We start from the raw sequence: 230,686 nt of genomic DNA, 5'->3' as shown, positions 1-230,686 counted from the left end.
TGGCTTATTTATTTTTAAGTTTTACCCCTTTTCCGGGCTTTAAGCAGATTGCCGTATTTTCAATGGTGGGCTTAACTGCTGCAGGGATCACCAGTCTATTATTGCTACCGCGTTTACCTGCCTTAAATGCTGAACCCGCAATACGCAGATTAAGCTTTATTGGCACATGGCGTAATTATTTTTTAGCGCACGCAACAAAGCGTTATCTGTTGATTTTTGTGATCTTTGTGGTTTCAGGATCAAGTTTGTTGCTGATCAAAAGTAATGATGATGTGCGTAATTTGCAAAGCATGGATCAACATTTAAAGCAGGAAGATCAATATATCCGTTCTCGTTTTGGGCAAGCGCAGGGCAGTGATTATTTTGCAATTTATGCAAATTCAGCAAAGAACCTTGCAAGGCAAGAACAACACTTAATCCTTGCGCTTTCTCAGTTAAAACAACAGGGCAAAATTGAAGGATTTCAAGCAATAGGGCAAACGATTCCTTCGCTCGAACAGCAACAGCAGAACGTTGAGGCGCTACAGAAAATTCCAAAATCAGTACTGGTGGAATATGCAGGCGCGATGCAACTTGATCCGAAAGATGTCCTGAGTTGGCAAGCAAGGTTGTCTCAACAAACCTTGTTAAATTTAGATAAGTTTGCTGTCCATCCTTTGGCATTTTTACAGGTTAATCCGCAGCAAAGATTGATTTTGATTCAAGGCATAAAAGATGTAACAGCTGTAGAGGCTTTGCAAGATCAGCAGAATAAGCTGGTTCGTCCTGTCCATAATTTATCGAGCTTATTTCAAGACCATCGTATCCAAGCTGAATATCTTTTTGTCTATGCATTAATTGCCTTAGCGATCGGTTTAATGCTGATCTATGGGATTAAATCGGTGTTCGCTTTGATGGTGCCTGTGACTTTGGCGTTGATGAGCACTTTTGCATTACAGGCATGGATGGGCGTTGAGATTAATCTATTTAGTGTAATGGGGGTTTTTCTCATCTTAGGGATTGGTGTGGATTACGCCATTTTCTACCGTCAAGGGCACGATCATCCGCATGTGGTCGGGATGGCATTATTTCTCTGTATGATGTCGACGTTGTTGGGATTCGGTTTATTGGCGTTAAGCCATACCTATGCAATACATTGTTTTGGGTTAACGGTCCTTTTTGGGGTAATTTTTTCGTTTATCTATGCCACGCTGTTTACGCCGGCAGATTCAAAATTAAATCAAAATCAATTAATCAGTCAAAGAACTGAACATTAAGGTGAATACATGAAGGGTTTAGATTTACAACAAACAGATGTGGTGATCATCGGGGCAGGACCATCGGGAAGTTCCGCAGCAGCACTGCTTCGACACAAAGGTTATCAAGTGGTGATCATTGAAAAGCAGCATTTTCCTCGCTTTTCGATCGGTGAATCACTTTTGCCACAATGTATGGTGTTTTTAGAAGAGGCCGGTTTATTAGAAACAGTACGTGAACATGTTGAAGAATATGCATTTCAATTTAAAAATGGGGCAGCATTTTTACGTGGTCATCAACGCAGCTACTACGATTTTACTCAAAAATTTAGTGAAGGTCCTGGAACGACATGGCAGATTAGACGTGCCAATTTCGACCATCTTTTAGCACAGCAAGCTGAACAATATGGGGCTGAAATTCGTTTTGGACATGAGGTTGTTGCAGTTGATGTAGAGCTTGATCATCCTGTATTAACCGTTAAAGATGAGCAGGAAAATATCTATCAAATTCAGGCTAAATTTTTACTGGATGCCAGTGGCTTTGGTCGTATTTTACCGAAACTTCTAGATCTGGAAAGCCCTTCAAATTTCCCAGTACGCCGTGCGGTGTTTAGTCATATTGAAGATGGGATCTTGGATGATCCTGAATTCGACCGAAATAAAATCCTGATTACGGTACATGAAAAAGATCATCGTGGATGGTATTGGTTAATTCCGTTTGCGGATGGTCGCTGTTCATTTGGGATTGTTGCTGAACAGGATTTCTTTGATCATTATGGTTATATCTCTGATGAGCCTGAAGCCTTATTGGCTTTATTTAAAGATATTCTTGCAGATGAACCGAGTTTGTCGCATGTTCTGCGTAATATGAAGTTTGATACGCCAATCCGTACTTTGGTGGGCTATTCAGCAAATGTTAAAACCTTAGCACAGCGCAATTTTGCTTTGCTGGGCAATGCGGGTGAATTTTTAGATCCTGTATTTTCATCTGGGGTGACCATTGCACTCAAGTCTTCAAGTTTGGCGGTACCTTTAGTCGATCAAGTCTTACAAGGTGGGCAAGTAGACTGGATGCAAGAATATGAAAAACCTTTGCGTAAAGGAATCAAAGTATTTCGCGCTTATGTAGAAGCATGGTACGACGGTGAGTTTCAAGATGTGGTATTTTCAAAAAATCAAAATGAAAAAATCCGTCGTATGATTGCATCATTATTGGCGGGTTATGCTTGGGATGAAACTAATCCAATCTATCGCAATGCACGACAACGCTTAAATACCTTGGCTGAGTATTGTCGTCAGGATCTGGAACAGAGCAAAATACTTGAGAGCGAATAATGCAAATTTGGTTAAAAGCAATGAGCATCAGTCTGTTGTTAGCGCTGGGTGCCTGTCAAAATATGTATCCACAGCCACAAGGTCTGGTTCCTGTGGTTTGGTCTGCTGATCCAGCCTTGGCGCATTATCAGCGTCAAGATCAAGTTGAAGTCGTCTGGAAAAATCAAAGTTTTAGCTTTTTACTCTACCAAGAACAACAGGCAAAAAACTTGCAAATGTTTGCATTAAGCTTAACTGGACAGCAATTGTTTAGACTGGATTTCGATGGTCAAAAAGTGCAGGTGCATGAAAGGATAAAACCGATGCGTTTGTTACCCTTTGATTTTGTGGTTCGAGATATTCTGTTTGCAACTTATCCTGATTTTGCAAAAAATCATTTAGAAAATGTTAAAGTGAAACAGGACGTTGATCAGACTGAAATTGAGATCGATCAAAAAAATGTTTTAACGGTAAAAACGCGTGCTGATCATATTGAGCTGGATAATCTGCAAGTTCCTTATCAAATGATCTTTAGCCCTGTGGAAAATACTTTGAAAGACAATTCATTAGAGCAAAATGAAGTGGAAGATCAGCAAAAAAATGACAAAAAAGATTGATTTAAACCATCCCGCTGTAGGCATTCATTGTTCAGCCAGTTTATCTGCTTTAGGTGATCATCCTGAACAGGTCAAGGCACAATTGACCTCATTGGAAAACAGTTTAACCCTGAATAAATCTTTGATTTTTGATCAGCCTGTATGGGTGGGTGTTTATGCACATCCGTTATGTAGCGATATTCCAGTTGCGCTGCAAAACTATGACTCGCGTAACTTACGTTTTGCTTTAACTGCGCTTGCACAATGTGAATCTCAGTTACGTGACTATGTAGCTAAGTTTGATAAAAAGCGCCTTGCAATCATTGTTGGGACCTCAACGTCAGGTATTTCGGACAATGAACCCTTATTAAAAGCCTACTTTCAAGGCCAAACTGAGACCGTGATTCAACAGCAAAAACAGGAAATGGGTAATCTCGCCAAAGCTTTGCAAATCTATTTGGGCTGGGATGGTCTTGCGTATACGATTTCTACGGCCTGTTCTTCAAGTGCCAAAGCTTTTGCCAGTGGGCAACGGTTGCTTAATGCAGGGCTTGCCGATGCTGTATTGGTGGGTGGCGTAGATACCCTCGCTAAACTGACCTTAAATGGTTTTAATAGCTTGGAAAATTTGAGTGCAGGTATCTGTAGCCCATGTGGATATCAGCGTGATGGGATCAATATTGGTGAGGCCGCAAGCTTGTTTTTACTCAGTAAAGAACGAGCACCGGTCATGTTGATTTCTGCGGGGGAATCTATGGACGCATGGCATATTTCTGCACCGCATCCAGAAGGCAAAGGTGCTGCAACTGCAATGCAAAAAGCACTGGATCAGGCACAGTTAAAAGCTTCAGATATTCAATACCTTAATTTGCATGGCACTGCAACCACGCACAATGATGATATGGAAATTAAAGCAGTCCGACAGGTCTTTCAGGACTATGCTGTTCCATTAAGTAGCACTAAGCATAAAACCGGACATTGCTTGGGTGCTGCGGGTGCATTGGAAGCCTATATTTGTACGCAAGTGCTTAAAGATCAAAACTGGTTACCCCTTCATCAAAATGGCATGATTGACCCTGAATTGGATGATCAGCATTACGTTGAACAGAATGATTTAACTCAAACTGCTCAATCTGATCCTGTGCGTTTTGTGATGAGTAATTCATTTGCCTTTGGCGGTAGTAATGTCAGCCTTATTTTTGGAACTGAAATCAGATGAGTTTAGATGCTATTCAATTTATTCCGCATGAAAAACCGATGGTTTTTGTTGATCAACTGCTTGAGTTAGGTGAGAATTTTGCACTTGCCAACCTAACCATTACACCTGAATTGATGTTTAGTGATGAACATGGTTTGCCGACTTGGAGTACTATTGAACTCATGGCACAAACGATTAGTGCCTTTGCTGGAGCAAAAGGACAAAAAATGGGGCAAACGCCACAAATTGGTTATTTGCTCGGAACACGCAAATTAAATTTACCTTTGGCTTATTTTGAATTTGGTAAAACATTGACCATTCGAGCTGAACAACAATATTTACATGAAGGCTTGGCACAATTCTCTTGTGAAATAAGCTATGAAGAACATAAAATTAGCGCAGTTTTAAGTGTTTATGAACCACCTGTGAAAGCTAAGCAATAAGTAGGAATTAAGTGTGTCGAGAAGAATATTAGTGACGGGATCTAGTCGAGGGATTGGCAAAGCAATTGCTTTAGCTTTAGCAAAATCTGGTTTTGATGTGGTTGTGCATGCACGTTCTAGACGTGCTGATGCTGAGCAAGTGGTCGCTGAAATCCAAGCTTTGGGGCAAAACAGTTATGTGCTACTTTTTGATGTCACACAACGTGAAAACACCCGACAGATACTGGAACAAGATATCGAGCTTTATGGTGCATTTTATGGTGTGGTGCTAAATGCTGGTTTAACTCATGATGGCGCATTTCCAGCTTTAACCGACAATGACTGGGATGAAGTAATTTCGACCTCATTGGATGGTTTTTATAATGTATTAAAACCTTTAGTGATGCCGATGATTCGCCTAAAACAAGGCGGGCGTATTGTCACGCTTTCTTCTGTTTCTGGTATTATGGGGAATCGTGGTCAAGTCAATTATAGTGCGGCAAAAGCGGGATTGATTGGTGCGACCAAAGCTTTGGCTTTAGAATTGGCAAAAAGAAAAATAACCGTGAATTGCGTTGCTCCGGGGTTAATTGAAACGGAAATGGTCACAGAAGAAGTAAAAGAACATGCTTTAAAAATGATTCCATTACAACGTATGGGACAGGTCGATGAAGTGGCGCATACGGTGAACTTTCTCTGTTCTGATCACGCAAGCTATATTACTCGGCAAGTGATTTCGGTGAATGGGGGACTGATTTAATGAAACGTGTTGTTGTGACGGGAATGTCGGGAATCACCTCACTGGGTGAAACGGCAGATGAAATTTTTGCCCAATTCCAAGCGTCAAAAAATGGCATTCGTGTGATGCCTGATTGGGATATTTATACCGATCTGCGTTGCAAAATTGCAGGCCCAGTAGCGCATTTTGAGGTTCCTAAACATTTTAATCGTAAAGTGACGCGAGGGATGGGACGAGTTGCATTGATGTCGGTGATTTGTGCTGAAAAAGCATTAGCAGATGCAGGCTTGATCGATCATCCTATTTTGAAAAGTGGTGATGCTGGGGTTGCTTTTGGCTCCTCTGCGGGGAGTGTCGATGCAGTCAAAGAGTTTGGGAAAATGCTCATAGACAACGACATGAGTCAGTTAAATGCGACCACGTATATCCGAATGATGTCACATACCAGCGCTGTGAATATGACGGTTTATTTTGGTTTAAAAGGTTTAACCTTACCCACATCAAGTGCCTGTACTTCAGGTTCAATGGCCATCGGACAGGCATTTGAAGCGATTAAATTAGGTAAACAAACGCTGATGCTTGCGGGTGGTGCTGAGGAACTCAGCGCGACAGGTTCAGCAGTATTTGATGTGTTGTTAGCCACCAGTGGGATGAACGATACACCTGAAAAAACACCACGTCCATTTGATAAAAATCGTGATGGTTTGGTGATTGGTGAAGGTGCTGGCTGTTTAGTGCTAGAAGAATATGAACATGCACTGGCACGTGGTGCAACGATCTATGCAGAAGTCATCGGTTATGCCAGCAATACTGATGGGGAGCATGTCACTCGTCCAAATTCAGAAATGATGGAAAGATGTATGCACATGGCACTTAAAGATGCCGCAATTTCTGCGCAAGAGATTGATTATATCAACGCACATGGGACTTCGACAGATCAAGGCGATGTTGCAGAAACTCAAGCCACTGCGCGTATATTTGGTAAAAAACCGATCAGCTCATTAAAAAGTTATTTTGGACATACTCTTGGTGCATGTGGTGCAATCGAAGCTTGGCTGAGTATAGAAATGCTGCAACGCCAACAGTTTATCCATACTTTAAATTTGGATGAAATTGACCCATTATGTGGTGATTTGGATTATATCGTGCGAGAGCCACGAGAGATGAATGCAAAAACCATCATGACTAATAATTTTGCATTCGGAGGGATCAACACCTCCATTATTTTAAAACATACTTAAAAGAGGAAAAAAACGATGTCATTTAAACACTTGGTTGTTGTTTCAACTTTATGCTTTGCTGGAATCGTCTCTGCACAAGCTGCGGACACTGTTCATAATCTCAATTTTAAAGAAGCTGTAGATCGAGCTGTGGCTGATGGATTTTTAGATGGATCCGTAAAATTTTATCTTGCTGGGACTAAATCTGGCGGTCAAGTTTTAGAAAAAGCGGTTGTCAGCAATAAAAAAACCAATGGTTTTGGAAAGTCTGCGGAAAAGGCTTGTGATCATGTATTACGTTCAGCATTAATCCAGTTGCAAAGCGCAGCAAAAGACAAAGGTGCTAACGCAGTGACCAATATTGTGAGCTATTTCAAAGCAAATGAATCAAAAAACACTACCACATATCAGTGTTATAAAGGTACAGCACTTGCGAGTGTGGCTTTAAAAGGCGATATCGTTAAATTCTAAGCTGTAAACATGTGCCAATGTCTAGTAATCTTTTAGAATAAGATATGGATATTGGCTCATACTTTTGAATCTATTAAAAAAAATAATATTTAACGATTAAAAATTTCATTAGCCTATTCAATTAAATGTCCTGTGCATTGTGTCGAAATATTTTTGATTTGTGCAGTATCGAGTTCTAAGTTATCCCATTTACACATTTGTTGAATAATCCATTCAAAATCATCTGGTTTAGGTCGGTCTTGTGTACCAAAAGAGCGAATAATATTTTGTATTTTATGAAACGCATAGGTATGCACCAAATGTGAACAGTTAAAGCGGATAATCTCGCTGTCTTCTAACATGTGCCATATCGGTTGTAGTGATTGCAAGGTGCTTAAATCATGCTGTGCTTGCTGAATTGCTGTCTGCAATGCATTTAATGTATTCGGATGCTTGTTAGCCCATTCATGGGTGGTCGCCAAAACTTTATCCGCGACTTCAGGAATAATCTGTTTACTCTCGGCAATCACATAACTATAACCTTCAATCTGCGCTTGGATATTCCAAGGTTCACCGACGCAGAATCCATCAATGAGTTGTGATGAAATCGCATCCACCATATAAGAAGGGGGCAGTGTGGATGGTTGATATTTTTTGGCTAGCTCTTGATCTGCCAAAGCCAACCATTCTCTTAAACAATAATGGTGGATGGACTGTTTAAACACATGGGCCAGTTGTATTTTATCGCCTTGTTTTAAGGCTTGAACCACTTTTGCTGCTGACTCTTGCGCGCTATCTTGCATGTGAATTTTTAATTCATAACACAATTTTTGGCTCAAACTGATAAATGCACGATTGGTACTCAACACCAATGAGGTTTGTAAGGGAATACCCAGTTGATCATTGCCTGTCGCAGCAGCAGGAAGCATGGCAGAAAGACAATGTGCGGCATCTAAAATACCAAAAGCTAAACGGTCACGTAAACTGGCCCATGAAGGTTCTTTCACCAACGTAACATTGAGGCCTTGCTCGGTAAAATAGCCTTGATGTTGTGCCCAAAGTATTGCAGTGCAATCCAGCAAAGGAATATAGCCTAATTGAATGTCCGTGGTTTCAAGTGTGTTCATTGTTTATTCCTTGAAATTAGCTTGTAGCAAGGCTTGAGCATCGATTAACTTTCTTGCCATTTCCCCCATGGTGATACGGTGACTCATGGCATTTTTTCGTAACAAACTGAAGGCTTGTTCTTCTTCAATTTGATGCATCTGCATCAGCATCACTTTGGCTTTTTCAATATCTTTTCGGTCTGCTAGTTTGCATTTGGTTTCATTGAGATCTTTTAACAGTTTTTTATGTTTTTTAAATTGCTCAATCGAAATTTCTAAAATACTTTCCAGTTTTTCAGGATCAATACCATCGACAATATAGGCAGTTACACCTGCTTCAATGGCACTTTTGATGGTGTCTTTTTGCGAGTTTTTAGTGAAAAGCACAGTGGGCAAATCAAACTGACTTACGCAGCTTTCAATAATATCTCGATGTGGATGGTCCATATCCAGCAAAATCACATCGGCATGTAAGTGTTGAAGATCTGTACTGTTTAAATGGTCAATCATCAGGCATGCGACCACCTCGAAACCATGTTCGATCAAAGATGATTTGATAAAAGATGCCCGCTCTATATCATCATCGATCAGGGCAATTCTTAATTTTGGCATGTCGCTACTCAGATTTGTCCTGACATGAACTTTCAGAATATAAGCAATTTAGATGCCAATATCTCGGATTAAATTTGCTGTTTAAAATCATAGTCGCAGGATGTTAAAGAAAAGTGATGCACTTTATTGACGCAATTTGCCTCCTAAACATGCAGTTTTATGATTTACATTTTATCCGCACAGACAGAAAACATGATGGTTGATTGCGCTATTTATGCACGACCATTAAATCATAAGTACTGAGTATTCAAGCAAAATAAAAAAATATATAGCCAAAATATAAAACTGGCATGAACTATGCATTGGTTTAATCCAAGTCAAAGAAGACTTTCAAAATTTGTAAGACGGCCAACGACGTCCGTTCTGATCGTTACTGATATGCCTCGTGCATAACAGCAACTTATATGCGTTCAGTTCAGGAGATCGAAGCTATGTCTTCAAATTTAGATGCGAAAAAAGCGACAAAAATTCATCTTTTCAATTTTAGCAGCGCAGCAATGCGAGCCTTCCATATGAGTTGGCTCGCCTTTTTTGTCTGTTTCTTTGCATGGTTTGCCTGTGCGCCGTTAATGCCTGTTATTGCAGGTGAATTCCATCTGACTAAAGATCAAATTGCCAATATCAATATTGCCGCGGTTGCCATCACCATTTTAGTACGTCTGATCGTCGGTCCCTTATGCGATAAATACGGTCCTCGTAAAACCTATACCGCATTACTGATTATCGGCAGTATCCCTGTATTTGGTGTGGCATCTGCCAATAGTTATGAATCCTTTCTATTTTTCCGTCTATTGATTGGTGCAATTGGTGCCAGCTTTGTCATCACGCAATATCACACCAGTATTATGTTTGCGCCAAATGTGGTGGGAACTGCAAATGCAACTACCGCAGGTTGGGGCAATGCAGGTGGTGGAGCAACTCAAGCCTTGATGCCATTGATGCTTGCTGCACTGGTGATGTTTGGTGTTGAACAAGCCATGGGGTGGAGAATTGCGCTGATTGTACCTGGTGTGCTGATGTTAATCGTCGGTGCAATGTATTGGAAGTTTACTCAAGATTGCCCACAAGGTGATTTTAAAGAACTTCGTGCACAAGGTCTGCATGTAGGCAGTGATAAAAAAGGTGGTATGGCGATTTTGATACATGCTGCAAAAAACTACCGTGTCTGGATTCTATTTGGTGCTTATGCTGCTTGTTTTGGTATCGAAATTTTTATTCACAACATTGTCGCAATGTACTACGTGGATCATTTCAAATTTGGTTTAAAAGAAGCGGGTATGGCCGCAGGGATTTTTGGTTTACTGGCACTGTTTGCCCGTGCACTTGGCGGTATTGTTTCAGACAAGGTGGCGACTAAAAAAGGTCTCGATGGTCGTACTAAAGTATTGTTTGCCATGATCCTGTTAGAAGGCGTATTTCTGATTGTCTTTTCTCAAATGAATACCGCAATTCTGGCGATTTTGGTCATGACAGTATTTGCTTTATTTACCCATATGGCTTGCGGTGCGACCTATGCACTGGTTCCATTTATTGATCGCGATGCTTTGGGTGGTGTGGCTGGCATTATCGGTGCAGGCGGTAATGTCGGTGCTGTTGCTGCTGGTTTCTTATTAAAAGGCATGTTGGATATTCAAACGACGCTGATGGTTTTAGGTGGTTTGGTGGTGATTGCTGCAAGTTGTGTATTGATGATCCGTTTCTCGGTTGAACATAAAGAGAAAGAGCAAAAGTTATTTGAAGCTGCGGTACTTGAGCGAAATAGCATGGAACAAAATGCTGTAAGTCTTAAACAAAACAGTGCGACTTAATTGAATAACAAGAGCAAAAACAATCGAGGAGAATCGATATGAAATTAGTGATGATTGGTCATGGAATGGTTGGGCACAAATTTATTGAATCTGTGCTGGAACATGCAGGTGATGAAGTTGAAATCACGATTTTGGCAGAAGAACCCCGTTTAGCTTATGACCGTGTACATTTGACTGAATATTTTACAGGGAAGTCTGCAAAAGATTTAACCCTCTGTCGTGCTGACTTTGCCGATGCTTATGGTATCGACCTGCGCTTAAACACCAAAGCTACTGATATAGATACCTGCAATAAATGCATCACCACCAATCATGGCGATGTGATTAGCTATGACAAATTGGTGCTTGCGACGGGTTCCTATGCTTTTGTTCCACCAATTTCAGGTCACGACCGTAACAACTGTTTTGTTTACCGTACCATTGATGACTTGGATGCGATTCGGGCAGCGAGTTTATCGGCAAAATCGGGTGTGGTCATTGGCGGTGGTTTGTTGGGTTTGGAAGCTGCCAAAGCGCTTCGTGATTTAGACTTGGAAACCCATGTTGTTGAATTTGCACCCCGTTTAATGGCAGTACAAATTGATGATTTGGGCGGAAAAGTTTTACGCGCCAAGATTGAAAATTTAGGCGTGAAAGTCCATACCCAAAAGGCCACTTCATCTATAGAAGAGGGTGTGAATAGCACCCATGTGATGAAGTTTGCAGATGGTTCAGAACTTGAAACAGATATTATTCTATTTTCAGCAGGGATTCGCCCACGTGATGAATTGGCGCGCCAAAGTGGTTTAGCTTTAGGTGAGCGTGGCGGTATCGTGATCAACGATTACTGCCAAACCTCAGATGCAGACATTTATGCAATTGGTGAATGTGCATTATGGAACAATAAAATTTATGGTTTAGTGGCGCCCGGTTATGACATGGCACGGATTGCGGCAAAACATGTGATGCAACAAAGTTGCCCTACATTTGCTGGCGCGGACATGAGCACCAAGCTAAAACTGATGGGTGTCGATGTGGCATCGGTAGGCGATGCTCATGCCATGACTGCAAATGCATTGAGCTATTTCTATGCCGATGAAGATGCAATGGTCTATAAAAAGATCGTGGTCAATGCAGAGAAAACCCAGTTATTAGGTGCGGTACTGGTCGGTTGCGCCAAAGAATATAACGACTTATTGCAAATGATACTCAATGGATTGGCTGTACCTGAAAATCCAGAAAGTTTAATCATGCCAGGCTATGCACAATCTTCAGCAAAAGCGGGAGGTAGTGGTGTAGATTTATTGCCAGACAGTGCCACGATTTGTTCATGTAATAACGTGTCTAAAGCAGATATTTGTAGTGCAATTGCAGAGGGTTCGACCTCATTAGGTGCGTTAAAAAAATGTACCAAAGCCGCAACCGCATGTGGTGGATGTGCACCCTTAGTGACCCAAGTTTTAAAATCTGAATTACAACGCCAAGGGGTAACGGTCAATAATCATCTTTGTGAACACTTTGCTTACTCACGCCAAGAGTTGTATCACTTGGTACGGGTCAATGAAATTAAAAGCTTTGATGATTTAATTCAACAACATGGGCATGGTTTAGGTTGTGATATTTGCAAACCGACAGCGGCCAATATCTTGGCATCTTGCTGGAATGACTTTGTTCTCACCTCAAATCATGCTGGGTTGCAAGACAGTAATGACTACTATCTAGGCAATATTCAAAAAGATGGTTCTTATTCTGTTGTACCACGTATGGCAGGCGGTGAAGTGACGCCAGATGGTTTGATTGCAGTCGGTCAGATTGCCAAAGAATATGGTTTATATACCAAGCTAACCGGTGGGCAACGGGTAGACTTATTTGGAGCACAAGTCCATCAATTGCCAGAAATTTGGGAAAAGCTGATCAATGCTGGTTTTGAGTCTGGTCATGCCTATGGCAAGTCATTACGTACTGTTAAATCTTGTGTGGGGAGCACATGGTGTCGTTATGGTGTCGATGACTCGGTCGGTTTAGCCATCTTCCTTGAAAATCGCTACAAAGGTTTGCGTTCCCCACATAAATTAAAAATGGCAGTTTCGGGCTGTACCCGTGAGTGTGCCGAAGCACAAAGCAAAGATGTTGGGGTGATTGCCACTGAAAAAGGCTGGAACTTATATGTTTGTGGCAATGGGGGAATGAAACCTCGCCATGCAGAACTTTTAGCTTCTGACCTAGATACGCAAACTTTAATTCAATATATCGACCGCTTTTTTATGTTCTATATCCAAACAGCGGATCGTTTACAACGAACTTCAGTATGGCGTGACAATATGGAAGGTGGTTTGGATTATCTTAAAGATGTTGTTGTGCATGATTCCTTAGGGGTTGCTGCTGAACTTGAACGTCGAATGAGCCATGTGGTAGGCACTTATCAAGACGAATGGCGCACTGCGGTGGAAGATCCTGAAGTACGTAAACGTTTTGTGACCTTTATTAATGCCAAAGCTGAGCAACAGCAAGATCCACATATTCAGTTTGCCAAAGTCCGTGGGCAAATTCGCCCAAAAACTGAATCAGAACGTGATCAGAGCCGTATTCCTGTAGTTGAAGCATAAGCATATGAACACTTGCTTTTATTGGCCTTATTCCACAGCTTAAAAACAAGTCTCGTGGAAGATCTGATCAACGTTGTTAAAAGGATAAATACAATGACCATTTTAAAAGATATGAATGAACTCGATTGGCTGGATATTTGTGCATTGCAAGACATTACGCCCAATACAGGTGTAGGTGCATTACTCGGGCAACAACAAGTGGCTATTTTTCGGGTAGGCAGTGAAAAGCGTGTATATGCGCTGAGCAACCAAGACCCATTTAGCAAAGCCTTTGTCATGTCACGTGGAATTATTGGTGATTTACAAGGTGAACGTGTAGTTGCATCACCGATTTATAAGCAACATTTTAGTTTAGCTACAGGCCGTTGTTTAGAAGACAAAGATCAAAAATTATTGGTTTTTCCAAGCAAAATTGAAAATGGTCGGGTTTGGGTCAGTCCAACCCCACAAAAAACTTATATCACCAATAATGGTACGGCTCAGGAAAAAATCAATTTAGTTCTGGTGGGGAACGGATTGGCAGGGATGCGTTGCTTGGAAGATTTGCTTGATATGGCACCTGATCGTTACGACGTGACGGTGATTGGTGAGGAGCCTTGGGGTAACTATAACCGGATTATGCTGTCGCCTGTCTTATCAGGGGATAAAACCATTGACGACATTATGCTACATCCCCATTCATGGTATGCCGATAAAAATATTCGCTTTATTGCGGGTGATGCTGCGGTACGTATTGACCGTCCCCGTAAGCAAGTCTATACCGAAAAAGGTGTGGTGGTGAGCTATGACCGTTTGATTTTAGCAACGGGTTCAAAACCATTTATTCCACCAGTCAAAGGCTCAGATTTGGATGGCGTGTTGAGCTTTCGTGATATTTATGATGTCAATAATATGCTCGACTACTGCAAATCTAAAAACAATGCCGTGGTGATTGGTGGTGGTCTATTGGGGCTAGAAGCCGCATATGGTTTAAAGCAACGTGGTATGAATGTGACGGTTTTGCATTTGATGGATCGCATTATGGATCGCCAACTTGATGCTAAAGCCAGTCAAATGTTGAAAACAGCAATTGAGCAAAAGGGCATTCCGATCATCACAGAAGCCAATACAGAAGAATTACTCGGTGAAAATGGTCATGTCACCCAGGTTCGGTTAAAAGATGGCACGCTTTTAGATGCAGATTTGGTGGTTTTTGCCGTGGGTATTCGCCCAAATATGGCTTTGGCACAAAGTGCGGGTTTACGCTGTAATCGCGGTGTGTTGGTCAATGACACCATGCAAACCTATGATCCAAGTATTTATGCAGTGGGTGAATGTATTGAGCATCGTAACCAAACTTTTGGTTTGGTAGAACCTTTATGGGGTCAAGCCTTTATTTGTGCATCACATTTGGCCGAACACGGCAGTTTGACCTTTAAAGCACCGACTGTTCCAACCCAGTTAAAAGTCAGTGGTTGTGATGTTTTTTCAGCAGGCCGCATTGATTTAGAAAACAGTCAACCTCTAGAAGATTTCGAAGACATTATTCTGAATGATGAAAAACGTCAAATCTACAAACGCATTATTATTCAAAAGGATAAAGTCGTTGGTGCGGTACTGTTTGGTGATACAGAGGATGGCACTTGGTACGCTGAATTGATTGCTGATAAAACCCCAATTTCTTCGATTCGCAATAAATTGTTATTTGGTCGGGATTTTGCATTAAAAAAAGCAGGCTGATTTATATCGCTTAACCCCCTTCATCTTAACAGGAGGGGGCGATTAAAAATGAAAGCCATATTCAAGTGAATGTATAGCATTGAGGAGCACAGCAGCAATGAATAGTATCCCTGTAATGGAACTGCCTAGCTCCACAGAACATAAGATCATAAGCACACAAACCACTTGTCCTTACTGTGGTGTAGGCTGTGGTGTCACAGCAACAGTGCAAGACACCACGCTAGGACAAAAAGTGTCTGTGGTTGGCGATGTCAATCATCCCTCGAATTACGGGAAACTGTGTATTAAAGGCAGTAATTTAGCCGATACGCTGGGGTTGGGCACACGTGTTTTACATCCGATGCTTGGGCGTCATCCCCATCAGCAAGTCACAGATTGGGATAGCGCAACAGATTTAATTGCCAATAAATTCCAACACTATATCGAGCAATATGGTCGTGACAGTGTCGCATTTTATGTTTCGGGTCAGTTGTTGACGGAAGACTATTATGTGGTAAATAAATTCGTTAAAGGCTATTTGGGCACAGCCAATATCGATACCAATTCAAGATTGTGTATGTCTTCGGCGGTTGCCGCACATAAGCGTGCTTTTGGTGAGGATTTGGTACCTGCAAGTTATGATGATTTTGAACATACTGATATGGTGATTTTGGTCGGTTCAAATACAGCATGGTGTCATCCCGTGATGTATCAACGCATCATGAAAGCCAAAGAATTAAGACAACAAAAGCAAAGTGATTTATTTGTGGTGGTGATAGATCCACGCTTTACTGCCACATGTGAAGCAGCTGATTTGCATTTGCCTATTTTGATTGGTCAAGATGTTTGCTTGTTTAATGGGTTATTACAATATTTACATCAACAGGGTTATGCGGATAGCGCATTTGTTGAGGCTCATACCCAAGGGCTAGATACGGCACTAAAAAGTTCGCAAGCTGAAACAGATATCCAAGATGTTGCAGTGAAAACAGGAATTTCGCTAGAAAAACTCCAGCTCTTTTTTGAAAAGTTTGCCCAAACTGAAAAAGTCATGACCCTATTTTCAATGGGGGTAAACCAGTCTTCTCGTGGTGTGGACAAAGCCAATAGCATCATTAATTGTCATTTGTTGACGGGTAAAATTGGAAAGTTGGGCGCAGCACCGTTCTCTATGACAGGACAACCTAATGCAATGGGTGGGCGTGAAGTGGGTGGTCTTGCCAATATGCTGGCAGCACACATGGACTTAGACAATCAACAACATCAACAGCTTGTGCAAAGTTTTTGGAACAGTCCAAGCATTGCCAAACACGTTGGATTAAAAGCCGTTGATCTTTTTGAAGCAGTGGAAAGTGGCAAGATTAAAGCCATTTGGATTATGGCGACCAATCCGGTGGTCAGCCTCCCCAATGCCGATCAGGTCAAACGTGCTTTAAACAGTTGTGAGTTTGTTGTGGTCTCTGATATTTGCAAAGATACCGACACCACTCAGTTTGCCGATGTGCTCTTACCCGCATTGGGGTGGGGGGAAAAGGATGGCACGGTCACCAATTCAGAACGCCGTATTTCACGACAACGTGCTTTTTTAGACCCACCTGAGCAGGCCAAAGCGGATTGGTGGGCTGTGGCACAAGTGGCTAAAAAGCTTGGATTTACTGGCTTTGATTTTGCAAATAGCCACGAGATTTTTAAAGAACATGCATTGTTATCTGCCTATAAAAATGCAGAGATTAATGCGCGATCAAATGCACAAAGCTTTCGTTACTTCAATTTACAAGGTTTAACTGATCTTTCATTGGATGAATATGATCAATTGGCGCCCATTCAATGGCCTGTGATCATGCGCAATCAGGCTGAGCATGCATTCGCACAATTGTTTTCACAGGGGCAGTTTAGCCATGCAGATGGCAAAGCTAAATTTATTGCCACGATGGCGATAGATCCAGTCCATCAAAGCACTACTGAATATCCTTTAATTCTCAATACAGGACGGATTCGAGATCAGTGGCACACCATGACCCGCACAGGTTTATCTGCCAATTTAAGCACCCATAAAGCAGAACCCTTTTGTGAAATTCACCCCAATGATGCATTGAAATATGGCTTGAAAGAAGGCGAATTGGTCGAAATCAAATCGGCTTGGGGCAATTGTGTCTTGCGTGCTGTACTCAGTGACAATATCCGCCGTGGACAAATTTTCGCCCCGATTCATTGGAATGATCAATTTGCTTCGGATGCCCGTATTGGCAAAGTGGTCAATCCTGTGGTGGATGCAATTTCAGGCGAGCCGGAATTCAAACATACCCCTGTGCTGATTCAGCCATTTTATACCCAGTGGCAAGGGGTATTTTATGTCCGTGAAGGGTATGAGCACATTGTTAAAAATAGCATCGAAAATACGGTGTGGTGGACAAAAATTCAGACCGCCAAAGCAGTACGCTATGAATTGGCGGATCGTCGTCGTTTTACCCAAACTACCCAACATCTCAAACAACTTTTACCCTTTGAGGATGAAAGTTTTGAGTGGTTGAACTTGGAAGATCAAACTGCACACATCAGCCATAGTGTGGTGTTAAAAGAAGGTCGCCTTATTGCAAGTTTATATATCGCACCCAAAGCCTTATTGCCTGATCGTGATTGGGTTGCCAGTTTATTTAAACGTGATCGTTTAAGTGCGATGCATCGTAAAGCCTTACTTGCTGGACAAGCCATGTCGATGGGCAATAGTGAAGGACCATTGGTATGTAGTTGCTTTAAGGTGGGCAAAAATCGAATTATTCAAACCATTAAAGAAAACAATATTAATCATGAAAAACAAGTGACTGCATGTCTAAAAGCAGGCGGTAATTGTGGTTCATGTCTACCTGAAATTCGCGGATTGATTAAAGCCTGTCAAGCGGAGCTTACACAATGAAAAGAATTATAAAACCCAAGAAAGCCAAGCAATATCCACAAACTGATCTTGTCATTCTTGCGGGTGGTCAGGCAAGGCGTATGAATGGAATCAATAAACTATTACAGAAGTTCGATGATCAAATTCAATTGATCAAGATCCACCAACAACTAAAAAATCGAGTCGCGCAGGTCTGGGTCAATAGCCACCGTGATTATTCAATTTATCAAAAACTTATTCCTAGTTTGTATTGCTATCAGGATGATGAAAAAGGCTTTTATGGTCCGCTGATGGGAATAAAAAGTGCCTGGTCTTATGTGACATCTGACTATGTACTTTTTGTGCCCTGTGATGTGACATTTATTCCGCCTGAGGTTATTGAAAGCTTACATATGGCTTTAGCTGGTCATCCTTTGGCACAAGTGGCTTATGTCAATATCAATGGCAAAGCCTTATATCCATTTTGCTTGTTAAAGCGCAGTGCTTTAAATCAAATCTGCACTCATCTTGAACAAGGACAACGCAGTTTAAAGGCATGTTTTTCTGATTTGCACGCTCAGGAAGCGTTATTTGAAAATCATGCACTGTTTTTTCACAGCATCAATTCTTTGGACGAATTACAGCAATATCAACAGCTCAAGTTTTTACATTGAATGGCTTGGTTTGGACTCGTTTTTTGCAAATCTCTATTTTTGAGAGAATTCGAGCAGGTTTTAGCTGAAGCGCATTGGTGAATGATCAAAGTTGGAACACTTTTTGCAATTTCAAGATCAATAAAATAGCGCAGATTTTAAGTTTTAAACAATCTTGAATTTAAATCGTGCTTGGGATGTGTAAATGAATGCAATGACACAATACGAAGTGGGTAAGGCTTTTGTCGATCAATATGGTCGTAGCAAGCGTAAACTCCGAATTTCAGTGACAGATCGCTGTAATTTTAAGTGTGTCTATTGTATGCCCGAACATCCTGAATGGATGAAAAAACACGATTTACTCAGTTTTGAAGAACTTTATGTGTTTTGTGAGTTTATGGTGCGACATGGCATTGAACAGATTCGGATCACTGGTGGTGAGCCGTTAATGCGTCAAGGTGTGGTGCACTTTATTGATGAGCTACAAAAATTAAGAAAGCTGGGGCTCAAACGTATTTCAATGACCAGCAATGCACACTATCTTAAACAATACGCAAGCCAGTTAAAACAAGCGGGTTTAGATGACTTGAATATCAGTCTGGATAGTCTAGATCCAGCACAATTTAAGGCACTGACTCAAAAAGAACTACATCCCGTCTTAGCGGGCATTGTCGCAGCACAACAAGCAGGCTTTAAGATCAAGATCAATGCTGTATTGATCAAAGGCATCAATGATGATCAGATTTTGCCCTTAGCACACTGGTCAATTCAACACTATTTTACCGTGCGATTTATTGAATTTATGCCTTTGGATGGCGCTGGGCTTTGGTCGCAAGCCGATATTGTCAGTGAGCAAGAAATTTTAGCTCAATTAAAGCAGGACTTTGTTGTCACTTTACAGCAAGGACAGTCTTCCGAGCCTGCACGGCAGTATTTTATTGATGGTTATCCGATTGGCATCATTTCGACCATTACCAATTCATTTTGTGGCACATGTGACCGTGTGCGTTTAACCGCACAAGGTGATTTTTATAATTGTCTATTTGCGCCAAAGGGGATCAGCCTAAAAGCACAAATTAAGGCATTGAATCAAGATTCACCTGTTTTAGAGCCTCTCCGATTAGCGCAAACCAGTTCACCAAATGCAGCTGTATATTCGCCAATAACATTAGATTCGCCACAGCATAGACAATTACAAGATACTTTGTCTGATTATATTTGGCAGAAGAAACAAGGCTTTGAGGAGATTCATCAACAGCCAAAATTAAAACATTCATCATCTCGAAAAATCAGTATGTATATGATTGGAGGTTAATATGTTAGATCAATTTAAAATTTTAAATACACAAGACTTGGCAAATATCGCCAATCAATTCAAAGATATCCAGCAGCAGATGATCGTAAAAATTGAATGCTTTGGTGCAATTGAACGTTTACTGCCGACTGATTTAACCCTGCAATGTGAGTCTGAAATGAGGATTTCGGATATTTTGAATTATGTGGTACGCGCTTATCCCCATGCAGGAAACATGCTTGAGCGTTGTGCATGTGCAATAGGCGAAGACATTATCCCACGTCAGACCTTATTAACATCGGATAGTACTGTGGTTTTACTGTCACCTGTTGCGGGAGGTTGATATGCATACATTTGAACAAACGCTTAAACAATTCAACAGAATTCAGGATACCCCTTTAACCCAAGACAGTTTTGACCCGATTCAAGACTTTCCTGAATGCGGTGGCATTGGCATCTTTATTGGAACAGTACGTAATCATCATGAAGGCAAAGCGGTCAAAGCGCTGAAATATACCGCCTATGCGCCTGTTTCAGAAAAAATGATTCGTCAAATTGAGCAAGAGATTCAACAAAAATTTGCGGTGGCTTATGTACGAGTCATTCATCGTATTGGTGCTTTAAACATCGGTGAAAAAGCCATTATTGCGATTGCTTATGCAGCGCATCGCCGTGAAGCATTTGCTGCCTGTGAAGAAGCAGTAGAACGGGTAAAACATGAGGTTCCCGTATGGAAAGAAGAATTTTATCTGGATGGCACTAGTCAATATGTTGCGGGTTGCTGTATTCGAAAAGATGATGTGGAACAAGATCATTCAGTACAAAAGGATTCATTTCACCACCATGACTGTGAACATGAACATGGCGCTTCTGATGATCATTTATCTCAGCACAATCAACCTCAGCATTCTTTTGCACATCATTCCAAATCTACACATTTAGGGCACACGCATTCAGAATACAGTAGTCAACAAAAGGATCATGAAGCTGAACAGCAAGTGTTGTTAAGCAAACAGTGTGAACAGACAATTTATCAATGGCATATGTAAAAACATATCGAGCAAACTTAACAAAGAGTGTTCTTCACAAAGTATGTTTTGTCATGTAAAAAATACCGCCATATCAGGAACAGGCAATGAAAAATGTAGGGATGAAAGCAGATAGCTATCGGACAGCAGTAGCAACAGGAATTTTATATGCGCCTGCACACTGCATAGAACTGTTACGCACAGGAAATACCGAAAAGGGTGATGCACTAAAAACGGCACGTATTGCTGGAATTTTGGCAGCAAAACGCACAGATGAACTGATTCCTTTATGTCACCCTTTACCGATATATCGTGCAGATGTTGAATATGAGTTACATGAACAACATGTTGAAATTATTGCAACGGTTGAAACCATTGGCCCTACGGGCGTAGAAATGGAAGCGCTTACCGCAGTCAGTTTGGCAGGTTTAACTCTATACGATATGCTTAAACCACATTGCGAACCTGAAGACTTATGCCTTGACCAATGTAAATTACAACTGAAAAAAGGTGGTAAATCGCATTTTACCCGAACGCTCAAACAGACTTTATCTGCATTAGTGATTGTTTTATCAGATACCATTGCTTCAGGAAAAAAACCTGATACAGCAGGACAAAATGTTTTAGAAATTCTTGAACAAGCCAATTTTAGTCAGCTGAACTATCAAGTGATTGCTGATTCTCCAGAACAGCTATTGGCGTTAATTGAACAACAAAAAAATCATTATCCGCTGATTTTGACGGTTGGTGGAACAGGACTAGGCCCAAAAGACTTAACGGTGGAGACCATTCAACCTTTACTCCAACGCGAAATCCCCGGCTTAATGGAAGCTTCGCGTAGTTTTGGTCAGAGACGTACCCCTTATGCGGCACTTAGTCGAGGCATTGCAGGCTATATAGACACGAGTTTGGTGATTACTTTGCCAGGTAGTCGCCAAGGCGCTAAAGAGTCATTGATTGCGATTTTACCAGCCTTGGTTCATTTGTTTGATGTGCAAAAAAACATTCCACATGTTGGAGGCTACCAATAAATCAGGTTGTTGTGGCTCATCACTGAGGAGGCGTAAGTCCTTGATTTGCTAAATTTGTTATCTCAATAGCCATTAAATCACTTGGCGTAAATCCCGCGCTGTTTCTTGCAGTAAGGGTAAAATATGCGTAATTAAATAATCTTTGGTTGTACGTATGGTAGGAGAGACAATATTGAGTGCGGCAACAACAACCGCATTCGAGTCATAAATTGGAACGGCTACAGCATGCACCCCCAATTCATGTTCTTCACAGGAATAACACCAGTCCTGTTCTTTAATCTCATGCAGTAATTCTATAAAGGCTTCACTGTCAGTATAGGTATATTTAGTAAGACGCTTTAATGGATACTGGGTAAGCCACTGTTTTTGTTCTTCGACATTTAAATGCGCCAACAAAATTTTCCCCGCAGAGGTTGCATGTGCTGGCAGGCGATTACCTAAATGTAAGCCATATGGATTAACACGGTCTGTTTGTTGGTGTGCAGCACTACGTGCAATGGTAATTGCCTCATAACCATCTAGCACCATGACGGAATAAATCAGTGAGGTTTGGTTGGTCAATAAATTTAATAAGGGCTGGCAAATTTTAGGTAAAGGGGAGCCATCTAAATAAGCACCAGAGAATTTAAGGATTTTCGGGGTTAAATAATAGTAATGTCCATCAAAGTCTAAATAGCCTAAGTATTCTAATGTAAGTAATTGACGGCGCGCTGCTGCACGGGTCATTCCTGTTTTCTCAGCCGCTGTACTAATGTTTAAGCGGTGTCGTTCAGGCCCAAAACATTCCAAAATTGCCAAGCCTTTTGCAATCCCTGCAATAAAATCTTCATGGCGAATGATCTTTTTATTTTCAGCATGATGGATTAATCGGGTGGTTTTGTTGTGTTCATCATCCATAACGCAGATCCTTATTTTAAAGCCAATTGCATTAAAATTATACTCAATCAAAATCAGACTGTTTTAGTGGGATAATGTTCGATCATCGAACATAAAAAATGATGATCGAACAAATTCTGTCTTTAAGCCTAGAAGTAAATATAAAATTTATCAAGAATAAAGATAAGAAATCCGAACAAAACACTCAACTTATGTTTCATCGGTTTCTAGGATGAAACAAATGAGTGATTCATAGTACAGGAAGTAGTCAGATGATTGATAAAAACGCCACCTCATTGACCGAGGTTCTATCACAAATCAAAGATGGTGCAACCATTATGATTGGTGGCTTTGGAACAGCAGGACAACCCGCAGAGCTGATCGATGGGCTGATTGAACTTGGCGTTAAAGATCTGGCCGTCATATCGATGGCAAAACTACGTGCTCGAATATCCAATTAAAGCAGACTTCGCACTGATTAAAGCACATCAAGGCGACCGTTGGGGCAACTTGGTTTATAACAAATCAGCACGTAACTTTGGTCCAATCATGGCGATGGCTGCAGATGTCACCATTGCGCAGGTTTCAGAGGTGGTTGAATTAGGTCAACTCGATCCTGAACACATTATTACCCCAGGAATTTTTGTTCAGCATGTGGTTGCAGTTGATGCAGCCAATGGTAATGGAGAATAACAATGAGCTACCAAAAACTAAGCCGTGACCAAATTGCTGAACGTGTTGCCCAAGATATTCCTGATGGGGCTTATGTCAATTTAGGTATTGGTTTACCGACCAAGATTTCAAAATATCTGCCAACAGATAAAGATGTATTTCTACATTCTGAAAATGGTTTATTGGCTTTTGGTCCTCCACCMGCCAAAGGTGAAGAAGATCCTGAGTTGATTAATGCAGGCAAAGAATATGTCACCATGCTAACGGGTGGTTCGTTTTTCCATCACGGTGATTCYTTTGCCATGATGCGTGGTGGACATYTGGATATTGCTGTATTGGGCGCATTCCAAGTGGCGGCCAATGGCGACCTTGCCAATTGGCATACCGGTACGCCTGATGCGATTCCTGCGGTGGGTGGTGCAATGGATTTGGCTGTAGGGGCCAAGAAAGTCTTTATCACCACAGATCATGTGACCAAGCAAGGTGAGCCTAAGATTGTTGAAGAACTGAGCTATCCAGTAACAGGCAAACATTGTGTTGATCGTATTTATACCGACTTATGCGTGATTGATGTGACTACAGATGGCTTAAAAGTGCTTGAAAAAGTTGCAGGTCTGAGCTTTGAAGAATTACAGGCTTTGACGGGTGCTCAATTGATTGATGCGACACAGGGATAATAAATCCCTCCCTTGCGGAATGATTAAATCTCCCCTTGCGGAACTTTAATCGTTCCTCACCCTTTGTTAAGGGGGACTTCACCTAAATAAATAATGGAGTGAGTTCCCCTCTTTGTAAAAGAGGTGAGCTGCGGTTGTAGCAGCGCAAGGGAGATTATTTAAGGATATAAACAACATGAAAAACGCTTACATCATAGATGCCATCCGTACCCCATTTGGTCGTTATGCCGGTGGTCTTGCGCCAGTACGCGCAGATGACCTCGGTGCAATTCCAATTCAAGCATTGATACAACGTAATCCAACGGTAGATTGGCAGCAAGTCGATGATGTGATTTATGGCTGTGCCAATCAGNGATGACCTCGGTGCAATTCCAATTCAAGCATTGATACAACGTAATCCAACGGTAGATTGGCAGCAAGTCGATGATGTGATTTATGGCTGTGCCAATCAGGCCGGTGAAGACAATCGTAATGTTGGGCGTATGTCAGCATTATTGGCAGGTGTGCCATACCAAGTGCCAGCAACCACTGTGAACCGTTTATGTGGTTCATCACTGGATGCGATTGCCATGGCAGCTCGTGCCATTAAAGCCAATGAAGCAGATTTAATCATTGCCGGTGGTGTAGAAAGCATGAGCCGTGCGCCCTATGTGATGGGTAAGTCGGACAGTGCTTTTGGACGTAGTCAAAAGATTGAAGACACCACCGCCATTAAAGCCAATGAAGCAGATTTAATCATTGCCGGTGGTGTAGAAAGCATGAGCCGTGCGCCCTATGTGATGGGTAAGTCGGACAGTGCTTTTGGACGCAGTCAAAAGATTGAAGACACCACCATGGGCTGGCGCTTTATCAATCCAAAACTTAAAGAATTGTATGGTGTGGACAGCATGCCACAAACCGCTGAAAACGTGGCAGAACAATTCAATATTAACCGTGCGGATCAAGATCANATGGGCTGGCGCTTTATCAATCCAAAACTTAAAGAATTGTATGGTGTGGACAGCATGCCACAAACCGCTGAAAACGTGGCAGAACAATTCAATATTAACCGTGCGGATCAAGATCAGTTTGCGCTAAACAGCCAACAACGCACTGCGACAGCACAAGCTCAAGGCTTTTTCAAAAATGAGATTGTGCCTGTCACTATTCCACAGCGTAAAGGCGATGCTTTGCTTGTGGATACCGATGAACATCCACGTGCATCAACCACTTTAGCTGCACTGACAAAACTCAAAGGTGTGGTCAAAGCTGATGGTACGGTCACGGCGGGTAATGCATCTGGAATTAATGATGGTGCAGCGGCGTTATTGATCGCCTCAGATGAAGCTGTAGAAAAATACCAATTAAAACCACGTGGCAAAATTATTGCAGCAACCNTCTGGAATTAATGATGGTGCAGCGGCGTTATTGATCGCCTCAGATGAAGCTGTAGAAAAATACCAATTAAAACCACGTGGCAAAATTATTGCAGCAACCACGGTGGGTGTAGAACCACGAATTATGGGCTTTGCACCAGCGCCTGCAATCAAGAAACTGCTTAAACAAGCTGATCTTAGTTTAGCGCAAATGGATGTGATTGAACTGAATGAAGCCTTTGCTGCCCAAGCTTTGGCCGTAACCCGTGATTTAGGTTTGGCAGATGATGATGCACGCGTCAATCCCAATGGTGGTGCAATTGCTTTAGGTCATCCTTTGGGTGCATCAGGTGCCAGACTGGTGACCACTGCCTTAAATCAACTTGAACAGATCAAAGGTGAATATGCCTTATGTTCAATGTGTATTGGGGTAGGGCAAGGTATTGCATTAATTATTCAACGTGTTGAGTGAGGTATCTGATGAGCCAGTTATACGCCAGCTTATTTTATCAGCCTGATGTCACAGCAATTTTTAGCGATCATGCCTTATTGGGTTATATGATCCAAGCAGAAGTGGCTTTGGCAAAAGCACAGGCACAAGTGGGTGTGATTCCACCATCCGCTGCCAGCATCATTGAACAAGTTGGACAACAGGCCCTAGCAAAAATTGATTTTGAAGCATTGGCAACCGCGACGGCACTTGCGGGAAATATTGCGATTCCTTTGGTAAAGCAATTTACTGCGATTGTAAAACAACACGATGAAGACACAGCGCGTTATGTGCATTGGGGCGCAACCAGCCAAGATATTATTGATACAGCGACGATTCTGCAATGCCGTGATGCATTAGGGTTGATCGAAAAACAATTACAACAGGCTTATCAAGTTTCATTAGACCAAGCACAACAGTATCGTGCCCAAGTCATGATTGGTCGCACTTGGTTGCAGCAAGCTTTACCGATCACCTTAGGGCATAAGTTTGCACGTTGGGCTGCAGCATTTAAACGTGATCTTGATCGTCTAAACGAGATGAAAAGCCGCGTGCTTACTGCTCAACTCGGTGGAGCTGTAGGTTCATTGGCATCATTACAAGATCAAGGTTCAGCTGTGGTTAAAGCCTATGCTGCGGCGTTGAATTTAACCTCACCTGAGTGTACATGGCATGGTGAGCGTGACCGTATCGTTGAAATTGCTAGTGTACTTGCCCTGATCGTCGGTAATGTCGGCAAGATGGCAAAAGACTGGTCTTTGCTGATGCAAACTGAAATTGCTGAAGTCTTTGAACCCACTGCAAAAGGTCGTGGTGGCTCATCCACTATGCCACACAAACGTAATCCAGTTGCAGCAGCTTGCGTACTTGCAGCAGCCAACCGTGTTCCTGCATTAATGGCAAGTGTCTACCAAAATATGCTGCAAGAACATGAACGTGCTTTAGGCACATGGCATGCAGAATGGTTAGTGATTCCTGAAATTTTCCAGTTATGCGCAGGTGCTTTAGAACGCACGACAGATGTGCTTGAACATATGCAAGTCGATGCACAAGCCATGCAACGTAACCTTGAGTGTACTCAGGGCTTGATCATGGCAGAAGCGGCAATGATGGCACTGGCACCCAAAATTGGGCGTTTAAATGCGCATCATTTGGTTGAGCAAGCTTGTCAGCAAGCCATCGCGCAACAGCAACATTTAAAAACGGTATTGTCAGCAATGACTGAGGTGAATGTCCATCTAAGTGCACAGGCATTAGATGAGATTTTCAAACCAGCCGCTTACTTGGGCAATATTCAGGCACAAATTGATGCCGTACTACAAGCAGCACAAGGAGTGTCTAAATGATGAAAATCAGTATGAAAATTAATAATCGTCAAGGACAGCAACTTGCGGTTCAAATCCAAGGCGTAAAAGATGCAGCAGTGATTATATTTTCTAACTCACTCGGAACGGATCATGGTATGTGGCAAGCGCAAGTAGATGCTTTGGCGCAACACTATCAGATCATCACTTATGATACCCGTGGGCATGGTGCGAGTGATGTGATTGCCAACAGTACACTGCAAAACTTTGCAGACGATGTGATTGATATCTTAGATACATGGCATATTGAAAAAGCACATTTTTGTGGAATTTCAATGGGTGGTATTACTGCACTCACATTGGCAATTGAATACCCTGAGCGTTTTTATAGCATCACCGTTGCAAACTCAGCCGCAAAAATTGGTACAGCTGAAGCATGGACTACCCGTGCCGATAACGTTGAGCAACACGGACTGGCTGAAATTGTCAAAACCACACATACACGTTGGTTTAGTGAGCATTTTGATTATGCACATGATGTGCTTGCTCAAAAAACCATTCAAAGTTTAGCTGTGACGCCTGCACAAGGCTATGCCAATGCGTGTCGAGCATTGGCGGATGCCGATGTTCGAGATCAGCTCAATCAAATTCAAATCCCGACTTTAATTATCGCAGGTCAATATGACCCTGTAACGACGGTTCAGGATGCAGAATTTATGCATCAATCCATTCCAACCAGTCAACTTGAAATCTTGGCAGCTTCTCATTTGTCCAATATTGAACAACCACAAGTGTTCAATCAGGCATTGTCCAAGTTTATTCAGAACATATAACCGTCAAGGGTTAGAAAGGAATTCGCCTACAAGGAGGCAACTATGGCACAGGAATTTGCTGCCCCAAAAAATAGTATGGATGCTCAGGCACTCATTAATGATGCACCGATCAGCAAGTATCAATGGATGATTGCAATTATTTGTTTTCTCATTGTATTTGTTGATGGAATTGATACGGCTGCGATGGGCTTTATTGCACCTGCTTTGGCACAAGATTGGGGGATTGATCGCTCTCAACTTGGACCTGTGATGAGTGCAGCACTGGGTGGAATGATCATTGGTGCATTGGTTTCAGGACCTACTGCGGATCGTTTTGGACGCAAGATTGTATTAACCATTTCAATGTTGATTTTTGGTGGCTTTACCTTGGCATCCGCATATGCGCCAAACTTAGACAGTTTGGTTGTACTGCGCTTTTTAACGGGTATTGGTCTAGGCGCAGCAATGCCAAACGCCACCACATTGTTTTCAGAATACTGCCCGAACCGTGTTCGTTCACTGCTCGTGACCTGTATGTTTTGTGGTTATAACTTGGGTATGGCAACAGGTGGTTTTGTCAGTAGTTGGCTGATTCCTGCCTTTGGTTGGCACAGCTTATTTTTGCTCGGTGGTATTTCACCGTTGATCCTGATGGTATTGGTGATTGTGCTGTTACCTGAGTCATATCGCTTCTTGATTGTTAAAGGTCGAGATGCTGCAAAAGTTCGCAAAATCCTGAGCCATATTGCGCCTGAAAAAGTACAGCTTGCTGACAGCTTTTATATCCCAGAAGAACAGTCTGCTGTGGCACAAAAGAAAAATGTATTTGGCATGTTGTTTTCCCAAAAATTTGCCAAAGGCACAGTGTTGTTATGGTCAACCTACTTTATGGGCTTGGTGGTGATTTATCTACTGACCAGTTGGTTACCAACCTTGATGCGTGAAACCGGCGCAACCATGGAACGCGCGGCATTTATTGGCGGTCTATTCCAGTTTGGTGGTGTGTTGAGTGCGTTATTTATTGGTTGGGCAATGGATCGTTTTAACCCAAACCGCATTATCTCAGCATTCTATTTTATCGCAGGCTTGTTTGCTGTTGCCGTAGGTCAAAGCCTCAGCAACCCAACATTATTGGCCATTTTGGTGTTATGTGCAGGTGTGGCAATCAATGGTGCGCAATCTGCAATGCCAGCGTTAAGTGCCCGTTTTTACCCAACTCAATGTCGTGCAACAGGTGTGGCATGGATGACAGGGATCGGCCGTTTTGGCGCAGTGTTTGGAGCTTGGATTGGTGCTGTTTTGCTGGGTAATGATTGGTCATTTACCGCAATTTTAAGCTTATTGATGATTCCTGCAACCGCTGCGGCTGTGGCAATTTTTGTTAAATCCTTAGTGGCGCATACCGATGCAAGCTAACTTTCTCAAGATCAGACATAAGATCACAAAGAGGGACAATTTCAATGAATGATGAACAACGTTACCAACAAGGACTACAGATCCGCACCGAAGTATTGGGTGAAAAACATGTCGGTCGTTCTTTAGAAAACTTGAATGACTTTAACCAAGATTTTCAAAACTTTATTAGCCGTTTTGCTTGGGGTGAGGTGTGGTCACGTGAAGGTTTACCACGGCACACCCGCAGTTTAGTCACCATTGCTATCTTATTGGCATTGGGACGAGAAGATGAACTCAGAATGCATCTACGTGCTTGCTTTAACAATGGTGTTACCAAGGACGAACTCAAAGAACTGATTTTACACAGCTCATTGTATGCGGGACTGCCAGCCGCAAATGCTGCAATGCACATGGCTGAAGATGTTTTTAAAGAACTCGGAATAGAAGTGCAACCTGTCGCTGCACAACAACAGGATTAAGGAGATAGGCATGTTAAGTCATACATTGGGTGCATATCCGCAACGGAATACAGAAGATCACCCGCCAGCATATACACCAGGCTATAAAACCAGTGTATTACGCTCGCCCAAAAATGCATTGATCTCGATTAATGAAACATTAACTGAAGTCACTTCACCGCATTTTTCACCTGAAATTTTTGGTGCAAAAGACAATGATTTGATTTTGAACTATGCCAAAGAAGGGCTCCCAGTCGGTGAGCGAATTATTGTGCACGGTTATGTGCGTGACCAGTTTGGTCGCCCTGTGAAAAACGCCTTATTGGAAGTTTGGCAAGCCAACGCATCGGGTCGTTATCGCCATCCAAATGACAAATTTATTGGCGCAATGGATCCTAACTTTGGTGGCTGTGGTCGTACCTTAACCGATGAAAATGGTTTTTATATTTTCCGTACCATTAAACCGGGACCATATCCGTGGCGTAACCGAATCAATGAATGGCGTCCAGCGCATATCCATTTTTCATTGATTGCAGATGGTTGGGCACAACGTTTGATTTCGCAGTTCTATTTTGAGGGCGATACCCTGATAGATACTTGCCCGATTTTAAAAACCATTCCATCTGAAGATCAGCGTCGTGCCTTGATCGCATTAGAAGATAAAAACAATTTCATAGAATCAGATAGTCGTTGTTACCGCTTTGATATTCATCTGCGTGGTCGTCGTGCGACTTATTTTGAAGATGATTTGACTTAAGGAACTCACACAATGAATGCATGGAATTTTCAGGAAATTAAGGAAACCCCATCACAAACAGGTGGTCCTTATGTACATATCGGTTTATTGCCACAACAAGCCAATATTGAAGTATTTGAACATAGCTTCGATAACCAATTGGTGAAACAACACACTCAAGGCCAACGTATCCGCATCGAAGGTCAAGTGTTTGATGGACTGGGTTTACCATTAAGAGATGTATTGCTGGAAATCTGGCAAGCCGATGCTAATGGGGTTTATCCAAGTCAGGCCGATACCCAAGGCAAAACAGCCGATGCTCATTTTCAGGGTTGGGGGCGTACAGGCGCAAATTTTGAAACTGGTTTTTGGAGTTTTGACACCATTAAACCGGGGGCTGTAGCAGGACGTAAAGGCTCAACCCAAGCACCACATATTGCAGTCGCACTATTTGCTCGTGGAATCAACATTGGTTTGCATACCCGTATTTATTTTGACGATGAAGTTGAAGCAAACGCCAATGATCCGGTACTCAACAGTATTGAGTGGGCAGTCCGCCGCCAAACCCTGATTGCAAAACGCAGTGAAGTAGACGGTGAAATCGTGTATCGCTTTGATATTCGAATTCAAGGTGAAGACGAAACTGTATTTTTTGATATCTAGGAATCGCCTAAATCTCTTTTTAAAGGGGGCTTGTCACGAACTTATTGAAGCCTTGAGATTTGTGACATGCCTCCTTTTTTAAAAGGTGAACATGATACGAAGTGATTCAAGTCTTGAGATTCGCGATACCCCTCCCTTTTAAAAAGGGTGAGGAACGATTGAAGTTCCGCAAGGGAGGGATTAGGAGGGATTTAGATAGACGAAAAGCACTTAAATGAAATCGCAATCAAGCGAAAACGCGATATACAAACGGATAATTTATTCAGGAAGATGAAAATGAAACTACAAAAACTTGCAGCATTGATGCTTGCACTTAGCCCCATATTGCCCCTTCAAATGACACAGGCGCAACCTATTTCACCAAGCCCAGTTGAACTTGCAGAACTGGCAAAACTCCCAGTAAAAACCATCGTCCCGATTACAGCAAAAACCAAAGAACAAGCCTTAGCACAGGCAAAAATCATTGCCAGCAATCCAGATGCTGATTTGGCAGAGTTCCGCATAGATCTACTCAACTTTGCCAGTGACACTAAGCAAGTGATTGCTTTAGGACATGAGCTTAAACAGATTTTAGGGGCTAAACCGATGATCGCCACCATTCGTACCCATAACGAAGGCGGGCAACTGACCATCAGCGATGCAGATTATGACAAAATCTATCAAGCTTATTTACGCCAACCCTTTATGGATATGTTGGATGTTGAAATGTTCCGAGATCAGCAAGTGGTGAAAAACACCGTTAAATTGGCACATGAGAAAAAAGTATTGATTGTGATGTCCAATCACGATTTTAAAAAGACCCCTGATGAAGCAGAAATCGTTCAACGCTTGCTTAAACAAGATCAGCTTGGCGCAGATATTCTTAAAATCGCAGTGATGCCACAAAGCAAACAAGATGTGTTTACTTTGATGAATGCGACCTTAAAAGTCAGCCAACAATCTAAAAAACCATTACTCACCATGTCGATGGGTAAACTCGGGACTATTTCTCGAATTGCCACAGCCAATATGGGCGGCAGCTTTAGTTTTGGCATGATTGGTGAAGCTTCTGCGCCCGGCCAAATTGATGTGACTCAATTGAAACAGTTATTAAAAACCGTTCAACCTACACCATAAATTAAAAGGAATTTTTAGACATGAAAATGATTTCATTACGTTTAACAACGTTGGCACTTGGCTTAGCGGTTTCTGGTTTGGCAATGGCGGAAAGCTATGTGGTGGATCGTTATCAAGATGATCATGAAAAAGGTTCATTGCGTTGGGCGATTGAGCAAGCCAATAGCAAGCCGAGTGAAGCCAGTGAGATTCTGATTCAAGCGGTTGGGCAAGCGCCTTATGCCATTAAGGTCAACAGCCCACTGCCAGAAATTAAAGCGCCCGTAAAAATCATCGGTACGCAGTGGGCAAAAACAGGTGAGTTTATCGCGATTGATGGCTCAAACTATATTAAAGGTACAGGGGTTGAAGCTTGCCCGGGTGCGGTTGAAGGGCAGTTCGGAACCAATGTTCGTACCACAACTTTACCGGGTATTGTGTTACGTGACATCAACGGGGTCAGTATTCAAGGGCTAGAGATTCGTCGTTTTTGTATTGGGATCTTGATGAACCGTGCCAGCAATAACCTGATCCAAAATAACCGTATTATGCACAACTATGGCGGTGCAGGGGTGATGTTGACAGGGGATGATGGCAAAGGGAATCCGACTGCGACCACCACCAATAACAACAAAGTGCTAAATAACTATTTCCAAGACAATGGTGATGGACTTGAGTTAACCCGTGGTGCTGCATTTAACTTGGTTGCCAATAACCACTTTATTTCAACTGCTGCAAACCCAGAGCCATCACAAGGCATTGAAATTCTATGGGGCAATGACAATGCCGTGATTGGCAACAAGTTTGAAAACTATTCAGATGGTTTACAGATCAACTGGGGCAAACGCAATTATATTGCCTATAACGAACTCACTAATAACTCCAACGGCTTTAACCTCACCGGTGATGGCAATATTTTTGACAGCAATAAAGTCCATGGCAATCGAGTCGGTGTTGCGATTCGTTCAGAAAAAGATGCTAATGCGCGTATCACATTAACCAAAAATCAAATTTGGAATAATGGCAAAGACATCAAACGCTGTGAAGCGGGTGGAAGCTGTGTGCCCAATCAACGTTTAGGTGCAATCATTTTTGATATTCCGGGATTAGAACATGCGCACTTTGTCGGTTCACGTGGTCATGGTGTAAAAATTGTTCCAGCAAACTTACAAAAGACCTGCCAGCAACCCAATGAACAAGGCTGTAATCCACAACCAAATCAAAATATTCAAGCACCTAAATTGACCTTAGCAAAAGGTCAAATTACGGTAGAAGTAAAAGGACAACCGAATCAACGTTATCAAGTTGAATTTTTTGGAAACTCACAAGCAAGCGCAAATGAAGCCGAGTTTTATTTAGGCTCAAGCACTGTTGCAACCAATGCCCAAGGCACAGCAAGCATGACTTGGAAACCGACAATGAAAGTTGCATCTGTTACGGCAAATATCACAGATCGTCTAGGTGCAACATCTGAACTTAGCTCAGCGGTAAAACTTAAATAAAAGTAAGGATGCTTAATATGAGTTCAAATGGATTATCGATCAAACTGGGTTGTTTGGCAGTTGCAGTGTGTATGGCTCAGAGTAGTTTTGCTGAGCAAGCTTGGTCACAAGATCGTCAATGGTTATTGGGCGATTGGAATGGGCAACGCCAACAACTGGAAAAAGACGGCTATAAATTTACTGCATCTATCATGAGCCAAGCTGCAACCAATTTAGACGGTGGCTATCACGACAACAACAGCTTTGAAAATGCAGCGCAACTGGCATTGGGTGCAAACTTTGATTTAAATAAAATCGCGGGCTGGAAAGACACTACAGCTAATATCTTAATCACCAAGCGTGATGGTAATGCTTTAACTTTAGAAAGCATTAAAGACCCACGTTCCAGTGCTTTGGGCAATTCACAAGAAATTTATGGACGAGGCAAAATCTGGCGCCTGACCCAAGCATGGGTCAAAAAGGGCTTTGCTGACAATACAGTTCAATTCAAGATTGGGCGTATGGGCATGTCGGATGACTTTAATGGTTCACAATGTGAATTCCAAAACTTATTACTTTGTGGCGGACAACTGGGTAAATCCATTGGTTCAATTTGGTACAACTTACCCGTAGGTTTATGGGGAACCAATGTGAAGTACCAATTTGCACCTGAGTGGACACTGGGTGTCGGTGTTTATGAAGTCAATCCTGACAACATTAAAACTGGTAAAAACGATGGTTTTAACTTGGATATGCGAAATGTTAAAGGTGCCACTATTCCAGTAGAGCTGGCATGGCGTCCAAAACTAGCAGCATTTGATGGTTTAGCAGGCGAGTATAAAGTCGGCGCGCTGTACTCGACAGCAGAAGCCAATGATATTGCGATTGCAGGCAAGGTGCATGATAGCAAACATAGTTTTTGGCTCAATGCACAACAACAACTGAGCCAAAAAGGCCAAGATCCTAAACGTGGTTTGTTCATAAGCTTTAATGCTGTGGTCAATGATAAAGCCACCACGGCAGTACAAAGTACCCAACAACTTGCTTTCTGGTACAAAGGGCCTTTTGGCAGTCGCCCAAATGATTCAATCGGATTTGGTATTGCAAATTACATGGTCAATGATCGTTATAAAGATCGCCAAATTGCAACCAACAACAGCCGTGGCTATGACCAGTACGATAGGTTTGCAACAGATTATGTGCCTGTGCAACGTGATGAGCTCAATGTTGAATTGAACTATACCTATCAATGGTCACCTGCGGTCATGCTACGACCCAACCTACAATATATCCATCAGCCTGCGGGTGTAAAAGAAGTGGATGATGCATGGGTTGCTGGTTTGAGTATGCGTGTGAATTTCTAATCTAGGAGTATGACCTATGACTGAGTCTACAAGGACACATACCGTATTAAAAATATGGTGTTTTATATTAGCTTTGGCTTTACTTGTGACAGGGCTATTCTTTACCGTTGGTGGTGCTAAGCTGGTAACACTTGGAGGATCATGCTATTTCGTGATTTCTGGTGTATTCACACTGGCATCAGCGATATTTATATTTAAGAAAAAAACGCTCGGTGTCTGGTTATTTAGTTTGGTTTTTGTGGGCACCATCATCTGGTCATTGCTAGATGCAGGTTGGGAATTTTGGCCTTTATTTTCAAGACTGATGTTTCCAGCAGGTTTATTTGCTGCATTGATGTTTACTTTGCCCGCGATTCGTCGTTACCAGTTTCAACCGAGTGCGAGCTTGCCAGCTTTTGGCTTAGGTGCACTCACGGTTTTAGGCATGCTGATTGGACTTTATCAAATGTTCCAACCACATCCAACGGTTGCCGCAACTGGTCAGGCATTGCCATTGGTTCCTGTTCAAGCGGACATGAAACAAAGCAATTGGCAGAATTATGGTCAGGATGCAGGCGGCAGTCGCTTTGCTGCACTTGATCAAATTACCCGTGATAATGTCCATCAACTCAAAGAAGCATGGCGTTTTCGTACAGGTGATTTCACCACGGGTTCAGGCAATGGTGCAGAAGATCAAATGACCCCTTTACAGGTGGGCAACAAGATTTTCTTATGTACACCACATAACAATATTTTTGCTTTAGAGGCTGACTCAGGTAAACAGCTTTGGAAAGCCGAAGTAAACTCTAAATCGGATGCATGGGAACGTTGTCGTGGTGTGGCTTACTTCGATTCAACCCAAGCATTGACCCAACCGACTTTGGCAGGTGCAACACCTGTTCAAGCTGTTGCTAATAATACCGCTTGTCTACGCCGTGTTTATACCAACACACCAGATGGCCGTTTAATTGCGGTCAATGCTGACACGGGCGAGCGTTGTAAAGATTTCGGTGTTGATGGAACGGTTGACTTACTCAAAGGCTTGGGTGAGGGAACCACCGCACCACGTTTTGAAGTGACTTCTGCACCGACTATTGCGGGCACAGTGATTGTGGTGGGTAGTCGTATTGCAGATAACCTTGCCGCAGATATGCCGGGTGGGGTGATTCGTGCTTATGATGTGATCACAGGTCAATTGCGCTGGGCATTTGATCCACGTAATCCTGATCCAAACTATGTGTTAAAAGAAGGCGAAACTTATAAACGCAGTTCAGCAAACTCTTGGGCTGCAATGTCATATGACCCAAAAATGAACACGGTATTTTTACCAATGGGTAGCTCATCTGTGGATGTTTGGGGAGGCAACCGTCAACCTTTGGATCATAAATACAATTCATCCATATTGGCTTTAGATGCAACAACAGGTAAAGAAAAATGGGTCTATCAAACTGTCCATAATGACTTATGGGATTTTGATTTACCGATGCAACCAAGCTTGGTCGATTTCCCAATGCAAGATGGTAAGAATCAACCTGCTGTGGTGATTGGAACCAAATCGGGACAATTCTTTGTATTGGATCGCTTAACAGGCAAACCATTAACCAAAGTGATTGAACAACCAGTGAAAGCTGCGGATATCCCTGGTGAACAATATAGCCCAACTCAACCACGTTCCGTTGAAATGCCACAAATTGGTAATCAAACTTTGACTGAATCGGATATGTGGGGCGCAACACCGTTTGACCAGCTTATGTGTCGTATCGGCTTTAAATCTATGCGTTATGAAGGCTTATATACTGCACCGGGTAAAGATAAATCTTTAAGTTTTCCAGGCTCTTTGGGTGGTATGAACTGGGGCAGTATAGCCTTTGATCCAAGCCATCAATATATGTTTGTCAACGACATGCGTTTAGGTTTATGGATTCAATTGATTGAACAAACACCTGAAGATTTGGCAATTCAGGCAAATGGTGGTGAAAAGGTCAATACAGGTATGGGCGCTGTACCGATGAAAGGTACACCCTATAAAGTCAATAAAGATCGCTTCTGGTCGAAGTTGAATATTCCATGTCAAAAACCGCCTTATGGCACCATGACTGCGATTGATATGAAAACACGTCAGATCGCTTGGCAAGTACCGATGGGAACAGTCGAAGACACTGGACCTATGGGGGTAAAAATGGGATTAAAAGCACCGATTGGTATGCCTACCATTGGTGGACCAATGGCAACACAAGGTGGTTTAGTGTTCTTTGCAGCAACGCAAGATTACTACTTACGTGCCTTGGATTCATCTTCAGGTAAAGAGTTGTGGAAATCACGCTTACCTGTCGGTAGCCAAGGAACACCGATCAGCTATGTTTCACCTAAAACAGGTAAGCAATATGTGATGGTCACTGCGGGTGGTGCTCGACAATCTCCTGATCATGGTGACTATGTGATTGCCTATAGTCTGAAATAAGCTAGAACTGTTTAAAAAATGGAACTGCAATCGTTACGCGATTGCAGTTTTTTTATGGGTTTAAAATCGAATGAAACCGAATTAGCGGAGTGATATAAATCAACTAAGCAGAAATTAAACCGCTCTTCATCATTGAATTCTACACGGTGTAGCTATCGCAAGGCGACAAGGATGTCGCCGCTGGGCGGGGGTATAGGACGTACCCCTCGCATAGCAAAAGATTTTTGTTACTTTTGATCTTTCAAAAGTAAGGCTCGCCTACACAAATGAATTAAAACTTTGCAATTTAAGCTGGGCAGTGCTAACCCAAAATTCAATATAAAAGCCCCTCATCCTAGCCTTCCCCCAGCGGGAGAAGGAACTTTCAATACCAATATGATTCACTTAACATGATCATTTTTTGATTTATGAAAGAGATCTTTAAAAATTACAATTTTGTCATGTTTTTGCGATTTCATTTTTTTAAATTTTTGAATTTTAAATAAATGAACCATAAGGAAAGCATTGTTGTGAAAAAAACTCAATCAACACATATTGTGACATTGGCATATTTTTGTCAGGATATTTTTTATTTTAAATGACTGGCAAATTCAAAGTCAGCAGCAAGTTTAAAATAAACATCAATGAGGTTCACATATATTGAGATGTGTTCATTTATATGATTGTTGCCTTGCCCCGTAATCTAAGCAACATGATCGTTACATTGTGTTGCTGGTTAAACGTCTATGTGGGTTACTCTATGAAAATGCTAACTTTATCCGCACTCATTGCCCAAGCTTCAAGTTTAATATGCACGAGTGTGTATGCTGTAGATGGGACAATCAAAATCAGTGGCAGCATCGTTGATGAAACGTGTACCTTAGAACTGGGTACGCTTGGAAAAAATGATGCTAGAGATTTAAGTGTTAGGTTAAAGACATTACTACCAAGTCAAATCTATACATCAACGGGCATTACCTTTTTCTTAACCGATACTGCGGGTAGTCCAGTCTGTGATGTAGCCACAACAAAAGCTTTTAAAGGGGTACATCTTAGCCCAAATGTTGCAGTTGACTTGGATGCAATGGATAAGACTTTATTGGTGAACAAAGCCTTAGACGCTTCAGCTACATCTCCTGTGTTTCTTAAAGTGTTAACAGATCAAAACAACAAAGTTGATTTTTCTGAACCTTGGGCAACACAGGCAAAAAGTACAGTCAAATCAAATTTTGATGCAGCAACACTGTATTACACCATGCAGTATTTTTCCAAGAAAGGCGCTGTAGATACGCAAAAGCTGACCACATTGGTTAATTATACCTTGCACTATAATTAGTCGAATATAAATCAAACTTTTCATTTTAAGTTTAGGCAGCGCTAACTCTAGAGTAATATTCACTCACTTTAATCAAACCACTTTTGACTTTTTAAATCATTGAAACCTACATGGTGTAGCTACCGCATGGCGACAAGGATGTCGCCGTTTGGCGGGGGTATAGGATGTACCCCTCGCCAGACGAAAGATTTTTGTTACTTTTGATCTTCCAAAAGTAAGGTATCGTCTACGCAAGTTAAATATAATTTTTTCACAGTAAGGTGTGGCAGTGCAAGATGAGGCATTACCGAATAATAAACTGAATATAAATTAAGCCGCTTCCGTTTTTTTAACCAATGAATCCTATAGGGTGTGGCTATCGTATGGCGACAAGGATGTCGCCGTTTGGCGGGGGTATAGGATGTACCCCTCGCCAGACGAAAGATTTTTGTTACTTTTGATCTTTCAAAAGTAAGGTATCGCCTACGCAACTTAGATATAAATTTTTCACAGTAAGGTGTGGCAGTGCAAGTCTCTTTTCATCTGAGCAAAAACAAAGCATTGCTTTGTTTGTAGCACAAGAATGTGGTAGAGCAAGGGGTATGCATCACCTAAGCAAATGAATTAAAACTATTCACTGTAATACAGGGCAGTACCCCCTCCTTTGACAAAGGTGAGAAGTATTAACTTCTCAAGGGGAAGGATTTTAAATCCTATTTAGCTTTTTGCTGTGCAAGTGGTGAAACAGAGAGAGAATCATTTTGATGGTAGCTTTCTTGAAGTTCAATATCTTGTTTTTGCAATCCCTCAAGAATCGGACAATTCGGTCGATGATCACCAGCACAACAATTGATTAAATTTTGCAAAGTATTGGTCATCTTTTGTAATTCCGTAATACGGATTTCCAATTTTTCGATATGCGAGAGTGCGAGTTGCTTTACATCTGCACTGTGTCGATTTTTATTGTTCCACAAATCTAAAAGATCCGCGATCTCTGCAACTGAAAATCCAAGCGATCTTGAACTTCGAATAAACTTTAGCCGTTCAGCATCTTGGTCAGAATAGGAGCGATACCCAGCATTACTTCGACCCACGGCTGGAATCAGACCAATCTGTTCATAATAACGAATCATTTTGGCAGATATTCCAACAGTTTGAGATAGTTTTCCAATATTCATTGTGATTCTCTCTACAAGCTTCTACTCGAAAGTAGAAACGGGTTGAAAACGACGTAAACGTAAGGCATTGGCCAACACGAATACACTGGATAAAGCCATTGCACCTGCTGCAAATATTGGCGAAAGCAGGATTCCATAAGCAGGATAGAGTAGCCCAGCGGCAACTGGAATCAGCATGGTATTGTAAGCAAATGCCCAGAATAAATTCTGATGAATATTGCCGATAGTGGCTTTAGATAATGCAATGGCGTTGGCAACACCTTGCAAGTTACCTGACATTAATACAACATCTGCCGACTCAATCGCAACATCCGTACCTGTACCAATCGCAAGACCAACATCGGCTTCAGCCAAAGCGGGTGCATCATTGATCCCATCACCGACAAATGCAATATTGCCATATTTTGCTTTAAGGCTTTGTACCGCTGTTACTTTTCCTTCAGGTAGAACTTCCGCAATCACTTCGTCAATCCCTAACTGGCGAGCAATCGCTTGTGCAGTTCGGGCATTATCACCAGTCACCATCGCAACTTTAAGACCGAGTTGATGTAAGGCTTTAATTGCACTTGGCGTGGTTGATTTAATCGGATCCGCAACTGCAATTATCCCTGCCAACTTGCCATTGATTGCTACATAAAGTGGTGATTTACCTTCGTCACCTAAACGTTGTGCTGTACTTGTAAAAGGTGAAATATCAATATTAAGTTGTAGCATATAGCGATCTGCACCAATATGAATGTCTCCATTTTCATCTATATTTGCATAGACCCCCATACCTGTCACAGAATCAAATTGATTCACTTTGGGTAAGGTCAGATTTTCTTTGATTGCAGCATCTACGATGGCTTTGGCAATCGGATGCTCAGAACGAGATTCAACGGCTGCCACCATGCTTAAGACATGATCACGTTGAAAAAATTCAGTGACTTCAAAATCTGTAAGTACAGGATGGCCTTCGGTTAATGTCCCTGTTTTATCTACAGCAACAACTTTGGCATCTTTAAGTAATTGTAATGCTTCGCCTTTACGGAACAATACGCCGAGTTCAGCACCACGACCTGTCCCGACCATAATCGAGGTTGGCGTTGCCAATCCCATTGCACAAGGACAGGCAATAATCAGTACAGCAACGGCATTGACCAAAGCGAAAGTTAAAGCAGGGGAAGGACCGAAAATAAGCCAGATTAAGAATGTCAGTACAGCGGCAGCCATTACAGCTGGTACAAACCATAAGGTGATTTTATCAACTACAGCTTGAATCGGCATTTTTGAACCTTGTGCCTGCTCAACCAAACGAATGATTTGTGCAAGCATAGTTTCGCCGCCTACAGCGACAGCTTTAAAGCTTAATGTTCCATTTTGATTGATAGTGCCACCGACCACTTCACTGTCTATTTTTTTCTCGACAGGGATCGGTTCACCGGTAATCATTGACTCATCTACAAAGCTTTTGCCTTCAACGACTTTTCCATCAACAGGAACACGTTCACCCGGTTTGACAATAATAAAGTCACCCACCACAACTTGGTCGATTGGAATATCTACAATTTGATTATCACGAGAAACATGTGCCACTTTAGCTTGTAAACTAACTAAACGTTGAATGGCTTCAGAAGTACGTCCTTTGGCTTTTGCTTCAAGAAAACGACCGAGTAAAATTAAGGCAACGATAACCGCAGCGGCTTCATAATAAACATTAACCGTTCCAGCCGGTAAGATACGGGGTATAAATGTCGCGACAATGGAAAATAGATATGCTGCCAAGGTACCTACAGCAACCAGCGAGTTCATATCTGGGGCTAAACGCAATAAAGCCGGTAATCCGTGTATATAGAATCTTCGTCCGGGAATCACCAAAACCAGTGTGGTTAGAATAAACTGTAAATACCAGCTATTTTGTATCCCGATGGTCTGAGCAATCAGATGGTGCATGCCCGGAATAAGGTGCGAACCCATTTCTAAAATAAAAACAGGTAATGCAAAAATAGTGGCAAGTATAAGGTCTCGTTTTAGTTCAGCGCGTTCTTGATCTTTTTTCTCTAAGTGTTCTGTTTGATCTGGGATAGCGGTTTGAATTTCTTTGGCATCATAACCCGCCTTATCAATCGCTGCGATTAAAGCTGCAACATTGGCAGTGCCCGTGATTGTTGCACGTTCAGTTGCAAGATTTACATTAGCCTCTTTGACACCGGGAACGGCTTTTAGCGCTTTTTCAACACGACTGACACATGAGGCACAGGTCATTCCATCAATAGACAACTCAGTGGCTGCATCAGCAACTTCATATCCAGCATGTTCAACAGCTTTGATCAATGCCTCTCGGTCAATGGGAGTGTAAGATGTAATTTCTGCACGTTCAGTGGCTAAATTCACAGATGCTTGGGTTACGCCATCGACTTTTTTAAGTGCTGTTTCTATTCGACTGACACAACTTGCACAGCTCATACCTTTGATTTGTAAACTGCTTTTCAAATCAGAAACACGATCATGAGATCTATTTTCCATAAGTCATACCTATAAGTCTTATTCCATGATCTAAATCCTAAACTTTGACATAATGGTAAGGTCAAGTAAAACAATTCCAGTTTTTATAAGCCATTGTTGCAAATAAAAATTTAGTTTGTGAACATAGACCAATAAAATATTTTTTGACTTATGGTTTGCGGATCTCCTTTATTTTAATCCTAGTTCATTATTGCTGATATATAAGGCTTCTTTTATCAATCATTTTTAAAAGCATCAATCAACATAAAAGCGCCCTCATCCTAGCCTTCTCCCAGAGGGAGAAGGGACTTTCAATACCCAGATAATTTATTCAACATGATCATTTTTTATCTGGGAAAGAACAATACATTGTTTTGTTTATAGCGCAAGATAATGTTCTGAATTCAATGACTTATAAGGTTTCATCTCATTTGAAAAATCATCTAAAGCTATACTCTAGATGTTTATTCATATCCATATTTTTAATCAATCCCAACCACTGTTGTGATGTAGCTGGTAGTGAGTAGAATCAATAAACCCAGATACATTTCAAATAAAATCGCATAACCCAGATATTGAGCAAATAAGGGTTCTTCAAGTCGTGGGGTAAGAAACCATTTATTGAAAGCGGCAAGTAATAAAATACTCCCCACTAATGCGAGTTTGAGAGTAAAGCCATGACCGTATGAGGTATAGATTAAAGTATTTAAATCTTTAAATAATAACAGTGCAATGGTGATACCACAGAGAATTAAGATTCCGACAACAAAGGCTGCAATTCGCCCAAATGCTTCCATGAGTTTTCTTAACGATCGCCCACTGATTTTATGGCTCATTTTCCATAATGGATAGAGTGAGCCCATCCATAACGACATGAAAAAAACATGAATGCCGAGTAGAATCTGGGCAAAAATTGGTAAGTTGGTGACATGCCCTATTTGAGAAAAGCTATAAAGAATCGGGACAAGTGATATGCTAAATAATATTTTTTCTAAAGTGGCAATATGGGTGGTTTGTTTAACCAATTTGATCGTTAAAATAAGCAAAATCAAGGCAAAACTGATGATTCTGACAATGTGTATTTGCCCAGTGTCTGTATTTAAAAGGATATTGATATAGGTTTGATCAAAAATGCCGGAAAGACCAGTGTTGGCAAAGCTACCAACCAAAATAAAAAAGCCTAAAGTACTTGCAAGCAGACCTAACGCTGCACCTAAGCTTATATATTTAAGCAGTATAGGTTTGATGCTGGTATAACGCCAGAGTAAAAAATAACAAAAAGCACCACCAATCATAAAAGCAGTACTTAAATATAAGCTAACTTTTATTAGCCAAGTTGACCAGATCCAGAATTCGGACATTATCGCTTTTCCTTTATTGGAGTCTGTTGACAATTCGCCTTTGTTTAAGACCGCATAGGCCATTGATGAAATGTCAACACACCCTAACAACAGTTCAGTCACTTCATGAAATGTTGTTCATCAATATTCAATTTCTTTAGTTTTTATTTAATTGTGAAACTATATTCATTGTTCATGTTATGCCCATCCTTGCCCATTGTTGTCCAAACAACGAAATATTTGCCTTTTTTAAGCATGGGAACTGGAACAGTAAATGTTTTTTTTAGATCATGATTCACTTTATAGTTAAGTGGAATATTAGTTCGTTGTGCATCCAGTAACTTAATATTCATTAACATCACTTCTCCACTAAAATTAAGCACTAAACTTTTAGGTGCAGTTGTAATGGATGCATTCATTGCAGGTGTACTGCTGCTTAAATCAACATGAGCCATAGCATTGGTCGCAGTAATGAGCATCACTGCAGTGAAGAGAGCATTACGTAGTTTGGTCATGTTATTTGGAGAGGATTTCATTGAATATTCCTTTTACTGTTGTGTGTAGACCTTAATTATTGAAGAGGATGATATACATTAGAATGACTTTAAAATTACACTTTTGTTATTTAGGTAATCTAAACAATTGATGATGTTAAAAGATTTTTAGAATAAATTGAATATGTATTAGTCGGAAAAAAATTAAGATTTTTAATATTGGATCTTGTTCAACTTTTTGCAGCTGTGTTTTTACCAGCTGCTTGAAAGATGTGATTTTTATTTATGGTACTTTTGCTAGGCATATCATGTTGGTAGATATTCATTTTTAAAAATAATGGTGAAGATCACTAAACCATCTCGTGATTCTGCTTGGATAGTTGCACCATGTAGCGTCAATATAGACTTGGTGATCGCAAGACCTAAACCTGTACCATCTTCAACTCGTTGTCTAGAGGCATCTGTTCGATAGAAACGGTCAAATAATCTAGACAGTTGTTCAGGGGATAATGTAGGACCTTCATTTTCAATTGAAAAACTGGTGTGATTTTCTGTTTGTTGACATTTAATCTGAATGACAGAGTTCGGCTTACCATATTTAATTGCGTTGGAGATTAAATTACTCAGCGCACGGCGCAACATCGCAATATTTGCATTGACCTTTCCGCTACCAAAGAGGTGAAACATCATATTTTTTTCTGCTGCTAAAGCATCATAAAACTCAAATAAAGTGTTGAATTCTTCATATAGATAAATGGTTTGTAGGTTTTTAAGGTTAAGGCCATTTTCTGCTTTTGCCAAAAACAACATATCTGAAACGATTCTTGCCAGATGTTCAAATTCTTCTAAATTTGAAAATAAGACTTCTTTATAGGCATCGATATCTCGACTGCGGGATAAACATACTTGTGTTTGCGTCATTAGATTGTTGATCGGGGTACGAATTTCATGCGCAAGATCCGATGAAAAGTCGGAAAGTTTTTCTAAAGCCGATTCTAAACGATCCAGCATTTCATTAAATGCGATGGTTAATGATTTTAGTTCTGTTGGGGTATTCTCGACTTCTAAACGTTCAGACAAATTCTGAGCAGAAATGCTTTCTGCAACTTTGGCTATTTTTTTGATCGGGCGCAATCCACGCCAAACAGCAAACCATCCTAAAAACATTAAACACAGTGCGGCAATTAAACAAATATAAAATAGCTGATGTTTAAATTCATTTAAAAAAAGCATGTGTTCTGAAGTATCAATTGCAACAATAATTTGGGTAGATTGTGCATCTTCATCGTCTTCAAAAATATTTTGATAGACCAGTCCACGATAATTTTTATCTTGGACTTCCCATCTAATCCATTGATCCAGATCTGGATTCGCAATGACTTGTGGTGCGATCGCCATTTGTGCGGAATTAAATACAATTTGATTCACAGGCCGTTCAACTTGCACAATCAGATTATCATGTCCAATGAGAGAATCTTTTAATGCTACATTGAGTTCTTTCGAGTTGGTTGGATGTTGTTTTAATAGATTTTGTATAAGCTGAATTTTTCCTTCGAGTAATACCCGATCTTCACTTTCAAAGTGTTGTGTGACTCCGAGGTGTATCACGAAGCCCATGATAATTAAAATCGTTACAGTGGAGAGGGAAAAAATAATGGCGATTCGAAAACTGATCGCATTGAACAGCTTACGCCTCATCTTCTACCTCAAGCACATACCCCATACCTCGAATATTCTGAATCAGTTTAGGGGTGAAGTTACTGTCAATTTTATTTCTTAAACGTTTAATCGCAACTTCGACAACATTAGTGTCACTGTCAAAGTTCATATCCCAGACTTGAGAGGCAATCAGTGCTCTAGGCAAAATTTCTCCACGTCTACGCATAAATAATTCCATCAACGCAAACTCTTTCGCAGTCAGGTCGATACGTTGTCCTTCACGCGTTACACGTCGTTTTCTGATATCAAGTTCTAGATTGGCAATACTAATTAAGTTACTGTCTTCTCTTTGTTGTCCTCGACGCAGTAAACTTTTTATTCTCGCGAGAAGTTCAGCAAAAGCGAAAGGCTTTACCAGATAATCATCCGCACCCAACTCTAAGCCTTTTACGCGGTCTTCAATTTGATCTCGCGCTGTCAAGAATAAAATGGGCATGGTTTTTCCATTTTTACGGACAGCTTCTATAATATGCCAGCCATCTACACCAGGTAGCATCACATCTAATATGATGACATCGTAATCTTCAGAAAGCGCATATTGTTTACCTGTGAGTCCATCTGTAACCCAGTCAGTAATATAACCCGCTTCAGATAAACCTTGTTTAAGGTAGTCCCCAGTTTTTTGCTCATCTTCAACTAATAATATTCTCATGTTTGATTCCTAGAATACTCTTTAAAAATATAATAGCGTGATAAAAACTAAAGAAAGGTATAGATTACATAAATGTCACTTTCAAGTCATCTTAATGTTCAATAGGGCGCTTTATTGTACGAGTAAGAATCTCAAGCTTGGAGAGGTACAAATGCGAGTGATTTTACATCGAAGTTTAATAAAAGTGTTTTGTATGGGTACGCTAATGATTGCAACTCAATCTTGGGCAGATGCTTCTAAAATACCGAATAAAACGGATCCTCAAGCAGCAGTAAAAATGCAAATGCAATGTTCTCTAAAGCCTTGTAATGCACAGAATGAAGCCAAAAAGCCCAATAATGATCATGCAGAACGACAGCATGTACATTCATCAGATATGGCGCAAAACGCGCAATCGAGCGGGGTCGATATGGCGCATGTGATGATGAAGATGGATCATTCAAAAATGATGATGCCTGCTACACCTAGTAAGTAAACTATATAAATATTTACGTTGAAATTCAAAGATTAGGGGATAGATGACATAGTTTATTCGTCTATTTTGATCAGGAAAGTAAAATTCGCAGGATGCGTCTAATTATAAATTTTATTTAAGAACGATATTTTTTAGTATTTAAAAGTTTTGGGAGATTAATATGTCTAAAATTCAAACTTTACAAGATCCATTGTTAAATTCTCTCCGAAAAAAACATATTCCAGTTTTTATTTTTCTGACCAATGGGATTAAATTACAGGGGCATATTGAATCTTTTGATTCATACGTTGTGTTATTGAGAAACAGTGTAGGGCAAATGCAAATTATCTATAAACATTCAATTTCTACTGTTCTGCCTACACGCCATCCACGTTCAAATATTAAAGCCTCCCTTGCAAAATTTGATCAACAAAACAGTTATAGCAACTCATATGACAATGAAAGCCAATATGGTTTTAATAGCCAAAATGATTTTGGTTATCAAGTAGGCATCAATGATGAAATACAATTTGAAGATCTTGCTGAAGATGAAAATACTTGAGCATTAGATCGTCAAAGGCTTGATGAAATATATAAACAATTGAGTGGTTTTATCTAAGTTGATAATTTGTCTATATAGACAGTATGAGGATTTTAGTCTTAGTTTTTCAGTCTTTTAATATTTACTCTTAAAGATTTTTCATCAATCAAAAAATGATCATGTGGAGTGAATCATATCGGTATTGAAAGTTCCTTCTCCCGCTGGGAGAAGGCTAGGATGAGGGCGCTTTTATGTTGATTTATGCTTTTAAAAATGATTGATAAAAGAAGTCTGTTAAATAACCATCACAGCTAAATATAAGCATCTAAGCAAAAAAAGACCCACAAGGTAAGTGGGTCAATACGATAAAAAATAACATGAGCAGACTTAAACTTATCTGCTATTAATTCACATGATTATAAAAACACAAACAATAAAATAATACCCAATACCACACGGTACCAAGCAAACACTCTCAATGTATGTTTTTCAACAAATTTGACCAAAGCTTTTACCACCAAAAGCGCAGCAATAAATGCAGCAACAAACCCCACTGAAATATTAATCAGGTTATCTGAGGTTAAAACATCTGCATTTCGAATTAAATCATAGGTTGCAGCACCTAACATGGTTGGCATTGCAAGGAAAAAAGAAAATTCGGTTGCCGCTTTACGTGATAAACCAGACAACATCCCACCAATAATGGTGGCGCCTGAACGTGATGTTCCCGGAATCATGGCAAGACATTGGGCAAATCCAACCAGAATTGCTTGTTTTAAGGTAATGTCTGTGGCTTCAATGGTTTTAGGTTCAAACTTTCTGGCTTCTACAGCAAAAATAATAAAGCCCCCGATAATTAAAGCAAAAGCCACAACCAAAGGACTAAACAGCACTTGTTTAATAAAATCTACTGCTAAGACACCAATCACTACAGCAGGAATAAAAGCAACTAAGACATTAATCGCAAAACGTCTGGCTGCAACATCGCCAGAAAAAAAGCCGCGAATTAGTTCGATGATTTTTTGTCGATACAGCCAACATACGGCCAAAATTGCGCCCAATTGGATCACCACTTCAAATACGCGTCCAGAATCTGAGTGAAAATCAATAAGATGACCAAATAAGATCAGATGTCCTGTACTTGAGATAGGTAAAAATTCAGTTAAGCCTTCGATTAACCCCAAAAACAATGCTTTAAGTAGTTCAAAATTTTCCATAAATAAAATAAACAAGCGTTCTAAAATTTGAACCTTTGTAATGTATTTAACGCTGTTTATAAATCAAAAAAGACAAAATTTTACGAAATTTTTACGCAGCTGATCTGACTGTAAATAGAGAGTTTACGGGGTATTTGCGGATACTGAGTTGTGGAATATCCCAGCGTTTAGGATGAAAAAGATGAGTGCTAAATATATAGCGCATCAACAAGTACAGCATCCAAAATTATGCGTACTTCAAAAACATATAAATCATTGCAATATCGACATTTTTAATTTGAGCCAATCAAGTTGGGGGGAAATGTCATGCTAGAATTTATTTTAGTCTTGGCGATTGTGGTACTTCTGGCTTTTCCTTTAGGGAAATATCTTGCCTGTATCATGCAAAACAAAGCGATGAAAGTTGATCGCGTTTTTAACTGGATTGAAAAACCAATTTATCGTGTTTTGGGTACACATCCTGATCAAGGGATGAATGCGAAGACCTATTCACTTAGCTTTGTGGCGAGCTGTATCGTCATTGGATTGGTGACTTGGGTGTTGTTTATGTGTCAAGCAAGCTTGCCACTCAATCCAAACAATGCGCCGAATATGTCATGGGATTTAGCCCTGCATACCATGATTTCATTTCTGACCAATACCAACCAACAGCACTATTCAGGTCAGGCGCAACTGTCATATTTATCACAGATGGTTGGAATTGTTGGATTGCAAATCATTACGCCAATGATGGGTTTGGCAATAGTGGTGGCAACCGTACGTGCCTTGTTTTATCCGCAATCGAATGCTTTGTCAGAAGCAGATCAAAACCTAAGCTTTCAAAATAAAGTTGAAAAAATCAATGTGGGTAATTATTGGGCCGACGTGATCCGTCCAACCTTTCGTTTTTTAATTCCGTTATGCATGATTTGGTCATTATTACTCAATAGCCAAGGTGTACCATCAACCTTTCAAGGTGGCCCAGAAGTTCAAGTCATTGACCAAACCACTGAATTGAAAACTCAAAAAATTCCACTTGGGCCTGTTGCACCCATGGTTGCGATTAAGCAATTGGGTAGTAATGGTGGTGGTTGGTATGGACCTAACAGTAGTGCGCCATTGGAAAATCCAACCCCATTTTCAAATTTCTTAGAAATGATCGCGATTCTACTTATCCCTGTCGCAGTGATTTTTATGTTGGGTTTTTTAACCAAACGCGCAAAATTTGCTGGCTTTGTTTTTGGCTCAATGTTGCTGATGTCGGTTGTTTCAGCTACAGCGGCGATTTGGTCTGAAAGCCTATCATCTTCCGCGATGCAAATTTATGCCATGGAAGGAAAGGAAGTGCGTTTTGGTGAAGCATCTTCCGCATTGTGGGCCGCCATAACCACACAGGTCAACAATGGTTCCGTCAATATGATGCATGACTCTGCATCACCATTAACAGGTTTAGTGGCGCTGGCGAATATGCTGATTAATGCGATTTGGGGCGGGATCGGCTGTGGCTTACAGCAATTTATGATCTATCTGTTTTTGGCTGTATTTATTGCAGGTTTGATGACAGGTCGTACACCTGAATTATTTGGCCGCAAAATTGAAGCAGGGGAAATCAAATTACTTGCTGTGGTGATTTTGATTCAGCCGATTACGATTCTCGGTTTAAGCTCAGTTGCTTTGTTTTTCCCTGAACTTACAGGCAATAGCAATCCGCAATATCATGCCATTTCACAAGTGTTGTATGAGTATGTTTCGGCCTTTGCCAATAATGGTTCTGGTTTTGAAGGTTTAGCGGACAATACCGTGTGGTGGAACGTGAGCTGTGTCATCGCTTTACTACTTGGACGTTTTCCAACATTGATCATTCCTTTAATGATTGCTGCTCGTTTAGCTGCAAAGCGTCAAGCCCCTGAAAGTAGTGGTAGTTTAAAAGTGGAAACGCCAACCTTTGCTTTCACTCTGATTGCTATTGTGGTGATGTTGACCTTATTACAATTTATGCCAGTCCTTGTTTTAGGACCGATCGCTGATCAGCTGTTATTGGTACAAGGCTAGGGTGAATAAAATGAATCATTCAAAACAATCTACGCAAAATAAATCATCAACTTTATTTCAAGGTGAAGCTTGGAAAAATGCCTTGATTAAATTGTTGCCACAACATGCAATTAAAAATCCAGTGATGGCGATTGTATGGCTAGGCACCCTCATCACACTGGTCAGTACTTTAACGGGTCAAGCTGATACTGTATTTGGTTTAGTGGTGACGTTGATTTTATTTATCACCGTATTATTTGCCAATTATGCTGAAGCGATTGCCGAAGCCAAAGGTCGAGGTCAAGCCTCCTCCTTAAGACAAGCGCGTCAAAACTTAACCGCACGTCGACTCAGTTCTAAGGATGATCGAGAGGGCGTACAAGTCGCTGCAACCTTATTAAAAATGAATGATCTGATTGAAGTCCGTGCTGGGGAACTGGTGCCTGCGGATGGTGAAATTGTTCATGGTTTTGCGACTATTAATGAAGCTGCGGTAACAGGTGAGTCAGCACCCGTTTTACGTGAAGCAGGTACCGATAAATCGGGTGTGATTGGGGGAACTAAAGTTTTAACCGATCGTATCGTGGTGCAAGTGACGGCTGAAGCGGGTAATAGCTTTCTTGACCGAATGATTGCTTTGGTTGAGGGTTCCAATCGTCAGAAAACACCAAACGAGATCGCTCTGGGTATTTTACTGACTGTGATGACTGTGACCTTTATCGCAGTGGTGGTGAGTTTACCTTTTATTGGGCATTTCTTAAAAATTGAAATTAACCCGATTCTCTTGGTGGCTTTGTTGGTGTGTTTAATTCCAACCACCATTGGTGGCTTGTTGCCTGCAATCGGTATTGCGGGGATGAATCGGGCGTTAAAAGCCAATGTGATTGCCAAATCGGGTAAAGCTGTCGAAGTGGCGGGTGATGTAGATGTATTGTTACTCGATAAAACAGGAACCATCACCTATGGTGACCGTCAGGCAACAGCATTTTTCCCACTGACTGGAGTGACTGAATCAGAACTTCGTCAAGCTGCGATATTGACCTCACTTGCAGACCCAACACCAGAGGGTAAATCCATTGTGGTTTTGGCAAAAGAGCAAGGGGAGCATATTGTTGAACCTGAACAGGTCGAGTTTATTGCCTTTAATGCCGCAACTCGGATCTCTGGTATAAATTTATCAAATGGACAGCAAATCCGTAAAGGGGCAGTAGATGCGATTATTAAATTTGCTTCACAGAATATTGAACATCATAGTGAGCTTAAAACGCGGGTAGAACAGGTTGCATCAAAAGGTGCAACGCCGTTAGTGGTGGCAAAAGATCAAAATATTCTGGGGGTGATTGAACTTTCAGATGTGATTAAACAAGGCATCAAGGAAAAATTTGCTCGCTTACGTGAAATGGGTATAAAAACTGTCATGGTCACAGGGGATAACCCGCTGACTGCTGCTGCCATTGCAGCGGAAGCAGGTGTCGATGACTACATCGCTGAAGCGAAACCTGAAGATAAGTTAAATTGTATTCGTCATGAACAGAATAAAGGTCATTTGGTCGCTATGGTTGGCGATGGTACCAATGATGCACCTGCTTTGGCACAAGCAGATATTGGTTTGGCGATGAACTCAGGGACCCAAGCGGCAAAAGAAGCGGGCAATATGGTGGACTTGGATTCGGATCCAACCAAATTATTGTCGGTTGTTGAGATTGGTAAACAGCAGTTGATTACGCGTGGTGCATTGACCACCTTTTCATTGGCCAATGACGTTTCCAAATACTTTGCAATTTTACCGGCTTTATTTGTCGCAGCCATTCCTCAAATGCAAGTTTTAAATGTGATGCGCTTGGGAAGTTCAGAAAGTGCAATTCTCTCAGCACTGATTTTCAATGCCATCATTATTCCATTATTGATTCCAATTGCTTTACGTGGAGTGAAGTTTAAGCCTTCAACATCAACGCAATTATTACGTCGAAATATGCTGATCTACGGTGTAGGTGGTGTGGTGTTGCCGTTTATTGCGATCAAGCTGATTGATCTGATGATCAGCCCCCTATTGGCGCTTTAGAAACTTTGAGGATGATAAAAATGAATACTGAAAATAATCGATTGCTTGAGTCATCATTCGCTGGATTAACACGAGCATCGTTTGGATTAACCATTGTCGCGTTGGGTTTATGTGGTTTTGTCTACAGTGCTACGGCAACAGGGTTGGGACAAGTTCTTTTTGATGAACAAGCCAATGGCAGTTTGATTGTTGAAAATGACCGAGTTGTCGGTTCTAAACTGGTTGCACAGCCTTTTGTACAAGCACAATATTTTCATCCACGACCTTCTGCTGCCAATTATGATCCAATGGCCATGGCAGGAAGTAATATGGCACGAACCAATCCTGATTTACACAAAGCAGTAGAGGAACGTTTAAACAAAATTGTGATACAGGATCACGTTGAAAAAAGCGCGATTCCTGCAGATTTGGTTACGGCTTCAGGCAGCGGAATTGATCCTGAAATCAGTGTGCAATCTGCAATGATTCAAGTAAAACGCATTGCCAAAGCAAGACATTTGCCAGAACAGGATGTGCTAAGGTTGCTGCAAGACAATAGCATACAACCGACATTTGGAATTTTAGGGCAAGCCAGAGTCAATGTACTTGAATTAAATTTGGCTTTGGATCAAATTGGAAATCAATAAATGGGTTGCAATCATCAACGCGAAATGAATCAGTGTTGATGTAATTGATTCTCTATGATTGTTGAAAAGCGGGCATTATTGGGATTTTATTTTCGTATAAATTTACAATATTCTCTCTTTTGCTTTAGATCGTAGATATTTCAAGTTGAATCAAACGACTGTGTTTCTTTGCTGGCCTGTGTTTTTTGCTGTATTGAATGGTCGTAAAGAAACACCACAGTGATGTAATTTTTAAACAAGCAGACGACGATGAGCGATTATAGAAATAATAAAGCAGATGTTTTACTGCAACACACTCAGCGTTATCAATCTGGGCGCCTCACTATATTTTTAGGTGCTGCACCCGGTGTGGGGAAGACTTTTGCAATGTTAGTGCGCGCGCACGAACTGGCTTTGCAAGGGATCAACATTGTGATCGGCTATGTTGAAACCCATGGTCGCATTGAAACTGAAAACCTCATCTCAGGTTTGGTGATCATTCCAAGAAAGGCAATTGAGTATCAAGGACATTCTCTTGAAGAAATGGATCTTGATGCTGTGCTGGCAAGCAAACCCAGTATTGTTTTAGTAGATGAATTTGCGCATAGCAATATGCCAAATAGTCGTCATGAAAAACGTTGGCAAGATATTAATGAATTACTGGATGCGGGTATTGATGTATTTACCACAATGAATATTCAGCATCTCGAAAGTTTAAATGATGTGGTCTATCAAATTACGGGTATTCGGGTGACTGAAACCGTACCTGATCGGGTCTTTGAACGGATCCGTGATATTCGATTAATTGATTTACCAGTTAATGAATTACTTGAGCGTTTAAATCAGGGCAAAGTCTATGTACCTGAGCAAGCTGAACAAGCTTTGCAAAGATTCTTCAACAGTTCAAATCTGACCGCATTGCGTGAATTGGCAATGCAGACGGTTGCTAGTCATGTCGATACCGATGTTCGAGAAAATTTTGCTATACAAGGGCTTGCCCCCATTCCTTTAAAAAATCATATTTTAATTATGATTGAGGGCAATGGACAGGCAGAGGCTCTAGTTCGCGCAGGTTGTCGTATTGCTGAAAATCGTCAGGCAAACTGGACGGTGGTGGTCTTTTCTAAAGATTCAAAAATAACCGAAAAACAAGACAATTTATCCAGTCGAGAAATTGAACGGGCTTTAAACCTCACCCGTCAATTGGGTGGAATGACTGAAATCCTTTATGGTCAGCAACATGCAAAAACGCTGTTTGATTATGTGATGGATCGAGGGATTTCAACTTTGGTATTGGCACAATCACATCGTAAGACCTTTGCATTGGGTGTCGTAAATTTTGTTGATCAATTACTTAAATACCAGCCAAGTTTTGAATTGAGTATCGTCCCAATTCTTGCAGAACATCGTCAGCAATCATTTTTTCAAGATACGCATTCATTTCTAAGTTTAAGAGAAATGTTTTATGTGTTATCCACCACTATGATCAGTATTGTGATTGCCAGTTTAGGTGAAAAGTATTTAGGGATTGAAGAGCTTTCGGTGATTTTTATCACCGCTGTGGTTTTTGTGGCATCTAAAACACGAATGCTGGCCGCTGTGCTTTCAGCGCTGTTGTTCTTTTTTGCTTATAACTTTTTCTTTATTTCACCCAAATTTACCTTACAAATTTCTGCACATCAGGGTGTGATTACCGTGGTTGCTTTCCTTGGCGCTGCACTGATTTCAAGCCGTTTGGCATCGAGACTGAGAGAACAGGTAACGGCTTTAAAGACTGCAAATAGTTATAACAGCATTATGCAGGATTTAGGTCAAAAACTGTCTACCGCGATCGATTTAAAACAAGTGCAGGAGATTGCAGAAAATAGTTTAAGTAAAAATTTAAATGCCGAAATCTGGTTTTATTTCCCAGAATCATCAACCTCATCGCTTGAGGTTATTAACAATAAAGAAAAAATTTCAGCAGATTGGACATTTAAGAACCATCAACCATCGGGACGGTTTACCCAAACCTTGACTGAAAATGATTGGTGGTTTTTACCATTATTGGCGTCTAAACAGTGTTTTGGTGTGGTCGGGGTTAAGTTTCTTAAAAATGTATCGGTTTTAAATACTGAACAGAAGCAACTGACTGAAACCATGGTTGAATATATTGCTCAAGCAATTTCTCGAACCCAACTCACTAAAGCATTGGAAATCGCCAATGTCAGTTCAGAAACCGAGAGATTGCGTTCGGCCTTGTTATCCTCCGTCTCTCATGATTTACGTTCACCTTTAGCCTCTATGATTGGTGCAGCTGATACTTTGAGTAATTATCGGCATTCGATGGATGAACAAGATCAAGACAGCTTATTGGAAGCCATTCATTTGGAAGGCGAACGACTGGATCGTTATATTCAGAATTTATTGGATATGACACGGCTAGGGCATGAAGGTTTAAGTCTTAAACGAGATTGGATTGGTGTCGATGAATTGATTGGTTCAGCGGTACGCCGTTTAAAACGCTATATGCCGCATAGTCTTGTTGAGGTTGATTTACCAGAGCAAACCTTGAGCCTATTTGTGCATGCGGCTTTGATCGAACAAGCGATTTTTAATGTATTGGAAAATGCAGCCAAGTTTTCACCAGAGCATAAAGCAGTCAGCATTAAAGTTCTACAACTCAATGAAAACGAAATTGAAATTTCGATTAGCGATCAAGGTTTGGGTATCCCAGAAGATGAACGAGAGCGAATTTTTGATATGTTCTATACTATGGAACGTGGCGATCGTGGGCAGTATGGTACGGGATTGGGCTTAACCATTGTTAAAGCCATTATTGGTGCGCATATGGGTAAAATTTCGGCATCTTCAGCCAAGAATAATCAAGGCACCTGCATCCGTATGCAATTGCCGATTCAGCAGATTGGATAAGTGCACATATTGATTTTAGGAAATAGCATGCCAGAACACAATGTATCGACAAGTTCCATGACCAATGTATTGATTATTGATGATGAAACTCAAATTCGTAAGTTTCTCGATATTGCACTTAGAGCACAAGGCTATAAAACCCTACTGGCCGAAAATGGTCAAAAGGGCTTAGAGCTTTTGGCTTTACAAGGCGCTGATTTAATTATTTTAGATTTAGGACTGCCTGATTTAGATGGTCTAGAAGTCTTATCTGAGTTGCGAGCGTGGTCGCATGTCCCTGTGATTGTTTTGTCGGTTCGTTCTAATGAAGAGGAGAAAGTCAAATTACTGGATGCTGGCGCCAATGATTATGTGACGAAACCTTTTAGTGTTCAGGAGCTTATGGCGCGTATCCGCGTATTACTCAGACAATTTCAAAACGTTGCTGTGGAATCCGCTTTTTTTGATGATGGTTTTTTAAAAATTGATTTTGCCCAAAGACAGGTATTTCTTAACCAACAACTGATTTCACTGACACGTAAGGAATATCAATTGCTGACTTTATTGGCCCAACATAAGGGGCAGTTGATTACTCAACCACAAATTCTCAGTGATTTATGGGGACCAACTCATCAGGAAGATACCCATTATTTAAGAATTTTGGTGGCCAAATTGCGTGGAAAACTGAATGATAATGCGGTACAACCCAAATATATTGTGACTGAACCAGGTGTGGGCTTACGCTTTGTAGGCTAAGCATGACTGATCTTCTTTGAGATCATTGGTTTTTTGATGGTTTTACAGTAGATGGTTAAAATTAAAATAAACGATTCTTTGTAAAGTGCAGAGTAGGGGTTTTTAAATGTTGATAATAGTAATGTATTATTATTTAAAATCAATTAATTAAATAATTTGTTGGATTTGAAAGAGTGCTGGTATTCTAAGTTTTACTGAGAACTTTGGCTTTATATTTATACAAACTCACGATTTGAATTGAGTGTGGCGAAACTTTATTAAATAAAGCGTAATCAAATATATTTTATCCGCTTTCATCTGCTGATCTGTGTTAACTTAGCTTTGATCGAATCCGTAAGCGAAACGGAAGTGTTTAGGTTGTTACAGGAATTGCGTATTCCCTCTAAATAGATTTAAAACCTAAGCAGTTAACGCTGAGCATGAGATCGCAGCATGCCGATCTAAAAAGCCCGCACTATTGTGGGCTTTTTTACGTCATTGAGAAAGCTGAATATTTTAGTAGTTAACGTCTGAATTTATATAACCAACAACGAAAAAAACTTACCAAACATCGGTAAGTTTTTATAGATTAAGCTTTAAGATCTGTTCATTTTTAGCCTACAGGGTAAGCTATTTATGAAATTTCAAAAGACCTTTGTGTTATTTAGGCTTATTTGTATCAGGTTGCTTAACCTCTTTATTGTCCTGATTTGGATTAGGTGGTGTAGCACCAGGAGTTGGTTGTGGCGCGTCTTTAGGCGGAGTTTGCTCAACGTTTTTAGTATCTGAATTTGCTTGAGCTGAATTTTGTGAAAAACTTTTAAATGACATTATAATCTTCTCAAATTGTTAAGTGAGTCTGGATAATAGCCTTTTAATCCACTTACACTAAGGTAGTTGTGAGAGCCATATGTGGAGATATGTTGGCTAAACTGAGTTTATATCGACAAAATATATTTATAAAAATATCAAATATTTGTATTGTGTTGTTTTAAATGGTGATATAAATAATCCCTAAATATAGGCCTGTACATAAACATCACAAATTGATTTTATAAATAGGAACTTTTAATTTAAAATAATCAAATGTTATTTAAGTTGCATAATCTGTTAAATTAGCGTACTATGAAAAATACTAAAGCAGATGTGCTTAATATATAAGCAAGACTTGAAGGTTGGCTTCAACTCTGACTTCTGCAATATCAAGCTGATGTAAATATCAAAAGTTTAAATTAAGGTTAGATGCCTTCTTATCGTTAGTTCCAAAAATATATCTGTTGGTCTTAATAGTTAAATACTTCTCTGTTTGCAAAAGCTCAAAACAATTGAGTGAAAAAATGAATATTTTAAATGGCTGGACAATAGCCTCTGCAGTAAATGGCGATGAAATTCGCGTAAAGATCGTTCCTTTAAAAAGACAACAAAGCAACCGTACTGGTATGAGTTGGGTCGAAGTAGGGAAAAAGATTGAATTAGAATCTGGTGACGATCGTCAATTTAATATTGATGGTTCATCTTTCTATCTTAATCAAAATCAACTTTATCGTATTGCGGTATAAATCATAATGAATGTTTTAGAAAAGCTCATCGTAAGATGGGCTTTTTATATGGGTGAACGAATATAAAAGATATCAAAAATTAAAGAAGGATTTTTGATCAGTGTTGATTGATGAATATTAGATGGTTTTAGAATGATTAAGCTGGAATTAAAATCTCATAATAAAAACTTACCATGTGACTGTTTGGTTAAATACCGAAATACTTTAAATCAGCCATAACACTGAAATTTAGATGATTTATCTGAATCTTTGAAATCAAATGTAATAAAGCTTCACATAAACTTGCATAACTCACATATCGAAATACTTTATTAGAAATTTAATGTTATTCCTAATAGACGTTATTCAATTCAGTATGAGGTATATCATGTTAAAGACCGTAGCATTATTAGGGACTGGAATTGCAATTGCTTGCTACTATCAGTCACATAAAAATAATCCTCAAAAAACCAAGGGTAAAAATTTAGCCAAAACCAAAGATGATGATCATAAAGAGTCTTCAGCAGAAGCAGTGCATTAATTTTAATGAAAAACCACCGATTCGGTGGTTTTTTTAATATGGATACGGCAATCGTAAAACTTAAGGTAGAAACGGACACTGAAAAGATGCTGTCTAAGCCGGCAAGGAAATGATAAAGAATTTTTAAATCCGCTCCCTTCACAAATGGATACTTCTTACCTTTGCTAAAGGAAGGAGTTTTCCATTACAAAACTTAATATCGCTTAACTGGTTGTCATTAGAGTGATAAAAGTGCTTTCTTTTCATATCCGACTAAAGGCATTCGATCTTAATTTTGATGTTGATAAAACCAATCTGTCGCATGTGCAACTGTTCTATCTACAATATCGGGTTGCTCGTAATACTGGAAATGATTGGTTCCATTTTCCCAGATAAGCTTTTTATCTGATGTTGGAATTGAATCAAAATGACGTCGAGCCGCTGCTGGATTCATACAGGTATCAGAATGAATGATAAGCGCGGGTTTATTTAGTTTTGCAACGCCAGCTACAGTTGAATAAGAAAAATGATCAAGATCACTCATAATTGCATAACGATTCTCCCAGTTTTTTAGCGTCCATGCTCCATACCAGCTCCATATAATTGGGCCAGGTAAACCTGCATTCGAGCCTTTGACACGATCACCGAGGTCTGGGGAAACTAATGGTTGATAGATAACTTCACCTGTTGTTTCATAAAGAACTTTGGCATCCTGTGCTTTCTTTAAACGGATTGCTAATAAGGCTTCTAATTCTTCGATCGTTGGTGCAGATTCAACATCAAATGGATTTTCCGTAACACCTGCCGCAAGCATAAATAAATCAGTTTCTCTATCTCGATAATATCCAGTAACAGAAACAACGGCTTTGACACGCTCTTCATAAGAGGCGATATCCAGCATTTCAGGTCCACCTTGGCAAACCCCTAATAGAAATATTTTATCGGTATCGACATCGTTACGGGTAAAGATGTAATCAATTGCAGCAATGACATCTTCATTTTTCATTTTTGGATTTTCAAGGCGACGTGGCATGCCTTGGCTCTCACCAACAGTTCTTGGATCAAATGCGAGGGTGATAAAGCCTTCATCTGCTAAACGTGTCGCATACTGAGTGGGTGCCTGTTCTTTTTGAAAAGAATATGGCCCAAGAATAATAACAGCGGGGAGTTTTCCATCGGTATTTGGCTTATATAAATCGCCAACCACTGCATCACCATGTGAATCAAATGTTATTTTTTCTACAGCATAGTTACCATGTTTGGGCATTGTAATTTTCCTTATCGTCATTAATTTTGAGTACCCATTCAGCCTATATAAATATATTATTGAGAACAATCTCATAAAACTTTATAGAATAGTGAAAATGGCTCATCAATTGAAAAGCGGTGAACTCTTTGCTTTAACAATTTTTTTATCTGTGGCCTCTCATCGAAACTTCCGTGCAGCTTCGGTTGAGTTAAACGTCACACCCTCAGCAATTAGTCATGCCATAAAAGGTTTGGAAAGCCGCTTAAATGTTCGGCTTTTCAATCGAACCACACGCAGTGTTTCTTTGACTGATGCCGGAATCCAATTGGTTCATTCACTTCGACCATCCATGGAAAATATTTCAAATGCGCTAAATCATTTAGATGATTTTAGAGATCAGCCGAGTGGTGTACTTAGAATTAATGCCAGTGAAGGGGCGGTTAGGTTGGTTTTAAAACCCATTCTTAAAAAGTTCTTACAACACTATCCATTGGTTCATTTAGATATTGTTTGCGATGGTAAATTAACCAATATCGTTGAAGAAAATTTTGATGCAGGCATACGCCTTGCAGACGATATACCTAAAGAAATGGTTGCAATCCGTTTGACTGAAACCGCACGCTTTGTTGCTGTCGCATCCCCAGACTATTTATTAAAAAATTCTACGCCACTTGTTCCGCATGATCTTTATGAACATGATTGCATTCGTTTCCGTTTTGATAGTGGCTTAATTTTTCGCTGGGAATTTGATATGAATGGCATTATTGAAAAGATAGATGTCAAAGGGCCATTAACACTTACAGATCAAACATTAATGGTTGATGCTGCAATAGATGGTATTGGTATCGCATTTGTACCTGATCATTTGGTAAAAAATGCTGTGGAAAATCAGCAATTAAGTATCGTTTTGGAAAAGTTTAGCCCAGTCTATCGTGGTCTTAGCCTTTATTATCCAGGCTATCGTCATGTATCCACTACACTTAAGGCGTTGATCAATATGATCCGTGATTCATCCAGCTATTGATATTCATTATGTCGATTTCGAAAAGTCGCAAAAAACTTGGCTAAAAAGAGTTCATTTTGGAATTCAACTTATTTGCCTATATCAAGCTATCTGAAGAGAAAATCTAATCACTTAAAAGCGAAATTTTCATTCATAACAGACATAAGGAAAAAGATAAAAACTACAAAAAGTACTAAGTTTTATAGAAATCCATATATTTTTTATGGTTTTTGTAAATATACCTCAAAAGAGAGGCTGTTTTACCTCAAAGTGCTTTGCTTAATTTCTAAAAATAGGACATAACTATGAGAGTAAATAGAGTAAAAATTTTTAATTACAAGGGGAATAAAAAATGCTTTTAAAATTTGCCACTCGATTCGCAAGTATTTTGTTTGGAATACTGGTTTTAATCGCGATCGTGATTCATTTTGTTTTTTCGAATCAGCTATCCATTGATCTATGGATTGTGCTTTTCCCTGTTATTTTAGCAGTTCCAATTTTAACAGCAGTTCTGATGACGGGTGATGATGAGTTGGGTGTTCAATCTAGTGAGTGGAACAACTCATAATTTTTAGATCTAAGCTCATCGAAAGATGAGCTTTTTAGTATTTGAAAGAATTAATTTTAAACCTATGCAGTTATCTCACTTTTTCTTTTAATGGATAAAGGAGGGATATAGACAGTGAGTACCAACAAGTTTGTGACCGTTTATAGGTATAGTGAATCTAGCAATCGTTATATATTAACTTAAACTTGTATTTGCAGTGTTTTACTTCAACGGCTGGATTGTTGATGAGGAGAACCAAGTTGCGATATTTATTGTTTATATTCAGTTTTTTACTGTGTGCTGAATTGAAAGCGCAGAGCCCATTAGACGAACCTTTTTTGCAAGTTGGTGCAGTTGATGATCAATTCAATATTATTAATCTCGAACTGTACAATGGCTTAGTCAAAGTGATTAATCACAATTTTTCGAACATTAAGCCCAATCAATCAGATGATTTAACAAACATTTCTAGAATTAGGTTAACTAGCAATGGATTGTTGCTTGTATCTGATTTAAAGGGGATTGAGTCTACAGAAGATCTAACCGAGAAATTTGATGAAAACAAATATAAAAATCTGACCAAAAACAACATCTGTAGTAAAAGCGATTTATTTGAGTCTGAAGTATTTAAAAAAACAACACAAGGCAATATTGTTTATCAATTAAATAATGCTCAAGGTGAGTTTTTGAAAAGTTTTACAATGAGTTATAAGGAATGTCTATAGATATTAGGTGTTTAAGTAAATGATTTAGGGTGGCTACCCTAAGCAGACTTAGCAATCAAAGAGAAACAATGGTCTGAACAGTAATTAAAAGCGGAACAAAACTATAATGCCAAAATTAAATAAATTGAGTCTGATAGTCATCTTGCTAATGCCAGTGCTGACAGTCTGCCAAAGCAACTCAAAGTTGTAAATGGTCGTTTGTCTGGTGCTACCTGTAAAGCCAAAACTGAGTACATTGAAATTAAATCAAGCGTACTCAGCTATTGCGTCAGAGAATATACAAAAACGGAAGATCGAGCTGATGCAGAGCGAATCGATAAAGAAAAATTAAATGAAGCATAGCCCTCTGAGTGAGGTTAATTCGCATATTGCCCATTACGCTAAATCAGGTTTAGATATTTCATATAAAATATGTTTTTCAAGATCTGGAGCCGAAGAAAATTCGGGATGATTAAACACGTTAATTTTTGTCATACCTATTTTTTTCATTACTGATTCTGATGGTTTATTGATGCTGGCTGTAAATGAAACGACCTTATCTAGGTGCAATACATTAAAAGCATATTCTAAAACAGCTCTAGCTCCTTCAGTTGCATAACCTTTGTTCCAATATTCTTTTGCTAAACGCCAAGCAATTTCCACGCAAGGTGAAAAATCAAATTGTAGAGGTTGATTATGCAGACCTATAAACCCAATAAATTTATGATTCTCTTTTAATTCTACAGCCCAAATTCCCCATTTATTCTTATTAATAATTTCTGTAACTGTTTGAATTATTTTAAGACTCGCATCTTCAGTAAGATTGTTGGGAAAATATTTCATTACTTCAGGATCTTTACCCATTTTAATAAAAGGCAGGTAATCACTTTCTTGCCATTGTCTAAGTATGAGACGCTCTGTTTCTAGCATCACCCGAATTCCTCGTTACAGTTATGTTCTTGTTTATACATCTAGTTTCTAGGCGATGTCATTTTACGTTAAAAAAGATATAAGCTAGGAATGAGTTTACCTGACTTTCCAAATATAGGTATACAACGGCAATATCTAACAAAAAAAATTGATTTAGACCTAGGCTTTTCTTTCATATTGTGTCAAGGCTGAAACTATCTGAAAATTTATTTGGGCTTGGAAGATAAATTATCAAAATTTAGTAGAAATGTATATAAAGTGTAAGTTTTAATATTTTACCGTTTGGTAAAAATATATATTCCCTCTGTCAAAAGACATTGTATTAAGCAAATATTATTACAGTCAATTGACCTTACATTAAGTAAGAATAATTAAAGTAAAGAGGGTTAAAAAAATGACAATTGTAAAAACAATTTCACCAAACAAAGAAGAGTCTATTCAGATTAAACAGCTATTAGACCATATTATTAACGATTGTAAATTAACTGATCAATATCAGTTCTTAGAACAAGCGCCTATATTTTCACATGAATTACCGCGATCACTGCGCGAAGAGCTTTATAAGTTTAAGCGCCATGAAAGTTATGCTGCATTGCATATATCTAATAATCCTGTCTTAAGTCAGGAGCAACCTACGCCAACTAAACTTATTGAATTGGAGCAAGGTTATCAACTTAATGATGCCAAAATTCTATTAGGTCTATATGGCTCATTATTAGGTGAAGGTATTGGATTTACTTCACAGCGTGGAGGGAGTGTATACAATAACATTATCCCTTTTAAAGAACTTCAAAATGTTGCGAATTCAAGTAGTGGATCAAATCAAGATTTTGGATTCCATGTTGAAGATGCATTCCACCCCTCGCGTGCTGAATTTCTAGGTTTAGTATGTATGCGCAACGAAGAGCAAGCTCCAACTACGGTATCTTGTATTGATGGTATTCAGCTAACAGACCAAGAAAAAGATATTCTTTTCCAAGATCGCTTCTTTATTTCACACAATCCTATTCATGAGGCTGTAGATGTTATTGAAGAAGATGCACAAGCGATCCTTTTCGGTTCACGAGATAATCCATACATACGTATCAATGCTGCATCATTAAAACTTGATAAAAATAATCAAGAGGAAATTAATGCGGTGAATAAAGTTTTAGATCATTTAGTGGCAAATAAAAATGCGGTGGTTCTAGGTGCAACTGATTGTATTTTTGTAGATAACTTTCGTTGTGCACATGCACGTGATAAGTATGAACCGTTTTTTGGTGATAATGCACGCTGGTTGGCACGAGTAGTTTTTGCTTCTGATCTTAAAAAATCTCGTGGCTTACGGGCAACAAATAGTAGCAGATCAATTGTTGCATGAGGCTACTGCCATGAAAAGCAACGTTTTTTATAATGATGATAACATCTTTTTTTACAATTCAGCTGGAATGTCGATCTCTCATCATGAGAGCTCAACCCCTAAGATTCTTGTATTTGATTCTGGTGTTGGTGGGTTATCAATCTCAAAGCATTTAGAGGCAAAGTTTCACAATGCGGATATTATCTATATTGCTGATAGCGAGTTCTTTCCTTATGGAAATAAGGACGTTTTAGTACTAAAGGATCGTGTGACAAAGCTGATTAAGCAGGCGATTAAGGTATTTAAGCCAATTGGATTTATAGTGGCCTGTAACACTGCTTCAACACTAGTTTCTGATGATTTTATTAACAACTTACATATTCCATGCATGCGAATACTGCCTCCTATAAAGGAGGCATTTAGCCTATCAAAATGCAAAAATGTATTATTAATTGCTACCCCAAATACCATTGAAAGCCAATATGTGAAAAATGAATCCAATGAGTTAAATGGCAGTGATTATATTTTTCATAAAGTTGGTGTGGCAGAGTTGGTTAAATTTGCGGAAAAAAAATCGAGAAATGAAGTTGTGACAGTTGATGATATTCACAAGTTACTCTTAAAAGATTTATCACAAGCAGAGATTGAGAAAATAGATGTTGTTATTTTAGGTTGTACTCATTTTCCAAGCCTTCAATTGGAATTGAAAAATATATTATCTAACGTTACTCATTGGGTGGATCCCGCTTTCAAAATCGTAAATCAACTTCATGAAAACCTATATGGCAAATTATCTAATCCGAATAAAGGTAAATTTGTGTTTTGCACCTCTATTATGGATGATGAACATTTTCATAGGCCATATTTTAATAACGGGTTTCAATAGGATGACAAGTGGATAATACTTCTCTTGATAAATATAAATGGGCAATATTAATTGTTGCCACGATAACACAAGCTTGCGCATGTTTTTTTGTGCAAGGTCTTGGTGCAATTGCTCCTATTCTGCAAGAAGATTTAAATCTATCTTCTTTGCAGATAGGTTTATTGGTTTCTTCAGCACAATTAGCCCCATTAGCAGGATTGTTAATCGCGGGAGAGCTTTTGGATCGTTACAATGAGCGTTATGTCGTTAGTATCGGAGTCTTCTTGGTGGGCTTCACTCTACTATTAACTACCTTCTTTAATAGTTACTTTTCTTTGTTGATTTTACTTTTTTTACTTGGTTTTGGATATAGCTCAGCACAACCGGGTGGCGCAAAAGCTGTTTCAACTTGGTTTCCAAAAAATCAACTGGGTTTGGCAATGGGAATTAGGCAGGCTGGTTTACCCTTGGGTGGAGCTTTAGCTAGTTTAACGTTGCCATTCTTTGCTATTCGATATGGCTGGCATGGCGCATTTATTTTCGCAGGCTGTGTAACAATTTTTGGAGCTGCACTTTTCTTCTTCTTCTATAAAGAAAAAACAGAGCGGAAGATTGTTAAAAAAGAGATCAACTTACTGAGTACAATTAAGTCGCGATTAGTGATGTTTAAAGAGCCATGGATGTTTAATATTATGCTATCTGGGGCTTTTTTGACTTCTGTGCAATATAGCATTGTAGTTTATATGATTTCCTACTTTTATATGGATATGAAATTTACTACGGAGTTCAGCTCTTTGTTGCTATTTATCTGTTTGACGTTCGGTGTAGTGGGCCGTATTGTTCTAGCGTCATGGAGCGATAGATCAAAAACTAATAGATATATTCAAGTGTTATGTTGCATTGGGTTTTCGGTACTAGGTTTGCTAGTATTTCTAATTTTCAATTTTGAAAATAAATACATTTTAATGGCGCTAATGGCATGGCTTGGTTTTTTTGCTGTTGGCTGGTATGGACCATGGGTGTCATACATTGCGGATACAGCGCCTAAAGATAAATTAGGCTTTGCCTTAGGTCTAGCTATGACAGCAAATCAACTTGCCGTAGTGTTGGTTGTTCCACTAATTGGCTTCAGTAATGACATATTTGGTGGGTATATTATTAGTTGGGGCATATTAATAGCCGTGGGAACCCTAACTTTCTTAAACACCCTAAGAAGAAATCGCATTGTCCTAGAAACCTCATAAATATCTAGGTTTTTTTTAAGGCAAAAAGTTTCCTATCATGGAGGCTTTTTGTTATGCATAGCAATTCAGAAAATTAAAATTGAGCAATGGTTGATGAGTAAAAAGCTTTAATAGCATGGTCAAAAAATCAACCATGATGGTTATTAAAAGGTAATAACAAAGTATGTATTATGACCATGCTGTAAGGGCGCATCTCTTTCTAAATTCAAAGATGTAACAAATGTGAAAGTTCCTTTCAACTATAACAATTTCCATTTTGGTTGGTTTTCTAATTTTTATCTCTTCATCTACTAATTATGAGTATTAAAGAAGCAGTACAATAGTAGACCAAAAATAGAGTGCTAAATATGGCTTAATATTGTTGATTTTTATAAGATTATTATTTTTTTAAATTTATAAATGTAGTTATTGTTTTTTCTTATTGTTGAATGTTGCTACATTTCACATAAGTTTTAGAATTCTAATTTATTACTCATGTTGCTATGCATTCCCGTGTTGTTTATGTATATTTATCAATTGCTTGCCAGTATTTACTTGCGCTGATTCAATTTCAAATCATTCAGTTGAATAAACAAGAGCTTTATATTGCCGATCTGACTGCTTCATTGAATTTTACAATATTTATAAGGCAACCAATCAAATATATCCAAGCATCTATGAAATGTTTTTAAGAGAAATGGAGACCTACATGAACAGCGGGCTGGTTGGTTGAATAGTACGTGTATATAGGCTTTAGAGGCTATATTGTAGAAAAAGTAAATTGATTGGACATGCTTATAGATTTGCACAAGATTACAATCTGAATGAGGTGAGAAGGAGATTAGCGTGGTGATTCTGTAAATGAAGTGGAATCACTGAGTAAAGTATTGCTCATAGTGATATTCTCGCAAGTTACTTTACAGTAATTGCGCAATGGTAAAAGCAGCTGATGCAGAAAAACTGATTGAAGCGAGGCCCTCTTACTGAAGGCCATTAGTACAACGATTATAAAGTCTCTCATATTTAATTAAACAAATAGATTTAAATAAAATTATGTTCTAGTTGTGGCAGATGGTGCAAGATGGTGCAAGATGGTTTGTTCAATATACTCTGAAAAAATACACTCTCCTAAATTCAATGGTGTGTTATCGTCATTTCTTATTTTTGCGCCACAAAGTAATCCAGCTAGATAATAACTATTATCTTTTTGATTCTTAAGGCAAATAGGGCTTCCACTTGCACCCTTAAAAATTTGAGAATCAATGAGAAATTTAGTCTCATTATTTTTATTAAGATAAATAGGACTAGCCGTTACTCCTCTTCTTGCAATAGGATAAAAATGTTTCAAATGATTGTTTGACTGAAACGGGTATCCAACGGTTAATATTTCTTCAATAGCTGAAAAATTATTAAGATCATTTCTATGTAAAAAATCCTTATTACACAAAGACGTATAAAAACAAAATTCACCGTTACTTTTACTGGCTTTTTCAATAGGTGTGAAATTCATAATAGCAATATCAATTGATTCATCAGGATGAAATAACCAGCCATTTTCCCAGTTATTTGTAGGAATATGGATGTTGAAAACATATCCATCAAGTATTTCCTTATTAGGAAAGGGATATTTTGAAGCTAATAAAGTCATATCACCAGAAGAAGAATTCGAAACAACATGTTTGTTAGTAATAATAAATGTAAACCTGGATTTATTTGATGATGTATATTCAAAAAAGAATCCAGTTCCTTGTGTTATATTCCCACATATTGAAACTACAGAATAATAAAGTCGATTTTCAAAAGTATTTAAATTCATAATGTCTATTTTGTGTGCGAGTTAATTAGTATAATAAAATTTTCATAGTTTAATTTTTTTGATTTTTCAATTATTTTAGAAACATCATCTTTACTAAACTTTTGTCTTCTTGCAGAACAAACAAAAGAACATAATATTACAAACCTAGGTTCTCCTATGCGAGGCTTAAAGTGCCTGATATATTTTGGCGGGTTGAATAAGTTCATGTCAATCTCCAAATTGGAAATAATATAATTAAAAGTAAAAAATTTCTTGTCATTTTTTTTATAAATTAGCATTTTATTCATTAAGTTGATGGTATAAAATGATAATAAAAAAATCGCAAAATGATAATTATTTAATAAAATAAAAACGATAATTATGTCTGTTGTTGTTGTGTTTTTGATGAGAATGCATTTTTTAATATTTTGATATATAGATTTTGGTAATTAATACAATGTGTTGTTGTTTATATTTCTATTGATTCAATAATGAGTTTTAATTTATTTGTGGTAATTGATTAATAATGTTTTTAATTATTGCGGTTGGAATATTTTTTTAAATAATTGAATATTTGGTTGTTGTGAGTTTAATAGTGTGAAGATAATTCTTTGTAAGTCGGGATTTGGTGTAAAAAATATTTTTTAATTTTTGGATTGTAAATTAAAAATAAATTTAATAATTTAAAAATATAGTCATTTTTAAAATATAACATAAGTAAGATGCGGTTAGGAGAGTATTGCTATTTTATGAAATCAGTTACAAGTGGTTTGATTAATCTGTTAGTTTTTTTTTCTTTTAAGAATGGATTGAAAATTGATGCTATAAATTCAAGATATAATATCGATGAACGAATTCCTCTTTCGGAATGCCTATTTCTCTTAGAGAAAATAGAAGCAGAGATGCCCTGTGATGCTCTTGGTTTGGAAATAGCAAAATTAGTTCAACCATCTAACCTCGGTATATTAGGATATATTGTGCTAACTTGTGACAGCTTGTTAGAAGCTTTGCCATTATTTTTAAAATATCAAAGATTATGTTATGACTTTATGAATGTGGATGCAAGAGTTTCGAATAACGAAATAATTATAAGTTGGGGATTTGATTCTAATTGTAAATTTGGACAGACATTAGATGAAACAATGATTGTTATTCTTTTAAATTTCACTAATGAATTGATTAGCCCTTGTAATTTAAGAATGAATAGAGTTGAATTTATTTCTGAGAAGCCTAAAAATATAAAACCATATACTAATTTTTTTGATTGTCCTGTTGAGTTTAATAAGAAGAAAAATAGTATTTATTTTCCTATAAGTAATTTGGAATTTAAAATTGATAAAGCAGACCCATATTTAAATAAAATACTGAATAATCAGGCTGAAATGTTATTGCGTGAATTACCTGAGTTCGATTCTTTTGATGAATTAGTTCGAAAGGAAATGATAAAATCAATTCTTCAAGGTAATATTAATATTGATAATATTTCAAGAAAAATTGGTATGTCATCGAGAAAATTTCAATCTAAATTAAAAGAAAATGGTTATACTTTTAGAGAAAGGCTTAATAAAGTTCGAAGGGATCTTGCTTTTGAATATTTGGAAGACAATAGTTTAAGTATTCTAGATATATCTATATTACTCTCATATCGTGAGCAAACTTCATTTATCCGAGCTTTTAAAGATTGGACTGGTTCTAGCCCACTCCAGTATCGGAAAAAGCTTCTTAAATAATTTACTCTTAATGAGTTTTAATTGATTTTAAAATTTATTGATGCCAGTCAACAAAAGCATTTCTAGTGAATTTTTGGTTTTATGTACAATCTATTTTTAATTAATTTTTTGATAAAACTGATCAAACCTTGTTTCCAATCATATTCATAGCTTTTCTAAAATCATCAAAGCTTACTTGAATATAGCCATTTCTCGCATTGTCCTTAGAATTTTTTCTGCATTAGGATCACTACCTTTTGAAATCATAAGCAAGTATTATTGGGCTTTTTCTCTTGCTTGAGCAACAGTTTAGATAGGATGTGTACCAATCGTGACACGACAAGTACGACCATCAGGCAGCTTTTGCTCAGCAATATATGATTTAGAATTTTTGGTAATATGTAAAGTAAAAGCCTATACTTTTTTCATCTTTATAGAATGTTGTTTTTAATGGTGAAAATGGAAGAGAGTCTACAAAGGTTTTAGTAATCTTGTGTCTAGTATAGTCATAATAACGCGCTAACAGGGCAGTATTAAGCAATCATATACAATAATCACGACATCTCTAGGAGCTACATGAAGGCTACAATGATAAGAAAAATGATTTATTTCGATAGGTAAGACAGATTAAAACCACATAAATTATTGTTATTCTTTAAAATAAAACACTCCAGAGATGCCGCTGCATGGTCGTTACCCTGAACCCGATGAGTTCAAGGTGGACGCGACGTACACTTAATGGGTTTCCCACTCAAGGTGGGCATACACTCAAAATATACAGAACACATCCATAAGTTTAAGTATCGGCAGGGGAATAGACGTACTGGCGAACACCCTAGAGTTATATTAAGTATACATAATTTGGGGATTGTGGCAAATCACCAATGCTCATAATTTATAAATACAGCATAAAAAAACCAATCAATTGCACGAAAAAAAAGCGGTTTATCCCGCTTTTTCAACATCTTCTAACATGGTCGCTAATAAACGTTCGCATTGTGCATATTCTTGTAACGATTTATTCATGCCTAAAACTTCTTGCATCAATTCTAAAGCCACCATGATCACCAATTTATTATGTTCAACATTGGGGGCTTTACGGCGAAATTCTTGAAACTTTTCATTTAAAAGTCGACCAGCACGTTCGAGTTCTGGTTGCTTATCTGTTGTGGTGCCTAAACGGAAACTTTGTTCGATTAAGCGTAATTCTACAGTCACATGTTCAGACATACTCATACTTCCTCATTAGATTCTGATGGATGAGCAAGCTGTTGGATTTCTTGCGCATGATGATCTTGTTCAGTCCCTAAAATCGAAAGACGTTGAATAATGGCTTCCACTTTTGTTTTGGCATGTTCATTTTTTTGAATTAAACGTTCACGCTCATCTTGAAGACCTTTGATGTCTTGTAAGTGATGGCGCTGCTCATTTGCCATTTTTTCTTTAACCACACGTAATTCATTACGTTCAGCCAAAATTTCCTGAAAACGATTTTTTAAATCGGTACAGCTTTTTTCCAAACGCCCATAACGCTCAGCTAAAGATGTGGCATCTGTATTGAGCTGTTGAAACTGATTTTGTAACTGAGAGAGTTGCTCAGTGAGCGTATCAATTTCATCTTGTTTTTGGGTGATAATGCTATTTTTATGGCTGATTTGGGCATGAGATTGCTCTTCGCTGTTATCCTTTTCTTTTAACAGCGATGCATTTTCTTTCTCAACAGTTTCAATTCGTGTTTTTAAAACACCAATATGCGTCTGTAGACGCTGTAATTGTTCTAACATAACGGGTCGCACAGATTTGCAATCAAAGGTAATATATACAGAAGTATAGAGATTGGATAAACGAATGCAAGACGATATTTCAGGTTGGTCAGATTGGAATCAAAATTTTGAGGGGATTGAGGAAATTTCAAGCCCGAGTGAGTTACATGGCTTACTGACAGGTATAGTTTGTGTTACTGAAGTTCCGACTCGAGATGAATGGTTACAAATTTTATCTACGCTTGATGTGCCAAAATTAGACGATGAAGCGCTTGCGCTATTGTCTGATGAAGCTGAGGACGTATCACATGCACTTTCAGACGATGATTTAGACTATCTTCCAATGCTTCCAGATGATGAGCATACATTGGCTGAGCGTGTGCAATCACTGGCAGATTGGTGTGCAGGGGTTGTACTTGGCTTTGGATTGGCTTCTGGTCATATTCGCGCAGATGAACAAGAGCTCATTGAAAGTTTACAAGATGTTGCATCTGTTGAGTTTGATGAATCAGATGACGATGATGAGGGTGAAGCAAGCTATCTTGAATTGTATGAATTTGTACGCTTGATCCCTGTGTCATTATCAATGGGACGAAAAAAAGTTCCAGTGTCAGAAAGTCCTTTATTGCAAAATTTTCATAGCAAAATGAAACAAGCAATTGATGCTTCTGAAAGTAACAATGTTGTAGAGATGTTTACTCCACATCGCCCAAGCTAAAACTAAGAAAAAAAGCTAAGAAACTTAAACTTTAGAACATTCATGTTTGATGAGTAGTCGGTTTTACAGCTCCCTTTTCAGTGCTTTGCTATTCACTTTGAAACATTGAGGTTGAATTAAAGTAGCGGCGCAAAGGGTTAAATTGTTTTAGTCTGGATTGATTCTTTTGTTCTATTGTCGCGATTTAGCGCAGAACAAGAGAAATAATAAAATTATTTTAAAATATGCAAATATTGAGTCATCAGTATTTGCATTCATCTAAGTGTAATTGTAAGTTAAAGCTTCTTCCAAATTAATCATCTGAAATACAAGCTGAATAGAGAATGAAATTAACTCAAGCAGATTTTCAGGAACGTCGTGACCGCCTCGCTGAGCAAATGGGTCCCAATAGCATTGCAATTATCTCAACCAGTCCAGAAGTCATGCGTAACCGAGATGCTGATTATAAGTTTCGTGCGGACAGTAGCTTTTTCTATTTAACTGGTTTTGCAGAGCCACAAGCAGTTGCAGTCATAGAAACAGATGAAACTGGTGAGGAATATATCTATAGTTTGTTCTGTCGTGAACGTAATCGTGAGATGGAAATCTGGAATGGTTACCGTGCTGGAATTGACGGTGCAGTCGATGATTATGAAGCAGATGAAGCTTATGCGATTGATCTGCTTGACGAAGAAATTATTGCTAAAATTTTAAATAAAGAAAAATTATTTTATCGTATCGGTCAACGTGCAGATTTTGATGCCAAGGTCAGTACTTGGATCACCAAAGCCAATGAATCTGGACGTGGTTTTGGCGTTCCAGCGCAGTTGATTCAACTTGATCAAATTTTAGATGAAATGCGTTTGCATAAGTCGGTTCAAGAAATTGAATTAATGCAAATCGCCTCAAATATCAGTGCAGATGCGCATACGTGTGCCATGCAAAAAGTTCATCCTGAGATGATGGAATATGCTTTAGAAGCTGAGTTGAATTATATCTTTGGTCAGAGTGGCTGTGTTCCTGCTTATAACAGTATTGTGGGTGGTGGGAAAAATGGCTGTATTTTACATTATGTTGAGAACAACCAACCCTTAAAAGATGGTGATTTGGTGTTGATCGATGCGGCGGCTGAGTATGAATGCTATGCCTCAGACATCACCCGTACTTTTCCTGTAAATGGTAAGTTTAGCCCTGAACAAAAAGCGCTATATCAAATTATTTTAGATGCACAAATTGCTGCGATTGATGCAATTGAAATCGGTCATTCTTATAAAGAACCGCATAATGTTGCAGTACGGATTATGGTAGAAGGTTTGGTCAACCTTGGCATTATGCAAGGTGATGTTGATCAAATTATTGAATCTGAACGCTATCGTCAGTTTTATATGCATGGTACAGGGCATTGGCTCGGTATGGATGTGCATGATGTTGGCGCATATAAAGATGAAAATGGTCAATGGCGTAGCTATGAGCAGGGTATGGTTGTTACTGTAGAACCAGGTTTATATATTGCACCTGATGATGAAACAGTGGATGCAAAATGGCGTGGTATTGGTATCCGGATTGAAGATGATGTGGTTGCAACTGAACAGGGTCCTGTAGTCTTGACCAAAAATGTTGTGAAATCGATTGAAGATATTGAAGCGTTGATGGCAAAGTCAGTATAAGTTTTTAATTTGAAAGGTGAGTATGTATGGATACTTACACCGTTTTAGCTAAGCCAGTAGAAACAAATCGTTTGATTCTACGCAAGTTTGTTGAAGGTGATGAAATTTCACTTTTTCATGAGTATTGCGGAGACAGGGAGTCTTCGAAATACTTACAAAGGCGACCACATGTCAATATCGAGCAAACCAAGTGTATGTTTGAAAATTGGAGTGGTACAAAATGGGAAAATAATGATAAAGATTTTGCTTGGATTATTGGCGAGCGCAAAACTAATTTAGCCATGGGGCTTGTGATGTTTATTCACAAAGGAGATCACGGTGAAATTCATTTTGGGCTTGGAAGTAAATTTCAAGGGCAAGGCTTTATGAGAGAGGCAATCACTGCTGTCATTGTCTATTTAAAAAATAACAGTAGGCTTAAAAGAATTGAGACTTTTTGTGATGCAGAAAATGTGAAATCACGAAACGTTCTGATTGAAACAGGATTTACTGAAACGACCTTGTTAAAGCATTGGGCTATATTTCCAGCTTTGGGAGATAATAAGAGAGATTGTCTAGGTTTTATGATTGAAATAAATAAAAATATTTAAATAGAAATAAGAGTAAATCATAGTAATAAGTATGAGAATCAGTTTTATTTCAACTTTTTAAATTAAATTTTTATTTAAAATAAATGGGTTATAGAAAGAAATGTCTATGAGGGAAAACCTGTAAAAGTTGAATATTCGCTGACAGAAGAAGGCCAGTATCTCGATCGATTTATACTCATGTGTCGAGAGTATGGTGAATGGATAAGAGAAAGAGAAACGATGCGAGATAGTTTTAATCACTGTTTATGAAATGTTACATCTTTTTTAAATTGATTATGGGCATATTGTAAAAAGTTAAGCTTTATAAATGCTAAAAAACTCATTTTTAATCCTAAGCTACTCTCTGTACAGTCTGGCTTTTAAAAATATTCCTCATGCAAATCGCAATTTTTTTATTTATGCGTTTCAGTGGGGAGTCCTCGATTTAAATACTAACCATAGGATGTAGTCACACGATTTTGTTTAGATCAATATAAGCCAATTTCTTTAGATTTGTAATCACGTCTATCTTTGCTTAAAAAGTTGTCAACGACATTTGTAAAAATATACTGTCATAAAAAAAAGAGAAAAAGAAATCTTTTGGTGAGAAGCTAGTTTATTGAATTCAACTAGATAAATAAAATAACAACATTAAAATTTAGAGTATCAAGGATGTGTTTTTTTAAGCATAATCGCAAATGATAATTATTCTCATTGAATTTTGTATTTTAATGTGTATGCTTTGTAATGGTTACGTAATTTATAGAAAACTTTATGAAAACACATACTATCTCCATAATTTCTCCTATTTCTTTTAGAACGACACTTTATCTTTCGATAATGGGAATCATCTTTTCTCCTGCCGCATCTGCTAAAGATGTAGAACAAAATACACCAGCATTACCAACAATTGCAGTAACGGCATCAGATAAATCTAAAGAAAAACCAGTTGCTTATAAGTCGGGTAATATGGATATCCCGCGTACCGAGGATGATGTACAAGCCTATACTTTAATTGAGAGAGAGGAACTTGAACGTTCTGGTGTAACTACAGTGACAGAAGCACTCGCTAAGTTGCTTCCAATGGCAACTTCATCATTAAATAACTCAGACTATTTTGCGACCACATCTAGCCAAATTAATTTACGTGGTTTAGGTGCCAATCAAACATTGGTCTTAATTAATGGTCGTCGTAGCGCCGGTACAGGAAATCGGGGTACAGCAGAAGCAACGCAACAACCGAATATAAATAACATACCACTGGCTGCAATTGAACGGATTGAGGTTTTACCGACTTCAGCAGCAGCGATTTATGGTAGTGGCGCAATTGGCGGGGTAATTAATGTGGTGTTACGTAAGGATTATGTCGGTACAGATCTGGATTTACGTTATGCCAATACCACAGATTATAAACGGCCAGTGCAGTCATTCAACTTTGTATCGGGCTTTGCTTTAGAAGAAGATCGTACCAATGTGATGCTTATGGTATCTAAAAAAAGTCAGGATGGGTTGCTGGATCGAGAGCGAGGCCACAGAGACAAACAACGTCAAAATATTTTAAAAAATAATCCTAACGCGTTGATCGGTCCGACAGTGAATCCACCTGCAGGGAATTTAACCAATATTCGCTCAAAAGATGGATCAGAGCTTATTCCAGGCAGTGGTTCTTCTACTGCTCATATTCCAAAGGGCTGGAATGGTGATATTAGCAAATTAGGTAAAGGCTATGCATTAGGATTAGGCACGGGTGTGAGTGGTTGGTCTGGAGATTACCCGATTTTATATGATACAGATACAGAATCTGTTGCTATTTCAATAAATCGTGACTTTAGCGATCGTTTAAATCTCTTCCTTGAGGCTGGTTATGATCGCGAAAAAGGTTGGGGATACAATTCTTCACCGCACGGTTTTGGTGTGGTCACCGTAAGTAAAAATAGCCCGTATAATCCATTTGGTAAAGATGTTTTGGTGAATTACACTTTAAATAGGGACAGTTTTGGTGCTTGGTCTAAAGACACTTTTGAAACCACGCAGAAAAAAGCAGCGACTGGCTTTACCTTTGAATTAACCCCAAAGTGGCTATTATCCGCAGATTATTCTTGGAGTAAATCAGATATTCGTCAGCGTTATATTCGTAAGGGAAATGTGAATCCAAAATCAACGCAATGGAATAAAGACACTGCAAATAACTTAATTAATTTTCTTGAAGATTACACCACAAAGCCTACAGACATTATTCAAAAATATTGGCATTACACCAAAAATAACACGCAGCAAACTTTAAACGATATGTCTATACGTGCCACTGGACCCGTTGCAACATGGTATGCAGGGGATATTCAATTGGCAACAGGAATTGAACATCGCCGCTATGAAAGTGAAGGCTTTGCTGATCACCAATATGTCGATAATCCATGGGTTAAACCGACCGAACGTAAAATACAGGGGTCAAGTGCGTATACTGAGTTTACCGTCCCTTTACTTTCGCCAGAATATAACTTTCGTTTTGCCAAATTACTTGAGATGCAGTTAGCAGCGCGCTATGAAGACTTTAAAGTATCAGCAAAAGTGCCGAAGTATGATCCTAAAGCTGACCCTGCAACAGGTTATAGGTCGAAGTTACTCGGTTATACCGACACAGGTACAGCTAAATTTGATGCGATTTCGCCAACGATTGGTTTTAAATTTGCACCAAATGATCAAATAATGTTGCGTGCTTCGTATAGTGAAGGCTTTGTGACGCCGACCATGAACCAGTTGGCATTACCAACGATTTCTGAAAATACCAGTACTTCACTCAAAGACCCTATTACAGGAAAAATATTGGGAAATGGCACAGATATTATTTCTGGTGGTAGTCCAAATATTACGCCCGAGAAATCAAAAAGTTATAATTTTGGCGTGGTATTAACCCCAGAGATGATTGAAAACCTACGTTTGTCGGTTGATTATTATCAGATTGAAAAAACCAATAATATTACGTCTGTAAGTGCGCAGTATATTCTAGATAACCAAGATACATACGGCAACCGAGTAAAACGTGATGCCAATGGTGATGTGACTTCAATTGATACGACTTCATTTAACGCTTTGGGGCTAAAAACCAAAGGTATTGATACCAATCTCAGTTATGCTTTTGATAGTGCTGTTGGAAATACCTCGTTTAATTTAGGGTATACCTATGTGAGTGAATTTAAACGGCAAGATTCAGTCGACACATCTTTTGTCGATTTCTTAGCGATGGGAAGTAACAAAGATGATTATCCGCTTAAACATCGTGCCAATGCATCTATATACTTAAAGCCCAATGATATATGGGGATTTGGTTGGGCAGCGCAATACTATGGTTCGTATACAATCAAAGATGCGTTAGCAATTTTAAATCAAACAGGTAAAGACACTCAAACCTTAAAAATTAATGATCAAATTTATCATGATGTCTTTGCCAAAGCTAAATTGCCGCTTGCTAAATCCAATAAGCTTAATTCGGCAGAAGTGGGCTTTGGTATTCAGAATTTATTCAATGACTACACTGTGGATATGTCAAGCTCAAAAGGTTATCTCAGTAAATATAGCGATGTACGTGGTCGTCAATATTATCTAAATCTTAAGATGTCATTCTAATTCCACATTTAATCATGTGACTGTTATTGTTTCTGATTTTTTACTTTCTTGATCCTTACCAGACTGATTTGTGAGTTGGGTAGGGATTTTGTGCTATGGATAATCTATAAAAATTGAATGCTTGAATGTCGCGGGTTATTCAGTAAGCCCCATCAGTCTATTGAATTAAATGACACGCTTTTAAATAATTAAAATCGGATTTTTATCCATGTTCTATTCTTCATGCTTGTTATTTGTACAATCTTTTTAAGTTGCTATATCGGCCGAGCTAAATAACATGCTTAATTCTCGGAATGAAATTTTTAATTTTCATACTTATGTTAAAAATAGCGTATTGATTCAGTACAAATACAGCCAACAATTTCCTATTTCAATATAAAAATAACTTTGCTTGATGTAATATGAAATCAATCAAGATTATAAGTATTCAGTACGCTGAATCACATATAGAAAGGATAAAAGCATGCAACAAGAAGTCATCATCGTCGGCGGTGGAATGGTTGGGCTGAGCTTGGCTCTAATGTTGGCAAAAGCCAATATTGCGGTAAAGCTTTTAGAGGCTGTGAAATATCCAAATTATGATGATGCCAATCTTGCACCCTATCATTCCAGTTTTGATGCACGAAATACCGCGTTATCACGTCGTACCGTACAAATTTATCAAAAACTCGGTCTTTGGGATGCTTTGCAAGAACATGCAACTCCTATCCTCGAAGTGCATATCACTGAACAAGGCAGTTTTGGTAAAGCACGCTTAGTCGCAGATCAAGAAAAAGTCGAAAGTTTTGGGCAAGTGATTGAAAATGCATGGCTAGGCCGTGTACTACTGACTCAAGTTCGCCAGCAAGCTTTAATTGAATTGATTGATGGTGTACAAGTCACCTCACTAAAACAAGAGGGTGACTATGTATATGTTGAAGCCAATCGTGGTGAAGAATATACCCATTCACTTAAAGCCAAACTGTTGATTGCTGCAGACGGTCGTGATTCTTTCTGTCGCCAAGCTTTAGGTGTTGGGGTGGATGTACATGATTATGATCAGGTGGCAATTGTCACAACTGTACAAACCTCTAAACCACATCATCAAGTGGGCTTTGAACGCTTTAGCCATTTAGGTCCATTGGCATTGCTTCCACTGCCTGGGGAATGTCGTCGTTCAGTGGTTTGGCCAGTGAAAAAAGGCACAGAAGATGAATGGTTAGGTGATGAAAATGACCAACATTTCCTTGATGCTTTACAGCAAACTTATGGTGATCGTGCGGGTAAATTCCAGAAGACAGGTAAACGTTTTAGCTTCCCATTGGCACAAGTGCTTGCTGAAAAACAAGCGGTGGGTCGGGTAATTTTGATGGGTAATGCTGCACATACGATTCATCCTGTCGCTGGACAAGGTTTTAACTTGTGTATGCGTGATGCAGATGTGCTGATGCGTTATATCACAACGCAAATTGCGCAATCTGATGATATTGGTCAACCTAAGATGTTAAAGGCCTATGAACAATCTCGCTTAACTGATCAGCAACGTGTGATTAAATTCTGTGATTCTGTAGTGCGTGGATTTAGTAATCAAAACCCAGTGTTAAAATTATTGCGTAATACTGGCTTGGTAGCTTTTGATGTGATTCCGGGGATTAAGCCTTTGGTTGCCAATTATGCAATGGGATTAAAAGCATGACACAGCAAGATACGTTAGATGTGGTGATTGTTGGTGGTGGTCTGGTGGGTGGCTTAACCGCATTGCTTTTAGCACAGGGCGGTGTACAAGCCACAGTTTTAGATGCAGCCCCTATTTTAGATGCTGAAAAAACGCTAGCTGTTGCTAATCCGCGGGTTTTAGCGCTGAGCCAAGCCACGATTCACATGTTAAAAACGGTGAATGTATGGGAAAAAATCGCTCGCCAAATGCCCTATACAGGCATGCAAGTCTGGAATAAAAATGGTTATGGCGAAATTAATTTTGGGCAAGCCTCAGAAAGCTTTCCTACAGCTGAGCAAAGCTTAGGTTCAATGGTTGAACCAAGTTTATTAAATCTTGCCATCCAACAGGAAATGTTGGAGCAACTGCAAGATTATCGTACTCAAGTTAAAGTTGTGCGAGTAGAGCAGGGTGTAGGCTGTTGGATTATTAAACTTGCAGATGGGACTGAGCTAAAGACCAAATTAGTGATTGGCGCAGATGGCGCAAACTCATTTGTTCGTGATCAAGCATTTATCGATCTTGATGTTTTAGATTATCAACAAGCCGGTTTGACCTGTGCGATTCGTACCACACAACCGCACCAATATGTGGCTCGTCAGATTTTCCATCCGACTGGCCCATTGGCATTTTTACCGATGGCAAGTTTAAAGCCTGAGCAAACTGAACACTGGATTTCAATCGTTTGGACCTTACCTGATGATTATGCAGAAGAATATGCGCGCTTAGATGATGCTGATTTTTGTGAATTACTGACACGTGAAAGTCATCATATGTTGGGCAAGATCATTGAAGCGACACCGCGGGCTCAATTTCCACTTAAGGCACGTGCAGCACAACGTTATGTAAAAGATGGGCTGGCTTTGATTGGTGATGCAGCGCATGTGATTCATCCTTTAGCAGGACAAGGCGTAAATATTGGGTGTTTAGATGCTGCTATTCTGTGTGATGTATTACTTAAAGATAAACAGCGTGGCGTATGGGCGCATGAACAAACCTTAAAGCGTTATGAACACCAACGCAAAGGGCAAAACGATGCCATGATGCATAGTATGTCGATGATTGGTTTTTTAGAAACTGCGGAAATATTTCCATTGGTTTGGGCGCGTAACTTTGGCTTAAAACAAGTTGAAAATATGCCATTTTTAAAAGATCAATTTATGGCACAAGCCAATGGGTTGGCAAATTTAAAAAGCACGCAATATGCCATTTAATTGGATTTCTGATATTTTTTAACCAATCATTTAAACAACATTACGAATTTGATGAAAAAAAACACGATTTTGTGTATCTAGATACTAGTCGAATGGCGAAGAGCTTGATACATTTCTCTGTAAAACATCACCATTTTTCGGATGGTACATTGACGTCATTGATGGGGAGTTAAAGATGACAGATACAAATGATTATGATGATAATTCAGAAGATCATGCAGTAGACGATGATGAAGCTAAAGCGGCTGAAAAAGGTGCTGCGGCAAGTGATTCGACAGTTTCAGATACAGATTTAGCTGAAGCTGAAACACTCACTGTGACAGCGAAAAAAAGACAGCGTGAGGCGTTGGAAGATGAAGTCGCTGCATTTTTAGCGCGTGGTGGGAGAATTACCGAAGTTCCACCTGATGAATCTGCTAAAGATTGATTTTAAAAGCACCGAAAGGTGCTTTTTTAAATTGAGTTGGGATGCTGTCTATTTTCTCTTTTAGATGATTAAATCTAAATTTTGAATTGATCATTATTTGTGATTTTTCTCTTGAATTTTTAATCAAATAATCATTTTATTTTTATTGATTTTTGTCAATCACTTTAAAAGCAAGGCGGAGTAAATCATCAGTAATGTTGTGCTTTTGATTGTTTTTTCTGCATCAGCTTTTATAAGTGCCAGATTGATCAGTGCGTGATTAAAACTTATTGTGTTTTAAAAATTAAGACAGGTACAAAAGCGACCAGAGCAACCAGTCGCTTGTAGAAAAGCAGATTGAGAAATGCTTATACAGGCATTTCTCAACTCAAGAAATAAAATTATTGTTGATTAGTCAGCTCTAAAGCACGTTGATAGGCGATTTTCTTTTTGATGCCAGTTAGATCCGCAGCCAGTTGTGATGCTGCTTTGACTGATAAATCTTGTAATAAGCGATTTAAAAGTTGATCTAATTTCTCTTGTTCAACATCTTGATCTTTGGCATCTGGTGCACCACCAATAACTAAAACAATTTCACCTTTTTGCTGATTGCGATCATTTTCAATCAATGTCACCAACTCGCCCAAAGTCATCTTTTTAATCGTTTCAAATGTTTTGGTAATTTCACGTGCAAAACCAACAGGGCGATCTGCGCCAAAAACATCAGCCATATCTTTGACACTATCTAAAATACGATGAGGTGCTTCATAGATAATCATGGTTTGTGATTCATGTTTTAATTTTTCTAATTGAATCAATCGTTGCGATTGTTTTGACGATAAAAAGCCTTCAAAGCTAAAACGATCACTGGGTAAACCCACCGCACTTAGCGCAGCAATAGCAGCACATGCACCCGGTACAGGAATGACACGGATACCATTTTCCTGAGCGGCACGTACCAATTTAAAACCAGGGTCACTAATCAATGGTGTACCAGCATCACTGACCAGAGCAATATTCTGACCGCTTTTTAATTTTTCGATAAGTATATCAATTTTGTTACTTTCATTGTGATCATGACACGCTGTGAGCGGAGTTGAGATATTATAGTGCTTTAATAATTGAGCAGATTGACGTGTATCTTCTGCCGCAATAACAGAAACAGACTTTAAAACTTCAATAGAACGAAAAGTCATATCATCTAAGTGCCCAATTGGGGTCGCTACGACGAATAATTGAGCACTCATAAAGGTCTCCATGAAGAATAAGTTAGTGTTGAACAGTATTAAAAGAGTGGTTGTGTTGGGAATGGTTGGATTTACAATCCAAGTTCACGCAGAAATTCTGGTTATATTACCTGAAACAGGCCCTATGTCGCGAGCGGGTTTGAGTATTAAACAAGGAATATTAAGTGCCGCGCAGGCCTCGAAGAATGAAATACCATTAAAATTTGTCGATTCAGATCAAAAGACCATCAAAGCCCTGTTAAAACAGCATGTCAATAAAAAGACTAAAATGATTATTGGGCCTTTGGCTCGTCCTGATGTTGAGGCTTTAATTAATTTAAAGCCTAAAGTACCTGTATTGGCACTCAATGAAGTTTATCCAAGCGATAAAAGTGTTTGGCAATATAGCCTTTCTAAAAATGACGATGCTTTGGCGTTACTTGATTATATCCAGCATGATAAAGTCAGCAAACTCTATGTGGTGCGTGAAAAAGGCACAGAAGCAGAATCTATTAACTTTTTAAATGCATTATTTGCCAATTATATGGGTGAAGTTGATCCTGTGGAGCATATGCCAAAGTCAATTTCGGATCGAGAGGGCATTTTGCTGTTAGGTTCAAACCAATGGTTGACCAGTTTTCCCAAATTGCAGAAGAAAAAAATTTATACCCAAGCCATTGCTGTCGATGAAAAAAAGGCCTTGCCTAAAGGGATGAAATTCTGTGATGTTCCTGCCTTATACATTGCCGAATGGGATGATGTCGTCAAAGCTTATAAAGATAAACCGACCTCGTTACCGTATCAGCGTTTATATGCCTTTGGTGGAGATGCTTGGCATATTGCTGAACAATTTGTTTTGGATCCGAATGTAAAAAGCTTAACCTTTAATGGTCGCACTGGAAAAATTAAAATTGATGGAAATCGTGTTGAGCGTATTCCGCAATGTTTTGAACGCTCAAAAAATAATTTAGTGCCTTTGTGATGATAGGTTTCTGATGGCAAAAAATAATTTAGGACAATGGGCTGAGCAAGAAGCAGTGAAATTACTGCTTCAACATGGCTACGACATCATAAAATTGAATTATTTCTCGCGCTTTGGTGAAATAGATATTATTGCGCAGTCTAAACAAGAGCTAATTTTTGTTGAGGTGAAAGCAAGAACACCGACACAGATGGGGCATGCTTTTGAAGCTGTAAATCAATCAAAACAACAAAAAATGATTAAAACGGCGTTTAAGTTTTTACAAAAATATCCACAATATGAACAATATTATTGCCGTTTCGATGTGATTGGTTTTGATTTACATCATAAAATTGCAAAAAACGTACAGCAAGACCTCAGTAAAATCTCTTATGATCAATCTTGGATTGAAAATGCATTTACTTTAGATGCAGACTTGATTAATCTGTGACTGAAATTTATGTACGGTTATTTCAAAAATAAATATATTTTCCAGCATGTTAACGACGTTTAAATGGGTTGTTTAGCAGGCTAAAATTAATAGGAGTCTTGCTGAGTGTTAAAACGTATTGTCATCACCATGATGTGTGTAGCAAGTTTGTCTGGTTGCGCGAGTTTTATCTCAGGTGGTACTGGTTCTTCACCAGTGGGAACAGATAGTGGTGTTCGATCTTTAGGACAAGTGTTTATTGATTCTTCTATTGAGCGAACTGCGAAAATCAACTTGTATAAGTTGGATGCCCGATTTAAGCAATCTCGTGTCAATATTAATAGTTTTCATAGCAATGTCTTATTGACAGGGCAAGTGCCAGATGCGCATTTAAAGCAGTTGGCAGAAGATAATCTACGAGCGATGAGCGATGTAAAAGCAGTCCATAATTACCTGACTGTTGGTAATCAAATCGGTTATAGCACTATCATGCAAGATGCATCGGTCACTGTGAATACCCGTGGTTTAGTGATGAAAGCGCCTGTGGTTTCAGACAATAAAGTCTTGATTCATACAGAAGACGGAGTGTTGTATGTTTTAGGTCGTTTAAACAATGCTGAAATTGCAGATTTAAATGATGTTTTACAAAAAGTTGGAAATGTGACTAAAATTGTGACCTTGATTGATAATGTTGAACAAGCGAATAATTCGGTCCAAACTTCATCTTTCACAGCACCTGTGGTAAATAATGTACAACAACAACCTGATGTACAGACACCTGTTGCGATTGATCCTAATGCTACAGAGCCAAACAATAATGTTATTCAACAATAGGTTAAAGTTTTTAAAAGTTAGATTTGGAAAGCAGTTTGAACAACTAAAATCTCAATTTAAATCACACTATCAAGATTTTCGTTTATACGATTTAGGCAGTATTACCATTAATGGCTTGACCCCTAAAAAGGGCTATTCCATTCAGCATAATATTGCCTATGGCTTAAAGGCGAGACAACGTTTAGATTTATATATTTCTAATAAAAAGCAACAGAATGCGCTGATTCTTTTTGTTCATGGTGGGGCATGGAGTCATGGGGATAAAAGTGCTTATAAATTTGTAGGCGAGGCCTTTAGTCGTTTTGGCTATAACGTGGCAGTGCTGAACTATCATTTAGCGCCTGAGCATAAATTTCCAAGCTATATTGATGATCTTGCAGTTGCTTTGAATTATTTGGAACAACAACAAGCGCGTTTCGGTATTTCAATGGATAAAATTGCCTTGATGGGGCATTCAGCAGGCGCATTTAATATTGCGTCTTTGCTTTATCATCCAAAGCACTACCAACTGGCCATCAAACAAAATATCAAAGCTTTGATTGGAATCGCTGGACCTTATCATTTCGATTATAAAGGCGATGCTTTAGCCGAAAATGCGTTTGATCAAAGCATTCCTTATCAACAAGTAATGCCGTATTATTTTGTTGAAAAAAATGAGGTAAAGCATTATTTGTTCTTGGCAGAAAATGATCAAATCGTTAAAGCTAAAAACTCTTTAGATTTTAAACAGCAATTACTTGAACAAGGCAATCATTGTGAAATTTACACGATACCTAAAACTGGTCATATTTCAATTATGGGCAGTGTTTCAAGTTTATTTAGTCGATTCTATAAAACCCGGCCTGAAATTATTAAGGTTTTAAATGAAGCAATGAAAAATGCCTAGCAATCGCTAGGCATTTTTGATTTGAACATGTTTTAATCAAGATCAGTCTTTATGCATCGGTTTATTGTGAATTACATGTTCAATCATGGCATGGGCGATACTGCCACTAAAAGGCGTTTCGGGCAACTGATCAAACTTAAAGAACTGAGCCTCACTAATTTCTTCTTCTTGCAAGACGATTTCACCAGATTCATATTCTGCCTTAAAGGCCAGCATAAGATTACTTGGAAAAGGCCAAGGTTGGCTGGATAAATATTGGACATTTTTGACATGTAGGCCAACTTCTTCCAACGTTTCTCTTTTGACTGCTTCTTCCAGTGTTTCACCGACTTCAACAAAACCCGCAATAAGGCCATACATCTTGCTTTTATTCTTGGCATTTTTTGCCAATAGAATTTCGTTATCGCCACGAGTAATCACGGTGATAATACACGGTTGTACACGCGGGTATTGATGATAACGACAGCTAGGGCAGACCATAGCATATTCAGTGGGATGAACCTCGGTTTCGTGACCACAGTGGCTACAAAACTTATGGTTTCTTCGCCACTCTAGCAACTGTACTGCACGACTGGCTTGTTCAAACTCAGATTTGGTCCATTGTGAAATCAATTGACGAATCGGGATCAGTTGATATCCCGCTGGAATTTGATCTTCGATAAAAAGATCTCGGGCAATAATCTGATCACCCGAGTTAAAGCTGATATCACTTGCTAACTTTTCAACTTTAGGTAGTTGTAAATTTTCATCCACTAAAAGTTGTTGATGGTGAAAGATATATGCAAGTGATAATTCTGACATTAGGCTACCGATTTTAAATTTTGACTACTTGTTAATGCTACATCAAACATGGCTTGTAAAACAGGTTGTTTGTTTTGTAGATTTTCAATCATCATGTCTGCACTGGCTAAAACATCAAGCAGTTTATTGACTTGTTCAAGGTTAAACACGTGCTCTTTGTTAAGACCCGTTTGAATAAACTCCGCAGAGAGCAACAATGCTTTTTGACCATCTTTTGCCGCAAGGAACAACAGTGCACCACCAATTTCACTTAATTGTGATGGAAGTTGGTCTAAACTTGTGCTTGGAGGATCTTGTAAATATTGCACCAATGTTTGTGAGCTTAAATCAACCAGCGCTTTGGTCTCAGTCAATAATGCTGCATGTGCTTCATCTAGACGATCTAATGAAATCTGCAAGTTATTCACTTTTAACTGTAAACGACTCGATGTGTAATTACGCTCTAAGATACCAATCGAATTCATCGCTGATAAAATACTGTTCATCAACTGTTGTGCGTAATTTTCATCTTTTAGCATGTTGTCTTGAGACAGTAGATCAGCCTGTTGTTTCAGTCCGCTATAGGCTTCATTGAGATTCAAGACTTTAAATACATGCGCAAGATCAGTCAGTTTGTTTTTCAATTCTTGCGTTTTTTCATCACTCATATTTTTGTAGTTAAACTCAATATCATTACGGATTTGCGACATTTCATCTGTAATCAGTTGGCTCACACTATGAATGGTTTCAAAATCAGGGCCATATAAATGGCGGCTGAATATTTGTAATTGTGTGTCAGTTAGAATATCTTCGCCAACATTGATCTGTTCACGGATGTGTTGTGATATTTCATCTTCTTGGCTGATACAAATACTTAGGATATTGGCAGTATCTAATAAAGATGGCTTGAATCCGCTTAGATCTTTAAAGAATAAAGACATATTGGTTTCAATACTGATTAACGTTCTGAGGCGTGTGTCATTGAGAATGATGTTTTCAATGTGATTTAAAGCAACTGCAGCCAAAGCCCAATATTGTTCACTTGCTTGGCCTTTGGCTGCATTTGCCAAATAAGACCCAACCAGCTTGATACCTTGTAAATCTAAATCTGTTTCTTGCTGTTTGAGCAGTTTATGTAGGCATAATTTATAAAGTTTATGTACATACACTGAATGCTCTAACTCAGGTGATTGCGGCAAGTTAAAATTCGGTGTTACACAGTCAAGCAAAGGAATAATTGCTTGGCCTTCTGGTGTCAGCTCTAGACCTAAAGAAAGTTCTAAGCGATTTAAGGTGTCATGTAAGAATTGTGGTGCTCTGACTTCACGAAGGCAAATAAACTCAATATAGCGTTTGAGCATGGTGGTGCCTTCACTCAAAGCGATCACTTCTTGGGTATTGATCTCACGCGGGTTTTGCATCACTTTACGCATCACCGCCGCAGAGAGTTGCGCAATTTTAGCAACATGCGGCATATCGATGAGCATCAGCACATTTACACATTGTTCAAATTGAAGCAAAGCATCATCAATACCGAAGGGTAAAGTTTGGTCTTCAACTAAACTACTGACAGCAGATTCTACCTGCAAAATTGAATTATCGACTTCTTTTTTAATAATAAGTAATGCTGTCGGATCAAAATGTATAGAGGTTTGGTAAGACATTGATCTGCACCTATCCTGGGTATCTGAATGTTTTATTTCATAGCCTCAAAATGAGGCTAATTTTCTAAGTTTTAATATAGCCGAAGAAGACCATCTTTACAGAAAAAATAGCCATCAATTTCAAATTTTATTTTGCAAAAATGCAGGCTTCCCCATGTTTTTCTTGAAATTGTTTGACCCAGTTCTCATGCGCTTCTAATTCTTCATCTGAAGGTAAAATGATTGGGGCATTGATTTCAATTTTTTTCCGAGTTGTATTTCTTTGCGCCTGATCAGTATGTGCAGAAAGAGCATCCATGTCAAAGGATACTTGACCGCCTGTCATGGCGAGATAAACGTCAGATAAAATTTCAGCATCGAGTAAGGCACCATGGAAAGTACGATCTCGTTGCGGAATTTCATAACGGCGAACTAAGGCATCCAAAGAGTTCTTTTGCCCAGGATGTTTGCTTTTCGCCATCGCCAAGGTATCAGTTACTTCACATACTTCTGAGAGTGCCTGTAGACCACTGCGCTTGAACTCCATATCTAAGAAGTTCATATCGAAGCTTGCATTATGCGCAATAATTTCACTGCCCTTTAAGTAGTCAAATAAAACTTGCGCAATTTCGTTATATTTTGGCTTATCTTTTAAAAACTCATCAGTAATACCATGGATGGCTTCTGAATCGCCAACTGGTTTTTCTGGATTTATATAGATATGAATCGAACTGCCAGTCAGTTTACGATTGACCATTTCAATTGCGCCAACTTCAACAATTCGGTCACTGTCCTGATAATAGAAACCAGTGGTCTCGGTATCCAGAATAAACTGTTTGGGGCCATGTAACTGGACCGTCGCAGGTGTAATCACAATTTGTGGATGAATATCTCGCATTGCGGGTTGGCTCATTGCTGGCTCATCATTTTCATTGATATCTTGGTTAGATGTTTCTTCCATCTCAATTTCATGAGCTGGTATGACATCCTGCTGAGGGCTAATTTCTGATTCTATCATTTCATCTGATTCAATCAGGTCAAATCCAAAGGGATCGTCAAGCAGCCAGTCTTTTTCATGTTTTTTTTTATCATCAGCCACTGCCAAGGGTTCAGTCAATTTGCTTGGCGCAGTGGTGTTTTTTTTTGCGTCGAGTATTTGCTGTGTACCTAAATTCGCCAATTGATCTGCCATTTCATTGCCTGCATGTCCAGCATGGCCTTTAATCCAGTTCCATTCAATTTCGCGACCTTGGCAGGTTTGATCGAGTTTTTTCCAAAGATCTGGGTTTTTTACATCTTTCCAGTTTTTCTTTTTCCACCCTTCAATCCATTCGGTAATGCCACGTTTTACATAGTTGGAATCGGTCCAAAGCACTAATTTTGCTTCGGTTGGGCAAAATGCGATCCCTTCAATGGCTGCGGTAAGTTCCATGCGGTTATTGGTTGTATCAAGTTCACCACCACACAACTTATGTTCTTCTGTTTCAGTGATGATATAAGCGCCCCAGCCACCAGGACCTGGGTTGCCTTTACAAGCACCATCGACATAAAGTGTGATTGTTTGTGACATAGTAATAACCAATGAAAGTGAATTAAGAGTTGAACATCGTGGTTTAAGAATTTATTGTATACGCAAATCGGCGTTTTCTACGCATGAACTGAGATTTTTTTAATTTCTTGTAACATTTGTATGCAATTCGCATTCAAAATTTGCCTTGTAAGCGCGTTTAGCTCTACTAAAATGGCAATGATAAAATAATTTACTAAATGTTGTTCGGAACTCTTATGTTTAAACCTACCACAATGCTGTGGCAACCTACTGCGACTGTTTTCTTTAAATTATCCTTATTAACATCTGCATTCGCAGCATTAGGGTTGACTGCAGGGTGTTCTTCGACGTCGACAACATCAAAAGTACAAACATCAAAGTCAGCAGGCATGTTGGATGCCAGCAGTTTGGATTCTCTAGAAGATCTACTTTCTGCAACTGATATACGTGCGGTAGAGGGCGATCGTCTATTGATTTTAAAACATGGTGACGTATGGAAGCGGATGTCAGTCGGTTTTAAAATGGATGAAAACCATTGGGATCCTCGTATCGATGCACAACGGAGCTGGTTTGTTTCCCGCCAACCTTATATTGACCGTCTAAGTGCTCGTGCATCACGCTATCTTTACCATACCGTGAAAGAAGCTGAACGTCGTGGTTTACCTACTGAATTAGCACTGTTGCCGATTATTGAAAGTTCTTATGACCCAGCAGCAACCAGTAGTGCCGCCGCAGCTGGGATGTGGCAATTTATCCCAAGTACAGGGAAAATTTATGGTTTAAGACAAACCAGCTTATACGACGGGCGTCGTGATGTGGTTGAATCAACACGTGCCGCTTATGAGTTTTTAGGTAGTTTATACAATCAATTCGGTTCTTGGGAGTTGGCTTTGGCTGCCTATAACGCAGGCCCAGGGCGTATCCAGCAAGCAATTAATCGTAACCAAGCTGCGGGCTTACCAACAGACTATTGGTCATTGCGTTTACCGCAAGAGACCATGAACTATGTACCACGCTTTTTAGCCGTGGCGCAGATTATTAAAAGCCCATCTAAATATGGGGTGAGCTTACCACCGATTGCCAATCGTCCGCACTTTAGAGAAGTTGCAGTTCCACCAGGCGTACAACTCAATCAAATTGCTTCAATTACCAATTTAAGTCGTGCTGAGCTATATGCTTTAAACCCTGGTCATCGTGGTGAATTTGTTGATCCATCGAGTACCTTACGTATTTTGATTCCTGCGGATCTTAGTCCGACCATCGATGCAAAACTAAGAGCGTTAAAACCGGGTTCTGATAGCGGTTTATGGGCAAGCAATACTGCGCCAACCACAACTACACGGACTTTAACGCCTACAGCAGTCACCTCGACAGTGACTCAATCGATTACTCCAAGTAAAGCGACGCCACCTGCTTTAACAACAGCAAAAACCACCACGACAACCGCAGGTTCATTGAGCACGCTCAAAAATACACCACAAGGCTCGGATGCATTAGCGCAATTTGCTGCCAATGCTGATATTCCAAGTGCGCCACGTATTCCTGTTGCTGTGACCAATGCAGCCAATGTGAAACCTGTTGCCGCAGAGCCGCCAATTTCTGCGCATGAAAAAGCACAAATTCTTGCCGCAGTAAAAGCTGAAGGCGAAAAGGAAACGGTTAAACAAGTTTTAGAACCTCAAGCCACTCAAGCTGAAAAAGAAGAAGTGGTTAAAGAGATTAAGGCGATTGCACCACAAGGGACAGAAGTGCTTGACCCGTATGATGGTAAAATTAAGCTGACTGCAATTCAAACCAGTCAATCTGTTGCAGAAGTTCAAGGTAAGGAAAATACGGTTGGATTCTCATATCCTAAAGGTTTAGCAGATACCACACCTGCAAACTCGGAAGAAGCCAAACTGAATCAGGATAAGAACTTTAAGAAAACCGAAACTGAAGTTGTGGTTGAACCACCAAGAGGTAAACGCAGTACTTATACCGTTATGGCAGGGGATACTTTAGCAACGATTGCTTTAAAGAATGGCGTAAATTGGCGCGATATTGCCAAATGGAACCAAGTTGATCCAAACGGAACTTTATTTGTTGGCGCGACTTTGTATTTATATGATGCCAAACCACAAATTGATACCCCTGTGGTTTCTCGCAAAACCACGGATTCAGCTCCAGCCAACTATGTGGTTAAACCAAATGATAGTTTAACCAGTGTGGCAAATCAGTTTGGTTTATCTGTTTCACAATTGGCAAATTATAATAATCTGAATACCAACAGTAATTTATTTGTCGGTCAGAAATTAAAGCTTAAAGATGCTTCAGATGATAAATTATCTGAAATCAATAAAGCAGTGGTTCGTGCGGATACCTCTAAGCCTGTTGCAAAAATCAAGACCAAGGCTTATGCAGTTAAACGTGGCGAATATCTTAAAGTGATTGCCGATCGTTATGCTTTATCTGTACATGAACTCGCTGATTTGACTCCAGGGCTAGATACCTCAAGTAGCTTATTTGTAGGGCAAAAGATCAATGTGCCACTCAGTGAAGTCAATGAGCCAGAAGCTAAACTTGACTCTAAAGTGATTGATCAAAGTAAGTTTAAGAATGTAAAAGCTGAAACAACCTATAAAACTGAGAACTATAAAGTTCAAAGTGGCGATAGTTTATCCAGTATTGCGGTTCAGTCTAAATTAAGCTTGGCAGAATTAGCTGAGTTAAACAAAATTTCGACATCTAAAAACTTGCTTGTGGGTCAAATCATTAAGATCCCTGCTGGAACAACAACACCAGAAACCTATACTGTGCAATCTGGGGATAGCCTAATTGCGCTGGCAAATAAGTATAATTTGCAAGTTAACCAAATTGCCGATTTAAATGGTTTAAAAAGTACATCTGGTTTGTTTGTTGGGCAGAAATTGAAGTTGACTGGCACGCCTGAAACTAGCAGTAAAGAGAAAGCACAAGCGAGAAATGAGTCGAAATCAGAAGGCGCTAGTAAAGATATCCATGTGGTCAAATCAGGTGAAACACTGGCAAGCGTTGCAAAAAAATATAAACTGCAATTGTCTTATTTAAGTGAATTAAATGGTTTATCGCGTAATCAGGCTTTGGATATTGGACAACGCTTAAAGCTTGATGGGGAATTACCCAGTAAATCCACGCTATCTAAAGAAAAAGAAGACCTAAAGGCGACTGCGAAAGCAACAGCTAAAGCTTCGAGTAAGAATACTGAAAGCTATGCGGTGAAGTCTGGTGAGTCGTTAAATGCGATTGCAAATCGTGTTGGCATGTCAGTTCAAGAACTGGCTGAATTGAATGATCTGAGCCCACGTGCGGGTTTACAACGTGGACAATCTATTCGTATTCCTAAAACAGTGACTGAATACAAAGTGAAAAGCGGTGATTCATTGATTCGTTTAGCCAGCAAGTTTGGGATTGATACCAGTGCACTTGCCGAGATGAATGAAATAAAACCAAACGCGTCATTACGCATTGGCAGCATTATTAAAGTTCCGAATCTTTAAGCGCCATTTTATTGGAGCAACGTTTAAAGCATAACATTTCAAAAACTTTTTTGAATAAAGGAAAATAGGGGAATGCGCCTAAGTTTTGCATATGTCAGCCCGATCGGGCTGGCGTTGGGGTTATGTGTTGCAAGTTTAAATGTTGATGCTGCTCTACAGACAACAGCTTATATTGCTGTACATAATTCTCCACAGTATGACAAAGCTCAGGCGATGCCTTATGCCAATAGCAATGCACCCAAAGGTGGCTATATCAGCACAGCGAGTATAGGCACGTTTGATAATCTCAATAGTATGAATGGCAAAGGCAGTTCAACTGAAGGGATCAATTACCTATTTGATAGCTTAATGGATAGCTCACTGGATGAGCCGGGTGTGTTATATCCGCTTCTCGCTGAAAAAGTCACTTATGATCCTGTTAAAACCAAATTTGTTATTTTCCATTTAAATCCTAAAGCTCGTTTTAGTGATGGTTCACCCGTCACGGCTGAGGATGTCAAATTTAGTTTTGATACCATTCAAAGCAAAGCCAATCTAGGCTTTCAAATGTATTTGTCTGATTTAGCCAAGACTGAGGTATTGTCTAAATACCAAGTGAAAATGACATTTAAATCAGACCACAATGCAGACATGCCCTTTATTTTGGCAAAAATTGCGATTTATTCAAAAGTAGATTGGAAAAATAAAGACTATAGCAAAGTGACCTTGCAGCCGATTTTAGGATCAGGGCCTTATCTGATTGAGCGTATTGATTTTGGGCGCAGTATTAGCTATAAGCGCAATCCAAATTATTGGGCAAAGGACTTAGCCATCAATCGTGGTCGTTATAACTTTGATCACATGAAATATGTTTATTATCGAAGCCCTGAAATCGCTTTTGAAGGGTTTAAATCTGGACAATATCGCTTTTATCAAGAAAAAAATGCCCGTAACTGGGTCACCGAATTTAATTTCCCTGCGGTAAAACAAGGTTTGGTGAAAAAGTATATTTCTAAGATTGAAACACCAGCACTCACGCAAAGTTTGGTTTTTAATACCCGAAATGTGCCATTCAATGATCTCAATTTTCGCCAAGCATTGACCTATGCTTATGATTTTGAATGGATCAACAAAGCATTGTTATATGGTCAAAATATTCGCTTGCAAAGCCACTTTCAAAACAGTGAGCTTGCTGCGACTGGAAAACCAAGCGCGAAAGAACTTGAAATTTTAACACCTTATTTAAAGCAATTGCCCGCATTACAACGCCAAGGTGTATTGGCAGATTGGAAATACCCAGTTTCAGATGCCAGTGGTTTTAACCGACAAAATTTATTGATTGCACGTTCGATGCTATTAAAGGCGGGTTATCGTTTTCACAATGGACAATTGGTGGATAGACAAGGTCGTCCCATTCAAATTGAATTTCTGATTCATCAAGATGGCGTGCTACGGACTTTGCTGCCATATATTCGTAACTTAAAAAAACTTGGGATTCAGGCAAATATTCGTCAAGTCGATTTACCGCAATATACAGAGCGTATGCGCCGTTTAGATTTTCAAATGACCGCTATTGATATGCCGCAATCATTAACACCGGGTGCTGAACAGGCACAGATGTGGGGCAGTAAGGCTGCCGATGAAGTGGGCAATTACAATTATGCAGGTGTTAAAAGCCCAGTGGTCGATCAGCTGATTCAACAGATTATTTATGCACCGAACCGTGAACAATTGGTGCTTCGTACCCGAGCACTGGATCGGGTATTACGTGCAGGCTATTATCAAATTCTGACTTATGGCAACGATAAAAACTGGTATGCTTATTGGAATATGTATCAGCAACCCGAAGTTAAACCAAAATTATCCCTCGGTTTAGAGTATTGGTGGGCAGATGCAGATCAAGCGAAAAAAGTAGAGCAATATTTAAAAAATCGAGCATTTTAAAAAGCATAATTTCAAATCTTCATGGTTAAAACATCAATGGCTCAACGTGAGTGATGTTTAAATTGACATATCTACCCTCATGAGGTCATAAGGAACATCGTTTCAATGGGCACATATATACTCAAAAGGCTGTTACTGATCATCCCGACATTGTTCTTTGTTCTCTTGATCAATTTTGTTGTGGTTCAAATTGCACCTGGCGGGCCTGTTGAACAAGCCATTCAACAAGCGGAAAACTTCCAAGGGGTCAACATGACTGCTGGGGGGCTATCATCTTCGGTCAATAACCATGAGTATCGTGGTGCACAGGGCTTAAGCGAAGATATGGTCGATAAAATCAAACAGCAGTATGGTTTTGATCGACCTGCACATGAACGATTCTGGTTGATGTTAAAAAATTATTTAGCTTTAGATTTTGGTACAAGTTTTTTTAAAGATAAGCCGGTGACTGAGCTGTTATGGGAAAAAATGCCAGTCACCATTTCCTTGGGTGCATGGAGCACTTTTTTGATTTATTTAATCTCAATTCCTTTAGGGATTAAAAAAGCCAAGCAGCATGGCTTATTTTTTGATAAATCAACTTCATTACTTTTGGCTGTGGGCTATGCCGTTCCCGCTTTTGTATTTGCAATATTGTTGATCGTATTTTTTGCTGGTGGTTCTTATTTACAATGGTTCCCGTTACAAGGCTTTGTTTCAGACAACTTTCACAGTCTCAATCTATTTGAAAAAATAGCAGATTATTTTTGGCACATGGCTTTACCTTTGCTCGCCATGGTGTTGGGCGGATTTGCAAGTTTAACCTATCTGACAAAATATTCATTTATGGAAGAACTCAATAAACAGTATGTGCTTGCGGCACGAGCAAAAGGCTTAACTGAAAATGATGTGTTATATAAACACGTGTTTCGCAATGCATTGTTGGTGATTGTTGCCGGCTTGCCTGAAGTATTGGTTGGGGTGTTCTTTGTTGGGAATCTGCTGATTGAAATTATTTTTAACTTGGATGGCTTAGGCTTGCTGGGTTTTGAAGCCGTGCAACAACGTGATTATCCAGTAATTTTTGGTGCTTTGTTCTTTCTGACCTTGTTTGGGCTGATTTTACGTTTAATCTGTGATGTGATTTATCGTGTGATTGATCCGCGAATTGATTTTGAATCGAGAGGTGCAAAATAATGTCACCGATCATGCAAGTACGAATACAGAAATTTAAGAAAAATCGCTTGGGTTTTGTCTGTTTCATCGTATTTATTGTTTTATTTATTCTTTCAATTTCTGCCGAATTTATTGCCAATGATAAGCCTTTATTGGTCAAATACGATCAGCATTATTACCTGCCAGTTTTAAAGGTTTATCCTGAAACACATTTTGGTGGGGTCTTTGAAACAGAAGCCGATTATCGTGATCCTGTGGTTCAACAGTTGATTGATGAAAAAGGTTGGTCGATTTGGCCACTGGTTCGTTATTCCTACCAAACACCCAATTTAGATTTAGCCGTTCCTGTTCCTTCGCCACCCACCGCACAAAACTGGTTAGGTACAGATGATCAAGGGCGTGATGTATTTGCCCGTATTCTTTATGGTCTACGCATATCACTGTTGTTTGGTTTGGCATTGACACTATTTGCTGCATTTATTGGAATTATTGTTGGGGCGATACAGGGCTATTATGGCGGATGGGTGGATTTAATTGGGCAACGTCTGCTTGAAGTTTGGGGTGGTTTGCCGACGTTATTTATGGTGATCATCTTGGTCAGTATATTTACCCCGAGTGTCTATTGGCTATTTTTGATTATGTTGATTTTTGGCTGGACAGAGTTGGTCGGTATAGTGCGTGCAGAATTTCTTCGCGCCCGTCATTTAGATTATGTTCAAGCAGCACGTGCCTTAGGGGTGAGTGATTTGGTGATTATGTTCCGACATATCTTGCCCAATGTGATCAGTTCAAGTTTATCTCAACTTCCATTTATGCTGACTGCAAATATCACCGCACTTACTGCATTGGATTTTTTAGGTTATGGGCTACCACCAGATGCAGCCTCTCTCGGTGAATTGTTATTACAAGGTAAAAATAATTTAAATGCGCCGTGGCTGGCTTTATCTGGATTTTTTACTTTGGCCTTGGTGCTATCTTTATTGATTTATATTGGGGAGGCGACACGCGATGCATTCGATTCAAGACGTCAAAAATGATCCATCTTTGTTGTTGTCTGTCCAACATCTGCATATTGAAAATCAGCGTAAAGAGGTGCTGGTCAATAATCTTAACTTTGACCTACATGTCGGGGAAACTGTTGCGATTGTCGGGGAGAGTGGTTCAGGCAAATCAATCAGTGGTTTGGCACTACTTGGCTTACTTCCTGAAAATTTAACTGTGACTGGACAAGCGTTATATGATGAGCAAAACCTATTGTCTCTTAATCAAAATGCGCATTTGGCGATCCGTGGTAAAAAAATTGCCATGATTTTTCAAGAACCGATGACTGCACTCAACCCGTTACACAAGGTTGAGCGGATTATTGGTGAGACTTTACTTTTAGATGGAATGTCTAAGGAAAAAGTCAGAAAACGTGTCTATGACTTATTGTGTGATGTCGGAATGGACGAACCTGAGGATAAGTTGAATCGTTATCCACATGAGTTATCAGGTGGTCAACGACAACGTGTTTTGATTGCATCAGTTTTGGCACAAAAGCCTGAAATTATTATCGCGGATGAGCCGACAACAGCCTTAGATGTCACATTACAATCTCAAGTTTTAAACTTATTACAACTGCTTATTCTAAACCATAAAATGGCCATGATTTTGGTTAGTCATGACTTGAATTTGGTGCGTAAATATGCCAATCAAGTGATTGTGATGAATCAGGGGCAGGTTGAAGAAAAAGGCACGGTTCGAAATATTTTTCAAAACCCTAAAGCCAGCTATACCCAATATTTATTGGATCATGATTTTGGTGAAGCCAATGCTTTACCGTATAAACGTAATTTAGTTTTATCACTACACCGTGTTGGGGTGAAATTTCCAATAAGAAAGGGCATATTTAATCGAGTTAAAGATTATTTTGTAGCCGTTCAACCGCTCAATTTACGTTTAGATCGCGCTGAGTCCATCGGTATTGTTGGAGAAAGCGGTTCTGGTAAAACCTCTTTGGCGTTGGCAATCGCACGACTTATACAGTGCTCGGGCAATGTTTTCCTACTCAATCAAGACTTGAACAGATTGAGTCAGCGTAAATTACGTCCACTTCGATCTAATTTTCAAATTGTATTCCAAGATCCGTTAAGCAGTTTAAATCCACGTATGACTGTCGACCAGATTATTCGAGAGGGCTTGGCACTACAACATCTAAAAGAAGCTGAAATGCTGATTCGTATCAATGAAATTTTAGACAAAGTAGATCTCCCGATAACAGTTAAACAGCGTTATCCGCATGAATTGTCTGGCGGTCAACGGCAACGTGTGGCTTTAGCGCGTGCAGTAGTATTACGCCCTAAATTACTGATTCTCGATGAACCAACCTCAGCACTTGACCGGACCACACAGCGTGCGATTGTAAAATTACTGCGTCAGTTGCAACAGGATTATCAAATGAGTTATTTGTTTATTAGTCATGATTTGCAGGTGGTAAAAGCACTTTGTCAGAAAGTTTTGGTATTAAAAGATGCTAAAGTTATCGAGTTTCAAGACACTCAAGCCTTATTTGATAAACCTTTAAATGACTATACCAAGCGATTAATTGCAGCGAGTCAGTATTAATGCTGTATAGATGATTGTGGTTCAAAAAATATTCACATTAACAAAGTTGACAAAATGCATTGTCAGATTTACGCTTGAACTATTATAAATTTAAATTAGAGTAAAAGCTCTAATCACTAAAGAGATTTGACCATGAGCCATCTTGCACAAGCATTAGAAATAAAAAACACGCGATTTAAAAACCGAATCATTAAAGGTGCGATGAGTGAAGCATTGGCCAATCATGCAGGGCAACCGAACCAATTGCATTTAGGTTTATATGATGCTTGGGGGAAAGGCGGTTTAGGTTGTGCCATTACGGGGAATGTGATGGTTGATTTCCGTGCGAAGAATGAGCCAGGTGTTGTTGTAGTTGAAACTGAGCGTGATCTTGCCAAATTGACTGAATGGGCAAATGTGGGTAAAAAGCACGGGATGGTACAATTGATTCAGTTATCACATCCAGGTCGCCAGTGTCCAAAAGGACTCAATAAAGAAACAGTGGCACCTTCAGCAGTGCCTTTTAGTCCAATGTTGGCGACGACATTTGGTACACCACGTGCACTTAATGAAGCAGAAATTTTGGATATCATTCAACGATTTGCTGAAGCTGCGCGGATCTGTGAAAAAGCAGGTTTTGAAGGTGTACAGTTACATGGTGCACATGGTTATTTGATCAGTCAATTTCTTTCACCATTGACCAATAAACGTCAAGATCAGTGGGGTGGTTCGATTGAAAACCGCATGCGTTTCTTGTTAGAAATTTATGCTGCAGTGCGTGCTACAACCTCAGAAAACTTTATTATTTCAGTCAAACTGAACTCTGCAGATTTCCAGCGTGGTGGAATCACAGAAGAAGAAGTGGTTCAAGTATTTAAAGCCATTGATACAGCAGGGATCGATTTGATCGAAATTTCTGGTGGTACCTATGAAGCACCAGCAATGGCAGGCGCAAAAGCGGATAAACGTAAGCAAAGTACGATTGCACGTGAAGCATATTTCTTAGATTTTGCAGAAAAAATTCGTAAAGAGGTCAAATGTCATCTTATGGTGACAGGTGGTTTCCGTACAGCGCAAGGAATGAATGCGGCTTTAGACAGTGGTGCGTGTGAATTTATTGGGATTGCACGTCCTCTTGCGGTAGAACCTGAAGTCAGCAACAACTTGATTGCTGGTCAGGACGTTCGATATGCAGTAGAACAAATCAAAACCGGTATCCCTTTTGTTGATAAAATGGCGATCATGGAAATTCTGTGGTATGCCGCGCAGTTTAAAGCGATTGGTGAAGGGAAGAAGCCAAATCCTAAGCTTTCTCCACTCAAGGTTTTCTTTAATTATGCAAAAAATAATATCAAGGCAGTGATCCAAGGACGAGTAAACTCGCGAAAATCAGCCTAATAAAGATTGGGAAAAGCGTAGTCGCGACTTAGAAAATTGATTTTAAGGTTGCTTCTGGTCTGCTTTAGACCAATACGATTTAAATGTGTCAGCAGGCCATTGTCCTTTCACTAAAGCCGTTTGAAAGGCGGGTCTGCTTTCTATTTGCAGAAGATAGCGCTGAATTTCAGTGAACTTTTGATATCTTGGGTGAGGTTCAAAACAGACTTTGTTTCAACAAGGTTTAAATTAAAAATGTTGAACTGCTTATTATTACAAAACAAAGCCCTATAAGCAGTTAGGGCTTTGACAGAAAGCAATTAATCTAGCTATTGGACAATAGGTTAATGCGCACAAAAAGCCATATTAAAATATTCAAATAATTCAGGCGTGTTCAACCACAGCATACTTGACAGCCCGAACAGAATAACAATAACCAACCAGATACTGAGCTTGAACCACGAGAATGAGTTAGTCATTAACCACAGCCTCTTCATTAACAAAGAAATGCACAATAACACCGACTACACACAAGGCAATTGAGCATCCCCAAATGATGTTGTAGTTACCCGTTATATCATGATTTAAACCTCCTAGCCATCCACCAAAAAATGAACCGATTTGGTGAGTGAAAAACACCAGACCGCTTAGCATGGTTAAGTATTTCACACCAAACATATTGGCCACAATACCATTGGTTAGGGGTACAGTCGAAAGCCATAAGATCCCCATAACGATACCAAAGGCGTAAACAGTCCAAATACTTAAAGGCAGCATGAGAAAGGCAACAATCGCAATGCCACGTAAACCATATAAACCCATAAGCAGATGCGGTTTAGAATACTTGCCACCAAGCCAACCAGCGGTATAGGTTCCGATAATATTAAATAGACCAACCAATGCGAGAAAGATCGTTCCAGTGGAGGCATCAAAACCATGATCAATCAAATAACCTGGCAGGTGAATGCCTAAAAAAACCACTTGGAACCCACACACTGAGAAACCAAAGGCCAACCATAAAAAGGGTTTATGCTTAAAGGCAATTTTAAGAATCTGTTTAAAGCTTAAATTGGGTTTTATCGCTTGTTTAATTGCATTTGGTGGTACATACATGGGTGCCTTAAGCATCCATGCCAATGGAACAATCAACACAATGAGCATTGCTGTAATGACCAATGCAGATGACCAGCCGAAATTTTTAATGAGAAGCAGGGTGGTTGGCAACATAATGAATTGCCCAAATGAACCAGCTGCACTGGCAATACCCATTGCCATACTACGCTTGCTTGGATGCGCTGCTCGTCCTACGGCTGAAAGTAATACCGAGAATGATGTTGCAGAGAGGGCTAAACCAATAATTAAGCCGACACTGATATCCAGTAACAGCACATTTGAACTGATAGACATTAACAATAGGCCAATGGTGTAGAGCACCCCGCCTATCGCAACAATCTTCTTACTTCCATACCTATCTGCAAGCGCACCAGTAAAAGGTTGTACTGCGCCCCAGAATAGATTTTGTATGGCAATGGCTAAACTAAAAACCTGATGACTCCAACCAAACTCATGGCTCATGGGTACAAGATAAAGCCCAAAACCGTGACGTACACCTAAAGAGAGTGCCAGAATAAAAGCACTTCCAATAAGCATATAAATCAGTGGTTTAGAGAAACGCGTGTCGTCCTGTTGTACTGACATAAGCTATCCATTGAATCATCATATGAGAATTGTAGATGATTCAATGGGACTTAGCGATAGAATAAAAATTTATCAATCGATAAATTTTAGTGATCAGTCAGCACATTTTAATGAAAATAAATTTAGCTTTTAGAAGCGATAACCCACACCGACATAAGTAATCAGAGGATCAATATCAATTTTGGTTTTGGCTGTGACAAGTTGTTTGTTGGTATTTGAGTCTGAAATGGTAATGGTCGCATCACTACTCATTGGTGCATAAGTGACAGAGCCTACTCCAAACCAGCGATCATTAAAATCATAGGTTGCACCCAGTGTTGCCATAGGTGCCCAAGCATCATCTGCTTCTACTTTAACTACAGGATTTGCAGATGATTTTTTGCCATCTAGTGCTGCTCCAGCCTGTCCATCTAATACGTTCTGGATCATGTGACCTGCTGCAATCAGATCATCTTTTACGCCATTATCGACTTTTAGGTGAGTAAAATGTGCATACATGACACCGACGCCAACATAAGGTCTAAGTTTATTTACACCAGATTTACCAAATTGATAATGTAGTTCTGCCGCTGGCAACCATGCAGTTGCAGATGCTGCTTTTGAATGTTTTGTTAAATCAGTAATTGCAATATCTTTTTTCAAGTCAATACTGCCAAGTGGTGTAGAATCTTTACCGGTCAATGGTGCATAGATTTGGCCTTTGCCTTCTATCTCAACTTTAGGCGGAACACCTGCTTTAAACTCTAATGAAAGATTATCAGTGAAGTAGTAATTTCCCATCAGACCAAAAGTATCAACATCTTTTGCTGTTAGACCAGTGCCTTCAGAGGTCCAACTGGATAGACCATTGACTGTGGCAGTGCCCGTTAAAGCGCCAGGAATCGTGTCACCCAAAAGGCCGATTGCGCCATAAAGAAAAGGGTTGGATTCTTTAACTGCTGCGTCTAAAACTGCTTTTTTAGAAATATCACCTACTTTAGATTGTGTTCCTTCTGCAACGGCAGTATTCACTTTGATAGGATTAGCGTTACCCTGTGGCATTGCATGTAGCCAACCTGCTGAAACAGAAAAGCGTTTAAATCCATCACCATCTTTCAGACTAAAATAAGGTGAATCTGCATGCGCCATCATGGGTAAAGTCATGCATGAGGTCATGATGCAAAGTAATGATTTTTTCATAGGTTTGGACTCCATGTCCGTAATTGATACTAATTTTTATGCGTTTTTATTATTAGAAGTTTTTGCTGTTAATTAATGTAGTCTTTACAAAGGCTTTTTTTAAGTGAATGTTCTTTTTTTAATGTTTTATTTATCATAAGTTTATAAATGTAATACAACTGTAATCATGTTGTCATGATATTACATGCTAAAAATAGGCCATGATCTAGGTTAAAAATAACCATAAAACATTGACTTGGCAGATAAGGAAAAACTCAAGCCATAAAAAAAGGCCATATAAATATGACCTTTTGTTAAGCAGCATAAGTCATTTTAGTCAATGACTTTCGTTATTTTTGAAAACGAGATAGATCTTCTTCAGGGCGTGCGGTTAAAACTTCTACACCGTCTTTGGTCACCAGCAGGGTATGTTCATATTGAGCTGAAAGACTATGGTCTTTGGTCACCACCGTCCATTTATCACCCATTAAACGTGTTTGCCAAACACCCGCATTGACCATCGGCTCAATGGTAAAGGTCATACCTTCTTCTAAAACCATGCCTGAATTGGGTTGACCATAGTGAAGAACTTGAGGCTCATCATGGAATACCGTACCAATACCATGACCACAGTATTCACGCACTACACTAAAGCGTTCTGATTCAACATATTTTTGAATCGCTGCGCCAATATCACCAATGGTTGAGCCCGGTTTCACCGTTTCCATACCACGATACATTGCTTCTTGAGCAACTTTACACAAACGTTCAGCAATAATCGATGTTTCACCACCAACCACATACATCATATTGGTATCGCCGTGATAACCATCTTTAATCACAGTCACATCAATATTGAGAATATCGCCTTTCTTTAAAATTTTACTTGCAGATGGAATACCGTGACATACCACATGATTTACAGAGGTACAAATCACATGTTGGAATGCTGGGCGACCAGGCGCAGCGCCATAACCCAAACATGCAGGTATAGCGTCTTGTTTGTTGACAATATAGTCATGACAAATCGTATCCAATTCAAGTGTACTGACACCTGGTTTGATATGCGGTTTGATCATATCCAAAACTTCTGCAGCCAATCGACCTGCAACACGCATCTTTTCAATTTCATCTGCGGTTTTGATTAATCGACGTGGTGCTTCGTAAGTACTGTTCATGATCTTTAAAAACTTTTGGAAATTTGTATGTGACTATGGTATAAATAGCCGCCCAATTTATCAAATGCTTTCTGTGACTTTCTTTGTGAATGGTTTATGGAAATATTGATAAGGGTAATTTAAAAATCCGCACATATGTCGTCACATTACTCTGGGTGCCTGAAAGGGTGGAGAATGCGGACATATGGAGGCCTAACCCAAACTTTTAAGGTAAAGAAAATGGCAGATTACAACGTAAGCATGCGCGACCTTCTTCAAGCTGGCGCGCACTTTGGTCACCAAACTCGCTTCTGGAACCCAAAAATGCGTCAATACATTTTTGGTGCGCGTAACCGTATTCACATCATCAACCTTGAACATACTGTTCCTGCGTTAAATGATGCTTTGAATTTTGTTAACAATCTAGCAAGCAAAAAGAACAAAGTATTGTTCGTTGGTACAAAACGTGCTGCTTCTAACATCATTCGTGAACAAGCTCAACGCGCTGGTCAGCCTTATGTTGATCACCGTTGGTTGGGTGGTATGTTGACTAACTGGAAAACTCTTCGTCAGTCAATCAACCGTTTGAAAGATCTTCAAACTCAATCACAAGATGGTACTTTTGCTAAACTTACTAAACGTGAAGCATTAGAACGCGCTCGTGAAATGGAAAAACTTGAACGCTCTTTAGGCGGTGTTAAGAACATGGGTGGTTTACCTGACGCATTGTTCATCATCGACGTTGATCACGAAGCAATCGCGATTAAAGAAGCTAAAAACCTTGGTATTCCAGTAATCGGTATCGTTGATACAAACTCTAACCCAGATAACGTAGATTTCGTTATTCCTGGTAATGACGATGCGATCCGTGCTGTTACACTTTATGCTTCTGCAATGGCTGATGCAATTCTTGCTGGTAAAGAATACGCTCAAACTCAAGCGAATGCTCAAGCTAAAGGCGAAGAAGCTGCGAAAGAAGCTCCTGAGGCTTAATGCGTTTTGACGCAAGCTTGTCATTTTTGTGATTTAAAATGATGACAAATTGAGCGTCGAGAAAGCAAAACGGCCCAGAGGAACCTTTGGGCCGTTTTTGTTGAACAGATTCATATTCTACCGTATTTAGGAGAACAACATGACTGCAGTTACTGCGAGCATGGTAAAAGAATTACGTGACCGTACTGGTCTTGCAATGATGGAATGCAAAAAAGCATTAACAGAAGCAGACGGTGACATCGAATTAGCGATTGATAATCTTCGTAAATCAGGTCAAGCAAAAGCAGCTAAAAAAGCTGGTAACATTGCTGCTGATGGCGCGATCACAATTGCTCAAGAAGGTAACAAAGCAATTCTTTTAGAAGTAAACTGTCAAACTGACTTCGTTGCGAAAGACGAAAACTTTGCTGGTTTCTCTGCGAAAGTTGCTGCTGCTGCACTTGCTGCTGGTGTAACTGATGCTGCTCAAATTGCTGAATTGAAACTTGAAGATGGTTCAACTGTTGAAGAAGCTCGTATTGCGCTTGTTCAAAAAATCGGTGAAAACATCCAAGTTCGTCGTGCTGCAATTGTTGAAGGTGAAAACCTTGCAGTTTACAAACACGGTTTAAAAATCGGTGTTGTTGTTTCTTACACAGGTTCTGCTGAAACTGGTAAAGGTATTGCAATGCACGTTGCTGCGTTCAACCCAGTTGCTGTAACTGCTGAAGATGTTTCTGCTGATCTTATCGCGAAAGAGAAAGAAATTGCAGAAGCTAAAGCGATTGAATCTGGTAAGCCAGCGAACATCGTTGAAAAAATGGTGACTGGTTCAGTTGAAAAATACTTGAACGAAGTTGTTCTTGAGCGTCAACAATACGTAATCGACAACGACAAAAAAGTTGCTGAAGTATTGAAAGCAACTGCAACAACTGTAGCTCAATTCGTTCGCTTCGAAGTAGGTGAAGGTATTGAGAAGAAAGCTGAAATGAGCTTTGCAGAAGAAGTTGCTGCTGCTCAAGCGGCTGCTAAATAATTTTTACTCACTGAGTATAATTATTGAAAACCCCTCCTTAGAGGGGTTTTTTTGTCTGTAATTTAATTGAAGTAGATTCAGAAGAATTAATTCATACATATCTAAAAGATTATTCTTTTATAATTCCACAATGAACATTGATTAGACTCAAACTTTATGGCAAATAAAACTCAACTTGGTATTGGTGCTGTAATCGCAGTGATCGTCGCAGCTTATCTAGGTGTTGATCTTAATCAACAAAAAAATCAAGCAACTGAATCCTCTAAAGTTGAATCGATCGATCAGCAAAACAATCGTTCACAAGACAATACACAGCATGTGAATGAGCAAAGTAAAGATAACCAATTTAACGATAAGCCATCTGCCAATAGTCAAAATCAAAATGGTCTTGAGGTTATTCGAAAAGCCTATGATGCAAAACTCAGTAATGTTCAAGTACAGTCCATCGGTCGAGTAAAAGCCGTGTTGCGTGATGATAATGAAGGTTCACGTCATCAAAAATTTATTCTTGCACTGGATAATGGCTTAACTGTACTGGTTGCACATAATATTGATTTAGCACCCCGTATCGATAATTTACGCAAAGGTGATACCGTCGAATTTTTTGGCGAATATGAATATAGCAATCAAGGTGGTGTAATGCACTGGACACACCATGATCCAAAGCGTCGTCATCAAGATGGTTGGCTAAAACATAATGGAAAAACCTATCAGTAATCTATTGGTTATTTTCTTATGTGCACAAAAGATTAGGTCTTGTTTAAATGTATAGATAGCAATTTTGTTCTATACGCTTTTTATAAACATGCTATTTTTAAATTATTATCAAAAGTCTGAATAGAAAAAATGCAGGAGTGGGCAAGCTACTTTCACCTAAAAGAATTGGGTGGATTAGAGTTGTTAAAAGCACAGTATCACCATAAGCAATTTTCAAAGCATGTGCATGAAGGTTATTGTATTGGTGTGATTGAAGATGGTGCACAGAGTTTTTATCGGACTGGGCAGTTACATACAGCACCGAAGGGCGACATTATTTTAGTCAATGCTGATGAAATTCATACAGGTTCATCTGCTGTAGAGTCAGGCTGGAAATACCGTGCAATTTATCCAACGCCAGAAATGTTGTTAGATGCAGGGCAAGATTTTTTTAGTGTTAAAAATAGCGTACCGTGGTTCCCACAAGCTGTTGTGCAAGATGTTGGATTGGCACAGCAACTCTGTTTACTTTTTGATTTATTAGAACAAAAAGAAAATACTTTACTGAAAGAGAGTATGTATTTATCCACTTTAGCACGCTTAATCAGTCGTTATGGTCGTGCCAAATTAACACCTGCTGAATTACCAGAAGCACAACGGAAAGTTGAAATAGTCAAAGATTTATTAAGCAGTTTTCCTGAGCATGATTATTCGCTCACTGATTTGGCGACATATGTAGGATTAAGTCCTTGGCATTTTTTACGTGAATTTAAAAAATATACGGGATTACCACCGCATAGCTGGTTGGTTCAGGTCCGCTTACAGAAAGCGCGCCAATTATTAAAACAAGGTCAGAGTATTGCAATGACTGCCCAAAATAGTGGTTTTTCAGATCAAAGTCATTTTAATCGACATTTTAAAAAAGCAGTCGGGGTTACGCCTTCTCAATATTTAAGTACCTTAAATATTTAATAAATGTATTCGGAAATAACCATTTAAACGCTCACAGCCCCTCACTAAATAGCAATTTCATCCAAGCGATCACTGAGCATTTATAAGATACTGATTAAATTCTTAGATTTGGATTTTGCAAATGAGTGATCAATTTGAATCTTATACTGCTGAGATTGCGCCGAAGTCTAAGCAAAATAAAAAGGCTTTTTTCCAAGGTGTGGTCGATATTTTACCTTTATCTATCGCCGTACTGCCTTGGGGTATTCTGGCTGGCTCAATGGCAATCAATGCTGGATTAAGCTTTGCACAAGCATTCTCAATGTCCGCTGTTGTATTTGCAGGTGCAGCACAGTTGGTGAGTTTAGGTTTAGTCATGTCACATGCATCTGCCTTGACGATTATGATTACGGTATTTTTCTTAACCAGTCAGCATTTAATTTATGCGCTTAATTTTCGTCAAGATGTCAGTCGCTTTCCGTTTAAGCAACGCATATTAATTGGCTTCTTGCTGACAGATGAGCTGTTTGCTGTCGGCATTGGCAAAGATAAACAGCGCAGCTTTGCTTATTTGTTTGGTGCTGGGCTGTGTTTTTATTTGGCTTGGTGCCTATTTAGTGTGTTGGGTATTGTACTGGCTAAATCAATTCCAAATTTAGAAAGCTTACATTTAGATTTTTCAATTGTTGCGGTATTTATTTTGATTATTGTGCCTATGGTGAAAAATAGCGCAACTTTGGTAGGCGTTATGTGTACCTTGCTATCTGCCTGTATTTTTAAATATTTTCAATTTGAAGGGGGCATTGTGCTATCAGGGATTTTGGGGATGTTTAGTGCGATGTGTACGGCAAAAATCGTCGGAGTAAAAAATATAGGCGTAGCAAAATGACATGGACTTTATTGTTAACTTTGGCAGGCATTGTATTGATTAACCGTTACTTTTTCTTAGAACCTAAAATCGCCCTGAAATTACCTCGTGTAATTGGAAATATGTTGCAGTATTCAGCACCATGTTTACTGACTGCAATTTGTGCACCAATTGTATTTTTTAATGGAGACCAATTCCGTGCATTGCCTTTGGATGCCTATTTTTTAACAGCAATGATCTGTGTTGTTTTAGCACTTATTTCTAAGAAAATTCTAGTCAATTTAGCTTTAAGTTTATTGTGCTTTTACGGGTTATTTTATCTGTTAAATTGAAAAAAATGGAGGGAAAAGCCGAATTGGATTTTCCCTCTGGTTTATTTACGCTAAAAAGCCAGTTTCTGGCGTGTTTTCCATTTGGGTAGTACTTTACCAAGATAGGCATCCATACACCATACAGGGCCAATGAGGAGGAATTGAAGGTCTTTAAAGAAAGAAGGCTTTTTACCCTCGACTTTGTGACCATAAAATTGACCAATCCAAGCCAAAATAAACACCCCAATATAGAAACCAACACCAACAGGAAGTAAGTAAATGATCCATGCCATGACTGCAATTAATGCGGTCATTGCTACAGCAAGAACAATATCCAAACGGGCATAGAAAACCAGGGTAAGAACCAGAAGTAGTGCGGTAAGCAAAGCACTAAAATGTGCAAGAATCCCAATGATGGCAAATAAAATCGCGGGAACACAAGCCCAATGGATGGCTTTATTGGTTTTGTTTTGATGACTTTCGCTATATTCATCAAACCATTCGGTGATTGTTTTCATTTGGCGCTCCATGCATGTGGTTGGCTATATTTATTTTGCTGAAAACAATATAAATCAGAATAATGTTTTGGTCAAAATACCGGCTTTAAATAAAACCAAGTGCTGGTCAGGGGGAGTTCAATGTGTGGCCTGATAGAAATTTAAAATATCACGTGCCCAGCTTTGGTGTTCTGGTTTAAGTGTGACTTTGATTTCCTGAAAATTGGTGACATCGTTGCCATCACTTTCATCGGCATAATAGGCGATCCCATGTGTTTTGTTGGGATAGTTGGGAATTTGATAGCTAAAATACACTTTATTTTTATTGGCTTTGACGATGTTTAGCAAACGATTTTTATCTTCAATGGCACCAAATTCATTGTCTAAACTGAGTTTTTTGACATTGGGGAAATATAAACTTGCGTTATGCATGGCACAGCCAACACAAGCGGAAGAATTATAAATGGTGATGACTTCATCTTTTTTACGGCTTGCCAGCACAGCATACGCAACGCCAGAAGGTCCCATATCCGTGCTGATCACTTGCCATGATAGGGGGACAAGTACAGGACCAATACCCGGCAGTAAGATGATTTTAAAGTTTTTTGCTTGAGTCGCAGATAATGTATAACTGAACTGACATTTCACTTGCTGGGTATTGTTGATCTTACAGACGGCATCATCTTTGTAGAATCCTGTATCGTTAAAAGGATTGGGAATTGCAGCAATATAGGTATCCACTGTTACATTATTGCTGAGTGTGGCTGCGGGGAGTTTTTCAAGTTGGTGTTGTGGGTGAGGTGCTTGGTTGGTTTTTAGATCAGGAAAAGTGGCTTTGAAAATAGCGATATCTCCATAAGCAAAACTACTTAGGCCCAATAGTATGATTAAAAATTTCGAATTAAGCATGTCCTATCCCGACTAGTCCTTACTGATCCTTATTGGGGACTTTGATAAATCAATTGACCTTCTTTATAGGTTGCCAATATTTTGATGTCTTTAATCTTTTGAGTGGGCACTTTTAATGGGTCTTGATCTATCACCACAAGATCCGCCAATTTGCCTTTTTCTAAGGTACCTTTGTCTTTTTCTTCAAAGTATTGGTATGCAGCCCAATCTGTGACTGATTTTAATGCAATATAAGGGCTGACCTTTTGATCCTCACCTAATACATCTCCAGAACGGGTGGTACGATTGACGGTTGCATCAATCACCATCATATTTTTAGGAGGGATGACTGGAGCATCATGGTGTTCAGTAAAAATCATATTTTTTCTTAATGCAGAACCTGTAGGGGAAATTCGGTTGGCACGTTCTGCGCCGAGCGTTTCATGTTTATGCCAATCGCCCCAGTAGTAAGTATGTAATGAGAAGAACGAAGGAATAAGCCCTAATTTCTTGGCTTGATCTAATTGATCCTCACGCATGGTTTGTGCATGAATAATCACATTGCGGCGATCTGCTTGGCCATATTGTGCATTGGCTGTCTCAATAGTTGCGAGATATTGGTCAATTGCAGCATCACCATTGGCATGTGCAAGAATTTGCCAATGGTTCTTATAAGCCAGATTAATTGCATCTTGAACCATTTTTGTATCTGGATAGGCTGAATAACCACGATAGTCTTTAGGTTTTCCCTCTGGTGGGATGAAGTAAGGTTGCGTTAGCCATGCGGTTTTGCCTTGTGGGGAGCCATCTAGGCTGATTTTAACCCCACCAATTCTAAAATGATTTTGATAATTGAGACTACTGCCATTTTTCAGCATGTATTCTTTTTCATTGATGATATCTGGATAAACCACGACATCAATATTCAATTGATTGATGGCCGCAAAACTTCGCCATAATTCAGCTGTACCATGATCAGCACGACCTTCTTGTACAGTGGTATAGCCATTTTTGATATAGGTATTCAGTGCTGTTTTTGCCATATTTTGCATGATTTCAGGTGGAACTTTACTAAATGCAGTTGCCATTGCTGAAAAAACAGCAGCTTCTTCAAGTACACCATTTGGCTCTTGAGAATTTGCTTTACGGCGAATAATACCGCCAGTTGGATTTGGGGTATTTTTATTGATGTTTAAAAGTTCAAGAGCCTTATGATTTACAGAGGCTAAGTGTCCTGACTGATGTAAAACAATAATTGGGTGATTGGTGGAAACCAAATCTAAATCATCTGCTGTAGGATGTCGTTTTTCTTTAATTTGGGCGTCATCATAACCATTTCCAATAATCCAGCCTGAGGTTGCTTTGATAAACTCTGGATTGTTTTGTTGCCACAATGAAAGTTCACGAATCAATGATGCAATATCTGAAACGTTACCATCGGGCATAGGGTAGAGATTTGCCACAGTTTGCTGTAGACCTACACTATTTAAATGGCTATGTGCATCAATAAAACCAGGCAGCAGGGTATGACTGTTTAAGTTAACCTCTTGGGTATTTTTTTGTTTTAATTTTTGCGCTTGTTTTAAATCACCTGCAAAGACAATTTTTCCATCCTTGACCACTAGCGCTTCGACATAATGAGGTGACATGCCTTGCATGGTTAAAATTGAGCCACCGTAAAATAGCGTATTTGTTTGTGTCAATGTTGCAAGATCAGCAGGGGTATTCGTGTTTGTTGGAGATACTGTGGTACAGCCAGTAAGCGAGCCGATACCAATTACGCAAATGATGGGTGCAATTGCACGGACAAGTTTTGATGGGCTACTGATTTGAAACATGAATAATCCCCAATTTTGTTTTATTAAATATTGCTCAAAACAGATGAATTGAATTGTTTATTTTATTCAACCTAGCAAAGATTTTGATCTGCGTATAGGTTTGATATGTGTTTAAAAAATGATAAGTGTTTTTGCATTTGAGCAATGATCTTGATTCATCCTAAACGATTTTTTATTTATATACAGCCTAAATAAATCTTTTTCTAAAATAAATCACAGATAACAGTGCCAGTGCTAAACCAATAAATGAGGGACCATAACCGATAGGAGCAGCAAGTAAGCCAACAATCACAGCTCCTGCTACAGCTCCACCATAATTAAAAATATTCACCCGTGCGATAATTTCATCGCGTCGATTTTCATCTAGACGACCTGCTGCTGAAAATGTCAGCGGGACTAATGCGCCTACCGCAATACCAGCCAGTGCAAAACCAGCAATGACAATCGCCAATGAATGCCCTAAGCCAGCTATGGCACAGCCTGTTGCACCAATCAGCGTTGTGATGAATGCAACCCATGCAGCGCTTTTAAATTTTAAAAGATAATCTAGACTTAAACGTGTGAGTAAAATACCCATTTGGTAAGCGGCATAACCCAATGGTGCGACTGTGGCTGAGCTTGCTAAAATATCTTTAAGATAAATTGAACTCCACGTGCTGATTGCTGAGTCGACAGTAAAGGCGATGAGAATGATCACACCAAAAATAAGCAATTGTTTATGCGGAATTGGTGATCGTTGTTGAGGGTGTAGGGCAGCATTTTCTTTTTGTTGAAATAACCACCGTTTTGAAACTTGCGATGTAATCAAACACATCATGACAGCAATGCACAATGCCGCTGTTGCCCCAAGTGTGGTTGAGACTGTCGCGGACATGATTAACGCACCAAGGAAAGCAGCAGCGGTATAACAGGCAAAAAAACCGCCTAAGGCGCTTTTTCCAAGTTTTTGTTCCATCATGACAGCTTGCATATTCAATGCAGCATCTAAACATCCAAGTCCAAGCCCATAAAGTAAAAAACTAGCGACCATGATCATGGCACTGGGACTAAATGCTGCAATTGCAATACCGATGGCTTCAAATAGCAAGCCGATAACAATAGCCAGCCTTGAACCTAGTTTTACAGCGAGTCGATCTGCCAAAATAGAACCCAGTGCTGCTGCAATACAGACGCCAAGGATAATAATCGACAGTTGATCATCTGAAAGTCTGTATCGGCTTTTGATTGTAGGAAGCGCAGTCATGACGCTGGCATAACCCAAGCCTTGCGTGGCAAAACCAAGTGCGATTATTTTTTGGGTTTTGCTGAGAGATATATGCGCGAAGTTTGGCGTTTTGCTGTTCACGTCCATGCATGGCTCACTTTTTTACTTTTAGAATTTAAACTTCGGTTTTCGTTTTCTGTTTAGTGATACATCCTGTATCGACTCGCATTTTATTTTATCTGGAATGTATTGAAAGAAAAGGGGCATAACTGGAAAGTTAAGGGGGCAATTCGGACATCTGTATTTTTATTTTTGCAATAAAAAAGCCACTGGAAAGTGGCTTTTGTTAAATGCATGCAGTGATTTACGAGTTTGGACCATCTACGCGTTCAATATTAACGCGTGCTGTTCCTGAATTTGTAATACCTAAACGCTTAGCAGCGCCGTAAGAGAGGTCAAGTACACGGTTACCATGGAAAGGACCACGATCGTTGACTTTAACCACTACGCTTTTACCATTGTCTTTATTGGTTACACGAATAAAGCAGTTTAATGGCAAGCTACGGTGTGCAGCAGTCAAATCATTCATATCGAATGTATCACCGCTTGCGGTTTTACGGCCGTGGAACTGACGACCGTACCAAGATGCAACACCAGTTTGGCTAAATTTGCGAACTGTGTTTGAAGCAACTTCATTAAGTTTATCAATTACTGAAGGCTCATCTTCAGGAACTTGAATCTTTGCTGCAATAGTTTGACGACGGACTTGATCGCCAGAACGTTCAGTAATTGACAAACTGTTTAGGTTTGAAAAATGAGAGTTGAAATTTGTTGAATCTTTGCTAATCACACGAGAAGCTAGACTCGAACTATCCGAATCATTGTTTAAGTATGATGACTGAACCATTTCTGAGTTGACCTGCGTCATACTCAGACCCATGGTCAGGGCCATCATATATTTTAGTGAAGCATGCATCGTTTAACTCCTTGGAACCTCAATTTTAACTTTCTAAGTCGCTGAAAATTAACCATAGAGGTCTGTAAATTCACTTGTGCAACTGCATTTAACGGAAAGGATAATATTCAAGCTGGAATAAATGTGTCTAGCATTATTTAAGAAACAGTTACAAAAAGGACAAATTCTTACAGGTTTTGATTAAAAAATAACCAATATTGTAACAAGGTATGAAAAAAGTATTAAATGTGATCAAATTAACATAAAAAAATCTTGACTTATTTATTGTTTAGGAAATTGCAAGTCTTAACGACTTACAATTTCGGTGCCTAAAAGCCATAAAGCGGTGGCATACATACGGCTTCTATTATATGTCGTAATCACTTGAAAATTAGGATAAGTAATATAATAAATAGGGCCATTGCTGTCCTGTAATTGAATCACATTAACCAAATCTAAGTCATCAATTTTGACGATTGGATTTAATGGAGAAATCCCTAAATTTTTAAGTGATCCATAGGGAACAGGCTGAGTTAAATCTTTTGCAATAACTGCTTCAGGATTGTTCCCTGTATAACGCGCTAAAAACGCAATAGGGCGATCACGCTGCCAGCCATGTTGAGCCAGATAGTTGGCAATTGAACCAATCGCATCGACCGCAGAGTTACGTAAGTCAACATGACCATTTCCATCGTAATCCACGCCAAATTTAGACACATTACTTGGCATAAATTGCGGATAACCTACTGCACCTGCATAAGACCCAACAATCGAATTGGTTGGAACGCCATCTTTATATGACCATGCAATTAAAGCACCCAACTCATCTTGGAAATATTGCGCACGGCGGGGATAACCAAAACCGAGGGTTGCAAGTGCATCACGGGTGATAAAGGAGCCCTTATTTGAGCCATAACCTGTTTCGACCCCTAGAATGCCTAGGATGATCGCTTGAGGCACCCCAAACTGCTGTTCTGCGCGATTTAGTGTATCTGCATATTGTTGTTTAAAACGCACACCACGTTGGATGGTGCCTTCAGCTAAGAAATTAGTTTTGTACTGATACCAAGGCTTACTTTCACCTGGTCGTTCCATAATGCTGATGATATTGGGTAAATTGCGTGAGCCATTCATTGCCCAATCAATTTGTTCGCTACTTAAACCATAGGTTTGCATGGTTTTGGCTTTAAAATTATTGTATTCAGGGTTGCTGGCAAAATCATTGGCTTGGCAGAAACTGGTCAGTGAAAATGCAGCTGCACAAAAAGTGATGTTTTTAACCTTCTGTAAAAGCCCAAAAGTAAACATAGGTTATATTTCCTAATTATTTATGATAAAAAATTAACGATGCGTATGTATAGACATCACAATGCCAAAAGTGGCCATTAAAGTAATAATTGCAGTACCACCATAACTCATAAAAGGTAATGGCACACCGACTACAGGTAAAATACCACTGACCATGCCCGCATTTACAAATACATAAACAAAAAATGACAAAGCAAAAGTACCGGCTACAAGTCGACCAAAATTATGGAAGCATTGTAAACTCATTTGAAAGGTTCTAAAGATAATACAAAAATAAATGATGATCAGAAGTAGGATACCAATCAGACCGAATTCTTCAGAAAATGCGGCAATAATAAAGTCAGTATGGCCTTCAGGTAAAAAATGTAAGTGCGATTGAGTGCCTTCCAAATAACCTTTACCCATAAAGCCACCCGAACCAATCGCTGTTTTAGACTGAATGATGTTCCAGCCTGTGCCTAAGGCATCGGCTTCTGGATTAAATAAAGTTAAAACACGTTGTCGTTGATAGTCGTGTAGTAGAAATTCCCAAGCGACTGGAATTACTACTGCAACAGCACTCACGGCACCTAAAATCATTTTCCAAGAAAGACCACTCAGAAATAGCACAAAAATCCCACTGGCTAAGATGAGCAGTGATGTGCCTAAATCGGGTTGTTCTGCAATCAGGATAAAAGGAATGCCGATCATGATCAGTGATAAAAACACATTTTTAAAACTAGGTGGTAGAGGATTACGGGATAAAAACCATGCAATCATCAATGGCATACCAATTTTTAAAAACTCACTGGGTTGCACACTGCCAAAACCAGGAATCCCTATCCAGCGTTGAGCACCCATGCGAACCTCACCAAAGACTTTCACAGCGACTAAGCAGACCAGTCCGAAGAGATAAAAGTAGGGGGCAAAAGCTTGATAAACTTTAGGGGGAATTTGGGCTAAACCACACATGACGAGAAAACCGATACCAAAGCTCATGGCTTGTTTGGAAACCAGCCCCATATCTTGAGCAGACGCACTATAAAGGACGGTTAAACCGAGCATCGCGTTTAAAATTAGAAATAAGCTCAACCAAGGGTCAATATGGAGTTTTTGCCAGCGTGAGGGGATCATGGCAGTACTCAGACCATCACGAGGAGATTGACGTAAAAATTTATATTGAGAGCTTGGTGCCATTGGTCTATTTTGTGCGGGAAATGTGTTTTGCGCATGCTATCACAATCCCCCCTGAAGGCAATGAATATCAATACTTTGCAACAAAATTATGACCTGAATTTTGTGATTATTTTGAGCTTGAAATATTTAAATTAGAAAATAGTAGGTTAAAGAGATTGAATTAAATGGTTTTGAATTTGAAAAGGTCTTAGATGGATCTAGGGATAGTATTTTATAATGATTTTAAGTTTATGAATTTAATAGTTAATTATTATCCTTAAAAGCATAGCTCAGTAACTTTATAAAAAATGCCCTTACAAAGAAGGGCATTTTTTATATTTAAAAATCCAATTGAATTTTAACGATCAATTAAAAAATAAAGTATCGTAATATTCTGCAACAGCTGTGATTTCATCTTTATTTAAATTTGGAATCAACTTATCAATTGCCATATGCACTGCTTTGCCTACAGCAGAAGCGCCAATATCCGCAGCCTTACGTTTGATCATACCCAAATCCAGCGTTTTATTAAAATCACGCATAAAATGGTTAATCGTTGCATCTGAGAATTGTTTGAATTGTTCAGACAATACAGCGCGATTTACATCACCATTTGCTTGAACTTCAGCAAAGCTATTTTTAAGATTGGTGACTAAACTTGCGTCTAAATTCACACCGACACGGAATTGACCTTGTGGATCTTTAAATAGACTACGTTCTGAAAACTCTACAGACTGACGAACCACATCATTGTCTGCTTTACTTAATAATTGTTTAAGTAACACAGCAACAGTCGATTTGACATAGCCTGCTAATTTTTCAGCAGTATCTCGTTTGTCACTTGCAGGGAAGCGACGAACAAGTTCAATCAAAAGCGTATCAATAATTTCTTCATTAATGAGTAAGGCAGTTTGATCACGTAAAGGGTAAAGTGGTTCGTTAGAGTTTTTTTTCTCAATACCGGTCTGAATGTTCTTTAATAGTTCTTCAGAAGGTACAAAACCAAAAAAAGGCATGTTTTCAACCTCAATGTTTATTGTCGCGCCAATCGAATTGGGCTTGGCATCCATGATTCATCAGATACACGACATGGGTTAATATCTAAACCGCCACGACGTGTATATGTTGCATACACCATCAGCTTTTCAGGTTTTAAATTTTGCCAAATATCTGCAAAGATTTGTTCCACGCATTGTTCGTGAAAACCGTTATGCTGACGATACGAGATAATATAAGCTAAAATACTACGATAACAAGGTTTTTTACCTTGGTATCGGATAAAAACAGTTCCCCAATCTGGTTGTCCAGTCACAGGGCAATTGCTTCTTAATAAGTGTGAATACAGTTGAATTTCAACGTTTTCACCGTGTTGTGTATTTTGTTGATCAAAGGCCAAAAGGCTTGCATCTGGATGATTGACCAGCTGGTCAGGTTCTTGATCATCAATACAAATACCCGTTGGTTTGCTAATCTCTAAATCATCAACTTGAAATAAAGTTAGCGTCACTGGGGCTTGTGCAGCAGCAGATAAGTCTTTTTCAACGGTATTGATAAAAGCTTGATGAGAGTCAAACTGGGTAAAGTTCATACTATTAAAGTAGAGCTTTAACGACTTTGATTCAATCAAATTTGGTGATGTTGCTGGGAGTGCAATACGCCCAATGGCAACTTGCGGGATCCCTTTGCTATTGAGCCAAGAAATTTCGAATACATGCCACCAATCTTGACCTTTATATATACCCGCTACATCCGCATATTGCTCACGTGCTTGTGCACGAGCGATTGGGAAAAGAACTTCGGGTTGATAGGTAGTTGGGTAATCGGTTTCTTTACCCAATAAAGATTTTTCAACAGACATTATTCACGCATTCCTGAACCACGAGAAAGTAAATAGTAGGCAATTGCATAAAGTACGCCACAGAAAAGGGTCACGATAAGTAAAGACAATGAAACATTGACATCACTATGACCTAAAATTCCGAAACGGAAAGCATTGACCATATATACAATCGGGTTAATTAAAGACAGATTTTGCCAAAATGGACTTAAAGCACTAATAGAGTAAAATACACCGCCTAAGTAGGTGAGGGGTGTTAATACAAAGGTTGGGATAATCGAAATATCATCAAACGATTTTGCATATACAGCATTGATAAAACCACCTAAAGAGAACAGTAGCGAGGTAATAATAACGGTATATATCGTGACGAAAATATTATGGATATAAAGGTCTGTAAAGAACAAGCTCATTGCAGTGACAATTGCCCCAACAAGAACGCCACGGGCAACACCACCAATCACATAACCACATAAGACCATATGTAATGGAACTGGACTCATGATCAGTTCTTCGATACTTTTTTGGAATTTAGCACTAAAGAAACTTGAAGATACGTTGGCATAACTGTTTGTAATCACCGCCATCATGATGAGGCCCGGCACGATGAATTGCATATAGCTAAATCCACCCATTTGCCCAATACGAGAACCGACCAAATTACCAAAAATCACAAAGTACAAGCTCATGGTAATCGCAGGCGGTAATAAGGTTTGCGGCCAAATTCGCATAAAGCGGCGGATTTCTTTTTGAACTAATGTATAGAGTGCAATACGTAGTTGAGTAAAATTCATTCTGCAACTCCTTCAAGATTTTTCTCAACCAGTTTCACAAATAACTCTTCAAGACGATTTGATTTATTGCGCATACTGCGAACACGAATGCCTTGCGCTTCTAAAAGCTGAAATAAATCATTTAAAGAATGCGCTTTATCCATCGTGACTTCTAAGGTCATTGGGTCAATCAGATTAAACTTCACACCAATGATATCAATCATGATTGGTTCAATCGGATTTTCTAAATCGAAAATAAAAGATTCTTCACTCAATTGGTTTAAGAATGCTTTCATCGATGTATCTTCTTTGATAACACCACGGTCAATAATCGCAATCTGACGACAAAGCATTTCTGCTTCTTCTAAGTAGTGTGTGGTTAAAATGATCGAGGTGCCTTTTTCATTCATTTCTGTAAGAAAATCCCACATTGAACGGCGTAACTCGATGTCTACACCTGCAGTGGGTTCATCTAAAATCAAAAGTTTAGGTTCATGCATCATGGCTCGCGCAATCATTAAACGGCGTTTCATACCACCAGACAACATGCGCCCCTGAGTATTACGCTTATCCCATAAACCTAATTTTTCTAAATATTCTTCAGCACGTTGTTGTGCAATTTTAGGCGGAATACCGTAATAACCCGCTTGAGTGACTAAGATGTCGAAGATTTTTTCAAATTGACCGAAGTTAAATTCTTGAGGAACGACACCTAGACATTGTTTTGCATGTGAAGGGTGGGTATCTAAATCATGACCAAAAATTTCCACAGTACCTGAGGTTTTCCGTGCCAAGGAACTGATAATACTGATTGTTGTCGATTTACCAGCGCCATTTGGTCCTAAAAGTGCATAAAACTCTCCTTCTGGAACGGTCAAATTGATTCCTTTGAGAGCTTGGAATCCATTTCTATAGGTTTTAGATAAATCTCTTAACGTCAGAGCATCAGTCATGAAATTCTCACTTGGTTTATGGAGTGTGTATTGTGAGCGATCTTTTTAAATAAACCAAGTAAGTTAGAAGGAATTCTGCATTGCAAATATGCAACATTGTTTAAAGCATGAGCATCAATCAAAAGAGTTGTTTTATAAATGCTTTACCTCGCGGTTTTTTTTGTTATGATGTGCCATCTCAATTTAAGCGCCCATAGCTTAACTGGATAGAGTACAGGTTTCCGAAGCCTGTGGAGTGGGTTCGAGTCCCGCTGGGCGTACCATCTTGCTGTTCCTCCTTGTTTTAATTTGTCTCAAAACCCTTTATATTAAAAGCATTAGTAGAATTCATTGTCTCAGTTCATCGTATGATGTATGTCCATTGCTCAAGTTTTTAACGGTACTTTATACGGTATACCGCAAAATCCAATAAAAATGTACCGTAAAAAATGGCTAAACTTACTGTAAGTCTCACAGACACAAAGATAAAAGCTGAAATTTCAACTCATAAGAAAAATATAGAAAAGCCAAAAATGATGGCGGTGGCTGATACATTTCTAGATGATTCAATTAGAAGATATTGTTATTTTGACTATATAAGAATAAGACTTATCAAAAAGCATGCAATTCTAAGTATTCATATTTCCCCAAACTAACGCTACTGGTGATGTAAAGCATTCAATATAGGTCTGATTCATTTCCAGCCAATGTATTTATAAATCTATTAAAAGCCTGCTTAACCTCAAGTAAATGCGTTATTACAGAAAATAAAAATCGATGTATAGCTCATATTAATTATCCAAAGCTATGCAAGCAAAATTATTTATACATCAATGTGGTGTACAGCAAAACAATTTTATAGATAGGACATTGTAGTAAATGGTTGAAAATCCGCTTAATAAGGACAGCGTCATGAACTTAGTCAAAATTTGGAATAAAACAATCAAAGGTAAGCTCTATGTAGTTGGTGATATTCATGGTTGTTACGACTTACTGATAAACCGGTTGATTGAAATAGGCTTTAACTTTGAAAACGATTTATTAGTTGCTGTTGGTGATCTGGTTGATCGTGGCATTCAAAATATTGAATGTGTGAATCTAATCGATCAAACTTGGTTTACTTCAATTCGAGGGAATCATGAGGACTTATGTATTAAAGGTTTGTTTAATGAGTCCTTTCGCCGTTGCCATATCGCCAATGGCGGAGAGTGGTTTTATGATTTGGATGCTCAAAATCAACATAAAATTATAAACAAATTTAAGCAGCTACCGATTGCACTTGAAATAACACATAGCGGTCGCAAGTTTGGCTTTGTACATGGGCATATTGAGCAAAATGACTGGGAGTTGTTTAAGCATAACCTTGGTGATTTTGATGCTGTCAGATATGCAATTGAAGCTAAGCGATTACCTACGGAAGCTGCAATGTGGGGCAGAGAACGCTTTGATTTAGAGAATCTGAAATATACTAAAGTTCAAGGTGTGGATATGGTCATCATGGGGCATACCGTCACAAAAACACCTATCAAGCGAGATAATTGCTACTACATTGATACAGGTGCAGTGTATTGGGGCAACATGACAATTTTAGACTTGAGTAAGGTTTAAGGGGGATTAGAATCAACATCACGATGAAAGTTATGAATTGATCAATATAAGCCATTGATGGGTGACGATTTGTAATTTTTAAAATTGAAAAATATAAAAGTAATTTGAACACTAAAAAGAGAACTGATCTTTTGGAAATACTTTAAATAGTGTTGCTTTGTTGGTGAAGTTTTTATAGCCAGCTATTTGATAAATTAGAATATGAAAAATATAAATTAGTAGCTAAATATAAGGTGCTTAAGTATAGGGCATGTCTATCAAATCACTTGTAATACTGTGATTAAGCTGAGTATCTATAGATTTTAACTCTCTTATTCACCTTTATATTGAGTATTTTTCACCAATTAAAAGCAAGCTATAGCACTTGTTATATATTGCCACTGACAAATAAAATCAAACCCTAGTAAAATAGTAGGTATTCCTTTTATCACCGAATCATCGGTTTTTGCCTGCATTCTTTCCCCAAAGATGCAGGTTTTTTTTGCCTTAGTGTTTAAATTATTTATAGCATAGCCTTAGTGGAATATTTTTTAATAAAATCCTTAAGCGGTTAAGGATTTAGAATTTTGCTCAAAGTTCATAAAACACGGCTGAATGCGCTAGTATAGTGATTAATGACAAGAGTAATGATTACGATGAATGAAACCTTTACATATTTGTATACCCACGTGGGTATATTTGGGTCCTTACCTACACACAAAGTATTTACCAGCGATAAGAGCAATAGAACAAAATTAATTTTTGCCGACAATACATTTATTTACAGTTTGATTTCTTCTTGGGCTTTAACAAATTCAGATTTTGATAGTGGAAAAGCGATGTGGAAAGAAGAACCAGTAGATTATTTGGAAAATGAAATAAAAAAATTAGCGATTTATAAAGCGAATCATCCCTTATTTATCACTGAATCATAAGTTGATGTAGTCACTAGAGTGAAGTCACGGTTTTTAAAGATTGATGAAAGATAGAGCAAAATATTGAAGAATGCCTTGCAGAAATGTGAGGCATTTTTAATCGCTTAATTTTTCTTCACTCGCCAAAAAAATGTCATAAATGAGTGTTATATTGCATAAAACAATTGAGGGTAGCCAACATGGGTATTAATCTAAAAGAACTCAATAAGCAAATTGATGATTTTAAAGAAACTAAGGATCCACAAAGATTAATTATAGGTTATAAAACTTATTCTAAATTAATGAAAGAGAATAAGTTTTTAGATAAAATCAGCAAAGATGCAAATGACCCAATGATTAGATATTATAAAGAGATAAAGATAAAAATAGTCACAGAAAAGCATTTTTTTGAGATTGAGTAGATGATTAAGCAATATAAGTTGAAATAGGTTGTAAATAATGAAGTTTATGGTGAGGCGCTTAAAGCGTCTTTTTTACGCCAAAAATTGCTATATATAGTTAAACTATAATGCTCTAAAAGATATTTATAAGGTAAGAGGTATTTATAAGGAGGAGAGTAGATGTAATTATCATAAAATGTTTTACTATTTATGCTCATTATAGAGTCTTAGATTTTAATGTGATTTATTTATATTCATGTTAATGATTGAAAATTTCACGTTATTAGTGTATAAAAAAGCAACAACAATAAAATAAGGGTGATTACATGATATCTAAATCTATAAACATCGCATTCTTCTTTTCTATGTTTATTGTTCTTACTTTGCTTATACATTTATTTGGTAATATCCCTTCTGGGGTATGGGTGTATAAGTAAATACAAATGGATCTAAAAGCTCATCAAAAGGTGGGCTTTTATGAGTTTTGATGTGTTGAAATATCTTAGAATAATTTCTTATTATCGTGTTGGTCGTTATGTTGATAGGCGCTTAGGGATATTCTTTCTATTCATAAACATGGATCATACTATCGAGGTTAGCGATGTTTGGTGCTAAATATGATGTTGTGGATCTAGCGAAAGAGATTCAATCTAATCACTCAGAAATTTTCTGTTTCTGTATTTATCTAATCACACTTGGAAACAATGCATAAAGTATAAATTTTGTGTGAATAGGATAATTAAATAGGGCTTTTTGACATATATATTCAATAAAGGTTGTATTACTAACCCGAAGGTCGTTGGTTCAAATCCAGCTCCCGCTACCAACGAAAAAAGATTCAAAGTTTATAGCCTAGTTTGCTTCATGCTTACTAGGTTTTTTTATGCTTAAAATTTATTGCATTGAATTCAAGCGTTTTAGAATAGAAAGAAATGAAAAGTGAGCTAAATCAATCTGCTTATTTGTGCTGGGTATTTGAAGGTAAATAAAATAATGTTATTTATTGAGTTTTCACTTTTAGCTTAAGTATTCTATGGCTCAATCTAACCTATATAAATTACCTGCTAAATATTGGATGGGCAGAATAGCAATTGGATATGGCATTGGGTATTTTGAGGGAGCTGTTGGTGATAATACTCCACATTGTCATCACGCACATCAGCTAAGCTTTGCAAAGGAACAGGGAGTGCGGATTCAGGTTATTGCTGAAGATCATTGTATATGGAGTAGTGGGGTATATATCGCAGCAAATACTTTACATCATTTACTACCAGGAACTTACTGTTCGATCTATATCGATCAAACACATTTTCTTGCTGATGTCATACAGCATTATTTACAAGCTTACCTACAACCAGATTCACCGATTACGCTATTGCCTGAAAGTTTGGTGTCTATTCTTAGAGCATATTTTATAGAACAAAATCAAACACTTGAATCTTTCCAAAAGCTTTTAAGTTATTGCAGTGAATCTAATCTCAAAGCTCAGTCAGTTAGAGAAGAGCGTCTTGCAAAATTTCTTATTCTCAATCATCAACAGAATTTGACACTTAAACAAATCGCCACACAATTCAATCTTTCAGAAAGCCGTTTTAGTCATTGGTTTAGTGACAATTTTGGTATTTCTTATCGTAGTTATCGGAAATGGTTACGCTTATTGCAAAGTCTTCAAGCCATAAATCAAGATATTAATTTAACCAGCATTGCTCATCAATCTCATTTTTCCGATCAGGCGCATTTTAGTCGAACCTGCAAACAAATGTTTGGCATTCAACCTTCACTGTTAAAATTTATTCCATCTATTGAGCAAATGCAAATATTGCTTTTATCAGATCAAAAGCTATAAGAGATATAGCGGTTTCGTTCAATTTTTCTATCCAGCCAGTCAGCATACTCCTAAAACGTATTCTGTTGATTGGAGTTATAAATGAGCGCTTTTGTTAAAATATCTCTGCGATATTTATTTTATCCGTTTTGTATGCTGTTAACCGTATGGATGATGATGTTCATCGTCTCAGGGCAAGTTCCGTATTGGCCAAGTTCAATATTGTTCATCTTGCTAAGTGGCGTAATGATTGCATGGGTTGAGCATTCTTTGCCTTATCAAGCAAAGTGGTTGGATACACATCAAGATTTTGTTACAGATATCATCCATGCAATTTTTAATTTATTTTTGATCGTTTCTGTCTCAAAAATTATTGAATGGTTTGATCTTTTTCGATTTATTCCACGATTATGGCCTGATCAAATTTCGGTATTTTGGCAAATACTGATTGTTGCTGTGGTGATTGATTTTGGACTATGGTTCATGCATTACCTAAGCCACAAGTATCGATTTTTATGGAAATTACATGCGATTCATCATCAATCACGCCGTTTATATTGGTTAAATGCTGAAAAGAGGCATCCACTGAGTGCAATCGTACTTGCTGGGCCTAGTTTGATCATCCTCGCGCTTTTGGGTGTTCCAAGTTTGCTGATCGGATGTTGGATGATATTTATGGCCGTACATTTGTTTTTTCAGCATGCAAATATTGATTATCGTGTTGGCCCTTTCAAATATATTTTTGCTGTAGCTGAAGTACATCGCATCCATCATAAACATGGATTTGGTCGTAAGAATTTTGGAGAAGTGTTCATATTTTGGGACATCTTGTTTAGAAGTTTTCACTATGAAGATCAAAAAATTAAAGATGATCAAGTTGGTGTGCGTAGTCAAATACCCAACCAATATTTGGCCCAACTCCGCTGGCCATTTAAGAAGTAAGCATAAAGTAAGCATAAGAAAAATTGATGTATGGAACATTGGTATTTTTTTCTTCTGAGATAGAAAGCTAATTGGCTTTCTATCAATGATCGAAAAAAGTAAGTTATTTGAGAAAGCTCTCACATGAGAGCTGTTCTAAATAGATAAGTCATTCTTTATCCATAATAAAGTTAAATATGTATAAGAAGGCTTGATTATTTATTTTTTTCCTGTAAAGTAAAGCCAACTAGAAAAAAGTCATGTTTTGGTAAATCTTCTCTAAGTATCGCAGTTTTAGTCATAATCCTTCGTTTTATTCAGATTTTAAGTTCAATTCTTTATTATTTTCGACGTTATCACTAGTCATAAAATGACTTAAAATTTTTAAATCTCAGTAGGATTGATTATGTCAAACTCAAATGTTGTTAAAGGTACAGTTAAATGGTTCAACGAAACTAAAGGTTTCGGTTTCATTCAACAAGAATCAGGTCCAGACGTTTTTGCTCATTTCAGCGAAATCGCTAACTCTGGCTTTAAAACTCTTGCTGAAGGTCAACAAGTTGAATTCAGTATCACTCAAGGTCCTAAAGGTCCTAACGCTGTAAACATTACTCCGCTATAATTCAGAGTAAGTTGTAAAAAAAGCACGATATCGTGCTTTTTTTAACTCTAAATTTTTATCTTAATTCATATTTATACATTTCAATTATTTCTATAACTTTCTCTATATTCTTATTAAAATACAGGATTCGTTTAAAAGATCCATCATTCGCTTATCACCAAAAAAATTAAGCAAATCTAATCAATTGCTGTATAAATCAAGTCTTTTAAATTCTGAATCGTTTATGGATGCTCTCCTATCTCTAGATTAATAAACAAAAAGAAACCCGCATCATGCAGGTTAATATGGAGTTTCTTTATTGTGATATAGACCACTCTCTCCAATGGTCACGGATACTATACATCTGTTCTTTAATAATAAAAACGCAGTAAAATAGTCGAGATAAATGTATAGGACCTTTTTCTTTCAATGTGTTTGATAAAGTACAATAATTTGAATCATCAAATAGAATTCAGCATATTTCAGTTTTATGCCATACTTTTAAATAGTTTAATTAAAAACATTTAAAATCAGTGTTATATAATTATTTTTTTGCACCCTCTATGTTGCATTGGCTGCTTATTTTTACTGTTGTTGTATAACTTTTATTTGTGGATAAAGGAAATTCTGATCAGTGAGTAAATAAACTCTTTTATTTGCGTTGTTTTGAAATTTAAATAGCCGATGAATGGTATTGAAAATGAGACTCTTGTTATGTAAATTAAGTTTATCTTAACATTTATCACAAGTTTATATACCCACTTACTCTATCGGTGGGTATTTTTTATATCGGCAATGAAAGGGTTGACGATAATTTGATTTTGAAGTAAATTTAAATTGTTATTTTACTAATAATAAATAACAAAAATCCTTAGTCAGCGCAAAATTAAGGTAAAGCCTTACAGAAATGTAGGGCTTTTTTTATGAGATAAGAACTGAGAGTAAAGCCAGTTTTAATGTTTGTAACATTAGCATTTGCTGGAGTTTATTTCTAAAAGTGCAGCAGAGATATAAAAAGAGGAGGATTGTTTAATTGTATTCAATTAAATGCATATTATACTCAAATATTGGCATTGATGTATTTCTAGTAATAAAGGCTAAAAGGCTGATTACGGCTGAGTTCACTTAATCAATGAAAAATTTTATTGATATGACAAGTAAAAATGAATTTGTTAAATTAAGTGAAAGATACAATGGATGATCGCGATATGAAAAAGTTAATTTTAGCAGGGAAGTTAGTTGAGGCGACTTTAGAGGGTGATCAAGTCACAAGATTGCTCATCGGAAATTTAGTCAGTTTTCTAATGAAAAATGGAACAGTGAGTTATGAAGACTATTTTCAATTTACCCAACAAACAAAAAAATACTTGATTGAAACTTCTGAGGATACCAGTGAATCCAAAGTAAAAATGATTGAAAGTATTTTTGATCTTCATCTTGATGATTTAAAGGAGATAAAAGCAATAGATCCTAAAAAAACCTGAGTAGTATCTGAAGTGGTTTTGGGATAAACACTTAAAATGTAAGTAAATAAAAATTTTTATAATAATTTACTGTTTTTGCAGTATATTGAATTGCGTTTGATGTACAAGCATAAATTTAATAATCATTGAATGTTTTGGTTAACAGTTTTAGCTGTTTTTATTTAATTTTTTAAGGTGTTTTTTATGAATAAACTCGATATAAATGTAAAGGATCAATTTGGTAAGTGTTACGCAGTTGAGGCAACATTAGATGATGTTGTGATAAATCCAAATAAAACTCATGAACGTATCAAATATATTATTGTTGAAAATGAACTTTTGCGTCCTAACTTCGAAATGCTTTTTGAAAGTAGTAAGAATGGTAAAATTTATAAGATTTTGGAACCTATGATCTAAATCGAGCCACCTACGGGTGGCTTTTTAATCGCTTAAATTTACATAGAAACTAACGCAAATCTTCGCTGTTTATTTGAACATTGTATTGCAGCACACTTTGGGTAATTTTTGTTACATAGTTTAATTTAATTAATAAATAAAGGCTGATATACTTTTATTGAATTGCTGTGCGACTCACACATCATTCATGCGCCTCCAAAAAATAAGCCCACTTTTTAGTGGGCTTTCTTATGCTATATCAATGATTGGTTTAATTAAACTGTTATTTGGGTAAGAGCTAAAGATGCCATGATAAGCATAAAAGTATAATAGATTGCTCTCGAAATATTAGGTTTTTAATTTTTATTAAAAGATTCAGTCAGCGTGTTTTTGAAGCGAAAAGACCATACGATAACCAGTCAACAATGAATGCTTTTAGAATGTTCTGGATGCCCATCAATAATTCTTTTAAACATATATTGAATAAAGGTTGTATTCCTTGTATTTAAGGCGTATAAAGGTTAACCCGAAGGTCGTTGGTTCAAATCCAGCTCCCGCTACCAACGAAAAAAGATTCAAAGTTTATAGCCTAGTTTGCTTCATGCTTACTAGGTTTTTTTTATGCTTTTAAATCAGTTAGCTTTAGAAATTTCGAATTAAAGCGTGGATAAATGATGCGAAAAAAGACAATTGAAGGCAAATTTCAAGCTTACTGTCTAAGTTAAAAATAAAAACAATATGTAAAGTATGCTTTACATTATACGCTATTTGATCTAAATTTGTGTAAAGTTTACTTTACATGGGGCCGTATGAAAAAATATAGATCTCTGATTGAGTTTAGCGCATCAATGCTGCTTTATATTGTTGTGCTTATCTGTTCATTAAAATATTTAAAGAATGAGAACATTCACTATTCAACACAAATTTTTGTGACATTATTGCCTATAATCCCTTGTATATTGGTGGGCTGGAGTGTACTCAGACAATTAGCACGTTTAGACGAAATGCAACAACACATCCAATTACAAGCTTTTGCACTTGCATTTGTAGGTACAGCACTCATTACATTTAGCTATGGTTTTCTTGAAAATATTGGCTTTCCACACCTTTCTATGTTTTTTGTATGGCCTTTAATGGCAACGCTTTGGGGTGTTGGTATTGCAATTGGAAGCTGGCGCTATCGATGAAAAATAATTTATCTGAATTAAGAGCGAAACAAGGCTGGTCTCAGCAGCAATTAGCAGAATATTTGGGGGTCTCTCGGCAGACAATTAATGCGATTGAAAAACAGCGTTATGATCCTAGCTTACCTTTGGCGTTTAAAATTGCGAAACTATTTAACTTATCAATTGAAGCAATTTTTAACACTGAAGATGATGATCAAAATTCAAGATCAACGTCATCTTAAGACGCGATAAGATTGAAAAAACCTTATATAAGTATTGTAATGAGTTTTTGTTATTTTCAGAATGAAGACTATGGCTAAGAAGCAAATAATTACATTTGATGAGTTTACGCGTGAGCAATTAATTAACTCATTGAAAAAATACGCATTAAAGGAACTAGACTTAGATCTTGGAAATTTTCCAGCTCAATTTTTATTTGAGTTTATTGTAGATGAATTTGGACATCATTTTTACAATCAAGCGCTCAATGATACCCATGAATGGTTAGCAGAAAGATTTGCTTATCTAAATGAAGATTTATTTATCTTGTCTAAAGAAAAAATCAATAAAACAAAATAAGCAGTATCTTGGAAATCCTGCTCAGAATAGTGTCGATGCTTAATGCCATAAGATCAGCAATAGGGACAAAACAGTAATTAGTATCTAACGCATGCTGATCTGCTTTTTATAAAGCGCCACGTAAGTATTTTAGGATAGTGCTTACTCGATTCTTTTGATAGAAGATTTATTAAGCCGATATCTGAAAAAATGTTCATTGCTTATAGTGACCTCACCATCCAATTTAAATCCTAGTGAGTAGATCCCTGTTAACTTTCTCCGTGTTGGCGGTAATAAAATCGTGATCGATTCAAAGCCCATTTGGTTAAATGCCTTGTTTATAATTTTATCAAAAATTTGTTTACCAATGCCCCAATATTGAGGGTGCAGTACTAATGCTAAGTCGGCATCACCATGTTCATATTGTAAGCCTCCCCAGCCTGCAAATTGGCCATCAACAATAAATGCCCAAGGACCATAGCCATATTCTTTCCATTGTTTTTCTTTTTCATTGACCCAAGCATTACATTGATCTTCATCAAAAATAACGCCCTTGGCTAAAGGCATTTGCTTAAGGACATGTTCATTTGTATTTAATTCAATAATTTCAGACCTGCTCACATTGCTTAAACGGTCAAACTTAATCTCCAATATGATCCTCCTAAAATATGAACTGTTCGATGGTTTTATTAATCTTATGGGGCTTTATACAAGATGAGGCCTAACTGTATTGATCCCAAGTATAGAGATGAAGTGACTTTGGGTTTACTTAAAGCCATTTGCTAGCTGAAGTATTCTATTCGCTCTCTAGCTTTAGCTTAAGTGCATTATTCATTCGTTGAAAACCATGCTTAGTTTTTGTCTGTAAATTGTTTAGGAACGGTTTTACTAAAATCCCACTAAAGGCTTCACTATGGATCAATCTTGTTTGATTCGGGGTTATTTGTTCTAATCTAAATTTATGTTCCCCATCAAATACACCCTTCACCAATAATTTTCCGCGCCAGCTAAATTGCTTATTTTCTTGATTTTCAAGCACAACTGCTTTAAAAGACATTTTACTAGTCGCATCATTTTGTATGGTGACATTGATTTTGCCACCTTTATGGATTTCTCCTGAAACATCAATGATAAAAGGATTCCAATTTTTATAATCTTCAAAATTTGTTAGGGTTTTCCAAACGATATCAATGGGTGCATTGATCAAAATTTCTGTTGTTATCTCAAAGTTCATGTTAGCTCTTTCGACTAGCTTGTATTTTATCCAATATACACTTATTTCAACTTTTTAATATCGCTAAAATTAAGATCACTTAACTGATAGGATAAAAGGATATTAAAAACGTTGAATAGAATAAGAATGATTGGCATATTTGAGTTGAATATTATGTCATTGATTTTTTTAAAATTAAAAAAATAACCTTAAATGAATCAATTCAGTATTTTAATTAATAAACATAATTTAGACAATTCCCAAGCTTAAAATTAAGCACATCATATGAAATTTAGTAGTAATAAAACGTCAAATTAATGTGATATATTTAACATTAGTATTTCTTGGTTTGAACCAATATACATTTTTATGTAAAATGTAGTACAGGCTTTGTGATTCTATAGAGGTAATTATGATGATTTTTTATGATGGAGAGCATATTTTTCCTGAGCGTGCCAATGAATTTAAAAACTTTTTAAAGAAATACTTGATGGAACATCAAGCTGAATATTTATTAGAACAAAAAACATTTGTATACGACAGTGACTGTGATGAGTTTTTAGAGCCGGATATTCAGGAGTTTTATAAAATTTGGTTGATCGCATAACAAAAAAACCTGATATTTATGGGTGAAAAAGGGCTTCTAAAGCCTGATAGGGCTTAGAACAAGTAAAAGATACCTTTAGCTCGGATCAATCCATCGTGTAAATAGCATCCTGTGACGTGAACTCTAAAAATCACAGTTGACAGAAAAACTCCAGAAGTTGCTTTTGGGGATTCGTTTTGCAATTACATACTGTACATATTTTAAGCGTATTGTTTTTGATACGGAAATAATGCTGATAGTAGAGGGTGGTAAATATATTGATGAAAATAATTATAATAAATACATGAATAAGTGGTTTATATGTGTAAAAGAAGCCATGCATAAAATATTGCATTTTTAATTGCTTTATGGTTCATTATTTTTAACAAAAACACATATGTTTATATTGTTTTATTTGTTTTTTTGTTTGAAAAATCTTGAGAATAAATATTTTATTTATATTTCTATTCATGTTTTTTGTGCAATATTACATTTTAATAATACTTTATTATGTTGGGTTAAATATTTTAACTATAAAATAATAATCACCTAATTGCTTGTTTAAATTAAGAAAAGTTACAAATTATTATCATAAAATATTATTATATTATAATTTTATGATACTTTTTAAACATGAGGATGCTTAAAAGCTGCTCATGTTATCTCTACTTAATAAAAGGCATATATAAATGGCTAAAATTGACTTAACACCTTTAACAGAAATCGACGGATTCACTGCAACAGCACTTGTCGATAGTACAAGTGGGCTATCATTGGCTGCATATGGAACAGGAATTGATTTAGAACTTGCTGCCGCAGGAAATACTGAGGTTTTAAAAGCAAAAATGAAAACAGCAGAGGCATTAAATTTACGCGACACAATTGATGATATTTTAATTACATTAGGAAAGCAGTATCACTTATTGAGACCACTGGATAAAAACAGCAGCTTATTTTTATATCTAGTATTAGATCGCCAAAAATCTAATTTAGCGATGGCACGACATGAACTCAGAGTTTTTGAAAAAGAATTAGATTTCTCATAAGCATTAATGTTTTGGCTATTGCATCAGCGCTGTTGTGATAGCCTGTTGGGTATTTTTTGATTATAAAATTAAAATATTCGATAATATTCACCATAATTTATAATAGATTTATTGATAAAATCAGAGATTAAACAAAATAAATAATTTAAACTCAAAGTTATGCATTAAGCTAAGATTATTGTGAGATAAAAAATTATTGAAAATCTTGTAAATATTATTAAAATTATATAGCTAATAAATTTAAGGTAATAATTTATGGAAAATAAAACGGCAAGATTAACAATTTTGATTGATCCAAATAAAAAACAAGCTTTTGAAGAATTATGTAATCGCCAAGATTTAAAGCCATCTCAAGTTGTTCGTCAATTGATCCGTGAATATTTAGATAAGTATGATGCTGAACATTCAACTCAATCATCTGTAGCAAAGAAGAAGTAGATATATAATAGATATAAATATTTTATGTCCAAAAGTATTTTATTTTCTCCTAGAATTTATTTTATATTTCAAATTGTTTTAAAGTATAGAAATTAAATTCTTCAATCAACGAAATTTAAGCTAGGATTGATTTCCGAATGTTCGATTTGTTGGATCACTCGTGATTAAGTAAATCATTTACCATAAAGCTTTAATCATTAAAGGGTATTGAAAGTTCCTTCTCCCTTTGGGAGAAGGCTAGGATGAGGGTACTTTTATGTTGATTAATGGTTTTAAAAAGGACTTATGAAAGAAGTCTATTTTTGCCATATTTATTATATTTGGTCTTGGGGTATCCTACTCTGTAAATCAGAACTTCCTTTATCGCAAAAAGGACATATTGTGACGGAATGTTTCGGTATTAATATTCCTGAAAATTTAAAGTACACGCAGTCTAGGCAATATTGTAGGTGTTTTAAAAGTCGACTGAATTACAGCAATAAAAGTGAAATTGAGAAAATGTGTTTAGATAAATAGATGAAGAAGGGACTATCAATACCAATATAGTTCACTCAATATGATCATTTTGTGATTTATGCAAGAGATCAAATGATGTCGATGATATATAAATCTTAATGATGATCAATAGAATGGGCGATCTAAAGTGATAGATTTATAAGGCATTTTTTATAACATAATTTTATACTGATTATTGGTATTCAAATTTTTGATGTTTGTCAAACAGTAAATAAAATCAATCAAACTTATCTATTATCTACCAATTAAAAAAATATTCAATTTCAAAATTGCTGTAATATCGTTCAATAATGTTACTGCATCTTGCGGATCAAAACGCATCTGACTATATTAAAACTACAGTAGGTCGATAAGACGCTACGAAGTAGTTGGACAGATCAATGACGGCTTATTGAATTTGTGACTCCAGTTCAAATAAAAAATAAGCACTAGCTTTCCAACATAAAAAGCTCGCAGAAATGCGGGCTTTTCTTTTTCTGATTTTCTGAAACGTCATGAAATAATTGAATTAAGCTGTATTTACACAAAGTATTCAAAGTAACTCTCTATTTTATAAATAAAAAAAATAGTAATGTAGCTAAGTTTTAACATTGCCATAAAATCTAACAACTTTAAGCTAATTTTTAGTTTGGCGCATGCTATAAGAAAACACTATATAAAAAAGAGGACAGAAAAATGACTGAAATGATTACAGTAAGGGTCAAGGATCAATATAGTAATGAGCTGAATGCTATGGCTTGGTTAAATAAGCTGCAAGAGCATGAGGATACAGATAATTTATCATTGTTCCAAAAAATTGATCATATCGTTGTGGATGGTGAAAAGATCTTACCAAGTATTGAGTTGCTTTTTGAAAGCAAAGAAAGTGACAGTATTTATCGTGTGATAGAACAAGTCAGCTAGTTTTTATCATGAATTAAAAAACGTGTTGGGTAAAAGCCCAACACGTTTTATTTTTAATCGGTTTAAAATTATATAAATATTAAGCAGTTTTAAAATGATCGAGTGTCACGGAAACAAGATGATATAAGGCCAAACGATTTTTGTTCGCATACTCAATTGCACTTTTTTCAATTTTGAACTTATCTTTAAGTGTTCCTCGAGAATAGCTTTCAACCAAAATATGTTGAGATGAAATAGGATCGCTTTTGATACGTAGATCTTTTTGATATTTTATATTGGATACAGCATTTAAACATTGTTCAAACGTTGGGTAAAAATTTGAAAGTTCTAAAGCTGTTTGGTTGGTCGATTTTGTAAGGTATTGAGTCATAATTGTCTAATTGTTTTAAATCATTGGCTTGCTCATGATTCTACATAATGCTTGTAAAACAGACAATGTGATTTTGTAAAGAGATATGAATGTCTGGGAATAAGCTTAAGTCTGTTTAAAAATTAATCCGTATTTCTCCCCTTTAAACTTTCAAAGTTGGGATAAGGTTAAGATTTTCAATCATCTATAGTCAACCTTTAAAAACTCATACACAAGAATTTTGCTCGTGGGCGAGGGGTACGTCCTATACCCCCGCATTCACACACATAAGGGGCGACATCCCTGTCGCCCCACGGTAGGATCACCATCTAGGATTCAAAAGTAAAAAAAATGAATTGATAACCAACAGCTTCTAAAAGTTCATACAAAAAAGACTTAGACTGACTTTACAGCATTTCATTGGTCATTCTAAGCGCATTGAAATAAATATTTAGGATCGATTTAAGATGATTGTAAATGTTGGAGTGAATAATTGATTTGTTGCATGGTTTGGTTTAATTCTTGGGGAGAGATTCGACTTTCTTGAAGTGCGGTAATCCATTGCATTTGGCAAAATTTAATATCTCGAATTGATTTTGCTTGCTGTATTTGCATGACCAATTGTTTGGTCATCAAGCCGCAATGCGTCTGTAGCAGGGTAGACATTTTTTGTTTGATGTCATCAAAATTTATATAATTTAGTTCAGGCGTAATTTCAGCATGCGCTACGTGTGTAGATGTGACAGTGCTAACGCTTTGCTGGATGGGGTTTGGATCTGCTGATTTTGTATTTTGACTGAGCTGTGTATCGCTAATAATTGTTGGATTTTTAACTACTTTAGGCGACGGTTTAAAGCCAATTTCACTTGTAAGATTTGAAGGAGGGAGTTGATTTGATTGTTCAAACTTAGATGATTCTGATGTTATTTTTGACTTAATTTGAGGCGCACCATTTACTTGATTCTGAAAAATTAGACCAAGCTCTTCTAATTGTTGAATAAGTTCTGGTGTTGCAAGTCGTTGCTTCAGTGCACTATTCAAAATTTTAAAATCATCTGTACCAATAAGAAGCAGTAACTGTCTTTGGCGAGCAGTGAGTTGAAATGAGCGCTGTTTTAATGCCTGAATTCCCAAATCAGTTTTAAAATAATGATCCATGAGTCAAATTATTCCCCAATAAATTGACCCTAGAGTAAAGAATGAAAATTACACTAATATGACTTTATTGTTACAAATCACCAGCTTAAAGTGTGACGATATTTGCATTCTCTAAAGCTTTGCGTAAATAAGGATCAAGCTCATCTTGACGAAGCAGCCATTGCACATAGTCTTTGGGTAATTCTGAAATCGCTGTACCACGATGCTTACCAAAGTTGATACTGCGTGGGATACGCGCATCTTCTGAGGCCTCATATAATTCTTCAATGGTTTGAATTTTCAACTGATAAATAATATGCATGAGAATATTTGCCGTTAAAATAATATCGGCATCCGCACGATGTGCACCTTTTAACATTTCACGTGCTTTCTCACTGCCTTTACTGATCATATAGATTAGTGCTGATATATTATGTGCTTCAGCATCGGGCCAAACAAGCCGAGCAAGTGCCAGCGTACAAATGGCTTTGATGTGAGATGTCTCTACACCACATTGTTGGATTGCGCGAATATCATAATCAATATTGTGTCCAATGATGTAAAGGGTTTGCTGAGGAAGTTCAAAGCTGGAAAAATTAGGTTGCCCCGCAAGATCCGATTCTAGAATGTGGTGAACCGCCATTGAGCCGAAAGAAATTTTTTCATTTCCGATACTATAAAGTTGATCGAACATTTGTTCACGATCTAAGCTTAATTTCCCTTCTTGAATTTGAATCGGTGCATAAGCAATTTCAATGGGTAATCCATTGAGTGTGTGAGTTTCAGTATCTAAAATGATTGCTTGCATAGCTTTGTTCCTCAACAAATAGATAAGAAGGAGCGCCTTATTAAACTAGCTTTTTTAGCCACTAAATACAAATTAAAGTCATCTAAAATCAAGATAAGTGCTGTCTTTTGATTAAATCACACTCAGAATTTGTTTTTTAAATGTGAATTATCTAAAAATTTAAAATGAATGTTTTTAGGCCAGTTTGAATTTAAACAAAAGGCTAAATATTGATAAGAAATTTTTCACAATTGACGCTGTTCTGTATAAGTGATAGTTCACAATATACCTCGAGTAAATAAATTAGAAAATATTTTATTTTCAGTTAATTATATATTAAATACTCAAAAGATTAAATTAAATAAAAGTGTTTGAAGGTTAAATGTAACTTGCCAAATTTGTATTTATGGCTTAATCATAGTAAAGCTTAGCTTAAATATTGCACGGTGTGACGTAATTACAAAAATGTCATCAAGCAAAAGATTAATGATTAAGGGGTTGGTGTCGACAAATGATTTGTTAACACTCAAGTGAAAAATGATAAACAAGGATGAATGATATGAAATTAAATTTACTCTCAATCATGTTGGTTGGATCTGGTTTATTTCTAACTGCTTGTGGTGGTGATGACAAGGGGGATAATTCGACTACAAGCCCAAATGTAAACGTGGATGTAAACAAGATTCAAAATCCAGTGGTGAGTACGCCAGTAGCGTATGAGTTTACACAAGATTATCCACCAAATGCAGCTGAAAGTGTGGTGATGACCTATAAAATGAAAGGTATCAAGGGGAAAGAAACTCAGGCAACAACCTTAGTATTTACCCCTAAAACTGCACCGCCTGCTGGCGGTTGGCCGATTGTGGTTTGGGCACATGGCGCCGTGGGTGTTGCTAATGATTGTGCACCAAGTAAAAATCGATTAATTACGAATACGATTTTAACTGGCGAAGATAAGTCTACTTATAATATGATCGATAGTTTTGTTAAAGAAGGTTATGTGGTAGTTGCCCCAGATTATGAAGGTCTAGGTGAACCTAGTACGCCAGGGCAAACTATCGATAAGGAGATTCATCCGTTTTTAAATTTGAAAAGTGAAGCTTATTCGATTACCGATGCTGTGGTGGCAACCAAAAGTTGGTTAGGCAATAAAGCCTCCAACAAATGGGCTGTGGCTGGGACATCGCAAGGCGGCCATGCTGCATTAGGTGCAGCACAATATGCGGCGCGTGCCAATATGGACTATAAGGGTGTAGTCGCTTTTGCACCTGCAAATAATCTAAAATTGATTGAAGAACTGTCTGAAATGGCTTTAGTGGACATGCAGGATTTTACAATCCCTAAAACACTCGGCTATGTGGCGTTAGATACTTTAACGTCCTATATGGCTGCGGGTATAAAAAGCGTTTATCCGACTAAGTCTGTATACAGTAAAATATTTAACTCACCAAGTGTTAAAGTTGCTGAGCAAGCAGAGTCGCTTTGTCTTATAGAGTTGGGTATTGAATTTCTGGGGCCGATGGCAGAATATGCGCTTGCAAATGAGGAAAGTCTAAAAGGTTATTCTTCGCGTAAAAAAGCGGGTTTTAAAAATGATCCGATCGTGAAGCAATTTCTGGAAAAGGACTCACAACCACTACAAACTGTAGTTAAAACCCCAATTATTATATATCAGGGGGGGAGTGACACTATCGTATTACCACAGGCAACGGATGCCTTGGTGGCACAAGCACGGGCTTTAACCACTAAAATTGATTATAGAACGGATCCGACCTGGACTCACTTTAGTGCATACATGGTTAATGTTGAAAACGGGCAGTTGTTAGAAGACATTAAGACCTTGCTTGCCAATTAATTTTTCAGTGCTTGGTGTTTTAATCCCACAATGCAAAAATGCTCTTATACTGAGAATAAGGGCATTTTTTATATCCTTAAGATCGGTCTTTAATCTTTAAAAAGCTCTCTTGATAAATATCAGTTTAGGATTTTTAAATCCTCCCCCTTGCGAAGTTAATACTTTTCACCTTTTTAAAGAAAGAGATTTTTTATAGCTAAAATTCATTGCATTTCAATAAGTTTTCTTCTTTTTAAAGGCAGTGAGCTGCAGTTGTTGTAGTGCAAGGGGAGATTTGAGAATATTTATCTAAGAATTTTGTGTAACTGATTGGCATTATTTTAAGAGGCTATTTTTTTGCTCTCGCTATCTAGGATTTTTATGGGGGCTATTGGGTGCTTTTGTGAAGAGTTAGACCCTTATGGCTGATAACCAATAAGGCGATAAAAAGAGAAAAATTAAGATAATAGAAAATTAAAAAAGTGAAATTTTTTGTCTCGATTTGGAGGATTTAAAATGCATTGGCATTTTGTGATGTGCTATCTGTTGAATTAGCCCCTTGATTGCGATGACAATGTTTTTTGAATTTCAAACATACTTCAAGATGTAAAAATTGCCAATTATTTTATTGAGGATTTTAAGGTGGAATTAGTTTTTTTATTGTGAGTTGTCTAAAAAATATTCGATATTAATTCTTTTAAATTATTTGAAATTTAAACAATAAAAATAAATATTGGTAAGTATATATTTACAGTTAAATCTACATGAAAAATATTGAATTTAAGCCCTAATGAGTTAAATTTTTAGGTCATTTATATCATTAAATATTTTAATTTCAGTTAATTAATTGGTAAACTATTCAATTTTTAAAATAATTAAACGTGTTCATATCTTAAATGTGACTTGCTAAATTTATATTTCTGGCTTAATTATAATGAAGTCTATCTTAAGTATTGTGTAATGTGACGTAATTACAAAAAGTCACTAAGCAAAAGATCAGCGATCAAGGGGTTGGTGTTAGCAAATGATTTGTTAGCATTCAAGTGAAAGAAAAAATGATAAAAAGGACGAATCATATGAAGTTAAAATTACTCTCAGTAATGTTGGTTGGATCGGGTCTATTTTTAACTGCCTGCGGTGGTAGTGATGACAAGAGTGATAATTTCTCCACAAGTTCAAATGCAGATATAAATAAGATTCAAAATCCAGTGGTGAGTACACCTGTACCATATAAGTATACCGAGGACTATCCACCAAATGCTGCTGAGAGTGTGGTGATGACCTATAAAATGAAAGGCATCAACGGGCAAGAAACTCAGGCAACCGCATTGGTGTTTACCCCAAAAACTGCACCGCCCGCTGGAGGTTGGCCGATCGTGGTTTGGGCACATGGAACAAAGGGGGTTGCTGATCATTGTGCACCAAGTAGAAATTACTTAATTACGGATGGAGGCAATGCTCCAGATGAGCATACTCATAAAATGATCGATAGTTTTGTTAAAGACGGTTATGTAGTGGTTGCACCAGATTATGAAGGTTTGGGGGAGCCTAGCGAGAAGGAGATCCATCCATTTTTGAATTTAAAAAGTGAAGCTTATTCGATTACCGATGCTGTGGTGGCAACCAAAAATTGGTTAGGTAACAAAGCATCCAATAAATGGGCTGTCGCTGGGCACTCGCAAGGCGGTCATGCGGCATTGGGTGCGGCACAGTATGCTGCACGTGCTAATATGGATTATAAGGGTGCAGTCGCAATAGCACCCGCAAATAATGTGGAGTTGATTGAAAAACTGTCGGAAATGGTTTTGGCGGATAGGACGGGGTTGATTCAAATGGGGGGCTATGCTGCATTAGATAGCTTTACGGCTTATATGGCTGCGGGTATCAAAGCAGCCAATCCAACCGCGCCTATATACAGTATTGTATTTAAGTCGCCAACCGATAAAATTGCTGAGTTTGCAGAATCAAGATGCCTTGAAGGGTTGAATTTAAGGTTTGTGAGCCCGATGGTAACTTATAGGGGTAAAAATAATGGGAGTCTAGTCGGATATCCGCGTAAAAATGAAGGTTATGCCAATAATCCGCTGGTAAGAAAATTTTTAGATAAAGATTCAGCACCGCTACAACCGCTTATTAAAACCCCGATTATTATTTATCAAGGAGGCAAAGATTTGACGGTATTACCTCAAGCAACAGATGCCTTGGTGGCACGAGCACGGGCTTTAACCACTAAAATTGATTATAGAACCAATTCAAGTTGGGATCACACTGGCGCATTCAAGGAAAATGTTGAAAATGGACAGTTGATGGAGGATGTTAAGACCCTGCTTGCTAATTAATTTGTGACTTTTGTGTTTTAATCCTTACGATGCAAAAATACTCTTATTATAGTTAATAGGGGTATTTTTATATCATCGAGGTCAGCGTGTAATCTTAAAAAGTCTATTTAGAATCAGTTTTTTAATGTGAATTGTCTAAAAAATTCTCCATATTAATCCTTAAAAATTAATTGAAATTTAAATAATAAAAATGATTATTGATAAGTGTTTATTTATAGTTAAAAAGTGAAAAATATATTAAAATTTCAGTATTAATAAATTAATCTATATGGGGTTATTAAAAAATTACTTTAAATACAATGGATTAATTAATAAAAATTTAAATTAATGAGATAATCTAATATATTTTAATGATTAAATTTCACTTGCTAAATTTATATTTATGTCATAATTGTAATAAAGCCTAGCTTAAATATTGCAAGGTATTATGAAGTAATAACAACACAAACATTAAACTAAGATGAGTGATCTATTGGATCAGCGTAGGCAAACGATTGGTTGACCCTGCTGAAGTGATAGAAAAAATGATAAAAAGGAAGAATTATATGAAATTAAAATTACTTTCAGTGTTATTGACTGGATCTACGCTATTTCTAACAGCCTGTGGTGGTGATGACAATAGTGATCATTCATCGACAAGTTCAGATGTAGATGTGAACAAGATTGAAAATCCAGTGGTGAACACACCAGTACCCTATAATATTAAAAATGATGTTCTTCCGCCAAATGCGGATGAGAGTGTGGTGATGACCTATAAAATGAAAGGCATCACTGGGCAAGAAACTCAGGCAACAGCATTGGTGTTTACCCCCAAAACAGCTCCACCTCCTGGAGGTTGGCCGATTGTGGCTTGGGCACATGGAACGACAGGTGTTGCTGACAAGTGTGCACCAAGTCAAAATAAATTATTTGTGGCTGGAATAGATGTGCATACCCAAAAAATGGTCGATAACTTTGTTAAAGAAGGTTATGTGGTGGTTGCACCTGATTATGAAGGGTTGGGTGAGCCTAGCGAGAAGGAAATCCATGCATTTTTAAATTTAAAAAGCGAAGCTTATTCAATTACGGATGCTGTAGTTGCAACCAAAAGTTGGTTAGGTAATAAAGCATCCAACAAATGGGCTGTTGCTGGGCTCTCGCAAGGTGGTCATGCAGCATTAGGTGCCGCACAATATGCAGCCCGTGCCAATATGGACTATAAGGGTGCAGTTGCAATGGCACCCGCAAATAATTTGGAATTGATTGAAAACTTGTCAGAAATGGCTTTAGCAAATCAGGATGGGGTAATTCAAATAGGCGGTTATGCTGCACTAGATACTTTAACAGCTTATATGGCAGCTGGGATAAAGGCAGTAAATCCAACTGAAGCCGCATACAGTATTATATTTAAAACACCAACTGATAAAATTGCTGAGAAAGCAGAAAAAGAATGTATTGCAGGAATGGGGGCTGCTTTTGCACTACCGATGACTCTTTATAATATTAAGAATGGGAGTCTTAAAGATTATCCGCGTAAAAATGAAGGCTACAAGAATAATCCAATCGTAAGACAATTTTTAGATAAAGATTCACAGCCGCTGCAAACTGTGATTAAAACCCCGATTATTATTTATCAGGGAGGTAGCGACACTGTTGTATTACCACAGGCAACGGATGCTTTGGTGGCACAGGCACGTGCTTTAACCACCAAAATTGATTATCGAACCAATTCGAGTTGGAGTCATACTGGTTCATTCACAGCGAATGTCGATAATGGACAACTGCTAGAGGATATTAAGACCTTGCTTGCTAATTAATTTTAAGTGTTTCACGTTTTAATCCTTATAATGTAAAAGTACCCCTGTTATCAAAAATAGGGGTATTTTTTATGTCGCTTTGAATCATGTTTCAATCTTAGAAAAAGATGACTTTAGAAACTTTGTTGTGATCTGGTCATTGATTATTCCCATCGTAATCAGCATTAGCTTTTAATTTAATCATCATCGGCGTAGTTTTTTAATATGTGTTGACTAAAAAGTCTAAATATTAAGTATTTAAAATTAGTTGAAAATTAAACAATAAAACTAAATATTGAGAAGAATTTATTTAAACTAAAGCGAGAAAAAATATATTTCTATAACAACTTGAATTCACGATATTTGCAGATTGTGTGAATTTAATAACATTTTAAAATGGTTTTAAGGTAAATATAAGCTTATATAAAATAATGCAATATTTCTGTGAATTAAATATTTTTAAGCGAATAGGTAAAAAATAATTCAGATAATTTAAATGTTAAATTTCACTTGCAAATTTATATTTCCAGTATAAATATAATGAAGCTTAGCTTAAAAATGCACAATGTGATGTAACTAATAAAATAAACATTTGTTATGCATCTGGCTGGCGACTCGTTGATTAGGGTTAGCAAATTGAATGTGCTGACACTGATGTAATAAAAAATATTATAGGCAAGGATGAATCAAATGAAATTAAATTTACTCTCGGTTATGTTGGCTGGATCCTCTCTATTCTTAACTGCCTGTGGTGGTAGTGATAATAAGAGCAATAATTCAACCACAAGTCCAAATGTAAATGCAGATGTAAACAATATTCAAAACCCAGTGGTAAATACGCCAAAGCCATATCAGACTCCGCAAGATAATCCACCAAATGCAGCTGAGAGTGTGGTGATGACCTATAAAATGAAAGGCATCACAGGGCAAGAAACTCAGGCAACCGCATTGGTATTTACCCCCAAAACTGCATCGCCTACTGGCGGTTGGCCGATTGTGGTTTGGGCACATGGTGCTGCGGGTGTTGCTGATGCTTGTGCACCGAGTAGACAGAAATTAATTACCACTTCGCTTTTAGGTGAAAATAGGTCGACCTATAACATGATCGATAGTTTTGTCAAAGAAGGCTATGTGGTGGTTGCACCAGATTATGAAGGGTTAGGTGAGCCTGGTGGTAATGAAATGCATCCATTTTTGCATGTAAAAAGTGAAGCCTATTCAATTACAGATGCGGTGGTGGCAACCAAAAGCTGGTTAGGTAATAAGGTCTCGAATAAATGGGCGATTGTAGGGCACTCACAAGGTGGTCATGCAGCATTAGGTGCGGCTCAGTATGCAACGCGTGCCAATATGGATTATAAGGGGGCCGTAGCAATCGCACCTGCAAATAATTTGGGGTTGATTGAAACTTTGTCGGAAATGGCTATAGCGGAAATGGAGGATTTGTCATTCACTCAAGCACTCGGATATTCCATCCTAGATACTCTTACGTCTTATATGGCTGCGGGGATGAAAAGTGTTTATCCAACTGAACCTGTATACAGTAAAATATTTAAGTCACCGACTGATAAATTTGCTGCTGAGCAAGCAGAATCGAAATGTCTTTTTGAGTTGGGTTTTGCATTTATGGGGGGGCCTGTATCACAATATGCGCTTGCAAATGGAAATAGTCTAAAAGGTTTTTCTTCGCGTAAAAAGGAAGGTTTTAAAAATGATCCAATTGTAAAACAATTTTTGGAAAAGGATTCGCAACCATTACAAACAGTGATTAAAACCCCGATTATTATTTATCAAGGAGGGGGCGATACTATCGTGTTACCACAGGCAACAGATGCCTTGGTGGCGCAAGCACGGGCTTTAACCACCAAAATTGATTACAGAACGGATCCGACTTGGGATCACTTTAGTATATATACGGTTAATGTTGACAATGGAGAGCTATTAGAAGATATAAAGACGCTACTTGCCAATTAATTTTTGAGTGTCCAGTATTTTAATCATAATGCAAAATACCCTTATTCTTGCTAATAGGGGTATTCTTTTATATAGCTTCGCGCTACATTTTAGCTTGAAAAAATTGATCATTTGGAAAAATATTTTTGCTCTCATTATTTATATTTTCTGTTATTCTTCGGTGTCTTACTACAAAGATAGGCTGTTATTGTTGTGGTAAGTAATCAGATGAGAACAATGTGGAAATTAAAAATAATTAAGGGGGAGATCAAAGTTTTCTATTATATGGTTTTGATTTTAAGTTAAATATATTCATATTTAAAATAATCATAACTTTCGATATTGACATCAATGGGTAAGAAACTGACATTTCTTTGATTGGAATTTTAAGATAAAGTTAACATTTTTTAGCATCAAATAATATTTAAAAATAATGAGTAAAAAACTTGCTTAACAGATTTTTTTGACGTATTTATGAAATAATTATACGCGTTAAGCCGTATATATAACTTTGAAAAAAATTGTGCTTTAAGGAATAAGTCACATGAAAAAAAATGTATTATCAATTTTAATTCTCAGTTCAGGTTTAGTTTTATCTGCATGTAATAACGGTGGTAGTGGGGGAAATTCATATGAGTCACCTTCCAATACTGATGTAAATAAGATTGCAAATCCAGTTGTTGGCACGCCTACAGCATATACCAAGACAGATTTTTCTGCTGTGGCTGCGGATAGTGTGGTGATGACTTATAAAATGAAAGGGGTTAAAGGGACTGAAGTACAAGCGACTTCATTGGTGTTTACTCCTAAAACTGCACCACCAGCTTCGGGTTGGCCTATCGTCGTTTGGGCACATGGTACAACAGGTGTCGCAGATCAATGTGCACCAAGCCGTAATGCGACGAATGTTTATATTAAAGGCATGATTTCTAAATTCCTTGCAGAAGGCTATGTGGTTGTTGCACCAGATTATGAAGGTTTAGGCGAACCGAGTGGCACTGAATTACATCCATTCTTAAATGTAAAAAGTGAAGGCTATTCGATTACAGATGCGGTGGTTGCAACACGTAATTGGTTAGGCAATAAAGTGTCGAAAAAATGGGTGACTGTTGGACACTCTCAAGGCGGGCAAGCAGCTTTAGGTGCTGCACAATATGCAGATCGTGCAAATTTAGATTATAAAGGTACAGTTGCTGTCGCACCTGCTTCACAATTGAGTTTAATTTTAAATGCGGGTCAACTATCAGTTATAGATGGGACACCAGCTCAACAAATTCCAGTCTATGCATCATTGGATACATTTACTGCGTTGATTGCAGCGGGTTTACGTAATTCAAATCCTACTTTAGATTACAGTCAAGTGTTTAAAGTACCAACAGATGCAATTGCAAAAAATGCTGAATCTGTTTGTTACGATACCCTTGGTCAACAGTTTGGCGTAGCAATGGGGCAGTATGCGGCAGTCAATGGATCATTGAAAAACTATCCAAGAACAACCGATACCTTTATGTCTTTGCCAGTCGTTAAAACTTTCTTAGAGAAAGATTCTCAACCGTTGCAAGTTCAAATCAAAACGCCTGTGATTATCTATCAGGGTGGAGCAGATACAACTGTACCGAAAGTGGCAACAGATACTTTATATGGTACAGCTAAAGCACTGACGACGCAGGTGAATTACATTACCAATCCTGCTTGGGATCATAGTACGGCTTATGCCTTAAATATTGACAATATTGTGGCTGATGTCAAAGGAATGTTTGCAGCACAATAACTATTTTAAATTGTAGGTTTTAGCAAATGGCTTATGTTTTCAACATGAGCCATTTTTATTTAAAACGGAGCAAACTTCATTCTGTTTAATTACAAACTTCATGCTACAATACGCGCAATCTTAGCACGGCTTAAAAGCCCTAATTCATAGGACCTCGCTAATGTTCGCCAATATCTCTATTTCTGAATTTGATCCAGAAATTGCTCAAGCAATCACTCAAGAAGATGCCCGTCAAGAAGCTCATATTGAGTTAATCGCATCTGAAAACTATTGCTCACCAGCTGTTATGGAAGCACAAGGGTCAAAACTCACTAACAAATATGCGGAAGGTTACCCTGGCAAACGCTATTATGGCGGTTGTGAATATGTTGATGTGATCGAACAATTGGCGATCGATCGTGCTAAAGCATTATTTGGTGCTGACTATGCAAATGTTCAGCCACACGCAGGTTCTCAAGCAAACTCAGCAGTTTATCTTGCTTTACTTAACCCAGGCGATACTGTTTTAGGTATGAGCTTGGCACATGGTGGTCATTTGACTCACGGTGCTAAAGTCAACTTCTCTGGTAAATCATATAATGCTGTTCAATATGGTTTAAATGTAGAAACTGGTGAAATTGATTACGAAGAAGTTGAGCGTTTAGCTGTAGAGCATAAACCACGTATGATTGTTGCGGGTTTCTCTGCATATAGCCAAATTGTAGATTGGCAACGTTTCCGCGAAATTGCGGATAAAGTTGGTGCATATTTATTTGTAGATATGGCTCACGTTGCTGGTCTAGTTGCCGCAGGTGTATACCCAAGCCCAGTTCAAATTGCTGATGTAACAACGACAACTACGCATAAAACTTTGCGTGGCCCTCGTTCTGGTTTAATCCTTGCAAAAGCAAACGAAGAAATTGAGAAAAAACTTCAATCTGCTGTATTCCCAGGTAACCAAGGTGGTCCATTGGTTCATGCTATAGCAGCAAAAGCAATTTGCTTTAAAGAAGCAATGATGCCTGAATACAAAGAATATCAAAAACAAGTGGTGGTAAATGCTAAAGCGATGGCTGAAGTGTTGATTTCACGTGGTTATGATGTTGTATCTGGTGGTACAGAAAACCATTTATTCTTGTTGTCTTTAATTAAGCAAGATGTGACAGGTAAAGATGCTGATGCTTGGTTAGGCGCTGCTCATATTACGGTAAACAAAAATGCGGTACCAAATGATCCACGTTCTCCATTTGTTACTTCAGGTATCCGTATCGGTACGCCAGCAGTAACAACACGTGGTTTTGGTGAAGCAGAAGTTCGTGATTTGGCAGGTTGGATTGCGGATATCCTCGATGCAAAAGGTGATGAAGCTGTTATCAATGCTGTGAAAGCAAAAGTTGAAACGGTTTGTGCAAAATTCCCGGTTTATGCTAAATAAGCATTAACTTGAGAAGGCCTCCTCTCAAGGGGGCTTTTTTTATGGTTGTTGAATAAGTTGAAAAGCTTAAACATTGCAGAAAATATCTGTTATAAAAGAAGTAGATTATGGGAGTTTATTGATACTTCGTTTCACGTTTCCGACATACAGGTTGCAAGCTGAAATTTACGGCTTGTGGCTTAATTCATTTATGAAATGTCAACAGACCCATTATAAACATCGCTGCTATACCCAAATGATGTGAAAGATCGAAGGAATTAGGCACATGGCTAGTAAACCAAATATTATTATTTCAGAACAAGATTTACATCGCTTAGAAACGATGCTGGAACATCAGTCGAAGTTGACTGTGACAATGCAGCATTTAGAAGAGGAATTGGCACGAGCAGATGTGGTTGCGCCTCAAGATATGCCGCCCAATGTGGTGACCATGAATGCAAAAGTGTTAATCACTATTGCGCCCTCGACGGAAGCGACCGAAATTACTTTAGTCTATCCGCATGATTTTCGTGGTGAGACAGGACAGGTCAATGTGGTTGCACCGGTTGGTACTGCAATTCTTGGTTTGGCTGAAGGACAGGAAATTGAATGGCCGCAGCCTGATGGTCATTTGATGAAAGTTAAAATTGAAAAAATATTGTATCAGCCTGAAAGAGCAGGCGATTATCTCTAATAAGTATCAAATGTAACGATATCTATGTGACTAAAATAAAAGCCCAGTGATCACTGGGCTAAATTTTGCCTAAAAGATTAAAGTTAAAAACCCGAAGTTCGTCCTTTGCTTGGATATTTAAATTGATGTTGAATATCTAATTTATAAATCTGTTTCGGATTTAAATCAATTTGCCATTGGTTGATATTGGGTTGCCCATTCCATTGCGTTGCAGTCGGTGGGATATTATAGCTAGATTGTGTGCTGAGTTTACCGTTCTGGCTTTGTGGTTCAGGTTCAAAAATAGTGACTTGAATTGGGTAGCTATGTAAGTTTTGCACTGAATATTGCTGTTTTCGGATGGTTTCCGATTGAGTACCTTTGACTGGATTTTTCTTGTCGGTTAAATCAGTCACTTTAACTTGAATTTGATCATCTGTACCAAAGCTCATTTGAAGTGCTTCATCTGCGCTATTGCTCCAAGCTCTTTGTCCAATATAGTCGCCATCACGATATAGTTTTACTGTTCCAGAAGGCCAATTTTGATCAAGCTTTGAAATTTCAGCGTTAATTGTCGCTTGAGTACTTTGCTTAGGAATTGCCCAAACTGAAAGTTTCGCGGCATATTGTTCAGTACTTAAAGGTAAAAAGATTTGCTGTTGGCTACTTGGAATGGATGCTTTGGTTTCTGAACGGAATTCAGTACTAAAATTTAAATCAGCCGCTTGAAATTGTGGAAATTGCGGGGGAACTTTTTTGGCCCTAGCTGTCGACTTTTCATCATAACTCATTTCAGCTAAGGCCATAGGTGCAGGTGCAACTGGATAAATTGGTCGTACAGGTTCTGGTTCATAATAGTTGACCCACCATTGTTGTGGCTGCACTTGTTGAACGTAGTTTTGCGGTGTTGCTGTGGACAATGCCAATTTAACATTGTTCCAGTCTTCCCCAGTTTTTTGTGCAATCATTGCCATACGGGTGAGTTTAATTTGCTTGGTTTGGGTATTTAATTCGGCTTTATATATCGGTTGCCAACGTGCATAAGGCACCATATAGCTAATTTTAATTTCACCACGTTGTGGGGCATTGACATAAAACTTAAGTGTGCGCTGGTTAAACTCGCTGTCGCCAATGGCATTTAAGTCTTGTTCAAGTTCTTGTAAACGTTGTTGTAACTTTTCTTTTTCTGCTTTGGCTTGATCAATGGCAATAAAGGCATCATAGGCTTGTTTGCGTACTTTTGGCGCAGAGCCTTTAATGACATTTTCTAAAAACTTATTTTGTAATTCAGCCGCTTGAATAATTGAGTTTTGCTCAGAAATTTTCTTTTTAATATCCTCTATATTATTGCGTAATTGAGACGACTCATTTCCAGCGGGTTTATCCAGTGCGCTATCTGTATGAGAAACCGCATTGACTTCAATATTACTACTCTGATATTGCAGTTGATCGATATTGAAGTTTGCCGCAAGCCCATTCAGTGTAACGAGTTGTTCTCCAGCTTGTACTGGAATGGTTCGTTCAATTTTTGCCAGTGTAGGATATAGCGTGACTTGTTGAATCGGTGAGTTAGACAAGTTGAGTGCAAAACTATATGTTGAAGGAATGCATAAAATGCTGAGTTGTAGTGCTGTTTTTATATTCATTATGCGAGGCTCTAAAATACCTGAGATCAGTTTAATATTTAAAATGTAGCAGAAAGTGATACAAATCAAAATAGTGATTAAAAGAGAAAACCAGTTGATGTGAAGTTGATGAAATAAAGATATTTTAATTTTCACTTGAATTTCGAGTTTCCCTGTTTTTATTTTGATGGATTTGTCATTCAATTTTAGGATTTAGACGATCAATTTAAACAAAACAAAAAATTTCAGTTACACTAAGTCATCCAAAATTTGAAGGGCTGAACATTGAAACAATCATGCACAATACGGGATAAGAAGTTTCCTCCTGAATTAAAAACATGGTTGTATGGACAAGGCTCACTGACTCAGCAGTTGACTGATGTAGCGGGTGGCGTTTTTAAAGTTCAACCGATTCAAGAGCATTATCAAAGAATGAGTCTGCTGGATAGTCAATGGATGCTGATGCCACATCAACATATCGCATGGGTACGTGAAAGTTATTTATTTGGTTGCGATGCACAGCCATGGGTAAAAGCAAAAAGTATTTTTCCCATTCTCAGTATCCATGGCAAAGCACGTTTGTTTAAGCATATTCGAACCAAGCCGATCGGAAAATTCTTATTTCAACGCACCAATCCATTGTGTGAACGGCGTGTTTTAAAATTAGCAGAAGGTTGGACACGTCAAAGTTGTTATACTTGGCATGGTTGTAAATTTATTGTTCAAGAAACTTTTTTACCTGCCTTTGAGCAATTTTTGCAACAACAGCATATTTCAAAATAGAGTATTGAAGGACTGTCATGTCGATCGCGCAACACACCACTTGGCAACAACGCTTAGAAGCTTATTATTATCTGTGTCGTTTTGATAAACCAGTTGGAACAGAATTGGTTTTATGGCCGACTATGTGGGCATTATGGATAGCAGCAGAAGGTATCCCCGATATTGTGACACTGGTTGCAATGGTCTTGGGGACAATTTTTATGCGAGCAGCAGGTTGTGCGATCAATGATTTTGCTGATCGTAAAGTCGATGCACATGTAGAACGAACTAAAAATCGTCCACTGGCTACTGGGGTGATCTCAGCCAAAGAAGCAGTCTGGGTATTTGTGGGTTTGGTGGCCGCCAGTGCATGTACTTTATTTTTCTTACCAATTGCAACTTTTTACTGTGCGCTTGCGGGATTAGTCCTTGCTTTTATTTATCCATTTATGAAGCGTTATACCCACTTACCGCAAGTGGTCTTAGGGATGGCATTTTCATGGGGTATTCCGATGTCATTTACCGCAATGGGAAAACCTTTAGATTGGACATGTTGGTTGCTTTATTTTGGCAATTTAGCATGGACGGTGGCTTACGATACTCAATATGCAATTACAGATCGTGAATATGATTTAAAAATTGGAGTGAAATCCACCGCTATTCTTTTTGGAAAATACGATATTCAGATCATCTCTTTATTGCAATTGACCAGTGTATTGTTAATTGGTACAGCATTGTATTTAGAAAATATATTGATTCCATTTGGCTTGATTGCATTGTTATTAGTTGTTGCAGATTTTATTTATCAATGGACAAAAACCAAAGCGCGCGATCCACAACTATGCTTTTGGGCATTTAGACATAACCGTTGGGTTGGTTTAATCATTTTTGTTGGTATTTCTATTGCATTATTTTGAATTTAAATTATTAAAATAAACCACTTTTGAAATTTCATCTGTATTTATAATAATACGAAATATTGATGAAATTTCACGAGATAAAGAAAAATAATAGTTTATAAATGTGAGATATTCGTCTGTTTCATTAAAAAATATTGTAGCAAGACGCATTTATTTATGCTTAATTAAGGGTGAACACGGAGCTGTTCAAACAATAAAAAATTGAGGAATTTTTAATGAGAATATTATTTAAACGGACGTTATTGGCAATTACTTGTGGTTCAGCGTTATTTTTAACTGCGTGTAATGATGATGATAACAAGGATAACTGGGGTTCAAATAAAAATTATGTGTCTGAAAGTGCATATAATTTAGAGGTGCTGAATGAAGCAGCGTCGATCAAAGTCATGACCTACAATATGCCGAACGTACTCGGAAAAATAAAAAAAGAATCAGCATTGGTTTTTATGCCCAAAACTAAACAGCCTGCTGATGGTTGGAAGGTTGTGGTTTGGGTGCATGGTACGGTTGGTAATGGTGATGGTTGTGCGCCGAGTAGAAATGTAATCAATGAACGATTTAAAGTAATGGTAAAGAGCCTTTTAGCAGAGGGCTATGTCGTAATTGGGCCTGATTATGAAGGTTTGGGAACACCCGGCATGCATCCGTATTTAAATCTAAAAAGTGAAGCAACTTCAGCAATTTATGCCATGAAAGCGTATAAAGAGCGCTATGGTAATCAGATCAATGGTCAATGGATGTCCGTGGGGCAATCTCAGGGCGGACAAGCGTCTTTAGGTACGGCCGAGTATGCTAATAGCGATGCCAATTTTAAAGGTGCTGTGGCAGGCGCGCCAGCCTCAAGTTTGGGGCTGATTATTTCTGATATTGCTCCTAAAGCAATTCAAGGACTACTTAAAGATGGGAAGGTGGATGCTGCGACTGAGGTTTCTGCTACATTATTGACCTATGCGTCTTATACTACGGCTGGTGTGACTGCTTATGAACCTAAGTTTAACTATCGAGAGTTGTATAAAGAGCGTTCAAGAGATATTGCAGCATTAGCTGAAGGTTCAACAGGTGAAAACGGTTTATGTTTTCTCGATATGCAGAAGAAATTTATTGACGATATTAAAGACTATCTCAAGAACAATAGTGGTAAAACCGTTTTAGATTATCCAGGCTTAGTTAATAATTTCCAAGAAAATCCGACGGTGAAAAAATTCTTAGTCGATAATCAACCAGCAACCAAGAAAATTAATAGTCCTGTGATGATTATTCAGGGAACTGCTGATACTTCAGTTCCTTATGACGTTACATTTAAATTACAAGAAGATTTAAAAGCGATGGGAACAGATGTTACTTTTGTTCGTGCGGATGGTGCGTTGCATTCCGATGCGATAGTTCAAAAGAACGCTGATTTAGTTAATTTTATTAAAAAGCATATGCCAACAACCAAATAATGGTTTTAACAAAATTATAAGTCATTTGCTTTTCTTAGCAGTTCAATTGAGTGTAACAATCTACAAAAAGCAGAGTTTTAATTAAAGCTCTGCTTTTTTATATTTATATATGGCTATTTTAGGATTTTATCGAAGACTTGATTGGCTTTTGATTAAGGCTATTTATATAAAGCATCATATTTATTTATCTCAAGTGCATTCGAGATGACAGCTTCTTAGGGTATTTCTATGCTCCATAATAATGTACTTGGTTGTAACTCTTAGGTTGGTTTATGACATTTGTTGGAATTTTATTGCTTTGCTTTAAGTGAATTTAAATTAAAGCTAAGCATTTATATCTATGTGTTATTTTACTCTTTGGTTAAAAGTATCCTAGCAAGATGCTTTTTTTTATGCTTAATTAGTGGTGAACGAGGATCTGTTCAAACAATAAAAACTGAGGACTTAGTAATGAAAGCAATATTTAAACGGACATTATTGGCAATAACCTGCGGTTCAGCATTATTTTTAACCGCATGTAATGATGACGATAATAACTGGAATAACTGGGGGGCAAATAAGAATTATGTGTCTGAAAACACATATAATTCTGATGTAATCAATGAGGCCGCATCAGTCAAAGTCATGACCTATAATATGCCTAATGTACTCAATGAAACCAAGAAAGCTACAGCAATGGTTTTTATTCCCCAAACGGCACGACCTGCAGATGGTTGGAAAGTTGTGGTTTGGGAGCATGGCACGGTTGGTGTTGGTGATAGTTGCGCACCAAGTCGAAATAAGTTTAACCCACGATTTAAAAATATGGCGCAAAGCCTGTTAAATGAAGGTTATGTGATTATTGCTCCTGATTATGAAGGCTTGGGCACACCGGGTATGCATCCGTATTTAAATCTAAAGAGTGAAGCTAACTCAGCGATTTATGCAGTGAAAGCATATAAAGAGCGTTATGGTAATCAGATCAATGGTCAATGGATGTCTGTCGGCCAATCTCAGGGTGGGCATGGTTCTTTAGGAACTGCTGAGTTTTCCAATACCGACTCTAACTATAAAGGGGCTGTCGCAGGCGCACCTGCCTCAAGTTTGGGTTATATTATTTCTGTCGTTGCGCCACAAGCAATTCGAGATATCCTTCAAAAAGAACAAGCTGGAACAGCTCCAGTGGGTACTGCTGTTGAAGTTTATGCTGAATTATTGGCATATGCTGCTTATACTACAGTTGGTGTGACTGCTTATGAACCTAAATTTAATTATCGAGAAGTTTTCAAAGATCGTTCAAAAAATATTGCAGAATTTGCGGAAGGTTCAACGGGTGAAAATGGCTTATGTCTAGATGAATTGCATAATAAATTTGCCGATGATATCCGTGATTATATTGTTAAGAATGGCGGAAAAACTGTTTTAGACTATCCTGGATTAGTCGATAATTTCCAAGAAAATCCGACAGTAAAAAAATTCTTAGCTGAGAACCAACCTGCAACCAAGAAAATTAATAGTCCAGTAATGATTATTCAGGGTAAATTAGATATGGCAGTACCTTATCAAGTGACTGAAAAATTACAGCAAGACTTAAAAAATATGGGTACAGATGTAACGTTCTTGCTTGTAGAAGGTGAGAGCCATACAGGAGCTATTGTTGCAAAGAATGCTGAATTGGTTGACTTTATTAAAAAGCATATGCCAACCACAAAATAATGGTTTTAAGAGAAGCATTCATTCATTTGCTGTTCTTAGCAGTTAAATAGAAAGTAAAAAAGCAGAGTTTTTATTAAAATTCTGCTTTTTATATGAGTATGTAAAACTTAAATTAAAATAAATAAGGGAAAAACTCAATATACTTTTGACTAAGAATATAATTAAATAATGAGAGGTTTGGTTATGCAAATTGCTGTTGAAAATTTAATAAAACTTGGCGTATTTCCAAAGTCCGAAGATGCGGTGAAGGATCCAAAAAGTATTGAGTATATTGGTCATATTCAAGCATTAATTGATGGGATAAAGTTACCAGTAAGCAATGATGATGCGGTAGGCTTGTGTTCGGTATTAAGGAATGATGAGGATGATTACTTTGGTTTAACACAAAATTTATTACAAAAAATAGAAACAGCACCTGATTGGCCAATTAAGGAGCTATTTGTTAATAACAATAATTACTGGATGAATGTACTTAAGAGTAGAGCAAGATTTGTATGGTAAATAATGCAGGCAAACGTTTTTCCAGTCATTAGATGAGATGGCCTAAAATTAAGATTCTGGCGTTTATGTAAAATAAAAGCTAGATTATAGTAAAGTATAATGTATATTTTTTAAAGTTTACTTATGGAAAAGATTTATTATAAAAAGGTAGTATTTTTTAGATAAGATTATTGCCTATTTAAAAATTATTTGTTTATTTTAAATATGGTGAAAATATGAAGAAAATGAGTTATATCGTAGCTTTTTTTTCATTGTTAATGCTGTTTTTTATTTTTGATTTACAAGGTAATTTTCAAACATACTTGAAATACAAAAAGTATTTCAAAGCTTTGTATCTTGGTGAAGAAATGAAGAATAAAAACATGGTCTTGCGAAACTGTTCTGATATATCAATTCAGGATGATTTACATAAAGCGTTTGAAAACATTCCAAAAGCTAATATTAGCTGTCTAAATAAATCGAAATTAATCTATATTGGCCCATATTATGGAGATCATGCAGTTGCTACATTTAGATGTTTTAATGATGATTTAGTTGTTGAGTATAGCTGGACTGATTTTCAGGAATCTTGTTCAATTATCGTATCTAAGAAAAGTTGGAATATTCCTGAAAAATTGACTGTTGAACATCTTAATTCACCTTGAAATATTTAATTTTTTATTTTAATCAACCAATTTAGAGATTTCTATTGTTCCTTGTTTATTGAGCGTATAAACAATCCATTGTTTAGGGTACCTAAGACTGTAAATTATGATCAGATGAAAATCTGACTTATTGGTGTTAATTGAAGATCTTAAAGATGTGGATTTGAATTCTATTCCCCTGTAAAACAAATGGAGGCGGGTTGGATGGAAGAGATTTATGGTTTTCTCCGAACCCTGGAGTAAAATCGTTGGAGATAAGGCTGTCATAAGATGTATAGTCACAAAAATAGGATGCTGATATGGCAGAATCATTTTGGCCAAGTGGAAATGATCAAACGATTATCTGTACTGATTTAGACATCAAAGAATTTTGTAAGCTGTGGGGAAGTCCATTTATTCAAGATTATGAAGATGGCTTAGGTTGGTTTGATTCTACATATATCTATGATTCTCAATTAATAAATACGCCTATCGTTTTTATTAAATATTTAGAATCACCTTATAGTTATACATTGGTCATGATTGATGAGCAGATCAAAGATGTAAGGGCATATGAAGATTTTATTATTAATAAATATTTAATTAATTCTTATATAGATCGTAGAAAATCGGCGTATAAGGATAATTAATATCTTTATATAATCGTCGTTTAAAATTAATTTAATAGACACAATAAAACGTGCAGTTGTCAGATAGAAATAGTGATCATTTGTTAGATGCTTATCAATTTATTGAATTTAACAATCTAAAAAAGCAGAGCTTTTATTAAAGCTCTGCTTTTTTATCTCAATGTATGGCCGTTTGTACATTTTTGACTGAAGATCCAACAGATTTTTTACCAAATGAAAAGTGATTAAAGAAAATATTGAGTAATACTGCTGCTATACATGTCGCACTTATTCCTGAATGAAATAAAGTTTGGAATACTTTGGGAAATGCATGAAAGAAATCAGGGCTGATTAAAGGAATTAAGCCGACACAGATCGACACAGCAACAATGATAAGATTGGATTGGGTTTGATAATCCACTTTAGATAATGTACGAATACCGCTTGCTGCAACGCTACCAAATAAAACAATACCTGCGCCACCTAAAACAGGCATCGGAATCGCAGCAATTAAGCGTCCGAAAATCGGTAATAAACCCAGTACAACTAAAATAGCACCACCCGTTGCTACGACAAAACGACTTTTAACACCTGAAATGGCAACCAGCCCCACGTTTTGGACAAAAGCACATTGCATAAATGAACCAAATAATGGCGCAATCGCAGAAGATAGCATGTCTGCTCTTAAACCATCTGCCAAACGATGACTATCCATTTTTGTATCAACAATTTCACCAATCGCTAAAAGGCTGGCTGTTGTTTCAGTAAGGATTACGATGGTCACGATACACATGGTTAAGATCGCGGACATTTCAAAGCTCGGTAGACCAAAAGCAAATAGATGTGGGAAAGCAAATAAATCACCATTGCCCACTTTTGAAAAGTCGGCAACACCAAGCAGGATGGTAAAAATTGCACCAACAATAATTGAGATGAGTACGCCTAGGCGCGCCATTGTAGCTGAACCAAAGCGACTCACCACAAGTAGCACACCGAGAGTAAAGGCTGCAATCCCAATATTTTCTAGTGAGCCCCATTCGGGTGCTTTAGGGTTACCGCCCATAATCCAGCGGATTGCAACAGGTAAAAGTGAAATCCCGATAATGGTAATAATTGAACCCGTCACAATCGGTGGAAAGAAACGCACTATTTTTGAGAAAAAGGGGGTAATCAATATCCCGAAAATAGAACTGACAATCACAGCACCGAAAATCGTTTGAATATTTCCCCCAGTTGTACCAATCGCGATCATGCTTGCGACAGCAGCAAATGAAGTGCCTTGTACAATTGGAAGTTTTGCACCAAACCACTTTAGTCCAAGCGTTTGTAGTAATGTTGCCAAACCACCCACAAGAATAGATGCCGTAATTAATAAGGCAATTTCAGCTGCATTTAGACCAATCGCCGTACCTACGACCAAAGGTGCCGCAATCAGACCACCATACATGGTGAGTACATGCTGTAAACCAAATGTCAGGTTCTTTCCCGCACTTAAAACTTCATCTTCAGGTTGAATTTTTTTAATTTCAGTATTCATCTTAAAACCTTTATGACTTTGCCATCCCTGTATTACAAAGAGCAATTTATATGCCAAATGGTCAATAATTGTGGGCAAAGTGCTTTAAGTGAAAGCTAAAACTTATGTGTTTGAGGTTGATATCTAAATTATTTCTTTGTGCAAAGCCGATTATTTTACGGTGGATAAAGCTTAGCGTGTTTAGATTGGCGCGATTCTAAAACGAAGCACTAGGCTTCTTTCATCTGTCCTTTTTTAAAGCATAGATTAAGATAAAGCACCCTCATCCTCATCTTCTTCAAAGGGGGGGGGAGAAGCTTTTAATCGCGATATGATTCACACAACATGATCATTTATTTTAGCTTTTATGCAGTTGTGCTTGATGGGTTTGAGAATAGATAAAAAATTGTGCTGTACCTACAGCGAGTACACATGAGGCAAGTATAAATTGCTGATGATAGGAGACACCCCAATGTTGCAAGCTACTAAAACAGATTCCACCAACCAATTGGGTTACGGCAAAAGCTAATGTCGCTATGCTCCATAGTTTTTTATAGGCCACATGATAAAGGTGTAAAATGGTATATGAAGTAAGGAAAACCACAGCAGGATTAAGCAAACCAGTAAAAAAGGATGAGGTATAGGTAAGGATTGGATGGGTTGAAAAAATAGCAATAAAGATTGCCAAGACATATAGGCTATATAATATTTTTAATGCGGTAAAATTGCCAAATTTTCGTGCCAATAAGTAGGCACTAATTGCACCCAAGGCACTGCCTGAACCATACAAAATCCAATTCAAGTTAATTAGATATAAATTAAGATGCAGGGTGTTTTTAAGATAATCAATCCAAAACAATGAGTGGGGAACATAGGCAAAAGCGCTTGAAGCATAGACAATCAGCAAACTAAAATACATACCATTGACTGTCCCCGTTTGATTGTTTGCTACGCTGATATGATCTAGATGATCTTTAAACAGATTGAGTAAATAAACAATGATCAAACAAATGACAGCAGAGAATGCAAATAAAATCATCCAAGCAGATTGTGTGTTGATTCTGTCGAGATAAGGCAAAAAAAGGGTTGCCAATAATACCCCAATGCCAATACCACTAAAGCCAATGAAGTTGATGGTTAAACGTTCTTCAGCTTTGCTGCAATGTGCAACGATACTGGGTGCTAGAATCATCAATAAGCCACCACTGATGCCTGAAATGACACGCCAAAAGACATACCAGCTTTCAGGAAGACCTGAAAAAGCACAACTGAGTAAACTCACCGTTCCAGAAAATGCCGCCAAAATGATATATCGAGGCATGGTAAAGTTTTGAGGCAGTTTCATTGCCCAAAATGCACCAATTAAATACCCCAACAAATTTGCACTGCTTAATATACTGGCAAAACTGGAGTCCCACTGATAAGCAAGACGGGTAGAGGGCAATAATGCAGTATAGGAAAATCGGAGAATGCCAATGCCTAAACACATACACAGGCATAGAAAGATACTCAGCTGAATTTTATTCGATCCGATCTTGGTCATTGTGCAGATTATCCATTTTCCGTTAATTCACCTTAAGGTGAATTTAAAAAAATGACAATAAATAATCAGTATTTAGTTTGGGAATAATCAGGGCTTATTCACATAACTTAACCAGTTGGTAAAATCGAAGCTTACTCTGCGATAAGTATGATTAATATGATGGGCTCAGTCTGTTTAGATTATTGAACAATTATGAATTAAACGTGATTTAGAACAGATTGACCCATCGACAAGCAAATTTCGTAAGGATTAAGCCTATAGATTATAGATTGGCATCTACAGGGTCTCCGATCGTATAGTAATGTCCACCTGCAACATGATGTAGGCTTTTCCATTCAGCACCAACTTCATGGTAATACCAGTGACCATTGCGAAATACACGATCATCCGCATACGCAGCGACGACTTTGCCTATAAATAAATCATGGCTTTGTTGATTATGCGGTTCAGGAATCAGTTCACAGATCAACCATGCAGCGCAGCCTTCAACCGCAGGGAGCTGAAATCCATCAAATTGGAAAAGTGGCGTATGGCAGTGTGAGAGTTTTTCAGGATCATTAAACTGACTGATTGAGCCTAATTGTTGTACCAGCTTAAGTTGTTTGAGTGTCGGTACTTGTAGGATGAAATGACCTGACTTTTCAACTAATTCACGAGTTTTTGTACTTTTGTCTAAAACCACACTCACTTTGGCAGGCACAAGTTCTAATGCACAAGCCCAAGCTGCTGCCATGACATTTTTTTCGTTTTCATACTGGGCTGAGACAAGCACGGTTGGACCGTGATTTAACAGGCGATAAGCCTTAGAAAGTTCAACAGTTTGGATATGTGAATTCATGAGATGGCCTATATTCTGGGTGTTAGTCTTTATTTGTATAAGCTTATACAAAAAATTCATGAGCGCGCTAAAGTGATGTTTTTATTATTAATAGTGCATGTTGCGAAAACAACACTTAAATATCAAAAAATGCTAAAGACTATTGGATATTTCACAATAAGCTTATAATAAAACGATCAAAACTATTGGAACTCGAATGAACTATACGCTCATTTTGAATATTGTCATATTCATTGCCTTGATCATACTGCTGATGCAAACCAGAAAGACAGATTGGAGTCTGGCTAAAAAAGTGTTTGCCGGTTTATGTTTAGGTGTGGTATTTGGGCTAGGATTACATTGGGTTTATGGTACAAATTCTGAAATTTTAACCGAGTCTATTCAATGGTTTAATATCGTTGGAAATGGTTATGTTAAGCTTTTGCAAATGGTAGTGATGCCATTAGTGCTGGTTTCGATCCTGAGTGCTGTGATTAAGTTACATAATGCATCCTCATTAGGCAAGATTAGTATTTTTAGTATTGGTACATTATTAATCACCACGTTTATTGCCGCTTTGGTTGGCGTGTTTGTGGTCAATCTATTTGGATTAAGTGCGGCTGGTCTTGTACAGGGGACACAGGAAACAGCACGTCTTGAAGCAATTCAATCTGAATATATTGGTAAAGTCACAGACTTAAATGTACCTGATTTTATTTTATCTTTTTTGCCGACAAATCCATTTGCTGAACTCACTGGGGCACATCCAACCTCAATCATTAGTGTGGTGATCTTTGCTACGATGCTCGGTTTGGCCGGGCTTAACCTGATCAGAGATGATGCCGAAAAAGGCCAACGTATCGTCACTGCAATTGATACTTTGCAAGCGTGGGTGATGAAGTTAGTTCGATTGGTGATGACGCTTACACCTTATGGTGTATTTGCCTTGATTACGAAAGTCGTGGCAAGTTCTAAAGCCGCTGATATTGTTAATCTTGGTGGTTTCTTGGTTGCCTCTTATCTGGGGCTAGCCATCATGTTTGCGGTACATGCAGTCGTATTATTGCTGACAGGCGTTAACCCAATCCGATTCTTTAAAAAGGTTTTACCTGTATTGACCTTTGCTTTTACCAGCCGTTCGAGTGCGGCAAGTATTCCATTAAATATAGAAGCACAAACTCGCCGTTTGGGTGTGCCTGAGTCTATTGCCAGCTTTTCTGCTTCATTTGGTACAACGATTGGGCAAAATGGTTGTGCGGGTTTATATCCAGCAATGCTTGCGGTGATGGTTGCCCCAACAGTGGGGATTAATCCACTTGATCCGATCTGGATTTTAACTTTAGCTTGCGTGGTGACTTTAAGTTCAATTGGCGTTGCAGGTGTCGGTGGTGGCGCAACCTTTGCTGCACTGATTGTTTTACCGATTATGGGTTTACCTGTGACTTTGGTGGCTTTGCTGATTTCCATTGAGCCTTTGATTGATATGGGGCGTACTGCGTTAAATGTTGATGGTTCGATGACTGCAGGTGTTGTGACCAGTCAATTGATGGGGCAGACAGATCAAAGCATTTTACTTTCAGATGAGAGAGAAGAGTTAAAACATAGTTAACTTATTTTTCTATATTATTTAAATGCCATAAAAAACACCTAAATTAAATTTAGGTGTTTTTTTTCAACTCAAGTTTATCAAACATACTCTGATTCATTAAGCGCTGATTCATTAAAACAAGGCAAAGTATTCACTACTCGAAATAGCAGTTTATCGATCACTTTCTTACAAATATGATGATCGAGTGCTTATAAAGCCACTTCGGAGTTTTATGCTTATTTTCATCGTGCTTATTCCATAATTATTGATCTAGGAAAGGTTATAAATTTCAAATGAATCTCTAAAACAGTTGTATTTTAAATGGTCTATACGATCAAGCTAAAGTTTTAACTGTAACCATTTTAAAACATAGACTGTATCTGTAATCATTTTTAGTATCACTTAGAATAGATTAAAATGAGGAGTTTTGACAATGAAAATGTACCAAGTTGATGCTTTTACACAACAATTATTTAAGGGCAACCCTGCTGCTGTATTGGTCTTAGATGATTGGCTGGATGATGCTTTGATGCAAAATATTGCCTTAGAAAATAATTTAGCAGAAACTGCTTTTGTAAAACGCATTGATGATGAAAATTATCAAATTCGCTGGTTTACACCACAGGTTGAAGTCGATTTTTGTGGGCATGCGACCTTAGCTTCAGCTTTTGTTTTATTTAAAGACTATACCCAAGCGAAGACGATTCATTTTCATGTTAAAGATTTGGGTATTTTTATCATCCAGCAAGCTGAGGATGGAAAGATCCAGATGAATTTCCCGATTCGTCAGCCGCAAAAAGTGATCGATTATCCAGAATTATTGAATCATGTCTTTGATCAGCCTTTTAAAGAAGTCTACCTCAATGCGCAAGCTTATATTCTAGTTTGTGAATCTGCACAAGACGTGATAAATGCAACACCAAACTTACCCAATATCCGAAAAATTGCAGAACAATATCATGTGAGTACCGCATTAACTGCGGAGTCTGCAGGCTATGATGTGACCATTACCGCAGCTTCAAACGATTATGATTATGTGGCTCGCTATTTTGCCCCGCATAAAGGGATAGATGAAGATCCTGTAACAGGTTCAATGCATACTGGTTTAGCGCCTTTATGGGCTGAAAAGCTGGGTAAAACACAACTTATCGGTTATCAAGCATCAGCGCGCGGTGGAAAATTGTTTTGTGATATTCAGGACGGTCAACGTATCGAAATTTCAGGCTATGCACAGTTATTTATGCAAGCTGAGATTTTTATTTAAATTGATTTTAAGCTAGACATGTTCAAATCATTACAAAAGCCGTTGAAATAAACGGCTCTTTTTTCAAAACTTTACTATAAATTTTGTTCAGAATTTCTTAAGATGTTTAGCTTATAACTGTTTAAAATTTAAAAAATTCTGGATTCTCCTATGCTCATGCAGTTGAAAAAACTCACCTTGTCGCTTTGTATTCTTGGTTTTAGTGCGTCTAGTTTTGCTCAAGCCATCCTTGTTAAATCTGAACATAATATCGAAGAATATAAGCTAGAGAATGGCTTTAGAGTTTTACTTGCACCGAATGATAAAGAAAGTAAAGTCTTTATGAATACGGTTTATTTGACTGGTTCATTAAATGATCCACAAGGCAAAGGTGGTCTTGCACATTTACTTGAACATTTAGCCTTTAAAGGCACACAAGATGTAAAAGGCGAAGAATTTCAACGCCGTTTAGATCAATATACTTTAATGACCAATGCCAGTACCGATTATTATTCGACTAAATATACCAATATTGTACGTCCAGACCAGAATACCTTAAACGAAGTGATTTATTTAGAGTCACAACGTATGGACAAATTGGTGCTTCAAGAACAATTCGTTCCTTCAGAAATCAATATTGTGATGCGTGAACGCGAAGTGCGTATGGATCAGCCTTTTGCTGTGCTGATGGATCAAATGTGGAAAGCAGCCTATGGCAACAAGTCATTAGGTCGTTTACCGATTGGTGATCTTGCTGAACTACAGTCAATTAAAATGAATGAATTGAACAAATTCTATAAAGACTGGTATGCACCGAATAATGCAGTGATGGTGATTGCAGGTAAATTTGATAAAGCAGAAGTTTTAAAAGCAATTGATAAAAACTTTAGTGCGATTGCTGCACGTAAGATTCCTGAACAAGCAACAGTGCCTGTACTTGATTCTTCAACCATAAAAAATCGTAATTTTGTGGTGAAAAAGGGCAGTGATCTTGCCAAATTCAATATTTATATGAATGGTAAGAATGAAAAAATTCAGCCGGTATTAGCACTTGCGCCATATTTATATACCTTACAACCGAGTGGTCATCTATATTCAAGTATGGTGGAAACTGGCGTCGCGACCAATGTCCAGTCGACAACATGGTTAGATGATGATTTTAACTTGGTGTTTATGGGGGCGATTTATGCGCCAAACCATGATGCTCAAAAAATTGACAGTGCGTTGATTGCCGATGTAGAAAAGAATAAAAGTTTTGATGATGTTGAATTAAAACGGGTTAAAAATCTGATCCAGAATGCCAATGAGAGTTTATTGACCAGTGCGGCTGCTGTCGGTGGTATGTTGAGTGATTATGTGGTGTCATCGCATGGCAATTGGGCACAATATTTTAAAGATCAACAGGCCATTCAAAAGTTAAGCGTAGCTGAAACTAATTCAACTTTAAAAGCATTTTTAACTGAGCAGCACCGTTTTAATGGTGATATTCAACCGACACCTGAAGATCAGAAAAAGGCCTTGGAGCAAAAGCAAGCTGCTGAAAAACCAAAAACTTTAGATCAACAAGCTGCTGCTGTAGAACCTTTAAAAGATGTCAGTGTTTATCAAGCTGAAGTTGCTCAATATGTTGAAAAATCCAAACAATATTTAACTGCAACAGAGAAAAAGATTCAACGTGGCACTTTAAAAAATGGGATGAAGTATGCCTTATTCCCGACCTCGACACGTGATGATAAAACCTATGCAACCATAGAGGTTAATTTTGGTACAGCTGAATCTTTAATGAATAAGGCACAAATCCTCGATTTTACGGCTTATTTATTATTACGTGCTTCTGAGCAATATAGCTTACAGAACATTGCAGATAAAACTATTGAAGCAAGTGGTGGAGCAACTGCGACTGCATCGGATAACGGGATTACTATTCAAATTTCAGCGAAAAAAGAAAAATTTGAAGAGTTTTTCAAATATATCGTGTCGGTGATGAAGAGCCCTAAATTTGAACAATCGCAATTTGATTTAATTAAATTACAAAGCTTATCTAGTTTGGATCGACCATATACTGAGCCTGAAACAGTATCCTCTTTAACCATTGCTCGTCTACTTGAAACCTATCAGCCGGGTGATTTACGTTATCATTTTGAACCAGAACTGGCTAAACAACAGATTCAAGCAGCAACCAACCAACAAGTTGTCGATTTATATAAAACATACTTTGCAATGGACCATGCCTTTATTTCTATCACTGGGCAATATGATGCAAAACCGATCAAGAAGTTACTTGAGCAACAATTTGGGAATTGGTCAGCTAAACAACCTTATCAGCGACTATCAACAGAATTTACCACTTACAAAGCGCAGAAAGTGCATGCCCTTTCAGAACAACGTGAGTTTGGTAGTTATCAAGCTTTGCAGACCTTGCCTGTAGGTGTGGACAATAAAGATGCCGCAGCACTGATTGTCTTTAGTTATATTTTGGGTGACTCGCAATTGTCTTCACGTTTAGGACAAGAGCTTCGTGAAAAAAATGCGTTGGTTTATGGTTTTGGTAGTCAATTAAACTTGGACTCTTTCAATGAAGCTGGTGCATTGTCGATCGAAGCCAATTACACAGCAGGGAAATCTGCTGAAGTATCGCAAGTAGTGCGTAAAGTTCTGAATGACTTATTAGCGACAGGAGTAACCAGTCAGGAGTTGGAAGCGGCTAAAGCCAATATCATGAAGCAACGTGTGACGTCTTTAGAAGATGAGCGCGTAATTCATCGTATGTTAAACAGCCAGCTTGAACGCAATAAGAAAATGGATAGTCGTGCTTTAAGAGATCAAGAGTTTGCTCAACTGACCAAAGCTGATGTGGATGCTGTGATTAAGAAGTATATTAAACCTGATCAATTGGTTGAAGTAATGGCTGACCAATATGGTCAAGCTCAGAAAAATCTAAATTGATGATTTAAATGACTCAAGGAAAGCCATACATTTGTATGGCTTTTTTATAACGATACAAGATCAATAAAAATGAGCTATCAAGCTGTACTAATTTATATTGATTAAATTCAAAAAAACCGAGGTATTTAACCTCGGTTTTCAATTTAACGCTGCTTGAAAAATAAATTATTTTTCAACAAAAGCGCGTTCAATCACGTAGTCGCCTAAAACACCCATTTTAGGGGATTCTTTCAGGCCGTGTTGGTCAAGAAGCTCGACAACATCGTCAAGGAATGCTGGGCTACCACAAAGCATTGCGCGGTCAGTTTCAGGATTAAAACGTGGTAAGCCAATTTTTTCAAATAATGCACCAGATTCAATCGCAGTAGTTACACGACCTTGGGTATGGAAATCTTCACGGGTTACAGTTGGGTAGTAAACCAATTTGTCTTTAATACCCAGCTCTTCAAAAAACTCATTGTTTGGAAGTTCATTGAGAATCAGGTCTTGGTAAGCCAATTCAGAAATAAAGCGTGTACCATGTACCACGATAACTTTCTCAAAACGCTCATAGGTTTCTGGATCGCGAATCGTTGATAAGAATGGTGCTAGCCCTGTACCCGATGAAAGAAGGTATAAGTTTTTACCCGGATTCAAATCATCAAGCACTAAAGTACCTGTAGGTTTTTTAGAAATTAGAATTTCATCACCAACTTTTACTTTTTGCAAAATAGAAGTTAAAGGACCATCAGGCACTTTAATTGAGAAAAACTCTAATTCTTCTTCGTAGTTAGCGCTTGCAATAGAATATGCTCGCATTAAAGGCTTACCATTGACTTCAAGACCAATCATCACAAATTGACCATTTTTAAAACGTAATGCAGTATCACGTGTGGTCTTAAAACTGAATAGAGTGTCATTCCAGTGGTGTACGTGAGTAATCTTTTCGACGTTGAAAGCAGCCATTAAAGGTCTCAATAAATTATCAAATTAGAACAGCCTGCTATTCTAATCTAAAATCATTCTCGATAAACTGAATATATTTAATTGAACTTATCAGAAAAAATGATTATGACTGAGTTAAGTCTCCCGATTATTGGGATTATGCGTTCTCCTTATGTTGAAAAATTTGGTATTCCTCGACAACCAAATCTGGTTCAGGTGGAGTCTTTTATCGAAATGCATGCACCCTACAATGTCTTAGAAGCATTTGAGGGAATCGAAGAATTTAGTCATTTATGGTTGATCTGGCAGTTTCATGGCAATAAAAATCAACAAGATAAAGATAAGTTCCGTCCTCAAGTGAGGCCGCCACGTTTAGGTGGAAATAAAAAAATCGGTGTATTTGCAACACGCAGTATGTATCGCCCAGCACCGATCGGTTTATCTGTAGTACAACTTAAAGCTGTCAAAAAAGAGGGGAATGCAGTTCGTGTATATGTGACAGGCAGTGACCTTTTAGATGGTACGCCGATTATCGATATTAAACCTTATATTCATTATTCTGATGCTGTGGATGCGGCGCAAAGTGGTTATGCCCAGCATGAGCCTGTTCGTAAACAGGTTATTTGGTCTGAGCATGCTCAGCAATTAAAAAGTAAATTTCTTCAAACAGCTGACATGGACCCAAAATATATCGCTGAACTTGAGTCGGTACTGGCTTTAGATCCTCGACCAGCTTATCAGCATGATGATGCGCGTATTTATGGGATGCGTTTTGGGCAATTTAATATTAAATTTAGCTGTGCAGAAGAAGCGATCCTGATTCAGGGCATTGAGTCGTTCAATTATTGAAAACGTGATTCCATATCCTCCGTAAAATTTATGCGCTTTTGTCCGCTGTGATCGGAGCATCTCGGTTTAAAGAGCAGGATAGTAGCTACAATTACTCTAAAACGGCTGTCTTGGCAAACTGCAGCAAATCTTGTTGTGATTTCAGCAAAAGCCGTTGCTGTTCTGCGGCAATCCAGCCCAAAGCAAACCAGATTTGGGGTTCTGTTTTGACCAATTTTTTTAACACATCTTCAGCAACAATCAGGTCATTGTAGAGACCTAAACTTTCTTGAGCAGGCTTTATAGCTTTTAAATATTTTTTGACTTGGCTTTTATCCGATAATGATGCAACAAACTCAATACTATAACGCAAACGCTTTAAGTTTTTACGAGTACGGTGCCGTGCTTCGATGTCTAAATTTAAATAGTTTTCTGCGTCAGTTTGAATTTTGCGATGTAATTGTCTAACTTTTTTAAATGCTGCTTTATGTACAGCTATTTGAGATTTTTCACTTGATTCTTGGGCAATAAATTGAATTAGGGATAGGACCAAATAATTAAAATTAAAAGATCTAAACAGTTTGGTTAATTTTTGCGAATCGACATCTTGTGGTTCTGCAAGTTTAAACTTAGGTACACCAGCAGCCTCAAGCTGAGGTAATAACTCCTCTCGAATCATATCTAAATCACGAGCCGAACCGAGTTGTCTAAATAGTTCGGTTAACTGTGTTTGCCAAGTGGGATCGATATGCAAAGACCAATTTGAAAAGGTTTTTAAAGCACTTCTTAAGCGACGAATTGCCACACGTGCCTGATGAATATGTTTGGAATTAAAGTTTCCAGATGCAATTGCTGTAGTGTTGGGGAGTAGATGCGATAAGCAATTATTCACGATCTTTTTTAATGCATTCTCAGGGTGATCCTTTGAATCAAGAACAAGTGGCGTTTGCAACTGTACGGGATTGTCTGGAGCATTTTGTGCAAGCTGAAAACCTTGCTGTGCTTTGCTACGGGTATCAAGCCATAAGTTATAGCGTTTCATCCGAGGTAAGATAAAAGAAATAAGATCTTGAACAGTGCCTTGCTTCAGTTCAAATTCTAATTCACGTAATGCGAGACGCTGTTGATGGGCGATGATATGACCATGATCATAACTGACTTCAATTTCACTATTTTGAAATTTAAATAAGCTGAGCTTTCTTTCGATGTCTGTTTGAAACTGAACTTCTAATCCGTCTTTATGTTGCTCTAATAAGTGTTTAATATTTTTAGCAATATGCTTATTGCTGAGATAATTTTTTAGATCTAATTCTGTTTCCGCGCTTTCGATATTTTCCTCAAATTCAGCACGTTTGAGTCTTTGTTCTGTTGGAAGTTTGAGGGTTTGTACCCATTGCTGATTTTCTTGATCATCTTCAAGGCGTTGACGAAGTGAAATTGAATGTTCAGACAAAATAAATTGTGCCGTATCATAGTATTTGGCTTGTAAGTGCTGAATATTGGTATCTTTTCTTTGAAACGCTTTAATGAGCATTTCTTGCTTTTCTTCAGGTATTTGGAATTTCAATTCAATTTCAAACATGCTTATCGTTCCTTTTTTATTACTTATTCTCTCGATTTTAATCCGATAAATTGTTTTTTTTGAGTTTTTAATGAATGATTACAAATTCGCAACGTGAATACTCATGCGACTACAAATATTCAAATTTATGCAGTATTTAAAGAGATGATTTTATTCAATAATTTAATCAATAAAACCATCTCTTGTTGTTGCTGATTTATTTTAAAAACTTACGGCTGACCAAGAACTGTTCCGTCGCTTCAAGCAGTTTTTCTGCATAAGCTTCTTGTTTTGCGGTAAGCCAGCCTAAGGCAAACCAATCACTGGCTTCTAGGTCGGTTTGTTGTAGGTAAGATGATGATGAAGCAAGCACTTGATATTGCTCACAAGCTTGTTGAGCATCATTTAAAGATTTCGCATATTTTTGTAAGTTTTTAACATCATAGATATTAGTTAGGATTGGAAAGCTAAATTTTAATTCATTTAAATGCTGAGCCAGCGCTTCTAAACTTTCAAGGTCAGATAGATCGGCTTCATTTAAACTTTCTTGTAGTTGTCGATACTGATTTTGCAATGTATTTTGCGCAAACCATTTTAAGTCATGGGTTGGCGCTTTCGCAGACTGTCCTAAACTGAACATGAGTAATTCTAAATAGTGCTGCACATTTTGAGTCGATTTGACCAAATTGATGAGTTTTTCATTGGCATACAAAATATCCCGATCTAAACTTTGCGCCGTTTTCGGGTTTTGCAGTAAAGCACCTAATGTGCGTTGCATATGTTCAAAATGCTGTAAGTTTTTAAAGTGACTCTCAAACGCTGAAAGTTGATGTGACCATTTATCCGTTTTGGTATCTGTCCAATCTTTAAACAGAGAAAGACTTAAATGTAAATGGTGTAGGGCAGTCTGTGCTTGAATAATATGTTCAGGCTGGGCAACCTGTGCAGAAATCGCGGCAATATTTGGCAATAAATGTTGTAATTGACTGGCAATAAGCACACGTAAATTTTTATCTGCAGTGTCTTTTTTATTTAAAATGGTTTCTTTGCTGAGCTGTGCTGGACTGACTTTTTGATCCACAGTCAATAAGTGTCCAAACTCAGCTTTACTACGTACATCGAGCCATAAGTGATACTTTTTAACCCATTCAAAACTAAAGGCTAAAAGTGATTGAATTGAGCCACTTTTTAACTCAAATTCTACTTCATGAATTTCTTGTTTGGCGGTTTCAGTTCTGACTTCACCAATATCGAGGCTGATTTCAATTTCAGCATCTTCAAACTGAATCACACGGATGGTACGTTGGATGTCAGTTTCAAATTGTAATTGAAGTTCGTCAAATTTATCCCCCAATGCATTTTTTAAAACAGCAAGTGCTTCGGGTTTATTCTGGTAAATATCAAGATCTAAATGTGGGGCTTCAGCAAGTTCACCTAAATCAATATTGTCTTCAAAGCGTTGTAAATGGCTTTTGGTGGCGGCTTTTAATGTTTGTACCCAACGCGTTCCTTCTAAGCGTTGACGTAGTGCAGCGCCGTGTTGGGACATCTGACGATCAGGCGTGTCGTAGTATTTTGCTTGTAATTGAATAATTTGGGATTTTTTAGGATCTAATGCTTTGAGGAGTGCATTGCGGCGGGCTTCCGGAATTTGAAACTTTAATTCAACTTCAAGCATGTGAGGGTCCTAAGTGTTAATCATGGTTATTAGAGAGTTAAACATTCTTGAATGTTTAATCTGGCATTGTAACTTAAAATGTGTCATCAGAAGACTTGTATAGCGTGCCATTTGAGTATTTTTTACCGCTATATCGTTACTAATTAAATATTTAGAATGACAAAATTTCCTATTTCGTGACTTGTATGGTCTGGGCAATACTTGAAGTCGCAAATATAGATGAATTGTCAACAGACTTGATATTGAATTTGGCTGTTATTGCAGCATAAAATAAACTAAGCTGATTAAAAATAAAACAGGATGATTGATCATGAACGCGTATGTTGAGCCTAAATCGGAATTAGAGCAAAACCCTAAGTTTGAATTACCAATTAAAAACTATTCAGAATTTTATCGTTTTTATTTAACTGAACACCGTAGCATGATGAGTCGCCGTTTGCATGCAGCTGGAAGTAGTGTCGGTATTTATTTTTTTAGCAAAGCAATTCGTCAACGTAAAGCAAAATACGTGGTCTATGGACTGCTTTCAGGCTATGCGTGTGCTTGGGTGGGGCATTTTGTATTTGAGAAAAATAAGCCAGCAAGTTTTAAGCAACCACTTTATAGTTTTATTTCGGACTGGCGTATGCTTTCCGATATTGTACGTGGCAATTTAAGTTTAAAAGACCGTAGTCTAGATAAAATTGAGAGCTAATCTTGTCAGTAAGGTAATAAATTAAACAAAAAAGCTTAGAGATTTCTAAGCTTTTTTGTTTTTGTCACGTCTTCGCTGAGAAAACTTGCTTATAATCCATTTATTTGATTGTTTGAGAATATTGAATGCGCGGTCTTTACCTGATTACCAACGACGATCCAATCCAATTATTATTAGAAAAACTCGAAGCTGCTTTAAGCACTAAGCAAGTCGCTATTCTTCAGTATCGCCGTAAAAAAGTAGCTCAATCTGACCAAGCCAATGAAGTGAAGCAGATCAAGCAATTGTGTGAAAAGTATCAGACACCATTTTTGATTAATGATGATTTAGATTTAGCTGAACAATTTAGTTTAGGTGTTCATCTTGGGCAGTCTGATGGTGAAATTTCAGATGCAGTGCAACGTTTACCACAAGGTGTCATCATTGGGCGGACTTGCTTAAACTCAATTGAGTTGGCTGAAAAAGCAATCGCTGAAGGAGCAAGCTATGTGGCCTTTGGCGCAATTTATGCAACATCGACCAAACCTGAAGCAGGTAATATTGGCCTAGCGACATTACAGCAGGCATCTGAAAAGTTTGATTTACCTATTTGTGCTATTGGCGGTTTAACAGTTGAAAATTCTCAAGCTGTGATTGAGGCTGGTGCTGACCTTTGCGCTGTGATTAGTGATATATTAGCTTTATCAGTTGAAAATATTCCTGCCCGTATCGCAGCTTGGGCACAGTTATTTGCAGAAACTGCAAAATCTTAATTTGTATCGTGATTTTTTATATCATTTTGAAATTTTAGTATTCTACAGGATTGAGTCGATTTATGAGCCTATCTCCAAAACAAGAGCAATTGTTTAAACAAGCCAGTAAACATATTCCAGGTGGAGTGAATTCTCCAGTACGAGCGTTTAATGGGGTGGGTGGTACGCCAGTATTTATCGAAAAAGCCAAAGGTGCTTATTTATACGATGTCGATGGCAAGCGCTATGTGGACTATGTGGGTTCTTGGGGGCCGATGATTTTAGGTCATGCACATCCGGATATTATCCAAGCAGTACAAGAAGCAGCAGTTGATGGTTTAAGCTTTGGTGCACCGACAGTACATGAAACCACACTGGCTGATTTGATCTGTGAAATCATGCCATCAATTGAATTGGTTCGTATGACCAACTCAGGTACTGAAGCAACCATGACGGCTATTCGTTTGGCGCGTGGTTATACAGGTCGTGACATGATTGTGAAATTTGAAGGTTGCTATCACGGACATTCAGATTCTTTATTGGTTAAAGCGGGTTCAGGCATGTTGACCATGGGTGAGCCAACATCAAAGGGTGTACCTGCTGATTTTGCCAAGCATACGGTGACCTTGCCATATAATGATATTGAAGCTGTTAAAGCTTGTTTTGCGAAATATGGTCAAGAGATTGCAGGGGTAATTGTTGAACCTGTTGCTGGAAATATGAATCTGGTTAAACCAATCAAAGGTTTCTTAGAAACGATTCGTGAGCAATGTGATCAATACAAATCAGTATTTATTATTGATGAAGTGATGACAGGTTTCCGTGTAGCACTCGGTGGTGCGCAAGCATATTATAATGTAAAACCTGATTTAACGACTTTGGGTAAAATCATTGGTGCTGGATTACCAGTTGGTGCATTTGGTGGAAAACGTGAAATCATGGAATGTATCGCGCCTTTAGGCGGGGTTTACCAAGCAGGAACCTTGTCGGGTAATCCTTTGGCTATGCGAGCAGGGATCAAAATGTTTGAAACCCTTCGCCAACCTAACTTCTACACCGATTTGTCTGCAAAATTAGATCAATTATTACAAGGTCTACAAGCGGCTGCAGATGAAGCTGGAATCCCATTCTTTACTCAACAAGCTGGTGGTTTGTTTGGTCTTTACTTTACTGATCAAACCGAAATTAGCAGTTTTGACCATATTTTAAAATGCGATATTGAAGCATTCCGTAAATTCTTCCATGGGATGTTAAATCGTGGTGTAAACCTTGCTCCATCTGCATTTGAGGCAGGCTTTATTTCAGCTGCACACAGTGATGAAGATATTCAGTTTACCATTGATATGGCCAAACAAGTCTTTGCTGAAATGCAAGCTTAAGGGGATTTAAGACCACTTCGATTGCTTGAATAAATGAGCAGAATGGACAGTCTTTTTGAATCAAGTTTGATTTAGAATAAAAGCCTGTAGTCCTTAGACTACAGGCTTTTTTGTGATTTTAGACATTATAATTCAGGAAGAAAATATGCAAACCAAACACTATTTAACCTTATCTGATGCAGAGTTTTTATTGAATAAAGCACATCAATATGCAATTGATCATGCTTTTAATGTCAGTATTGCTATCGTTGATGAAACGGGCAATTTATTGGCAATGAAGCGTATGGACGGCGCTTCTGCATTGACGTCGAAATTCTGTTTGGACAAAGCCAGATGCTCTGCATTAAGTCGTAGACCGTCGGGATCATATGAGACACTTATCAAAAATGGTCAAATGGGATTTTTAACCATGCAGAGCGGTTCAGGGATGTTGGAAGGTGGTGAGCCTATTTTGTATCAAGGTCAGTTGGTTGGTGCCGTGGGTATTTCTGGAGTGAAATCATTTGAAGATGCTGAAATTGCACGACATGCAATTCAAGCCTTTCTTTCGCAGTTCAATTAAACCTCTATACTTAAAAATTATGTGTATCGGTAAATAAGTTTAAAGAGGTGTTTAAATAAACACCTCTTTTATCTTGTAAAATTACAAACGATAGAATTGTTTGGCATTATGGTGGAAGATCTTTTCCAGTGCATTTTCATCATATTGCATCACAATATCACTAAACGCATCAATGATATTCACCAGACTGGTATTGACTCGATCCATTGGGAAATTGGAAGCAAACATCACCCGATAGGTGCCAAAACTTTCTAAAGCATGCAGAATCAGTGGTGCAACAAGATCAATGATTTGTTGTTTAGAGGCCAGTTGTTTTTTCTTATAAAATTGATGACCAAGCACTGGCATAAATAGACCAGACATTTTGGTATATACATTTGGATAAGCAGATAATTCAGCAATAGCGTCTTGCCACTGATAAAAAATATTTTCACGCGCTGTTTTAGACAAGCCTGTATTTTGTCCAATTTTACCAAACAGACCTGCTGGTGTACCAAAGTGGTCTAAAACAATCGAGGTTTCTGGGAACTTTTTTGCCAGCTCAATTACATCGGGAATTTGATGAGAATACACCCAAGCATCAAAACTCAGATTATGTTGCGCGAGTTGTTCAAAGCCTTTTAAGAACTTTTTCTCGGTATACAGGTGCGGGAGATCCGTCCAATTATGCACGCCTTTATCTTCATGAAAGGCAGCCATGCGGCGTATACCGCGCAAACGTTTAGATGCTTTTTGGTGTAACTTTAAAATCTTCTTGAAATTAGGATCACAAGGGTCTGCGGTAGCCACGATGCCACCGAGCTTTACGGTGTTTTCATTAAAGGGTAAGGATTCAATAAATTCTGTTTCACCTACGACACCTTTGCCTTTCTGTTTGGCCCAACTGGCTTCAATATGCACCACTTGTTCGACCGTATATGAGCCAAGATCATGTTTATAGTCTTGTGGTAAATAGGGGCGGGTAATGTGTTCCGTCAGTCCAACCGTTTCAATCAAATCTTTAGCTTTGACTAAACGCACCATTTTATCGAGTAGGAATGGGCGCTTGCCCAAAAGCTTTACCGCAAATGCTGCTGCATGAGGGGTGTTGTAGGGATCCCACTGGTGAATATGTGGGTCAATGATTGGAAAATTCAAATCTTGCATATAACGTCCAAATTGTTATTTATTATCAAAATACAATACATGAATTTTATAAAAGGTGAATATTGTCACTTGGTAAATTTATGGGATAAGGTCATTGGGAGGATCAGTTGATTTTATTGTTTTAGGGATGACTGCCGAAAGATTGTTATAAAAAAATAACCTCATTGAAGAGGCTATTTTATCAATGCTTAGATCAATCTAAGATGATTTATCTCAATCAGTGTTGATGATCATGGCTATCTTGATCATGTTTGTGGGTATGAAAATCTTCGTTTTTACGGAAACGGAGATAATTTTCAAACTGCTCACAATACTCATCATAATTGTCTTCAAGCATCATTTGGAATTGTTGCAATATATAAGACATGACTTGTTCTTTGGCGTCACGCATTTCATCACCATCTTTAAAGGTGTTTGCAGCAACCCAGGTATTAAAACGTGCAGTAGCGAAGAGCATTGCTGAGCTGACTTGTCCACGAAGTTCTTCTGGCTTAGGTTGCTGTCCTTTCGCTGGGCGGCAAAACTCATTGGCTTGTTTGATAAACTCATCCGCACGCTCAAAAAAAACAGCATTTAAAGCTTCTTCTTCGGTGACATCAGTAGCATCGATTTTTTGAGACATGACTTTTCCACATAGCGTATTTCATTGGTGGGCTATTATAGGCAATCCAAGAGTTAAACGAAACGCTTTACTTCTTCTGTATCTGAATTTGCAAAATAGCTGTCAAAATTTTCTTGATATTCATCGAGATGATCTTCAAGCATGAGTTTAAATTGTTCCACATAATAGTCTAAGATGACTTGGCGATCCGCTTTAAAATCTGGTGCTTGATTGTAGGCACAAGCTGCATGCCAAATACTATAACGGGCATTGGCATACATAAATGAAGCACTGATCTTTCCAGGATGTGCTGTTAGGTGTGAAACTTGTTGATTTTGATCTGCAAATTGATTGGCGAGAGCAATAAATTCATCAGCACGCTCATAAAAGTATTCGTCAGATTCAACTTCTTCAGTTTCTTCAAAAAAATCATTATTTTCGGACATTATCATTCCTTTTCATAGACTTGTTTCATTGATATAACTATAGCATACTCAAATAGCCTAAGCTTAATAAATACTCAAGGAGTAGATAATGCAAGATGCGATTGCCATACAAAGCTTGAAAAGTGATATTGCATTATTACGCCAAAATATTTGGCCGCCTGTAGACTTGAGCAATGTTGAAGGTTTGCCAATTTATTATGGAACCCAATCCGCAGTAGAGGCTTACTATAAACAGTGGCTTGGGTTGCTTGAAAGGGCACAAACCTTGTATCAACCTTTTATGCAGGATGAGGCTTTAGATGTTGCTCAATTACCCAGCCATTTAAATTTACCTTTGTTCTTTTTTCATGTAGATCGGATTCGAATTAATAAAACCCGTGCCAAAGAATCAAAAACTTTTCGTGGGATTGCTTCACTGGTTGAAAAATGTGGGCAATTTGAACCCAGCCAAATTAAAAATATGTCGCAGTGGTTAAACAGTGATGATACCGCAGCCTTGGTTGCGCATCGTGAATTCATTGATTTAAGAACCTATATTTTTCAGTTTGGACAAAGTGAATATACGAGAACACGATTTTATGTGAATGGTTTAGTGCTGAGCACTGAAAAAGATTTTGAATTGGTGGATGCCCGTGATAAGCCGCGCAAGCCACGTAATGATAGCTATGCTGATCCTTTAGCGGATAACAATCTCTGGAAAGTATTTGGCAAATATCGTTAGGGTGTTGTGAAATAGACGGTTGTAGATTTTGTTAAATAGGCTGTGATTTTTAACTTTGTTGTTTTTCTAGCTACAAAATGAAACAAGTAAATTATTTTAAGCACTGACTAAAATAAGATTTAGTCAGTGCTATATAAAAGAATATCTTTTATTTTACAGCATCAATTGCAACACTTGCTGTTTTGTTAAACAGCGTACATTCTGACTTTAAGCCATTTAGATAAGCTTCTGCTAACTGAGCATTTATACTGTTTTTACCAAACTCAGCAACAGCATCTTGATAATCTCGTTCATATTGCTTAATTTGGCTTGCAAGTATGTCATATTCACCCGCAGTGTAATAGTTTGCAGGGTAATAGTCAGAGCCGATTTTAGCTACGGCATCAACCGATGTATTCAATTGCATGTCTCGGGATAAATCTAAGTTGAATTTTCCTAGTGTCGTTGAAATATAACCATCTTTAAAATATTTTGATGGGTTGTAATTATTCAGACGATTGTCTGAATAAAGATCAGCGAAGTTTGTATTTGTTGAAGAGGAAATTGATCTTAAACACGTTGATCCAGATGGGAATGTTTTGCCTTTAAGTTTTTGCACATAATATGAAGAATAAGCGCCAACTATTGAGCTAAGCGCAATATTTGAGCCAGCATAATGCTCAAATCCATTGATATATGGACTAATTGCTTTGCCTGTTAAGTTGACTGTTTCAAATTTTTCAGTTAATTCCAATTGGTTATAGTTACGTGATGAATAGGGTGTAAATGTCCAAACTGTCGCTGTTTTCGATTTCAATGTTGCATATTGATAGCCCAAATCAGTTTTACTTTTAGGCGCGTCATAGAGCCCATCTGTTGCTAAATAATCACTTAAAAGATCAGATGAAAGGAACTGTGTTGAACCATCAACGTTATATTCACCATTGATGTACATCTGCTTATTGTTAAAGCTAAACTTTACTTTAGTAAAGAGGTTAATGTCTTGAGTTGAACCGCCAGTTTCATATCCAAACCATTCAGATTCGTTGTTTGTTGTATAATCCCCAGCATCTGAATCACCTCCACATGCGGTTAAAAATAATGAAGAAATGATGGTAAAAGACAGTAATTTAATTTTCATGAATTATTCCAAATTATAAAATATTAAAATTTATGAGTATAAAATTCTCGCTGTCATCATATTTAAACATTTTAATTTTTCAATGTTTTTTTGATGAAAAGTTAAAATTCTGTTAATTTTTATAATTATATATTGATCGAAAGCTTAAAATGATTTTGTTGATTTCAATTTCATCCTCGCAAAAAAAAGTGCTTCTAATATTGAAGAACCCAAACAAAAACGATGATAAACATCGTCATATGCAAAATTTGAATTGGAGCAAAGATCAAGGCATAGCGGCTGCCACCACTTAAAAATGCATTGATTGATTTCGCAATGGCATGTGCTGCTAAACCTAAAACAAAGGCGAGAGATAAGATGTGATTACTCGGTTCTCCCTGAATGACAATTGTGGCCAAAGCGCCATGAATTTCAAATAATGAGGCCAAAAGCGTACCGGCAATTAAACCCGCATCACCCAATATAAGATTTAGCCCATATACACCCGCCTGAATCAAGGTTAACGACGCTGCAATAATGGCTGCTTCTTTTAGACTAAACATACGACTATCTACAAGCTGATTATTTTCAATCGGTTGTGTATGACGCATAAACCATAAGGCAAAAATGGTCAGGATCGCGATAGCGATTAGGCTGGGCAGTACAATGAGTTTGAACCAAGTAATACTGACACCAATCACAATAATCATGAGTTGTAGTAGGGTTGCCACGCAAGACATTAATGCTGCTCCTGCATTGGCTTTGGCATCTGCACGTCCATTTCTGACTTCTAATCCTAAGCTGGCAATGGTAGCGGTACTGGAAACAAAACCTGAAGCAAGCGAAGACAACAGCATGGCATTTTTTGATGACAATAATCGTTTGGCAATATGTGCAAGTGCTTGCACCGCCAAAATTAAGGTGAGTAATTTTAAAATAACATAGGGGTTAAGCACAGCACCCCATAAAGCTTTGTTTGGTGTCAGTGGCAATGCAATTAATAACAATGCCAGTAAGAAAATTCCATCTTTAAATTCAGATTCTGTAATCCATTTTCCAGCAATGCCATGCATAGAATGTTTAGTCATCAACAAGGCGGTGAGGATGACCGATAAACCTGCAGCAAAAGAAATATTCCAAACGCACATTCCACCGATAAAATAAGTGAGGATAAATGCAATTTCAGTGGTTACACCAGGATCATCAGTTTGATTCTTTAAAGAATAAATGACGATACCACCTGTAATGAATGCACCCGCAATGCCAAAATAGGGACCAAACAAAAAGCAAACAGCGCCAAGTAAAGCGCAAATGGCAAATGACCTTAAACCCGCAAAACTATTTTGATTTTCACGTTGCTGACTTCGTTCACGTTCAAGACCGATAAGTAGACCACAACCCAATGCAGCCGCAATGATGGTGAGGAAATCGGTATATGAGCCAAATGAAAATGGATAGAGCGATATAAAATTCATAGTACTCTCCAAATAAGACCATGAATTAATAGAATGATTTCAATGTATCGCAAAGTTTTAGAAAAACAAAAGTTTATTTCTTAGCCATGCGTTAAATACATTGTTGAATTTAGAAAATCCAAGAAATACAACAATTAATTTTGTTATAGTAGATTGAGTTTCGGGGATATAACAATGCAATTTAATTTTGAAATCGATACAGCTTGGTGTTTAGAACAATTATTAAAAGATGGTCGTATTACAGAACGTGAAAAACTATTGGTACAAACCACGCATCGACAACGCGATCAGTTAAAGTGGCATCCTTTGCAATGGATAGCCAGCTTTAAGCTCGTCGATGCTAAAAATCCAGTTAAAAGACTAACATTGACCACGCTGACAGAATGGTTAGCTGAAAAAGCCGAACTCAATTCATTTACGATTGATCCGTTAAAGGCCGATGTGACTTCACTAACCAATGTCATGTCGCAAGAGTTTGCAATAAGAAATAAAATTTTAGCAGTTGAGGTCAGTGCCGATAAAATTCTGATTGGTACAGCACAGCCTTTTATGACGGATTGGGTACATAATTTAGAACGTAGTTTAAGCCCAAAAAAAATTGAAAAAGTAGTATTAAATCCTGAGTTATTACAACGCTATTTAACTGAGTATTATCAAGTCAGTAAAGCGGTCAGCAATTCGCAAAAATCCAGTGCCTATGATAAAGAAAATAAAGGTGTAGAAGCACTTTTACAATTGGGTGATACCCAGAATCCTGATGCCAATGATCAGCATATTGTGAAACTGGTCGATTGGGTTTTACAGTTTGCTTTTGAGCAAGGCGCAAGTGATATTCACTTAGAACCGCGTAAGGAAAAAGGCAAAATTCGTTTTCGTATCGATGGGGTACTGCATACGATTTATAATATGCCAGCCAATACCTTAACCGCAGTTATTTCACGGATTAAAATTTTAGGTCGTATGAATGTTGCAGAAAAACGTAAACCGCAGGATGGGCGTTTAAAAACACGGACACCGAAAGGGCAAGAAACCGAGCTACGTCTTTCAACATTGCCGACTGCTTTTGGTGAAAAGTTAGTGATGCGTATTTTCGACCCAGAAGTTTTGGTACGAAGTTTTCAACAATTGGGTTTTGATGAACATTTATTGGCACAGTGGCATGCTTTAACGCAACATAGTCATGGCATTATTTTGGTGACTGGCCCCACAGGTTCAGGTAAAACCACCACGCTTTATTCTTCATTAAAACAATTGGCAACCGAACAAGTGAATGTCTGTACCATTGAAGATCCGATTGAGATGTTGGAGCCAAGCTTTAACCAGATGCAGGTCAATCAAGGGATTGAGCTCGGTTTTGCTGATGGTATCCGTGCTTTGATGCGTCAAGATCCAGATATTATTATGGTTGGAGAAATTCGTGACCAAGATACTGCCAACATGGCGATTCAGGCAGCATTAACAGGTCATTTAGTGCTTTCAACTTTGCATACAAATGATGCACCATCAAGTCTGACACGTTTGCATGATTTAGGCGTGCAGCCTTTTTTAACCGCTGCAACGATTTTGGGAGTATTGGCTCAGCGTTTAGTGCGTAAGCTTTGCCCTCATTGCAAACAAGAAACCTTTATCAATGAACAAGAGTGGAAGCATTTGACATTTGGCTATCAGACCAAAATGCCTAATTTTGTATATAAAGCAGTTGGGTGTGAGGAATGCCGTCAAACAGGTTATAAAGGTCGTGTCGGGATTTACGAGTTTATGCCGATTAGCCTTGAAGCAAAGCAGCGAATTAGTGCGGGCGTGACTTTAGATGATTTAAAAATGCAGGCAAAAAAAGAGGGTATTGAACCATTAAGAATTGCTGGTGCGCGTAAAGTATTGGAAGGCGTAACAACGCTGGAAGAAGTCCTCAGAGTTGTGCCTTTAAATTAATTTTGACTTAAAATAGCAAATGAAGAAATCCTAAGATTCACCTCATGTTGGTTTGTTTTAATGCTTCTATCGAAACGATGAACCGATATGAGGACACAACAATGAACGTCATTGCGAAAACAATTTTAACCACAAGCTTGATTGGTTTAACAAGTTTTGCTACTGCAAACACAGCGGTAAATCAATCAGCGCTTACACCAAGTTTAACCACAGTAAAACAAGCTTTAACATTGAAAGATGATACCAAAGTGCAGCTTCGTGGCAATGTAGTCAAAGCAATCGGTGATGAAAAATATCAATTCCGTGATAGCACAGGTAGCATTACTGTCGATATTGATGATGAATTATGGCAAGGTAAACCGATCGCGGCAAATGCTACAGTGACATTGTTTGGTGAGGTCGATATCGATTATAAACCGACAAAACGTGTAGAAATTGATGTGGATGCCGTGAATTTTTAATTATTTTATCCATTAAAACAAATCACCGCAGATTCTCGTTATATTCTGTAAGACTACATGTGTATGCATGTGGTCTTTACCTATGTTCAACAAGTATGAACAGCAACAAACTGCAGATTTTATTTTGATCAAGGCTTTATCTGCCTAAAAGAGAGATGGTCTATGCGAATTTTGCTCGCTGAAGATGATAGTTCACAAGCTGAAAGTATTAAATCTTGGTTGGAAATGGATGGCTACAATATAGATTGGGTCGAACGTGGTGATCATGCAATTTTAGCCATAGAACAGCATCAATATGATTGCATCTTGCTAGATCGTGGTTTGCCCAAAGCCACTGGCGATGAAATTCTTAAACTGTTAAAACGTCAATTTCCAGAAATTCCAGTGATTTTTCTTACCGCAAGAGACAGTATTCAAGATCGTGTGCAAGGTTTAGATCTCGGCGCAAATGATTATTTGGTAAAGCCTTTTAGTTTAGAAGAATTATCTGCCCGAGTACGGGCACAACTCAGACAAACCCAAGTCACAAATTTACATGAAATAAAATATGAAAATTTAGTATTAGATACTCAAGCGAAAACGGTATTTCAGGATCAGCAAGTTGTTCATCTCACCGCAAAAGAATTTCAAATTTTATATAAATTGATGCAAAAGCCTGAACATATTGTGACACGTGAGCAATTGGAAGAATCACTTTATGCTTGGGGAGATGAAATTGAAAGTAATGCGATTGAAGTTTATATCTATCAATTGCGTAAGAAGATCGGTGGACATTTGATCAAAACAATCCGTGGCTTGGGCTATCGTATGAATAAAGAGCAAGATTGAGTATTTCACCGAGTACTTTTAATGATTTCAATAGGATGAATATGACGCAGGCAGTATCACTACAAGCTAAGCTGATTAAGACTTCAATGCTCAGTTCAATTGTGGCCGGTATTTTTGCGCTGGTACTTCTGGTCAGTCTTTCGATTTATCACAATATGAACGTACAAGATGAAATCATGGATGAAGTTGCAGATATGCTTCTGATCTCAGATTTAAGCGCGACGTCTGGTTTTCAATTGGATGAGTTAAGTGATGAATTTGATATTCAATATCGATTGATGAATGGTGTGGTGATGCTGACCCAATCACCTGAATTTGATTTGCAACAAGGTCAAGCCAATCTTCTGGCTAAGAGTGAAGACAATGGATATGCATTTATTTGGGCAGAAAATAAGTTGTTACGTAGCTACCGAGCGATTGATCAGGATTCTCAGTTAAGCGTCTATGTTGTACAGCCCTTAAGTGTCCGTTTTAAAGACTTATTGCAAAGTTTTATCAGCTATTTATTGGTTTTATTGAGTCTCTGGTTGGTGCAATGGCTGATTTTACATTTCTCAGTTAAAAAACAATTTAAATCTATTCAACTGCTTTCAACAGAAATTGCAGAGAAAAATGCCAATGATCTCAGCTTAATTCAGCAACAGCCTGCATTTAAAGAACTTGAGCCGATGGTCAATCAGCTCAATCAAATGCTTGCGCGACTGGATCAAGCTCTAATTGCTGAACAACGCTTTACCGCAGATGCATCACATGAATTACGTTCGCCACTTTCTGCGATACAAATGCGTTTGCAGTTATTACAACGCAAATATGCCGAGGTCCCTGAGATTTATCAGCAACTCAATAGTATTCAAAATGATGTGAATCGAGGAACACTGGTTCTTGAAAATCTTTTGCTTTTGGCCCGATTAGATCCAGCGGATGCCAGTGAATTACCGAAGACTTGGATAAGTCTGGAGCAAATGACTCAGCATGTGTTAAATAGTTTAGATCCTTTTATAGACGAAAAGCAGCTTCAGATTCATATTCATATTCAAAGCGAAGATGTTCAGGTCTATGTAAATGAAGAATTACTTTTTATTTGTATTCGCAATCTTGTAGATAATGCGATTCGTTATACGCCAGTACAGGGCAATATTTATATTCAGATTGGACCTTTAAACAATAGCAATAGCTTTGAAATTCAAAACGATGGTGAGGGTATTCCTCAAGATATCTTAGATCGTTTAGGTGAACGTTTTTACCGAGCGTTGGGGACCAAAACACAAGGTTCAGGCTTAGGTTTGTCAATTTGTAAAAAGGTGATCGATCTGCATCATGGACAGATTCAGTTTACAGCTTCCAAATATGGCGGTTTGAGCGTTTGTGTTTATTTACGTTAAAGCTGTGCGATTGAATCGGTTATTTTTATTGAGTGTTTAGCATTTCATTAGATCGTTTTATAGAGATAGGTTGTTGTATAAAAATCTATAGACAAGCATTAAAAAATCAGCTGACAAAATTAAAAAGCAGTATGCGCTGATTCATACTGCTTGTTCCCACGTTTTTTGTTTTAACTTAATGTTTTTATAGTTATTTGGTCAAAATTAGACGATTGTTACGTGTTAAACGTAAGCGATATTCTTCTCCAGCATGCATGATGCGAATTTCACGCCCTAATGCAAATAAGTTATTTGAATGTAACATCGGAAGAGATTGGTGAGCTTCAGTGTTACGTGTGAATAGGCTAAAAGGTGCGTTCATTATTGTTACTCCGTGTGGGGTGCTGTCTAAGTGATTTAAATGATAATCATTATCGAATAGGTCTGTCAACGATAATTTTTATCATTTATAAAATTTCTATAATTGCTTACAATTCATTAAAAATTCAGGTGTCGATTTTTATGTCTAAACCCAGTATTCATGTGGCTATCGCTTTATTACTTTATCGTGGGAAAGTGTTGGTCGGTTGGCGCAATGCGGATCAGCATCAGGGCAATAAATATGAATTTCCTGGCGGCAAAATTGAAGCAGGGGAAACGCCTGTTGAAGCATGTCGTCGAGAGATCTTTGAGGAAGTGGGAATTGGCATCCAGCAATGGCATGCTTTTGATGTAATTCATCATGTTTATGATGATGTTGAAGTGTTTCTTCATCTTTTTCATGCCACGGTTCCTGAACAATATTTACATGATATTCAGAAACCTTGGACATGGTATGGGCGTGATCAACTATTCGCGCTGAATTTCCCTAAAGCCAATCAAGCGATTATTCAACACTTGTACTGGGCGCATCAAATTAAAATCTCCGACAATCTTTCAGTATTGAGCATAGAAAAAAGTCTAGATGACAACGCGCAATTTTTTTATTTTAGAACGACTGCAGATCAGGTTGCTGTAACACAAATTTCGCAGTTAGCTGCAAATGCCTTATCTCGCTTGATCATCAATATAGAGCTATGGCAACAGTTGCCTGAACATCTTCAAAAAAGTATAGCTGCTGTACATTATAAACAGCATCAATTGATGGATTTACACATCGAGCAGTTACCAATCGGTCTACGTTGTATAGCAGCATGTCATGATTTGGTATCTTTACAGCGAGCACAGACATTGGGTTTTGATGCTGTGATGTTAAGTCCAGTATTTGCAACCCAGACCCATCCTGAAGCCAATGCACTTGGATGGGAAAAATTTGCTGAATATGCCAAGACCTGTGATTTACCCGTCTTTGCATTGGGGGGATTAAGCCAAGCTGATTTAGTGATTGCACAACAGCATTATGCATACGGGATTGCTGGGATTCGAAATTTTTAATCGAGCAGAGGTATTGGCTTAAACAGTTATAAGCGTTGTAACTGTTTTTGCGCTTCTGCGATGCTCTGTTGATTTTTTAATTGCTGAGCAGCCTGTAAAATAACATTCCAAAAGGTTTTCTTCTGGGATGGACTTTGCGCATAACTTAAACCACGTCGCGCTAGAGATTCAGCATTTGCATATTGTTTCTTCTGATTGGCAATTTGAGCCAAATAAGAGAACACTTGTGCCGATTGTGGTGCTATACGTTGTGCATGGATTGCATAACGTTCAGCTTCATCCCACTGGCCCTTTTGATACGCAGTTTGAGTTTGTTGGATGAGCTGTTTAAATGCTGGGATATTTTCTCCATCCTCAAATTTTTGCGTTTGAGGCTTGGATTGCGGTGCAATCACGACAGGAACTTTTTCACGTTTAATTTCAGGGCGTTCATAAGGGGTAATTTTTACCCCATCTGGTGTTGCAACCCGATGGTCAGGTTGTTCAGATTTTGGCTTTTCAACAGATTTGCTCGGTTTAGAATTTTGTTGGGGCGTTGTTTGACACCCAGTCAAAGTTAATATTCCGCTTAAACTTAGAATATAAGCGATTGTGCTTACATTTCGTTTCATCACAAATTCCTATTTAAAAGCCAATTTACCCGTATATTCAACATGTTTAGATTAGTTGTTATAACTACCACTTGAGATCACATGACCTCTTGAGTCCTGATCTAAACTGTCTTCACTTTCGCGAATATAGTTTTCTATACTATCACTTGAATGCGGCTGTGAAGTGTTTTGTTGCGTATCAGGCGTGGATTGAGGATCAACTTGATAATATGGCATTCCGCACTCTGTCGCACGATTAGGAACTGTGTGACGTAATAATGGAATATATAGTGCGCCTTCACAGCCTTGTGCTGAAAGCTCCCCAGTTCGAGAGTCAATCCATTGCCATGAAATATCATCTGTTTGACGTAAATTCACTGGTTTTTGGCGTAATTGCTTCATGACATTGATCCAGACAGGTAATGCACCAGATGAACCTGTAAGCCCAGTGATTTTATTGTTGTCTAAGCCTAACCATACCACTGCTAAATTATTGCCTGAATATCCAGCAAACCAAGAATCACGGGTATCGTTGGTTGTACCAGATTTTCCTGCAAGTTTGAGATCAGCAGGTAATGTGTTGTAAGCCGCTTTACCTGTACCCGCAGACATGACTTGTTGTAAGCCAAAGTTCAATAAGAAGGCAGCAGAAGGGTCTATAGTCTGTTGTACATTTAAACCAAAACGCTCCAATAAACGACCATTAGAATCTACAACAGTACGAATGGCTTTGGTTGGATATTTAAATCCACCTGTTGCAAAGTTACCATAAATACTCATCACTTCCATTGGCGACATATCAACCGCACCAAGGAAAATAGACGGATAGTTTGGAATCTTTGAAGTTACGCCAAATTTAGACAAGTTATTGCTAAATGTAGAGATCCCAAATTCGTTCCCTAAACGTACAGCAGACAAGTTATATGAGTTTGCTAAGGCTTGAGACATCGGAACATAGCCATGACCTGTTCCACTATAGTTCTTTGGTGTCCAGGTTTGATTACCACTGACAGGTAAACTAATTGGCGCATCTTCAATTTGTGATGCCCAGTTATAACGACCTGATTCCAACGCACTTAAATAAATCACAGGTTTAAGCAAAGAACCCACTTGACGTTTCGCATCTACAGTACGGTTAAAGCCAGTAAAGTCTTGGGTTGAACCAACAGCGGCAATCAATTCGCCATTTTCAGGACGGGTAACTAAAACAGCACCTTGTAGGTCTTTTAATCTTGCGGGGTTCGCACTGGCTAAACGGCTCACCGTTTCTCTAAAGCTCTTTTGCACTCTAGTTTGTGCAATTGGATCAAGTGTCGTAAAAATTCTTAAGCCTTGATTGGTTAAATCTGATTCTTGGTATTCGGTTTTAAGTTGACGACGTACAATATCTAAGAAGTCTGGGAAGCTTGCTGTACCTAATGTTGGTTTACGAACCACATTGAGCGGACGTGCAATTTCTTTTTCATATTGCGCTTGGTCTAAGTATCCCATCACCAACATATTATTCAGCACAATATCGCGACGTTTTTTTGCGCCTTCAGGATTTTTCCAAGGGTTAAATAGGGTAGGCCCTTGAACTAAACCGACCAAAAATGCTTGTTGTGAAATATTTAATTCACTGAGCGGTAAGCCGAAATAGAATTGTGAAGCCAAGCCATAACCATTGACAGAGTAGTTACCACTTTGACCTAAATTCACTTCATTTAAATAGGCTTCTAAAATTTCGTCTTTACTGTAATGAAGCTCTAATAACAGCGACATCAGGGCTTCATTTACTTTACGTTTTAAGGTTTTTTCAGGGGTTAAGAAAAAGTTCTTAACCAACTGTTGCGTCAGTGTTGAACCACCTTGACGTTTACCACCAGCCACATTACTGAGTAACGCGCGCGCTGTACCACGGAATGAAATACCATGATGGCGATAAAAGTTTCTATCCTCTGTGGCGATTAATGCTTCAATCAAAGGTTTAGGAACTTTATTTAATTTGATGAGGACACGGTCTTCATTGTGTTGCGGGTAGATACCACCAATTAACATTGGCTCTAGACGTGCGATTCCAGTATTGGTCGGTTTGGTGGCTTTTACATCTGTAACTGTATCACCAGCAAAGGTCACCTGTAGGACTTGTTCTGGATCTACACTGTCACCAAAGTCAAAGCCACGTGTATGCACGTAAATTGTATTTGGTTGGGTAATATAGGTTCCCGATTTGGTATAACTATCACTGTTTTTATAACCGAGTAATTTGAGCTCTTGTTCAAACTCTATTTGGGCAATTGGCGCAGTTGCATAAATTTCTAATGGACGAGCGAATACTTTCGCAGGAATATCCCAGCGATTGCCTTCAAACTTATCTCGAATAACATTGTCGAGGCGAATTAAGTAGACGCTAAATGCGAGAAATACTGCAATAATTAATACACAAAAAATCAGTGCAATTAAGCCTATACCACGTTCGGTCTTCATATACAGATAATAATACCCAAATTTATTTTCGCTAATCATGCGAAGCTTTTCTTAATTTTGCAATAATAAATCTGTGAAATACACAAATTTAAAGGCTTTTTAAACATTCTCGTTATTTTTCGTATATGAATGATTTTATAAACATATACTGAGAGTGCTATTATATCTCAGAATTTCAGTGGAGCTACCGCATCTGTGCAAATTTCACCAAAGACCTTTCGTAATATCGGTTTAATTGGAAGACCAGATAAATCATCTGTGGTTGATACGCTTTGTCTTATACACGATCATTTATTAAGTTTGGGTCTGCATCCAGTTTTTGATACAGCTACAGCACAACTTGTACCTTATACCAATACACAAACTGTCAGTAAGAATCTGCTCGGTGAAGTGGTTGATTTGGTTATTGTCGTGGGTGGTGATGGTTCTTTATTACATGCTGCACGTGCATTGGTAAAATACAATATTCCTGTACTTGGGGTGAACCGCGGTCGCTTAGGTTTTTTAACAGATATTAAACCCACTGAAGTGCTGTTTAAGTTAGATCAAGTTTTAAAAGGTGAGTTCCAGCTTGATCGTCGCTTTTTATTGGAAATTGAAATTCGCAGTAAAAATGAAATAATTTATGATGCAATTGCTTTGAATGATGTGGTACTTCATTCTGGTAAATCTGTACATATGATTGATTTTGAGCTGAACATTGATGGGCAATATGTTTATCGCCAGCACAGTGATGGTTTAATTGTATCGACCCCGACAGGTTCAACGGCATATGCCTTATCTGGTGGTGGACCAATTTTACATCCAAGTATGGATGCGATTGCTTTGGTTCCAATGCACCCACATACGTTGTCATCAAGACCGATTGTAGTGGGTGGGCAAAGCGAAATTAAGATATTGATCCGTGAAAACCGTGTGTTGCCGATGGTCAGTGCCGATGGTCAGCATAGCGTTTCATTAAATGTCGGTGATAGTTTGCATATTCGTAAACATCCATTCAAACTAATACTTTTACATCCACCAGGTTATGACTTCTATATGGCTTGTCGTACTAAACTTGGCTGGAATCAAGATTTTGATTCTTTTCAGCGGGATTGACCATGAATATTGAACAGATGCTTTCTATTTTAGATGCTGACATTGTTGAGCGTTTAAAAACTGCGGTAGAAATTGGTAAATGGCCAAATGGTGTGGCGTTGACTGCTGAGCAACGTCAAACCTGTATGCAAGCAGTGATTGCTTGGGAACATCAGAATATACCTGAAAAAGAACGTACAGGTTATATCGATAAAGGGCATAAAGAAGAAGGAGAGGAATGTGATTCGCATGTGCCTGAGCCAGAATTTAAACCGATTCGTTTTATCTAACTGAGCAAAAGATCCCTTGAATCACAGAGTAGTTTCACTTTGTGATTCAAACACTCAATTTAAAAAACAATAATATTTAAACTGTTTCAATCATGATGATATTAAAACGATAAATACGTTCAATCGAGAAGTGCGTAATAAGGTAATAAAGATATTCAGAATGATAAAAATCTTAAAAAACGATAAAGAGGTTAAAATGCTCAAGCTGCTCAAAACAATAACGCGATTAAAAACGATAAAGCTAACTCGACTCAGTTTATTCTGTATCACTGCAATTTCGACCAGTGCATTCGCAGAGCGAACAAGTGGTGCAAGAAGTATTCAATGTCTATTAGATGTTACCGTAACTGCAAGTCAAAATTTCCAAACGCCAGTCACCCAATATACATCAATTAAAAATGATGGTTATCCCATGTTGTTAATTGGTATAAAGATCCGTAATGCTTATACAGCCGATGCATCAAAAAAGATAAAAACGCATCATCTGTATTGTTCCAGTCTGATTGGAAAGCAAAAAGATGCTTATTTATCTGGTCCTTATCAACCCAATAATATTGATGTCAAAATGGGTGATCAGTTGCAACTTATCAATATTCATTCTTCAGGGAAGAGCTATCCCTATTGGGCTGATTTATATTTTATCCAAAAGCGTGATCAATAACGTTCACGCTGCTGTTTGAAGATGAAATTAGAAACGTGTGTTCCAAAGATGCTTTGCTTTACTTATGGCTTCTGGATAGTTATTTACAATACCCATGGTATATAAAGCAATGCCCATTGTTTCAGTGATGGCAATTTCTCCATATTCATGTACTTGTTGACCTTCCCAAACTGCTTTAAAAATAGCGAGATCAAGCTGCTCTTCTGTTGGGCTGCGGTTATCGGTTAATTTAGGCAATTCATGTTCATAAAGTTCACCATCTTGAATACCACAGATAAGGGTTTTGGCATCTGGATTGCGCTCAAACTCGCCACCTTCACCTTTAATCACAGCACTATGTTTATAACCTAATTGAAAGGCAGCTTGTTGGTGCGAACTACGATAAGCAGGGTGGAAAATTGCCTGTAAGGTTGCTTTGGCATTGAATGGATTAATCAAACGAGCCAGTGTGTGAATCGGGGAGCGTAAACCCATCACATTTCTAAGATTGATCAAATCTGCCAAGATCGGAGAAATTGCATTTAAAGGCAAATAGGCAAAATTTTGGGTGTCTAGTTGCTGTTTGACTTGTGCTTCATTTTGGCAAATTGGAAAACCCAAGTATTCTAAGACTTGTTCAGTATACACACGGTTCATGGTATGGCCTGATGCACCATGCATCACGATTTTATAACCATGCTTTGAAAGTGTTAATGCTGCCAATAAAAACCACGGGTAATGCTTGCGTTTACCTGCATAAGATGACCAATCTAAATCCACAGCAAGTGGCTGAAAATTCAATTGGTCTTTGGTCGCTTGGACAAAACCTGTCAGTTCATCTACAGACTCTTCTTTGACCCGAAGCAACATTAAAAATGCGCCAAGTTGCACGTCTAAGACTTCATTTTTCAAAATCATTGAAAAAGCTTGATAAGCTTCATCATAAGTTAATGATCGTGCACCATTTTTCCCTTTACCGACAATTCGCACAAACTGCGCAAAAGGATGTTCAAAGTCTTTATAAAGATTGCGTTTTGTATTCATGTCAAATGGATCAAGGGAGAGGAGACAGTGGAATACACTATGCCATAAATGGATCTGAATCGTATAGATATAGACGATATTAGACTAAGGTCTAAGCATAAATTGCACAGATGTTAGGCGAAATTAACATTTGCATAGAGATTGATCATCAAAAATTAATTAAAATAGCCTTGAATAGCGTTTTATTTTCATCTCCTGTTCTGTATTTATTCTTTTGGCCAAGGTACCAGAGAGAATAAATCTTAAACATCGTCATTCGTTGTCATTGTTTTGGAAAACTTTCGTTTTCTGAAGGGATTTTTATTTGCTAAAAACCAACTTCTCAGAAATTTTTATCGAGATTTTGGGCTGTGTCAGCAAATGGTAGCATTAACATTGGATATTTCTTCAAACAGAAATATAGAAAGAAGTAATTATCATGGCTAAGAAACCGCTGTATAAGTCACTCTATTTTCAAGTGATTGTTGCCATTATTTTGGGTGTGATTGTAGGGCACTACTTTCCAAGTGGTACTCAATTGATCAATGGTGTAGAGAAAAGTGTTCCAGGTTTAGGCGAACAACTCAAACCTTTAGGTGATGCTTTTATTAAGCTCATTAAAATGATTATTGCCCCTGTGATTTTCTGTACCGTGGTCAGCGGGATTGCGGGTATGGAAAGCATGAAATCAGTGGGTAAGACTGGTGGTATTGCACTTTTATACTTTGAAGTCGTGTCTACCATTGCCCTGATTATTGGTTTGGTTGTCATCAATATCGCCAAACCGGGCGTTGGGATGAATGTTGATCCTGCGACTTTAGATACCACGGGTATCAGTAAGTATGTGGAGTCAGGTGCATCACAGTCTACCGTTGATTTCTTTTTGCATATCATTCCAAATACCGTTGTGGGTGCATTTGCAGAAGGTGAAATTCTACAAGTTCTTTTATTTGCCTTATTGTTTGGTTTTGCATTACATAAACTTGGCGATGCTGGAAAACCAGTATTAAGATTGATTGATCAAATTTCGCATGTGTTCTTTAACATTGTGAATATGATTATGAAACTTGCGCCAATCGGTGCCTTTGGTGCGATGGCATTTACCATTGGTAAGTATGGGATTGGTAGCTTAGCGCAACTTGCGCAGTTAATTCTTTGTTTCTATATCACGTGTTTGTTGTTTATCTTTATAATTTTAGGTTCGATCAGTCGTTTCTGCGGATTTAGCATTTTAAAAATGATTCGTATGATCCGTGAAGAATTGTTGATTGTATTGGGTACATCGTCTTCAGAATCTGTATTACCACGTATGCTGAAAAAGCTTGAAATTGCTGGCTGTGAAAAGTCCGTGGTTGGTCTGGTGATTCCAACAGGTTATTCTTTTAATCTTGATGGTACTTCTATTTATTTGACTATGGCGGCGATCTTTATTGCGCAAGCAACCAATACTCAACTGGATATTTGGCATGAAATCACCTTGCTTGCAGTCTTGTTGATTTCATCAAAAGGAGCAGCAGGTGTAACTGGTTCAGGCTTTATTGTAATGGCAGCAACTTTGGCTGCTGTAGGCAATATCCCAGTCGCTGGTTTGGCTTTGATTTTAGGCATTGACCGTTTCATGTCTGAAGCACGTGCATTGACTAACTTGGTCGGTAACTCTTTGGCAACGATTGTAGTTGCCAAGTGGGTCGGAAAGCTGGATGTTGAGAAGCTCAATGATGCTTTAAATAATCCGGCTGAAGTGGATCGTAAAATGCTTGAAGAATCAAATCAACCTCAATTGGATTTGCAAAAGTCTTAATTTTATTGTGTTGTAAATCAAGGAAGCTCAGGCTTCCTTTTTTTATTGTTGTGATAAAATCGTGTTTCGATTAGAAATCAATTTCTATAATCAAAACTATTTTTAATTAGGTATTCAATGGATAAAAATATTCAAGATATTGCATATCAATTATGTGCGGAATTTATACAAGCAGTTTGTCATAAAAATTTTAAACAACTTCATTTAAAATTTGGAATATCTCAAGCCGTTTGGGATGAAATTCAAGAAGACGTTTTACATTACTATTTTGATCAAAACATTCCTAAACTAACAATTTCAAATGAGAATTTTGAAGTTTTTCAATATTATCAAGGTGGTTATGGAATAGAGGCCAAATTAGAAACCACGTTAAATGATGAAACAGTAAAATGGGCAGATTTAACATTAAGTGCTGAGCTAATTGAAAAAGAAAATAGTACGTTTCAATTTGCATATCGTTTAATTGAAGTGATGTAAAAAACATCACTTTTTAAATGCTCGGACGGCATTGCCTCGCTCTATCAACGCGTGTTGTAAATGTTGAGCGTGTTTCTGACGGGCTTGCTGGCTCTCCATCTGTTGTTGTAATTTGAGTGCAATCAATTCTTTTGCCACACGTTTATTGGCATGTTGGCTCCGTTCAGACATCACCTTTACACTTATTCCAGATGCAACATGCGTTGCATGGACAGCAGAGTCGGTTGTGTTGACATGCTGGCCACCAGCACCTGAAGCACGGCAGGCCTGAAAAGTGATGGTGTCATCTGGGGGGAGTTGCAACGGTGTATCAAATAGTGCGATGCCTACAAACCAGTTTTTACGTTTATGTTGTGGACGAATTGGGCTTTGAAAAGTCCATTGAATTGTACCAAGCCAAGTTTTGAGCCATGTTCGGGCATCCTCATCGACACTTAGAAGTACAGATGAATAACCATGTTGAGTCGCATGGCTTTCAATTGTTTGGAGATGGATCTTTTTTGTTTTTGCTTCTTTGTGTATTTCTTCAAGCGTATATTTTACAGCGAGTTGACATTCTGCGGGTCCAAGCGCAGCACTGAGTTGGACAATAGACAATATGAGTGTTCCTTAAAATTAATCTGGACGATCGGAAATCAAAAAAACGCATGCGAATAAATAGAAATTGTGAGATTCATTAAAATAAGCGTGATTTAATTTTGAATTATTGATTTTCAGCTAACTGATTATAGAAAAATATGTGAATAAAAAACAATCGAAATCGAATAAAAATATGCATTATCAAGCCTCTCACAATAAATGTTTAAGAAAATTCATGCTTAGCTCAATAATACTATTCGAGAAATTTTTGAAAATATGGCAGAATATGGGGTTTTAAAGATTTTAGAGGATTGGCAGCATGCGCTTTGTTGATGAAGCAGTCATTACCGTAGAGGCTGGCGACGGTGGCAATGGCGTAGCCAGTTTTCGCCGTGAAAAATTTGTACCATTTGGTGGCCCAGATGGTGGTGATGGTGGTCGTGGCGGCAGCGTATATATTCAAGCTGACGACGATACCAGTACCTTAGTAGATTATCGTTATACCCGTAAATTTCGCGCTGAACGTGGTAAAAACGGTGCTGGCGCAAACTGTGCTGGTCGTGGTGGTGAATCAGTTATTCTGAAAGTTCCAGTAGGAACAACCATTGTAGATACAGAGTCTGGCGATATTATTGGTGATTTGGTTGAAGATGGCCAAAAGGTTTTAGTTGCACATGGCGGCGATGGTGGTTTGGGGAATACTCATTTTAAATCATCGACCAACCGTTCTCCGCGTAAATGTACACATGGTATCAAAGGTGAATACCGTGAAATTCGTTTAGAGTTAAAAGTTCTAGCGGATGTAGGTTTATTGGGGATGCCGAATGCAGGTAAATCTACCTTTATCCGTGCAGTATCAGCAGCTAAACCAAAAGTTGCAGATTATCCATTTACAACAATGGTACCGAACTTGGGTGTGGTCGATGCGGATCGTCATCGTTCATTCGTTATGGCGGATATTCCAGGATTGATTGAAGGTGCAGCGGAAGGTGCCGGTTTAGGGATTCGCTTCCTGAAGCATTTGGCACGTACACGTATTCTTTTGCATATTGTCGATGTACAACCGATTGATGGTTCAGATCCTGCCTACAATGCCAAAGCGATTGTGGAAGAATTGAAAAAATTCTCACCAACATTGGCTCAATTACCGATTGTTCTTGTTTTAAACAAACTTGATCAATTAACTGATGATACTCAAGAAGAATGGTGTAATCATATTCTTGAAGAATTACAATGGGATGGTCCTGTATTTAAAACTTCAGGCTTGCTTGAAGAAGGTACCAAACCTGTTGTGTATTACCTCATGGATCAAATCGAGCAACAACGTGAGTTGGAAGACGAAGATCCAGAGTATGCAGCGAAAATGAAAGCATTCCGTGATCAGCTTGAAGCTGAAACACGTGAGCAAACGATTGCTGCAAAAGAAGCTTATCGTGAAATGCGTCGTCAACAACGTCTTGCTGGTATTTTGGCAGAGGAAGAAGATGATGAGGATGACGATGGCGAGGATGATGGCGAAATGGAAGTGTACTACGTACGCTAATTTCTAAGGGTATCTATAGTCTCTAAAGATACCCATTTAGAAAAGAAAGACCGAGGACAAGATGATAGAAGTGGTAGATGGGCAACGTCAGCTCAAGGCTTTAAAACGTATCGTTGTTAAAATCGGATCATCTTTACTCACAGCAAATGGGCAAGGTTTAGATTTGGATGCAATTTCGCATTGGGCGAAACAAATTGCAGATCTACACAATGCAGGACACGAGATTATTCTTGTGTCTTCAGGTGCTGTGGCTGAAGGGATGGTTCGCATGAAGCTAGAGAATCGACCCACCGATTTACCCAGTCTACAAGCTTGTGCTGCCATTGGTCAGATGGGGCTAATTCATACGTGGTCAAGCGTGTTGGAAAAGCATTCTATCCAAACGGCGCAAGTCTTGTTAACTCATGATGATCTTGCGGATCGCCGTCGTTACCTTAACTCATGTGATGCATTGCAGAATTTAATTGATTGGAAAGTGATTCCTGTAATCAATGAAAATGACACAGTGTCTACTGATGAAATCCGCTTTGGTGATAATGATACGCTTGCAGCAATGGTTGCAGGGCAAGTTCATGCAGACTTACTGATCATTTTGACTGATCAGCAAGGGATGTTTGATTCAGACCCGCGTTCTAATCCAAATGCAAAATTGTTCCATACTGTTCGTGCAATGGATGAAACCTTGTTTGATATGGCAGGCGGTGGTGGTAAGTTTGGTCGTGGTGGTATGTTGACCAAAGTTCGTGCTGCTCGTTTGGCTGCCAAGTCAGGTTGTCCAACGTTGATTGCCAGTGGTGAAAGTGACAATGTATTGGCCCGTTTAATGGCGGGTGAATTATTGGGTACTTTATTCATTACTGATGATGATCGTGTTACAGCACATCAACAGTGGTTGGCTGCACACCTTCAGACTGCAGGGCGTTTGGTTTTAGATGATGGTGCTGTCAAAGCCATTAAGGAAAATCATCGTAGTTTATTGCCTGTAGGGGTAAAAGCAGTTGAAGGGCATTTTGATCGTGGTGATGTTGTGGAATGTGTTGATCAGTATGGACATCGAGTCGCGGTTGGACGAGTGAACTTTAGTTCGCGTTCTGCTGAAACTGTCAAAGGTTTGGCTTCAGATAAGGTGTATCAGGTACTAGGTGAAGCACGTTCTTTAGAAATGATTCATCGTAATCACATGTCGATTTATTGATTGGTTTTAAGATTTCTAATAAATATAACCTCGCTTTGGCGGGGTTTTTATTTGGGTGTGATTAATGGTGCTTTTTCGTTGTATAGATCAGATTTAAAAATTTAATGATTGTCCTCAAGATTTTGAATAAAATTAAAATAGGTTGTTAATTAAAAATATGTTTTCTGAATTAAAGCAATTTAGAGTATAGCCACTCAATATGACAAGTTAAAACGAAACTATTAAAGTTCGGTTGCATTAGCTTGTATATTTTTATGGCTCCCTTTGTAGATTAAATTATGAACCTTAAATGTCAACAGACCCTAATATTATTCTTATATTTTTTAATGTTGAGCTGCACTTGAAACAACTACTTGGCACTTTCCTTTACCAAAGACCTTCTCACAAGATTGCATAACAGCGGCTTCCGCCTTTTGAAGGCTTTGACTTGACCATTCTGCAAATAACTCTCGTCCATTGGTTTGCTTGGCTATCGCACCAAAACCTCCTTGGAATGAATAAGCCCAACAATCTTTGTGCCCACAGATTTGTACAGCTGCTCGCTCTGCATCTGCAGCGCTTAAATAATTCTGACCCGAAGCCCAACGATTATTAGGGCCATAGGCGACTACGCCCCAGTTTGATAATTCTGCTGGATAATAAGAATAATCATTTGAACTACTTTTTGAAGAAAGATCCCATTGACTTCCTCTCATTGGAATCGAACCTGCTGGGTGATTGGGATACGAACCATCAAAATAAACACAGCTACCAGTTCCGTCATTTTGACCATTACCAGGGCAATCATATGCCCAGATGTTAGTTGTTACAATCAGTGAAGTAACAAGTAACACCAATTTAAATAAAGATTTCATTTTTATCCTATAAAAATATTGCTATTGTATAAAAGACTTTCTAATTCTAAAGTTTTGTAATTAGAGTACATTAAGTCATTAGATAAAGTCGGATCATTTCACCACCTTCTTAACCTAACCTGAGCCACATTTTGCATGTATATTTTGATGCTTTAATATTTTTCCTAAAACAACAGTTAAACCAAATCTAAAGTTAGAGCAAAAATCTTAAGCATAATAATGGTCAAAATTATTTCTACTCGATTGGTTAGTTTTTGTAGACTCCATATATAATCGATCCAGCATTTAAATTTTCCTTAAATCAGTAGTGAGTGATCAATTGGATAGCCGAACACATCGATGTGTGACTGCTTTTGGACCTGAACCAAAGGTTTTTTCTATTTTTCCAGCATCCGTGGTCGTCACCCGAAATGGTATGGAACTTTCTTTACCAATTCTTGTCTGAAAACTTTTCGCAATAGTTTCAGCAAAATCTTCCGCCATATGATCTATTTTTGCTCCAAATTGTGAGCGAGCTGCAGCTGGTGCATTTTTGCCTAGCATACTGGTAATAAAATCTGCCCGTTCTTTAGGAGCAATACGTCCTTCACGTAATTCCCAAGTTAAAACAAGAAGTTTTAAAGTATCACCTTGTAAACGATATCGCGCTTTAGAATAGCTAATCACCTCGATGGGCATTAACTTTTCCCCTGAGGGAAAGTAAAAAATAGTTGAATCATCTCCTTCACTGATTCCATCTGCAGTCGTCATCACGGTATAGGTCTCAACCATTTTAAGTGGCTTACCTGCATTAATAGGCAGTGCAATTTCAGCTTGAGCAGTACATTGCCAAGATCCGAGCATTGGGGCAAGATCCGAAGCATAGAGGAAAGGAGTTGTTATCATACAACTCAGCAACAACAATATTGGGATATGCTTCTTCATTTAAATTGCCACTCCGAACAAGACAAGCCCATAACGCCAGTGCCTTTTTGCTTTCCACGATTAATTAAACCACCAATTAGCCCCTGAGCACGAAAGGGTGGGGTTAAACTAATTTTGACAATCTGATCGGGTTTTGAAATTGTGACACGATCTTTAAGGATATCGTTCCAGTTCCGAAAAAATTCACGTTCTGAATAGAAATGAGTAGTGGTAATTGTATTACCATTCTGTGAAGTATTGGCACCATCATAATTCATATAACTGCCTGCACCAGCAGAAGCATGTTCAGCAACGATCAGATACTTGCCTGGTTTGAGTTGCGAAAAACGAAACTCACCATCGCTATTGGTGCGCCCTTCAATACGCATCTGAGTAATCAGTGGAGAAATAATTACTGTATCTTCAGGACGAGATTTTTCGTACAGACTGAGGATTTCCTCAAGATAAGGTGTCACTGGATACAAAAACACTGCTTCGTTACGTAAATAATCACGGAAAGTTTGTCCATGTGATCTATTTGTAGTACATGCTTTACCCATAATTGTTGCTGCCCCTGGTTCAAGAGCCAGTTGTGCTACACGCACATCCAATTCAGATTTAGGGCGTATTTCTCGACCAATATTTTTAGTGGCAGGAGGTGCGCCACGACCAGATGAGGTTTGTGCGGCAACCATATTTGAAGATTTAGCACTCGGTAAACTGGCGAGAAATCCACACATTGCTGTACGCATCTGTGGCGTACTTTGTTGTTTTAAGCTGCTATCTCCTAAGCTGCGTAATCCAACCATGTGTTGATTCTCTGTCTTGGTCACGACAGCTGTCATTGCAAGCCAAGCATCTCTAGCCTGTTTGTTTGGTAAGAAGGTGATTTCAGTCCCTGAACGAGTTGTTTCCTCACTGTCTATACGGAAACCTGACTGTTCAATTGCTTGTTTGATCTGCTGTGAAATATCATGCTCGTTTGCCGAAGAGAGCAAAACAGTTGCTTGATAATCGACCATGCCATTTTGGCGATTGACAACAAAATTATCTTCACAGCTTGCTGGACCAGCCATTACTGATGATGTTGTTAAAATAGAGAGCGTGGTCAAAATTATATGAAGTCCATTAATTTTCAAAGTAAAATTCCTTTTTGTTGGTTTGTTTTTTAAGTCTTAATTTAATGTATATAGTTTGATTGTTTTATCTTTATTTGTCTAAAGTGGGTTTTATATCACAATATTTCAGTGAAGTAATAATTTTTTTAACGTAGACTTTAAAAGTACGTTTGAAATAAAAAAATCACAAGGGTAAAAGGAAGGAAAATTAAGTATAAGTTTATTTTAAATTTTATGGTAATACTTTGATTGTAAAATAATTATCAAGAAATTTTACCCAATTTATTTAGATCATATATATTTAGCAAGTCATTGATTAAATCTTTTAAGCAAATTTTTTTTCGTCTTCTAAATAGGGTAAAACCTGATCATTACCAACCATATATTGATAGTCGGCCAAATGAAGCATATCTAAATCTTCTTCACTGTTTCCATAGGCGAATATTTTGTCGTATTGGTCTAAATCATATTTTTCTAAGATGCGTAGTCGTTTTTGTTCACAACTACAATCTGGCGTGGAATAGTTACCAGTAAATTTGCCATCTATGACTTCAGTACCAGTACAGATCAAGTCGATATCTAAGATTTGGCAAATGATTTTGAGGTAAATATCTACAGATGCCGAAACCAAAACTACATCATCGCCATTATTTTGATGTTTTAATAACTGCTGATAAAGATTTTGATCCAGTTGTCGAACTAAGCGTTGAGCATATTCGTTTGCAATATCTTGAATTTCATTAGCATCGGCTTGTTTAAACATTGCATTAAATAATTTGATACGCATGGAGTTGGCAGGGTAGATGTTTAAATAATAGGCCTGAATCCACGGTAAAATTTTGATGCCTTGCTTTACGATGTGTCTTTTTGATAAAGCATAGAAAATAAACCCTGTGAAACTGTCTTTTTTACACAAGGTTCCGTCAAAATCAAATAATGCTAAATTTTTAAACGTTTTGCTCGGTGCATACATGTTTCATATCGTCCGTTTACGCGGCTTGCGTACCAGTTAGTATTATAATCACGACTCAATTTAGGCCCAGAAATGACAACTTCTGGCATTATGGCATACATTGGATCTTTACCTGTTTTATTCTTATAAAGTTTAGATACAGCGATATAAGTTTGAGTTTTTTCAAAATCTTGCTGTTTCTCGTCTTTTAAATCACTACGTAACTGTCTAGGCGTAACTAAAATATTATTTTTTGAAAATAAAGCAGTGAGAGCTTTTTCTGTATCAGTTATCGCTGGACGTGGGTCGCCATTTTTGTCATACGAGAGTAAATCACCATCGAGTGCCAGATCAGCTTCAGTGAGCTTATCAATCATTTTTTGAAAAGCGGCATTTCTGCTCGAATACATCCCAGAGTTATAGTCAGCAAAACGATAAATCGGTTTATCATAATCTGCTGGATACATCATTAAACGATGGATTCCATAGTATAAACCACCAAATTCAGTATATAGATCATCACGTAATTCATTGATGTTCATACTGGTGCGTTTATGCTCTTTGGCATAATTGATATGAACCTGCATTGAACCTAATGTTGTGATTGGGTTCATTTTTTCAGCAATATCTTGACCAACAAATTTTGCCGCACCCGTCAGCGCACTCACATGATAATGCTTTGCCATATAATCAAAGATTTCACGATAAAGTACGTCTAAATCTTTTTCAGTGCGGACACGACTCATTTGTTTTAAATAGTTATCATCAGGCGAGGGCTGATTTTTTAAAACATTCTCAAAATATGAAGCAACAGTGCCACCAATTGTGGTTCCAAGTTTATCTTCAAATTTTTCATTTAAACGTGTGGTGACTTCTTTTACCGCTTTATCACCCAAACCTGGCACAACGGGGTTGGCAACAAAGTTAGATTCCTGATCAACCACCGCAATGATGGTGCAGATATTTTCTTTGTTGGTTGGGATTTTTAATTCATTGGAAATATCGTAGATGTCTTTTGCCCACGAGTCACGTTGACTGACACGATTTGGAATCAGTTTTTTAATTTGCTCTTGTTTTAATTGTTCATCATCTTCATTGGCAAACCATGAACCTTTACCACAAGCAACTAGGCTTAAAGAAAGAGCTAACACGCTGAAAGATTTAAGAAATGCGTGATGTCGAACTAATTTTTTCATATCGAAGAAAACATACTCAGAAAATGATGAGCCACTATGGCAGATGCAGTATACTATGAAGGTCTAAAAATGTATGAATATATATGTATATTGGTCCTTATCAACTGTCAAATAATTTAATCGTTGCACCTATGGCTGGAGTCACAGATCGTCCGTTTAGGACACTGTGCAAATACTTTGGTGCTGGGCATGCGGTAAGTGAAATGATGACCTCTGATCAGACCCTACGTATGACCAAAAAGAGTCTATATCGGGCAAATTTTGATGGTGAGTTAGCGCCGATTTCAGCACAAATTGCAGGCTCTGAACCAGATCAATTGGCTGAGGCAGCACGTTATCAAGTTGCAAATGGTGCGCAAATTGTCGATATCAATATGGGATGCCCAGCAAAAAAAGTCTGTAATAAATTAGCAGGTTCGGCATTGCTGAAAGATGAAGATTTGGTTGCCCGAATTTTAGATGCAGTGGTAAAAGCAGTTGATGTGCCTGTGACGTTAAAAACGCGGTTAGGTTTTTTAAATGGTCATGAGAATATTATCCGTGTGGCGAAACGAGCAGAAGAAGCAGGAATTGCAGCCTTAGCTTTACATGGTCGGACTCGTGAGGATATGTATTTAAATACAGCACGTTATAGTTTGATTAAAGAAGTCAAACAGATGCTCACTATTCCTGTAATTGCCAATGGTGATATCGACAGTCCAGAGAAAGCCAAATATGTATTGGACTATACTGGTGCTGATGCCGTCATGATTGGACGTGCAGCCCAAGGGCGTCCGTGGATTTTTCGTGAAATTGCTCATTATTTAAAAACAGGTGAGTATTTAGCAGCACCAGATATTCAAGAAGTAAAACACGTATTACTGGGACATTTGTCTGAACTTTATCAGTTCTATGGTGAATACTCAGGTTGCCGAATTGCACGTAAGCATATTGCTTGGTACACCAAAGGCTTACATTCAAGTAATGAATTCCGTCAAAATATGTACAAAGTGGAAAGCACTGTAGCACAAGCAAAAGTTGTTGAGGCTTACTTTAATCACTTGCTTGAACAAGGCAATACGATGAGTGATGTACAGGTTGAATCGCTAAATTTATTGGATGTGTAATCAATAAGGTGTAATTAGTATGGAAGCGAACTCCCATACTGAATCAACCAATCAGCAAATGTTTTTTTAATGCGTTGTTCAAAGGATAAATACGTTGTTTAGGCAAGAGTTTTTCAGCGTGTTTATACTTTCCTAAACGTCGAAATTGCGCCATCTTATTTACAAGAGGGGTAATATCTTGGATTGAGTGAATCGCCGTGTTGTTAAATGCTTGAATTAAAAAACGACTAATCCCAATTTGAATACTACGCTGTTCAAGCTTAGTTCCCTTTAAATTCCGTTCAGGATCCCATTGAATATGGACCTTGGCATTTTCAAAAGACTCAAACCAGTGTTCGCCATTTTTATGCGCAGAGAGTGTCGGGTCTGTATGGATGCTTTGCTGGAGTAAATATTCCCAAAAATCACGTTGAATACGGATTGCCAAAATATGATTTTGGTTGGATTTTGTTGCCCAATGACTTCTTTCCATTAGCCATAAAAATGAAGGTTTTATCCATGTCATTCTGTGAAAGGAAAAGGGCGAAACAAACTTTTGTTGTTGTACCGCCAACTGTGCAATTTGTTGGTTATAGGCTTGATAAACTGTAATCGTGTCGCGGTCATATAGCGCACGTATTTGATGATATGCAGACATGATAAATCTCACTTGTATTTTGAATAAGTTGTTAAAAATTTAAAACTTAATCAAATAAGTGGAAAATGATTCACCGATTGGCAAAAAATTTGATTTAACATGAGCATCAAGCTAGCTTTATTGATTTTGTCGCTATTCTAGTCAAAACGGCATTTTTATCAAGCTGATTATATTTTATATACCCACAATGATGGTATTTAAGTTATGAATAAAGATTCTTTCAGAATACTGGCACAATACAATATCTGGGCAACCCAGCGTCTTTGTGAAAGTTTAAAAGTTGTATCCGATGATGATTTTAACAAGGATGTTGGTCTTTACTTTAAAAGCATTGTTGGCACCTTGAATCATCTATTGTTGGGTGAGCATTATCTCTGGTATTCACGCTTTAAGCAGGGGGTATCACCTGCAATTGCATTAAATACAATGATCCAAACCGGAAAAACACTATTACTAGATGAATTACAAGAGAAGTCGAAGAATTGGATTGAGTTTCTAGAGCAGTTAGATGAAAAAACCTTAAATGCAGATTTAACCTATAAACGAGTTTCTGGACAAGAACTGACTTTGCCTTATGCTGCCACACTTATGCATGTTTTTAATCATGGCACTCATCATCGTGGGCAAATTACCGCTGCAATGACAGGATTGGGGTATGCATGCCCTGAATTAGATTTAGTGTATATGTTAGCTGAACAAAGCCAAGCATAATAAGTATAAATAGAAGCTGCTGCAGTTCAGCTTCTATTGACAGCTGAGTTGAGCATTAAGAATGGTTCATTTCCACAACCAATTGATTAACCAGATCCTGAGCCTCTAATTCACGAATCTGTCCAACATTACTTCCAGCCCAGAATGCACCAAAGCCAGTATCACCATGTTGCACCGCGAAAGCATTTAGCTGTTTTGCCAAATCATAGGCATAAGGGTAGGCGGCTACATGCGGTCGGTCGGGCTGATCAATCCTCGCTTGCCAATGATTGATGATGCCGCGTGCTGGGCGACCTGAAATGCTTGAGGTAATTTGAGTGAGTGGGTGATCAAATAAGGCCTTGCGATATGCTGGATTGGCGTTTGATGTTTTACATTGCACAAAAGCCGTTCCCAATTGTACAGCATCAGCACCAAGATTTAACATGGCTTTGGCTTGTTGCCCATTCATAATACCGCCTGCTGCAACGACAGGCAGCGAGCTATGTTTTTTGATAAGCGTGACTAGATCTGAGGTTTTAATTGCACCATCAATTTGAGCGTTAAAAATACCGCGATGCCCACCTGCTTCGATACCTTGAGCCACAATAATATCAATCCCAGCTTCTTCAATAGCCAGAGCTTCAGTTAGATTGGTTGCAGAAACCAGAATGATGATACCGGCCTGTTTTAATTTTTGAATTTGATATTGATGTGGGATACCAAAGTGAAAACTTACAGCTTTGGGCTGAGTGTCTAAACAGAGGTTTAAAAAATCATCATTGTCTTTAAAGCTTGGGTAAATGCATTTTAATTCTGTGGGTGGGTTTGCGCCGAATTTTTTAAATTCAGCTGTTAAATGTTGACTCCACAGCGTATTAGATTCAGTGTTTAATGCTGTTGATTCATGGCAGAAAAAATTTAATTGAAAAGGACGTGATGTTAACACTTGGGTTTCTTGAATTTGTTGAAGTGCAGAATCTACGGTATTTGCACCAAGCCCTAAAGCGCCTAAAGCCCCTTGATTTGATACTTCTGCAGCCAATAGTGGGGTAGAAACTCCTGCCATTGGTGCAAGTAAGATGGGATGTTTTATCCCTAATTGTTCTAATAAAGACATACTTAAGCTCCTTGAGTTTTAAGTTACTTTGCCCAAGCCAATTGGAATAAGCAAATTATGTTCGGTATTTATTATAAAAATATAATTTAAATACATCTTTAAGGTGTGAGTTATTTTAGACAGGTGGAGATTACATTGGAGTGACTTGAAACAGTGAACCAATCCAGCTTGAGAACGCCATTGCAATAATTCCCCATACTGCCACACGGAAACTACCCTTGAGTATTGATGTACCCGCAAAATAGCTGGATAAAGCACCGAGTATGACCAGCGATAAGATACCAACGACTAAAACAATTTTTTCTAAATATGCTTCAGGGCTAAACAGAATCGACAATGTTGGAAATAAGGCCCCTATTGAAAACGATAACGCTGAAGAACCAGCAGCCTGTAATGGTCTTGCTGCAGTTGCTTCATTGATCCCAATTTCATCACGTGCATGCGCTTCTAAGGCATCTTTTTCTGTGAGTTGAACAGCTACTTGATGCGCCAATTCGGGATCTAAACCGCGTTGAATATAAATGTGAGTCAGTTCTTTAAGCTCTAAGTGTGGGTTTTTTTCTAATTCACGAGCTTCGACTTTTAAATCCGCTGCTTCGATATCTGATTGGGATTTAACGGAGATATATTCACCAGCGGCCATTGAGGTTGCACCTGAAATCAATCCCGCAATACAGGTAATCAATAGCGTGTGACTAGACGCACCACTTGCTGCCATTCCCATCACTAAACTGGTCACAGAAATGATGCCATCATTTGCACCTAAGACTGCCGCCCTTAACCAGCCTGTACGTTGTATAAAATGCTGTTCTAGGTGATGAGAATGTGGCATAAACAAAACTCCAAGTAACTGAAAGCTGATTCATTGATAATCTAAATATATGACAAATATAAAAAAGCTCCTATATTTAGGAGCTTTTTTTCAGATTAAAACTATTGGCTCGCTTTTTCTTTAACGTCCGCAGCACCTTTTTCAACAGCACCAGCTGCAGTTGCAGTGGCATCTTTAGCAGCATCAACAGTTGCATCGGCAGCATGTGCTGTTGCATCAGCGGCATGATCTACAGCAGTCGCAGTTGCATTTGCTGCATTATCCGCAGCTTTAGCAGTTGCATCAGCTGCATTTTGCGCTGCATGTTCTGCATCATGTTTTGCTTGTTCTACCGCATTTGCAGCATGTTCACCTGCGGTCGCCCCTGTTTCTGGAGCTTTATCTTTATTACAACCAACAAGTGCAATCGTTGCAATCAGACCAAGAGAGAGTAGAAGCTTATTCATTGTCTTGTACCTTTTTTAAATTAATTTTTGGCATCCAGCAGTTGGATGAAATAAATATAAACACAAAAAATAACCAAATCAAAAAATAAAATGTAAAGTTTTTATAAGATCAATTTATCTTATATCAAATAATAGTGCACAAATCTGGTTTTAATAAAAGCTTCATATAATATCAATAGACTCACTTTATATTTGAACTTCCAGTATCAATAAAATAACCAATGATAAAAAGTAAGTTTTTTAATACTGTATTGTTAAAATTAAATCAAGATAAGGTTTAAGATCCACTCAATTTATGATATTAGTTATTTGAAAGTGACCTTGTTGAAAAAAATCTGACAATTTGAAGCTTTGTGGCACAATATTAGTGCTCAAAAAATTAAATTAAAAGTGAAAAAACATGTTTACAAGCCAATAAAAACAGATAGAATTGAATGTAAAATGTGAAGTATATCAAATAATTCTGTTACTGGAGAAAGTCTGAAAAACCTGTGTTTTCGGCTTTTGAAAATGCTGAATTTACAAATTAATTTATGGGGCTTTCTTGAATATGCTTGACCTAAACACATCTCGAAAAGTACCTGATGATTTTGTAGCATATGCTGAAAAACAAATCAGGCAGCTTTTGAACTCTGTCAGTGGTGTCGAGTTCATCATGTTGTGTACTTCTGATGGGTTTGAAATTGCTTTAGTCAACAAGAAAAATATTAGCAATTCTGGAAAGATTGCCGCAGTGAGTAGTTCGATTTTGGCCCTAGTGACTGCATTTGTTTCAGAAATCAATCTCGTTGGATGTCAAACAATTACCCTTGATGCTGAGAACGGAAAAGCACTTTTGACAGCCATTCCTCATCCAAAGCATCCACTGGTTTTAGTGGCGATGACCAACAAAGATATTTTATTGGGACAGATGCTCTATGAGCTCAAATCTACCTCAGAATTACTTATGAGAAATATATAGATAAGCCATTGTAGAAAATGTAACATAAGTTGCATTTTTTTTGAAAAAAGAGATCTGTACTGGATTTTTTCTCTCTGGTATTTGTTGGATTTTTTTGAAAGTTTTAAATAGTCAAATTAGTCATTTATTTTTTAAATTTCTATTGAATAGTTAATATTTTTTATGCTATTAAAATGAGTGTGGGAAATAATTAATTAAAATTGATTATCAAATAAAATTAAATGGGTATTCAAAAAAAGAATACTAATTTATCCATGTTAGTTAGGAATGAATATTTTTAGCTAAATAGTAAAGTGTTTTAGTAAAGCAAAATAAAAATTGAATTACTAAAGCGAACAACAATGTTGAAAGAAACGGGGATGCTCATGGCTCGTATTACACTAGATCAATTAACTGATATCGATGGTTTCGTTTGTGCTGCATTAGTAGATAGCGAAAGTGGTTTATCTTTAGCGACTGCAGGTGCAGGTTTAGACTTAGAATTAGCAGCAGCAGGTAATACTGAAGTTGTTCGTGCTAAGCGTAAAGTAGCAAAAGCACTGAAATTAGATGATGTAATTGAAGATATTTTAATTACATTAGGTAAACAGTATCATTTGATTCGTCCACTTGATTCAAATGAAAACTTGTTCCTTTATCTTGTTTTAGATCGTTCTAAATCAAACTTAGCAATGGCTCGCCACGAGTTAAAAGCATTTGAAAAAGGCTTAGACTTTTCTTAATTTAAAAATTGAAAAGCATAAAAAACTCGTCTACGGACGAGTTTTTTCTTTGGCTATCCTGTATAACATAGATATCGTATTTAGAGTGTTGAGTGTAGATGTTAAAAGCTGGAATTTATAAACATTATAAAGGTAATTTATACCAAGTCTTTCATGTCGCAACACACAGTGAAACCCGTGAAAAAGTTGTGGTTTACCAATGTTTATATGATGATTATTCAATCTGGGTTCGACCTTATGAAATGTTTTGTGAGCAAGTCACATTAGAAAATGGTCAAGTCCAAGCGAGATTTGAATTTTTACATGAGGTTTGAATTGTACTTGCTAGATTTTACCGAATGATAAAGTCACGAAATAAACCGTAACGATGTAACTTGTCAAAAGCTATATATTGTCATAGCAATGACGTAAATGATTGAAATAATAACAATGATAGTGAAAAGGAAGATCTAAACATGAGTTTAAGTAACCCATTTTTGCAACGATTGAATGAACTATATCAATCCTTTATTAAGTTTGATGCTACACAGTGTGATCGTATTAAACGCTATCGAAATATCGAACCTGAATCAGCATTGTTTTTAGCCATGCAAGTGAGAATTCAGCAGTCTAAGAAAATTTTAGAGATCGGGACATCAACAGGTTACTCTACATTGTGGCTTGCGGATGCAGCCAAAGTGACAGGTGCGAAGGTGACAACGCTTGAGATCGATGAAAAAAGAACTCAGCAAGCGCAACTGCATGCTCAAGAGTTACACGTTGATGACGTGATCGATTTTTGGGTAGGGGATGCGCAAAAATACTTAGAACAGTGTCAGGAACAATATGACTTTATTCTACTTGATGCTGAACGCAATGCTTATTTAAATTACTGGGTATATTTACAGAAGATGCTTGTGGAGCATGGTGGGGTACTGATTGTAGATAATGTGATATCACATGCTGCTGAAGTAAAGAGCTTTATCACGGAAGTTAAACGAGATGAAAGGTTTATGACCACAACCTTGTCGATTGGGTCTGGTCTGTTTGTGGTGACATTTAAAAACTAACCGAGTTTTACATCAGGGAGAAATCTCCCTGACTTTGCTCTAAAGACACAGTTCTAAAAACTATAAAATTGAAAGTCGCTTAAAATGTAAATCGTATTCTAGGTATTTATGCACGAATGCTGTTTTATCACTACATCGTAGTAAATTATTGTATATAAATTCTGGGACAGGATGGTAAAGTTCACCAGAACCATTGTTATAAAAAATTTTTAAATACCGTGAAGAAGCATTGTACTTCCAAGAAGTCACGGTAATCATTGATCCCATAAGCAACACCTTAAACTTTTGATTGTTTTACAGAAAAATATATTCTGTATCTTTTGAAATTAGTCTATTCACTTGAAGAAATGTATAGTGGTTTTGTAAATAAAGCTGTTTATATTTTGCTAAAGATATTCATATTTTGACATTACAGATTTTGGGCAAGATAAACACTTAAAAAATCATCAGTAAATGAGAAAATTGCTATTTTATTTTAGTCATTAAGAGGTGGATCATGATTCTTGCAATAGACGTTGCCTATACAGATAACTCTGCACAAGTTGCTGGTGTAGTATTTGAGTCTTGGGGGAGTTCAGTTGTATTGAATCATTACCTTATCACCATCAAACCAATTGCTGACTATGAATCAGGTCAATTTTATAAACGTGAATTACCGTGTATTTTAACGTTATTGGATTTGGTGAAAGAACCCATCGATATGATTGTGATTGATGGCTATGTCTATTTAGGCACTGAACAAACAGCAGGTTTAGGACAGCACTTATATGCTGCCTTAGCTGATAAAACCCCTGTGATTGGGGTGGCTAAAAATGAATTTAGAGGAACACCAAAGGAATTTGAAATTTTACGTGGACAAAGTGTTAAGCCATTATACGTCTCTGCCATCGGAATAGAATTAGTGCAAGCGAAACATAATGTACAGTCCATGTACGGGAAATACCGTATTCCTGAGCTACTCAAGCAAGTTGATCATTTAAGCAGAACAACGCAAAAATAATTTTTTGTTATCCTATATTTAGTGGTTTAAATGTATTATCAATTGACTCATATTTTATTTTCTATAGAACAATATTTTATAAATTTAAGGAGAAACATCGATGGATCAGTCAGCGGCTCGTCAAAAAATTTCCATTAACTATATTGAATTTAAGGTGAAAGACGTCGTACAAAGCAAAAGGTTTTATCAAAACTTAGGCTGGACTTTTACCGACTTTGGTCCTGAATATTGTGAGTTTGATTCAGGGGAGATAAAAGGGGGCTTTGCTCAGTCTGATGATGTGCAAAGTTCTGGTGGTGCATTAATTGTTTTGTTTAGTGCTCAGTTAGAACAAAGCTTAGTGTGTGTGAAAGAGGCGGGTGCAACCATCGTACAAGAGATTTTTAGTTTTCCTGGTGGACGTCGTTTTCATTTTAAAGATTTAGATGGATATGAAATTGCAATTTGGTCGCATTAAATAAAAATCTACAAACACAAAAACCTATACATAAAATCTAATGCAAAAAAACCACGCTAAAAAGCGTGGTTTTTTTATGTGTTGAGGGTCTGTTGATATTTCATAAATGGCTTGCGTTGTAGGTTAAAATTGAGCAGGCAAGGCATGAAACGAAGAGAATAGCGAGACTATTTTCGAGTTTCATAACGGAGGCTGAGATAATTTTAGCCACAACCCTTCGGGACTAGCGTGTTTTTTGCCGTTACGTCGTTACGAACTACTTATTTAGAATGACTAAATTTCGTATTTCGCGCCTAGTATCGCCTAAAAAACATACGTTGTCGCAAACATAGACGAATTGTCAACAGACCCTAATCTAATTCAAGAATTAGATTTTACCCACTAAGTCGATTGAAGGAGCAAGAGTTGCATCGCCTTCTTTCCATTTCGCTGGGCAAACTTCGCCAGGATGACCGTGAACGTATTGAGCTGCTTTAACTTTACGAAGAAGTTCAGAAGCATCACGACCAATACCACCAGCATTGATTTCGATGATTTGGATTTTACCTTCAGGATCGATAACGAAAGTACCACGGTCAGCAAGACCAGCAGATTCGATTAAAACTTCGAAGTTTTTAGCAAGAACCCAAGTTGGGTCGCCAACCATTACATATTCAATTTTTTTGATTTCTTCAGAAGAATCGTGCCAAGCTTTGTGCGTGAAGTGTGTATCTGTAGAAACAGAGTAGATTTCAACGCCTAATTTTTTAAATTCAGCATAGTTGTCAGCAAGGTCACCAAGTTCTGTTGGGCAAACAAAAGTGAAGTCAGCTGGATAGAAGAAAACTACAGACCATTTACCTTTAAGATCGGCTTCTGTAACTTCGATGAATTGGCCGTTTTGGAAAGCTTGTGCTTTAAAAGGTTTAACTTCAGTATTAATTAAGCTCATCATTATCTCCATGATTGAGGTGTTTATCTAATATTTAACTAGAATAATGAATTTTAGATTATTGGGGAAATAGTATTTTTTTATCGCTAAGATCGGAAAATCAAATTAGCGTGCTCCAGATACATTTCACCAAAAACCGTTGTTTTGTCAGTATTTCATCAACTAAAGCAAATAAAGATGATGTTTGAATGACAAAGCATCCTTTTTAATCTGTTACAAACATGATGCTTCTGGGGCTATATTTCAAGGGCGATTTCTAAAAAAGATATAAAATTTATTTCAAAGTATAGAATTTGTTCATATAAGATAAATTGAATTTTAACTACATCGCATTTCAATGTTGTACAGCGAGCAAATGATACGGGTGGCTGCTGTTTTGTACTTAAGCATCACTTCAAGCAGCCTGATTGATGTAGATCATACAGCAATAGATTTAGGTCTATATGAATATTTGCAGCCACAGACAGTTGCTTAGTTGAGTGAGCTTTAGCAGCTTTTAAATATTATTTTTATAATACATGTATAACGCAAACGTGAATTCACTTTGATTGGACTATCTCTCCTGTGCTTTACAGCGTAAAATATTCCGTTCAATTTTAAGTATTAGGATAATGCATCTGTGCCAAATCAGTTAAATGTCGATCAATGGGTTATGGTACGAGATCGCCATCGTTTAAATCGACTGAAAAAAGGAAAAGATGCTCATCCTGAAAAATTCCAAGAACTGTTTGAGAAATCAAACCATCAAGTCAAAAAAAGATTAGCCAGTCTACCGACAATCAAACTCAATCAGGATCTACCGGTTACCCAGTATGCAGATAAACTGATTGAAGCGATTCAAAAGCATCAGATTATTATTGTTGCAGGGGAAACGGGTTCTGGTAAAACCACACAATTACCACAGATCGCAATGCTTGCAGGTCGTGGTTTAACTGGGATGATTGGTCATACTCAGCCTCGACGTCTGGCAGCACGAAGTGTATCGCAACGTATTGCTGAAGAAGTTGGTGAAAAGCTGGGTGAAAGCATCAGTTTTAAAGTGCGTTTTAATGAGCAAGGATCAAATGATTCGATCGTTCGCTTAATGACGGACGGTATTCTTCTTGCTGAACTTTCTAATGATCGTTATTTAAATAAATATGACACGATTATTATTGATGAAGCGCATGAGCGTTCATTAAACATTGATTTCATCATGGGTTACCTGAAGCAACTGGTAAAAAAGCGCCCTGATTTAAAAATCATTATTACTTCAGCGACATTAGATGTGAATCGCTTTAGCGAATATTTTAATGGCGCACCGATTTTTGAAGTGGAAGGACGTAGCTTTCCAGTAGAACTGCGTTATCGTCCGATTTCTGAGATGACGATCGGCGGCAGTGATGATGATGACTTTGATGATTTTGAAGAAAATTTACCACGTGCAGTGGTACAAGCTGTAGAAGAATGTTTTAAGGATGCTGAATCTAAGGGGCATCCTGAACATGCGGATATTCTTATTTTTTCAAGCACTGAACAAGAAATTCGAGAACTACAAGAGACCTTACAAAAATTTGGTCCTAAACATACGCAAATTTTACCTTTATATGCTCGTTTAGCTTTGGCCGAACAGCAGAAAATCTTTAATCCATCTGGTGGTGGGCGACGTATTATCATCGCGACCAACGTCGCTGAAACAGCGTTGACTGTACCGAATATTCGTTATGTGATCGACAGTGGCTTTGCGCGTATTTCTCGCTATAACTATCGTTCACGGGTACAGCGTTTACCGATTGAAGCGATCTCTCAAGCTGCTGCAAATCAGCGTAAAGGGCGATGTGGTCGTATTGCACCAGGTGTTTGCATTCGTTTATACAGTGAAGATGATTTTCAAAGTCGTCCAGATTTTACTGAACCCGAAATTAAACGCACCAATTTAGCATCGGTTATTTTACAGATGCAAAGTCTCGGTTTAGGTGCTGTAGAAGATTTTGATTTTATTGAGCCGCCAGACCATCGTTTGGTCAATGATGGGCGTAAGTTACTGATTGAATTAGGTGCTATCCATGAAGCGCAAAATTCAAATAATCTCCCTCAAGCGGTTGCACAAAGTGAAAGTGCGGTTTCCCAACAGGGAGCTGTAGTTGGTGCTAAAGCAAAAAACCTTGCTCAACCTGCTACTAAAAAAGCCGAACTTCAAAACAACAGTTTAACCAAAATCGGTCTACAAATGGCAAAAATGCCAATAGACCCACGCCTTGCACGGATGATTCTCGGTGGTGCTCATTTTGGTGTGCTGAATGAAGTTTTGATTATTGTTGCGGCGCTTGCAGTACAAGACCCACGCGAGCGTCCTGCCGATAAGCAAATGCAGGCGGATCAAAAACATGCATTATTTAAAGAAGCGGATTCAGATTTTCTATTTTATATTAAACTGTGGAATACACTGACTGAAAATCGTGAAACTTTGAGTGAAAGCAAAAGACGTAATTTTGCCAAACAGCATTTTCTTAGCTGGCTACGTTTACGTGAGTGGAAGAAAACGCATGAACAATTACTGGATTTAGCACAGGGCTTAAAACTTTCATTCAATGAAAAGACAGCCAGTTATGAAAATTTACATCGTGCTTTATTGACAGGATTATTGTCGTTTATTGCCAATAAAACTGACGAACGTAATATTTTTATGGCAGTTCGTCAGCAAAAAGCCCGAATTTTTCCTGCATCGACCTTACATAAAACCAATACCCCATGGGTAATGGCATTTGAAATGGTCGAAACCTCACAGGTGTATTTACGCACACTGGCAAAAATTGAGCCTGAGTGGATTCTTTTAGCTGCGCCTAACTTATTAAAACATCATTATTTTGAGCCACATTGGGCGAAAAAACCGGGTGTGGTCAATGCTTATGATCAGATTTCATTATTTGGGCTGATCATTGAACCGAAACGCGCCACCAATTATGAAAAAGTGGATCAGTTGGCTGCGCATGAAATTTTCTTAAGAGATGCACTAACCACAGGAAACTTGGGAACAACGCCACCATTCTTAAAACACAACCTATTAAAGCTTGAAGAAGTTGAGCGTGTGGAAGACAAACTGCGTCGTCGTGATTTGGTTGTCGATGAAGAAACCATTTATCAGTTTTATGCCGCAAAAGTGCCTACGGAAATTGCCAGTCGTCGTAGTTTTGAAGATTGGCGAGCAACAGTAGAACCGCAGAATCCTCGTTATCTGTTTGTTGATGATGATGATTTATGGATGAATGACCGTCCAACCACACAGCAATTTCCAGATTATTTACATAATGGACAATTACGTTTAGCTGCCAGCTATCGTTTTGATCCAAGTCATGATGAAGATGGCGCAACAGTAAAAATTCCGGTACAAGCCTTAGCGCAAGTTGATGAAAATATTTGGTCTTGGGGGATTCCGGGCTGGCGTTTGGATTTAATCGAAGCGTTATTAAAAGCCTTACCAAAAGATAAACGTCGTAATTTGGTGCCGATCCCAGATACAGCCAATAAATTGATCAAAGCAGTCGATGCGCAACATTTGCATCAGCATATTTTTGAGTTTTTGGCATTTCAATTACGTGGTGAACAAATTACCAGTAAAGATTTTTCTTTTGAACGTATTGATCAGTACTTAATTCCATTTATCAAAGTAATTGATGAAAAAGGCCGCGTGATTGAAAAAGGTCGTGATCTTGCCGAACTTAAAGCACGTTGTCGTACTGAAACACACAGTCCTGTCAAACAGTTAAAAGGTGAGTTTACTACTTTCCCTGAAAGCTTTGTATTTGAGGCTTCTCAGAAAGTAACCGGGGTTGTGGTTAAACAATATCAGGCACTGGTCCCAAGCAAAGACTTTGCTAAGTTAGAGTTGAAAGATGACTCTGGTATTGTGATTCAGACTTTTAATGATCAAAGTGAAGCGATTAAGCAGCATCGTGAAGGCGTAATTCGTTTGATTCATATGCAATTGGGGGATTTGATCCGTCAATTGAAAAAGCAAATTTCCAAGCCACTGGCATTGGCATATTCACCTTTGGGCGATAAAGCACAACTTGAGCAAATGTTGGTGTACGCAACATTACAAATGGCAATTCAAGATTTACCCATTAATGCTGAAGAATTTGCGATAGTCATGGCTGATGTGAAAAAGTCATTTTTAAGTCATGGTCAGGAAGCATTAAAGCTGATCAGTGAAATTTATATTCAATGGCAGGAAATACGTCAGCAATTGCTGATGTTGGATCAAGATGTATTTGCTAAAAATATGAATGATATTGAAGATCAACTGGATTTAATGAACTTATCCAATTTTGTTTATTCAAAATCTTCCGATATTTGGCATGAATATCCACGTTATTTAAAAGCATTGTTATTGCGTTTAGATCGATTGCCGAATAATCTAAATCGTGATGATGCTGCAATTAAAGAAGTAGATCCTTGGATGGATAAACTGTTTAAGTTTAAGTCGGATGTTCGTGTTAAAGAAGTCTACTTCATGGTTGAGGAACTACGTATTTCATTATTTTCTCAACCAATGAAAACCAAGATGCCGATTTCGTCAACCAGAATACAAAAAGTATGGGAAAAGCTTGGAATCGGTTAGAATAGAAATAATTTGAAATATTTGTGAATTTAAAAAAGGAGTTTTACATGGGCATCCGTATTACAGGTACAGGTCTGTACCATCCTGAAGAAGTGATTACCAATGAAGAATTGGTGGATTGTTTAAATGCTTATGTGGAACAATTTAACAGTGAAAATGCTGAAAAAATTGAAGCGGGTGAAGTTGTTGCCCGTCGTGGTTCAAGCGCAGAATTTATTGAAAAAGCATCAGGCGTAAAGCGTCGTTATGTCATTGAAAAATCAGGTGTCCTAGACATTAATCGCTTACGTCCCCGTTTAGAAGAACGTTCAGATGAAGAGCTTTCAATCCAAGCAGAGTGGGGCGTAATTGCAGCAAAACAAGCGATGGAAAATGCAGGCGTAACTGCAGAAGACATTGATGTGGTGATTTTGGCTTGTTCAAACTTACAACGTGCTTATCCTGCTGTTGCAATTGAAATTCAAACGGCATTGGGTATTCAGGGCTATGCCTATGACATGAATGTGGCGTGTTCAGCTGCTACATTTGGTTTAAAACAAGCCTACGATGCTGTAAAAACGGGTGCACGTCGTGTGCTATTGGTTAATGTAGAAATTACCTCGGGTCATACTGACTATCGTTCACGTGACTGTCACTTTATTTTTGGTGATGTTGCAACAGCTTCAATTATTGAAGAAACGGACAGCAAAACAGGGTTTGAAATCGTAGATACCCATTTGTTTACCCAATTCTCCAATAACATCCGAAATAATTTTGGTTTCTTAAATGGTTCAGAATTAACTTCTCGTGATGATAAGCAATTCCGTCAAGATGGCCGCAAAGTATTTAAAGAAGTGTGTCCATTGGTTGCGAAAATTATTTCTACGCAATTGGAAAAGAACAGTATTCAACCTGAAAACGTAAAACGTTTTTGGTTGCATCAAGCCAATGCCAATATGAATGAATTAATTTTAAAACTCATTGTCGGCAAAGAAGTTGCAGAAGCGGATCCTGATTTGGTACCAATCATTTTAGATGAGTTTGCCAATACGTCTTCAGCAGGTGTGATCATTGCATTACATCGTAGTGCGGATCAGGTGAATGATGGCGAATATGGTGTGCTGTGTTCATTTGGTGCAGGTTATTCTGTGGGTTCAATCCTTGTGCAAAAGCATGTTGCTTAAATCATAATTTTATAAAATCTCCCTCCTTGTGCCGCGAAAAGCGCAGTTCAGCTACTTTGAAAAAAAGGGGGGGAGATTGTCGAGGATTTAAGTTATTTTATTTGTGTAAAGCTCTTCCCTGAAAAAGGAGGAGTCATACGCTTAAGGCCAAGATCAAATAATGTTGAAAAGTATTTGTAGAGATACAGCATGACTGAAAAAACCTTGAAAATACGACACAACGCTAAATTGATTCGATTAATAAGCAGCTTACAGCGCTTTTACTTTCGTCCAACATTTTTAGGTACTGAAAATTTAGTGCCGAATAAACCAGCCATGTATGTCGGTAATCACACCATCTATGGTGTTTTAGATTCTCCGATTCTGATTGATTATTTATTTACAGAACATAAAATCGCAGTGGTCAGTTTAGCTGATCATATGCATTTTCATATTCCGATTTGGAAAGAAGTGGTTAAACGTGTCGGTGGGGTTGATGGTGTACAAGAATATGCCAAAGAAGCGATGCGACAAGGTTATTCGATTCTGGTTTTTCCAGGCGGCGGTCGAGAAGTCATTAAACGTAAAGGTGAAGCCTATCAACTGATCTGGAAGCAACGCTTTGGTTTCTTAAAGTTGGCTCAGGAATTTGGTTATGAAATTGCTCCTTTTGTGGCTTTAGGTGGTGATGAAGTTTTTGATTTAGCTTTTGATGTAAACGTGCTGCTTAAACAAAAGTGGTTTAATAAAATATTATCAAATCCCAAAATAGGTTCATTGCTTAGACAAGGTGAAGTTATTCCTTCGATTCCGAAGCATATTATTCCAAAGCGAATCCCTTTTTATTTTAAATTTATGCCACGGTTATCTATTGACCAGATAGAAAACATGGACGATATGATTGTATTTCGTGATCAATTGCAAGCGAGCATTTATACTGAAATTGAGTCGTTAAAGTCCTATCGAGCACATGACTTGGAACAAAAAACTTAGAACAAAACCCTAGAACAAAAAAACAACCTTTGAGATCGTATAATGTTTGAACTGCATACCAATTTTAAACAGATACTTAATCTATTCAATCTGCGAACTCAACCCATTCAAAGTATTGTGCCTTTTCTTCAAGTTCCTTATTATCTCGAATTTTTAGGACAGTGTAGCGATACTGAAATTACCCCTGATATTGATTTATTTGGCTATGAAACTACGATAAAGGAAAACCAGTATTTCGCAGAGCATGTGGAAAATTTATCCCAACAACTATGGAAAATTGGTCGTACAGGTCAAGGTGATGAATGGTTTTTAGATCGGAATAGTTTTGATATTTTATTCTATGATCATGATTTAGGTATGGACTTAGATGAGAATTTAAAACGCGATCAGTTTCAGTCGATGCAAATCAACTTTTTTCAATTTTTACAATTTGCTTTACTTCTGCAAGCGCTGGAACAACACTTGGATAAAAATCCATTATCTAAGGTAGAGTTGGAGCAATTTCAAGATACCGTGAATCGCATCCATCCTGAACTTTTTTCACGTTATCCATTTGATTATTTATAAGTTATAAGCGTTACAATTGATTGATAAAATGAGTTTACTCACAATATAGAGGAATAAAAATGTATACAGCTTCATGCCTTTGTGGTGGTATTCAACTGAGAATTCATAGTGAAATCCCTCAAATATTTGTCTGTCATTGTCAGCAATGTCAAAAAGCCCAAGGTTCAGCATTTGTGGCGATTGCTCCTATTCAGACTAAAGATTTAGAGATTGTTCAAGGACAGGCATTGTTTCAAGAATATTATGCCACTGAAAATAAAAAGCGAACGTTCTGTAAAAGATGTGCATCCCCATTATTTAGTGCGCGTTTAGACCTACCTGAGGTCGTGAGATTACGTGTAGGCATTGTAAATGAGCCTGTTCAAGGCAAGATTGTTTCACATGCGTTTACTGATAATAAAGCTGCTTGGTTTGAAATTTTGGATGATGCCCCACAATTTGCTCAAGCGCTTTGTTAAAGAGTGAAGTTATATGTGAACAACAAGAATGCTGGATATTTATTGTTTAAATAAGATTTTGTGCGCTATCTTACTTATTTTTAAGTATCTGAATTTTATATTTTTATAAATAATTCAGAAATCAGTTTAAGTCATTTGTATATATAAATACCTTCTGTATAATTTTAAAAAAATACACTTTAAATCAATAGAAGGTATAAATGACAAGAATAGTCGTCGCTGCAAAACAAGACAAAATATTACTACAGGATTCTCAAGCAAAAACGGTCAGTTTAGATCAACCCGCTATTATTCAAATTGGTGTCACACAACAAGATGTGAAAACACTAGAGCGACTAGGCGATAAGCTGATTATTAGTTTAAATAATGGTGAGCAAATTGTTTTAGAGGGTTTTTTTCAAGCCAATTCAACCACAACGCATTCTTTAACGTTCCCCAAAGCAGATGGAAGTTTCTCACTTGCTCACTTTGATGCCAATGGAAAATTTACAGACTATAGCGGTTTGCAAAAACTCGATACTTTACTCTATGAAGGCGCCAATACTGCGGCTGTTCAACAAGTCTCTGCCTATGAAGATTCAACCCCTGAGTTTTCATTTTCAAATCTATTTTCTTCAAGTGCAGTGAAAGCAGGTGTCGGTCTTGTTTCTGCAATTGGTTTAGGTTTGGCATTGATTGATGATGGTGGAGGTAATCAATCAAAGGGTGTTACTGACATTATTGCACCCAAAACACCGACTGCAACATTGAATGCAGAGGGGACTGAAATTAAGGGTACCGCTGAAGCGGGTGCGACTATTTATGTGATTGATAAAAACCAGAAAGTGATTGCCACAGCAGTGGTCGATAAAGATGGAAATTATTCTTTGACATTGCCAGAGGCTTTGCTAAACAACAATACTTATTATATCAATGCAAAAGACAAAGCTGGAAATGCTTCAACCTATACCTCGGTTGTTGGCACGAAAGATACCATTGCACCCAATGAGCCTCAAGGGCAGTTAAATGAGCAAGGAAATATTGTTACTGGTAAAGCAGAAGCGAATGCCACAATTAATGTGTATGACTCAGCAGGTCAACTGATTGGTACTGCAAAAGCCAATGCGCAGGGACAATTTTCTGTTGCCATTTCTCCTGCTTTAACCGCAGGCCAGATCGGTACAGTCGAAGCAATTGATGCATCTGGAAATAAATCAGAAAAACATAATATTGAAGTGGGTAAAGATACTATCGCACCTGATCAACCCAAGTTTGAGGTGTCTAAAGAGGGGACCTCAATACACGGAACAGCAGAAGCAAATGCTAAAGTGATTATTCAAGACTCAACAGGTGCGGTGATTGCAACGGGTACTGTAGACGCCAATGGTAAATTCAATATCACTATTTCTCCTGCTTTAGATGCAAGCAAGACTGGCAAAATTATTATTGAAGATGCTGCAGGAAATAAGTCGAGTGCTGTAGAAATTAAAGCAGGACAAGATGTTGTAGCACCAGATAAACCCGTGGCCAATTTAAATGCTGAAGGCACTGTGATCACGGGTACCGCTGAAGCAAACTCTAAAATTTCAGTCTATGACAGTGCAAATAAATTATTAGGCACAGCAACAACGGATGCAAACGGAAATTATTCTGTCACGCTTTCAACAGCATTGACTGAAGCAAAAGTTGGCAGTGTATATGCAACAGATGCAGCTGGAAATCAGTCAGTGCTTAGCTCTGTAACAGGTACCAAAGATGTAACCGCGCCTGCAAGTCCAAAAATCACAGATGTGGTTGATGATGTGGGGACAACTGTAGGTTCTGTTGCTGCAAATGGGACGACAGATGACAAGCGCCCTGTGATTTCAGGAACCGGAGAAGCTGGGGCAACTTTGATTATTTATGATAATAATCAGGCAATTGGAAAGGTCACAGTCGGTGCAGATAGTAAATGGTCATTTAGTTTTACTTATGATTTAACTCTGGGGAGTCACAGTATTACTACTGTACAAACGGATAAAGCAGGGAATACCAGTTTAGTGAGTGATGCTCGAACATTTACTGTAGTCGAAATCGCCGCAAAAATGGCAGTTTTTGATGAAGCCTTGGCTTTTCATGCTGATTTAGCTAATTCGAATATTGATTCAGTTAAAAGTGCTGATGCGATTGGGTCAGGTGTTTTAAATTTTGAGCCAGAAAGTAGCGCTCAAGTATTAGGGCAATCGACACCAATAGAAAATCAATTTTCGCTGCTCAATTCAAATGTTTCATATTTAGATCATACGCCTATAGCTGGCAGCTCAGCTATTCTCAGTACAAGCATAACCACTGTACTACAAGATGTGCTTGAGAATACCAAGACAGGCAACATGGATTCTCATGGAAGCACGACCATTTCAGTCGATGAATTGTTAGCAAAGGCTTCAGTCAATGATTTAACTGCAAATCAGATTGATGATGTGCTTGCTCGAACAATTGATCAAAGTGCTACATCCGTTGTCGATGATGCTAAAAATACTGAATTGGTCGCTTTCAATAAAGCCGAAAATCTATCAGCGCAAGATATACCTGTATTGCAATCTGATCTGATCAAAGACTTGTTTGATCCACAATTACTGACCTTTTGATTGAAAATAACCAGATAAGTACCTACGGGTGCTTTTATGGAAACCAGATTTTATAGCGCTGGTTTAGCTTAAAATTGATGCATAAGGCTTTCAAATAAACGCTGAATAATTTTATTCAGCGTTTATATTTTTATCTAAAACGTGAACTTATACATATAAAATACCCAATTTCAGGTATATCTCTATATTTCCCCATTTGATCTAATGATTGATATTTGATCAAAAACTAGATTTGGGGATTATCATGAACAAAATTTATAAAGTTATTTGGAATTCACAACTTAGGTGCTGGCAAGCTGTTTCAGAATTGGCAAAAAATCATAGCACTTCACAAAGTACTGTGGATCATAAAAACGCGCTGACGGGCACTGTTCAAAAAGTATCTGGGATAAATTTAATCCGATTGGCTTTTTGGGGGCTAGCTTTATTGCCATTATCGATTTATGCCGCAATTTCTAATACGGAACTGCCTACAGGCGCCAATATCACTCAAGGTTCAGCCAATATTTCCCAAAATGGCAACGTTTTAAATATTCATCAGAATAGTCAAAATCTTTCGACCAACTGGAATACTTTTAATATTGGTAAAGATGCGACGGTTAATTTTAATCAGCAAAACCAGTCATCTATAGCCATTAATCGGGTTTTGGATAGCAATGCATCGCAGATTATGGGGCGTTTAAATGCCAATGGGCAGGTGTTTTTACTCAATCCAAATGGTGTGGTTTTTTCTAAGACGGCTCAAGTGAATGTTGGTGGTTTGGTTGCTTCAACTTTAAGTTTGAACGATGCGGATATTCAAAATGGCAAATATACTTTAAAAGCCAATGCCAATAGCACAGCAACGATAGAAAATAACGGTACTATTCAAACTTTATCAGGTGGAACGGTTGCGCTGATTGCGCCCAATGTTAAAAATACTGGCTCTATTGTGACACCAAACGGAGTTACCCATCTCACTGCTGCCAGTCAAGTCACTCTTGCTTTACAGGATGGTTCACTCACCCAGTACCAAGTTGATCAAGGGGTATTAAAAGGCTTGGTGGACAATGGCGGTGCAATCCTTGCCGATAATGGGGCTGTATATTTAACTGCAAAAGCCAAAGACAGTTTAAGTAAAGCCGTGGTCAATCATAGCGGGATTATTGAAGCCAATCGCTTAAGCCAAAATGCCAAAGGTGAAATCATTTTGTTAGGTGATATGCAAAATGGTGAAACAAATGTCAGTGGTCTGCTTAAAGCTGAAGGGAAAAATGGTCAAGATGGTGGGTTTATTGAAACCTCCGCAGCTCAAGTAAAGATTGAGAATAGTACCGTGGTGTCCTCTCATTCTGAGGGCGGGAAAATCGGAAACTGGTTGATCGACCCTACCGATTTCAGTATTAATTCGGGTAATGCATCAGCAAGCAGTAGCGGCATAGGCGCAACCACTTTAGCAAGCAGTCTTGCAACCAGTAATGTCATATTGCTAACCAGCACTACGGGTAACCAGAAGGGTGATATCAATGTTAATGCTGATGTGACTTGGGGGAGTGCGAACAGCCTGACTTTAAATGCACAAAATGACATCAACATTAATGCCAACATCACAGCGACCAATAATAGTGGCAAACTTAATTTGATATATGGACAAAACACGGCTAATACCAGCGCAAATTATTATATTAACAATGGTGCAAAAATAAACTTAAAGGCTGGGCAGAATTTTAGTACCCAAAAAGGAACGGCTGCTACTATTAACTATCAAGTCATTACGGCTTTGGGCGCACAGGGTTCGACTACAAGTCAAGATTTACAAGGGATCAACGGGAACCTGAGTGGTAATTATGTGTTGGGTGCAGACATAGATGCCAGCAGTACATGGCAGTGGAATGGTTATACCGGATTCGACCCAATTGGCTTTTATAATGCAAATTTGAGTCCAACGGATCTCTCACAGCAGGCTTTTCGTGGACGGTTTGATGGATTAGGTCATGCGATTAGTGGATTAAGTATTGAGTCTATGTATCAGGGGATTGGACTGTTTGCGATTACGCATCAGGATACACTTATACAAAATGTTGGATTGAATAATATAAGTTATTCAGGTTATGGGAAAACAGGCGGGATCGTGGGGATTAATCTTGGCACGATTAATAATGTTTATGTCAATGCAGGCTTAGTCACAGGTAATACAGAGCAATATGGCGGATTGGTGGGCTGGAACTATAATTCAGGAAATATCTTAAACTCTTATGCAAATGTAACTGTAAAAGGAAAATATTCGAATAATAATTATATTGGCGGTCTGGTTGGTTATAGTGATGGTGTTGTAAGTTCTTCTTTTGCAACAGGCGCGGTGACAGGAAATAATTATATTGGTGGTTTAGTTGGTGGAATATCAGGACAAATTAACAACTCTTATGCAACAGGTACTGTTATTGGAAGTCAGTATGTTGGAGGGTTGGTTGGGTTCAATGGCGGTAGTGTTGACAAAAATTATTCTTCTGGAAGTGTAACTGGTGGGCAGTATGTTGGTGGTCTTATTGGTGGTGGTAATGGTACAACCACAAATAGTTTCTGGAACACCAGTACTTCTGGAAGAACAAGCAGTGCTGGTGGTGTAGGAAAAACCACAACAGAACTTCAGCAAATTTCTACTTTTGCAGGTTGGGATATTGATGATGCAGGTGGTACAGGAAAAGTTTGGCGTATTTATGAAGGACGATCTGCGCCATTACTACGTCATTTCCTAAAGCCCTTGGTCACAGAAATTGTCGCTAATTTTTCTGACAAAATTTATGATGGATCGATAGCTTCTGGAACGCTGGCTTCAGGGCTGAATTATAAAACAACCAGTAAAAATGCAGGGATTTATAGTTTAAATGATGGCTCAATCCTGATTAGTGGTGTTCCAATCGCGGCTAATACGACTCAGTTTGGTGATGATGTAATTTATAAAGAAAATGGTGGTTCAGGTTCACTAACAATAGCAAAAAGAGACTTAAATATTAATGGCTTGAGCGTTGCTGATAAAGTCTATGATACATCAAAAGTAGCAACATTATCGGGTACTGCAGGAGTGACAGCGTTGTCAGGTGACTCTGTGACGCTTTCCGGTACTGGATCTGGATTTTTTGCTGATAAAAATGTGGGTAATAATAAAAATGTGATTGCGTCGGGTTATACGCTGACAGGAACAGATGCTTTAAATTACAACTTGCTACAGCCGACAAATCTTAAAGCCAGTATAACGCCTGCAGTTTTAACCATTAATGGAATAAGTGTTGCAGATAAAACTTATGATGGCTTGTTCAATGCGACCTTAAATGGCACTGCTTCAGTCAATCCATTTGCTGGAGATTTTGTTTCATTGACTGGTAGTGGTATAGGAACATTTACAGATAAGAATGCCGGGATCAGGTCTGTGATCGTAACAGGCTATAACTTAACAGGTGCGGATGCAGGAAATTATACTTTTAGTCAGCCTATAGGTTTAAGCGCCACAATTCATAAAGCACAAGCCATTGTAACGGCCAATAGTTTAAATACGGTCTATAACGGTAAAGATCAAACAGCATCAGGCTTTAGCGCTTCTGGTTTGGTGAATGGTGAAACAGAATCTGTACTGACAGCTGTTTCCGCCTCAACCACTGCTAAGGATGCAGGCAGTTATACCAATAAAGCCAGTGGCCTAGATAAAAACTATAATCTTAGTTTTATTGATGGTTCATTGAATATCGCGAAGGCTAAAGCCATTGTGACTGCCAATAGTTTAAATACGGTCTATAACGGTAAAGATCAAACAGCTGCTGGCTTTAGTGCAACAGGCTTGGTCAATGGCGAAACTACAACTGTATTGTCAGGTGTTTCAGCAACGGTGACTGCTAAAGATGCAGGTCAATATACCAATACCGCAACAGGTATAGATAAAAACTATGAGCTAAGTTTTGTTGATGGTTCCTTAGATATCGCGAAAGCTAAAGCCACTGTCACCGCCAATAGTCTAAATACCGTCTATAACGGTAAAGATCAAACAGCTGCTGGCTTTAGTGCAACAGGCTTGGTCAATGGTGAAACTACAACTGTATTGTCAGGTGTTTCGGCAACTGTCACAGGCAAAGATGCAGGCAAATACACCNGCTGGCTTTAGTGCAACAGGCTTGGTCAATGGTGAAACTACAACTGTATTGTCAGGTGTTTCGGCAACTGTCACAGGCAAAGATGCAGGCAAATACACCAACACAGTAACAGGTGTAGATAAGAACTATGATCTGACGCTTATTGATGGCTCATTAGATATTGCGAAAGCTAAAGCGACAGTAACTGCCAATAGCGTATCAACCACCTATAACGGTAAAGATCANCTATGATCTGACGCTTATTGATGGCTCATTAGATATTGCGAAAGCTAAAGCGACAGTAACTGCCAATAGCGTATCAACCACCTATAACGGTAAAGATCAGACAGCTGCTGGCTTTAGTGCAATAGGTTTGGTCAATGGTGAAACTGAATCTGTACTCTCAGGTGTAACTGCAACGGTGATTGCTAAAGATGCTGGCAAATACATCAATACCGCAACGGGTCTAGACAAGAATTATGAGTTAAGTTTTGTTGATGGTTCTTTGGATATCGCCAAAGCGAAAGCCACCGTAACCGCCAATAGCATATCAACCACCTACAATGGCAAAGATCAAACGGCCGCTGGCTTTAGTGCAACAGGCTTGGTCAATGGTGAAACTACAACTGTATTGTCAGGTGTTTCGGCAACTGTCACAGGCAAAGATGCAGGCAAATACACCACTATGATCTGACGCTTATTGATGGCTCATTAGATATTGCGAAAGCTAAAGCGACAGTAACTGCCAATAGCGTATCAACCACCTATAACGGTAAAGATCAAACGGCTGTTGGCTTTAGTGCAACAGGCTTGGTCAATGGCGAAACTACAACTGTATTGTCAGATGTTTCGGCAACTGTCACAGGTAAAGATGCTGGTAGTTATGCTAATACAGCCACAGGTATAGATAAGAACTATGAGCTCAGTTTTGTTAATGGCTCTTTGGATATCGCCAAAGCTAAAGCAACAGTAACAGCCAATAGTGTATCAACCACCTATAACGGTAAAGATCAAACAGCTGCTGGCTTTAGTGCAACAGGCTTGGTCAATGGCGAAACTACAACAGTATTGTCAGGTGTTTCTGCAACTGTCACAGGTAAAGATGCTGGCAAATACATCAATACCGCAACGGGTCTAGACAAGAATTATGAGTTAAGTTTTGTTGATGGTTCTTTGGATATCGCCAAAGCTAAAGCCTAAAGATGCTGGCAAATACATCAATACCGCAACGGGTCTAGACAAGAATTATGAGTTAAGTTTTGTTGATGGTTCTTTGGATATCGCCAAAGCTAAAGCCACCGTAACCGCCAATAGCATATCAACCACTTACAATGGCAAAGATCAAACGGCCGCTGGCTTTACTGCAACAGGTTTAGTCAATGGTGAAACTGAATTAGTACTCTTAGGTGTAAGTGCAACAGTTACCGCTAAAGATGCAGGCCAATATACCAATACGGCAGCAGGTATAGATAAAAACTACGAGCTAAGTTTTGTTGATGGTTCATTAGATATTGCCAAAGCTAAAGCCATTGTTACTGCCAATAGTGTATCAACTACCTATAACGGTAAAGACCAAACGGCTGCTGGTTTTAGTGCGACTGGTTTGGTCAATGGCGAAACTACAACTGTATTGTCAGGTGTTTCGGCAACAGTTACCGCTAAAGATGCAGGCCAATACACCAATACCGCAACAGGYMTAGATAAAAACTACGAGTTAAGTTTTGTTGATGGCTCGTTAGATATTGCTAAAGCTAAAGCCACGGTGACCGCCAATAGTTTAAATACAGTCTATAACG

Annotated in this window: 203 protein-coding genes, 1 tRNA gene, 1 other RNA gene and 8 pseudogenes (1 of these 213 cut by a window edge); 145 read left to right on the top strand and 68 right to left on the bottom strand. The window is 38.1% G+C overall.

The genetic code is table 11. From position 1 onward, the window contains the following. The 8 genes in view from ASC84_RS15475 to ASC84_RS15440 are tightly spaced (at most 15 nt apart) and all read left to right on the top strand, a layout consistent with a single transcriptional unit that may run on beyond the window. On the top strand, nt 1–1,256 hold the 3' portion of the coding sequence (locus tag ASC84_RS15475; protein WP_056516353.1) for an MMPL family transporter. 1,075 nt of this gene lie to the left of the window's left edge; only the last 1,256 of its 2,331 coding nucleotides appear in the window; its start codon lies off the left edge, out of view; the stop codon is at nt 1,254–1,256. A 9-nt stretch (nt 1,257–1,265) separates the two neighbouring features. After that, nucleotides 1,266–2,570 (top strand): NAD(P)/FAD-dependent oxidoreductase, encoded by a 1,305-nt coding sequence (locus tag ASC84_RS15470; RefSeq protein ID WP_056516350.1) that lies wholly within the window; start codon nt 1,266–1,268, stop codon nt 2,568–2,570. Beyond that, nucleotides 2,570–3,166, top strand: coding sequence for a DUF3261 domain-containing protein (locus ASC84_RS15465; RefSeq protein ID WP_056516348.1), 597 nt, complete (start codon nt 2,570–2,572; stop codon nt 3,164–3,166). Before ASC84_RS15470 ends, ASC84_RS15465 begins: the two co-directional genes overlap by 1 nt. After that, nucleotides 3,150–4,364: a beta-ketoacyl-[acyl-carrier-protein] synthase family protein gene (locus ASC84_RS15460; RefSeq protein WP_056516343.1), complete on the top strand. Its 1,215-nt coding sequence runs from the start codon at nt 3,150–3,152 to the stop codon at nt 4,362–4,364. The genes ASC84_RS15465 and ASC84_RS15460 overlap by 17 nt, the downstream gene beginning before the upstream one ends. Next, entirely contained in the window at nt 4,361–4,786 is a 426-nt protein-coding gene (locus tag ASC84_RS15455) for a hypothetical protein (protein WP_056516341.1), read from the top strand. The genes ASC84_RS15460 and ASC84_RS15455 overlap by 4 nt, the downstream gene beginning before the upstream one ends. A 13-nt stretch (nt 4,787–4,799) precedes the next feature. Then, nucleotides 4,800–5,525, top strand: a complete 726-nt coding sequence (locus ASC84_RS15450; RefSeq protein WP_056516338.1) for a 3-ketoacyl-ACP reductase FabG2 — start codon at nt 4,800–4,802, stop codon at nt 5,523–5,525. Next, a complete protein-coding gene (locus tag ASC84_RS15445) occupies nt 5,525–6,745 on the top strand; it encodes a beta-ketoacyl-ACP synthase (protein ID WP_056516335.1) in 1,221 nt (406 codons plus the stop codon). Before ASC84_RS15450 ends, ASC84_RS15445 begins: the two co-directional genes overlap by 1 nt. A gap of 15 nt (nt 6,746–6,760) precedes the next feature. Beyond that, entirely contained in the window at nt 6,761–7,195 is a 435-nt protein-coding gene (locus ASC84_RS15440; protein ID WP_056516332.1) for an excinuclease, read from the top strand. A gap of 113 nt (nt 7,196–7,308) precedes the next feature. Here ASC84_RS15440 and ASC84_RS15435 read toward each other — a convergent pair whose 3' ends face one another. After that, complete coding sequence (locus ASC84_RS15435) at nt 7,309–8,301, bottom strand: ABC transporter substrate-binding protein (RefSeq protein ID WP_056516327.1); 993 nt, start codon at nt 8,299–8,301, stop codon at nt 7,309–7,311. 3 nt (nt 8,302–8,304) lie between these two features. After that, nucleotides 8,305–8,892, bottom strand: coding sequence for an ANTAR domain-containing response regulator (locus ASC84_RS15430; RefSeq protein ID WP_004722169.1), 588 nt, complete (start codon nt 8,890–8,892; stop codon nt 8,305–8,307). A 431-nt stretch (nt 8,893–9,323) separates the two neighbouring features. On the opposite strand from ASC84_RS15430, the gene ASC84_RS15425 reads away from it, so the two are divergent. From ASC84_RS15425 to moaCB, 9 genes and pseudogenes are all read left to right on the top strand, one after another. Continuing rightward, a complete protein-coding gene (locus ASC84_RS15425) occupies nt 9,324–10,700 on the top strand; it encodes an MFS transporter (RefSeq protein ID WP_056516488.1) in 1,377 nt (458 codons plus the stop codon). Between the two features lie 38 nt (nt 10,701–10,738). Next, nucleotides 10,739–13,285 carry a nitrite reductase large subunit NirB gene (nirB, locus tag ASC84_RS15420; protein ID WP_056516319.1) on the top strand — a complete coding sequence of 849 codons (2,547 nt, stop codon included), beginning with the start codon at nt 10,739–10,741 and terminating at the stop codon, nt 13,283–13,285. Between the two features lie 93 nt (nt 13,286–13,378). Further along, nucleotides 13,379–15,004, top strand: coding sequence for a nitrite reductase small subunit NirD (nirD, locus tag ASC84_RS15415; protein WP_056516316.1), 1,626 nt, complete (start codon nt 13,379–13,381; stop codon nt 15,002–15,004). A gap of 97 nt (nt 15,005–15,101) precedes the next feature. Then, on the top strand, nt 15,102–17,897 hold the full coding sequence (locus tag ASC84_RS15410) for a nitrate reductase (protein WP_056516312.1): 2,796 nt from the start codon (nt 15,102–15,104) through the stop codon (nt 17,895–17,897). Then, on the top strand, nt 17,894–18,529 hold the full coding sequence (locus ASC84_RS15405) for a molybdenum cofactor guanylyltransferase (protein ID WP_056516309.1): 636 nt from the start codon (nt 17,894–17,896) through the stop codon (nt 18,527–18,529). The genes ASC84_RS15410 and ASC84_RS15405 overlap by 4 nt, the downstream gene beginning before the upstream one ends. Nucleotides 18,530–18,713: 184 nt before the next feature. Continuing rightward, on the top strand, nt 18,714–19,823 hold the full coding sequence (moaA, locus tag ASC84_RS15400; RefSeq protein ID WP_056516306.1) for a GTP 3',8-cyclase MoaA: 1,110 nt from the start codon (nt 18,714–18,716) through the stop codon (nt 19,821–19,823). A 79-nt stretch (nt 19,824–19,902) separates the two neighbouring features. Beyond that, the gene (locus tag ASC84_RS15395; RefSeq protein ID WP_056516484.1) at nt 19,903–20,145 is read left to right on the top strand and encodes a MoaD/ThiS family protein; all 243 of its coding nucleotides are present in this window, start codon (nt 19,903–19,905) and stop codon (nt 20,143–20,145) included. A 1-nt stretch (nt 20,146) separates the two neighbouring features. Beyond that, nucleotides 20,147–20,599, top strand: a pseudogene (locus ASC84_RS23575) (molybdenum cofactor biosynthesis protein MoaE); the annotation flags it as partial. A gap of 338 nt (nt 20,600–20,937) precedes the next feature. Continuing rightward, complete coding sequence (gene moaCB, locus ASC84_RS15385) at nt 20,938–21,861, top strand: bifunctional molybdenum cofactor biosynthesis protein MoaC/MoaB (RefSeq protein WP_056516301.1); 924 nt, start codon at nt 20,938–20,940, stop codon at nt 21,859–21,861. Between the two features lie 72 nt (nt 21,862–21,933). Here moaCB and pcaU read toward each other — a convergent pair whose 3' ends face one another. Then, a complete protein-coding gene (gene pcaU / locus ASC84_RS15380; protein ID WP_056516298.1) occupies nt 21,934–22,758 on the bottom strand; it encodes an IclR family transcriptional regulator PcaU in 825 nt (274 codons plus the stop codon). A gap of 251 nt (nt 22,759–23,009) precedes the next feature. On the opposite strand from pcaU, the pseudogene ASC84_RS23360 reads away from it, so the two are divergent. The 17 genes and pseudogenes from ASC84_RS23360 (at nt 23,010) to ASC84_RS15300 (ending at nt 38,994) form a co-directional block, all read left to right on the top strand. Beyond that, nucleotides 23,010–23,430 (top strand): annotated as a pseudogene (locus ASC84_RS23360) (3-oxoacid CoA-transferase subunit A). 2 nt (nt 23,431–23,432) lie between these two features. After that, nucleotides 23,433–24,086: a 3-oxoacid CoA-transferase subunit B gene (locus ASC84_RS15365; protein ID WP_056516292.1), complete on the top strand. Its 654-nt coding sequence runs from the start codon at nt 23,433–23,435 to the stop codon at nt 24,084–24,086. A gap of 175 nt (nt 24,087–24,261) precedes the next feature. Continuing rightward, nucleotides 24,262–24,438: pseudogene (locus ASC84_RS23355) on the top strand (acetyl-CoA C-acyltransferase); the annotation flags it as partial. A gap of 1 nt (nt 24,439) precedes the next feature. Continuing rightward, nucleotides 24,440–25,035: pseudogene (locus ASC84_RS23615) on the top strand (beta-ketoacyl synthase N-terminal-like domain-containing protein); the annotation flags it as partial. Between the two features lies 1 nt (nt 25,036). Next, a pseudogene (locus ASC84_RS23065) lies at nt 25,037–25,462 on the top strand (acetyl-CoA C-acyltransferase); the annotation flags it as partial. 1 nt (nt 25,463) lies between these two features. Beyond that, nucleotides 25,464–25,913: pseudogene (locus tag ASC84_RS23060) on the top strand (acetyl-CoA C-acyltransferase); the annotation flags it as partial. An 8-nt stretch (nt 25,914–25,921) separates the two neighbouring features. Then, complete coding sequence (gene pcaB, locus ASC84_RS15350) at nt 25,922–27,277, top strand: 3-carboxy-cis,cis-muconate cycloisomerase (protein WP_056516288.1); 1,356 nt, start codon at nt 25,922–25,924, stop codon at nt 27,275–27,277. 5 nt (nt 27,278–27,282) lie between these two features. Further along, nucleotides 27,283–28,068 (top strand): 3-oxoadipate enol-lactonase, encoded by a 786-nt coding sequence (pcaD, locus tag ASC84_RS15345; RefSeq protein WP_155860354.1) that lies wholly within the window; start codon nt 27,283–27,285, stop codon nt 28,066–28,068. A 42-nt stretch (nt 28,069–28,110) separates the two neighbouring features. Next, nucleotides 28,111–29,463 (top strand): MFS transporter, encoded by a 1,353-nt coding sequence (locus ASC84_RS15340; RefSeq protein ID WP_056516286.1) that lies wholly within the window; start codon nt 28,111–28,113, stop codon nt 29,461–29,463. A 44-nt stretch (nt 29,464–29,507) separates the two neighbouring features. After that, complete coding sequence (pcaC, locus tag ASC84_RS15335; RefSeq protein WP_056516283.1) at nt 29,508–29,921, top strand: 4-carboxymuconolactone decarboxylase; 414 nt, start codon at nt 29,508–29,510, stop codon at nt 29,919–29,921. Between the two features lie 10 nt (nt 29,922–29,931). Beyond that, nucleotides 29,932–30,657 (top strand): protocatechuate 3,4-dioxygenase subunit beta, encoded by a 726-nt coding sequence (gene pcaH, locus ASC84_RS15330; RefSeq protein ID WP_056516279.1) that lies wholly within the window; start codon nt 29,932–29,934, stop codon nt 30,655–30,657. Between the two features lie 12 nt (nt 30,658–30,669). Continuing rightward, a complete protein-coding gene (pcaG, locus tag ASC84_RS15325) occupies nt 30,670–31,299 on the top strand; it encodes a protocatechuate 3,4-dioxygenase subunit alpha (RefSeq protein WP_034617756.1) in 630 nt (209 codons plus the stop codon). 276 nt (nt 31,300–31,575) lie between these two features. Then, a complete protein-coding gene (gene aroD, locus ASC84_RS15320; protein WP_056516277.1) occupies nt 31,576–32,415 on the top strand; it encodes a type I 3-dehydroquinate dehydratase in 840 nt (279 codons plus the stop codon). A gap of 26 nt (nt 32,416–32,441) precedes the next feature. Then, a complete protein-coding gene (locus ASC84_RS15315; RefSeq protein WP_171252549.1) occupies nt 32,442–33,896 on the top strand; it encodes a right-handed parallel beta-helix repeat-containing protein in 1,455 nt (484 codons plus the stop codon). 17 nt (nt 33,897–33,913) lie between these two features. Beyond that, nucleotides 33,914–35,239, top strand: a complete 1,326-nt coding sequence (locus tag ASC84_RS15310; RefSeq protein WP_056516271.1) for a carbohydrate porin — start codon at nt 33,914–33,916, stop codon at nt 35,237–35,239. A 16-nt stretch (nt 35,240–35,255) separates the two neighbouring features. Then, nucleotides 35,256–37,679: a glucose/quinate/shikimate family membrane-bound PQQ-dependent dehydrogenase gene (locus ASC84_RS15305; RefSeq protein ID WP_056516268.1), complete on the top strand. Its 2,424-nt coding sequence runs from the start codon at nt 35,256–35,258 to the stop codon at nt 37,677–37,679. Nucleotides 37,680–38,418: 739 nt separating this feature from the next. Beyond that, entirely contained in the window at nt 38,419–38,994 is a 576-nt protein-coding gene (locus tag ASC84_RS15300) for a fimbrial protein (protein WP_056516266.1), read from the top strand. A 692-nt stretch (nt 38,995–39,686) separates the two neighbouring features. On the opposite strand, the gene cueR is transcribed toward ASC84_RS15300, so the two are convergent. The 6 genes from cueR to ASC84_RS15270 form a co-directional block, all read right to left on the bottom strand. Then, a complete protein-coding gene (gene cueR, locus ASC84_RS15295; RefSeq protein ID WP_004722127.1) occupies nt 39,687–40,151 on the bottom strand; it encodes a Cu(I)-responsive transcriptional regulator in 465 nt (154 codons plus the stop codon). 21 nt (nt 40,152–40,172) lie between these two features. Beyond that, entirely contained in the window at nt 40,173–42,656 is a 2,484-nt protein-coding gene (locus tag ASC84_RS15290) for a heavy metal translocating P-type ATPase (RefSeq protein ID WP_056516263.1), read from the bottom strand. A 461-nt stretch (nt 42,657–43,117) separates the two neighbouring features. Then, a complete protein-coding gene (locus ASC84_RS15285) occupies nt 43,118–43,999 on the bottom strand; it encodes a copper resistance D family protein (RefSeq protein WP_056516479.1) in 882 nt (293 codons plus the stop codon). A gap of 140 nt (nt 44,000–44,139) precedes the next feature. Beyond that, nucleotides 44,140–44,511, bottom strand: coding sequence for a copper resistance CopC family protein (locus ASC84_RS15280; RefSeq protein WP_056516259.1), 372 nt, complete (start codon nt 44,509–44,511; stop codon nt 44,140–44,142). Between the two features lie 264 nt (nt 44,512–44,775). Continuing rightward, entirely contained in the window at nt 44,776–46,167 is a 1,392-nt protein-coding gene (locus ASC84_RS15275) for a heavy metal sensor histidine kinase (protein WP_056516254.1), read from the bottom strand. Continuing rightward, nucleotides 46,157–46,840: a heavy metal response regulator transcription factor gene (locus ASC84_RS15270; protein ID WP_004722117.1), complete on the bottom strand. Its 684-nt coding sequence runs from the start codon at nt 46,838–46,840 to the stop codon at nt 46,157–46,159. The genes ASC84_RS15275 and ASC84_RS15270 overlap by 11 nt, the downstream gene beginning before the upstream one ends. Before the next feature lie 193 nt (nt 46,841–47,033). Between ASC84_RS15270 and ASC84_RS15265 the strand changes: the two genes are divergently transcribed. Together ASC84_RS15265 and hfq are read left to right on the top strand one after the other, a co-directional pair. Beyond that, on the top strand, nt 47,034–47,315 hold the full coding sequence (locus tag ASC84_RS15265; RefSeq protein ID WP_227515163.1) for a hypothetical protein: 282 nt from the start codon (nt 47,034–47,036) through the stop codon (nt 47,313–47,315). Between the two features lie 160 nt (nt 47,316–47,475). After that, nucleotides 47,476–47,856 (top strand): RNA chaperone Hfq, encoded by a 381-nt coding sequence (gene hfq, locus ASC84_RS15260; RefSeq protein ID WP_056516250.1) that lies wholly within the window; start codon nt 47,476–47,478, stop codon nt 47,854–47,856. A gap of 395 nt (nt 47,857–48,251) precedes the next feature. Here the strand turns inward: hfq and ASC84_RS15255 are convergent, their stop codons facing one another. Then, nucleotides 48,252–49,052, bottom strand: coding sequence for an undecaprenyl-diphosphate phosphatase (locus ASC84_RS15255; RefSeq protein WP_056516247.1), 801 nt, complete (start codon nt 49,050–49,052; stop codon nt 48,252–48,254). A 306-nt stretch (nt 49,053–49,358) separates the two neighbouring features. On the opposite strand from ASC84_RS15255, the gene kdpA reads away from it, so the two are divergent. From kdpA to ASC84_RS15230, 5 genes are all read left to right on the top strand, one after another. Next, nucleotides 49,359–51,083 (top strand): potassium-transporting ATPase subunit KdpA, encoded by a 1,725-nt coding sequence (gene kdpA, locus ASC84_RS15250; protein ID WP_056516244.1) that lies wholly within the window; start codon nt 49,359–49,361, stop codon nt 51,081–51,083. 10 nt (nt 51,084–51,093) lie between these two features. Then, the gene (kdpB, locus tag ASC84_RS15245; protein ID WP_056516242.1) at nt 51,094–53,124 is read left to right on the top strand and encodes a potassium-transporting ATPase subunit KdpB; all 2,031 of its coding nucleotides are present in this window, start codon (nt 51,094–51,096) and stop codon (nt 53,122–53,124) included. 20 nt (nt 53,125–53,144) lie between these two features. Next, a complete protein-coding gene (kdpC, locus tag ASC84_RS15240) occupies nt 53,145–53,750 on the top strand; it encodes a potassium-transporting ATPase subunit KdpC (protein WP_056516238.1) in 606 nt (201 codons plus the stop codon). 249 nt (nt 53,751–53,999) lie between these two features. After that, a complete protein-coding gene (locus ASC84_RS15235; protein ID WP_056516235.1) occupies nt 54,000–56,642 on the top strand; it encodes a sensor histidine kinase KdpD in 2,643 nt (880 codons plus the stop codon). Nucleotides 56,643–56,669: 27 nt separating this feature from the next. Next, entirely contained in the window at nt 56,670–57,377 is a 708-nt protein-coding gene (locus ASC84_RS15230) for a response regulator (protein ID WP_004722101.1), read from the top strand. 639 nt (nt 57,378–58,016) lie between these two features. Here the strand turns inward: ASC84_RS15230 and ASC84_RS22950 are convergent. Continuing rightward, nucleotides 58,017–58,187 carry a hypothetical protein gene (locus ASC84_RS22950; protein ID WP_171252547.1) on the bottom strand — a complete coding sequence of 57 codons (171 nt, stop codon included), beginning with the start codon at nt 58,185–58,187 and terminating at the stop codon, nt 58,017–58,019. 506 nt (nt 58,188–58,693) lie between these two features. Between ASC84_RS22950 and ASC84_RS15225 the strand changes: the two genes are divergently transcribed. Together ASC84_RS15225 and ASC84_RS22945 are read left to right on the top strand one after the other, a co-directional pair. Then, entirely contained in the window at nt 58,694–58,915 is a 222-nt protein-coding gene (locus ASC84_RS15225) for a hypothetical protein (RefSeq protein WP_056516232.1), read from the top strand. Nucleotides 58,916–59,282: 367 nt separating this feature from the next. Continuing rightward, a complete protein-coding gene (locus tag ASC84_RS22945) occupies nt 59,283–59,435 on the top strand; it encodes a hypothetical protein (protein ID WP_004819938.1) in 153 nt (50 codons plus the stop codon). Between the two features lie 268 nt (nt 59,436–59,703). Here ASC84_RS22945 and ASC84_RS15220 read toward each other — a convergent pair whose 3' ends face one another. Continuing rightward, entirely contained in the window at nt 59,704–60,681 is a 978-nt protein-coding gene (locus tag ASC84_RS15220) for an alpha/beta hydrolase (protein ID WP_056516230.1), read from the bottom strand. A 97-nt stretch (nt 60,682–60,778) separates the two neighbouring features. On the opposite strand from ASC84_RS15220, the gene ASC84_RS15215 reads away from it, so the two are divergent. The 3 genes from ASC84_RS15215 (at nt 60,779) to ASC84_RS15205 (ending at nt 62,938) form a co-directional block, all read left to right on the top strand. Next, the gene (locus ASC84_RS15215) at nt 60,779–61,687 is read left to right on the top strand and encodes a LysR family transcriptional regulator (protein ID WP_056516227.1); all 909 of its coding nucleotides are present in this window, start codon (nt 60,779–60,781) and stop codon (nt 61,685–61,687) included. 331 nt (nt 61,688–62,018) lie between these two features. Then, nucleotides 62,019–62,234 carry a hypothetical protein gene (locus ASC84_RS15210; protein ID WP_056516225.1) on the top strand — a complete coding sequence of 72 codons (216 nt, stop codon included), beginning with the start codon at nt 62,019–62,021 and terminating at the stop codon, nt 62,232–62,234. A gap of 239 nt (nt 62,235–62,473) precedes the next feature. Then, entirely contained in the window at nt 62,474–62,938 is a 465-nt protein-coding gene (locus tag ASC84_RS15205; RefSeq protein WP_227515162.1) for a hypothetical protein, read from the top strand. 375 nt (nt 62,939–63,313) lie between these two features. On the opposite strand, the gene ASC84_RS15200 is transcribed toward ASC84_RS15205, so the two are convergent. After that, nucleotides 63,314–63,847, bottom strand: a complete 534-nt coding sequence (locus tag ASC84_RS15200; protein WP_056516219.1) for a GNAT family N-acetyltransferase — start codon at nt 63,845–63,847, stop codon at nt 63,314–63,316. A 394-nt stretch (nt 63,848–64,241) separates the two neighbouring features. Between ASC84_RS15200 and ASC84_RS15195 the strand changes: the two genes are divergently transcribed. From ASC84_RS15195 to ASC84_RS15185, 3 genes are read left to right on the top strand one after another with little or no spacing between them, the layout of a single operon-like run. Beyond that, a complete protein-coding gene (locus ASC84_RS15195) occupies nt 64,242–65,210 on the top strand; it encodes a hypothetical protein (protein WP_056516216.1) in 969 nt (322 codons plus the stop codon). A 10-nt stretch (nt 65,211–65,220) separates the two neighbouring features. Beyond that, on the top strand, nt 65,221–66,075 hold the full coding sequence (murI, locus tag ASC84_RS15190) for a glutamate racemase (RefSeq protein ID WP_056516213.1): 855 nt from the start codon (nt 65,221–65,223) through the stop codon (nt 66,073–66,075). An 8-nt stretch (nt 66,076–66,083) separates the two neighbouring features. Then, nucleotides 66,084–67,298, top strand: coding sequence for an MFS transporter (locus tag ASC84_RS15185; protein WP_056516210.1), 1,215 nt, complete (start codon nt 66,084–66,086; stop codon nt 67,296–67,298). Nucleotides 67,299–68,328: 1,030 nt separating this feature from the next. Here ASC84_RS15185 and ASC84_RS15180 read toward each other — a convergent pair. Continuing rightward, a complete protein-coding gene (locus tag ASC84_RS15180) occupies nt 68,329–69,093 on the bottom strand; it encodes a trypsin-like peptidase domain-containing protein (RefSeq protein WP_056516207.1) in 765 nt (254 codons plus the stop codon). 728 nt (nt 69,094–69,821) lie between these two features. On the opposite strand from ASC84_RS15180, the gene ASC84_RS15170 reads away from it, so the two are divergent. Then, a complete protein-coding gene (locus ASC84_RS15170; protein WP_227515161.1) occupies nt 69,822–70,802 on the top strand; it encodes an AraC family transcriptional regulator in 981 nt (326 codons plus the stop codon). A 642-nt stretch (nt 70,803–71,444) separates the two neighbouring features. Here the strand turns inward: ASC84_RS15170 and ssrS are convergent. The 3 genes from ssrS to ASC84_RS15160 all read right to left on the bottom strand — a co-directional run bounded on the left by ssrS (nt 71,445) and on the right by ASC84_RS15160 (nt 72,565). Beyond that, a non-coding RNA gene (gene ssrS / locus ASC84_RS22435) (6S RNA) lies at nt 71,445–71,626 on the bottom strand. Between the two features lie 100 nt (nt 71,627–71,726). Next, the gene (locus tag ASC84_RS15165) at nt 71,727–72,011 is read right to left on the bottom strand and encodes a cell division protein ZapA (RefSeq protein WP_056516198.1); all 285 of its coding nucleotides are present in this window, start codon (nt 72,009–72,011) and stop codon (nt 71,727–71,729) included. A gap of 2 nt (nt 72,012–72,013) precedes the next feature. Continuing rightward, nucleotides 72,014–72,565 carry a hypothetical protein gene (locus ASC84_RS15160; RefSeq protein WP_004722081.1) on the bottom strand — a complete coding sequence of 184 codons (552 nt, stop codon included), beginning with the start codon at nt 72,563–72,565 and terminating at the stop codon, nt 72,014–72,016. A gap of 64 nt (nt 72,566–72,629) precedes the next feature. Here ASC84_RS15160 and ASC84_RS15155 point away from each other — a divergent pair, with 64 nt between their 5' ends. The 8 genes from ASC84_RS15155 (at nt 72,630) to ASC84_RS15125 (ending at nt 82,438) form a co-directional block, all read left to right on the top strand. Next, nucleotides 72,630–73,262 carry a UPF0149 family protein gene (locus tag ASC84_RS15155; protein ID WP_004819950.1) on the top strand — a complete coding sequence of 211 codons (633 nt, stop codon included), beginning with the start codon at nt 72,630–72,632 and terminating at the stop codon, nt 73,260–73,262. Between the two features lie 323 nt (nt 73,263–73,585). Next, the gene (gene pepP / locus ASC84_RS15150; protein ID WP_056516197.1) at nt 73,586–74,908 is read left to right on the top strand and encodes a Xaa-Pro aminopeptidase; all 1,323 of its coding nucleotides are present in this window, start codon (nt 73,586–73,588) and stop codon (nt 74,906–74,908) included. A gap of 26 nt (nt 74,909–74,934) precedes the next feature. After that, a complete protein-coding gene (locus tag ASC84_RS15145) occupies nt 74,935–75,498 on the top strand; it encodes a GNAT family N-acetyltransferase (RefSeq protein ID WP_056516195.1) in 564 nt (187 codons plus the stop codon). 90 nt (nt 75,499–75,588) lie between these two features. After that, entirely contained in the window at nt 75,589–75,747 is a 159-nt protein-coding gene (locus ASC84_RS22430) for a winged helix-turn-helix transcriptional regulator (protein WP_081409375.1), read from the top strand. Nucleotides 75,748–76,317: 570 nt separating this feature from the next. Then, complete coding sequence (locus ASC84_RS15140; RefSeq protein ID WP_081409369.1) at nt 76,318–79,101, top strand: TonB-dependent receptor; 2,784 nt, start codon at nt 76,318–76,320, stop codon at nt 79,099–79,101. Nucleotides 79,102–79,564: 463 nt separating this feature from the next. Continuing rightward, nucleotides 79,565–80,776 (top strand): 2-octaprenyl-6-methoxyphenyl hydroxylase, encoded by a 1,212-nt coding sequence (gene ubiH, locus ASC84_RS15135; RefSeq protein WP_056516190.1) that lies wholly within the window; start codon nt 79,565–79,567, stop codon nt 80,774–80,776. After that, complete coding sequence (locus ASC84_RS15130) at nt 80,773–82,011, top strand: FAD-dependent monooxygenase (protein WP_056516187.1); 1,239 nt, start codon at nt 80,773–80,775, stop codon at nt 82,009–82,011. The genes ubiH and ASC84_RS15130 overlap by 4 nt, the downstream gene beginning before the upstream one ends. 175 nt (nt 82,012–82,186) lie before the next feature. Beyond that, nucleotides 82,187–82,438: a hypothetical protein gene (locus ASC84_RS15125; protein WP_004722066.1), complete on the top strand. Its 252-nt coding sequence runs from the start codon at nt 82,187–82,189 to the stop codon at nt 82,436–82,438. A 380-nt stretch (nt 82,439–82,818) separates the two neighbouring features. Here the strand turns inward: ASC84_RS15125 and rsmI are convergent, their stop codons facing one another. Then, on the bottom strand, nt 82,819–83,664 hold the full coding sequence (gene rsmI, locus ASC84_RS15120) for a 16S rRNA (cytidine(1402)-2'-O)-methyltransferase (RefSeq protein ID WP_056516185.1): 846 nt from the start codon (nt 83,662–83,664) through the stop codon (nt 82,819–82,821). A gap of 10 nt (nt 83,665–83,674) precedes the next feature. On the opposite strand from rsmI, the gene ASC84_RS15115 reads away from it, so the two are divergent. The 4 genes from ASC84_RS15115 (at nt 83,675) to ASC84_RS15100 (ending at nt 86,754) form a co-directional block, all read left to right on the top strand. After that, nucleotides 83,675–84,625 carry a penicillin-binding protein activator gene (locus ASC84_RS15115; RefSeq protein ID WP_004819971.1) on the top strand — a complete coding sequence of 317 codons (951 nt, stop codon included), beginning with the start codon at nt 83,675–83,677 and terminating at the stop codon, nt 84,623–84,625. Between the two features lie 13 nt (nt 84,626–84,638). Further along, a complete protein-coding gene (locus tag ASC84_RS15110) occupies nt 84,639–85,055 on the top strand; it encodes a YraN family protein (protein ID WP_056516183.1) in 417 nt (138 codons plus the stop codon). Between the two features lie 105 nt (nt 85,056–85,160). After that, a complete protein-coding gene (locus ASC84_RS15105; RefSeq protein ID WP_056516180.1) occupies nt 85,161–85,868 on the top strand; it encodes a BON domain-containing protein in 708 nt (235 codons plus the stop codon). Next, complete coding sequence (locus ASC84_RS15100) at nt 85,852–86,754, top strand: alpha/beta hydrolase (RefSeq protein WP_004722054.1); 903 nt, start codon at nt 85,852–85,854, stop codon at nt 86,752–86,754. The genes ASC84_RS15105 and ASC84_RS15100 overlap by 17 nt, the downstream gene beginning before the upstream one ends. A 42-nt stretch (nt 86,755–86,796) precedes the next feature. On the opposite strand, the gene nudC is transcribed toward ASC84_RS15100, so the two are convergent. From nudC to dnaQ, 3 genes are all read right to left on the bottom strand, one after another. After that, on the bottom strand, nt 86,797–87,555 hold the full coding sequence (gene nudC / locus ASC84_RS15095) for an NAD(+) diphosphatase (protein WP_056516177.1): 759 nt from the start codon (nt 87,553–87,555) through the stop codon (nt 86,797–86,799). Further along, entirely contained in the window at nt 87,555–89,198 is a 1,644-nt protein-coding gene (locus ASC84_RS15090) for a hypothetical protein (protein WP_056516172.1), read from the bottom strand. Before ASC84_RS15090 ends, nudC begins: the two co-directional genes overlap by 1 nt. 127 nt (nt 89,199–89,325) lie before the next feature. After that, nucleotides 89,326–90,747, bottom strand: a complete 1,422-nt coding sequence (gene dnaQ, locus ASC84_RS15085; RefSeq protein WP_056516169.1) for a DNA polymerase III subunit epsilon — start codon at nt 90,745–90,747, stop codon at nt 89,326–89,328. 215 nt (nt 90,748–90,962) lie between these two features. On the opposite strand from dnaQ, the gene ASC84_RS15080 reads away from it, so the two are divergent. The 6 genes from ASC84_RS15080 (at nt 90,963) to ASC84_RS15055 (ending at nt 101,300) form a co-directional block, all read left to right on the top strand. Further along, a complete protein-coding gene (locus ASC84_RS15080) occupies nt 90,963–94,241 on the top strand; it encodes a LysM peptidoglycan-binding domain-containing protein (protein ID WP_056516166.1) in 3,279 nt (1,092 codons plus the stop codon). 72 nt (nt 94,242–94,313) lie between these two features. After that, on the top strand, nt 94,314–96,164 hold the full coding sequence (locus ASC84_RS15075; protein WP_056516163.1) for an extracellular solute-binding protein: 1,851 nt from the start codon (nt 94,314–94,316) through the stop codon (nt 96,162–96,164). Between the two features lie 105 nt (nt 96,165–96,269). Further along, nucleotides 96,270–97,340 (top strand): microcin C ABC transporter permease YejB, encoded by a 1,071-nt coding sequence (locus ASC84_RS15070; RefSeq protein WP_056516160.1) that lies wholly within the window; start codon nt 96,270–96,272, stop codon nt 97,338–97,340. Next, complete coding sequence (locus ASC84_RS15065; protein ID WP_056516157.1) at nt 97,340–98,356, top strand: ABC transporter permease; 1,017 nt, start codon at nt 97,340–97,342, stop codon at nt 98,354–98,356. Before ASC84_RS15070 ends, ASC84_RS15065 begins: the two co-directional genes overlap by 1 nt. Beyond that, on the top strand, nt 98,328–99,923 hold the full coding sequence (locus ASC84_RS15060; protein ID WP_056516154.1) for a dipeptide ABC transporter ATP-binding protein: 1,596 nt from the start codon (nt 98,328–98,330) through the stop codon (nt 99,921–99,923). Before ASC84_RS15065 ends, ASC84_RS15060 begins: the two co-directional genes overlap by 29 nt. 132 nt (nt 99,924–100,055) lie before the next feature. Then, nucleotides 100,056–101,300: an NADH:flavin oxidoreductase/NADH oxidase family protein gene (locus ASC84_RS15055; RefSeq protein WP_056516151.1), complete on the top strand. Its 1,245-nt coding sequence runs from the start codon at nt 100,056–100,058 to the stop codon at nt 101,298–101,300. 450 nt (nt 101,301–101,750) lie between these two features. On the opposite strand, the gene ASC84_RS15050 is transcribed toward ASC84_RS15055, so the two are convergent. The 3 genes from ASC84_RS15050 to map form a co-directional block, all read right to left on the bottom strand. Further along, a complete protein-coding gene (locus ASC84_RS15050) occupies nt 101,751–102,977 on the bottom strand; it encodes an MFS transporter (RefSeq protein WP_056516148.1) in 1,227 nt (408 codons plus the stop codon). A gap of 129 nt (nt 102,978–103,106) precedes the next feature. Continuing rightward, complete coding sequence (locus ASC84_RS15045; protein ID WP_004722031.1) at nt 103,107–104,156, bottom strand: OmpW family outer membrane protein; 1,050 nt, start codon at nt 104,154–104,156, stop codon at nt 103,107–103,109. A 329-nt stretch (nt 104,157–104,485) separates the two neighbouring features. Continuing rightward, the gene (gene map / locus ASC84_RS15040; protein ID WP_004722029.1) at nt 104,486–105,313 is read right to left on the bottom strand and encodes a type I methionyl aminopeptidase; all 828 of its coding nucleotides are present in this window, start codon (nt 105,311–105,313) and stop codon (nt 104,486–104,488) included. A gap of 219 nt (nt 105,314–105,532) precedes the next feature. Between map and rpsB the strand changes: the two genes are divergently transcribed. From rpsB to ASC84_RS15010, 6 genes are all read left to right on the top strand, one after another. After that, on the top strand, nt 105,533–106,285 hold the full coding sequence (rpsB, locus tag ASC84_RS15035) for a 30S ribosomal protein S2 (RefSeq protein WP_004722027.1): 753 nt from the start codon (nt 105,533–105,535) through the stop codon (nt 106,283–106,285). A 139-nt stretch (nt 106,286–106,424) separates the two neighbouring features. Beyond that, nucleotides 106,425–107,300, top strand: coding sequence for a translation elongation factor Ts (gene tsf / locus ASC84_RS15030; protein WP_004722025.1), 876 nt, complete (start codon nt 106,425–106,427; stop codon nt 107,298–107,300). Between the two features lie 156 nt (nt 107,301–107,456). After that, nucleotides 107,457–108,017 carry a DUF3465 domain-containing protein gene (locus ASC84_RS15025; RefSeq protein WP_056516145.1) on the top strand — a complete coding sequence of 187 codons (561 nt, stop codon included), beginning with the start codon at nt 107,457–107,459 and terminating at the stop codon, nt 108,015–108,017. A 129-nt stretch (nt 108,018–108,146) separates the two neighbouring features. Next, the gene (locus ASC84_RS15020; RefSeq protein WP_004722023.1) at nt 108,147–108,968 is read left to right on the top strand and encodes an AraC family transcriptional regulator; all 822 of its coding nucleotides are present in this window, start codon (nt 108,147–108,149) and stop codon (nt 108,966–108,968) included. A 121-nt stretch (nt 108,969–109,089) separates the two neighbouring features. Then, on the top strand, nt 109,090–109,836 hold the full coding sequence (locus ASC84_RS15015; protein WP_056516143.1) for an AzlC family ABC transporter permease: 747 nt from the start codon (nt 109,090–109,092) through the stop codon (nt 109,834–109,836). After that, on the top strand, nt 109,833–110,147 hold the full coding sequence (locus tag ASC84_RS15010; protein WP_056516140.1) for an AzlD domain-containing protein: 315 nt from the start codon (nt 109,833–109,835) through the stop codon (nt 110,145–110,147). Before ASC84_RS15015 ends, ASC84_RS15010 begins: the two co-directional genes overlap by 4 nt. A gap of 50 nt (nt 110,148–110,197) precedes the next feature. On the opposite strand, the gene ASC84_RS15005 is transcribed toward ASC84_RS15010, so the two are convergent. The 11 genes from ASC84_RS15005 to ASC84_RS14955 form a co-directional block, all read right to left on the bottom strand. Continuing rightward, complete coding sequence (locus ASC84_RS15005; RefSeq protein ID WP_004722016.1) at nt 110,198–110,644, bottom strand: DUF962 domain-containing protein; 447 nt, start codon at nt 110,642–110,644, stop codon at nt 110,198–110,200. Nucleotides 110,645–110,761: 117 nt separating this feature from the next. Then, nucleotides 110,762–111,532, bottom strand: coding sequence for a DUF4850 domain-containing protein (locus ASC84_RS15000; protein ID WP_056516137.1), 771 nt, complete (start codon nt 111,530–111,532; stop codon nt 110,762–110,764). A 29-nt stretch (nt 111,533–111,561) separates the two neighbouring features. Beyond that, nucleotides 111,562–113,349: an amidohydrolase gene (locus ASC84_RS14995; protein ID WP_056516135.1), complete on the bottom strand. Its 1,788-nt coding sequence runs from the start codon at nt 113,347–113,349 to the stop codon at nt 111,562–111,564. A 187-nt stretch (nt 113,350–113,536) separates the two neighbouring features. After that, complete coding sequence (locus ASC84_RS14990) at nt 113,537–114,700, bottom strand: MFS transporter (protein ID WP_056516131.1); 1,164 nt, start codon at nt 114,698–114,700, stop codon at nt 113,537–113,539. Between the two features lie 217 nt (nt 114,701–114,917). Then, a complete protein-coding gene (locus ASC84_RS14985) occupies nt 114,918–115,529 on the bottom strand; it encodes a septal ring lytic transglycosylase RlpA family protein (protein WP_004722011.1) in 612 nt (203 codons plus the stop codon). Between the two features lie 285 nt (nt 115,530–115,814). Next, nucleotides 115,815–116,816, bottom strand: a complete 1,002-nt coding sequence (mltB, locus tag ASC84_RS14980) for a lytic murein transglycosylase B (protein WP_004820018.1) — start codon at nt 116,814–116,816, stop codon at nt 115,815–115,817. A gap of 33 nt (nt 116,817–116,849) precedes the next feature. Then, entirely contained in the window at nt 116,850–117,992 is a 1,143-nt protein-coding gene (rodA, locus tag ASC84_RS14975) for a rod shape-determining protein RodA (protein ID WP_004722007.1), read from the bottom strand. Nucleotides 117,993–118,336: 344 nt separating this feature from the next. Then, the gene (locus ASC84_RS14970; protein ID WP_004820022.1) at nt 118,337–118,987 is read right to left on the bottom strand and encodes a hypothetical protein; all 651 of its coding nucleotides are present in this window, start codon (nt 118,985–118,987) and stop codon (nt 118,337–118,339) included. Nucleotides 118,988–119,004: 17 nt separating this feature from the next. Next, complete coding sequence (gene queF / locus ASC84_RS14965; protein WP_056516129.1) at nt 119,005–119,829, bottom strand: NADPH-dependent 7-cyano-7-deazaguanine reductase QueF; 825 nt, start codon at nt 119,827–119,829, stop codon at nt 119,005–119,007. Next, the gene (locus ASC84_RS14960; protein ID WP_004820027.1) at nt 119,829–120,602 is read right to left on the bottom strand and encodes an ABC transporter permease; all 774 of its coding nucleotides are present in this window, start codon (nt 120,600–120,602) and stop codon (nt 119,829–119,831) included. Before ASC84_RS14960 ends, queF begins: the two co-directional genes overlap by 1 nt. After that, nucleotides 120,599–121,534, bottom strand: coding sequence for an ABC transporter ATP-binding protein (locus ASC84_RS14955; protein ID WP_004722000.1), 936 nt, complete (start codon nt 121,532–121,534; stop codon nt 120,599–120,601). Before ASC84_RS14955 ends, ASC84_RS14960 begins: the two co-directional genes overlap by 4 nt. A gap of 187 nt (nt 121,535–121,721) precedes the next feature. Here ASC84_RS14955 and ASC84_RS14950 point away from each other — a divergent pair. The 13 genes from ASC84_RS14950 (at nt 121,722) to ASC84_RS14890 (ending at nt 131,366) form a co-directional block, all read left to right on the top strand. Next, a tRNA-Arg gene (locus ASC84_RS14950) sits at nt 121,722–121,797 on the top strand. 165 nt (nt 121,798–121,962) lie between these two features. Next, nucleotides 121,963–122,169, top strand: a complete 207-nt coding sequence (locus ASC84_RS14945; RefSeq protein ID WP_056516126.1) for a hypothetical protein — start codon at nt 121,963–121,965, stop codon at nt 122,167–122,169. Nucleotides 122,170–122,425: 256 nt separating this feature from the next. Further along, nucleotides 122,426–123,121, top strand: coding sequence for a metallophosphoesterase (locus ASC84_RS14940; protein ID WP_056516124.1), 696 nt, complete (start codon nt 122,426–122,428; stop codon nt 123,119–123,121). Between the two features lie 626 nt (nt 123,122–123,747). Further along, complete coding sequence (locus ASC84_RS14935) at nt 123,748–124,035, top strand: hypothetical protein (RefSeq protein ID WP_227515160.1); 288 nt, start codon at nt 123,748–123,750, stop codon at nt 124,033–124,035. A 179-nt stretch (nt 124,036–124,214) separates the two neighbouring features. After that, nucleotides 124,215–124,436, top strand: a complete 222-nt coding sequence (locus ASC84_RS14930) for a hypothetical protein (RefSeq protein WP_056516120.1) — start codon at nt 124,215–124,217, stop codon at nt 124,434–124,436. A 1,012-nt stretch (nt 124,437–125,448) separates the two neighbouring features. Continuing rightward, entirely contained in the window at nt 125,449–126,261 is an 813-nt protein-coding gene (locus ASC84_RS14925) for an AraC family transcriptional regulator (protein WP_056516117.1), read from the top strand. Between the two features lie 81 nt (nt 126,262–126,342). After that, entirely contained in the window at nt 126,343–127,182 is an 840-nt protein-coding gene (locus ASC84_RS14920) for a sterol desaturase family protein (protein ID WP_056516114.1), read from the top strand. A gap of 385 nt (nt 127,183–127,567) precedes the next feature. Further along, the gene (locus ASC84_RS14915) at nt 127,568–127,783 is read left to right on the top strand and encodes a cold-shock protein (protein ID WP_004721990.1); all 216 of its coding nucleotides are present in this window, start codon (nt 127,568–127,570) and stop codon (nt 127,781–127,783) included. A gap of 1,172 nt (nt 127,784–128,955) precedes the next feature. Next, entirely contained in the window at nt 128,956–129,246 is a 291-nt protein-coding gene (locus ASC84_RS14910; protein WP_227515159.1) for a hypothetical protein, read from the top strand. Between the two features lie 183 nt (nt 129,247–129,429). Further along, nucleotides 129,430–129,642, top strand: a complete 213-nt coding sequence (locus ASC84_RS14905) for a hypothetical protein (RefSeq protein ID WP_004721987.1) — start codon at nt 129,430–129,432, stop codon at nt 129,640–129,642. Between the two features lie 788 nt (nt 129,643–130,430). After that, nucleotides 130,431–130,808, top strand: a complete 378-nt coding sequence (locus ASC84_RS14900) for a hypothetical protein (RefSeq protein ID WP_056516112.1) — start codon at nt 130,431–130,433, stop codon at nt 130,806–130,808. Then, a complete protein-coding gene (locus tag ASC84_RS14895) occupies nt 130,805–131,029 on the top strand; it encodes a helix-turn-helix transcriptional regulator (RefSeq protein ID WP_056516110.1) in 225 nt (74 codons plus the stop codon). The genes ASC84_RS14900 and ASC84_RS14895 overlap by 4 nt, the downstream gene beginning before the upstream one ends. Before the next feature lie 70 nt (nt 131,030–131,099). Next, nucleotides 131,100–131,366, top strand: coding sequence for a DUF2164 domain-containing protein (locus ASC84_RS14890; protein ID WP_056516107.1), 267 nt, complete (start codon nt 131,100–131,102; stop codon nt 131,364–131,366). Nucleotides 131,367–131,507: 141 nt separating this feature from the next. Here ASC84_RS14890 and ASC84_RS14885 read toward each other — a convergent pair whose 3' ends face one another. Both ASC84_RS14885 and ASC84_RS14880 read right to left on the bottom strand, forming a co-directional pair. Next, the gene (locus ASC84_RS14885) at nt 131,508–131,996 is read right to left on the bottom strand and encodes a GNAT family N-acetyltransferase (protein ID WP_056516106.1); all 489 of its coding nucleotides are present in this window, start codon (nt 131,994–131,996) and stop codon (nt 131,508–131,510) included. Nucleotides 131,997–132,141: 145 nt separating this feature from the next. Then, nucleotides 132,142–132,579 (bottom strand): SRPBCC domain-containing protein, encoded by a 438-nt coding sequence (locus tag ASC84_RS14880; protein ID WP_056516103.1) that lies wholly within the window; start codon nt 132,577–132,579, stop codon nt 132,142–132,144. 391 nt (nt 132,580–132,970) lie between these two features. On the opposite strand from ASC84_RS14880, the gene ASC84_RS14875 reads away from it, so the two are divergent. The 4 genes from ASC84_RS14875 to ASC84_RS14855 all read left to right on the top strand — a co-directional run bounded on the left by ASC84_RS14875 (nt 132,971) and on the right by ASC84_RS14855 (nt 136,047). Then, nucleotides 132,971–133,165: a hypothetical protein gene (locus tag ASC84_RS14875; RefSeq protein WP_056516099.1), complete on the top strand. Its 195-nt coding sequence runs from the start codon at nt 132,971–132,973 to the stop codon at nt 133,163–133,165. Nucleotides 133,166–133,833: 668 nt separating this feature from the next. Then, complete coding sequence (locus ASC84_RS14865) at nt 133,834–134,190, top strand: hypothetical protein (protein ID WP_056516095.1); 357 nt, start codon at nt 133,834–133,836, stop codon at nt 134,188–134,190. A 255-nt stretch (nt 134,191–134,445) separates the two neighbouring features. Further along, nucleotides 134,446–134,628: a CopG family transcriptional regulator gene (locus tag ASC84_RS14860; RefSeq protein WP_056516093.1), complete on the top strand. Its 183-nt coding sequence runs from the start codon at nt 134,446–134,448 to the stop codon at nt 134,626–134,628. Between the two features lie 1,191 nt (nt 134,629–135,819). Continuing rightward, nucleotides 135,820–136,047: a hypothetical protein gene (locus ASC84_RS14855; protein WP_004721965.1), complete on the top strand. Its 228-nt coding sequence runs from the start codon at nt 135,820–135,822 to the stop codon at nt 136,045–136,047. Nucleotides 136,048–136,126: 79 nt separating this feature from the next. Here the strand turns inward: ASC84_RS14855 and ASC84_RS14850 are convergent, their stop codons facing one another. From ASC84_RS14850 to ASC84_RS14840, 3 genes are all read right to left on the bottom strand, one after another. Continuing rightward, nucleotides 136,127–136,417, bottom strand: a complete 291-nt coding sequence (locus tag ASC84_RS14850) for a hypothetical protein (protein WP_056516090.1) — start codon at nt 136,415–136,417, stop codon at nt 136,127–136,129. A gap of 441 nt (nt 136,418–136,858) precedes the next feature. Then, nucleotides 136,859–137,554 carry a hypothetical protein gene (locus ASC84_RS14845; protein WP_056516087.1) on the bottom strand — a complete coding sequence of 232 codons (696 nt, stop codon included), beginning with the start codon at nt 137,552–137,554 and terminating at the stop codon, nt 136,859–136,861. A gap of 85 nt (nt 137,555–137,639) precedes the next feature. Then, nucleotides 137,640–138,341: a DNA polymerase III subunit epsilon gene (locus tag ASC84_RS14840; protein WP_056516084.1), complete on the bottom strand. Its 702-nt coding sequence runs from the start codon at nt 138,339–138,341 to the stop codon at nt 137,640–137,642. Between the two features lie 538 nt (nt 138,342–138,879). Between ASC84_RS14840 and ASC84_RS14835 the strand changes: the two genes are divergently transcribed. The 7 genes from ASC84_RS14835 (at nt 138,880) to rnk (ending at nt 150,079) form a co-directional block, all read left to right on the top strand. Continuing rightward, nucleotides 138,880–140,175 (top strand): lipase family protein, encoded by a 1,296-nt coding sequence (locus tag ASC84_RS14835; protein ID WP_056516083.1) that lies wholly within the window; start codon nt 138,880–138,882, stop codon nt 140,173–140,175. Nucleotides 140,176–141,230: 1,055 nt separating this feature from the next. After that, nucleotides 141,231–142,493, top strand: coding sequence for an alpha/beta fold hydrolase (locus tag ASC84_RS14830; protein ID WP_056516081.1), 1,263 nt, complete (start codon nt 141,231–141,233; stop codon nt 142,491–142,493). 545 nt (nt 142,494–143,038) lie between these two features. Continuing rightward, nucleotides 143,039–144,289, top strand: a complete 1,251-nt coding sequence (locus ASC84_RS14825; RefSeq protein WP_056516078.1) for a lipase family protein — start codon at nt 143,039–143,041, stop codon at nt 144,287–144,289. Between the two features lie 669 nt (nt 144,290–144,958). Continuing rightward, nucleotides 144,959–146,242, top strand: a complete 1,284-nt coding sequence (locus ASC84_RS14820) for an alpha/beta fold hydrolase (RefSeq protein WP_056516075.1) — start codon at nt 144,959–144,961, stop codon at nt 146,240–146,242. A 523-nt stretch (nt 146,243–146,765) separates the two neighbouring features. Beyond that, nucleotides 146,766–147,992 carry a S9 family peptidase gene (locus tag ASC84_RS14815; protein WP_056516073.1) on the top strand — a complete coding sequence of 409 codons (1,227 nt, stop codon included), beginning with the start codon at nt 146,766–146,768 and terminating at the stop codon, nt 147,990–147,992. Between the two features lie 160 nt (nt 147,993–148,152). Then, nucleotides 148,153–149,406, top strand: coding sequence for a serine hydroxymethyltransferase (glyA, locus tag ASC84_RS14810; RefSeq protein ID WP_004820090.1), 1,254 nt, complete (start codon nt 148,153–148,155; stop codon nt 149,404–149,406). 265 nt (nt 149,407–149,671) lie between these two features. Beyond that, nucleotides 149,672–150,079 (top strand): nucleoside diphosphate kinase regulator, encoded by a 408-nt coding sequence (gene rnk / locus ASC84_RS14805; protein ID WP_056516068.1) that lies wholly within the window; start codon nt 149,672–149,674, stop codon nt 150,077–150,079. An 83-nt stretch (nt 150,080–150,162) separates the two neighbouring features. Here rnk and ASC84_RS14800 read toward each other — a convergent pair whose 3' ends face one another. Next, nucleotides 150,163–151,704 carry a DUF4139 domain-containing protein gene (locus ASC84_RS14800; protein WP_056516065.1) on the bottom strand — a complete coding sequence of 514 codons (1,542 nt, stop codon included), beginning with the start codon at nt 151,702–151,704 and terminating at the stop codon, nt 150,163–150,165. Between the two features lie 264 nt (nt 151,705–151,968). Between ASC84_RS14800 and ASC84_RS14795 the strand changes: the two genes are divergently transcribed. The 7 genes from ASC84_RS14795 (at nt 151,969) to ASC84_RS14765 (ending at nt 158,276) form a co-directional block, all read left to right on the top strand. Further along, on the top strand, nt 151,969–152,466 hold the full coding sequence (locus ASC84_RS14795) for a chorismate lyase (RefSeq protein WP_056516062.1): 498 nt from the start codon (nt 151,969–151,971) through the stop codon (nt 152,464–152,466). A gap of 17 nt (nt 152,467–152,483) precedes the next feature. After that, nucleotides 152,484–153,362 carry a 4-hydroxybenzoate octaprenyltransferase gene (gene ubiA / locus ASC84_RS14790; RefSeq protein WP_056516060.1) on the top strand — a complete coding sequence of 293 codons (879 nt, stop codon included), beginning with the start codon at nt 152,484–152,486 and terminating at the stop codon, nt 153,360–153,362. Between the two features lie 218 nt (nt 153,363–153,580). Next, entirely contained in the window at nt 153,581–154,807 is a 1,227-nt protein-coding gene (locus tag ASC84_RS14785; RefSeq protein WP_056516057.1) for a S9 family peptidase, read from the top strand. 450 nt (nt 154,808–155,257) lie between these two features. Next, nucleotides 155,258–156,502 (top strand): S9 family peptidase, encoded by a 1,245-nt coding sequence (locus tag ASC84_RS14780; protein WP_056516054.1) that lies wholly within the window; start codon nt 155,258–155,260, stop codon nt 156,500–156,502. A gap of 183 nt (nt 156,503–156,685) precedes the next feature. Next, nucleotides 156,686–157,003 (top strand): hypothetical protein, encoded by a 318-nt coding sequence (locus tag ASC84_RS14775; RefSeq protein WP_004721933.1) that lies wholly within the window; start codon nt 156,686–156,688, stop codon nt 157,001–157,003. Between the two features lie 215 nt (nt 157,004–157,218). Continuing rightward, nucleotides 157,219–157,647 carry a hypothetical protein gene (locus ASC84_RS14770; protein WP_056516052.1) on the top strand — a complete coding sequence of 143 codons (429 nt, stop codon included), beginning with the start codon at nt 157,219–157,221 and terminating at the stop codon, nt 157,645–157,647. Between the two features lie 299 nt (nt 157,648–157,946). Then, nucleotides 157,947–158,276, top strand: coding sequence for a hypothetical protein (locus tag ASC84_RS14765; protein ID WP_056516049.1), 330 nt, complete (start codon nt 157,947–157,949; stop codon nt 158,274–158,276). Nucleotides 158,277–158,433: 157 nt separating this feature from the next. Here ASC84_RS14765 and ASC84_RS14760 read toward each other — a convergent pair whose 3' ends face one another. The 3 genes from ASC84_RS14760 to ASC84_RS14750 form a co-directional block, all read right to left on the bottom strand. Then, nucleotides 158,434–159,792, bottom strand: coding sequence for a nucleobase:cation symporter-2 family protein (locus ASC84_RS14760; protein ID WP_056516047.1), 1,359 nt, complete (start codon nt 159,790–159,792; stop codon nt 158,434–158,436). 337 nt (nt 159,793–160,129) lie between these two features. Continuing rightward, complete coding sequence (locus ASC84_RS14755) at nt 160,130–161,314, bottom strand: YbfB/YjiJ family MFS transporter (RefSeq protein ID WP_056516043.1); 1,185 nt, start codon at nt 161,312–161,314, stop codon at nt 160,130–160,132. 262 nt (nt 161,315–161,576) lie between these two features. Then, nucleotides 161,577–162,152: a flavin reductase family protein gene (locus tag ASC84_RS14750; RefSeq protein WP_056516040.1), complete on the bottom strand. Its 576-nt coding sequence runs from the start codon at nt 162,150–162,152 to the stop codon at nt 161,577–161,579. Nucleotides 162,153–162,348: 196 nt separating this feature from the next. Between ASC84_RS14750 and ASC84_RS14745 the strand changes: the two genes are divergently transcribed. The 3 genes from ASC84_RS14745 to ASC84_RS14735 all read left to right on the top strand — a co-directional run bounded on the left by ASC84_RS14745 (nt 162,349) and on the right by ASC84_RS14735 (nt 167,908). After that, entirely contained in the window at nt 162,349–163,740 is a 1,392-nt protein-coding gene (locus tag ASC84_RS14745) for an L-cystine transporter (protein ID WP_056516037.1), read from the top strand. 412 nt (nt 163,741–164,152) lie between these two features. Beyond that, entirely contained in the window at nt 164,153–164,983 is an 831-nt protein-coding gene (locus tag ASC84_RS14740) for a PhzF family phenazine biosynthesis protein (protein WP_056516034.1), read from the top strand. Between the two features lie 150 nt (nt 164,984–165,133). Further along, nucleotides 165,134–167,908: a pitrilysin family protein gene (locus tag ASC84_RS14735; protein ID WP_056516031.1), complete on the top strand. Its 2,775-nt coding sequence runs from the start codon at nt 165,134–165,136 to the stop codon at nt 167,906–167,908. Between the two features lie 165 nt (nt 167,909–168,073). Here ASC84_RS14735 and ASC84_RS14730 read toward each other — a convergent pair whose 3' ends face one another. Beyond that, nucleotides 168,074–168,853 carry a ferredoxin--NADP reductase gene (locus ASC84_RS14730; RefSeq protein WP_004721908.1) on the bottom strand — a complete coding sequence of 260 codons (780 nt, stop codon included), beginning with the start codon at nt 168,851–168,853 and terminating at the stop codon, nt 168,074–168,076. Between the two features lie 99 nt (nt 168,854–168,952). Between ASC84_RS14730 and tsaA the strand changes: the two genes are divergently transcribed. After that, nucleotides 168,953–169,681 (top strand): tRNA (N6-threonylcarbamoyladenosine(37)-N6)-methyltransferase TrmO, encoded by a 729-nt coding sequence (tsaA, locus tag ASC84_RS14725; RefSeq protein WP_056516030.1) that lies wholly within the window; start codon nt 168,953–168,955, stop codon nt 169,679–169,681. Between the two features lie 91 nt (nt 169,682–169,772). Here tsaA and ASC84_RS14720 read toward each other — a convergent pair whose 3' ends face one another. Further along, entirely contained in the window at nt 169,773–171,242 is a 1,470-nt protein-coding gene (locus ASC84_RS14720; RefSeq protein ID WP_056516025.1) for a CHAD domain-containing protein, read from the bottom strand. Nucleotides 171,243–171,438: 196 nt separating this feature from the next. Then, on the bottom strand, nt 171,439–172,899 hold the full coding sequence (locus ASC84_RS14715; RefSeq protein WP_004820133.1) for a CYTH domain-containing protein: 1,461 nt from the start codon (nt 172,897–172,899) through the stop codon (nt 171,439–171,441). Between the two features lie 310 nt (nt 172,900–173,209). Between ASC84_RS14715 and ASC84_RS14710 the strand changes: the two genes are divergently transcribed. The 4 genes from ASC84_RS14710 (at nt 173,210) to ASC84_RS14695 (ending at nt 176,265) form a co-directional block, all read left to right on the top strand. Continuing rightward, entirely contained in the window at nt 173,210–173,593 is a 384-nt protein-coding gene (locus ASC84_RS14710) for a DUF962 domain-containing protein (protein WP_004721901.1), read from the top strand. A 125-nt stretch (nt 173,594–173,718) separates the two neighbouring features. Beyond that, nucleotides 173,719–174,345: a thiamine phosphate synthase gene (thiE, locus tag ASC84_RS14705; protein ID WP_056516021.1), complete on the top strand. Its 627-nt coding sequence runs from the start codon at nt 173,719–173,721 to the stop codon at nt 174,343–174,345. Nucleotides 174,346–174,407: 62 nt separating this feature from the next. Further along, on the top strand, nt 174,408–175,703 hold the full coding sequence (gene hemL / locus ASC84_RS14700) for a glutamate-1-semialdehyde 2,1-aminomutase (protein WP_004721899.1): 1,296 nt from the start codon (nt 174,408–174,410) through the stop codon (nt 175,701–175,703). 145 nt (nt 175,704–175,848) lie between these two features. Beyond that, complete coding sequence (locus tag ASC84_RS14695) at nt 175,849–176,265, top strand: heme-binding protein (protein WP_034612206.1); 417 nt, start codon at nt 175,849–175,851, stop codon at nt 176,263–176,265. 81 nt (nt 176,266–176,346) lie between these two features. Here ASC84_RS14695 and ASC84_RS14690 read toward each other — a convergent pair whose 3' ends face one another. The 3 genes from ASC84_RS14690 to ASC84_RS14680 all read right to left on the bottom strand — a co-directional run bounded on the left by ASC84_RS14690 (nt 176,347) and on the right by ASC84_RS14680 (nt 178,458). After that, the gene (locus ASC84_RS14690) at nt 176,347–177,411 is read right to left on the bottom strand and encodes an amidohydrolase (protein WP_056516019.1); all 1,065 of its coding nucleotides are present in this window, start codon (nt 177,409–177,411) and stop codon (nt 176,347–176,349) included. Nucleotides 177,412–177,628: 217 nt separating this feature from the next. Continuing rightward, the gene (locus ASC84_RS14685) at nt 177,629–178,033 is read right to left on the bottom strand and encodes a DUF3144 domain-containing protein (RefSeq protein WP_056516017.1); all 405 of its coding nucleotides are present in this window, start codon (nt 178,031–178,033) and stop codon (nt 177,629–177,631) included. A gap of 53 nt (nt 178,034–178,086) precedes the next feature. After that, complete coding sequence (locus ASC84_RS14680; protein ID WP_056516013.1) at nt 178,087–178,458, bottom strand: DUF3144 domain-containing protein; 372 nt, start codon at nt 178,456–178,458, stop codon at nt 178,087–178,089. An 88-nt stretch (nt 178,459–178,546) separates the two neighbouring features. On the opposite strand from ASC84_RS14680, the gene ASC84_RS14675 reads away from it, so the two are divergent. Then, the gene (locus tag ASC84_RS14675) at nt 178,547–179,179 is read left to right on the top strand and encodes a hypothetical protein (RefSeq protein ID WP_004721894.1); all 633 of its coding nucleotides are present in this window, start codon (nt 178,547–178,549) and stop codon (nt 179,177–179,179) included. Nucleotides 179,180–179,327: 148 nt separating this feature from the next. Here the strand turns inward: ASC84_RS14675 and ASC84_RS14670 are convergent, their stop codons facing one another. Both ASC84_RS14670 and ASC84_RS14665 read right to left on the bottom strand, forming a co-directional pair. Beyond that, nucleotides 179,328–180,299 (bottom strand): hypothetical protein, encoded by a 972-nt coding sequence (locus ASC84_RS14670; RefSeq protein ID WP_056516011.1) that lies wholly within the window; start codon nt 180,297–180,299, stop codon nt 179,328–179,330. 194 nt (nt 180,300–180,493) lie between these two features. Beyond that, a complete protein-coding gene (locus ASC84_RS14665; protein WP_056516007.1) occupies nt 180,494–181,753 on the bottom strand; it encodes an MgtC/SapB family protein in 1,260 nt (419 codons plus the stop codon). Nucleotides 181,754–181,927: 174 nt separating this feature from the next. Between ASC84_RS14665 and ASC84_RS14660 the strand changes: the two genes are divergently transcribed. From ASC84_RS14660 to ASC84_RS14645, 4 genes are all read left to right on the top strand, one after another. Next, nucleotides 181,928–183,685 (top strand): GspE/PulE family protein, encoded by a 1,758-nt coding sequence (locus ASC84_RS14660; protein ID WP_056516006.1) that lies wholly within the window; start codon nt 181,928–181,930, stop codon nt 183,683–183,685. A gap of 101 nt (nt 183,686–183,786) precedes the next feature. After that, the gene (locus ASC84_RS14655) at nt 183,787–184,146 is read left to right on the top strand and encodes a NirD/YgiW/YdeI family stress tolerance protein (RefSeq protein WP_004721890.1); all 360 of its coding nucleotides are present in this window, start codon (nt 183,787–183,789) and stop codon (nt 184,144–184,146) included. 162 nt (nt 184,147–184,308) lie between these two features. Next, entirely contained in the window at nt 184,309–184,974 is a 666-nt protein-coding gene (locus tag ASC84_RS14650) for a response regulator transcription factor (protein ID WP_004721888.1), read from the top strand. A gap of 41 nt (nt 184,975–185,015) precedes the next feature. Further along, the gene (locus ASC84_RS14645) at nt 185,016–186,356 is read left to right on the top strand and encodes a sensor histidine kinase KdpD (RefSeq protein ID WP_056516003.1); all 1,341 of its coding nucleotides are present in this window, start codon (nt 185,016–185,018) and stop codon (nt 186,354–186,356) included. Between the two features lie 190 nt (nt 186,357–186,546). On the opposite strand, the gene hemP is transcribed toward ASC84_RS14645, so the two are convergent. Next, nucleotides 186,547–186,717, bottom strand: a complete 171-nt coding sequence (gene hemP / locus ASC84_RS14640; protein WP_004721884.1) for a hemin uptake protein HemP — start codon at nt 186,715–186,717, stop codon at nt 186,547–186,549. Between the two features lie 140 nt (nt 186,718–186,857). Between hemP and ASC84_RS14635 the strand changes: the two genes are divergently transcribed. Further along, nucleotides 186,858–187,769: an NUDIX domain-containing protein gene (locus ASC84_RS14635; protein WP_056516000.1), complete on the top strand. Its 912-nt coding sequence runs from the start codon at nt 186,858–186,860 to the stop codon at nt 187,767–187,769. 26 nt (nt 187,770–187,795) lie between these two features. Here ASC84_RS14635 and ASC84_RS14630 read toward each other — a convergent pair whose 3' ends face one another. Both ASC84_RS14630 and mrcB read right to left on the bottom strand, forming a co-directional pair. After that, nucleotides 187,796–188,380 (bottom strand): lipopolysaccharide assembly protein LapB, encoded by a 585-nt coding sequence (locus tag ASC84_RS14630; RefSeq protein WP_056515998.1) that lies wholly within the window; start codon nt 188,378–188,380, stop codon nt 187,796–187,798. A 51-nt stretch (nt 188,381–188,431) separates the two neighbouring features. Next, entirely contained in the window at nt 188,432–190,825 is a 2,394-nt protein-coding gene (gene mrcB / locus ASC84_RS14625) for a penicillin-binding protein 1B (protein WP_056516471.1), read from the bottom strand. A gap of 159 nt (nt 190,826–190,984) precedes the next feature. On the opposite strand from mrcB, the gene ASC84_RS14620 reads away from it, so the two are divergent. The 3 genes from ASC84_RS14620 to ASC84_RS14610 all read left to right on the top strand — a co-directional run bounded on the left by ASC84_RS14620 (nt 190,985) and on the right by ASC84_RS14610 (nt 192,853). Further along, nucleotides 190,985–191,923, top strand: a complete 939-nt coding sequence (locus ASC84_RS14620; protein ID WP_042140791.1) for an NAD(+) kinase — start codon at nt 190,985–190,987, stop codon at nt 191,921–191,923. A gap of 2 nt (nt 191,924–191,925) precedes the next feature. Then, nucleotides 191,926–192,192 carry a YeaC family protein gene (locus tag ASC84_RS14615; protein WP_004721875.1) on the top strand — a complete coding sequence of 89 codons (267 nt, stop codon included), beginning with the start codon at nt 191,926–191,928 and terminating at the stop codon, nt 192,190–192,192. A 196-nt stretch (nt 192,193–192,388) separates the two neighbouring features. Then, on the top strand, nt 192,389–192,853 hold the full coding sequence (locus tag ASC84_RS14610; protein ID WP_056516468.1) for a hypothetical protein: 465 nt from the start codon (nt 192,389–192,391) through the stop codon (nt 192,851–192,853). Nucleotides 192,854–192,880: 27 nt separating this feature from the next. Here ASC84_RS14610 and ASC84_RS14605 read toward each other — a convergent pair whose 3' ends face one another. Further along, the gene (locus ASC84_RS14605) at nt 192,881–193,876 is read right to left on the bottom strand and encodes a glycosyl transferase family protein (RefSeq protein WP_056515997.1); all 996 of its coding nucleotides are present in this window, start codon (nt 193,874–193,876) and stop codon (nt 192,881–192,883) included. A 418-nt stretch (nt 193,877–194,294) separates the two neighbouring features. On the opposite strand from ASC84_RS14605, the gene ASC84_RS14600 reads away from it, so the two are divergent. Further along, nucleotides 194,295–195,656 (top strand): dicarboxylate/amino acid:cation symporter, encoded by a 1,362-nt coding sequence (locus ASC84_RS14600; protein ID WP_004721869.1) that lies wholly within the window; start codon nt 194,295–194,297, stop codon nt 195,654–195,656. A gap of 117 nt (nt 195,657–195,773) precedes the next feature. After that, on the top strand, nt 195,774–196,133 hold the full coding sequence (locus tag ASC84_RS14595) for a hypothetical protein (protein WP_056515994.1): 360 nt from the start codon (nt 195,774–195,776) through the stop codon (nt 196,131–196,133). Between the two features lie 6 nt (nt 196,134–196,139). Here ASC84_RS14595 and prfH read toward each other — a convergent pair whose 3' ends face one another. Next, on the bottom strand, nt 196,140–196,730 hold the full coding sequence (gene prfH / locus ASC84_RS14590) for a peptide chain release factor H (RefSeq protein ID WP_056515991.1): 591 nt from the start codon (nt 196,728–196,730) through the stop codon (nt 196,140–196,142). 301 nt (nt 196,731–197,031) lie between these two features. On the opposite strand from prfH, the gene cgtA reads away from it, so the two are divergent. Then, nucleotides 197,032–198,255, top strand: a complete 1,224-nt coding sequence (gene cgtA, locus ASC84_RS14585) for an Obg family GTPase CgtA (protein WP_004820174.1) — start codon at nt 197,032–197,034, stop codon at nt 198,253–198,255. A gap of 61 nt (nt 198,256–198,316) precedes the next feature. Next, nucleotides 198,317–199,450: a glutamate 5-kinase gene (proB, locus tag ASC84_RS14580; RefSeq protein WP_004721861.1), complete on the top strand. Its 1,134-nt coding sequence runs from the start codon at nt 198,317–198,319 to the stop codon at nt 199,448–199,450. A gap of 323 nt (nt 199,451–199,773) precedes the next feature. Here the strand turns inward: proB and ASC84_RS14575 are convergent, their stop codons facing one another. The 5 genes from ASC84_RS14575 to ASC84_RS14555 all read right to left on the bottom strand — a co-directional run bounded on the left by ASC84_RS14575 (nt 199,774) and on the right by ASC84_RS14555 (nt 204,473). Further along, nucleotides 199,774–200,304: a DUF4189 domain-containing protein gene (locus tag ASC84_RS14575; RefSeq protein ID WP_056515989.1), complete on the bottom strand. Its 531-nt coding sequence runs from the start codon at nt 200,302–200,304 to the stop codon at nt 199,774–199,776. A gap of 315 nt (nt 200,305–200,619) precedes the next feature. Beyond that, complete coding sequence (locus ASC84_RS14570) at nt 200,620–201,189, bottom strand: hypothetical protein (protein ID WP_227515158.1); 570 nt, start codon at nt 201,187–201,189, stop codon at nt 200,620–200,622. Nucleotides 201,190–201,224: 35 nt separating this feature from the next. Then, entirely contained in the window at nt 201,225–202,346 is a 1,122-nt protein-coding gene (locus tag ASC84_RS14565; protein ID WP_056515986.1) for a carboxypeptidase-like regulatory domain-containing protein, read from the bottom strand. A 304-nt stretch (nt 202,347–202,650) separates the two neighbouring features. Beyond that, entirely contained in the window at nt 202,651–203,298 is a 648-nt protein-coding gene (locus tag ASC84_RS14560) for an HAD-IB family hydrolase (protein ID WP_056515983.1), read from the bottom strand. Next, the gene (locus ASC84_RS14555) at nt 203,265–204,473 is read right to left on the bottom strand and encodes a DUF1615 domain-containing protein (protein ID WP_056515980.1); all 1,209 of its coding nucleotides are present in this window, start codon (nt 204,471–204,473) and stop codon (nt 203,265–203,267) included. Before ASC84_RS14555 ends, ASC84_RS14560 begins: the two co-directional genes overlap by 34 nt. 83 nt (nt 204,474–204,556) lie before the next feature. Here ASC84_RS14555 and dusB point away from each other — a divergent pair, with 83 nt between their 5' ends. Beyond that, the gene (gene dusB / locus ASC84_RS14550; RefSeq protein WP_056515976.1) at nt 204,557–205,579 is read left to right on the top strand and encodes a tRNA dihydrouridine synthase DusB; all 1,023 of its coding nucleotides are present in this window, start codon (nt 204,557–204,559) and stop codon (nt 205,577–205,579) included. Nucleotides 205,580–205,622: 43 nt separating this feature from the next. On the opposite strand, the gene ASC84_RS14545 is transcribed toward dusB, so the two are convergent. Then, on the bottom strand, nt 205,623–206,216 hold the full coding sequence (locus ASC84_RS14545) for a DUF4291 domain-containing protein (protein WP_056515973.1): 594 nt from the start codon (nt 206,214–206,216) through the stop codon (nt 205,623–205,625). Nucleotides 206,217–206,420: 204 nt separating this feature from the next. Between ASC84_RS14545 and ASC84_RS14540 the strand changes: the two genes are divergently transcribed. After that, nucleotides 206,421–206,927 carry a DinB family protein gene (locus ASC84_RS14540; RefSeq protein ID WP_056515969.1) on the top strand — a complete coding sequence of 169 codons (507 nt, stop codon included), beginning with the start codon at nt 206,421–206,423 and terminating at the stop codon, nt 206,925–206,927. A gap of 55 nt (nt 206,928–206,982) precedes the next feature. Here the strand turns inward: ASC84_RS14540 and ASC84_RS14535 are convergent, their stop codons facing one another. The 3 genes from ASC84_RS14535 to ASC84_RS14525 all read right to left on the bottom strand — a co-directional run bounded on the left by ASC84_RS14535 (nt 206,983) and on the right by ASC84_RS14525 (nt 209,304). Next, nucleotides 206,983–208,026, bottom strand: a complete 1,044-nt coding sequence (locus ASC84_RS14535) for a nitronate monooxygenase family protein (RefSeq protein ID WP_056515966.1) — start codon at nt 208,024–208,026, stop codon at nt 206,983–206,985. A gap of 130 nt (nt 208,027–208,156) precedes the next feature. Next, a complete protein-coding gene (locus tag ASC84_RS14530; RefSeq protein ID WP_004721837.1) occupies nt 208,157–208,858 on the bottom strand; it encodes a VIT family protein in 702 nt (233 codons plus the stop codon). Nucleotides 208,859–208,959: 101 nt separating this feature from the next. Further along, a complete protein-coding gene (locus ASC84_RS14525; RefSeq protein ID WP_004721836.1) occupies nt 208,960–209,304 on the bottom strand; it encodes a hypothetical protein in 345 nt (114 codons plus the stop codon). A gap of 550 nt (nt 209,305–209,854) precedes the next feature. On the opposite strand from ASC84_RS14525, the gene ASC84_RS14520 reads away from it, so the two are divergent. The 4 genes from ASC84_RS14520 to ASC84_RS14505 all read left to right on the top strand — a co-directional run bounded on the left by ASC84_RS14520 (nt 209,855) and on the right by ASC84_RS14505 (nt 212,036). Then, nucleotides 209,855–210,265, top strand: a complete 411-nt coding sequence (locus ASC84_RS14520) for a hypothetical protein (protein WP_004721835.1) — start codon at nt 209,855–209,857, stop codon at nt 210,263–210,265. Nucleotides 210,266–210,630: 365 nt separating this feature from the next. Next, on the top strand, nt 210,631–210,987 hold the full coding sequence (locus ASC84_RS14515; protein ID WP_004721834.1) for a hypothetical protein: 357 nt from the start codon (nt 210,631–210,633) through the stop codon (nt 210,985–210,987). Nucleotides 210,988–211,085: 98 nt separating this feature from the next. Then, the gene (locus tag ASC84_RS14510) at nt 211,086–211,301 is read left to right on the top strand and encodes a DUF1653 domain-containing protein (protein ID WP_004820203.1); all 216 of its coding nucleotides are present in this window, start codon (nt 211,086–211,088) and stop codon (nt 211,299–211,301) included. Between the two features lie 141 nt (nt 211,302–211,442). Further along, nucleotides 211,443–212,036, top strand: a complete 594-nt coding sequence (locus tag ASC84_RS14505) for an O-methyltransferase (RefSeq protein WP_056515963.1) — start codon at nt 211,443–211,445, stop codon at nt 212,034–212,036. A gap of 60 nt (nt 212,037–212,096) precedes the next feature. Here ASC84_RS14505 and ASC84_RS22415 read toward each other — a convergent pair whose 3' ends face one another. Further along, nucleotides 212,097–212,303 (bottom strand): KTSC domain-containing protein, encoded by a 207-nt coding sequence (locus tag ASC84_RS22415; RefSeq protein ID WP_004721830.1) that lies wholly within the window; start codon nt 212,301–212,303, stop codon nt 212,097–212,099. 229 nt (nt 212,304–212,532) lie between these two features. Between ASC84_RS22415 and ASC84_RS14500 the strand changes: the two genes are divergently transcribed. Both ASC84_RS14500 and ASC84_RS14495 read left to right on the top strand, forming a co-directional pair. Then, the gene (locus ASC84_RS14500; RefSeq protein WP_004721827.1) at nt 212,533–213,036 is read left to right on the top strand and encodes an endonuclease V; all 504 of its coding nucleotides are present in this window, start codon (nt 212,533–212,535) and stop codon (nt 213,034–213,036) included. Between the two features lie 100 nt (nt 213,037–213,136). Further along, nucleotides 213,137–213,493 (top strand): VOC family protein, encoded by a 357-nt coding sequence (locus ASC84_RS14495; RefSeq protein ID WP_056515960.1) that lies wholly within the window; start codon nt 213,137–213,139, stop codon nt 213,491–213,493. A gap of 367 nt (nt 213,494–213,860) precedes the next feature. On the opposite strand, the gene ahpC is transcribed toward ASC84_RS14495, so the two are convergent. Further along, on the bottom strand, nt 213,861–214,424 hold the full coding sequence (ahpC, locus tag ASC84_RS14490) for an alkyl hydroperoxide reductase subunit C (RefSeq protein ID WP_004721823.1): 564 nt from the start codon (nt 214,422–214,424) through the stop codon (nt 213,861–213,863). Nucleotides 214,425–215,043: 619 nt separating this feature from the next. Here ahpC and ASC84_RS14485 point away from each other — a divergent pair. The 11 genes and pseudogenes from ASC84_RS14485 to ASC84_RS23325 all read left to right on the top strand — a co-directional run. Beyond that, entirely contained in the window at nt 215,044–219,024 is a 3,981-nt protein-coding gene (locus ASC84_RS14485) for a DUF3418 domain-containing protein (RefSeq protein WP_056515957.1), read from the top strand. 47 nt (nt 219,025–219,071) lie between these two features. Beyond that, the gene (locus ASC84_RS14480; RefSeq protein ID WP_004721819.1) at nt 219,072–220,187 is read left to right on the top strand and encodes a beta-ketoacyl-ACP synthase III; all 1,116 of its coding nucleotides are present in this window, start codon (nt 219,072–219,074) and stop codon (nt 220,185–220,187) included. Between the two features lie 189 nt (nt 220,188–220,376). Beyond that, nucleotides 220,377–221,159 carry a lysophospholipid acyltransferase family protein gene (locus tag ASC84_RS14475; protein ID WP_056515955.1) on the top strand — a complete coding sequence of 261 codons (783 nt, stop codon included), beginning with the start codon at nt 220,377–220,379 and terminating at the stop codon, nt 221,157–221,159. A gap of 42 nt (nt 221,160–221,201) precedes the next feature. Continuing rightward, a complete protein-coding gene (locus ASC84_RS14470) occupies nt 221,202–221,726 on the top strand; it encodes a hypothetical protein (protein ID WP_056515952.1) in 525 nt (174 codons plus the stop codon). A 59-nt stretch (nt 221,727–221,785) separates the two neighbouring features. Next, the gene (locus ASC84_RS14465; RefSeq protein ID WP_056515949.1) at nt 221,786–222,184 is read left to right on the top strand and encodes a GFA family protein; all 399 of its coding nucleotides are present in this window, start codon (nt 221,786–221,788) and stop codon (nt 222,182–222,184) included. 200 nt (nt 222,185–222,384) lie between these two features. After that, on the top strand, nt 222,385–224,790 hold the full coding sequence (gene blp2, locus ASC84_RS14460; protein ID WP_056515944.1) for an Ig-like repeat protein Blp2: 2,406 nt from the start codon (nt 222,385–222,387) through the stop codon (nt 224,788–224,790). 244 nt (nt 224,791–225,034) lie between these two features. Beyond that, a pseudogene (locus tag ASC84_RS23345) lies at nt 225,035–228,910 on the top strand (YDG domain-containing protein); the annotation flags it as partial. 22 nt (nt 228,911–228,932) lie between these two features. Beyond that, nucleotides 228,933–229,135, top strand: a pseudogene (locus tag ASC84_RS23610) (MBG domain-containing protein); the annotation flags it as partial. 8 nt (nt 229,136–229,143) lie between these two features. Next, nucleotides 229,144–229,584 (top strand): MBG domain-containing protein, encoded by a 441-nt coding sequence (locus tag ASC84_RS23335; protein ID WP_319822758.1) that lies wholly within the window; start codon nt 229,144–229,146, stop codon nt 229,582–229,584. After that, entirely contained in the window at nt 229,521–230,090 is a 570-nt protein-coding gene (locus ASC84_RS23330) for an MBG domain-containing protein (protein WP_319822757.1), read from the top strand. Before ASC84_RS23335 ends, ASC84_RS23330 begins: the two co-directional genes overlap by 64 nt. Next, on the top strand, nt 230,056–230,686 hold a 631-nt coding region (locus ASC84_RS23325; RefSeq protein WP_227515157.1), incomplete at its 3' end, for an MBG domain-containing protein. The genes ASC84_RS23330 and ASC84_RS23325, both read left to right, overlap by 35 nt.

This window comes from Acinetobacter sp. Root1280 (genome assembly GCF_001425285.1).
In the GTDB taxonomy this organism is placed as follows: domain Bacteria; phylum Pseudomonadota; class Gammaproteobacteria; order Pseudomonadales; family Moraxellaceae; genus Acinetobacter; species Acinetobacter guillouiae.
This window is presented reverse-complemented; position numbering and strand designations above follow the sequence as displayed.

Coding starts and splice junctions, on each gene's coding strand:
- ASC84_RS15470 (WP_056516350.1), top strand. CDS start 1,266: ATGAAGGGTTTAGATTTACAACAAACAGATGTGGTGATCATCGGGGCA.
- ASC84_RS15465 (WP_056516348.1), top strand. CDS start 2,570: ATGCAAATTTGGTTAAAAGCAATGAGCATCAGTCTGTTGTTAGCGCTG.
- ASC84_RS15460 (WP_056516343.1), top strand. CDS start 3,150: ATGACAAAAAAGATTGATTTAAACCATCCCGCTGTAGGCATTCATTGT.
- ASC84_RS15455 (WP_056516341.1), top strand. CDS start 4,361: ATGAGTTTAGATGCTATTCAATTTATTCCGCATGAAAAACCGATGGTT.
- ASC84_RS15445 (WP_056516335.1), top strand. CDS start 5,525: ATGAAACGTGTTGTTGTGACGGGAATGTCGGGAATCACCTCACTGGGT.
- ASC84_RS15440 (WP_056516332.1), top strand. CDS start 6,761: ATGTCATTTAAACACTTGGTTGTTGTTTCAACTTTATGCTTTGCTGGA.
- ASC84_RS15435 (WP_056516327.1), bottom strand. CDS start 8,301: ATGAACACACTTGAAACCACGGACATTCAATTAGGCTATATTCCTTTG.
- ASC84_RS15430 (WP_004722169.1), bottom strand. CDS start 8,892: ATGCCAAAATTAAGAATTGCCCTGATCGATGATGATATAGAGCGGGCA.
- ASC84_RS15425 (WP_056516488.1), top strand. CDS start 9,324: ATGTCTTCAAATTTAGATGCGAAAAAAGCGACAAAAATTCATCTTTTC.
- nirB (WP_056516319.1), top strand. CDS start 10,739: ATGAAATTAGTGATGATTGGTCATGGAATGGTTGGGCACAAATTTATT.
- nirD (WP_056516316.1), top strand. CDS start 13,379: ATGACCATTTTAAAAGATATGAATGAACTCGATTGGCTGGATATTTGT.
- ASC84_RS15410 (WP_056516312.1), top strand. CDS start 15,102: ATGAATAGTATCCCTGTAATGGAACTGCCTAGCTCCACAGAACATAAG.
- ASC84_RS15405 (WP_056516309.1), top strand. CDS start 17,894: ATGAAAAGAATTATAAAACCCAAGAAAGCCAAGCAATATCCACAAACT.
- moaA (WP_056516306.1), top strand. CDS start 18,714: ATGAATGCAATGACACAATACGAAGTGGGTAAGGCTTTTGTCGATCAA.
- ASC84_RS15395 (WP_056516484.1), top strand. CDS start 19,903: ATGATCGTAAAAATTGAATGCTTTGGTGCAATTGAACGTTTACTGCCG.
- moaCB (WP_056516301.1), top strand. CDS start 20,938: ATGAAAAATGTAGGGATGAAAGCAGATAGCTATCGGACAGCAGTAGCA.
- pcaU (WP_056516298.1), bottom strand. CDS start 22,758: ATGGATGATGAACACAACAAAACCACCCGATTAATCCATCATGCTGAA.
- pcaB (WP_056516288.1), top strand. CDS start 25,922: ATGAGCCAGTTATACGCCAGCTTATTTTATCAGCCTGATGTCACAGCA.
- ASC84_RS15340 (WP_056516286.1), top strand. CDS start 28,111: ATGGCACAGGAATTTGCTGCCCCAAAAAATAGTATGGATGCTCAGGCA.
- pcaC (WP_056516283.1), top strand. CDS start 29,508: ATGAATGATGAACAACGTTACCAACAAGGACTACAGATCCGCACCGAA.
- pcaH (WP_056516279.1), top strand. CDS start 29,932: ATGTTAAGTCATACATTGGGTGCATATCCGCAACGGAATACAGAAGAT.
- pcaG (WP_034617756.1), top strand. CDS start 30,670: ATGAATGCATGGAATTTTCAGGAAATTAAGGAAACCCCATCACAAACA.
- aroD (WP_056516277.1), top strand. CDS start 31,576: ATGAAACTACAAAAACTTGCAGCATTGATGCTTGCACTTAGCCCCATA.
- ASC84_RS15315 (WP_171252549.1), top strand. CDS start 32,442: ATGATTTCATTACGTTTAACAACGTTGGCACTTGGCTTAGCGGTTTCT.
- ASC84_RS15310 (WP_056516271.1), top strand. CDS start 33,914: ATGAGTTCAAATGGATTATCGATCAAACTGGGTTGTTTGGCAGTTGCA.
- ASC84_RS15305 (WP_056516268.1), top strand. CDS start 35,256: ATGACTGAGTCTACAAGGACACATACCGTATTAAAAATATGGTGTTTT.
- ASC84_RS15300 (WP_056516266.1), top strand. CDS start 38,419: ATGAAAATGCTAACTTTATCCGCACTCATTGCCCAAGCTTCAAGTTTA.
- cueR (WP_004722127.1), bottom strand. CDS start 40,151: ATGAATATTGGAAAACTATCTCAAACTGTTGGAATATCTGCCAAAATG.
- ASC84_RS15290 (WP_056516263.1), bottom strand. CDS start 42,656: ATGGAAAATAGATCTCATGATCGTGTTTCTGATTTGAAAAGCAGTTTA.
- ASC84_RS15280 (WP_056516259.1), bottom strand. CDS start 44,511: ATGAAATCCTCTCCAAATAACATGACCAAACTACGTAATGCTCTCTTC.
- ASC84_RS15275 (WP_056516254.1), bottom strand. CDS start 46,167: ATGAGGCGTAAGCTGTTCAATGCGATCAGTTTTCGAATCGCCATTATT.
- ASC84_RS15270 (WP_004722117.1), bottom strand. CDS start 46,840: ATGAGAATATTATTAGTTGAAGATGAGCAAAAAACTGGGGACTACCTT.
- ASC84_RS15265 (WP_227515163.1), top strand. CDS start 47,034: ATGGGTACGCTAATGATTGCAACTCAATCTTGGGCAGATGCTTCTAAA.
- hfq (WP_056516250.1), top strand. CDS start 47,476: ATGTCTAAAATTCAAACTTTACAAGATCCATTGTTAAATTCTCTCCGA.
- ASC84_RS15255 (WP_056516247.1), bottom strand. CDS start 49,052: ATGGAAAATTTTGAACTACTTAAAGCATTGTTTTTGGGGTTAATCGAA.
- kdpA (WP_056516244.1), top strand. CDS start 49,359: ATGCTAGAATTTATTTTAGTCTTGGCGATTGTGGTACTTCTGGCTTTT.
- kdpB (WP_056516242.1), top strand. CDS start 51,094: ATGAATCATTCAAAACAATCTACGCAAAATAAATCATCAACTTTATTT.
- kdpC (WP_056516238.1), top strand. CDS start 53,145: ATGAATACTGAAAATAATCGATTGCTTGAGTCATCATTCGCTGGATTA.
- ASC84_RS15235 (WP_056516235.1), top strand. CDS start 54,000: ATGAGCGATTATAGAAATAATAAAGCAGATGTTTTACTGCAACACACT.
- ASC84_RS15230 (WP_004722101.1), top strand. CDS start 56,670: ATGCCAGAACACAATGTATCGACAAGTTCCATGACCAATGTATTGATT.
- ASC84_RS22950 (WP_171252547.1), bottom strand. CDS start 58,187: ATGTCATTTAAAAGTTTTTCACAAAATTCAGCTCAAGCAAATTCAGAT.
- ASC84_RS15225 (WP_056516232.1), top strand. CDS start 58,694: ATGAATATTTTAAATGGCTGGACAATAGCCTCTGCAGTAAATGGCGAT.
- ASC84_RS22945 (WP_004819938.1), top strand. CDS start 59,283: ATGTTAAAGACCGTAGCATTATTAGGGACTGGAATTGCAATTGCTTGC.
- ASC84_RS15220 (WP_056516230.1), bottom strand. CDS start 60,681: ATGCCCAAACATGGTAACTATGCTGTAGAAAAAATAACATTTGATTCA.
- ASC84_RS15215 (WP_056516227.1), top strand. CDS start 60,779: ATGGCTCATCAATTGAAAAGCGGTGAACTCTTTGCTTTAACAATTTTT.
- ASC84_RS15210 (WP_056516225.1), top strand. CDS start 62,019: ATGCTTTTAAAATTTGCCACTCGATTCGCAAGTATTTTGTTTGGAATA.
- ASC84_RS15200 (WP_056516219.1), bottom strand. CDS start 63,847: ATGCTAGAAACAGAGCGTCTCATACTTAGACAATGGCAAGAAAGTGAT.
- ASC84_RS15195 (WP_056516216.1), top strand. CDS start 64,242: ATGACAATTGTAAAAACAATTTCACCAAACAAAGAAGAGTCTATTCAG.
- murI (WP_056516213.1), top strand. CDS start 65,221: ATGAAAAGCAACGTTTTTTATAATGATGATAACATCTTTTTTTACAAT.
- ASC84_RS15180 (WP_056516207.1), bottom strand. CDS start 69,093: ATGAATTTAAATACTTTTGAAAATCGACTTTATTATTCTGTAGTTTCA.
- ASC84_RS15170 (WP_227515161.1), top strand. CDS start 69,822: ATGAAATCAGTTACAAGTGGTTTGATTAATCTGTTAGTTTTTTTTTCT.
- ASC84_RS15165 (WP_056516198.1), bottom strand. CDS start 72,011: ATGTCTGAACATGTGACTGTAGAATTACGCTTAATCGAACAAAGTTTC.
- ASC84_RS15160 (WP_004722081.1), bottom strand. CDS start 72,565: ATGTTAGAACAATTACAGCGTCTACAGACGCATATTGGTGTTTTAAAA.
- ASC84_RS15155 (WP_004819950.1), top strand. CDS start 72,630: ATGCAAGACGATATTTCAGGTTGGTCAGATTGGAATCAAAATTTTGAG.
- pepP (WP_056516197.1), top strand. CDS start 73,586: ATGAAATTAACTCAAGCAGATTTTCAGGAACGTCGTGACCGCCTCGCT.
- ASC84_RS15145 (WP_056516195.1), top strand. CDS start 74,935: ATGGATACTTACACCGTTTTAGCTAAGCCAGTAGAAACAAATCGTTTG.
- ASC84_RS15140 (WP_081409369.1), top strand. CDS start 76,318: ATGGGAATCATCTTTTCTCCTGCCGCATCTGCTAAAGATGTAGAACAA.
- ubiH (WP_056516190.1), top strand. CDS start 79,565: ATGCAACAAGAAGTCATCATCGTCGGCGGTGGAATGGTTGGGCTGAGC.
- ASC84_RS15130 (WP_056516187.1), top strand. CDS start 80,773: ATGACACAGCAAGATACGTTAGATGTGGTGATTGTTGGTGGTGGTCTG.
- ASC84_RS15125 (WP_004722066.1), top strand. CDS start 82,187: ATGACAGATACAAATGATTATGATGATAATTCAGAAGATCATGCAGTA.
- rsmI (WP_056516185.1), bottom strand. CDS start 83,664: ATGAGTGCTCAATTATTCGTCGTAGCGACCCCAATTGGGCACTTAGAT.
- ASC84_RS15115 (WP_004819971.1), top strand. CDS start 83,675: ATGAAGAATAAGTTAGTGTTGAACAGTATTAAAAGAGTGGTTGTGTTG.
- ASC84_RS15110 (WP_056516183.1), top strand. CDS start 84,639: ATGGCAAAAAATAATTTAGGACAATGGGCTGAGCAAGAAGCAGTGAAA.
- ASC84_RS15100 (WP_004722054.1), top strand. CDS start 85,852: ATGTTATTCAACAATAGGTTAAAGTTTTTAAAAGTTAGATTTGGAAAG.
- nudC (WP_056516177.1), bottom strand. CDS start 87,555: ATGTCAGAATTATCACTTGCATATATCTTTCACCATCAACAACTTTTA.
- ASC84_RS15090 (WP_056516172.1), bottom strand. CDS start 89,198: ATGTCTTACCAAACCTCTATACATTTTGATCCGACAGCATTACTTATT.
- dnaQ (WP_056516169.1), bottom strand. CDS start 90,747: ATGTCACAAACAATCACACTTTATGTCGATGGTGCTTGTAAAGGCAAC.
- ASC84_RS15080 (WP_056516166.1), top strand. CDS start 90,963: ATGTTTAAACCTACCACAATGCTGTGGCAACCTACTGCGACTGTTTTC.
- ASC84_RS15075 (WP_056516163.1), top strand. CDS start 94,314: ATGCGCCTAAGTTTTGCATATGTCAGCCCGATCGGGCTGGCGTTGGGG.
- ASC84_RS15070 (WP_056516160.1), top strand. CDS start 96,270: ATGGGCACATATATACTCAAAAGGCTGTTACTGATCATCCCGACATTG.
- ASC84_RS15065 (WP_056516157.1), top strand. CDS start 97,340: ATGTCACCGATCATGCAAGTACGAATACAGAAATTTAAGAAAAATCGC.
- ASC84_RS15060 (WP_056516154.1), top strand. CDS start 98,328: ATGCATTCGATTCAAGACGTCAAAAATGATCCATCTTTGTTGTTGTCT.
- ASC84_RS15055 (WP_056516151.1), top strand. CDS start 100,056: ATGAGCCATCTTGCACAAGCATTAGAAATAAAAAACACGCGATTTAAA.
- ASC84_RS15050 (WP_056516148.1), bottom strand. CDS start 102,977: ATGTCAGTACAACAGGACGACACGCGTTTCTCTAAACCACTGATTTAT.
- ASC84_RS15045 (WP_004722031.1), bottom strand. CDS start 104,156: ATGAAAAAATCATTACTTTGCATCATGACCTCATGCATGACTTTACCC.
- map (WP_004722029.1), bottom strand. CDS start 105,313: ATGAACAGTACTTACGAAGCACCACGTCGATTAATCAAAACCGCAGAT.
- rpsB (WP_004722027.1), top strand. CDS start 105,533: ATGGCAGATTACAACGTAAGCATGCGCGACCTTCTTCAAGCTGGCGCG.
- tsf (WP_004722025.1), top strand. CDS start 106,425: ATGACTGCAGTTACTGCGAGCATGGTAAAAGAATTACGTGACCGTACT.
- ASC84_RS15025 (WP_056516145.1), top strand. CDS start 107,457: ATGGCAAATAAAACTCAACTTGGTATTGGTGCTGTAATCGCAGTGATC.
- ASC84_RS15020 (WP_004722023.1), top strand. CDS start 108,147: ATGCAGGAGTGGGCAAGCTACTTTCACCTAAAAGAATTGGGTGGATTA.
- ASC84_RS15015 (WP_056516143.1), top strand. CDS start 109,090: ATGAGTGATCAATTTGAATCTTATACTGCTGAGATTGCGCCGAAGTCT.
- ASC84_RS15010 (WP_056516140.1), top strand. CDS start 109,833: ATGACATGGACTTTATTGTTAACTTTGGCAGGCATTGTATTGATTAAC.
- ASC84_RS15005 (WP_004722016.1), bottom strand. CDS start 110,644: ATGAAAACAATCACCGAATGGTTTGATGAATATAGCGAAAGTCATCAA.
- ASC84_RS15000 (WP_056516137.1), bottom strand. CDS start 111,532: ATGCTTAATTCGAAATTTTTAATCATACTATTGGGCCTAAGTAGTTTT.
- ASC84_RS14995 (WP_056516135.1), bottom strand. CDS start 113,349: ATGTTTCAAATCAGTAGCCCATCAAAACTTGTCCGTGCAATTGCACCC.
- ASC84_RS14990 (WP_056516131.1), bottom strand. CDS start 114,700: ATGGACGTGAACAGCAAAACGCCAAACTTCGCGCATATATCTCTCAGC.
- ASC84_RS14985 (WP_004722011.1), bottom strand. CDS start 115,529: ATGCATGCTTCACTAAAATATATGATGGCCCTGACCATGGGTCTGAGT.
- mltB (WP_004820018.1), bottom strand. CDS start 116,816: ATGTTTACTTTTGGGCTTTTACAGAAGGTTAAAAACATCACTTTTTGT.
- rodA (WP_004722007.1), bottom strand. CDS start 117,992: ATGGCACCAAGCTCTCAATATAAATTTTTACGTCAATCTCCTCGTGAT.
- ASC84_RS14970 (WP_004820022.1), bottom strand. CDS start 118,987: ATGCCTTTTTTTGGTTTTGTACCTTCTGAAGAACTATTAAAGAACATT.
- queF (WP_056516129.1), bottom strand. CDS start 119,829: ATGTCTGTTGAAAAATCTTTATTGGGTAAAGAAACCGATTACCCAACT.
- ASC84_RS14960 (WP_004820027.1), bottom strand. CDS start 120,602: ATGAATTTTACTCAACTACGTATTGCACTCTATACATTAGTTCAAAAA.
- ASC84_RS14955 (WP_004722000.1), bottom strand. CDS start 121,534: ATGACTGATGCTCTGACGTTAAGAGATTTATCTAAAACCTATAGAAAT.
- ASC84_RS14945 (WP_056516126.1), top strand. CDS start 121,963: ATGGCTAAACTTACTGTAAGTCTCACAGACACAAAGATAAAAGCTGAA.
- ASC84_RS14940 (WP_056516124.1), top strand. CDS start 122,426: ATGAACTTAGTCAAAATTTGGAATAAAACAATCAAAGGTAAGCTCTAT.
- ASC84_RS14935 (WP_227515160.1), top strand. CDS start 123,748: ATGATTACGATGAATGAAACCTTTACATATTTGTATACCCACGTGGGT.
- ASC84_RS14930 (WP_056516120.1), top strand. CDS start 124,215: ATGGGTATTAATCTAAAAGAACTCAATAAGCAAATTGATGATTTTAAA.
- ASC84_RS14925 (WP_056516117.1), top strand. CDS start 125,449: ATGGCTCAATCTAACCTATATAAATTACCTGCTAAATATTGGATGGGC.
- ASC84_RS14920 (WP_056516114.1), top strand. CDS start 126,343: ATGAGCGCTTTTGTTAAAATATCTCTGCGATATTTATTTTATCCGTTT.
- ASC84_RS14915 (WP_004721990.1), top strand. CDS start 127,568: ATGTCAAACTCAAATGTTGTTAAAGGTACAGTTAAATGGTTCAACGAA.
- ASC84_RS14910 (WP_227515159.1), top strand. CDS start 128,956: ATGGATGATCGCGATATGAAAAAGTTAATTTTAGCAGGGAAGTTAGTT.
- ASC84_RS14905 (WP_004721987.1), top strand. CDS start 129,430: ATGAATAAACTCGATATAAATGTAAAGGATCAATTTGGTAAGTGTTAC.
- ASC84_RS14900 (WP_056516112.1), top strand. CDS start 130,431: ATGAAAAAATATAGATCTCTGATTGAGTTTAGCGCATCAATGCTGCTT.
- ASC84_RS14895 (WP_056516110.1), top strand. CDS start 130,805: ATGAAAAATAATTTATCTGAATTAAGAGCGAAACAAGGCTGGTCTCAG.
- ASC84_RS14890 (WP_056516107.1), top strand. CDS start 131,100: ATGGCTAAGAAGCAAATAATTACATTTGATGAGTTTACGCGTGAGCAA.
- ASC84_RS14880 (WP_056516103.1), bottom strand. CDS start 132,579: ATGAACTTTGAGATAACAACAGAAATTTTGATCAATGCACCCATTGAT.
- ASC84_RS14875 (WP_056516099.1), top strand. CDS start 132,971: ATGATGATTTTTTATGATGGAGAGCATATTTTTCCTGAGCGTGCCAAT.
- ASC84_RS14865 (WP_056516095.1), top strand. CDS start 133,834: ATGGCTAAAATTGACTTAACACCTTTAACAGAAATCGACGGATTCACT.
- ASC84_RS14860 (WP_056516093.1), top strand. CDS start 134,446: ATGGAAAATAAAACGGCAAGATTAACAATTTTGATTGATCCAAATAAA.
- ASC84_RS14855 (WP_004721965.1), top strand. CDS start 135,820: ATGACTGAAATGATTACAGTAAGGGTCAAGGATCAATATAGTAATGAG.
- ASC84_RS14850 (WP_056516090.1), bottom strand. CDS start 136,417: ATGACTCAATACCTTACAAAATCGACCAACCAAACAGCTTTAGAACTT.
- ASC84_RS14845 (WP_056516087.1), bottom strand. CDS start 137,554: ATGGATCATTATTTTAAAACTGATTTGGGAATTCAGGCATTAAAACAG.
- ASC84_RS14840 (WP_056516084.1), bottom strand. CDS start 138,341: ATGCAAGCAATCATTTTAGATACTGAAACTCACACACTCAATGGATTA.
- ASC84_RS14835 (WP_056516083.1), top strand. CDS start 138,880: ATGAAATTAAATTTACTCTCAATCATGTTGGTTGGATCTGGTTTATTT.
- ASC84_RS14830 (WP_056516081.1), top strand. CDS start 141,231: ATGAAGTTAAAATTACTCTCAGTAATGTTGGTTGGATCGGGTCTATTT.
- ASC84_RS14825 (WP_056516078.1), top strand. CDS start 143,039: ATGAAATTAAAATTACTTTCAGTGTTATTGACTGGATCTACGCTATTT.
- ASC84_RS14820 (WP_056516075.1), top strand. CDS start 144,959: ATGAAATTAAATTTACTCTCGGTTATGTTGGCTGGATCCTCTCTATTC.
- ASC84_RS14815 (WP_056516073.1), top strand. CDS start 146,766: ATGAAAAAAAATGTATTATCAATTTTAATTCTCAGTTCAGGTTTAGTT.
- glyA (WP_004820090.1), top strand. CDS start 148,153: ATGTTCGCCAATATCTCTATTTCTGAATTTGATCCAGAAATTGCTCAA.
- rnk (WP_056516068.1), top strand. CDS start 149,672: ATGGCTAGTAAACCAAATATTATTATTTCAGAACAAGATTTACATCGC.
- ASC84_RS14800 (WP_056516065.1), bottom strand. CDS start 151,704: ATGAATATAAAAACAGCACTACAACTCAGCATTTTATGCATTCCTTCA.
- ubiA (WP_056516060.1), top strand. CDS start 152,484: ATGTCGATCGCGCAACACACCACTTGGCAACAACGCTTAGAAGCTTAT.
- ASC84_RS14785 (WP_056516057.1), top strand. CDS start 153,581: ATGAGAATATTATTTAAACGGACGTTATTGGCAATTACTTGTGGTTCA.
- ASC84_RS14780 (WP_056516054.1), top strand. CDS start 155,258: ATGAAAGCAATATTTAAACGGACATTATTGGCAATAACCTGCGGTTCA.
- ASC84_RS14775 (WP_004721933.1), top strand. CDS start 156,686: ATGCAAATTGCTGTTGAAAATTTAATAAAACTTGGCGTATTTCCAAAG.
- ASC84_RS14770 (WP_056516052.1), top strand. CDS start 157,219: ATGAAGAAAATGAGTTATATCGTAGCTTTTTTTTCATTGTTAATGCTG.
- ASC84_RS14765 (WP_056516049.1), top strand. CDS start 157,947: ATGGCAGAATCATTTTGGCCAAGTGGAAATGATCAAACGATTATCTGT.
- ASC84_RS14760 (WP_056516047.1), bottom strand. CDS start 159,792: ATGAATACTGAAATTAAAAAAATTCAACCTGAAGATGAAGTTTTAAGT.
- ASC84_RS14755 (WP_056516043.1), bottom strand. CDS start 161,314: ATGACCAAGATCGGATCGAATAAAATTCAGCTGAGTATCTTTCTATGC.
- ASC84_RS14750 (WP_056516040.1), bottom strand. CDS start 162,152: ATGAATTCACATATCCAAACTGTTGAACTTTCTAAGGCTTATCGCCTG.
- ASC84_RS14745 (WP_056516037.1), top strand. CDS start 162,349: ATGAACTATACGCTCATTTTGAATATTGTCATATTCATTGCCTTGATC.
- ASC84_RS14740 (WP_056516034.1), top strand. CDS start 164,153: ATGAAAATGTACCAAGTTGATGCTTTTACACAACAATTATTTAAGGGC.
- ASC84_RS14735 (WP_056516031.1), top strand. CDS start 165,134: ATGCTCATGCAGTTGAAAAAACTCACCTTGTCGCTTTGTATTCTTGGT.
- ASC84_RS14730 (WP_004721908.1), bottom strand. CDS start 168,853: ATGGCTGCTTTCAACGTCGAAAAGATTACTCACGTACACCACTGGAAT.
- tsaA (WP_056516030.1), top strand. CDS start 168,953: ATGATTATGACTGAGTTAAGTCTCCCGATTATTGGGATTATGCGTTCT.
- ASC84_RS14720 (WP_056516025.1), bottom strand. CDS start 171,242: ATGTTTGAAATTGAATTGAAATTCCAAATACCTGAAGAAAAGCAAGAA.
- ASC84_RS14715 (WP_004820133.1), bottom strand. CDS start 172,899: ATGCTTGAAGTTGAATTAAAGTTTCAAATTCCGGAAGCCCGCCGCAAT.
- ASC84_RS14710 (WP_004721901.1), top strand. CDS start 173,210: ATGAACGCGTATGTTGAGCCTAAATCGGAATTAGAGCAAAACCCTAAG.
- thiE (WP_056516021.1), top strand. CDS start 173,719: ATGCGCGGTCTTTACCTGATTACCAACGACGATCCAATCCAATTATTA.
- hemL (WP_004721899.1), top strand. CDS start 174,408: ATGAGCCTATCTCCAAAACAAGAGCAATTGTTTAAACAAGCCAGTAAA.
- ASC84_RS14695 (WP_034612206.1), top strand. CDS start 175,849: ATGCAAACCAAACACTATTTAACCTTATCTGATGCAGAGTTTTTATTG.
- ASC84_RS14690 (WP_056516019.1), bottom strand. CDS start 177,411: ATGCAAGATTTGAATTTTCCAATCATTGACCCACATATTCACCAGTGG.
- ASC84_RS14685 (WP_056516017.1), bottom strand. CDS start 178,033: ATGTCTCAAAAAATCGATGCTACTGATGTCACCGAAGAAGAAGCTTTA.
- ASC84_RS14680 (WP_056516013.1), bottom strand. CDS start 178,458: ATGTCCGAAAATAATGATTTTTTTGAAGAAACTGAAGAAGTTGAATCT.
- ASC84_RS14675 (WP_004721894.1), top strand. CDS start 178,547: ATGCAAGATGCGATTGCCATACAAAGCTTGAAAAGTGATATTGCATTA.
- ASC84_RS14670 (WP_056516011.1), bottom strand. CDS start 180,299: ATGAAAATTAAATTACTGTCTTTTACCATCATTTCTTCATTATTTTTA.
- ASC84_RS14665 (WP_056516007.1), bottom strand. CDS start 181,753: ATGAATTTTATATCGCTCTATCCATTTTCATTTGGCTCATATACCGAT.
- ASC84_RS14660 (WP_056516006.1), top strand. CDS start 181,928: ATGCAATTTAATTTTGAAATCGATACAGCTTGGTGTTTAGAACAATTA.
- ASC84_RS14655 (WP_004721890.1), top strand. CDS start 183,787: ATGAACGTCATTGCGAAAACAATTTTAACCACAAGCTTGATTGGTTTA.
- ASC84_RS14650 (WP_004721888.1), top strand. CDS start 184,309: ATGCGAATTTTGCTCGCTGAAGATGATAGTTCACAAGCTGAAAGTATT.
- ASC84_RS14645 (WP_056516003.1), top strand. CDS start 185,016: ATGACGCAGGCAGTATCACTACAAGCTAAGCTGATTAAGACTTCAATG.
- hemP (WP_004721884.1), bottom strand. CDS start 186,717: ATGAACGCACCTTTTAGCCTATTCACACGTAACACTGAAGCTCACCAA.
- ASC84_RS14635 (WP_056516000.1), top strand. CDS start 186,858: ATGTCTAAACCCAGTATTCATGTGGCTATCGCTTTATTACTTTATCGT.
- ASC84_RS14630 (WP_056515998.1), bottom strand. CDS start 188,380: ATGAAACGAAATGTAAGCACAATCGCTTATATTCTAAGTTTAAGCGGA.
- mrcB (WP_056516471.1), bottom strand. CDS start 190,825: ATGAAGACCGAACGTGGTATAGGCTTAATTGCACTGATTTTTTGTGTA.
- ASC84_RS14615 (WP_004721875.1), top strand. CDS start 191,926: ATGAATATTGAACAGATGCTTTCTATTTTAGATGCTGACATTGTTGAG.
- ASC84_RS14610 (WP_056516468.1), top strand. CDS start 192,389: ATGCTCAAGCTGCTCAAAACAATAACGCGATTAAAAACGATAAAGCTA.
- ASC84_RS14605 (WP_056515997.1), bottom strand. CDS start 193,876: ATGAATACAAAACGCAATCTTTATAAAGACTTTGAACATCCTTTTGCG.
- ASC84_RS14600 (WP_004721869.1), top strand. CDS start 194,295: ATGGCTAAGAAACCGCTGTATAAGTCACTCTATTTTCAAGTGATTGTT.
- ASC84_RS14595 (WP_056515994.1), top strand. CDS start 195,774: ATGGATAAAAATATTCAAGATATTGCATATCAATTATGTGCGGAATTT.
- cgtA (WP_004820174.1), top strand. CDS start 197,032: ATGCGCTTTGTTGATGAAGCAGTCATTACCGTAGAGGCTGGCGACGGT.
- proB (WP_004721861.1), top strand. CDS start 198,317: ATGATAGAAGTGGTAGATGGGCAACGTCAGCTCAAGGCTTTAAAACGT.
- ASC84_RS14575 (WP_056515989.1), bottom strand. CDS start 200,304: ATGAAATCTTTATTTAAATTGGTGTTACTTGTTACTTCACTGATTGTA.
- ASC84_RS14570 (WP_227515158.1), bottom strand. CDS start 201,189: ATGATAACAACTCCTTTCCTCTATGCTTCGGATCTTGCCCCAATGCTC.
- ASC84_RS14560 (WP_056515983.1), bottom strand. CDS start 203,298: ATGTATGCACCGAGCAAAACGTTTAAAAATTTAGCATTATTTGATTTT.
- ASC84_RS14555 (WP_056515980.1), bottom strand. CDS start 204,473: ATGAAAAAATTAGTTCGACATCACGCATTTCTTAAATCTTTCAGCGTG.
- dusB (WP_056515976.1), top strand. CDS start 204,557: ATGTATATTGGTCCTTATCAACTGTCAAATAATTTAATCGTTGCACCT.
- ASC84_RS14545 (WP_056515973.1), bottom strand. CDS start 206,216: ATGTCTGCATATCATCAAATACGTGCGCTATATGACCGCGACACGATT.
- ASC84_RS14540 (WP_056515969.1), top strand. CDS start 206,421: ATGAATAAAGATTCTTTCAGAATACTGGCACAATACAATATCTGGGCA.
- ASC84_RS14535 (WP_056515966.1), bottom strand. CDS start 208,026: ATGTCTTTATTAGAACAATTAGGGATAAAACATCCCATCTTACTTGCA.
- ASC84_RS14530 (WP_004721837.1), bottom strand. CDS start 208,858: ATGCCACATTCTCATCACCTAGAACAGCATTTTATACAACGTACAGGC.
- ASC84_RS14525 (WP_004721836.1), bottom strand. CDS start 209,304: ATGAATAAGCTTCTACTCTCTCTTGGTCTGATTGCAACGATTGCACTT.
- ASC84_RS14520 (WP_004721835.1), top strand. CDS start 209,855: ATGCTTGACCTAAACACATCTCGAAAAGTACCTGATGATTTTGTAGCA.
- ASC84_RS14515 (WP_004721834.1), top strand. CDS start 210,631: ATGGCTCGTATTACACTAGATCAATTAACTGATATCGATGGTTTCGTT.
- ASC84_RS14510 (WP_004820203.1), top strand. CDS start 211,086: ATGTTAAAAGCTGGAATTTATAAACATTATAAAGGTAATTTATACCAA.
- ASC84_RS14505 (WP_056515963.1), top strand. CDS start 211,443: ATGAGTTTAAGTAACCCATTTTTGCAACGATTGAATGAACTATATCAA.
- ASC84_RS22415 (WP_004721830.1), bottom strand. CDS start 212,303: ATGGGATCAATGATTACCGTGACTTCTTGGAAGTACAATGCTTCTTCA.
- ASC84_RS14500 (WP_004721827.1), top strand. CDS start 212,533: ATGATTCTTGCAATAGACGTTGCCTATACAGATAACTCTGCACAAGTT.
- ASC84_RS14495 (WP_056515960.1), top strand. CDS start 213,137: ATGGATCAGTCAGCGGCTCGTCAAAAAATTTCCATTAACTATATTGAA.
- ahpC (WP_004721823.1), bottom strand. CDS start 214,424: ATGAGCTTAATTAATACTGAAGTTAAACCTTTTAAAGCACAAGCTTTC.
- ASC84_RS14480 (WP_004721819.1), top strand. CDS start 219,072: ATGGGCATCCGTATTACAGGTACAGGTCTGTACCATCCTGAAGAAGTG.
- ASC84_RS14475 (WP_056515955.1), top strand. CDS start 220,377: ATGACTGAAAAAACCTTGAAAATACGACACAACGCTAAATTGATTCGA.
- ASC84_RS14470 (WP_056515952.1), top strand. CDS start 221,202: ATGTTTGAACTGCATACCAATTTTAAACAGATACTTAATCTATTCAAT.
- ASC84_RS14465 (WP_056515949.1), top strand. CDS start 221,786: ATGTATACAGCTTCATGCCTTTGTGGTGGTATTCAACTGAGAATTCAT.
- blp2 (WP_056515944.1), top strand. CDS start 222,385: ATGACAAGAATAGTCGTCGCTGCAAAACAAGACAAAATATTACTACAG.